Source organism: Enterobacter sichuanensis (assembly GCF_009036245.1).
GTDB lineage: Bacteria > Pseudomonadota > Gammaproteobacteria > Enterobacterales > Enterobacteriaceae > Enterobacter > Enterobacter sichuanensis.
Map to the genome: position 1 here is coordinate 3,026,949 of NZ_CP027986.1, position 230,686 is coordinate 3,257,634.

Sequence of the window (230,686 nt, forward strand, 5' to 3'; positions counted from 1 at the left end):
AATAGATTTTTGCCAGCAGAATGTTGATCATCGGCGCGAACAGATAGTCGAGCAGCGAAGACCAGCCCACCATAAAGCCCACTGTCGGACTGATGGATTTCTGGGCATAGGTGTAGGCGGAACCCGCAGACGGATAGCGACGCACCAGTTTACCGTAGCTCAGCGCGGTAAAGAGGATCGCCACCAGCGCGAAGGCGTAAGCCGTCGGCACATGACCGTCAGTGAGGCCTGATACGATACCGAATGTATCAAACAGCGTCATTGGTTGCATATAGGCCAGACCCATCATGACAACCGGAATCAACGTAAGCGTTTTACGTAATTCCACGCGAGAGGTGTTTGGAGTTGCGTTATGCGACATAGTTATTCTCCTTTACGGTGATAACCGCCACGTAAGCGAAAAATTGCCCCATTTCTTTCTTCCTCAGCGACAACAACTGTCGGATTTTAGTAAATATCTATCCGGTACGAAGCCCGGCCTCTTGGTTTTTAGTTTCGTTTCGTACATGCAAAAAAAAATAACCGACGCCTTTTATATCGTCGATTATTCATTTGGTTGCAGCGGCGGCATTTTGCCCCACATCGGATACAAAAGGCAATACTTTGCAACGCAGCGGGGAATTTTCTTTTTGCTAACTGGCTGATTTCTCGACACTGCCCTGCGCATAAACAGCAGCGATAGCACTATTTGCTAAAATTTCGTCCCGCCACCAGGCACTGGCCAGCCCGGCGGTCTGTTCATTCCAGCCCACCCACACCGATTCGTTGCTGTTTTGAGCAAGTACCTGTTTTTCAACAAGCGCACCGCTATCGATAAAGCGCTGCGCCAGATAGCGGGGTAAATAGCCGCAACCCAGACCGCTTATCTGCAGCTCCAGTTTGGTTTTAAAGTCAAAAACGGTAATCGCTTCCTGTTCATCAAGCAGTTGCGAGGAAACCGCACATTCCGGACGCGAACTGTCCCCAACCACTATTGCGCGGTAACCCTTAATCACGCGCCGGTTTATAGGTTCAGGCTCCTGCGCCAGCGGATGATGGGGCGCCACGGCGAAGACCTGCTCCAGCACGCCCAGGCGGGCAAAACCAAAATCACTCAATTGGGGAGGCTCATGGAGTGCGCCAACAAAAATGTCTGCCCTGCCCTGGGTTAAGGCATCCCAGGATCCGCCCAGCACGCCATTGATGAAAATAAGCCGGGTCACGTTGTGGTGCTGGTAGAAGGCCTCAATCAGCGGCGTCAGGAGAGAAAAGGGAAAAGTGTCATCCACGCCAATCACCAGCTCGTTTTCCCACCCCTGGTGAAGCTTAATGGCCTGTTTTTCCAGTTCACGCACGGTATGGAGGACTTCACGTCCTTTTTCCAGCAGCATTTGTCCGGTACGGGTGAACCGCGCACGATGCCCGGAGCGATCGAGGATCTGAATATTGAGATCGCTTTCCAGCTTTTGAACGGTGTAGCTCAGCGCGGAAGGGGTTTTGAAGAGCTTTGCCGACGCAGCCGCAAAGCTCCCCTCTTTTTCCAGTGCATCCAGAATAATTAGAACATCCAGCAGCGGTTTCATGCTCGCCCCCCTTCTGGTGTGCGATCGTCTCCGCTGCGGGACTTATTCCATGGGCATCACCAGCGGATCGGGATACTGATACTCAAACCCCAGCTCATGACAAATGCGATTGCCATCAACAACTTTGCCTTTACCACCATCCTTTGCTTCCCCAAAAACCGGCGGAGCCAGACCCAACTGACGTGCCATCAGCGGGTAAAACGTGCTGCGCGTCGGATGAGACGGTGCACATATATTATAGATGTGTCCACCTTTTGGAGCCTGTAAGAGCAGTTCAATCGCGGCAATCACATCGTCTAAATGCACCAGATTGACGACATGCTGACCGTCTGGCGCAGACTTACCGGCAAAAAAACGTCCCGGATGGCGCCCGGGTCCAACCAGTCCCGCCAGACGCACAATATCAACCTGCGTACCGGGCAGATTATGCAGCCAGTCTTCCAGCTCTTTCAGAACCTGCCCGCTCGCGGTAACGGGACGGCGCTCGGAAGTCTCTTTTACGACGCCTTCCACCTCGCCATAGACAGAGGTCGAACTGGTAAAAATAATGCGGGGAACATGGTGCGCCAGCGCGCTGTCGACAATCTCCTGCATCGCCTGCAGATAAAATGATTCACCCGGCCCGCTGCGCCGGGCGGGTAAGGTGATCACCAGCGCATCGACGTTCATCAGCGTGTCCAGATCGTCAGCATCACATATCAGCTCCGGCTCAAGACGCAGCTCAACGCCATCAATACCGCACATGCGCGCTGCCTCGACCCCATCAGCTGTGGTTTTGCTTCCGGTCACCTGCCAGCCTTTTGCGGCTAATGACATCGCCAGCGGCATTCCCAGCCACCCTAAACCGACAATCGCGACCTTTTTCATGCGAATTCTCCTGACTCTCACTCTTCTTTCATAAGGCTACGCCAGCCCGGCAGAACACACAATTCATAGCATCAATATGAAATGAATTAATGATCAAAAAAAGCCCTTGCAATATGTCGCACAACTGGTTTAGGTTAAAAGACATCAAATGAATAAGCATTCATCGAGAATTTATATGACACGCGTTCAATTTAAACACCACCATCATCACCATCATCCTGACTAGTCTTTCAGGCGATGTGTGCTGGAAGACGTTTGGATCTTCCAGTGGTGCATGAACGCATGAGAAAGCCCCCGGAAGATCTTCTTCCGGGGGCTTTTTTTTGGACCGAATTCAGACAGGTTAAAACAGGTTAACGAGGAATAAAGAATGTTAGATAACTCACGCTTACGCATAGCTATTCAAAAATCAGGCCGTTTAAGTGACGATTCACGCGAACTGCTGGCCCGCTGCGGGATTAAAATCAACCTGCACACCCAGCGCCTGATTGCTCTGGCTGAAAACATGCCCATCGACATTCTGCGCGTGCGTGATGACGATATTCCCGGCCTGGTCATGGATGGGGTCGTTGACCTCGGCATCATCGGTGAAAACGTGCTGGAAGAAGAGCTGCTGACCCGCCGCGCGCAGGGTGAAGATCCGCGTTACTTCACCCTGCGTCGTCTGGATTTCGGCGGTTGCCGCCTGTCGCTGGCGACGCCGGTTGATGAAGCCTGGGACGGCCCGGCGGCGCTGAACGGCAAACGTATCGCCACCTCCTATCCTCACCTGTTAAAGCGTTACCTGGACCAGAAAGGCGTGCAGTTTAAATCCTGTCTGCTGAACGGCTCAGTTGAAGTGGCCCCGCGCGCGGGTCTGGCGGACGCCATCTGTGACCTGGTCTCCACCGGCGCGACGCTGGAAGCGAACGGCCTGCGCGAAGTGGAAGTGATCTACCGCTCCAAAGCATGCCTGATCCAGCGTGACGGCGAGATGGCCGACGCCAAGCAACAGCTGATCGACAAACTCCTGACCCGTATTCAGGGCGTGATTCAGGCGCGTGAATCCAAATACATCATGATGCACGCTCCGACCGAGCGTCTGGATGAGGTGATTGCCCTGCTGCCAGGCGCTGAGCGTCCGACCATCCTGCCGCTGGCGGGCGATCAGCAGCGCGTCGCGATGCACATGGTGAGCAGCGAAACCCTGTTCTGGGAAACCATGGAAAAACTGAAGGCATTGGGGGCAAGCTCTATTCTGGTGCTGCCAATTGAGAAGATGATGGAGTAACGGCCATGAGCTTTAACACAATCATCGACTGGAATACCTGTAGCGACGCGCAACAGCGCGAGTTGCTGATGCGCCCGGCGATTTCCGCTTCCGAAAGCATCTCACGCACCGTGGCGGAGATCCTGGATAACGTCAAAGCCCGTGGCGATGACGCGCTGCGTGAATACAGCGCAAAATTTGATAAGACGGACGTCGGCGCATTAAGGGTGACCGAGCAGGAAATCCTGGATGCCAGCAATCGTCTGGGGGATGACATTAAGCAGGCGATGGCCGTCGCGGTGAAAAACATCGATACCTTCCACACCGCGCAGAAGCTGCAGACCGTGGATGTCGAAACCCTGCCCGGCGTGCGTTGTCAGCAGGTAACCCGTCCGGTCGCGTCTGTGGGGCTCTATATTCCCGGCGGTTCGGCTCCCCTGTTCTCCACCGTCCTGATGCTGGCCACCCCGGCGCGCATCGCCGGTTGCCAGAAAGTGGTGCTCTGCTCCCCACCGCCCATTGCCGATGAAATTCTCTACGCGGCAAAACTGTGCGGTGTGCAGGCGGTATATAAAGTGGGCGGCGCGCAGGCGATCTCTGCCCTGGCGTTTGGCACCGAATCCATTCCGAAGGTCGACAAAATTTTTGGACCGGGTAATGCCTTCGTGACCGAAGCCAAGCGCCAGGTCAGCCAGCGTCTGGACGGCGCGGCCATTGACATGCCTGCCGGCCCGTCTGAAGTACTGGTGATTGCTGACAGCGGCGCAACGCCAGATTTCGTGGCGTCTGACCTGCTTTCCCAGGCGGAACACGGCCCGGACTCTCAGGTGATCCTCCTGACTCCGGATGCCGATATGGCCACGCGCGTTGGCGAAGCCGTCGAGCGCCAGCTTGCCGACCTGCCCCGCGCCGACACGGCACGCCAGGCGTTAGCGGCCAGCCGCCTGATTGTGGCGCGCGATCTGGCGCAGTGCATTGCCATCTCCAACCAGTACGGCCCGGAGCACCTGATTATTCAGACCCGTAACGCGCGCGAGCTGGTCGACAGCATCACCAGCGCAGGCTCGGTGTTTCTCGGCGACTGGTCACCGGAATCCGCTGGCGATTACGCCTCCGGCACCAACCACGTTCTGCCGACGTATGGCTATACCTCAACCTGTTCCAGCCTGGGCCTGGCAGATTTCCAGAAACGCATGACCGTGCAGGAACTCTCCCGCGAAGGGTTTGCCTCACTGGCATCCACCATTGAGACGCTGGCCGCCGCCGAGCGCCTGACCGCTCACAAAAATGCCGTTACGCTGCGCGTTGCAGCCCTGAAGGAGCAAGCATGAACATTGAAGAATTAGCCCGCGAAAATGTCCGTCGCCTGACGCCTTACCAGTCTGCACGCCGTCTGGGGGGCAAAGGGGATGTCTGGCTGAACGCCAACGAATTCCCGACCGCGGTGCAGTTTGAGCTGTCGCAGCAGACGCTGAACCGTTATCCGGAGTGTCAGCCAAAAGCGGTTATTGAGAACTACGCGCAGTACGCAGGGGTGAAGCCAGAGCAGGTGCTGGTCAGCCGTGGAGCCGACGAGGGTATTGAGCTGCTGATCCGCGCGTTCTGCGAGCCGGGTAAAGATGCCGTGATGTACTGCCAGCCGACCTACGGCATGTACAGCGTCAGCGCAGAAACCTTCGGCGTGGCGTGCCGTAACGTGCTTTCTCTGGAGAACTGGCAGTTGGATCTGCAGGGCATTGCCGACAATCTCGACGGCGTAAAAGTGGTGTTTGTCTGCAGCCCAAACAACCCGACCGGGCAGATTATTAACCCGCAGGATATCCGTACCCTGCTGGAGATGACCCGCGGTAAAGCTCTGGTGGTGGCCGACGAAGCCTACATCGAGTTCTGCCCGCAGGCATCGCTGGCAGGCTGGCTGGAAGAGTATCCACACCTGGTGGTACTGCGTACGCTGTCGAAAGCCTTCGCCCTCGCGGGTCTGCGCTGCGGATTCACCCTGGCGAATAAAGAGGTCATCGACCTGCTGCTGAAAGTGATCGCCCCGTACCCGCTCTCCACGCCGGTTGCCGACATTGCGGCCCAGGCGCTGACCCCGCAGGGGATCAACGCGATGCGCGAACGTGTGGCGCAGATCCTGGAGGAGCGTCAGTATCTGGTAACCGCCCTGAAAGAGATTCCTTGCGTAGAGCAGGTCTTCGACTCGGAAACCAACTACATTCTGGTGCGCTTCACCGCTTCCAGCGCCGTATTTAAATCTTTATGGGATCAGGGCATTATCTTACGAGACCAGAATAAACAACCTTCCCTGAGCGGTTGCCTGCGCATTACCGTAGGCACTCGCGCAGAGAGCCAGCGCGTGATTGACGCCCTGAAAGCGGAGAAAGTATGACCCAGAAGATCCTTTTTATCGATCGTGACGGCACCCTTATTTCGGAGCCACCAGCCGATTTTCAGGTCGATCGTTTCGACAAGCTGGCTTTTGAACCCGACGTGATCCCGGTGCTGCTGAAGCTGCAAAAAGCAGGCTTTAAGCTCGTGATGATCACCAACCAGGACGGTCTGGGTACCGACAGCTTCCCGCAGGCGGATTTTGACGGCCCGCATAATCTGATGATGCAGGTGCTCACCTCTCAGGGCGTGGTCTTTGACGAGGTGCTGATTTGCCCGCACATGCCAGCCGATGAGTGCGACTGCCGTAAGCCAAAAGTGAAGCTGGTAGAACGCTATCTGGCGGAAGATGTGCTGGATAAAACCAACAGCTATGTCATCGGCGATCGCATCACCGATATCACGCTGGCGGAAAACATGGGCATCGCGGGGCTGCGTTATGACCGCAACAACCTTAACTGGGCGATGATTGGCGAGCAGCTGACCAAACGTGACCGCTATTCCCACGTTGAGCGCAACACCAAAGAGACGCAGATTGACGTGAAGGTCTGGCTGGATCGTGAAGGCGGCAGCAAGATCCACACCGGCGTCGGTTTCTTCGACCACATGCTGGACCAGATTGCCACACACGGCGGTTTCCGCATGGAGATCACGGTCAAAGGCGACCTGTACATTGACGATCACCACACCGTGGAAGATACCGGCCTGGCGCTGGGTGAAGCGCTGAAGCTGGCGCTCGGCGATAAGTGCGGTATTAACCGATTTGGCTTCGTTCTGCCGATGGACGAATGCCTGGCGCGCTGCGCCATGGATATCTCCGGACGTCCGCACCTGGAATATAAAGCAGACTTCAACTACCAGCGCGTGGGCGATCTGAGCACCGAAATGGTGGAGCACTTCTTCCGCTCATTGTCCTACACCATGGGCCTGACGCTGCATCTGAAGACCAAGGGCAAGAACGACCACCACCGCGTAGAGAGTCTCTTCAAGGCTTTCGGCCGAACCCTTCGCCAGGCGATCCGCGTGGAAGGTGACGCCCTGCCTTCATCGAAAGGAGTGCTGTAATGAATGTGGTGATTCTGGATACCGGATGCGCCAACCTGAACTCCGTAAAGTCGGCCATCACCCGCCACGGCTACGAGCCGGTGGTCAGCCGTGACCCGGACGTGGTGCTGCGCGCCGATAAATTATTCCTGCCAGGGGTTGGCACCGCGCAGGCGGCGATGGACCAGATCCACGCGCGCGAGCTGGTCGATCTGATCAAAGCCTGTACCCAGCCGGTGCTGGGGATTTGCTTAGGCATGCAGCTTCTGGGACGTCGCAGCGAAGAGAGTAACGGCGTTGACCTGCTGGGCATTATCGACGAAGACGTGCCGAAAATGGCCGACCACGGCCTGCCTCTGCCGCACATGGGCTGGAACCGCGTCTACGCCAAAGCGGGCGATCGCCTGTTCCGCGGCATTGAAGACGGGGCATATTTCTACTTCGTACACAGCTTCGCCATGCCGGTGAACGCGAATACGATCGCCCAGTGCAACTACGGCGAGGCGTTCACTGCAGCCGTGCAGAAAGACAATTTCTTCGGCGTACAGTTTCACCCGGAGCGCTCTGGCGCAGCGGGCGCGCAGCTGCTGAAAAATTTCCTGGAGATGTGATGATTATTCCCGCTTTAGATTTAATTGACGGCACGGTTGTCCGTCTCCATCAGGGTGATTATGGTCAGCAGCGTGACTACGGGAACGACCCGCTGCCGCGCCTGCAGGAGTATGCCGCCCAGGGTGCGCAGGTCCTGCATCTTGTGGATTTGACTGGCGCGAAAGATCCGGCGAAACGCCAGATCCCCCTGCTGAAAAATCTGGTTGCCGGTGTTGATGTGCCCGTCCAGGTTGGCGGCGGCGTACGTACGGAAGACGACGTCGCGGCACTACTGGAGGCGGGCGTGGCGCGCGTGGTGGTCGGTTCAACCGCGGTGAAAGAGCCTGAGACCGTAAAAGGCTGGTTCCGTCGTTTTGGTGCCGACGCGCTGGTACTGGCGCTGGACGTGCGCATTGATGAACAGGGTAATAAACAGGTGGCGGTCAGCGGCTGGCAGGAAAACTCCGGCATGACGCTGGAAGCGCTGGTCGAGATGTATCTGCCCGTTGGCCTGAAGCACGTACTGTGCACGGATATCTCCCGCGACGGCACGCTGGCAGGCTCCAACGTTTCGTTATACGAAGAAGTCTGCGCCCGTTATCCGCAGGTGGCGTTCCAGTCATCTGGCGGCATCGGTGACTTAGCCGATATCGCTGCGCTACGCGGGACCGGTGTGAAGGGCGTGATTGTGGGCCGGGCCCTGCTGGAAGGAAAATTTACTGTGACGGAGGCGATTCAATGCTGGCAAAACGGATAATCCCTTGCCTGGACGTACGTGACGGCCAGGTGGTAAAAGGCGTGCAGTTCCGCAACCACGAGATCATCGGCGATATCGTCCCGCTGGCAAAACGCTATGCCGATGAAGGCGCAGATGAACTGGTGTTTTACGATATCACCGCCTCCAGCGATGGCCGCGTGGTGGACAAAAGCTGGGTCGCGCGCGTGGCGGAAGTGATTGACATCCCCTTCTGCGTGGCGGGCGGGATTAAGTCCGCTGACGACGCCGCCAAAATTCTCTCGTTTGGTGCCGACAAGATCTCCATCAACTCCCCTGCCCTGGCCGACCCGGAGCTGATTACCCGTCTCGCCGATCGCTTTGGCGTGCAGTGTATTGTCGTGGGAATCGACACCTGGTATGACGCCGCTACGGGTAAATATCACGTCAACCAGTATACCGGCGATGAGAGCCGGACGCGTGTGACGCAGTGGGAGACGCTCGACTGGGTGCAGGAAGTGCAGAAGCGCGGCGCGGGCGAAATCGTGTTGAACATGATGAACCAGGACGGCGTGCGTAACGGGTATGACCTTGAGCAACTGAAAAAAGTCCGCGCGGTCTGCCACGTACCGCTGATTGCCTCCGGCGGCGCGGGCACCATGGAACACTTCCTGGAAGCCTTCCGCGACGCGAACGTGGATGGCGCGCTGGCCGCCTCCGTGTTCCACAAGCAGATTATCAATATTGGTGAGTTAAAAACGTACCTGGCCGACCAGGGCGTGGAGATTAGGGTATGTTAACAGAGCAACAACAGGCACAGCTGGACTGGGAAAAAACCGACGGATTACTGCCGGTGGTTGTGCAGCATGCGGTTTCAGGCGAAGTGCTGATGCTGGGGTATATGAACCAGGACGCGCTGGCAAAAACACTCGACAGCGGCAAAGTGACCTTTTACTCCCGCACGAAACAGCGACTGTGGACCAAGGGTGAAACCTCGGGCCATTTCCTGAATGTGGTCAGCATTACGCCTGACTGCGATAACGACACCCTGCTGGTACTGGCCAATCCGATTGGCCCGACCTGCCATAAAGGCACCAGCAGTTGCTTCGGTGAGGCAAGCCACCAGTGGTTGTTCCTGTATCAACTGGAACAGTTACTGGCTGAGCGTAAAACAGCGGATCCTGAAAGCTCTTATACCGCGAAGCTGTACGCAAGCGGCACCAAGCGTATTGCGCAGAAGGTGGGTGAGGAAGGCGTTGAAACCGCGCTGGCCGCCACGGTGCATGACCGCGAGGAGCTGACCAATGAAGCGTCGGATTTGATGTATCACCTGCTGGTACTGCTGCAGGATCAGGAGCTGGATTTAACGGCGGTGATAGAGAATCTTCGTAAGCGGCATAAATAAAAAAACCGGGGAAATTCCCCGGTTTTTTTATCTGCGATGAATCAGGCTTTGGGTTTGTAGTTTCGCAGCGCGTTGCGGCCCAGGACCACACCAGAACCGATAATCCCGCCAAGGAGGACTGCCAGAATTAATGTGATCGACTTTTTCGGGCTGTCACGATAGACAGGGAGGTTCGGCTTCATGACGTAACGATAGACGTGAATAGTGTCCGGATTCACCTTCAGTTTCTCGATATCCAGTAAGTTTTGTTTCGTCTGATAGTAAGCCGCGGAGAACACCAGCGGGCGAGACGCTTCGTTATCAATCATCGACTTCAGCGCTTCGCTTCCCAGTAAGAACATGGTTTCCTGAGTCACGTCCTGAGTTTGCTGGATCTGCGGAGTGGTAATTTTCGCCGCTTCAGCATTCTTGAGCGCTTCCGTGATCTGCTTGATACGCAGATCTTTCTGCTCCTGAGCCACCTTCTCCTGGTTTTCCAGAGAGTCGTTCAGCGTGGAGATCTGCTGCTTGATGTTATCTTTAAGGTCAAGCGCGAGTTCCTTCGCCGTTTGCTCGTCGACCTGCTGAATATACTGCGCCAGCTGCTTTTGCGCCGCGTCTGCAGATTCCCCCTGGTAGGAGACACTTAACGGCAGCGGTTGACCCTTAACGGTAGTATCGATGGTCAGCTTCTCAGGTACTTCCTGGTTTTCAAGCGCCTGGGCTAATGCAGAAAAAGAAGAGTTGAAACGGCTAATGGCGCGGTTTTGGATATCGAGCATCGAAGGCGCTGCACCGCCGTAAAGGATATTCAGTGCATTGGCGTAAGTCGCAATCTGCGCCGCATCCGGCTGAGCAATGATCGCGGAAGAGGTCCATTTCTCTTTTGCGACAGTGATATAAATACCCGCCAGGACGATAAAAACAGCTACAAAAGCGCCAATTACCCACTTTCCACGCCACAGCTGTAACACTAAATCAAGTAAATCAATTTGCTCCGGGCCATTACTGCTATTAACCGGAGTATTGTTGTTCTGCGTCATACAATCCCTAACAGATGAAAAAGGGCAAAAATAAACATGTTTACATAGTGTATCTGTTGCCAGCGATTTTTCTATCAGAATCCGATGAGTTATATCGGAAAGATGGGTTATGTAACTCGCAGCCAACGCGCTATCATATAGCAATTCTGATGCCTCAGGCATCGACGAGATAGAAAAGTTAACGAGGGAAGCTATGAAATTTTTGGTTACGGGCGCGGCAGGGTTTATCGGTTCTCATGTCAGCAAACGCTTACTGGACGCCGGACACCAGGTCGTCGGGATTGATAATCTCAATGACTACTATGATGTGAACCTTAAGCTGGCACGTCTGGACTTGCTCAAATCCGCGAATTTCACCTTCCACAAGATGGAGTTAGCCGATCGAGAGGGGATGGCGGCGCTTTTTGCCAGCGAGAAGTTTGATCGCGTCATCCATCTTGCTGCACAGGCAGGGGTTCGCTACTCTCTTGAAAACCCACACGCCTATGCGGACGCCAACCTGGTGGGTCACCTCAACGTGCTGGAAGGGTGTCGTCATAACAAGGTACAGCACCTGCTGTATGCTTCATCAAGCTCCGTTTATGGTCTGAACCGCAAGATGCCGTTCTCCACTGACGACTCCGTAGACCACCCGGTGTCACTGTATGCGGCGACCAAAAAAGCCAATGAGCTGATGTCGCATACCTATTCCCATCTGTATAACCTGCCGACCACTGGCCTGCGTTTCTTTACCGTATATGGCCCGTGGGGCCGTCCGGATATGGCGCTGTTTAAGTTCACCAAAGCGATGATTGAAGGCAAAAGCATCGATGTTTACAACTACGGTAAGATGAAGCGTGACTTCACTTACATTGACGACATCGCTGAAGCCATTATTCGTCTGCAGGATGTCATTCCTCAGGCCGATGCAGACTGGACAGTTGAGACCGGTTCCCCGGCAACCAGCTCCGCGCCTTATCGCGTTTACAACATTGGTAACAGCTCTCCGGTCGAGCTCATGGATTACATTACGGCGCTGGAAGAAGCACTCGGCAAAGAAGCAGAGAAAAACATGATGCCGATTCAACCGGGTGACGTGCTGGAAACCAGCGCGGATACGAAAGCGTTGTATGAGGTTATTGGCTTTAAACCGCAGACCTCAGTCAAAGACGGGGTGAAAAACTTTGTCGACTGGTATCGCGCTTTCTACAAGGTCTGAAAATAAAAAACCCGGCAACATGGCCGGGTTTTTTATGCGTGTTAGAAGCTATCAATCGCTTCCGAATAGATCGCGGGTATAGACTTTATCCGCCACGTCCGCCAGCTCTTCCGCCATGCGGTTAGAGATGATCACGTCCGCTTCCTGCTTGAATGCATCCAGATCGCGAATCACGCGGGAGTGGAAGAACTCATCTTCCTGCATCGCTGGTTCATAAATAATAACCTGGACCCCTTTCGCCTTGATACGCTTCATGATGCCCTGAATGGAAGAGGCACGGAAGTTATCGGAACCGCTTTTCATGATCAGACGATACACGCCGACGACTTTAGGCTGACGCGCAAGGATAGAATCTGAGATGAAATCTTTACGCGTGCGGTTAGCGTCAACGATCGCCGAAATCAGGTTGTTTGGTACAGCCTGATAGTTGGCCAGCAGCTGCTTCGTGTCTTTTGGCAGGCAATAACCGCCATAGCCAAATGACGGGTTGTTATAGTGGTTGCCGATACGTGGATCCAGGCAGACGCCTTCAATAATCTGACGGCTGTTCAGGCCAAGGCTTTCTGCGTAGCTGTCCAGCTCGTTAAAGTAGGCAACGCGCATGGCAAGGTAGGTGTTGGCAAACAGCTTGATCGCCTCGGCTTCGGTGGAGTCGGTAAACAGTACCGGAATATCCTTCTTAACGGCACCTTCCTGAAGCAGTGCGGCAAAACGCTCTGCGCGGGCTGAGCGCTCGCCAATAACGATACGAGAAGGATGCAGGTTATCGTACAGCGCCCTTCCCTCACGCAGGAACTCTGGCGAGAAGAAGATATTATCAATACCGAACTTCTCTTTAATAGATTTTGTGAAACCTACCGGAATAGTCGATTTAATAACCATCACCGCTTTTGGATTAATCGCGATAACGTCTTTGATCACCGCTTCCACCGTAGAGGTGTTGAAGTAGTTGGTTTTTGGATCGTAGTCCGTTGGTGTCGCGATGATAACGAAATCCGCATCACGATAGGCGTCTTCTTTATCGGTGGTTGCACGGAAATTCAGCGGCTTGTTCGCCAGATACTCCTGGATCTCTTTATCGACAATCGGGGACTTCTTCTGGTTAAGCATGTCCACTTTGGCCTGCACGATATCCAGCGCAACCACTTCGTGGTTTTGAGCAATCAGTATGCCGTTTGAGAGACCGACATAGCCTGTTCCGGAGATGGTTATTTTCATTCGTTCAACTTCTTCAAGTTTGAGTTTCAGGAGGCGTCAGTACACCACCGCAATAAACAACTGTTGAGGTTTTTACCTCTTATGTTGAGCGGCTGTCAAGGCAAACGCCCGGCCAGGGAATTGAGAAAATGCAGTAGTTTAGGAGGGATTAAAAGGCTCTTGTCCGGCAAAGCGAGTCCACATGGGCAAAAGCGCGATAAAAAAAGCCCGGTGAGATCACCGGGCCCTGCTTTCTGACAACGTTAAATCAGATTAATCCAGCCATTCGGTGTGGAACACACCTTCTTTATCAGTGCGTTTGTAGGTATGCGCACCGAAGTAGTCGCGCTGAGCCTGAATCAGGTTGGCAGGCAGAACGGCAGCACGGTAGCTGTCGTAATAGGCCACTGCAGCGGAGAAGGTTGGAACCGGAATACCGTTCTGTACAGCGTAAGCAACCACATCACGCAGCGCCTGCTGGTATTCGTCTGCAATTTTCTTGAAGTATGGTGCCAGCAGCAGGTTCGCGATACCTGCGTTTTCCGCATAGGCATCAGTGATTTTCTGCAGGAACTGCGCACGAATGATGCAGCCCGCACGGAAAATCTTCGCGATTTCGCCGTAGTTCAGATCCCAGTTGTTTTCGTCTGATGCCGCACGCAGCTGAGAGAAGCCCTGTGCGTAAGAAACGATTTTGCCCAGGTACAGTGCGCGACGCACTTTCTCAACGAACTCAGCTTTGTCGCCGGCTGGTTTGGCCTGCGGGCCAGACAGCACTTTGGATGCCGCCACACGCTGCTCTTTCAGAGAAGAGATGTAACGCGCGAATACGGATTCGGTGATCAGAGACAGCGGTTCACCCAGATCCAGAGAGCTCTGGCTGGTCCATTTACCGGTACCTTTGTTTGCTGCTTCATCCAGAATCACATCAACCAGGTATTTACCTTCTTCATCTTTCTTGGTGAAGATATCTTTGGTGATGTCGATCAGGTAGCTGTTCAGCTCGCCTTTGTTCCACTCGCTGAAGGTCTCGGCAAGTTCTTCGTTAGAGAGGTTCAGGCCGCCTTTCAGCAGCGAATACGCTTCAGCGATCAGCTGCATGTCGCCGTATTCGATACCGTTGTGAACCATCTTCACGTAATGGCCTGCACCGTCTGCGCCGATATAGGTCACACACGGCTCGCCATCTTCCGCGACAGCGGCGATTTTAGTCAGGATAGGAGCGACCAGCTCGTACGCTTCTTTCTGGCCACCAGGCATGATGGATGGGCCTTTCAGGGCCCCCTCTTCACCACCGGAAACACCGGTACCGATGAAGTTGAAGCCTTCGGCAGACAGTTCACGGTTACGACGGATGGTGTCCTGGAAGAAGGTGTTACCGCCATCAATGATGATGTCGCCTTTGTCCAGGTAAGGTTTCAGGGAGTCGATGGCAGCATCGGTACCTGCGCCCGCTTTCACCATTAACAGGATACGACGAGGCGTTTCCAGGGACTCAACAAACTCTTTAACCGTATAGAAAGGAACCAGTTTCTTACCTGGGTTCTCAGCGATGACTTCTTCGGTCTTATCACGGGAGCGGTTGAAAACGGAGACGGTATAACCACGGCTTTCGATGTTGAGCGCCAGGTTGCGCCCCATCACTGCCATACCGACAACGCCGATCTGTTGCTTGGACATTACATACTCCTGTCAGGTGTGGTCACCGCGACTTATGCGCGGCTTGAATGTATCAACAATGTTAACTCAACTTTATGTCGTGTGGATAGTTTAATATGTGCGTTATAAGATGCAAAAAATTAACGAGCGTTGCTTATTATGAAACCAAATCATTTAGGTTTATTTATAACCATCTGGATTTTTAATTTGCCAGTTCCATGAGTCTCGAAGCATATCTTCAAGAGTGTATTTTGCTTTCCATTCAAGGACTTCATTTGCTAACTCAGGAGAGGACCAGCATTCACCAACGTCGCCGGGTCTTCTTGTGGCAAATACAAATGGTATATCTATATGAGTGACCTTTTTGAAGCAGGCAATTAATTCCAGAACAGAATGAGGTTTACCTGTACCTAAATTGAAAACATGGTAACCGACTAAGGTGTCAATTTTTCTAAGTGCTGCAGTATGTCCTGATGCCAAATCCTGCACATGAATAAAATCCCTTACCCCGGTACCATCTTTGGTAGGGTAGTCATTCCCATAGACCGATAATTTCTCAAGTTTGCCAATAGCAACTTTTGTTATATATGGAACAAGATTGTTAGGAATCCCGGAGGGGTCTTCACCAATCAAACCGGATGGATGTGCACCAACAGGATTGAAATAACGCAAAGAAATAATATTCCAGTCTCTATCCGATGAAGCCACATCTTTTAATATCTGCTCCATGAACAGTTTGGAAGTTCCGTAAGGGTTTGTAGTACCACCGGTGCGACAAGCCTCAACGAGAGGAACTTGCTCAGGGAAACCATAAACAGTGGCTGATGAGCTAAATATTATTTTTTTAACCCCATACTCTTTCATTACCGATAATAAATTTAAAGATCCAGTTAAGTTATTATCATAATAATTCAAAGGTTCAGCAACTGATTCACCAACAGATTTTAGGCCTGCAAAATGAATAACACACTCGAAATTAAATTCTTCAAATAACGATTTTAGCTGTTCTTTATTTCGAAGATCAATATTATAAAATTTGATCTTTTTTTCAGATAAGGTTTCAACTCTTTTTATGGATTCAAAAGATGAGTTGCACAAATTATCAATAACAACCAAATCAAAATTATTTGACAATAAGTCAATAATAGTATGTGAACCAATATAACCCGCACCACCAGTAACTAAAATACTCATCCGGTTTACCTATAAGAATATTGGATCATTTACCGATAATAGTATCAATAGCGTTCAAATACTTATTGATGACTATTTGTTCGTCAAACCTAGCCTCAATAAAATTACGACCAGCTTTGCCCATTGCACTTCTTTTTTGTTCAGGCATATTGATAATAATTTCCATTTTTTCAGACAAACTTTCAACTGAACGCGGTTCACATAAAAATCCGGTAATCCCGTCTTGTAAAGTTTCCTTACAGCCAACATTATCCGTAGTAATAAGAGGTTTGCCCATTGCCGCCGCTTCAAGTAGAGACTTCGGAACCCCTTCACGATAATATGAGGGTAAAACGACACAATCAACATCGCTCAGGATTTTTTCTATGCTATTTGATACACCGAGATACTTTACATGCCCCTCGCTTACCCATTCATTCATCTGTGTAGTAGTAATTGACCTTGGATTTGTATCATCAATAAAACCTACAAGTAAAAACTCGACATTATTATATTTTGATTTTAGCTTCTTTGCAGCTCCAACATATTGCATTATTCCCTTATCAGCTAGCATCCTGGCAACTAAAGCAAACCGAGTAACACCATCAATACGGGAGTGTGTAATCTTAAAACGTTTAAGATCGACCCCAGATCCAGGCAAGATATCTGTATTAATACTATTAATACCTAATTTTTTAAAAATTTTATAATCATCTTCATTTTGAAAAAAAATGTAATCTGCGTTTCTTTGGCTAAATTTGTATAAGCTTTTAACTATAAAATTCAGCCAACCAGTATTACCAAATGCAGCGCCTAAGCCAGCGATGTTATTTATAACTTTCGCATTAAGAATTTTAGCCGCGATCGTACTGTAGATGTTGTTTTTTGGAGTGAAATTCAAAACGATATCAACATTATTTCTCTTAAAAACTTGGTAAAAATTAATCGTAGTGCAGATATCGTGTAAAGGATTAATACCACTTTTATCAATTTTTACTTCTTCATATACACATCCTAACTGTTCTAATGAGGAAGTGTAATCATCCTTGGGTGCACAGGCAATAACACGATAGCCATTTTCAATTAGAGAAATAATAGTATTCTTACGAAAATTATATATATACCAGCAAGTGTTTGCTGTAATAGCGATTATTTTATTTTTCATATTTGTTCTTGTAAATCTGTAACCAATTATCAACTACAGCATTAATAGAAAATTTACCCTCTATACGGGCCCTTGCTCTCGATTTTAAATCGTTGCGTTCATCGTCATTCAATCCAAGTATTTTAATCACACCTTCAGCAAGAAGATTCGATGAATGTACTGGAACAATTGTACCGCAATCACCAAGTATTTCAGAAACTCCGCCACAATTGGTAGTAATTATAAGCGAATTGCAAGCCATAGCTTCTCCGATGACTAAAGGCAAACCTTCCCATGACGATGACATTATATATATATCAGCAGCACTCATTAATTCTGGTATATCGTGACGAACACCTAAGAAAAAAAGATGCGATTCCAAGTTTAGTTTTTTTCGTAATGCTGATATCTGTGGGAACAAAGCCCCTTCGCCTGCTATCAACAATCTCAAATGATTTTGATTTTTTTCATGAATCAAAATTCGAAAAGCCTCAAGCAAATTTGGATAATCTTTAGCTTCGGTAAATCGACCAACGGCAAGTAATAATGTATGCTCATCTGACAAGGAGAGTTCATCAATTATGGATTTTCTTGCTGTCGGCATGAATTTAAACTTAGATGTATCAATGCCATTCGAAACAGAGATTATCTGTTCCGGTTTTGCGATTTTTTTCCGAATGTTTTCTTTTACTGCATCAACACTGACATTAGTAATTAAATCACATAATGGTGATGTGATCTTATATAAAAACATCCTTAGCCACCCTCCCTCATACCTACTATGAGATGATGATATCAGGCATTTGAGTCTCGTAGTACAACGCAGTAACCGGCAAAGTAAATTTGCATGAAAAAGATGACTATGTAAAACATCTGGATCTGCAGTTTTGACAATTTTTCTTACTTTAAAATAAGTCTTTATGAAAGAAAATGGATTCTTAGATAGCGACATTTGATAAACAATAACACCATTATTTTCAGGTAACGTTCTAGCATCTTTACCTAATGATATTAGCGTTACTTCATTTCCTCTCTCGGCCATTTTATCTGCAAGCAAGCAAACTTGTTTTTCTGCTCCTCCCATACTTAAGCCAGTAATGACATAAACTATTTTCATTCCATTACCTCAATTTAATATGTCATTAATAAAACTATCCACATTGAATTTTGATGCCCATCTTTTACAAGACATCATAAACTCTCTTTTATTCTTCTTTATATTAACCAAATCACAAATAAATTTCTCATTATTCTTATAAAAGAAGCCACTCTGATTTTCGCAGATGGCCTCTGTAATGCCATATTTATCTGGACCAAATGTTGGGACTCCAGCTGCAGCTGATTCTATAAATGTGAGACCAAAAGCTTCAGGTTTGTTCGGCAGCAGCCAGTATGCATCATAAGAATTTGGTTCAATCTTATTTGATAGCATATTACGATCGAGTTTGCCCATCATACGGACCCGATTGCTAAGCTTTTTATCATTAACCATATTAGCAATTTCATTTTCTAAGCTACCCTTACCGTATATATCCCATGTTAGATCGTATCCGCTATTTATAAGCGTTTCAAAGATAGCAACCATATCGAGGTACCCTTTTCGCTTTTCTAAGCGAGAAAATGAAACTAAACGGATGGGTAATATTTCTTTTGCACTGAGTTCAGTAATATTTTTGACTAAATCTTGCATATCAGCATTCAAACCTGCATAACTTACAATCTCGCATTTAGGCTTGATTTTTCTATCCCGAAATTCGTCAGAAGCACGTGAGGCAACATATTGACTAACATAGATTACCTTTTTGCAGTGCTTTAAAAAATTACTATAAAATAAAGGAAGCAAAATCAGAGAGTTTTTCTTGCTTCTTGAACGGAAAACTATATCAATTTCAGTTCCATGTATAATATACACACATTTGCTGAGGATCTTTTTATTACCAATCAAACCCAAGATGTAGGCAGAGCGCAAATCATTCACAATAATAGCATCATTCTTTTGAAACAAAGAAAACAAATAGACAAACAAAGCCCAAAGAGGCCAGATCACATTGAATATTTTTTGGAGTTGCCCATTTTTAGGATTAGAGCAATTAACTCTGCATTTTATATTTCGTGCATCCAATGCCTGTTTTGTCTGTGATGCGACTACGCCAGCACCACCAATATGATATGGATAATACTCATCAGTTAAAATTAATACATTCATAATATTCTATCTTGGGCAAAATTCCGGATCAAATTCATCTATCACCATGCATTTCTGAGACTTTAATAGATCAATATCATATGGATTGCTGCTCAAAATGTTAGTATAGAAAAATTTTGGCTGGGAGAAGTCATATGTGTAGTAAGGATTTGTTATGTTACGCGCAAATACGGAAATCGCCATAATAAAAGTTAAAGGTAATAATAATCTGGTAATTGAACTGACTTTACCACGGAAGAAAATAAGTTGCGCATGAATAACCAAAAGAGGAAAAATATAATACAATAAACGCTGAAGAAATGGAGCTGTATAGAACGCTAAATGGAAAAGGAAAAATATATACCCCCCCATTGCATAGAGATTTCTGCTACGCTCCTCAGTAGTATTACTCGAGGTAAAATAAATTAGCAACAGCCCAAGACAATCTATTACCGCAAAGAAACCTAATTTAAAATCAGATATTTTAGAAAGGTAACTTACCAATTTTGCATAAAGCAATTGAGGAAGAACACTGCCTAAAGATGAAACAATAACATTCAGACTTAGCAGAACAACTATAAAAATTGAAGCAAAGAGCAGCAACATTAGCATATTTTGCTTAGATAGATGCATTTTCAGTAAGATCAAGACAGGGATCATTAAAATTGCTGAGGCATGAAACATTGATGCGCCAATGCAAATTAAAAATATTTTCTTTGTCGAACTTCTATCGAGACTTGGTAAAAAAGGAAGCAATATACTAAATGCTAACAGTTGCCTAATAGCATCATTAAAAAGTGGATAAATGAAGGCTAAAGTTATAAATACAAACAAGCTACGGTTGAATTTATAAGGAACTTTCTTTATAAACTTAGATATTGAAAGAACGGATACTGCACAAGAAAAGAAAACTACCGCGTGAAAATTTTCAAAACCGAGAATGGTTCCGAAAAAATACATCACGAGCATGAATCCTGGCTCGTAAGTAAAATATCCTACCGAAGTTCCATTATGAACTATTGATGAATAATGGTATTGGTAATTTATCCAGTCTATTCCATTATAATAATTGCCTGTTACAGCAATAAAAAAGATGAAGAGTGATAATTTATATATAACTGATGAATAACGGCCACGGTCAAAAAGCGAGGTCATCAACAGTAAACCCAAAGAGTAAATCCAATACATATTGAAGACTCTTATTTTCGAATAAATGAATTAAGATAATGAATGAAATATATAACCCGAGGAAAACTTTTTAATCTATTATATAATTTCTGTTTTGCAGTAAATATTGGATTTACTCTATTCGCCTCATTCAGATAATAAGCAAATGATTGATATTCCTCTTCAAAAATAAATCTCGTGCACATATTCAAATAAACATTTGCAATTTTCTTATTGAACTCAACATCATATTTCACGAACTGCAATTTAGCTAACTGCAAGTGTTTTGCAATATTTAAATGACGAGAAGTAAATTTATTAATATCATTGTGAATTGTCTCGGACCAAGACCCAACTGCATTTACTCTATACACCGACATTGGCTGCGGCAGATAAATTCCACCATTACTCATAGAATATAATTCGAGGAAAAGATCTCCTATACAACATTCAGAGAACCAAGTAGGTAGTTTTTCGCATATACTTCTTTTAAACATATATGATGCAGTAGGTGCAAATTGCCCAACTACATTTAACACGTCTTTTATATATAATATCTTTTTAGATTCCCCGTAATTGAAAGACAACTTTCTTTGACCATTCTGCTCCATGAAGGCAGCATGAAAGCAAAAATCGATATCCGGGTGTAATTTTAAATTATCATATTGTTTTTGCAGTTTTTTGTTATCGATCCAATAATCATCCCCTTCACAAAAAGCAATATATTTTCCTCTTGCTTGATGAAATACAGAAAGGATATTTCCATTAGGACCTAAATTTTTTCCATTTAATATTAATTTTATTTTTTCTGGATATTTTAACTTCCATGCTTCAAGTTTGTTTCGTGTCGCATCAGAGCTACAATCATCCCCAATAATAATTTCAAATTGGAATGTTGTTTCTTGAGACAGAATATTTTCGATACAATTATCTATGTATGTTTCCTGGTTGTAAGTAATACAACATACTGAGATCATTATATCGTCAGCCATATCTATTCCTGTCATTCGCTCTTCTCGTTTGATTTTTCAGCAAGTGATACTAATAATTTTTCTTTTTTAAGTAAATTTTGTGTTCGTTGTTTTATCTTTTTTAAAGGGTTGCCTGCGTAAATATAAAAATTATCACAATTATCTTTAACCAACGAAAGGGCGCCAATAGCAGCGCCATCACCTAAAACTACACCAGGTAATATTACACTCCCCGATCCAATTATCACATGCCTGCCAATAACCACAGGCGCATGCATTACATTGGTAAATTCAGTAGGCACCATCGGGTTACTCATATAATTACCTGAGTAGTCATCATTACTTGAATAAATCGAAACCCGCGAAGAAATATTTGAATAGTCCATCAATGTGATTCGGCCTGAGCCAATCAGAGAAGAATACACGGCGATATGAATATAATTCCCGATATACACGCCTCCCTCACCTGCAGAAATCACGCAGAAATCATCTATCCGAACATTGTTCCCGATATGGATTTTTGATGTGCCATAGAAAGACGCTTTCGTTGAGATAAAAACATTATTTCCAACGGAGGCAAATCCCATCTGTTCAATTTCTTCACGGGTTAAGATAGCCATTTCTACCCTCGAATAACATTTATAATACGCGAGAAATCATCTTCACTTAATTCGTTGAAAATGGGTAAGCACAGTACCTTATCAGAGATAGCATTTGATAAAGGAAGATTCTCAACGGCTGCGGATTCAATTCCTCTGTACATTGGCATGTTACTAATCAACGGATAGAAATAACGACGAGAAAGAATGTCATTTCGTTTTAGCTCAAGGTAAAGCTCATCCCTCGAAACACGGAATTCAGGTTCAATCAGTACTGGGAAATAAGAATAGTTACTGTTTGAATGTTCTGATGGTGCAGGAACGGTAATACCTTTGATGCTCGACAGCACTTCACGGTAGGCCAGGTCAATTTTTTTACGCTGCTCAATGGCGCTGTTGATATGCTTGAGCTGAACCAGACCAAAGGCAGCGTTGATTTCACTCATTTTGCCGTTAATTCCAGGCGCCGTTACGGTGAGTTCATCCGCAATACCAAAATTCTTTAATCTGTCAATCCGCTGTTTAGTCTTGGCATCCTGACAAATAATCGCTCCGCCTTCAAATGTATTGAATACTTTGGTTGCATGGAAACTGAGGATTGACATATCACCAAATCGTAAAATGCTTTGGCCTTTGTAATTGACCCCAAAAGCATGGGCTGCGTCGTAAATCACGCGCAGTCCGTAATTGTCCGCAATCTCCTGAATAGCTTCAACATCACAAGGACTGGAATAACAGTGTACAGGCATGATAGCGGTTGTATTTGGCGTAATAGCAGCTTCGATTTTCTTTGGATCGATATTAAAGGTCTTAGGATCAATATCAACGAATACTGGCTTCAATCCATTCCATAAAATCGAATGACTGGTCGCAATGAAGGAATATGGCGTCGTGATCACTTCACCAGAAATACGAAGTGCCTGAAGAGCGGTAATGAGTGCGATGGTTGCATTATTAAAAAGAGATATGTACTCGACACCCAAATACTCACACAGTTCTTTTTCGAGTTGTTGATGGAAGGGACCATTATTAGTCAACCATTTATTATCCCAAATCTGTTCAAGATAAGGAATAAACTCGCTGAGTTCAGGAAGAAAAGGTTGAGTCACTGGTATATTTTTCATTTAGTTTTCTCTATTCTTTGATAGACAACACAATCTTAAATAATTTTCTTTGCGTGAGGTAAATCAAGACTACATATATACCAGGCGCTAAAGTTAACATTGTAACGATCTGCCAAACATCATGCGCCGTGAGATAGACCGCAATAACTTTGGCTATTAAACAAGAGACCATTGTAATCAACCAGATAGGCGAAATTTCTTTGAACTGACGCCATATCGTTAATCCGGTTAATTTTCCCGTATAGTAAGTATTTAACAGAAGAGCTAAGTAAGAATGAATTAACAAACCGACACACATGAGGTAAATACTATAATTCATTGTTACTGCTATGATACAAATACCTATGACTTTTTTGATAATTTCTAATTTCAGGAAAAGGTCGCTACGACCTTTGACCTGTAGCACATTCAGGTTAATTGCATGAATGGGATAAAGCATATATGCCAAAGCCAGCACAGCGACAAGTTCCGCAGCCTCTTTCCATTGTATGCCTAAAACTAATTGCAATAATGGCTGAGCCAGAATAGCAACCCCAGCCATTAGCGGGAAAATAAATAATGCAGCCACTTTCATGGTCAACAAATAATACTCATCCATCTTATGTTGATCACTTTGCATATGACTAAACATAGGATAGGTGACGCGTTGAATAATGTTGGTCATGGTCATAGCAGGTATGCTGGATATTTGGTTAGCCTGAGTGAACTGCCCAACATTTTCTGCGTTAAATCTTTTACCAATAATAATTTGATAAAGATTATTATAAGCCGTATCTAACAGGCCAGAAATTAATAATTTCCCACCAAAACCAAACAGATAATCAAACGATTTTTTTGAAAAGCAAAAGACTGGAACCCAGCGAGTGATGAGATTAAGAAAAACAGCGCTGAACACGGCTGCGGTTAGCGTTTGTGCTACCAGAGCCCAAACGCCAAAGCCATTCCACGCCATAATCAAAGCAACGACTCCCCCCAGAACAACAGAGCAGATCGATGCTTTTGCTTGCGCTTTAAAATTCATCGAGACCGTCAAAATTGTTCTGGGAACCACTGAAAAGCTGTTCGCCATCAGTGTCAGACCTATCACTTTTGTCAATAAGGCTAATTCTGGTTGCTGATAGAACTCAGCGATGTAACCTGAGCTTATATAAAGTAAGACATAGAAGCAAAAGGCGACAATGATATTAAAATAGAATGCCGTAGAATAATCTACATCAGTCCGATCGGTCTTTCTTATCAGTGCTGAGCTAAATCCGCTATCAATAAAGACCTGACCTATCGCAATAAAGATAGCTAACATCCCGATGAGACCGAAAGCTTTTGGTCCTAAAAGACGCGCCAATATCAGCATCAGAATGAGCTGAACACCCTGTGAAAGAATTCTTTCGAGAGCGCTCCATTTTAGACCATTGACGGTCTTACTTTTAAGTTCAGACACTATGTATTACTTAATAAGTTGAGAAAGATACTGACCATAACCATTTTTTGACATTAAGGCCGCCTGCTTCAGCACGTCTTCTTTTGCCAGCCACCCGTTGTTATACGCAATCTCTTCCAGACATGCGACTTTAAAGCCCTGTCGGACTTCGATAGTTTCAACAAACTGTGCTGCCTGCAAAAGGCTTTCATGAGTTCCGGTATCCAGCCAGGCAAAGCCACGACCCAGCATCTCAACAACCAGATCGCCCTTCTCAAGGTACATTTGGTTGATAGAAGTGATTTCCAGCTCACCTCGTTCAGAGGGTTTAACTTTTTTTGCAAATTCCACGACTTCATTTGTATAAAAATACAGACCCGTCACGGCATAATTACTTTTAGGTTTAGCTGGTTTTTCTTCTATCGAGAGGACATTACGATTTTCATCAAATTCGACAACGCCAAATCGCTCTGGGTCTTTTACCTGATAACCAAAAACTGTTGCTTTTGTCGTTGCCCGAACAGCAGCCTCTTTTAATTTTGGCGAGAACCCCTGACCATAGAAAATGTTGTCTCCCAAAACCAGACAAACAGAATCGTTGCCGATGAACTCTTCGCCAATAATAAACGCCTGAGCAAGCCCATCAGGAGAAGGTTGAATAGCATACTGCAGGTTCAAACCGAGATTTGAACCATCGCCGAGAAGACGGATAAATCCTTCCTGATCTTCCGGGGTGGTAATTATTAAAATATCTCTTATACCTGCAAGCATTAAAACCGATAATGGATAATAGATCATCGGTTTATCATAAATAGGTAATAACTGCTTCGAGACACCCATCGTAATAGGATAGAGTCTGGTTCCGGATCCACCCGCTAAAATAATACCTTTCATTTATACTAACCCCAGACGCTCACGTTGATAACTTCCATCCTGCACTCGATTACACCATTTTTTATTATTCAGATACCATTCCACAGTCTTACGAATGCCACTTTCAAAAGTTTCAGCAGGCTTCCAACCCAGCTCAGCGGCAATCTTATGTGCGTCAATAGCATAGCGGCGATCGTGGCCTGGACGATCCGCAACATACGTTATCTGGTCGCGATAAGAACCCTCTTTAGGGACAATTTCATCCAGAAGATCGCAAATGGTATGAACCACCTCGAGGTTTTTCTTCTCGTTATGACCACCGATGTTATAGGTCTCCCCTGGTTTACCCTGGGTAACAACGGTATACAACGCACGCGCGTGATCTTCCACATACAGCCAGTCACGGATCTGGTCGCCTTTGCCGTAAATCGGCAGGGCTTTACCGTCCAGCGCATTCAAAATAACCAGCGGAATCAGTTTCTCAGGGAAATGGTACGGGCCGTAGTTATTAGAGCAGTTAGTGACGATGGTCGGGAAGCCATAAGTACGCAGCCAGGCACGAACCAGATGATCGCTTGAGGCCTTCGAAGCAGAGTACGGGCTACTTGGCGCATAGGCCGTCGTTTCAGTAAACAGCGGCAAATCGCTTCCAGCCGGATGTTCATCAGGATGAGGCAAATCACCGTAAACTTCATCGGTCGAGATATGATGGAAACGGAATGCTTTCTTCGCGTTATCATCCAGAGTTGACCAGTACGCGCGAGCCGCTTCCAGAAGCACATAGGTGCCCACGATATTGGTTTCAATAAACGCAGCAGGGCCGGTAATGGAACGATCAACATGGCTTTCCGCTGCCAGGTGCATTACCGCATCGGGTTTGTGCTCAGCAAAAATACGATCCATAGCCGTCTTGTCACAGATATCCGCATGCTCAAAAGCATATCGATCGCTATCGCTGACTTCGGTAAGCGACTCGAGGTTTCCGGCATACGTCAGTTTATCCACGTTGACGACTTCGTCCTGGGTATTTTTAATAATATGCCGCACAACTGCTGAGCCGATAAAGCCGGCCCCGCCCGTCACAAGAATTTTCACGTTATCTGTTCCGTCTATTAAATATGTCGAGATACTGGCGCTCTGAAACCGTCTGTTTAATTGCGATCGCAGAAATTATGCACGCTACCGCCCCTGGCTTAACAGCTACCAGTGCACTGAGCGAAATTTGAAATTGGGTATTTTGTCTGGAATCAGACAAAAACTGGCGTTAATTGTCGTCCTAAACGACCTCAGAAACAAGCACAAATCGTTACAAATCTGGAGAGATTTGAATCAGATAAATCCATGTTATTATTAGAATTAATAACAAAAAACGGCAGTTATCATTTTGGTTATGCTGTCACATACCCAATGATAACTGCCGCTTACTTAAATCAGTTACGAAATATCAGTCGTTTGCCAGCAGCTTCTCAATCCGGCTTCTGAACTTCGCCCCTTCCTTCAGGTTACGCAGCCCATAGTTCACAAACGCCTGCATATAGCCCAGCTTTTTACCGCAGTCGTAGCTCTCACCGGTCATCAGCATCGCGTCAACAGACTGCTTTTTCGCCAGCTCGGCAATCGCGTCGGTGAGCTGAATACGGTTCCAGGCACCTGGCTCGGTTTTCTCCAGCTCGGCCCAGATATCCGCGTTCAGAACATAGCGGCCAACCGCCATCAGGTCTGAGTCCAGCGTCTGTGGCTGATCCGGTTTTTCGATGAATTCCACAATGCGGCTCACCTGCCCTTCCGTCTCCAGCGCTTCTTTGGTCTGGATAACAGAGTACTCGGAGAGATCGCCTTTCATGCGTTTCGCCAGCACCTGGCTACGACCCGTTTCATTGAAACGTGCCACCATGGCCGCCAGGTTGTAACGCAGCGGGTCGGCAGAAGCGGTATCAATGATGATATCCGGCAGCACCACGATGAATGGGTTATCACCCACAACCGGACGGGCACAGAGAATAGAGTGACCCAGACCCAGCGGCTGTGCCTGGCGCACGTTCATGATGGTCACGCCTGGAGGACAAATAGACTGTACTTCCGCCAGCAGCTGGCGTTTGACGCGCTGCTCAAGCAACGCTTCGAGTTCGTAAGAGGTGTCGAAATGGTTTTCTACCGCATTCTTTGAAGAATGGGTAACCAGGACGATTTCTTTGATCCCTGCAGCAACAATCTCGTCGACAATGTACTGAATCATTGGCTTGTCGACGATCGGCAGCATCTCTTTTGGAATGGCTTTTGTGGCTGGCAGCATATGCATGCCCAGGCCTGCTACCGGAATGACTGCTTTCAAATTAATCATTATATCTTCCACCTTAAAATGGTTGACGAATTATAGCTCTTAAACCTGTTTTCGCCAGCATGATTTGCCGTAATTCTAGGGTAATGTTACGCCCTGACCACACTAATTTCTGTAGTTGTAATCTGATTCGATCACAATTTCGTACCAGGAATAGTCTCAAAACTGACGCTTGTCGATTATCTGTGCGGAAGCGCAAAATTCAGCCGTTCGGTATTCACCACCTGCTGATCGACCCGGTCAATATCCACCGAACTTTGTCCTTTCTCATTCACTGCTTTAATGTTCGCCAGTGACAGCAGCGTCTCGTCTCTCGCCATGAATTTCCCCCGCACGTCCTTACGCAGGTCGAAATTGATCTTCAGGGCCGGGCCCACTGCGGCTTCCTGCATCACATTGATATTGCGCATAAAAAGATGCTGGGGCTTATTGTGCAGCTCCAGAGTGGCACGCTGCATCTCAACGTTGGTAATCGCCACAAATGACGTCGCGTTACCGGATGAAATTTGTATTCCGCGCAGCTTATACGCAAGCTGGCGATTATCGAGATGGATATTGTTGAGTTTGAAGTTCTGTGGAATGGACAAATAATCGCCCTTTATCACCCCATAACCGATTAACATGCCGGCGCTATTGACCATGTCGACATTATCAATAATGAAGTTATCACAGCCATAAATCGCTACCGTGGCGTTATCAATTCCCGCCTTTTTACTGAAGTCAGGGGTGATATTTTTGGCCTTTATATTGCGGATAACAAAATGTTTTCCGTTTTCGACGTGCACCAGCTGACGACAGTTGCTGCCAGTGATGTTGGCCACCACGAAGTTCTTAACGGTTTGCTTCTCAGGATAGTCGTTATCGTAGGTACTTCCGGCAAGACCAATGCCAATGCCCCAGTTGATCTTGCCGTTGGTGCAGTTGATGTTGTCGATCACATGGTCAGAAATCAGGATATTGCGGTCGTTGATGGCGACGTTCCACTCGATCGCATCCCCCTGCAAATGGCTGAATTTGCTGTTGGTGATGCGGGCGCCGTCCACCTGATTATGGAAACCCTGGCGCAGAATGGCATAGTTGGCCTGGCTGACGCGGATGTTATCAATCACCAGATTGCGCATCACGCTGGGCTTCTTACCGCCGATGTAGATCTGCGTCACCGGACCAAACCCGCTCATCGCGAGTCCTTTGATAGCACAGTCAGAGCCGCGAACGTCCAGGGTGATATTTTCCGTGCGTCCCTCGCCCTCGCCAATGACCTTACTGCCCTCCTGCAGGACAAAGCGGCCCCGTCCGTTGCCGGTTAACGCCCCGCGGATCAGCAGCGTTTTCCCGTCAGGAATGAAAATGCCGGTATTGATGTTTTCGCAGGTCAGTCCTGCGGGGACCACAACCGTGTCCCCTTCGGTAAATGCCTGCTTAAACGCGGCGATCCAGTCGTTGTTATTGTACTGATTAACAGAAACCGTTCTTCCGCCTGCCGCCCGCGCGAGGCGGGTGGAGAGCAGCGGCGTGGCCGCCAGCGCGGAAAGAGAAGAGACAAAAGTGCGTCGGGTAATCTTTTTCAGCATACAACCTCGGCGTTACAACGTTTGCAGCAGGCTCGCTAACTGACGATTGATCACCTGCTGGTTAAAATCTGCCTCGACTTTTTGTCGGGCATTGTGGAGCACGGGCTCCAGCGCCTGCTGGTCGATGTCGCTAAATGCGGCTAAGCGGTCGGCCAGCGCCATGGCGTTATTTTCCGGCACCAGCCAGCCGGAATAGTCAGACTGGATAAGCTCCGGGATCCCGCTGTGCAGGGTCGATACCACCGGAATACCGACGGCCATCGCCTCCATCAGCGCTACCGGGATGCCTTCCATATCGCCATCGGTGCCCGTTACGGACGGCAACAGGAAGACGTCCGCCTCATCGAGCATCGCCTTGACCTCGTGGCTCGGCTTGAAGCCCGGCATCTCGACAACATCCTCAAGCTGATATTGTTCGATAAGCGTGCGCAGACGACGCTCCCACGGGCCAATCCCGAGAATGCGATAGTGGAAATCCACCCCGCGCGCCTTCAGCTGGCGGCAGGCTTCAATCGCCACATGCAGCCCTTTTTTCTCGGTCAGGCGAGCAACGGAGATAATTTGCAGCGGTTTGCCCGGCACCTTCACCGGACGGCGGGTAAAGCGCGTTAAATCCACACCCATGCGCGAAACGGCAATTTTCTCTCCCGGGCAGCCCATGTTTTTAAGGCGCCCGGCCCACAGCTCGCTGATGGGCAGCATCATGTCGCCGCGGCGGAAAAGCTGCTGATACTCCGGGGTGTAGTGGTTCAGCACTTCACGGCTGGAGATGTCAATGCCGTGGAAAATGGTCGCGATTTTACCGTCGATCACCCCCAGTTCGCGCAGTTTCGCGGCGGTGACCCCCGCCGGGCCAAAGTGGGCGATAAACACATCCGCACGATACGGCTGTGCCGTTTGCCCGCAAATGGCCGACAGGATCAGATTGCGCGACTCCGCGCCATAGCGGGAAATATTCAGCGCTCGCCAGGTCGACGGGCGATGGATCCCACGTAAGGTCTGGCTGGCCCGGTGGCGCAGTTTGCTCAGCTTCCCGGACGGCTCATCCTGCAGCCAGCGGGTTTTCGCCTCCAGCCCGTACTGGGTATACGCCGCATGGGTGTTTTGGGTATCGCCCTTTTGCAGGGCGATAATCTCCACGTCATATCCCATATCGATAAACGCGGTGATTTGGTTCAGAACAAAGGTTTCAGACGACAGCGGAAATTTCAGTAAGAAGAAACCAACCTTCATTTCCCCTCCCGGACGCGATCGAGTACCGATTTCACCATCCCCATCCCCTTCTCGCGCTCGGCTTTCACCGCCACGGCCAGGCGTTCATTGATGGCAGGCAACTGACCCAGCGTATCCCCGACCATCGCACCGAGCGAGCCATCCAGCAGATGACGGATATCCACGGCCATTTCCGGCATACCGAGCTGCTGCATGATCCCGGCGGACTTGTGCTCATAGTTAATGGCAATCGCCGGCGTACCGAAGTTCATGGAGATAATCGCCGAGTGCAGACGAGTGCCCACCGTCAGGTCGCAGGCGGAGAGCAGCTTGCCCATCTCGAGGTCATTCAGTTCGTCCATCACCACGTGATAGCGGGACGGGTCATTGACCAGGTTGCGCAGGTTGAGCGCCACCATGCGGTCGTCTTTGTTATAGCTGTCGATACCGGTGCAGGTGGAGAGCGCCAGCACCTGATATCCGCTGTCCAGCACGCGGTTCACCACGTCAGCGAACGCTTTCTCATATGCCGCCTGCGTGGTACCTAAACGTTTATCGAAGGGGGCCAGCTCGCGCAGGGTAATCGCAACGGTTTTCTGTTGCGCCGCCACGTCCAGCCAGTGCTGCACCGCGTAGCTTGCCTGGAAGCTCTCCTCCTGATGATCCACCAGCCAGGCCGTGTCCACGCCGTGCTCCACTTTGGAGGTGTCGATCTCGCTGCGCTTCATCATTTCAAGACTGACTGACTCGCGCAGGATCAGGGCATCGCAGTGGCCGAAAACGTAGTTTGCCAGCTGGTTAAACTGCGGATCCTGGAACGGCCCCACGCTGTGACCAATCATAAACAGCGGCTTTTTCGCCATGAACGTACACAGCGCATGTTCAAACTGCGGTACACCGTACAGATCGACGAAGAACGACCCCCCGACCTGAATAATCGCGTCATAGCCCGACAGCAGACGAACGAAATCGGTAAAGCCCTGGGCGATAGCGATGTTGCGCAGCTTGCCGGTATCGGTCACCCGGGAAAGCAGCACCTGGTGCTGGTAGCGACGACGCAGCACTTTCTTCACGCGCCCCATCACGCCTGCGGCGTTGTTATGCTGTTTCATCTGGCTGTAGAGCGGGTCGCCCATCACCGGGCGATTGAGTAACCAGGATGAGCTGACCGGATAACGGCTCATCACGTCCACTTCGGTCTCAGGCTTAAGGGTGTTAATCGCATCCAGTAAACCGCGCAGGATGGCGCTGTCGCCACGGTTGCCGCAGGTATGGTTGCCAAGAATTAATAATTTCATAATGGCCTCTTAAATAACTAGCCTGCGCGAAGCAGCGTTTTCATTTTTTCGTTACGGCAAAACTGGCGCTTCATCTCCACCACCAGCGCATTGCGTGACAGCACAATCATCACGACGAATGCCAGCGCGCCCGCGGCAACCTGCACCGCCAGCAGCGCCGCCAGCGGCAGATGACCGGTCAGGATCATGCCCAGGCCGTAGCTCACCGCCAGGGTCGGCAGGGAGAGATAGAACGGCAGCCACAGGCTCAGGATGTACTGACGGTAGCTGGAGCCCAGCACCGGCTTGATCATGATGAAGTAGCTCAGCACGGTGTTGACGACCTGCACCAGCAGGAAGCCAAGCGTGACGCCGATGGCGCCCGCCATGTGTCCACCGACGATGATTGCCGGAATAAACAGGAAGGTTTTAAAGACGTTGAACTTAAAGCTGATATCCACGCGCGCTTTTGCCATCAGCAGAGACCCGATCGGATTCCCCACGGAGCGCAGCAGCCCCACCACGCACAGCAGCTGCAGGATCGGGATAATACCGTTCCATTTTTCACCAAACACCAGCGGCACGAAATTGCTGGAAACCACCATCAGCCCCAGCAACACCGGGAAGTTGATAATCCCGACCACGGAAAGCAGCTTGTAGAAATTGACCCGCAGCTTCTCGGTGTCGTCCTGAATCTTGGCGAACGCCGGGAACAGCACGCGAGTAATAATCGGGTTCAGCTTCATCGGCGGGACGACCGCAACGTTGTAGGCCAGGTTGTAGCCCCCCGCGACGCTCGCCCCGAGAATACGGGCCAGCACCAGCGTGGAGAGATTGGTGTTCACATAGTTGATGATGCTGTCTGCCGTCAGCCATGCGCCAAAACGCAGGTTGGAGGAGACGGACGCCAGTGAAAAATGCAGCCCCGGACGGTAGATCTTGCGGCCAAAATAGCCGAACAGCAGCGTGCGCACGGCAGAGTTAACCAGATACCCCAGAATGGCGGTCATGGCCAGCGGCCAGAAATGGGCGCTCACCACGGTGAAGGTAAAGCCCGCCAGCACGGCGCTGGTCTCGATCATGCCGATCTTGTTGAACTCCAGCTCTTTCTGCATCAGCGCGCGGAACTGCTGCCCGTGGGGGATCACCACGAAAGCAAACGACAGCGTACGCATCAGCGGTGCCAGATCCGGGTTGTGCAGCACGCTGGCGATGGTATCGCTCAGCAGGAACACCAGCACAAACACGAAAATCCCCAGTCCGACGTTCAGCCAGTAGAGCGTGGTCAGCTCCAGATGGCTAATCTCTTTGCGCTGGATAATCGAGTTGGCGATACCAAAATCAGACAGCGTATCGGCCAGCGCGATAATCACCAGCGAAACGGTCAGCAGGCCGAACTGGTGGTTATCGATAATGCGCGCCAGCACGGTCATCTGCACCAGGCCGAGGCCAATGATGACGATGGTCGCCATCGCTGACCACTTGGCGCCGCTGATGGTTTTTTCACGTAAGCTCATCTTAGTACGCCGCTTTGTTCACGAAACCTTTAAAGATGGTCAGAAAAACAATCTTGATATCAAACCAGAGGCTCCACTCACGGATGTACTCCAGGTCGAATTCAATGCGTTTTTCCATTTTTTCCAGCGTGTCGGTTTCACCGCGCCAGCCGTTGATCTGCGCCCAGCCGGTGATGCCTGGCTTCACTTTATGGCGCAGCATGTAGCCTTCAATCAGCGAGCGGTACTGTTCGTTGTGGGCAACCGCATGGGGACGAGGTCCGACAATCGACATGCCGCCGGTAAAGACGTTGATAAACTGCGGGAGTTCATCCAGCGAGGTACGGCGCAGGAAGTTCCCCACGCGGGTCACGCGCGGATCGTTCTGCGTGGCCTGGGTCACCACTTTGTCGTTCTCCATCACCTTCATGGAGCGGAATTTCCACACCATAATGGGCTTACCGTCCATGCCGTAGCGGGTCTGGCGGAAGATAACCGGCCCGGGAGAGCTCAGCTTCACCGCCAGGGCAATGCAGCACAGCACCGGGGAGATCAGCAGAAGGATCAGTGAAGAGAGCACGATATCTTCCAGACGCTTCAGCACGCGGTTAATCCCTGACAGTGGCGTGTCGTACAGCGGTACCACCGGCACGCCGTTCACCTCTTCAATGCGGGAGTGAAGGATGTTGAAGGTAAACACGTCCGGGATCAGGATCACCGAGCAGGTGGTATCCGCCAGCTCGCGCATCAGTTGCTTAATGCGGGATTCGTCTTTCATCTGCATGGCGATGTAAACGTTGTGAATTTTGCCCGCTTTGGCATCGTCAATCAGCTGTTCGTAGTTGCCCGCCCAGTCCGCAGGCACGCCGCCCGGCTTCGCGTCGTGATAAATCCCGACCACTTCAAACCCTAACCACGGCTCTTTGCGGAAGCTGTCGAGCAGCACCTGCCCGACCGGCAAATCCCCTGCTACGGCAACGAAGCGACGGTTATAGCCCCGGTTACGCAGCCAGCCCGCGCCGAAGCGGATCAGGGAGCGACAAACCACCATGCCGACGCTGGTCACCAGATACCAGCAGAGATAGGTCACCAGACGATTATCAAAATCATGGCTGAACGCCACCAGGCCCGCGCTGAAGATCAGGCTTAAGGTCCAGTTCTGCAGCAACAGCATCAGTTCGGTGGTCATTTTGACGCCACGCCACGAACGATAGAAATCCGTCATCCCGCCGATCATCTGAAACACAACCAGCGCAATCAGTGCCATCAGCAGATGCATGTATAAGAACGATTGCCCGCTGATCCGACACACCGCCCACAATCCACCGACCATGATGGTGATATCAGAAAAACGCTGCACCATAGAGATTAACGATGCATTCGTTCTCGCTCGTTCGCGTTTTTTTAGATTCGTCATCGTTGTTCCTTTATTCAACCCACACTTCACCCCTCACCCCGGCCCTCTCCCCAAAGGGGAGAGGGTGTTCAAGTTCCCTCTCCCCTTTGGGGAGAGGGTTAGGGTGAGGGGTAAGGTTTCGTATTACTGATTCAACAGCGCCAGAATGTCCTTCGTTCGGGCTTCCATCAGCGCGGTGTCGGCGCGAGATTCCACGTTCAGGCGCACCACCGGCTCGGTATTGGACGAGCGCAGGTTAAAGCGCCACTGCGGGAACGCCATGCTGATGCCGTCGGTACGGTCAATTTCCAGCGCGTGAATGGCAAAGTGCTGCTCCACGCGGGCAATGGCCTCGGCAGGCTGCGCCAGCTTGCTGTTGATCTCTCCGCTCGCCGGGAACGCGGCCATGCGGTCGCGTACCAGCTCGCCGAGGGTTTTCCCCTTCAGGCACAGCAGCTCGGTCACCAGCAGCCACGGGATCATCCCGCTGTCGCAGTAGGCGAAATCACGGAAGTAGTGGTGGGCGCTCATCTCGCCGCCGTAGATGGCGTCTTCTTCGCGCATGCGTTCTTTAATAAAGGCGTGGCCGGTTTTGGACATCACAGGCGTGCCGCCTGCGGCAGACACCACGTCAACGGTGTTCCAGGACAGACGCGGGTCATGAATGATTTTCGCGCCAGGGTTTTTCTCAAGGAACGCTTCCGCCAGCAGGCCGACAATGTAGTAGCCTTCGATGAACTGGCCTTTCTCGTCGAACAGGAAGCAGCGGTCGAAATCGCCGTCAAAGGCGATCCCCATATCCGCGCCATGCTCGATGACCGCGTTACGGGTGTCGTCGCGGCACTCCGGCAGCAGCGGGTTAGGAATACCGTTCGGGAAGTTGCCGTCCGGTGTGTTGTGCACTTTGACGAACGTCACCGGCACGTTAAGCGCTTTAAAGCGGGCTTCCAGGGCATCCACCACCGGGCCGGCCGCGCCGTTACCGGAGTTAATCACCAGCTTCAGCGGCTTCAGGTTTGCCACGTTGATGTAGCCCAGCAGGTGGTCGATGTACTCTTTCTGCAGGTTGATTTTTTTGTAGCTACCGCGCTTCGCCTCGTTCACCGGCGGGAAATCGTTAGCTTCCGCCAGACGCTGCACGTCGCGCAGTCCGGTGTCGCCGCTGATAGGACGCGCACCCTTGCGCACCAGCTTCATGCCGTTGTAATCCATCGGGTTATGGCTGGCGGTGACTTCGATCCCGCCGTCCACGCCGAGGTGGAAGGTGGCAAAATAGATCTCTTCGGTCCCGGACAGGCCGATGTCCAGCACGTCCACCCCCGCGTCCTGCAGCCCTTTCGCCAGGGCCAGCTTCAGGGATTCACTGGTCAGACGCACGTCGCCGCCCAGCACGATGGTTTTTGGCTTCAAATATTCGCCGTACGCGCGGCCAATGCGCCACGCAATGTCTTCATTCAACTCTTCGCCCAGCTTGCCGCGAATATCGTAGGCTTTAAAACAGGTTAACTTTTCCATGATGACCCCTTTTTCAGGCAACAGTTGGCCCGCCCGATTAACAGGCAAAATTGTTTTTATTCATTCGTAGGCCGGATAAGCGAAGCGCCATCCGGCGTTAAAGACGGTGCTAGACCCGGCCGTAGCGGTCCTGGAAGCGCACGATATCGTCCTCTTCCAGATACGAGCCGGAGCGCACCTCAATTAAGTCGAGAGGAATTTTCCCCGGGTTCTCCAGACAGTGCGTCGCCCCCAGTGGAATATAGATGGACTCATTTTCGCCCAGCAGTTTCACTTCACCGTCGATGGTGACTTTCGCCGTACCTGCCACCACCACCCAGTGCTCCGCGCGGTGGTGGTGCATCTGCACCGACAACCCCTCGCCCGGTTTCACGGTGATGCGTTTCACCTGATAACGCTCACCCGCATCGATGGAGTCGTATTTGCCCCACGGACGGTACACTTCTCGGTGGATGTGGTGTTCGTGTCGGCCATCCGCCTTGATCTTCTCCACCACTTTTTTAACGTCCTGCACGGCGTTACGGTTGGCAATCAGCACGGCGTCTTTCGTCTGGACTACCACAAGATCTTTCACCCCGACCGTGGTGACCAGGCCGGATTCGGCGTAGACGTAGCTGTTCTCGGTTTTGTGGCTAATCACATCACCGTGATGGACGTTACCCTCCGGGGTATGGGCGCTGATCTCCCACAGAGAGGACCAGGAGCCCACATCGCTCCAGCCCGCATCCATCGGCACCACCACGGCGTCTGCCGTGCGCTCCATGACCGCGTAGTCAATAGACTCTTCCGGGCAGGCGAGGAAAGCCGCTTCGTCGACGCGGATAAAATCAAGATCCGGATCCACCACGTTCATGGCTTTTTCGCAGGCGCTCAGGATATCCGGACGGTATTTCTGCAACTCCTCCAGATAGCGACCGGCGCGGAACAGGAACATGCCGCTGTTCCAGTAATATTCCCCGCTGGCGACGTAGGCCTGCGCGGTTTCAAGATTCGGTTTCTCAACGAACTGCGCCACGTCGAACGCCACGCTGTCGCCTTCGCCCGGCGTTACGTTACCGCGACGAATATAGCCATAGCCGGTTTCCGGCAGATCCGGCACGATGCCGAAGGTCACCAGCTTGCCGCTTTCCGCGTAAGGAATGGCCGCGCGAACCGCGTCGCGGAAGGCCTCTTCCTGCTGGATAACATGGTCTGCCGCCAGCACCAGCATCAGCGGGTCACAATCCGGACTGCTACGTTTTGCCGCCAGCGCCGCCAGAGCGATCGCGGGTGCGGTGTTGCGTCCGGCAGGCTCCAGAATGATATTTTCTGTGAGTTTGTTCAGCTGGCGCAGCTGCTCGGCAACAATAAAACGGTGCTGTTCGTTACAAATCACCACCGGGCTTTCACACTCCACGCCCTGCAGACGGTTTACCGTCGTCTGCAGCATGGTGAGATCCCCTTTCAGGCAGAGGAACTGTTTTGGATAGAGCACGCGGGACAGCGGCCACAACCGGCTACCAGAGCCACCAGCCATCACAACCGGATACAAAGTGGTTTGACTCATGATTTATCCCCGTATATCTGCAATAAATTGGCTCAGCACGTTCTCTTTATCGAGCGTGCGTTCGGCATATTCACGTGCCACCGTGTTTACTTTTGGCATGGCAAGTGCCTGTTCAATGCCGGAGACCAGCGCCGGGACCGATTCCGGCTCCACGCACACCGCAATCCCCGGGTAGCTGTCACACAGCTGGCCTAATTCGGTTTCGGCTTCGGCCGTAATCACCGCGTTACCGCCCACTGCCAGAATGTTGGTCAGCTTGGACGGCAACACCGCATCCGCCGCGCCGCGTTTTTGCACCACCAGATGGCAGTCGCCCATCTTCAGCAGCGCAGGCAGTGCCTCGTAGGACTGAAGCGGGAAGAACTTCACGTTGGACAGGCCGCGCTCGCTCGCCATCTTCTCCAGCCGCGCTTTCCCACCGCCCTGCCCGACAATCACAAACATCCATGGATGCTGGCTCAGCTGCTGAGCCGCTTCAATCACGTTCTCCAGCCCCTGCTTTTCGCCGATGTTGCCTGAGTAAAGAATGATTTTTTGATCATCAGGCAGACCGAGCTCTGCACGTAACGTCTGGGCGTCTTGCTCAGTCACGTCGCGAAAACGCGCCACTTCGGACCAGTTCGGGAAGAAGATCACCTTCTGGGCCGGGACGCCCTTCTCCTGCGCCTTGTTCATCATTGAGCGCGAAATGGTCGAGACATAATCGACGTTATGCAGACCGCTGCGCTCAAACGCGCTGGCGAGCTTCGCCACCTTGCCGCCTTTGCTTTTGCCTGCCATCCCCAGGCCCAGCATGGCGTCGACTTCATAATCCTGAATGTGCAGCAGGGTGCGGGCGCCGGAGAGTTTGCCCAGCAGGCGCATGCCCGGCGTGCAAAACAGCGTCGGCACCACGCCGATGATGCGATCCGGCTTCCAGCGACGCTGCGCCATCAGCGGGAAGAAGCTGCTCAGCGCAAAGCTGCCGAGGTGAATCAGCCGTTTCAGCGTCGAGGGCTGCTTCGGCACATACAGCGGGCAGCGCCAGACGGTCGCCGCGCCCTCTTCGCGACGGTAGCGCCAGCTTGAGTAGCGCTCCCCCACTTTCCATTCCGGGTAGTACGGCGGCGCGGTAATGACCCGCACGTCATGTCCCTGGCTCGCCATCCACTCGACCATCTCGCCGGTATATTTCCCGATACCGGTCAGTTCCGGCGAGTAGTTGATTCCATACACCAAAATTTTCATAAGCCCGGCACCTCAGACTGACGATCGGCAAGGAAATAGGCACGGCTGTTGTCGTGCACATTGTCGCTCGCCAGCAGCGCCTCTGGCGTCTGCCAGCGGTAGTCGTCATGCTGAGAATCAGGCAGACGCAGGTCTGCCTCACTCACCTTCAGGCGGAACCCCAGCACGATGTAGTGCGTGGTGAACCCGGTGCCCGAAAAGTTATCGTCATAGAAGTGCTGCCAGACCCCGTAAAACTGGCCCGCTGCCATCGGCAGCTGCAGGCCCAGTTCCGCCAGAGTGAGACGCTCAAACGCATCGCTCAACGTCTCATCCTTCTGCACGCGCCCGCCGGGCACGAACCAGAAGCCCTGTGCAGGACGGTTGGTTCGTTTCCCCAGCAAGAACTCGCCGCGTTCGTTCTCCACGATCAAATCAATTGAGATGAGCGGAGTGGAACGCACCACCGTGGCAAAATCTTCCTGACTTAAAAACATCATTACCCCCGGAAGCGATGCTGGTTTTCCAGGAACCACTGGTAGGTACTGGCCAGCCCCTGCTCCAGTGACACCTCGTGATACCAGCCCAGCTGATGCAGTCGGGTCACGTCCAGCAGTTTGCGCGGCGTGCCGTCCGGCTTGGTGGCGTCAAACACCACGCGGCCTTTGTAGCCCACCACCTGCGCGATGGTTTGCGCCAGCTCGCGAATGGTGCAGTCCACGCCGGTGCCCACGTTGATGTGCGACAGCATCGGCTCGGTGTTCTCCTGCCACACTTCGCGATCCAGCTCCATCACGTGAATGCTGGCGGCAGCCATGTCGTCCACGTGCAGGAATTCACGCATCGGCGTGCCGCTGCCCCACACCACCACGTCCGGCGCGTTCTCGGCGGTCGCCTCGTGGAAACGACGCAGCAGCGCCGGGATCACATGCGAGTTGCTCGGGTGGAAGTTGTCGTGCGGTCCGTACAGGTTGGTCGGCATCACCGAACGATAGTCACGGTTGTACTGACGGTTGTAGGACTCGCACAGCTTGATCCCGGCAATCTTGGCAATCGCGTACGGCTCGTTGGTCGCTTCCAGTGTGCCCTGCAGCAGCTCGCTTTCGGCGATCGGCTGCTTCGCCATTTTCGGGTAAATACAGGATGAGCCGAGGAACAGTAGCTTATTCACGTTGTGCAGATGCGCCGCGTGAATGATGTTGCTCTCAATCATCATGTTTTCGTAGATGAAATCCGCCGGGTAGGTGTTGTTGGCAACAATGCCGCCCACCTTCGCCGCCGCCAGATACACCTGGTCAATGCGTTCGCTGGCAAAGAAGTCCTGTACCGCACGGCCGTCGAGCAGGTTCAGCTCGTCACGCGTGCGGACAATCACCTCGACGTCACCGCGCTGCTCCAGCTGTCGAACAATCGCGGAACCCACCATTCCGCGATGACCGGCGACAAAAATACGTTGTTTTGTCATTCTCAGGACTCCAGCGCGATGGCAACCTCGTAGCCATGAGACTTGAGCAGAGAGTGTTTTTTCGCTGCTTCAAGATCTTTGGCCACCATCTCAGAGACCATCTCCTGCAGAGTGGTTTCTGGTTTCCAGCCCAGTTTCTCGTGCGCTTTGGTTGGGTCGCCCAGCAGGGTTTCCACTTCAGCAGGACGGAAGTAGCGCGGGTCAACCTGGACAATCACATCGCCTGGCTTCACGCCCGGCGCGTCGTGACCGGTCACGGACACCACGATGCCCTTCTCTTCCACGCCGGTGCCTTCAAAGCGCAGTTTGATACCCAGCTGCGCGGCAGCCATTTCCACGAACTGACGTACGGAGTACTGCACGCCGGTGGCAATCACGAAGTCTTCCGGTTTGTCCTGCTGCAGCATCATCCACTGCATTTTCACGTAGTCTTTGGCATGGCCCCAGTCACGCAGGGAGTCCATGTTGCCGAGGTGCAGGCATGATTCCAGACCCTGCGCGATGTTGGCGATAGCGCGGGTGATTTTGCGGGTCACGAAGGTTTCGCCGCGGCGCGGTGATTCGTGGTTGAACAGAATGCCGTTACAGGCGTACATGCCGTAGGATTCACGGTAGTTGACGGTGATCCAGTAGGCGTACAGTTTTGCTACCGCGTACGGAGAACGTGGGTAGAACGGCGTGGTCTCTTTCTGCGGGATTTCCTGCACCAGGCCGTACAGCTCAGAGGTGGATGCCTGGTAGAAACGGGTTTTCTTCTCCAGACCCAGGAAGCGAATGGCTTCCAGCAGACGCAGCGTACCCATGGCATCCACGTCAGCAGTGTATTCCGGGGATTCGAAGGAGACCGCAACGTGGCTCATCGCGCCCAGGTTGTAGACTTCATCCGGCTGCACTTCCTGCAGGATACGGGTCAGGTTGGAGGTATCGGTCAGGTCGCCGTAGTGCAGGTGGAATTTCGGGTTCGCCGCATGCGGATCCTGGTAAATATGATCGACACGTTCGGTGTTGAAAGAAGACGCACGACGTTTAATACCGTGTACTTCATAACCTTTTTCCAGCAGTAACTCTGCCAGGTAAGAACCATCCTGCCCGGTAACGCCGGTGATGAGAGCGACTTTAGACATGTTTATATTCCTCTGTACTTATCAAAGTTTTTCAGTTTCAACGCGTTCGCGTATCACCACTGCGGGGTTGCCACGGCAAACTGTATTTGCCGGTAGCGATTTAAAAACGCTGCTGCGGGCACCGACTACCGTGCCATCACCAACAGAAACACCCGGTGCAACAAAAACATCCGTTGCCAGCCAGCATTTTTCGCCAATCACAACAGGCGAAGCGGTAATATCAAAATGCTGACTCATAAAGTCATGACTGCCGGTGCACAAATAACATTTCTGTGACACCACCGAATTTGCGCCAATCGTAATCTCGCCCAGGGTATATAACACCGCGTCATCCCCTACCCATGCGTAATCCCCGAGCGTTAATTTCCAGGGGTAGGTAATTTTTACCGAAGGCCGAATGACTACGTTTTTTCCGATTTTTGCGCCAAACAGGCGCAATAAAAATGCTCGCCAGCGGTACAATATTTGCGGTGACCAGGCAAATAACGTTGCCTGAACGGCCCACCACAGTTGCACTTTAATACCGCTCCCGCCCCGAAAACCTTTCGGCACGGAGAAACCGCTCAGATCCTGCATTGCGCTTCCTTATATTCAGGCTTTGTTATATAAGGTTTTCGTTTTACCTGTCGTACGCAGGCGTAATAAATAAGATAATTCCGCCCAGAACCCCGGCACGCGTAATATTTTACGCTGCACGTTTTTGGCATCCTGGCACAATTCCAGATTATTAGACGTTGACACGCCGCCCATTGAAAATTCCGACACCAGGCCTTTCAGGCGACGGAACGGGTAGCCGGATTTATACAGACTGGCGGCCAGCGCATAATCCGAAGAGACTTTATATTGCAAATCGTAAGGCTGTTTTTTCAGACCCTTTACCGGGAAGAAAATGGCCTGATGGCTGGCCGGCAAGCTGTGGTAGATATACCAGCCTGGCTTCGCGCTACGGCATATTTTATGTCCGTCGCCAAAATCGAGCAGCGCGTCACCAATATACATGGCGTCCTCTTTCTGGCGCGCCAGCTGACGGGCAAACAGCGCCACGTCATCGTGGAAAACATCACCGGAATTAAGGAAGATGGCATAGCGCCCTTGCGCCATGTTGATGCCTTTGTTCATTGCATCGTAGATGCCTTTATCTTTCTCGCTGACGTAGCGTAAGTTGAACTCACCGTTGAGTTTTTCCAGAAACTCTGCCGTGCCATCGTTCGAGCCACCATCGACCACAATCCACTCAAAGGTGAGGCTTGGGTCGCGCGCCAGGTTACGCAGCGAGCGCCAGGTTTTTACCACCCCTTCGTAATTACGAAAAGCGACAGTAATGACGCTAAGAAACATAAGACCACCTCGTCATGAATTCGTAATATTAAGCGCTTTACGCAAAATAAACGGACAAACAATTAAGAACGCATATTCCGGGCTAAATATTGACCCGGTAAAAAACAGCGACACCGGTGTGAACAGATAAAGCTGCACGCGAAAGTTCTGGTTATCCCCAAACGCGTTAATCATCATTTTGAAAACTTTAAACAGATACCACAGCGTCAACAGTACGGCGAACCACGAAAAATAAATAATTAACAGATACAGACCATTGTCTATGGTTTTACCGACATCCGCACCGTTAAAGATTCCGAATGATGCAACATATTCGTAAAGTGAGCCGAATCTTACTACGCCATCAATATGGGTTAAGGAATAACCCACCATCACCAGTGGACCAATAATGCGATAATAGGACGACGATCCTTCCGTTCCCAAATCACCCAGACGTTCTGAGATGTACGGGAATGCAAATATCACGCCTACCAGAAATACCGTCAGGGAGATAATCGCCAGCGGCAGTTTTTTCTTAATCGCCTCTTTGTTCAGGTACTGGAACGCCCACTCCAGCAGGTAAAACAGGATAAATGTCATTACCCCTGAGAACGATCCAGACAGAACAATTCCTGCAAGAATCATAGCATCGGTCTTAGGCGTTTTGATACCAAACTGTTTGATGCTGAGCCAAATTGAGATTAATGCCAGAGCAAAAAACGCCGGTTCAAAATAGAGCGCGGTGGTACGTTTCCCGCCAAACTTAATGAAGTTCAATACATAGCTGTTGCTGTAAATGAGATATTTCGAAATTATCTCCATCAGGCTGCTGCCACCGGTGAGAATAATTTGCGCCATCTCCATGGCGGCAAGCATAACAATTAACGCAACGGCAATATAAAAGAACCTAAGGATTTTCCGATAATTGTGCGGAGAAATAGTTTTAAACCGAATACTCCAGACCATACCGATAATAATGACAATATAAACAAACAGCATGGTCGAGGTGACGTATTTACTGGCATCCAGCGACTGGCCAAAGATGTAGTTAAACAGCGTCAGGCCCGTGCCCAACCCTAAGGCAATCATCAGCTTCTTCAGGTTGATTTTATCGACATACAGCAGAAGCAGAAGGGGCAAGAAAGTGACGATGGTTATCGGGAAGCTTTCGCCGAGCTGGGCAATCTTGACGTTGACCAGCAGGTAGATCAGCGGCAGCAGCAGATAACTACAGATTCTGATAGAACGAGACATACTCCTCCAGCATCTGTTGTCCGCTGTACGCCTTGCGGCTGCGGTTGCGGAACGATTCCAGGTCAGTGCCAAAAACAGTCCGGGCAATCTGCGCCTTCGGCAACTGCACCAGCGGCAAAATTTCCTGTTCCGCGAAGGTTTTCCCGCCGGATTTCTCCAGCACTTCTCGCGCCGCGTCGCTGTGGGTGGCAAGTACCGGTACACCAATGGAGAGCGCTTCACAGAGGATCAGCGGATAGTTATCCACGCGGGAGCTGAACACCAGCGCATCCATTTCATTCAGCGCGCTCATCAGTTTGCGTTTGTCGGTTTCAAACCCGTGGTTCACCACGTTGGCCCCTTCGAACGGCGAGAATTTGCCGAAGGTGTGCAGTTCAATCTTGTCACCCAGCGCCATCATGTCGCGCACCAGCTGCTGGTTGGTTTTGCCGTCGTAGCGCAGGTCATGGGCAACGATGGCGATTTTCGGTTTGCCTGTGGTTTCCGCCACCGGCGTCAGTTCGGCAAGAATGGCTTCCGTCGCCACGTCGATGCCGTTGTTGATAATCTGGCAGCACCCTGCCCCGTACAGGCTGTTGAAGGCATCGGCCACGTGCTGGCTCGGGGAGATAAACGTACAGCCGAGCGAGAGCATGTCGCGAAACAGCTGACGCTTTCCTTCCACCAGCTGGTGGGCGCGGTCCACTTTCACCGGCGGGTAGTTGCTTAAGGTCGGACATTTCTGACAGTTATTTTTCCAGCCTTCGCAGCCGTCGGTAAACGCGCAGCGGCCGGTTACGCTCCAGTGATCGTGCAGCGTCCAGACAAAGCGGGTATCGGGCTTGTGGGCCTTCACCTTCTGGCAAAACGCCACCACCTCTTCCAGATTCAGCCAGTAGCTGTGCAGCACGTGAAAATGGAGCACAACCGGGCCGGTGGTGCGCGTCACCGTGCGATAAAGAGAATTCAGGTTGCCAAACAGATCGCGGTTAAACAGACGGAACAGCGCAATGTTGGCAATCGATGTCAGGCGCGGCGTGTGCTTCTGCACCTGCGGGAAGTTATCGTGGCTGACGCTTTTCTTGCCGCCTTTGCCATAGCCGTAAATAAACCGGGACTGAAGTCCTTTTTGCAGGGCGCGCTGATGCAGATCCAGCGCCACGCCTGCTGCTCCGCCTTCTGCGAGGCGTACGTTAAATTGCAGAATGTTCATTTAATCACCTTCACGCGGGCTTTTTCTCCCACCACCAGCGCGTTATCCGGAATGCTGTCCAGCACCACGCTGCCAGCACCAATCGTGACGTTGTTACCAATCGTGATATCACCAATGATCACCACATTCGCGCCCAGCTCAACGTTATTGCCGATGACCGGGCAGGCCAGGCTGTCTGGCCCGCGGTTGCCAATGGTGACCGCATGACGAATGGTGAAATCATCCCCGGCGACCACAAACTTGTTGATCACCACCGCATAGCCGTGGTGGATGGTGAAGCGGCGGCCAATGGTGGCAGCAGCCTGAATCTCATAGCCAAAAAAGCATTCCGTGATGATGCGGTACAGCACCAGAACCGGTGCCGCCCAGAGATTGTTCAGCACGTTTTTCTTACGCCACACTGAGCAGAAATGGGCGATGCGGTACGCCAGAACCATGCAGCACGGGCGCAGGCTCCAGCTGTTTGCGCGGCAATCTTCCAGAAACATTATTTCCCCCGAAGTCCATCAGCCAGGCGCTTACCGTTACGTACGGAAAGCAGCGTCAGCAGCGTGCGCCAGTTCATGCGCTTATTGCGGATCTGATAGAGGGTAAAGAGCTGATATTTACGGCTGGCACGGTCAAACTTGTCCTTGTGCTTGCGGTAAAAATGGAAGTAGCCCGAGAATTTCTTCGGCGAGGAGGTGATTTGCATCTCCCCGTGGTTGATGTGCAGGATCTGCGTGGCCTCTTCCACTTTCCACGGCTCGCCATACTCCACCACCATGCGCAGGAAGATGTCGTAATCCTGCGCGGCCTTCAGTTCGGTATCGAACAGGCACTCTTTAAAGCGCCACGCCCAGGTAAAGACCTGATTACCGATAATGTTGCGCTTGTAGAACAGGCGACGGGAATACGGTGATTTCGGGTACAGCGGCAGACTGGCCGGCTGCGAGTACACCTCGCCCTGGCAGACATAGTCGTTGGCATACAGGAATGCGTGCGTAACCAGCTGTTCTTTGTGCGAGAGGAAGACAGACAGGCGGTTTGGCGTCCATTCGTCATCGTCGTCGATCCCGGTGAGATACTGCCCTTTGGCCTGCATAATCGCCTGATTACGCACCGCACAGGCACCGGAGTTAATCGCGTTGTGCGTATAGACCACCCGCGGATCGTTGAGGTCAGTCACAAATTTTTGCAGCTGTTCATACGAGGAGGAACAGTCATCCACGATGATCAGTTCCCAGTTATCGTAATCCTGACGTAGTACCGACTTAATTGCGCGGATCGCCAGCTGCTGACGATTCCATGTCGGCATATAGATTGAAACTAACGGGCGTTGTGTGGTCATGGTCTTCCCCTTATCCCTCTCCCAGACCTTCTCCCCTACGGGGAGAGGGTTAGGGTGAGGGGGTTTTTTATTTACTGTCAGACTTATATTCGTACTCGTAATACCCGTAGTCCTGGTACCCGGACGCGCGGCGGAAGATGGAGTTCAGGATCACCCCTTTCACCTCAATACCGTTTTGCTCGAAGCGGCTCAGGCTGGTTTCCACCTCTTTCAGGGTGTTCACCGCATAGCGCGCTACCATCAGGGTGGTCCCCGCCAGGCGCCCTACCACGGCGGCATCGGTTACGGCCAGAATTGGCGGGGTATCGATCAGCACCAGGTCATAGTTTTTGCTCGCCCACTCCACCAGCTCGGTGAACCGTTCGCTCATCAGCAGTTCAGAGGGGTTTGGCGGCACCTGACCACGCGGGATGAGATCGAATTTCGGGATGCTGGTCGGTTTCGCGCTCTGGCTAATGTCACCTTTGCCGAGCAGGATCTCCGACAGACCGTTGACGTTATTGGTACCCAGCAGCTCGTGGGTATAGCCCTTACGCATATCGCAGTCGATCAGCAGCACACGCTTGTTGGTCTGGCTGACCACCGCAGCCAGGTTGGCGCAGACAAAGGTTTTGCCGATTGACGGGCTGACCCCGGTCAACATCAGAACGTTGTTTTTGGCCTGCATCATGGCGAAGTGCAGGCTGGTACGCAGGCTACGTATCGCTTCGATGGCGAGGTCGGTTGGGTTACCCACCGCCAGCAGCTGGCTCTGTTTGTAACGCTTGACGCCTTTGATGGTTTTGACGCTGTCGCGGGATTTCTGCCACTCCGACAGCGGAATGCTGGCATAGACGTTGATACCGCTCTCTTCCAGCACCTGCGTGCTTTCGATGCCGCGGTTGAACAGCGAACGCAGCAGCACGCCCACGATGGAGAGCATCAGGCCGAGAATAATGCTGCCGAGAATGATCAGCGCTTTTTTCGGCTTCAGCACGCCAGGCTGGGTGATCGCCGGGTCGACGATGCGCACGTCACCGACGGTACTGGCTTCGGTGATTTTCAGCTCCTGCTGTTTATTCAGCAGCTGCATGTAAACCTGCTGGCCGGACTCCACGTCACGGGTCAGACGTACAATTTCCTGCTGGGTTTTCGGCATCGCGGTAACGCGGTCATTGAGCTTCGCCTTCTCCTCTTCCAGGGTGCGGCGTTTCTCCAGCAGCGTGCGGTAGGCCGGGTGGCGTTTGGTATACAGCTTGGAAATTTCTGCCTCTTTGAAGGTCAGCTCGTTGAGCTGGGCATCGATGTTAACCATCGAATCGAGGACCGATTTCGCCTCCAGCGGCAGGTCGACAGAGTCTTTATCCTGACGATAGGCATTCAGCTTGTTCTCGGCTTCATCCAGGCGGGCGCGTACTTCCGGCAGCTGTTTTGACAGGAACGCCAGGCTTTTCGCCGCTTCAGCCGACTTACGCTCAACGTTTTGCTCAAGATAGTTGCGGGTAATGCTGTTCAGGATGTCGCGGATTTGATCCTTATCTTCACCGGTAAAGGTCATGCTCAGCACGCCGGTGTCCTTACCGTTTTCGGTCACAGTAAGGTTGTTTTGCAGGTTGTTGATCATCCCCAGCGTGGAGAATTTGGTGACGGTAAACTCCCCGCCTTCCTGGGCGTTGATCGCGCTGACCATCATGCTGACGCCGTCTTTGGTCAGCATCTGCCCCACTTCTCCGCGTGCGCTAAAGCCCGCATCGCTGGTTAACTGGTACTGTTTCGGACCGAGCACCGTCAGGGTAAAGGTCTGATCGGCGGCCCCTTTCGGCAGCACGAAGTCCGTCACTTTCACCGTGTCGTTGTTTCTGCCCATCAGCCGATCCCAGCCGGCCCCAAAGATCGGGAAGGTGTTTTTGGTGACGGAGATATCGAGCCCGAGGTCGTGAACCGTTTTGCCCAGCACCAGGCGTGACTGGATAAGCTGAATTTCAGCCTCGGACGCCGGTGGCTTATTCGCCAGCGCAGAGCCAATGTCCTGCACCAGCGAGTTACCGGTGTTCTGCTCGATCTGCACCAACGCGTCGGCGCTGTAGATAGGGGTGGCGAACAGCGTGTAGACAACGGCCGCAGCGGCAAACACGGCGGTAATGCCCAGCACCCACCACTTTGCCTCGACAACCGTGCCGACCAGGCGCCCAATATCAATTTCATCACTGCCCGAAGTCGGGGCGGCAGAAGGTCTTGTTTTTTCTGTCATTGTTATCCCTGCTGAGCTTTCAGTGCCTGCGCCCACTGCTGGGCAGACTGATCAAGTAAGGTGTAAACCGCCTCGAAGGCCTCAAGGCTTTTGCGATACGGATCGGGGATTTCGCGTTCATTGTCCCAGTGACCAAACAGCATCACTTTGCCGCGCATCTCCGGCGCGATATCGCACAGCGCATGGATATGGCGTTTCTCCATCGCCAGGATCAGGTCGTACTCCCGGCACATGCGGCTGGTGACCTGGCGGGCAACGTGACCGTCAAGGGAAAGGTTATGATCCCGTGCGACGCTCGTTGCCCGCTCATCGGCACCTTTACCGACCAGCGCGCCCAGCCCTGCTGAATCAACGGTCAGTTCGGGCTGGTAGTGTTTCAACAACCGTTCAGCCGTGGGGGAACGGCAGATGTTCCCCACGCATACCACCAGAATTTTGTTAAACATCGCGAATTACCAGGTATGAATGTCGCGCGCCGTATCCGTCATGTAGCGAACGCCACTGATGGTTGGCAGCAACTGGTTGATCAGACGGTTCCAGCGGGCAACCGGCGCGGTGGTGACATACACCACATCGTATGGCTGGAGACGGAACTCCGTCGCCATCACCAGAGAGGTCGCATCGGACATATCCAGCTGGTAGATGTTGGCAATCTTGCCTTTCGCACTGCCTTCACCCTTCAGCGGACGGATGACGAAGATACCGGTCGCGTTAGAGGTCGTCAGATCGATACCTTCAGCATTGCCCAGCGCTTCGGTCAGGGTCATACCGCTGAAGTCCATTTTGAGGGTGCTCTGTTTCTTCACTTCACCCATCACGAAGACTTTCAGATCGTCGTTGCGTGGTACGTAGAGAATGTCGCCCGGATAGAGCAGGCGGTTCTGGGTCAGATCGCCGTTTTGCATCAGCGCCTGCAGCGAAATGCGCTGCTCTTTCCCGTTATGGGTCAGCACCACGTTGCGCCAGTCGGCACCGTCGGTTAAGCCGCCCGCGGCGTTAATGGCATCCAGCACGGTCAGCGGCACGTTGGTAATAGCCTGCTGGCCCGATTTATTCACCTGGCCGGAGATATAGGCTTTTTGCGAGCGGAATGCGGCGATATTAACGTCCACCTGCGGATCGGCGATGTACTGCGCTAAGCGGCCGGTAATATCACTACGGATCTCGGCAAGCGTTTTGCCGGCAACATGGACCTTACCAATATAGGGATAGAACATGGTGCCATCTGACTGCACCCAGTTACCGGTGTCGCTTGAGCTGCGGTACTGGCCCGCGGGTGTGGTCAGTTCAGGGTGGTCCCAGACGGTCACGTTAATCACGTCACCTGGCCCCACGCGGTACTGATAAGAGGCAATTTCCTGGTCCAGCGACATATTCGGCTGGGCAACATTCGGACGTGGACGTAATTGTTCGACCAGTCGAGGCGTAAGTGGATAAACATTCACCATTTTGTCGAGATCAAAATCGGCATCCTGTTGCTTGATCACATCCTTACCCATTGTTGACATATTGCTGCCGGGAAAGACCGTGCAACCACTCATCAAGGTCACAGACACCAATAATGGCATCAATTTCATTTTGGATTTCATCATTGATTATTTATCACTTTGGCAGAGTAATTATCCTGTGCAATTTAAATAAGCTCGGGTCGTATTGGGTTTCAGCATGCAGTTAATCAAATAGAAATATAACTGGCATCAGTCCTAAAAAAAGCTTATTCATCCATTGGCTATTGACAGAATAATCGAGGCTGATTCACACGCTTTCAGGCACGCTACCGCCCTTGGCTTTCAGTTACCAATCCACTGACTAAACAATGTGTTATGGATAGACACCCTCTTGAGCAAGGTCTTCTGGAAATATATCAGCCGCTGGCGATGCCCGACGGATAATGAATAACCATCCCTGAAGACCGAACAATAATAGCAACACTGAGATTTAACATTTGATGCTGGGAGAATTGTTGCAGCTAACCTAATAGCAGGCAAGGAGACAACTGTCCTAATATCGGTTTTTAAGATTAATATTAAGAGCAAAGTTTTGGCCTTTTAGGATTTTCTTTATATTGACAAAAAGAGAGCAAAAACCATTACCTGCGATATATCCTAAAATGATATTCCGGTAATAAAAGAGACGTATTTTCCTTATTTACAGGGTCAGCAGAACAGGCTCTTTTTAGCGAGACGTATTAAGAGAAATCTCAGCCCGGCATTGCAATTTCCCCCGGCTTTATCCATGATCGAAGTGTGACATTCGTCATATAACAGAAGGTATTGCTATTACTATGGAATGGATTGCCGATCCCTCAATCTGGGCCGGGCTGGTTACGCTGGTCGTCATCGAGCTTGTGCTCGGGATTGATAATCTGGTCTTTATCGCCATCCTCGCTGAAAAACTGCCCCCTTCCCAGCGCGACCGCGCGCGCGTGACGGGTCTGCTGCTGGCGATGGTGATGCGCTTACTGCTGCTGGCCTCTATCTCCTGGCTGGTGACCCTGACTCAGCCGTTGTTCGCCATTCACGGCCTGAGCTTTAGCGCCCGCGATCTGATCATGCTCTTCGGCGGGTTATTCCTGTTGTTTAAAGCCACCGTAGAACTCAACGAACGGCTCGAAGGCAAAGACAGTGAGAACCCGACCCAGCGCCGCGGAGCGAAATTCTGGCCGGTGGTGGCACAAATTGTGGTGCTGGATGCGGTCTTCTCCCTCGACTCGGTGATCACCGCCGTCGGGATGGTGGACCACCTTGCGGTGATGATGGCGGCGGTGATTATCGCCATTACGCTGATGGTGATGGCCAGCAAGGCGCTGACCCGGTTTGTGAACAGTCACCCGACCATCGTTATCCTCTGTCTGAGCTTCCTGCTGATGATTGGCTTTAGCCTGGTGGCCGACGGTTTTGGGTTCCATATTCCGAAAGGCTATCTCTACGCCGCCATTGGCTTCTCCGTGATGATTGAGGCGCTTAACCAGCTGGCGATATTTAACCGCCGCCGCTTCCTTTCCGCGAATCAGACCCTGCGTCAGCGCACGGCCGACACGGTCATGCGCCTGCTGAGCGGTAAGAAAGAGGATGCGGAGCTGGACGCCGAATCCTCCGCCATGCTGGCCGATCACAGCGAAGGGCAAATCTTTAACCCGCAGGAGCGGCTGATGATTGAGCGGGTGCTCAATCTCAACCAGCGCACGGTCAGCAGCATCATGACCTCACGCCATGACATTGAGCATATCGACCTGACGGCCCCGGAAGCGCAAATCCGCACCCTGCTGGATAAAAACCAGCACACCCGGGTGGTGGTGACCGGCGGTGAAGAGGAAGAGGAGCTGCTGGGGGTGGTGCACGTCATCGACCTGCTGCAACAGCAGCTGCACGGCGAGGCGCTTAATCTCCGCGCTCTGGTACGCCAGCCGCTGGTGTTCCCGGAGGGGCTTCCGCTACTCTCCGCCCTGGAGCAGTTCCGCAACGCGCGCACGCATTTTGCCTTTGTGGTGGATGAGTTTGGATCGGTTGAAGGGCTGGTCACGCTCAGCGACGTGATGGAAACCATCGCCGGTAATTTGCCTAACGAGGTGGATGAGATTGATGCCCGCCATGACATCCAGAAAAACGCCGACGGCTCCTGGACGGCCAACGGTCATATGCCGCTTGAAGACCTGGTGCAATATGTGCCCTTGCCGCTGGATGAAAAACGGGAATATCACACCATTGCCGGCCTGCTGATGGAGTATTTGCAGCGTATCCCGCAGCCGGGGGAAGAGGTTCAGGTGGGGGACTATCTGCTGAAAACGCTGCAGATTGAAAACCATCGCGTACAGAAGGTTCAACTCATCCCGTTGAGGGACGAGGAAGAACTGGATTTTGAGGTGTAGGTAAAACAAAACGGCAACCCGGTTGCCGTTTTAGGGTTTGCTCCCTCTCCCGTGGGAGAGGGATGGGGTGAGGGCATCAGGCCGCACTGGCAGCCGGGTAAGCGAAGCGCCACCCGGCACAACGGCATCACAGCTTATCGAGCAGCTTTTTCACATCCTTCCCGGTCTGCGAATCTTTATTCCGATCCGCCCAGCTGTTCAGCCGACGTTTGGCTTCATCCTGCAGATGCTTACGCAGGATCTGATCCACCTGCAGGCTGTAATTCAGTGCCTGCCATTTGCCATAAACGTTCAGCGGGATCGGCGTCTCTTTCAGGAAGTCGATGAGCTTACCCTGGCCCTGCCAGCCGGAGAGCACCCGGACGTTAAAGTGCGTATCCGCCGTCTCTTTTACCAGATCCAGCGAGCCCTCTCCCGTCAGCGACAGCATGGAAGAGGTTCCCTGCATGTCGGCCAGCGTCAACTGTCCGTTATCCAGCGTCAGGTCCGTGGAGAAGCTGTCGAGGCGCGTGGCGCTGTCGTAGTTCTCCTGCGCTTTCACATCGCTGCTGCGCTCCACCGCCTGCTGGACCAACTGTTGGAAGTTAAGCCCTTCCATACGGGAGTCTTTTAAATCAATGTGCGCTTGTCCCTGCCAGTCGCGGCGGAAAGCATCGGCATCAATTTTAGTGCCCGAGAAGTCACCGGCCAGCGTCAACTGCCCTGTCAGGGCTATCGGATAGTTAAACGCTTTCAGGATGGTGCCGATCTCAACGTTGTCGAGACGCGGCTGGAACTCGGCGCTGCCGACGTCTTTGCGGACATCCAGCGTACCGGGCAGTGAGAGATGCCCAGCGCCCATCTTGCCGCTCAGTTCCGAGATCACCAGCAAGCCATTATGGTTGAACATCTGGCTGCTCACGTCGGTAAAATCCATGCCACGCCAGCGCAGGCTATTGGCTTTCAGCAGAATATCCGCCGTGAATCCGCGCAGGGCGTTGTAGTCAGGTTGATCAAGATTCGACGAAATAACCGGACGAGAGACCGGCATCTGGCTTTGCCCCGTTTGTGCGGCATCGCTGTCCGTTGCGCTTGCAGGCGGCGGCGGCAGTAAGTTTTCCAGATTGAGCTTGTCGAACTGCAGATTGAGCACCCACTTCGGTTTCTCTTCGAGCGTAACGCTCGCCTGCCCTTTCAGGCTACTGTCATTCGCCTGCAGGCTGAGATTATCCAGCTCAATCTGCTTTTGTTCTTCGCGCCACACGGCCTGCAACGTCCCCTGCCCGGTGATTCCCTGAGCAGGAAGATCGGCCCCCGTCAGCTGCCAGTTCAGCTGCTGGATGTCGGCCGTGAGCTGATGCGGATAGTCAGACGCATTGACGCTGGCATTCAGCGACAGGGTGAGATCGCGCTGATCGCGGTTCACGCGCCCGCTAAATTCCACGGCGGCAAGATGATTATCATCCTGTTCCATCTGCAGATTAATGTTGCGAACGGTAACCTGCTCTTCGTCCTCATGCTGGAAAACCAGCACGCTGTCGGCCACTTTCAGTTTGCCAATATCAAAAGACCAGCCGGTATCAGACGGCTCATCAGGCAGGGTATTTTCATGCGGCGCCACCGGCGCATTCGCATCACGCACGGCTTCGGTTTGCGGGGTGAGCTGAATCACCGCGCCTTTCAGCATCACCTGTTTAACCTGCAGCTGATGGGAAATAAGCGGGATCAGCGACACATCAAGGCGCATGTTGTCTGCGGAAACCAGCGGCTGTGAGGCCCCCGGCGCCGTGAGCGACATGCGGCCAGAGAGAATGCTGAGCTGCGGCCAGACGTGCCAGCGCAGCGGTCCATCAAGTTTCAGTTGATAACCACTGCGTGCCTCGACCTGCCGCACCATGTACGCGCGGAAATCATTAGGGTTAACCAGCAGAACCAACGCCGAAAGGCCAGCAACCAGCACCACCAGCAAAATCATCAGCGTTGTCAGAACTCTTCTCATGGCATCCTCAATGGACTCGCGTTCAGTCTTTATCAATACGGCTGGCGACCGCGCCCTGCTGGTCGCGGTACTTTGCGTCCTGACGACGGTTATAAGGACGATCGGCCGGGCCCGTCAGCGGTTCAAAGCTTAACGCACCGATCATCATGCCGGGACGCAGCGCCAGAGGCAGTTTACCGGCATTGAAGAACTCCAGCACGATACGCCCGGACCAGCCGGGATCGATACGGTGCGCGGTCACGTGCACCATCAACCCCAGTCGCGCCAGGGAAGAACGGCCATCAAGCCAGCCGACGAGGTCAGCAGGCAGGGTAACGGATTCATACGTCACCGCCAGCGCCAGTTCACCCGGATGCAGATAAAAGGCCTCACCTTCGTCAATAACGATTTCGTCACTCATCACGCGATCGAGCGCGGCGCTCACTTCGTCCTTCGGCCCGCTAAGGTCAATGAACGGCGCGGTATGGCCGCTAAAGGTGCGGAATTTATTCCCCAACCGTACATCAACGGTTACCCCATTGATACGCTCCACGGGTGGACGTGGGGTAATAGACAAACGGCCTTCATCCAGCCAGGCTTCAATATCGCGATCACAAAGACGCATGGCACTCTCTCCTTTCATGCATCGTACCCTGAGGCAATAAGCATTCAGGGTAAAACCAGGTTATCTCTGAACGGTACACAATTCGCGCGGCTTATTCAAAAAACTGGCTGATTTTCGCTTTTAAGATATCAATCGCTATGCGGTTTTTGCCCCCGCGCGGCACGATGATATCGGCGTATTGTTTGGAGGGTTCAATAAATTGCAGGAACATCGGGCGGACCGTTTTCTGGTATTGCGCCATCACGGAATCCATTGAACGGCCACGTTCATTGACGTCACGCTTGATGCGACGCATCAGGCAGATATCCAGGGGGGTATCAACGAAAATGGAGAAGTTCATGGATTCCCGCAGGCGGGCGTCTGTCAGCAGCAGGATGCCTTCCAGGATAATGACCTTTTTCGGTTCAATGCGGATCGTTTCCTGAGTGCGGGTGTGTTCGACATAACTGTAAACGGGCAGCTCGATCGCCTGGCCGCTCTTAAGCGCTTCTAAATGCTGGAACAGCAAGCTGTGGTCCATGGCATTGGGGTGGTCATAGTTGGTTTTGACGCGCTCTTCCATCGACAGATGGGATTGATCTTTGTAATAGCTGTCTTCGGGAATGACGCCGATATGCTCATCACCTACTTGTTCACGCAGTTCGCGGTAAAGCGTACTGGCAATAAGACTTTTACCTGAAGCCGATGCGCCGGCGATACCTATAATGACGCACTGATGAGACTTATCAGTCATAAATTTAGCGACCTGATTAACCTGGATGTTAAGGAAGGACGACGCCGGAGCGTCAAACGCGGCAATTATAGGGATTTCGCCGGCGTGATACCAGTCGAATGCACAGGTTCTGCGAGACTGCCCGAAAAGTGACGCATTACGCCCTGAGTGAAATTTAAATGAACGTTTTTTCAGCGTTTAACCGTTTTTTTTCACAGAGCTTCTATTTAATAAGTCTGTGGTGTCAAATTCTGAACAGTCACCATATGAATTGTAAATTGTTTGTACTAGCATAAACCAAATTATCAAATTCACGCATTCGGACATCTTCCCTGACGGCATGGCGTCTCTGGATAAAGCGGTAATGAATAAACAATACCAGCGGGTTTTGGTTACCACCCCACATCCTTTATTACGACTTGTCTGTCTGGGCCTGGTCACCTTTATCTTTACCTTGTTTTCGCTGGAGCTCACCCGCTTCGGTACCCTGCTGGCCCCGCTCTGGTTTCCCACTGCCATCATGATGGTGGCGTTTTACCGTCATGCCGGAAAAATGTGGCCGGGAATTGCGCTGGCCTGTTCGTTTGGCAATATTCTGGCCTCATGGATGCTGTTTTCCTGGGGATCGGTAAGCCTGATCTACCCCACCGTCAACGTGATTGAGGCCGTTATCGGCGCGTTGTTCCTGCGCAAATGGCTCCCATGGTACAACCCGCTGCAGAATCTGAATGACTGGATCCGCGTAGCCATTGGCAGCGCGCTGGTGCCGCCGCTGGTGGGCGGCGTTCTGGTGACTCTGCTGGCACCCGGCACTGAGCCCGTGCGCAATTTCTTCGTGTGGGTGTTGTCCGAAGCCATCGGCGCGCTGGCGCTGGTGCCGCTGGGCCTGTTATTTAAACCCCATTATCTGCTGCGCCACCGTGACCCGCGACTGCTGCTGGAGACGCTGACCACGCTGGCCATAACATTAGCCCTCAGTTGGGCGGCCATCACCTGGCTTCCGTGGCCCTTTACCTGTGTGATCGTTCTGCTGATGTGGAGCGCCGTGCGCCTGCCGCGGATGGAGGCGTTCATGGTGTTTCTGGTCACCGTGATGGTCGTGTCGCTGATGATTGCCCGTAACCCTCTGGCGCTCACCACCCAGCATGCCGGGCCGATGCTGAACGCGCCGTGGCTGCCGTTCCTGATGCTGCTCCTGCCTGCCAATGTGATGACCATGGTGATGTATGCCTTCCGCGCCGAACGCAAGCACATCACCGAAAGCGAAGCGCGTTTTCGTAATGCGATGGAGTATTCCGCCATCGGTATGGCGCTGGTCAGCATTGAGGGCAAATGGCTGCAGGCCAACAAGGCGCTGTGCAACTTCCTCGGTTACAGCCAGACGGAGCTGCAGTCGCTAACCTTTCAGCAGTTGACCTGGCCGGAAGATCTCGATACCGACCTGGAGCAGCTGGAACAGCTGGTCAACGGCGAGATCAATACCTACACCCTCGAGAAGCGTTACTACACCCGTAACGGAGAGGTGGTGTGGGCGCTTCTTGCCGTCTCCGTCGTGCGTCATACCGACGGTTCACCGCTCTATTTTATCGCTCAGATTGAAGATATTAACGACCTGAAGCAGACCGAATGGGTCAATAAACGTCTGATGGAGCGCATTACGCTGGCTAACGAAGCGGGCGGAATTGGCATCTGGGAGTGGGATCTGGAGCCAGACATTATTAGCTGGGATAAGCGGATGTTTGAGCTGTATGAAATTCCGCCGCACATCAAACCCACCTGGCAGCTCTGGCACGACACAATGCTGCCGGAAGATCGCGCCCATGCAGAGAAGGTCCTGCGAGACTCCCTTATCTCCCGTCTGCCGTTTAAGCTGGAATTTCGCATTCGCGTGAAGGAAGGCGTGCGCCATATTCGCTCTCTGGCGAACCGGGTGCTGAATAAACAGGGTGAAGTCGAACGGCTGCTCGGCATCAACATGGACATGACCGAGGTGAAGCAGCTTAACGAGGCCCTCTTCCAGGAAAAAGAGCGCCTGCATATTACCCTCGACTCCATCGGTGAAGCGGTGCTGTGTACCGATATCAACATGAACGTCACCTTTATGAACCCGGTCGCCGAGAAAATGAGCGGCTGGCTGCAAACCGAGGCGATAGGCCAGCCGATCCTGAAGGTGTTGCACATCACCTTTGGGGAACAAGGGCCGCCGATGGAGAATATTCACAGCGGCGATATGTCCCGTTCCGATATCGATCAGGATGTGGTGCTGAACTGCCGTACCGGCGGAAGCTTCGATATTCATTACAGTATTACGCCGCTCAGCACGCTGGACGGACAGAGTATTGGCTCCGTGATCGTCATTCAGGACGTGACCGAGTCGCGCAAAATGCTGCGTCAGCTGAGCTATAGCGCTTCCCACGATGCCCTGACCCACCTGGCAAACCGGGTCAGCTTCGAAAACCATCTCAAACGCCTTCTGCAGACCGTGCGCGAGACCCGCCAGCGGCATGCGCTGGTGTTTATCGATCTCGATCGCTTTAAAGCGGTCAACGATACGGCTGGTCATGCCGCTGGCGATGCCCTGCTGCGGGAACTCTCTTCCTTAATGCTGACCATGCTCCGCTCCAGTGACGTGCTGGCCCGTCTGGGCGGGGATGAGTTCGGGTTACTGTTACCCGACTGCAACATTGAAAGCGCACGCTATATTGCCGGTCGCCTGATTCAGACGATAAATGACTATCACTTTATGTGGGAAGGACGCCTGCACCGGATCGGCGCCAGCGCGGGTATCACGCTGATTGATGAAAATAACCATCAGGCGTCGGAGGTCATGTCGCAGGCGGATATTGCCTGCTATGCCTCGAAAAACGGCGGGCGTGGCAGGGTGACGGTTTACGAACCCCAGCAGGAGCGGGACCACAGCACGCGCAGCATGATGTCGCTTGATGAGCAGTGGCACATGATTAAAGACAACCATCTGATGATGATTGCCCGCAGCGTCGCCTCCCCGCGCATCCCGGAAAGCAGCAACTTCTGGCTGATTTCGTTACGCCTGTGGACCAGCCAGGGTGAAGTCCAGGAAGAGCACGCCTTCCGATCGGGCCTGGCAGAGCCAGAGCTGTTGCACGCCCTCGACAGACGGATTTTTAGCGAGTTCTTCCGCACCTCCGCCGCTCAGATCGCCAGTAAAGGGATGGGTGTCGCACTGCCGCTGTCTGAGGCTGGTTTAGCCAGCGTGACGCTGGTTGATGAACTGCTCGACCTGCTGGATAAAAGCCCTATGCCGGGTCGCCTGCTGCATCTGGTCATCTCTGCCGATGTGGTCTGTAACCCGAATAAAAACCTGGAGCAGGGTCTGCAGAAGCTTCGCGAGGCAGGTTGTCGCGTGATCTTCAGCCAGGTGGGACGCGACATGAACGTCTTCACACACCTGAGCGCAAATATGGCCGACTATCTGCTGCTGGACGCCGAAGTGGTGAGCAACGTATATGGCAATCTGATGGATGAAATGATGGTCACCATCATCCAGGGTCATGCCCAGCGTCTGGGCATGAAGACCATCGCGGGTCCCTGTAATCAGCCGATTATGATGGATACGCTCTCCGGCATCGGCATTGATTTTATCTATGGTGACACCATCGCCGAGCCGCAGCCGCTGGATCTACTTCTCAATACCAGCTACTTCGCCATCAACTGACGGTGCCCAGCCGTCGGTATACCAGATGTGCAGCAGCGCGTACGAGCGCCACGGCTGCCAGCGCTCGGCATAACGCCGAATTTGCGCGGGCGTCATCCCGGCAAAGCGTTGCTTAATCAAATAATCATCCGGCAGAAACACATCTTTTGCCTGCCAGCCGCGCAGGGCCAGATAATTTGCCGTCCAGCGGCCAATTCCCGGCCGCTGCTGTAACGCTTTCATCCCCGCCTCAATGTTCGCGGGCGGGAAAAGCGGAAACGTCCCGTCAATGACCGACTGCGCCAGATGAATCAGCGACTCCGCGCGCTTTACCGGCATGCCCAGCGCTTTCAGTGCCAGCGGGTCCGTGGACGCCAGCGCCTGCGGCGTAGGGAAGCAGAGATAGCCGGGGCAATCCGCCACGGGTTCCCCGCACAGCGCCACCACGCGTGATGCCAGCTTCGCCGCCATCGCCACACTCACCAGCTGCCCGAGGATAGCCCGGACGCCCTGCTCGTACGCATCCATCGCCCCCGGCAAACGCAGGCCTGGCCGCGCGGCACCGAGATCGCCCAGCGTGTCTGCAATTTGCTGCGGGTTACAACTGAGATCGAACAGGCGGGCGATACGTTCAAGACAGGTCTGCGCTACCGGAATAAGACCCGGACTCAACGTCACGGTCAGCGTAGAGGTGGTGAGGTCCGGCGTAACGCGAAAGACTCCCTGATGTCCTTCGCAGGCAAAACTGCGTTCATAGTAGTCGCAGGTGACGGTTTCAATACCCGTCACCGCACGGGCGCCAAGAAAGCCAAACATCCATTGCCAGTCGTAGGGGGGAAGCCAGGTGAGGGTATACATCGTTGCTCCTTTTTTTATCTTATACCCTAAATAATTCAAGCTGCATGAAGGCGGCAAGAGAGTGAATCCCCAAGAGCATAGATAACTATGTGATTGGGGTGAACGAGCGCAGCCAACGCGCATGCAGCTTGAAGTATGACGGGTATATCAGCATAAACGGAAAGACCCTGTTTTGCCTTGCTTTCATATTCCTGTTGTCGCCGGACGGGCATTCCGCTAAAGTCTCGCCCCTTCTCACTGGCATGGGGATTTATCGTGTTTATTGGATTTGACTACGGTACGGCAAACTGCTCGGTTGCGATTATGCAAAACGGGCAACCACAGCTCCTGAAAATGGAAAAAGAGAGCACGCTGCTGCCGTCAATGCTCTGCGCACCCACCCGCGAAGCGGTAAGCGAATGGCTGTTCCGCCACCATCAGGTTCCGGCCACGGCGGCGGAAAGCCAGGCCTTGCTGCGCCGGGCGGTCAGTTTCAACCGTGAGGAAGATATTGACGTCACGCCGTCCAGCGTGCAGTTTGGCCTTGCCTCGCTCGGGCACTACATTGAAGACCCGGAAGAGGTCTACTTCGTAAAATCACCGAAATCCTTCCTCGGCGCCAGCGGATTAAAGCCGCAGCAGGTGGCGATGTTTGAAGATCTGGTCTGCGCGATGATGCTGCACATCCGCAATCAGGCGCAGATGCAGGTTCCTGATGCGATTACCCAGGCGGTGATTGGCCGTCCGATCAACTTCCAGGGGCTGGGTGGTGATGAGGCCAACCAGCAGGCACAGGGGATCCTGGAGCGCGCCGCGCACCGCGCCGGCTTCCGCGACGTGGTGTTCCAGTACGAGCCGGTTGCAGCGGGGCTGGATTTTGAAGCCACGCTGTCGGAAGAGAAGCGCGTGCTGGTGGTCGATATCGGCGGCGGAACGACGGACTGCTCGCTGCTGCTGATGGGGCCGCAGTGGCATCATCGCCGTGACCGCGAAAATAGCCTGCTGGGGCACAGCGGCTGTCGCGTGGGCGGTAACGATCTCGATATCGCGCTGGCCTTTAAGAGCCTGATGCCGCTGCTGGGCATGGGCGGGCAAACGGAGAAAGGGATCGCCCTGCCAATCCTGCCCTGGTGGAACGCTATCGCCATCAACGACGTGCCTGCGCAGAGCGATTTTTACAGCACCGCGAATGGCCGCTTCCTGAACGACCTGGTGCGCGATGCCCAGGACGCCGAAAAAGTCGCCCTGCTGTATAAAGTGTGGCGTCAACGCCTCAGCTACCGCGTGGTACGTACCGCAGAAGAGAGCAAAATCGCCCTCTCCGATCGCCCGGAACATGCGGTCTCCCTGCCGTTTATCAGCGACGATCTGGCAACCGCCATCTCTCAGGAGGGGCTGGAGACGGCGCTCGCTCAACCGCTGCAGCGCATTCTGGAACAGGTGCAGCTGGCGCTGGATAACGGCAAAGAGCAGCCGGACGTGATCTACCTGACCGGGGGAAGCGCCCGTTCACCGCTGATTAAAAAAGCGCTGGCTGATCAGTTGCCAGGGATCCCGATTGCCGGTGGGGATGACTTTGGATCCGTCACGGCGGGTCTTGCGCGCTGGGCGCAGGTGATGTTTAGGTAATATTGGTGCGGTCTGGTGCCCTCTCCCACAGGGAGAGGGAGAAAACACAGACCACCACACTCAGACAATTCCCGACAGTCTTCCATATTTCCTCCATTTTTCCGCTGTGTTGCCTGACTAAACTAGTATCATTCCCCGAAGTATTCAGGATGAGAACGTATAACGATGAAAGGCAGTAACAAATCCCGCTGGGCAATCGCCGCTGGCATCATTGTGGTGGTCCTTGCCGCCGCCTGGTACTGGCACAGTCAATCCGCGAACTCCGCCGCGCCCGCCGGTGCCACCAGCCAGCCACAGCGCCCGGCTGGCGGAGGACGTCACGGTATGCGTGGCGGCGCGCTGGCACCGGTCCAGGCGGCCACGGCGGTGAATAAAGCCGTTCCTCGTTATCTCACGGGACTCGGGACCATTACCGCCGCCAACACCGTGACGGTGCGCAGCCGCGTAGACGGCCAGCTGATGGCCATTCACTTCCAGGAAGGCCAGCAGGTCAAAGCCGGCGATCTGCTGGCGGAAATCGACCCGAGCCAGTTTAAGGTCGCCCTCGCCCAGGCGCAGGGGCAGCTCGCGAAAGACAAAGCCACGCTCGCCAACGCCCGGCGCGATTTAGCGCGCTACCAGCAGCTGGTGAAAACCAATCTGGTCTCCCGTCAGGAGCTGGACACGCAGCAGTCGCTGGTCAGCGAAACGCAGGGCACCATCAAGGCTGACGAAGCCGCGGTAGCCAGCGCCCAGCTGCAGCTGGACTGGAGCCGCATCACCGCGCCGATTGGCGGCCGCGTCGGCCTGAAGCAGGTGGATATCGGCAATCAGATCTCAAGCGGGGATACCACCGGCATTGTGGTGATCACCCAAACCCACCCGATTGATTTAGTCTTTACCCTGCCGGAAAGTGATATTGCTACGGTGGTGCAGGCGCAAAAAGCCGGCAAAGGGCTGGTGGTTGAAGCCTGGGACCGCACCAATAAGCAGAAACTGAGCGAAGGGTCCCTGCTCAGTCTGGATAACCAGATCGACACCACCACCGGCACCATCAAGCTGAAGGCGCGCTTTAATAACCAGGACGATGCCCTCTTCCCGAACCAGTTCGTCAATGCACGCATGCTGGTGGCGACCGAAGAGAACGCGGTGGTGATCCCCACCGCTGCGCTGCAGATGGGTAACGAAGGCAACTTCGTCTGGGTGCTCAACAGCGACAATAAAGTCAGCAAACATCTGGTGAAAACCGGGATTCAGGACAGCCAGACGGTGGTGATCAGCGCAGGCCTTTCCGCAGGTGACCGCGTGGTCACCGACGGCATTGACCGTCTGACCGAAGGCGCCAAAGTGGAAGTGGTGGAACCGGCGAAACAGGGAGCGACCTCCTGATGCAGGTGATGCCGCCAGGCTCCACAGGTGGGCCGTCACGCCTGTTTATCCTCCGCCCTGTCGCCACCACGCTGCTGATGGTGGCGATCCTGCTCGCCGGGATTATCGGCTATCGCTTTCTGCCCGTCTCGGCGCTGCCCGAGGTGGACTATCCTACCATTCAGGTGGTGACACTTTATCCCGGCGCCAGCCCGGACGTGGTGACCTCCGCCATCACCGCCCCGCTGGAGCGCCAGTTCGGCCAGATGTCGGGATTAAAGCAGATGTCCTCCCAGAGTTCCGGGGGGGCATCCGTCGTGACGCTGCAGTTCCAGCTTACGCTGTCGCTGGATGTCGCCGAGCAGGAGGTTCAGGCCGCGATTAACGCCGCCACCAACCTGCTGCCGTCGGACCTGCCTAACCCGCCGGTCTACAGCAAAGTGAACCCGGCGGATCCGCCGATCATGACCCTTGCCGTCACCTCCTCCGCCCTGCCGATGACCCAGGTCGAAGACATGGTCGAAACCCGCGTGGCGCAGAAAATTTCTCAGGTCTCCGGCGTCGGGCTCGTCACGCTGGCGGGGGGACAACGCCCGGCGGTGCGCGTTAAGCTGAACGCGCAGGCGATTGCCGCGCTGGGGCTGACCAGCGAAACCATCCGCAGCGCCATCAGCAATGCCAACGTCAACTCGGCGAAAGGCTCGCTGGACGGCCCAACCCGCGCCGTGACGCTCTCTGCCAACGACCAGATGCAGTCCGCCGATGAATACCGTCAGCTGATCATCGCGTACCAGAACGGCGCCCCGGTGCGTCTGGGCGATGTGGCGACCGTGGAACAAGGCGCGGAGAACAGCTGGCTGGGGGCGTGGGCCAACAAACAGCAGGCGATTGTGATGAACGTGCAGCGCCAGCCTGGGGCGAACATCATCGAAACTGCCGACAGCATCCGCGCGATGCTGCCGCAGCTGATTGAAAGCCTGCCGAAATCGGTCAGCGTGAAGGTGCTTTCCGACCGCACCACCAACATTCGCGCCTCGGTCACCGACACCCAGTTCGAACTGATGCTGGCGATTGCGCTGGTGGTGATGATTATCTATCTGTTCCTGCGTAACGTTCCGGCGACAATCATTCCCGCCGTCGCCGTTCCGCTCTCGCTGGTCGGGACCTTTGCGGTGATGGTGTTCCTTGATTTCTCGATCAACAACCTGACGCTAATGGCGCTGACCATCGCCACCGGGTTCGTGGTGGACGATGCCATCGTCGTTATCGAGAACATCTCGCGCTATATCGAAAAAGGTGAAAAACCGCTGGCCGCCGCGCTGAAAGGCGCAGGCGAGATCGGTTTTACCATTATCTCGCTCACCTTCTCGCTGATTGCGGTGCTGATCCCGCTGCTGTTTATGGGCGATATCGTCGGGCGTCTGTTCCGCGAGTTTGCCGTGACGCTGGCGGTCGCCATTTTGATCTCCGCCGTGGTGTCACTGACCCTGACGCCGATGATGTGCGCCCGCATGCTGAGCCACGCGTCACTGCGCAAGCAAAACCGTTTCTCCCGCGCCTCCGAGCGCATGTTCGAGCGGATTATTGCCGCCTATGGTCGCGTGCTGGCAAAAGTCCTCAACCATCCGTGGGCCACGCTCGGCGTGGCGCTGGGAACCCTGGCGCTCAGCGTGATGCTGTGGATTTTCATTCCGAAAGGCTTCTTCCCGATCCAGGACAACGGCATTATTCAGGGCACGCTGCAGGCCCCGCAGTCGGTCTCCTTCGCCAACATGGCCCAGCGCCAGCAGCAGGTGTCTGACATCATCATGAAGGATACGGCCGTGGAAAGCCTGACCGCCTACGTGGGTGTGGATGGCACCAATCCGTCGCTGAACAGCGCGCGCCTGCAGATCAACCTCAAGCCGCTGGATGAGCGTGACGATCGCGTCAACGCCGTCATTGAACGGCTGCAAAACGCCGTCGCCCGCGTGCCGGGCGTGGAGCTTTACCTGCAGCCGATTCAGGATTTGACCATCGATACCCAGGTCAGCCGCACGCAGTACCAGTTCACGCTGCAGGCCACCTCACTGGACGCGCTCAGCACCTGGGTGCCGCAGCTGGTGGATAAGCTTAACACCCTGCCGCAGCTCTCCGACGTCAGTAGCGACTGGCAGGACAAAGGGCTGGCGGCGTATGTAAACGTCAACCGCGACGCCGCCAGCCGTCTGGGCATCACCATGGCGGATGTGGATAACGCCCTGTATAACGCGTTCGGGCAGCGTCTGATCTCCACCATCTACACCCAGGCGAACCAGTATCGCGTGGTGCTGGAGCACAACACGGAAAACACGCCGGGCCTGGCAGGGCTGGACTCGGTGCGCCTGACCAGCAAAGACGGCGGGATTGTGCCGCTGAGCGCGATTGCGACGGTGGAAGAGCGCTACACCCCGCTGTCGGTTAACCATCTGGATCAGTTTCCGTCCACCACCATCTCCTTCAACGTGCCGGACAATTATTCACTCGGCGAAGCGGTGGAGGCCATTCAGGCGGCGGAAAAAGCGGTAAGCTTCCCGGCTGATATTCAGACCCAGTTCCAGGGCAGCACGCTGGCGTTCCAGGCCGCGCTGGGTAACACCATCTGGCTGATCGTCGCCGCCGTGGTGGCGATGTATATCGTGCTCGGCGTGCTATACGAAAGCTTTATTCACCCAATCACCATCCTCTCCACCCTGCCGACGGCGGGCGTGGGGGCGCTGCTGGCCTTAATGCTGGCGGGGAGCGAGCTGGACGTGATTGCCATCATCGGCATCATCCTGCTTATCGGGATCGTAAAGAAAAACGCCATCATGATGATCGACTTCGCCCTGGCCGCCGAGCGCGAGCAGGGCATGTCGCCGCGTGATGCCATCTTCCAGGCCTGCCTGCTGCGTTTTCGCCCGATCCTGATGACCACGCTGGCGGCCCTGCTGGGGGCGCTGCCGCTGATGCTCAGCACCGGCGTCGGCGCGGAGCTGCGTCGTCCGCTGGGCATTGGCATGGTCGGCGGTCTGCTGGTGAGCCAGGTGCTGACGCTGTTCACCACGCCGGTGATTTATCTGCTGTTTGACCGCCTGGCGCTGTGGACCAAAAGCCGCTTCCCGAAACGTGAAGAGGAGGCATAAGTGAAGTTTTTCGCCCTCTTCATTTATCGCCCGGTGGCGACGATATTAATCTCGCTCGCCATTACGCTGTGCGGCGTGCTGGGCTTCCGGCTGCTGCCGGTAGCGCCACTGCCGCAGGTGGATTTCCCGGTGATCATGGTCAGCGCCTCGCTGCCGGGTGCGTCACCGGAAACCATGGCCTCGTCCGTTGCCACGCCGCTGGAGCGCTCGCTCGGGCGGATCGCGGGGGTCAACGAGATGACCTCCAGCAGCTCGCTCGGCAGTACGCGCATCATTCTGGAGTTCAGCTTCGACCGGGATATCAACGGCGCGGCGCGCGACGTGCAGGCCGCCATTAACGCCGCGCAAAGCCTGCTGCCAAGCGGGATGCCGAGCCGTCCAACCTACCGGAAAGCCAACCCGTCCGACGCGCCAATCATGATCCTGACGCTGACCTCGGACACCTACTCGCAGGGCCAGCTGTACGACTTTGCGTCTACCCAGCTGGCGCAGACAATTTCACAAATTAACGGTGTCGGTGACGTGAGCGTCGGCGGCAGCTCCCTGCCCGCGGTGCGCGTGGGGTTAAACCCGCAGGCGCTGTTTAACCAGGGCGTGTCGCTGGACGATGTGCGCTCCGCCATCAGCAACGCCAACGTGCGCAAACCGCAGGGGGCGATTGAGGACGGAAGCCACCGCTGGCAGATCCACACCAACGACGAGCTGAAAACCGCGGCGGAGTATCAGCCGCTGATTATTCACTACAACAACGGCGCGGCGGTGCGCTTAAGCGACGTCGCCAGCGTCACCGACTCGGTGCAGGACGTGCGCAACGCCGGGATGACCAACGCCAAACCGGCGATTTTGCTGATGATCCGCAAGCTGCCGGAAGCCAACATCATTGAAACGGTGAACAGCATTCGCGCCCGCCTCCCGGAGCTACAGCAGACCATCCCGGCGGCTATCGATCTGCAAATTGCCCAGGATCGTTCCCCGACCATTCGCGCCTCGCTGGAAGAGGTGGAGCAAACGCTGGTGATCTCCGTCGCGCTGGTGATCCTGGTGGTATTCCTGTTCCTGCGCTCCGGCCGGGCGACGCTGATTCCGGCGGTGGCCGTGCCGGTATCGCTGATCGGCACCTTTGCCGCCATGTATCTGTGCGGCTTTAGCCTCAACAACCTGTCGCTGATGGCCCTGACGATTGCCACGGGCTTTGTGGTGGATGACGCCATTGTGGTGCTGGAAAATATTTCCCGCCACCTGGAGGCCGGCGTGAAGCCGCTGCAGGCCGCGCTGCAGGGGACGCGCGAGGTGGGCTTTACGGTGCTCTCCATGAGCCTGTCGCTGGTGGCGGTGTTCCTGCCGCTGCTGCTGATGGGCGGACTGCCGGGCAGGCTGCTGCGCGAGTTTGCCGTCACCCTCTCCGTCGCCATCGGTATTTCACTGATTATCTCCTTAACGCTCACGCCGATGATGTGCGGCTGGATGCTTAAGCGCAGTAAGCCGCACTCACAGCCGCGCCGCAAAGGCTTTGGCCGCGTTCTGCTGGCGATGCAGGAGGGCTACGGAAAATCGCTGAAGTGGGTGCTGAACCATACCCGGCTTGTCGGTCTGGTGCTGATCGGCACCATCGTGCTCAACGTCTGGCTGTATATCTCCATCCCGAAAACCTTTTTCCCGGAGCAGGATACCGGCGTGCTGATGGGCGGTATTCAGGCGGATCAGAGCATTTCGTTCCAGGCAATGCGCGGCAAGCTGCAGGACTTTATGAAGATCATTCGGGAAGATAAAGCCGTGGATAACGTCACCGGCTTTACCGGCGGGTCGCGCGTGAACAGCGGGATGATGTTTATTACCCTTAAGCCGCGCGGCGAGCGCAACGAAACCGCCCAGCAGGTGATTGACCGCCTGCGGGTGAAGCTCGCCAAAGAGCCTGGCGCCAACCTGTTTTTGATGGCCGTTCAGGACATCCGCGTCGGCGGACGACAGGCGAACGCCAGCTACCAGTACACGTTGCTTTCTGACGACCTGGCCGCCCTGCGCGAGTGGGAGCCGAAGATCCGCAAGGCGCTGGCCGCCCTGCCCCAACTGGCGGACGTAAACTCCGATCAGCAGGACAACGGCGCCGAGATGGCCCTGACCTATGACCGCGAAACCATGTCGCGTCTGGGCATTAACGTTGAAGCCGCCAACAGCCTGCTGAACAACGCCTTCGGCCAGCGCGAGATTTCCACCATCTACCAGCCAATGAACCAGTACAAGGTGGTGATGGAGGTTGACCCGCGTTACACCCAGGACATCAGCGCCCTGGACAAAATGTTCGTCATCAACAACGACGGCAAGGCGATCCCGCTCTCGTACTTTGCCAGCTGGCAGCCCGCCAACGCGCCGCTATCGGTGAACCATCAGGGGCTGTCGGCAGCGTCGACCATCTCCTTTAACCTGCCCGCCGGTTCGTCGCTTTCGGAGGCCAGCGACGGGATCAACCGGGCGATGACGCAGCTTGGCGTACCGTCCACCGTGCGCGGCAGCTTTGCCGGCACCGCGCAGGTGTTCCAGGAGACGATGAACTCGCAGGTGATTTTGATTCTGGCCGCCATCGCCACGGTCTACATTGTGCTGGGCGTTCTGTATGAGAGCTACGTGCACCCGCTGACCATCCTCTCGACGCTGCCGTCGGCGGGCGTGGGGGCACTGCTGGCGCTGGAGCTGTTCGATGCGCCGTTCAGCCTCATCGCGCTTATCGGGATCATGCTGTTAATCGGTATTGTGAAGAAAAACGCCATCATGATGGTCGACTTCGCCCTGGACGCCCAGCGCAACGGCAACCTGTCGCCGGAAGAGGCCATCTTCCAGGCCTGCCTGCTGCGTTTTCGTCCGATCATGATGACCACCCTGGCGGCGCTGTTTGGCGCGCTGCCGCTGGTGATTTCCGGGGGCGACGGCTCGGAGCTGCGCCAGCCGCTGGGGATCACCATTGTCGGCGGGCTGGTGATGAGCCAGTTGCTGACGCTCTACACCACGCCGGTGGTCTATCTTTTCTTTGACCGCCTGCGGCTGCGCGTTGCACGTAAAAACAGAACCACGGTGACCGGGTAAATGACTGAGCTTCCCAGCAGCGTTCGCTGGCAATTATGGATTGTCGCCTTCGGCTTTTTTATGCAGTCGCTGGATACGACCATCGTTAACACCGCCCTCCCCTCGATGGCGAAAAGCCTGGGGGAGAGCCCGCTGCATATGCATATGGTGATTGTCTCCTACGTGCTGACGGTGGCCGTGATGCTGCCTGCCAGCGGCTGGCTGGCCGACAAAGTCGGCGTGCGGAACATCTTTTTCACCGCCATCGTGCTGTTTACCACCGGCTCGCTGTTTTGCGCCCAGGCCAATACCCTCAACCAGCTGGTGATGGCGCGCGTGCTGCAGGGTATCGGTGGGGCGATGATGGTCCCCGTCGGGCGGTTAACGGTGATGAAGATTGTTCCGCGCGAACAGTACATGGCGGCGATGACTTTTGTCACCCTGCCCGGCCAGGTGGGGCCGCTGCTGGGCCCGGCGCTGGGTGGCGTGCTGGTGGAGTACGCCTCCTGGCACTGGATTTTCTTAATCAACCTGCCGGTGGGCATCATCGGCGCGATTGCCACCCTGGCGCTGATGCCAAACTATAAAATGCAGACACGGCGCTTTGATTTCTTTGGCTTTATCCTGCTTGCCGCAGGCATGGCAACGCTCACCCTCGCCCTCGACGGGCAAAAAGGGCTGGGAATTTCGTCCCTGACGCTGGGTATCCTGGTCGCCCTCGGCCTCACCGCTGTTTTGGGGTACCTCTGGCACGCCAGAGGAAACGACAAGGCGCTGTTCAGCCTGACGCTGTTTAAAAACTCCACCTACCGTCTTGGCCTGTTCGGCAGCTTTGCCGGACGCGTCGGCAGCGGCATGCTGCCCTTTATGACGCCCGTTTTTCTGCAAATCGGCATGGGCTTTTCACCGTTTCACGCGGGCCTGATGATGATCCCGATGGTGCTCGGCAGCATGGGGATGAAGCGCATCGTGGTGCAGGTCGTCAACCGCTTTGGATATCGTCACGTGCTGGTGGCCGCCACGCTTGGCCTGGCGCTGGTCAGCCTGCTGTTTATGGCCGTGGCGCTGATGGGCTGGTACTACGTCCTGCCGCTGGTGCTGTTCTGCCAGGGGGTGATCAACTCCATGCGCTTTTCGTCGATGAATACCCTGACGTTGAAAGACCTGCCGGATGAGCTGGCGAGCAGCGGCAACAGCCTGTTGTCGATGATCATGCAGCTCTCCATGAGCGTCGGCGTGACTATCGCCGGTCTGCTGCTCGGCATGTACGGTCAGCACCACCTCAGCGTCGACACGCCGGTGGCGCATCAGGTCTTTTTATATACGTATCTCAGCATGGCGGTCATTATCGCCCTGCCCGCATTCATCTTCGCCCGAGTGCCGGATGATACCCGCAAGAACGTCGTGATTGGTCGCGGCAAAAGGAGTGGCTCATGAAATTCTGGCGTCCGGGGATTACCGGTAAGCTCTTTCTGGCGATTTTTGCCACCTGTATCGTTCTGCTGATTACCATGCACTGGGCGGTGCGGATCAGCTTCGAGCGCGGGTTTATTGATTACATCAAGCATGGCAATGAACAGCGTTTACAGGGCTTAAGCGATGCGCTGAGTGAACAGTACGCCCAGCACGGCAACTGGCGTTTTCTGCGCAATAACGACCGCTTTATTTTCCAGATCCTGCGTTCGCTGGAGCACGACACCGGTGACGACCGCCCGGGGCCGGGCATGCCGCCGCACGGCTGGCGTACCCAGTTCTGGGTGATCGACCAGGAGATGCGCCCTCTGGTTGGCCCGCGCGCGCCGATACCGCCGGACGGCACCCGCCGGGCGATTAAAGTGAATAACGCCACCGTCGGCTGGGTGATCGCCTCGCCGGTGGAGCGCCTGACGCGCAACACCGACATCAACTTTGACCGCCAGCAGCGCCGGACAAGCTGGCTGATTGTCGCCCTCTCCACCCTGCTCGCCGCGCTCGCCACCTTCCCGCTGGCGCGGGGTCTGCTCGCGCCGGTAAAACGGCTGGTGGAAGGTACGCACAAGCTGGCGGCCGGGGATTTCACTACCCGCGTCGACACCCGCAGCCAGGACGAACTGGGCAAGCTGGCGCAGGACTTTAACCAGCTCGCCAGCACCCTGGAAAAAAACCAGCAGATGCGCCGCGATTTTATGGCCGATATCTCCCACGAGCTGCGCACACCGCTGGCGGTGCTGCGCGGCGAGCTGGAGGCCATTCAGGACGGCGTGCGCCAGTTTACGCCTGAATCGGTGGCCTCCCTGCAGGCGGAAGTGGGCACGCTCACCAAACTGGTGGATGACCTCCACCAGCTCTCCATGTCCGATGAAGGGGCGCTGGCTTACCAGAAGGCACCCGTCGACGTGATCAACGTGCTTGAAGTCGCCAGCGGCGCGTTCCGGGAACGGTTTGCCAGCCGCAACCTGAAGATTGATCTCTCCCTGCCGGACAGCGCGGTAGTGTTTGGCGACAAAGATCGCCTGATGCAGCTGTTCAACAACCTGCTGGAAAACAGCCTGCGCTATACCGACAGCGGCGGCGGGCTGCATATCTCCGGCAAACAGGAAAACGGACGCTTTGCTCTCACGTTCGCCGATTCCGCCCCCGGCGTGCAGGATGCGCAGCTGGAAAAACTGTTTGAGCGTTTTTATCGCACCGAAGGGTCCCGTAACCGCGCCAGCGGCGGCTCCGGGCTGGGGCTGGCGATTTGCGTTAACATCGTCGAGGCGCATAATGGGACGATCCGCGCCGCCCATTCGCCTTTTGGCGGGGTTAGCATTACAGTAGAGTTACCGCTGGAACGGGAGTTATCGAGAGAAGTATGACCGAGTTACCCATTGACGAAAACACACCGCGCATTTTGATCGTTGAAGACGAGCCCAAGCTCGGGCAGTTGCTGATCGACTATTTACGTGCGGCCAGCTACGCCCCGTCGCTGATTAGCCACGGCGACCAGGTGCTGCCGTACGTGCGCCAGACGCCGCCGGACCTGATCCTGCTGGATCTGATGCTGCCCGGTACCGATGGCCTGACCCTGTGCCGGGAAATTCGTCGCTTCTCCGACGTGCCGATCGTGATGGTAACCGCCAAAATTGAAGAGATCGACCGCCTGCTGGGGCTCGAAATTGGCGCGGACGATTACATTTGCAAACCTTACAGCCCGCGTGAAGTGGTCGCCCGCGTGAAAACCATTCTGCGCCGCTGTAAACCGCAGCGCGAGCTTCAGGTGCTGGACGCGCAAAGCCCGCTGATTGTGGATGAAAGCCGCTTCCAGGCGAGCTGGCGCAGCAAGCTGCTGGACCTCACGCCCGCCGAGTTCCGCCTGCTGAAAACCCTCTCCCACGAGCCGGGGAAAGTCTTCTCCCGCGAGCAGTTGCTGAACCGCCTGTATGACGATTACCGCGTCGTGACCGACCGCACCATCGACAGCCACATCAAAAACCTGCGCCGCAAGCTGGAGGCGCTGGACGCTGAACAGTCATTTATTCGTGCAGTGTATGGCGTGGGGTATCGCTGGGAAGCGGATGCGTGCCGGATAGTGTGACGTTTCACCTCTGAAACCCGCCGTCTGGCGGGTTTTTTCTTTTCTGGAATCCATCCAGGAATCAACCATACTCTTTTTACCGGTTCGCTTACTTATAACTGGTGCTGATAATTTTTACTTTCGCTCAAGGAGTTCCTATGTCTGGTTGGTTCGAATTAAGTAAAAGCAGTGATGGTCAGTTCAGGTTTGTGCTGAAAGCTGGAAACGGGGAGATAATCCTGACCAGCGAGCTTTACACCAGTAAAAGTGCCGCCGAAAACGGCATTGCTTCCGTACGCACGAACAGCCCTCAGGACGAGCGTTACGAAAAGAAAACAGCCTCGAACGGTAAGTTCCATTTCAATCTCAGGGCGGGTAATCACCAGGTGATTGGCAGCAGCCAGCTTTATGCGACGGAACAATCGCGTGATAAGGGTATCGCCTCCGTCAAAACGAACGGGTCATCCCAGACGGTAAAAGACAATACCTGACAGCAGGACGCGCGCCGGGAGAACGGTGACGCGACCCGGCGCTTTACCTCCCTGCCCCGCAGCGCTACAATGCCCGCCCTTAAAGTGGGGGATCTCCCCTTACCGCTGCACCGTGTGCACGCGGATCTGACCTGTCATCAGAACGAGAACAAACATGTTTAAACCGGAACTCCTTTCCCCGGCGGGAACGCTGCAAAATATGCGTTACGCTTTCGCCTATGGTGCCGACGCTGTCTACGCGGGCCAGCCGCGCTACTCGCTGCGCGTACGTAACAATGAATTCAACCACGAGAACCTGCAGCTCGGCATCAATGAAGCGCATGCCCTGGGCAAAAAATTCTACGTGGTGGTCAACATCGCGCCGCACAACGCCAAGCTCAAGACCTTCATCCGCGACCTGAAGCCGGTGGTGGAGATGGGGCCGGACGCGCTGATCATGTCGGATCCGGGTTTAATCATGCTGGTTCGGGAGAACTTCCCGGAGATGGATATTCACCTCTCCGTACAGGCTAACGCCGTAAACTGGGCGACGGTGAAATTCTGGAAGCAGATGGGGCTGACCCGCGTCATTCTCTCCCGCGAGCTCTCCCTGGAAGAGATCGAAGAGATCCGCACCCAGGTGCCGGATATGGAAATCGAAATCTTCGTTCACGGCGCGCTGTGCATGGCCTACTCCGGCCGCTGTCTGCTCTCCGGCTATATCAACAAGCGCGACCCGAACCAGGGGACCTGCACCAACGCCTGCCGCTGGGAATATAACGTCCAGGAAGGCAAAGAGGACGACATCGGCAATATCGTCCACAAGCATGAGCCGATCCCGGTGACTAACGTTGAGCCTACGCTGGGCATCGGCGCGCCCACCGACAGCGTATTTATGATTGAAGAAGCCAAACGTCCGGGCGAGTACATGACCGCCTTTGAAGACGAGCACGGCACTTACATCATGAACTCAAAAGATCTGCGCGCTGTCGCTCACGTCGAGCGGTTGACCCAGATGGGGGTGCACTCCCTGAAAATCGAAGGCCGCACCAAATCCTATTACTACTGCGCGCGCACCGCGCAGGTGTACCGCAAAGCCATCGACGATGCCGCCGCCGGTAAACCGTTCGATACCAGCCTGCTGGAGACCCTGGAAGGCCTGGCGCATCGCGGCTATACCGAAGGCTTCCTGCGCCGTCATACCCACGACGACTACCAGAACTACGAGCACGGCTACTCCGTATCCGAGCGCCAGCAGTTTGTCGGTGACTTCACCGGCGAGCGCAAAGGCGCGCTGGCGGCCGTGGCGGTGAAAAACAAGTTCACCAAAGGCGACAGCCTGGAGCTGATGACCCCGCAGGGCAACATGAACTTCACGCTGGAGCATCTGGAAAACGGTAAAGGCGAAGCGATTGACGTGGCGCCGGGGGACGGTCATACCGTCTGGCTGCCGGTGCCGGAAGAGGTGGAGCTGAAATTTGCGCTGCTGATGCGTAATTTCAACGGTGAAAGCACCCGAAACCCACACGGCAAATAGTTAATCGAGGAAATTTTTTCGCACTGGGATAATTCTTAGAATCGGATCACATACCGCTTCGTTCAATACGGGTATTATCCCCCCGCTGAAAAACATAACCCATAAATGCTAGCTGTACCAGGAACCACCTCCTTAGCCTGCGTAATCTCCCTTACGCGGGCTTATTTTTTGCCTTCTCTTTCCTCAATCCAGGCAATTAATTCGTCGATTTGCTTCTCTGAGAACACCGCTATCCCATGTTCTGAGAGCAGCGATGCCGCAACCCCCCTTCCCGCTTTATGTATGCCGCGAAACGATCCGTCGTAGATAAACTGACTGCCAAACGTTGGGCTGCCATCGGTTAATAATGCAGCGCTACACCCCGACGCCTGAGCAGCGCGTAGCGCGAGCCAGGCTGCGAGCTGATAATGCTCGGTCACATCCTGCCCGGTGTTTTCAATAATTCTGGCTTGCCCGCGCATCACGTCATTACCATCAGCTGACATAATCTCTGCCGGAGGACGAGGTACAGGCAGCCCGGCAGCAAGCTCAGGGCAGTGGATAACCAGACGTTGTTCCTGTTGCCAGCGAGCCAGTTGTTCGTTCATTCGGGATTTTTCACTACCGTTATAGCGGACTTTGAAGCCCATCAGGCAGGCGCTTACCAGTATTTTATTTATCATCGTTTTTCTGTGATTACATAATCTCATCGCTGAATTGTAACGCGCTTTCGTGCCTGTTTTGTTCCTTTCATCCTGTTCTTACCCGCTTTTTTCCTCTCTGCTATACACTCTTACTAACGCTAAAAAAGGGAGCAGCGAGGATGGCAACCTATCCAGACAGTTTATTGATTCTCAATGGCAAAAGTGCCGGCAATGATCTGTTGCGTCAGGCAATTACCGAATTACGTGAAGACGGTGCGCGAATTCACGTACGGGTGACATTCGAAAAAGGTGACGCAGCACGATACATCGATGAAGGCATTCGGCTGGGCGCCAAGACCATCATTTCCGGCGGAGGCGATGGCACCATCAATGAGATCGCCTCTGCACTGATCGACCTGCCGACAGCAGACCGCCCGGTGATGGGTATTTTACCGCTCGGCACCGCCAATGATTTTGCCACCAGCGCCTGGATCCCTGAGGAGTTAGCGAAGGCGCTCCAGCTGGCGATCCTCGGTAAAGCCACCGCCGTGGACATTGCTCAGGTGAATGACAAAACCTGCTTTATCAATATGGCGACGGGCGGGTTCGGTACGCGTATCACCAGCGAAACGCCGGAAAAACTGAAGGCGGCGCTGGGCGGCGTCTCTTACCTGATCCACGGTCTGATGCGCATGGATACCCTCAAGCCTGACCGCTGCGAAATTCGCGGCGAGGATTTTCAGTGGCAGGGTGACGCGCTGGTGATTGGTATTGGCAATGGCCGTCAGGCGGGCGGCGGGCAGCAGCTGTGCCCGGAGGCGCTGATTAATGACGGTCAGCTACAGCTGCGGATTTTCACGGGCGACGGCCTGCTGCCCGCGCTGTTTACCACGCTGACGCAGCCGGAAGAGAGTCCGAATATCATTGACGGGAAATCCGCATGGTTTGAGGTCAATGCCCCGCACGGGATGACGTTTAACCTCGACGGAGAGCCGTTAAGCGGAACACAGTTCCGCATTGAGGTGTTGCCCGGCGCGCTGCAGTGTCGGTTGCCGCCGGACTGTGTGCTTTTGCGCTGACGTTTCACATGGCGCGCGATGGTGCCCTCTCCCACCGGGCTGAAGGATCCCCACAAAATAATGCCTGCACAGACGACCCCCTCTCCCTTGAGGGAGAGGGCTGGGGTGAGGGGGGAACATACGACTGTGGAGGTAATTCTGTTCACTTTATGTTCCTTGCTACTCTGTAACGACATGACCGGTGAACGTGCCAGGGTGGCTCAATCGCCACCACCCTGGCGACCCGGGCTCCCGGCGGTAAATCGCCGCTTCGCGGTGCCCTCGGCTTATTCCTTCCGGCTTTTCGGGGACGGGCGGAGGTAACATCCCTGTAAAGCCCGCCCTCTCGGCGCATCCCTGCGCCTCGCCCCGGCCTGCAGGAAACGCCTCAGCGATTTACAGCCGGACCAGGGCGTCGCTGTAAGTCATTAATTTTCCTGTAGAAACATTCGTCGCTTTCGGTAAAAAAACTACTGGGGAACCCTCTCCCCACAGGGAAAGGGAGACGTCAGGCAATCGTGACTTTGCTGTCCAGATAGACATCCTGCACCGCATTGATCAGCTTCACGCCGTCGGCCATCGATTTCTTAAACGCCTTACGGCCCAGGATCAGCCCCATGCCGCCCGCGCGCTTGTTGATAACCGCCGTACGCACCGCGTCTGACAGGTCAGTATCCCCGCCCGCCGCGCCGCCGGAGTTAATCAGCCCGGCACGGCCCATGTAGCAGTTCGCCAGCTGGTAGCGCACCAGGTCTATCGGGTTATCGCTGGTCAGCTTGCTGTACACGCGGTCATCGGTGTAACCGAAGTTCACCGCTTTATACCCGCCGTTATTCTCGGCCATTTTCTGCTTCACAATATCCGCGCCGATGGTGGCCGCCAGGTGGTTCGCCTGACCGGTCAGGTCCGCAGACACATGATAATCCACGCCCTCTTTTTTGAACGCCGGGTTACGCAGGTAAGCCCACAGCACGGTCACCATGCCCAGCTCGTGCGCGCGCTCAAACGCCGCAGAGATCTCTTCAATCTGACGACGGGACTGTTCAGAGCCGAAATAGATCGTCGCCCCGACGGCGACCGCCCCCATATTGAACGCCTGCTCGACGCTGGCGTAGAGGGTTTGATCATACTCGGTGGGGTAGCTGAGCGTTTCATTGTGGTTGAGCTTCACGAGGAACGGAATGCGGTGCGCATAGCGACGCGCGACCGAGGCCAGCACGCCATAGGTAGACGCCACGCAGTTACAGCCCGCTTCAATCGCCAGCTCAACAATATTCTTCGGATCAAAATAGAGCGGATTCGCCGCGAAAGAGGCACCCGCCGAGTGCTCAACGCCCTGGTCTACCGGCAGAATAGAGAGATACCCGGTGCCACCGAGCCGCCCGGTGTTGTAGAGCGTCTGCATGTTTCGCAGCACGGCAGGCGGACGGTTGTTATCGACCATCACGCGGTCGACGTAGTCATGACCAGGCAGATAAAGCTGGTCGGCTGGAATGGTCATACAACGATGCTGTAAAAGGCTGTCGGCGTCTTTGCCAAGCAACTGCGCAATATCAGTCATGTGATACTCCCGTAAGTCCGACGTCGTGTCGGTGTGTGTTTATCCAGTCCCATTATTTCTGGGCAGACTAAGCCTGGTACCGACTTAACAGATTTTCCACCTTTTGCATTTTTTTTCAGCACAATCTGCTGGCTCGATTCGTGTACAACAAAACTGTTACATTGATCAAACAATCACCACAAAGGTATTTAAAAGGTATTATTGAATGGTATGTTAAAGGCGTACCCTCTGACATGCAGGATTAAACAATGAAAACGAAAGTCCAACTGTCATTCATGATGTTTGTTGAATGGTTTATCTGGGGAGCCTGGTTCGTACCGCTGTGGCTGTGGCTGAGCAAAAGCGGGTTTACCGCCGGGGAAATCGGCTGGTCTTACGCCTGTACCGCTATTGCCGCTATCCTCTCACCTATTCTTGTCGGCTCGCTGACTGACCGCTTCTTTGCCGCGCAGAAAGTATTGGCGGTGCTGATGTTTGCCGGCGCGATTCTGATGTACTTCGCCGCACAGCAAACCCAGTTCAGCACCTTCTTCCCGCTGCTGCTGGTTTACTCCCTGACCTACATGCCCACCATCGCGCTGACCAACAGTATTGCCTTCGCCAACGTGGACGACGTCGAGGCTGATTTCCCGCGCATCCGCGTGATGGGAACTATCGGCTGGATCGCCTCCGGGCTGGCGTGCGGCTTCCTGCCGCAGATGCTGGGCTACAGCGATATTTCCGATACCAATATTCCATTGCTGATGACCGCGGCCAGCTCCGCCCTGCTCGGGGTATTTGCCCTGTTCCTGCCAAACACGCCACCGAAAAGTACCGGCAAGCTGGATTTCAAAGTGATGCTGGGGCTGGATGCGCTGATCCTGCTGCGTGATAAAAACTTCCTGGTGTTCTTCTTCTGCTCGTTTCTGTTCGCCATGCCGCTGGCCTTCTACTACATCTTCGCCAATGGCTATCTCACCGAAGTGGGAATGAAAAACGCCACCGGCTGGATGACGCTCGGTCAGTTCTCTGAAATCTTCTTCATGCTGGCGCTGCCGTTCTTCACCAAACGCTTTGGTATTAAGAAGGTCTTGCTGCTGGGCTTGATCACCGCCGCTATCCGCTACGGATTCTTTGTTTACGGCGGCGCAGAACAGTATTTCACCTATGCCCTGCTGTTCCTCGGCATTCTGCTGCACGGGGTGAGCTACGACTTCTACTACGTCACCGCGTATATCTACGTGGATAAAAAAGCGCCGGTGCATATGCGCACTGCCGCGCAAGGCCTGATTACGCTCTGCTGTCAGGGGTTTGGTAGCCTGCTGGGCTACCGCCTCGGCGGCGTAATGATGGAAAAAATGTTCGCATACAAAGAGCCGGTGAATGGGCTGACCTTCAACTGGGCCGGAATGTGGACATTCGGCGGGATCATGATTGCTGTGATTGCCGTGCTGTTTATGCTGTTTTTCCGCGAATCGGACACTGAGATCACCGCAATTGAGGTGGTGGATGGCGATTCTGCGCTGACACAAGGGGAAGTTAAATGAAACAAGAACGTGTTCTCGGTGCCCTCTATGGGCAGGCGTTAGGGGATGCGATGGGCATGCCGTCGGAGCTGTGGCCGCGAAAGCGCGTCAAAGCGCACTTCGGCTGGATAGACCGCTTCTTACCCGGCCCGGCGGAGAATAACGCGGCCTGCTATTTTAAGCGCGCGGAGTTCACCGACGATACCTCAATGGCGCTGTGCCTGGCGGATGCGATCATTGAGTGCGAAGGGGAAATTAACGCGGATGTTATCGGCAAACATATTCTGCGCTGGGCGCTCGATTTCGACGCCTTTAACAAGAACGTGCTTGGCCCGACATCGAAAATCGCGCTTAACGCTATTCGTGACGGGAAACCGGTCAGCGAGCTGGAAAACAACGGTGTCACCAACGGGGCGGCGATGCGTGCCTCCCCGCTGGGCTGCCTGCTTCCGGCGACGCGGCTGGAACACTTTGTCGCGCAGGTGGCGCTGGCCTCCAGCCCGACCCATAAATCTGACCTCGCCATCGCCGGGGCCGTGGTGATTGCCTGGGCGGTTTCGCGCGCCATCGACGGTGAGCGCTGGCAGAACATCGTCGATGCCCTGCCCGGCATTGCCCGCTACGCACAGGAGGCGAAAACCACTACCTTCAGCGCCTCGCTGGCAGCTCGTATTGAACTGGCGCTTAAGACCGTGCGGGAAGCCCACGGCATCGACTCCGCCAGCGAGCAGGTTTACCAGCTTATTGGTGCGGGCACCAGCACCATTGAGTCCGTTCCGGCGGCCATCGCGATGGTCGAACTGGCAGGAACCGATCCGAACCGCTGCGCGGTGCTATGCGCCAACCTGGGCGGGGACACCGACACCATTGGCGCAATGGCGACAGCCATCTGCGGGGCGCTCCACGGCGTGCAGGCCATTGACCCGGCGCTTAAAGCCGAGCTCGACGCCGTCAATCAGCTTGATTTCAGCCATTACTGCGAAAAACTGCTGCACTACCGGGAGCAAAGGGAGGGGGTATGAGTTCATTTGCCCAACGCCTGGAAACCCTGCACGCCACGCGCCCGGTGACGGTACTGGGCGCGGCGGTGATTGACGTCATCGCCGACGCCTGGGCCCTGCCCTGGCGCGGGTGTGATATCGAGTTAAAACAGCAGGGGGTAAATATTGGCGGCTGCGCGCTGAATACCGCCATCGCCCTGAAGCGGCTCGGCATTTCGGCGCAAAACGCCCTGCCTGTCGGCCACGGCGTGTGGGCGGATATTATTCGTAACGCGATGGCGAAGCAGGATCTGCACAGCGCCGTGGAGGCCGAAACCGGCGACAACGGCTGGTGTCTGGCGCTGGTGGAGCCTGACGGCGAGCGCACCTTTATGTCCTTTAGCGGCGTGGAGAACCAGTGGCAACAGCGCTGGCTGGATGCGCTTCACGTTCCGCAAAACAGCCTGGTCTATTTGTCCGGCTACCAGTTGGCCTCGCCGTGCGGCGAGCTGCTGACGAGCTGGCTGGAAGGGTTGCGGGACGTGACGGCGTTTATCGATTTCGGCCCACGCATTGCGGATATCCCTGACGCGCTAATGGCACGGATTATGGCCTGCAGGCCAATCGTCTCGCTTAATCGCCAGGAAGCGGAGATCGCTGCTGAAAGACTGGGTATGGAGGCTGAAAACCTGGGTGAGGTATGGCAGGAACGCTTCGGCGCCGCGCTGATTGTGCGCCATGATAAAGACGGTGCTACGTGGTATGACGGTAACGCCTCAGGTGTTGTTCCGGCGTTTCCCGCCACGGTGGTGGACACCATTGGCGCAGGCGACAGCCATGCGGGCGGCACGCTTGCGGGGCTGGCGGCGGGATGGTCGCTGGCGGACGCAGTGCAGCTCGGCAATGCGGTCGCCGCGTGGGTGGTCAGCCACCGTGGCGGTGATTGCGCCCCAACGCGCGAGACGCTACTCCTCGCACACAAAGACGTATAGATCGCTGCGACAGTAGCTGATGCTGTACTCAATCGGCCGGTGCTGCTGATCGAGCGCAACCTGCTTGATCACCAGCACCGGTATTTTTTCATCCATCTTGATGTGCGCCTGAAACTCGCTGTCCGGCATGCGGGCGCTAACGCGCGAGCGGGTACGCTGCGGGAAAATATTCTGGCTGCGGAAGTAATCGTAGAGCGAAATACCGATCGCATCCGGGTCGGGAATTAACCCAACCGGCACCCAGGACTCCTCAATCGAGACGGCGTCCTCGTCAACGTAGCGAATACGTTTGAGCAGGAATACCTCGCTCTCAGGGGGGATGGAAAGGTGATTCGCCACCTCTTCCGGACACTTCACCACCCGCTTGTTGACCCACAACGTGTTCGGCTTTTGACCGCGCAGCACCACCTGCTGGGAAAAACCGCGCGCCTCTTTCAGGGAATATTCGAAGATATTGTTAATTTGCGTGCCATAGCCGCGGGCGCGCGTCACCACGCCCTCTTCCTCCAGCGCCTGCATCGCTTTACGCACGGTAATACGCGACACGCCGGTTAACTGACTCAGATCGCGCTCGCCGGGCAAAATATTGCCATGCTCCAGCACCCCGCTGCGCACCGCGTTTTTTACCGTTTCGGCAAACTTCAGGTACAGCGGCGTGTTATCGGGCGCGGCGATCCGTTCATTCAGTTGAGCGATTAACCGGGTATGCGCTTGTTCCATCTCTGTTTTTCTCAGGCGTGATGTGTTCTGCCAGTATAAGGCCTACCACCATGCATGAAAATGGTGAACCGGCCCAATACCGTGACCCACTTCCAGAGTATCGGCTTTTGCCAGTGCGGCGGAGAGCCAGGCTTTCGCTTCCTGCACCGTATCGGCCCAGTTTTCATACCGTGGACGCAACGCCGCCAGCGCGGCCGAGAGCGTACAGCCCGTGCCATGGGTATTTTTGGTTTGCACGCGCGGGGCGGTGAAACGCACTTCGCCTTCGCGGGTGAAGAGCCAGTCCGGACTTTCCGCGTCATCCAGATGGCCGCCCTTCATCAGTACCGCCCCGCAGCCCATCGCCAGCAGGGCATTCCCCTGCTCTTTCATCTCACGTTCGTTCTGCGCGTGCGGCGCGTCTAACAGCGCGGCAGCTTCAGGCAGATTAGGGGTAATGAGCGCCACCTGCGGCAGCAGCTTTTTGCGCAGCGTCTCCACAGCGGAAGTTGAGAGCAGCGGGTCACCACTTTTTGCCAGCATGACGGTATCCAGCACCACGTTTTGCACCTGATAACGCTTAAGCCGTTCCGCCACCGCTTCAACAATGTCCGTCTCGGCCAGCATGCCGATTTTGGTGGTATCGATGCGCACGTCGCTGAACACCGAATCCAGCTGCGCAGCGACAAAATCAGGCTCGATACGGTAGACCGACTGCACCCCTCGCGTGTTTTGCGCCACCAGCGCGGTTATCACCGAGCAGCCGTACGCGCCAAGAGCCGAAAATGTTTTCAGGTCAGCCTGAATGCCTGCGCCGCCGCTGGGATCGGTGCCGGCAATGGTCAGGGCGTTAATCCGTTTCATGCCTGTCCCTCCAGCGTGTAGAGCGCATCCAGGAACGCGCTGGCAAAACTGCCCGGGCCACGAGAGTGCGCAACGGCAATCGTTCCGGCTCGCTTCATCCAGCCGCAGGCGGCAGCGACGTTATCCAGCCTGTCGCCCGGCAGCGAGCAGCTCGCTGCCACAACGGCAGAGAGTGCACATCCGGTGCCCACCACGCGCGTCATCAGCGGGTCACCACCCGTGACCGTGCGGGTTCGTTGTCCGTCGGTGATGTAATCCACTTCACCGGTGACGACCACAATGGCGTTGGTCTGGCGGGCCAGCGCCTGGGCAGCTGGCACCGCGCTGGCAGCGGTATCGGTCGTATCAACGCCACGTCCACCCGTGCTCATCCCGGCAAGGGCCAGGATTTCGGAGGCATTGCCGCGAATGGCCGCCGGTTTCAGGGCAAGAATTTGATGGCAAAAACGGGTGCGGAACGCCAGGGCGCCCACCGCCACCGGGTCCAGCGTCCAGGGTTTGCCTGCCGCCACTGCACTTTCAATCGCCCGGCGCATCGACTGGGCGCGGGGCGTGGTGAGGGTACCGACGTTAATCAGCAGCGCATCGGCCATCCCGGCAAACTGCTCGGCCTCTTCGGCCTCGATCACCATCGCGGGGGATGCGCCAAGCGCCAGCAAAACGTTGGCGGTAAAGGTTTGTACGACATCGTTGGTCATACAGTGCGTAAGCGGGGAACGGGTTCGGAAGTGGTGTAAAACGTGTAAATCGAGCAGGTCAGGCTGCATGGTTTCGCTCCTGCCTTGCGTGAAGAAGCGATGACCGGGAAGGCATCTGACTTCCCTACGCTGGCATTATCCAGATCAGGTAATACGGGTATTTCTCAGCCTTCGACGAAGAAGGGCACCCCGAGTCATTTGGTAAGCATTAGCTTACATTTTGCCAGATTAGGGGAAGTTGCTTGCTCAAGCAAGCGCGCCCTTTCGGTTATCGCTTCTTCACGCTGTACCTCGGTTTGTACCCCACTCTAAATACGAAAAAAGGCGCCATTAAGCTCCTTTGTTACATTAGTCATGATGTCAAAGCATATCCTGTTGCCCCTGACCGTATAGAACGTAAAATGACCAGGCACATTCAGGAAAGGAGGCTTTATGGATATCGCGCTGCTCAACAGAGGATGGAACAGAACCTGGTCAAATACCATGGTAAATCTGGAAGCCCGGAAACTCGTCGAAACAGCAAACCGGCTGTCAGCATTCTATTTGCAAGATGGGATAACACGTATCAAGTTTGTCGAAGAGATAAAACTGGTCGTAGAAAAGGAGTTCGAGACAGCACGGCGAGCAAAAACAGACGAAGAATGCATTGTATGCATCAAAAATCTGCGTGCTGAAACAGACAATCTGCTTGAACAAGAGCGTCTGTTAAGAACTAAGTCCGCACAGGTTTACGCGAAGGTCGAGTTTGTTAAGGAAAATAATAAAATCGTCGGATACATGATTTCGGCTATTCACATCGTTGTCTCTGGAATGGCAATTGCTGGTGGTGCGTTGATGGTCGCTACAATGACACCTTTAGGTATGCTTGCTGGAGCTATCCTTGTTACAGATGGCATTAACGGTTTGTCAAAAGAAATTATTCCAGGGATATATGGAAAACAATACAAAACAGAGGGATTTGTGGCTGATGGCACTATGGAAGCAGCCCAGTTTATGGGTTTCAAGCCTGAAACAGGACTTGCGATTTATAACGCCATTACGTTAACTGCAAGTGTATATAGCATCTTTGGATTAGCCAGAAAACCCGAAGCATGGAGGCTATTTAAATGGATGCCCCGAGATTTCTATCGCAAGGTCGATACGATGAGCCGCCAAAAATTAACAATGAAAATAGTAGGTTATGGACTTAAGGCCAAAGTAATATTTGACCTGCTTTCTACTGACACAGCGAGCCATTAGCCTCTGAATTTTCTCCAGAACCGCCAGGATTTGTAAGAAAGGACTGGCGGCTGAATAAATGCAACGATGACAATTGCGATCAGAATTGATATCCCACCACCCACGACAGTTTCTTTCGTAGAAAACAATACTAAAATGATAAAAACCATCAGACATGCCGATGTTATCCATAAAACAACTCTGAATCGATTAGCCAGATCCTGAATCGCTTCCCCCAGGGTTCCGCCGTAGCTTTCAACGTTGTTTTTTATCTTCTGCAAATCCGAAGGTGTAAACCCTGAACGTAACAACGCCTCATCAGTCACTTTCATATCGTATCGTCCTTTAACTCTCAAAAGTTGTTTCCCCAATCACTGATTGTGCAAGCAATCATACTGATGAGTGTTATCGCAATCCAGCCGAAACTTTCCGCAGACTCTATCCCCCTTTCTTATCGTCTGGGTGGTGTCCAGGCGTTTCGACCATGTGAGGGTTAACGCTCACATGATGTTTGTACAATTTATCAGATTTTAGACAATACACGCCTTGCTGAGTTGCACCAAACCTCGCATTCGACGGTGCGCCGACAGCTCCATCAGCCGGATGGCAAAATACTATTAAAGCAGGCGCTTATATATCGGTAAATCGCAGAAAACAGCGTAACCGGGGCTTAACCCCAGGTGCCAGAATTTTCGAATTATCGCACCTGAAACAGAATAATTATGGAGAGACTTGATACCGTGCATAGGCTGTGAATGAGGGCGATCATGCCCCCTCTTCTAAACATTTCATTGTTTATAACAATCCTCTTACTCATTTATAGCAATTTATGTCAGATACATTTTTAATTTAATTTTCAACATAAATATTTTTATCGGGCATCCAATGTTACCAGAGTCTCCCAGACAAAACTTTCATTCAAAAGAAAAGCAGCATTCAATAATAAAACAAATCGTAAATTCTATAAATTTGAATTAACTATTTTGTCGATTTCTCAGGTTTCTTGATCAAAACACTTAAGACAACCTTATCTATTGGCATTTAATACTTTTTTCACCGCCCCATTCTACAAATTAACTATATGATTGAATTTATTGACAATATCATCTAAAGCAATGCCGTGAAGCGGATGAACAATTAATGTGATTTATGATTTAGATCAATAATCATAATTACACATTCAAAGATAGTTACTACACGTTACGAAATAAGTTGCCAAACTAAAACCACACCATTGAACGTGAATTAATACAGATATAACAAGAGGTTGTATCTTCCCGCCAGGATAGCGCCCAAACTTTATTCCGTATTTGTATTTATGATGAGAGCTTTGAAATGAAAAAATCTATTATTGCTGTTTTTGTGTTTGGTGTTTCATCTGCTGCAATGGCAATACAGCATAATCCTGTTAATCCACAATATAATGTTACCTATAATACGAATTTTGGTAACAGCTACATAAACGCTAAAAACAACCAGTCAGCGTGGAATTCTGCTCCTTATGCGGTTCCTGTTAAACCGCAGTCGATCCCTGCTCCGGTTCCAACGCTAATTCAGCTGACACCACCCAAGCCAGTTTTGCCTCCCCAGCAAACACCCACCCCGCTTGTCGCCCCACAGCCTGTTCTGCCACTACAGAAAACGCCGGTTGTTCCGCCAAAGCCGCAGTCTTATAACGTTCCGGGAAAAATCCCTGCATTACAAACTCACTTAATGTACACCCCCTCTGTACCGCCAAAAGCGATTATTCTGGCTCCGGTGCAACCGCTGATTAGCCGTAATGATCCCATCGGGGTTCAGGGTGATATTCAGAAACTAACAATCACGGTAGTCGATACCCAAACTCCGGTAGGCCCGACAACACTCCCTGCTCCAGCTACGGCTAAAACATCTATTGCGACTGCACCTCAGCGCATACTGACTATTAATGGAATTAACGGGAAAGATGGCGCTACCGGAAAAACAGGCCCACAAGGTGTGGCAGGTAAAGCAGGGCGTGATGGAATCACCACCACCATTACAAAAAGTATCGTGGATAAATCAACCCTCGCGAAAGTTGATTCAACTATCAATCACGTTAAATCACTTAGTGCACAAACTACAGCACAGGCTAAAGATCTGAAAGCGGCTCAACAGGTGTTTGCGCAGACACAAGCTAACACTCACTCTCAATTCAAAAACCTGAAAGATGAAGTTGATGGCAATAAAAAAGAAGCGCGTGGTGGCGTAGCCTCTGCTGTTGCAATTGCTTCCATGCCCCAGGTTGAAAAAGATCAGGCTGTAATGTTCTCTGCGGGTGCCGGTGAATTTAGAGGGGAGGAAGCGGTCAGTGTCGGTGCTTCCTTCCATGCGGGTCGCGCGGTTGTGAAAGCGGGTATGAGTGATTCAACGAATAATGATTTCGCAATGGGTGTCGGTGTCGGCATCGGATTTTAAATAATAGTTTTTCATTCAGCGCCTTCTGTTGAAGGCGCTTTATAACTGTAATTTATGAGGTAATAATAATGAAAAAGTTAATGATGGTAGCTGCCGTAATGTCTCTTGCTGCATGTTCTTCACCCGCTCAACGTATGGCTGAGTGTGAAGCGCAAGGTGTCAGTAAAGACGCATGTTATGTCGCGGAGCAAAACCGCACGACAGCAATTAACGCTGCGGCTGAAAAACAGGCACTTGAAAACGCGGCTCAACTTGCACAATCAGCACACAAGCACCTGCCAAAAGGCTGTACACAATTGCAGGACGCGAACGGTGAATGTAATGTGAAGCCAGCTAAACAGAGCAGCAGCGTTAAACAACTTACCAGTGAAGCAGATCACGTTATGAACCAGCCAATCTCTGATGCTGCAGAATACCTTCTCTCTAAAGGCTGGAAACCAAACAATGGTACGTGGAGCAAAGGCGGCTACTATCTTCAATTGGTTGTAGAAAATGAGAAAGTCATGAACGCTCAACTCTCTAAAGATTAAAAATAATCATCATTTAAGAATCTATATTTAAGTCGCCCCATCAAGATGGGGCAGTATTTTAAATTAAGCTGACCTGATGCCCGTCGCCACCAGGTCAGTGTTTACTCCAGTTGCCAGGCCCCGCCATGGATGAGTGATGCTCCCCCCGTCCAGGCAAACAGCGCCAGATCACGGCAATCTTCATCAGGATAAATACGGCTGCTGAGGCACGCTTCTCCCTCATTAACAAACACTTCAACGGAAGATCTGTCAAAGAACAGGCGCAGATTAAGCATATTATTCAGATTGAGCGCGACGCTACGTGTGCCACACAGGCCATACTTCGGATAGTGTCGCTCCAGCACCAGGCGCTGCATCTGTGCATCAACATAGACGCGTAGCCCGGCACCAAGACGAATGCCGTAGTGTTCCGCAGTGCTGTTTGCGCAATCCCATTGCAGATTGACCTCCAGCGCGTCGCAGCGTTCCACCAGCGCTATCTGCTGATTGGTCAGCGTACTCACCGGCCAGGGGAACCACGCTCCCCGGAGGCTTTCGACCTCTCTGGCCGGCCGCATTTGCAGACGATTATCCGCGCTCAGCGTCAGTTCGCGCGGTAACGAGAGCATGCCTGCCCAGCCATCCTCCTGTTCCGGCAGCGGAGATTCCCACATATCCAGCCAGCCGATAACGATGCGGCGCCCATCAGGCGTCAGGAAACTTTGTGGCGCATAGAAGTCATGCCCGCGATCCATCTCCACAAACTCACCTTCACGCACAAAAGGCTGCCCGGGCTGCCAGTCGCCCACCAGATAGCCGCTCTGGAAAAGATTGCGATTTTCGAATCCTTCGGCAGCCACCCCCTGAGGTGAAAACATCAGCACGCGTTTACCGTTGAGGGTGAAAAAGTCCGGGCATTCCCACATATAGCCCATCTCTTTTTCGGCTACCGCAAGCACGCCCATATCCTGCCACTCGCGCAGATCGACAGAACGATATACACGCACCTGACCCGTCTCGCCGTCGCGCGCGCCAACAACCATGTACCAGCTATCTCCTTCACGCCACACTTTTGGGTCGCGGAAATGATGCAGGCCAGGCGGCGTATCAACGATCATTCCCTGCCGGTCAAAATGAATGCCGTCACGGCTGGTCGCCAGGCACTGCACCTGGTAGAGATTCGCTTCGTCATCAGGATCGCCGTGGAATTTGTGGCCGGTGTAAATCAGCGCCAGCGTATCGCCATCCACCACCGCCGAACCGGAAAAACAGCCATCCTTGTCTTCAGGTCCTTCCGGTGCCAGCGCAACGGGAAGATGTTCCCAGTGAACTAAATCTTTGCTGCGCGCATGGCCCCAGTGCATCGGGCCCCACTGGGTCGAATAGGGATGATGCTGATAAAAAGCGTGATACCAGCCGTCAAACCAGACCAGGCCATTTGGGTCGTTCATCCAGCCAGCGCGGGCTGCCAGGTGGTAACGCGGATACCAGCGCAGGTTAAGCGCTTCGCGTCTGGACTGAAGTTCCTGCTCTGCTTTTGTAATGGAATACGTCATTTCTCTACTCTTTCGATCAGATGGTGGAAGGTTGCGGCATGAGCGGGTCAGAAGAGGACTTACCCGAGCGCAACAGGAAAATGGAGATAAACGTGGTGCTGAACACTAACAGCCCCATAATGAGATAGGACTGGGCAAAGCCGTATTTCTCATAGCTGTAGCCCGCCAGCGGCGACAGGACCGAGGCAATCACCGAGCTTGTACAAGCAAAGCCCACCAGATAGAGGGTGGAAGAGAGCCGCTTATCAAAGTGTAAACTGTTGTATTTAAAGATAGAGACCAGCAAAACGGGCAGTTCAACCGCGTGCAATAGCTTAGTAATGGAGATAAGTACCGGCCCCTCAACCAGCCCCGACGCCACCATACGCATTGCCATCACCATTCCGGCGAAAATCAGACCATTCTTCGCGCCAAGGCGATTCACCAGCCATGGTGCGCAGAACATGCCCGCCGCCTCAAGGAAAACCTGGAAGGAGTTGAGATAGCCGTACATGGCGTTTCCTTCCTGTAACGTCGGGAACTGGGAGGAGAAATAGACCGGGAACTGCTGGTCGTAAACGCCATAAATACAGGTGCCGATAACGAAAAACACCAGCGCCCAGAACCGCGGCAGCGTCAGCAGGCGCAATGCATCTTCCAGGGTGACCTTACCGCCGGATACCGCTTCCTGCATGGCGTGTGGGGCGGAAGAGACCCTGAGTCGCGCCAGCAAAGCAAAAAACGCCAGCCCTGCGCAACTCGCGACAGCGAAGTTCAGCTTCGGATTAAGGTTAAACAGGAGCCCCGCGAAAAAGGTTGCTACCGCCCAGCCAAGCGATCCCCACATCCTCGCCTTGCCGAACTCAAACTGGCTCTGGCGGGCCACTCGCTCGGTATAGGACTCCAGTACCCCTATCCCGCCGTTAAACGTCAGGCCGATATAAATCCCGCCAAAAATACTGCCGAGTAAAACGTTAATCTGCAGCAGATAACCAAACAGCAGGAAGGCAGGACCAGAAAGAATGAGCAGGCTGGTCAGAAACCAGAGCAGGTTTTTGCGCAGGCCAAGTTTGTCCTGAATGAAGCCGTAGCAGATTTGCGCGCATAGCGCGGAGACAGAAAGCACGGCATAGATGACTCCCGTATCGCCTGCCTTTAGCCCCACCTCCTGGTGGAGCCAGATGGAAAGCAGCGAGCCGGAGGATGACCACGTGACAAAAAAGAAAAACAGCAATGCGCTTAATAAAGGGTAGCTGTGAGAGTGATGCGTTTTCATCATGACATTCTCATGTTGGAGTAATGACGCAATGGTAACGTTAACATTTATCCTTTCTCATGCGGTTCGGCTGAAATTTAAGATGTTAATCACGAAAGTTAACGTTAACATTAAAGGAATGAGATCGCGATCAAATATTCATCACTGAGGTCAGCATGGCCTGGCCTGTGCATCACCCTTCCTTTTACATCAGCGACTTAGTTGTATACCCTTTCACACAGAGCATTAACGGAGTAAGAAAATGGCATCCCTTAAGGACGTCGCAAAGCTGGCTAACGTATCGCTGATGACCGTCTCACGCGCGCTTAACAACCCGGAGCGCCTTAAGCCGGAAACGCTGGCGCGCGTACAGCAGGCTATCGAGCAGACCAGCTACGTACCCGATCTTTCCGCCAAGAAAATACGCGGCGCGCATGCCTCGCCGAAAACCATCGGCGTGCTGGCGCTCGATACGGTGACGACACCTTTCTCGGTGGAGATTACGCTTTCCATTGAAGAGACGGCCCGGATGCACGGCTGGAACAGCTTCGTCATGAATATGTTTACCGATGACAACCCGGATGCGATCGTCGATCTGCTGCTCTCCCACCGCCCGGACGGGATTATTTACACCACAATGGGATTACGTCAGGTTCCTCTCCCTGCAAAACTGCTTACCCTTCCCTGCGTGCTGGCCAACTGCGAAAGTGTCGGTGAACAGGTCGCCAGCTATATCCCTGATGATGAACAGGGGCAGTACGCCGCCGTGCAGGCGTTACTCGCCGAGGGCTACCGGCAGCCTCTCTGCCTGCATTTACCCGCGGACCATCTGGCCACAACCCGGCGCCGTCAGGGGCTGGAACGTGCGTGTCGTGAAGCGGGGCTCGACCCGGACACCCTGGAACATAGCTACATGGCGTCGGGGGACGAGCACTATCGTGACATTCCGTCAGTGCTGCTGGCGCGCATTCAGAATGGCATTCCCCTGTTCGACTCCGTTATCTGCGGTAACGATCGTATCGCATTGATGGTGTACCAGACCCTGCTGGCGCAAGGGCTTCGCATCCCTGAAGATATCGCGGTTATCGGCTATGACAATATGGTGGGCATTGGAGAGCTCTTTCTCCCCCCGCTTTCAACCGTTCAGCTGCCGCATTATGAAATTGGTCGCCTGAGTGCCCTGCATATTATTAACGGCGAAACCCACCGGGAAACCCTGCGTGTTGAAAGTCCATTTTTGATGCGGAATTCCGTTGCGCATCCATCATGACCACCGCTTTTTGCCCCTGTTGCCGAAATAAGCGTGTTAAGTTCGCGGATGGCACGATTTGTCACACTCTTTTTTATGATTTTGCCGCCAGAACGTTAAGTATGTAACCACCTGTTTTTATTTGCCATAAACTGCAATTTTCCGCCTGAAAACGGGGATATTCCTCCCCCTGTGCGCCGTGTCACAAAACAGTAAACAAATTAACCATTGAGCCCCGTGGCAAAAGGCTCTATATTGGCGGCGTTTTTTTCAGGCCCCCCATCTGTTTTTTAACTTTTTATTCAATCGTGGCTCATAACGAAGCGGCGGTTGTAGGAGTGATATGATGACGGATAAAGTCCGTATTGACACCGTAGATGCCCACAAAAGCAACGAAACCTATCTGGCCCGTCAGGCCGAGTTTGAATCTAACGTCAGGAGTTATCCGCGCAAACTGCCTTTAGCGATCACTAAAGCAGAAGGCGTGTGGGTAACCGATGCAGACAATAAAGAATACCTTGACTGTTTAGCAGGCGCAGGCACCCTTGCGCTTGGCCATAACCACCCTGATGTGCTGAAAAGCATCCAAAATGTCATTACCAGCGGCTTGCCGTTACATACTCTGGATCTGACTACGCCTCTGAAAGACGCGTTTTCCGAATACCTGCTCTCTCTGCTGCCTGGTCAGGGCGAAGAGTACTGCCTGCAGTTCACCGGTCCATCCGGTGCTGACGCTGTGGAAGCAGCGCTGAAGCTGGCGAAAAAAGTGACCGGCCGTAGCGGTATCATCAGCTTCTCTGGTGGTTACCACGGCATGACCCACGGCGCGCTGTCCGTGACCGGCAACCTGTCCCCGAAAGAAGCGGTAGACGGTATGATGCCAGAAGTGCAGTTCATGCCTTACCCGCACGAGTACCGTTGCCCGCTGGGTATCGGTGGTGAAGCGGGCGTGAAAGCGCTGACTTACTACTTCGAAAACCTGATCAACGACGTTGAGAGCGGCGTGCGCAAACCTGCTGCCGTCATTCTGGAAGCGGTTCAGGGCGAAGGCGGCGTGAACCCGGCGCCGGCTGAGTGGCTGCAGCGCATCCGTAAAGTGACTCAGGAACACGGCATTCTGCTGATCCTCGACGAAGTTCAGGCGGGCTTTGCCCGTACCGGTAAATTCTTCGCCTTCGAACACGCTGGCATTGAGCCAGACATCATCGTGATGTCTAAAGCTGTTGGTGGCGGTCTGCCGCTGGCCGTGCTCGGTATCAAAAAGCAGTTCGATGCATGGGCCCCAGGTCACCACACCGGTACCTTCCGCGGCAACCAGCTGGCGATGGCAACCGGTCTGACGACGCTAAAAATCCTGAAAGACCAGAACATCGCAGGCAAAGTGGCTGCACAGGGCGAATGGCTGAAAGGCCAGCTGAAAGAGATGGCGAAACGTTATCCGGTTATCGGTCACGTTCGCGGTCTGGGCATGATGATCGGTATCGAGATCGTTAAGCCACACGAAGCCGCTGACCACATGGGTTGCTTCCCGGGCGACGGCGAGCTGTCTGCACTGATTCAGAAGAAGTGCTTCGAAGCCGGTCTGATTCTGGAGCGTGGCGGTCGTAACGGTATCGTTCTGCGTCTGCTGCCATCTCTGCTGATCAGCGATGAAGAGCTGAAAGTCTTCCTGGATAAATTCGAGCAGGCCCTGCTTGCTGCGGGCGTTCGCCCGGCGTAACCGGAGTTGTTGATTACGATGTCTGATTCAAACCCAATTTTGTTCTCCTCTGCGCAGAGCATTGAAGCTTACCAGCAGGCGATTGAACAAAGCACTCAGGCTGTGATGCAGTGGCTGAAGCAGCCTGAGATGTATCAGGGCAAAACGGTCGCGGAACTGCGCGACCGCATTAAGCTGGATTTCAACCCGAAAGGGCTGGGCAACGAAGCGGCGATTGAACGCGCCGTGGAGTTCTTCCTGAAAGACAGCCTGTCCGTTCATCACCCGCAGTGCGTGGCGCACCTGCACTGCCCAAGCCTGGTCGTTAGCCAGGCGGCGGAAGTGCTGATCAACGCCACCAACCAGAGCATGGACTCCTGGGATCAAAGCCCGTCCGCAACCATCATCGAGATCAAACTGATCGAATGGCTGCGTACCCGCGTGGGTTATCAGGCTGGCGACGCCGGTGTCTTCACCAGCGGCGGCACCCAGAGCAACCTGATGGGCCTGATGCTGGCCCGTGATGCGTTCTTCGCGCGTCAGGGTCACTCCGTTCAGCAGGACGGTTTAACAGGCGATCTGCGTAAAATCCGCGTGCTGTGCTCCGAAAACGCGCACTTCTCCGTGCAGAAAAACATGGCGCTGATGGGTCTGGGTTACCAGTCCGTGGTGCAGGTGAAAACGGATGAATTCTCCCGTATGGATCTGACCGATCTGGCGGCGAAAATTGAACAGTGCAACGCGAACGGCGAACAGATTCTGGCGATTGTCGCGACAGCAGGTACCACCGATGCCGGTGCAATCGACCCGCTGCGTGCCATTGCCGAGCTGGCGGCGAAGCAGAACATCTGGGTACACGTTGATGCGGCCTGGGGCGGCGCGCTGCTGATGTCTGAGCAGTATCGTCACTACCTGGACGGCATTGAGCTGGTGGATTCAGTGACCCTGGACTTCCACAAGCAGTTCTTCCAGACCATCAGCTGCGGCGCGTTCCTGCTGAAAGAAGCGCGCCACTATGAGCTGATGCGCTATCAGGCGGCTTACCTGAACTCTGAGTTCGACGAAGAAGCCGGCGTGCCTAACCTGGTGTCCAAATCGCTGCAGACCACGCGCCGTTTCGACGCGCTGAAGCTGTGGATGAGCCTGGAAGCGCTGGGTCAGGAGCAGTACGCGGCGATCATCGATCACGGCGTGACGCTGGCACAGCAGGTTGCGGCTTACGTGAAAGAGCAGCCTGCTCTGGAACTGGTAATGCAGCCACAGCTGGCAAGCGTGCTGTTCCGCTTCCGTGGCCAGGTGCAGGCCGATGATGCAGGTATCGCCCTGTTGAACCAGAAAATTGGTGATGCGCTGCTGGAATCCGGCCGTGCAAACGTCGGCGTGACCGAGCATAACGGCGTGACCTGCCTGAAGCTGACGCTGCTGAACCCAACTGTGACGCTGGAGGATATCAAAATCCTGCTGTCGCTGGTTGAGCGCACCGCGCAGGAAGTTCTGGCGAAGTAATACCCCGCCCCTCTTCTGCGGAAGAGGGGTTTATTTTTATATCCCTGCCCACCACATTCTGATTTTTAATCCCCAGTAGCTCGTCCAGCCCGTCGTGGTACTGACGACGTTCCCCTTCGATACAATGACCAGCGTCGGCGTCACGCTTACCTGCCATTCCTGCGACAGCGCACCGTTTTCATCATTTATCACCGGCATTTTCAGCTGTTTCTTGTCAACCCAGCGTGCAAGCTTAGCGTTATCACCGGAGCGCATGGCGATACTCACCACGTTCCCGCCCTCTTCTGCCAGCTGATTCACCGCGGGCGTCGTGAAACGGCAGATGCTGCACCAGGTGGCCCAGACGTAAATCAGCAGTGGGCGCTCGTGGCTGAGCGCCGCGATATCGTGCGTTTTCCCGTCGATGCTCTGCATTGGGGCTGCGCTAAACGTGGCGGGTAAGGTCGGTTTTCGATACTGATCCACGCCCCACACCACGGCCAGCGTCAGCACAACAAGTATGATCCCTTCCCGCGCCCAGCGGCGCAGTCGGCTCAATTTACGGTTATCCATTGTGACCTCTTGATTTAACAGAGGTCATCTTAGCGGGCTGCACGCCATCACGCTGTAAAGAAGTGTCGCTTTACTTCGTTCGTAGAGTGTCGACCATCAGCGTAAAGCAGGATTCAATGAGCGGAGGAAGCGCCTGCGGGGCACGCATCAGCGCCACCGTGCGGAACAGTGCCGGCTGCTGAAGATGAACCACCTTAAGCCGGGGATCCTGCAAATGGGTGGTATAAAGCTGCGGCAATATCGCCACGGCCAGTTTCGAACGCACCAGGCCGTACAGCGTCTCAATATAGTCCACCTGATAACGCGTCTGCAGCGAAAGACGATGACTTTCGGCAAGCGCACTGACCAGCCGCTGGATGTTGCCTTTGGAGAAGACGGCAATATCCCGACCCACCAGCTGTTTCCAGGGCACGTGTGCCGACGCGCCCAGCGGATCGTCGCAATGGAATACCGCCACAAACGGATCTTCCTGCAGCGGGAACACGTTAAGCTGGTCGGGAACCGAGCTGTCCAGCGCCCCGATACCGAAATCAATCTGCCCTTTCAGCAGTTGCGCCACCAGCGCGTCATTGGTTTGATCGTGAAACTCCACCCGAAGGCGTGGAAAGGCCTGCGCAAGCGTCTGCGGCAGCAGCGGAAACAGCAGCGAGCTGACGGAAGGCACCAGACCGATACGCACCGTGCCGTCACCGCCGGCCTGCACAATCTGCTGCATATCATCAAATGCCAGCTGCGCTACGCTGAGTACCCGCTGGGCGTGGGGCAAAATAGCGTGACCCAACTCGGTCAGCGTAACCGCCGACGCGGTACGATTGACCAGTTTGCCGCCGAGTACCGTTTCGATTTGCCGCAGAGCGCTGCTGAGCGCAGGCTGGCTAATGGCCAGTTTACTGGCGGTATCCGTAAAATGACGCAGTTGCGCCAGCGTGACAAAATACTGTAGCTGCCGAAGGGAGAGCGCAGGCAAGCGCTGCCAGGGTTCCGTCATCATTCTCCATTACACCCGTCACAGAATAACCCGGGGTTATCGGGCGATAAATTTTATCAGCTGGGCAAACGTTTGCCGGGTGCATAGAGTAACGTCAATATTTCAATGCTGGAACTGTTAATTGCATGACTGCCGAAACCCGACGCCGCGCCGTTCAGGCCGCACGAGGCGAAACGCCCTTTGACCTGCTGCTTACCCATACCCGAATTGTCGATATGGCAACCGGTGAGATCCGCGAGGCGGATGTGGGGATCGTCGGCTCGCTTATCGCCAGCGTCCATCCACGCGGCAGCCGCAGTGATGCGCTTGAAACGCACGACCTGAAAAACCAGTTCCTCTCTCCGGGCCTCATGGATACGCACGTGCACCTTGAAAGCTCGCATCTGCTGCCCGCACGCTACGCGGAGATCGTGCTGGCGCAGGGCACCACAGCTGTCTTCTGGGATCCGCACGAGCTGGCGAACGTGCTCGGCATTGAGGGCGTCCGCTTTGCGATTGCGGCCAGCCGCAGCCTGCCGCTGCAGGTGATGGTCGCAGCGCCCTCGAGCGTGCCTTCCACGCCGGGGCTGGAGATGTCCGGCGCAGAATTTGCGGGCGAAGAGATGAATACCCTGCTCGGCTGGCCAGAAGTGCGCGGCGTGGCGGAGGTGATGGACATGCACGGGGTGCTGAACGGCAGCCAGCGTATGCTGGAGATCCTGCAGGCCGGGCTGGAAAGCGGAAAGCTGATTGAAGGCCATGCGCGCGGTCTCAGCGGCGCCGATTTACAGGCGTATCTGGCGGCGGGCGTCACCTCTGACCATGAGCTCACCTCCGCCGACGATGCGCTGGAAAAATTGCGCGCCGGGCTGACGCTGGAGATCCGCGGCTCGCATCCCTACCTGCTGCCCGAGATTGTCAGCGCCCTGAAAACGCTGCCGCACCTCTCGTCGCAAATCACGGTCTGCACCGATGACGTTCCCCCTGACGTGCTGCTGGAAAAAGGCGGTATTATCGCCCTGCTCAACCTGCTGATTGAACACGGTCTTCCGGCGACGGACGCGCTGCGGTTTGCCACGCTGAACGCCTCCCTGCGTCTTCAGCGCAACGATCTCGGACTGATTGCCGCCGGAAGACGCGCAGACCTGGTGGTGTTTGACTCTCTGGAAAAACTGACGGCTCGCCGGGTGTATGTCGCCGGGAAGTGCATTGCCCGTGACGGCGCGATGATTGAGCCGATCGTCGATACACCGCTGGCGCTACCGCGAGATACCGTGCGCCTGTCGCCCCTGGCCGCCAGTGACTTTTACCTGCACATCGACAACGCGAACCACGGTGTGGCGCGCCTGCGCCATATCAGCGGCGCACGTTTTACCCGCTGGGGCGAAACTGACGCCCGGGTGCGTGACGGACGCGTTGAAATACCGGCAGGCTTTAGCCTGATCTGGGTTCAGCACCGCCACGCGCGCCATGCGGCAACGCCGCAAATCGCTCTGCTGGAAGGCTGGGGAGAGCTGCGGGGAGCAATCGCCACCACTTACTCCCACGATTCACATAATCTGGTGGTGCTGGGGCGCGATCCCCATGACATGGCGCTGGCCGCCAACACGCTGATCGAGAGCGGCGGTGGGATGGCGCTGGTCCAAAACGGTAGCGTCATCGCGCATGTTGCGATGCCGATCGCGGGCATGCTGTCGGAACTTCCCCCGGCTGAGCTAGCCCGTCAGTTTCGCACGCTGCGTGAACGCAGCAGCCAGATTGCCGACTGGGAGCCGCCGTACCGGGTCTTTAAAGCCATTGAAGGAACCTGCCTTGCGTGTAACGCCGGGCCGCATCTGACCGATCTTGGAATGACGGATGGCAGCACGCGCCAGATTGTTAATCCGCTGATTTCTTACCGGGAAACCCCGGACACCACACAATAATATCGAAGGAGAGCCGGATAATGGCCGACAACACCGTTAATTCGCCAGCACCAGGGAGCTGGCTTGAACGTCGTTTTGCACTGCATACGCGTGGCAGTACCGTGCGTACCGAGTGTCTGGCGGGTCTCACTGGTTTTCTCGCCGCCGCCTATTTGCTGGTGGTCATCCCGGGCCTGCTGGCCGTAGGCGGGATGGACAAAGGCGCGGCGACGACCGGCACCATTTTAGTGTTTGTGGCCGGAACGCTGCTGATGGCCTTTTACGCTAACCTGCCGTTTATTGTCGGGCCGGGCATTGGTGGCTCGGTGCTGGTCGGCGTGACGCTGGCGGGAAGTGAGGGCATCGGCTGGGAAATCGGTCTTGGCATTGCCTGCTGGTCGGGGATTTTGTTCTTTCTTCTTACCCGCTTTGGCCTGCGGGAAGTGGTCACCCGCTCCGTACCGCAGTCCATCAAACTTGGGCTGACGGCCTCTATCGGCCTGTTTGTCGCGGTATTAGGCTTTCGCAATGCCGGGCTGGTGCTGGCCAACGCCAAAACAAATGCGCTGATGCTGGGGGATTTTCTCTCACCCGGTGCGCTGGTGGCGCTCGCTGGCCTGTTCCTGGCCATTGCCCTGCAGGCGCGCCGTATTCCGGGTGCTATCTTGTGGGCCATTTTGTTCGCCACCCTCGTGGGCATCCCGATGGGGGTCACGCGGCTTCCGGCAAGCTTCATCGATATGCCCCATTCGCTCACGCCGGTGCTGGGCCATATCGACATGCTGGGTGCCCTGAATATTGCCTTCCTGCCCTTCCTGTTCGTCTTCTTCGCCTCGGAGTTTTTCTCCACCATGGGTACCACGCTGGCGGTGGGAGGAGAAGCCGGGCTGCTGGATGACGAGGGTAATATGGTCAATATCAATCGCCCGTTTATGGTGGACTCTATTGCCGCGGCGTTAGGTCCGTGGGTCGGCATCCCTGCCGCCACGGCGCTGATTGAATCCTCTGCGGCCGCGGAAGCGGGTGGGAAAACCGGCATCACAGCGCTGGCCGCCGCGTTCATGTTTCTGCTGATGCTGCTGTTTACCCCCGTTGCGCTGATGATCCCGAAAGAAGCCACTGCGCCTGCCCTGATCCTGATCGGTCTGAACATGTTCAGCGGACTACGTAAGGTGGATCTGGCGAATTTCACCGACGGGCTGCCGGTACTGATGATGGTAATGATTACGCTCATCGCCAACAGCTTCGGGACAGGTATTGCAGGGGGATTGCTGTTTTACATTGTCATTAAAGCGATTGCGGGAAAATGGCGAGACATCCCTGTCGGACTTTGGATCCTCGCCATCCCGCTGGTCTATTATTTTGCCACGCTGGTGAAGCATTAATCCTTGCGCTGTCGCCGGGCCGGGCTTTGGCCATACTCATAATGGTCATAGCCCGCACGGTAATACTGCGTGGCCGATTTAATCACGTCGTTCAGCACGGTACCGCCGATGCGCGCGCCCGTTTGTTGCAGACGCTTGATGCTGTTCTCCATCTCTTTCAGGCGGGTCTTGCCAAAGCGGGCAACCAGCAGCGAGGTGCCCGCCACCCGAACGGCCACTGCGGCGTCGGTCACGGCCAGTACCGGCGGTGTGTCGAGGATCACCAGGTCATACTGTTCATTCGCCCAGGCCATTACCGCCCTGAAGCGTTCGCTCATCAGCAGTTCGGAGGGGTGTGATGGAACCGGCCCGCAGGTCAGCACATCAATATTGCCTTGCTCATAGTGCTGAATCGCCTCCTGACAGGCGCACTGTTCTTCAAGTACGCAGGAAAGTCCGGTGTGGTTTTTCAAACCAAATACGTTGTGGACGTATCCCTCGCGCATATCCGCATCGATAAATAACACCCTGAGCCCGGCCTGCGCCTCAATCGCGGCCAGCGAGGTGCTGACCAGCGTTTTTCCGCAGTCCTGGGTGGGTCCTGAAATCATGACGATGCGGTTAGCGGCATCCTGCAACGTGAAATGCAGGCTGGTACGCAGCCCCCGCACGGCCTCGACAAAAATATCGGCGGGCCGGTCAACCGGCAGAAAAGGCACATCGTTAATCCTGTGCCTCCAGCGCGAACCCAATACGCGTTTGCGGCGCAGATTCGTTTTTTTCCACAACCACATCGAACGCGGTAAGGTCGCCATCACCTGGACGCCGAACCCTTCCAGTTGCTCAGAGGTATTGATACCCCGTCTGAATGCAATACGAAGCAAAACAAGGCCCACAGAGCACATCAGCCCCAACAGCGTGCCCGACACCATAATCAGCGTCTTTTTCGGTTTAATAGGATCGGGTTGCGTCACCGCGCTGTCGATAATTCGCACGTTCCCGATGGCGCTGGAGCGTGAAATATTCAGTTCCTGCTGACGGGTAAGCAGCTGCAGGTAGATGGTGCGGCCTGACTCCACATCCCGGCTGAGGCGCAAAATGTCCTGCTGAGTGGAGGGCATGGCGGCAACACGCTGATTCAGGTGGATCTTCTCCTGCTCAAGAATGTGACGTTTTTCACGCAATGCGCGGTAGTTCGGATGCTCTTTCTTAAACAGCTGAGAGATCTCTGCCTCACGAAACGTCAGCTCGTTGAGCTGGTTTTCGATATTTACAATCTGTTCAAGCACCGATTTCGCTTCGAGAGAGAGATCGACCGAATCACGCTGTTTGCGATATTGATTCAGCCGCTCTTCGGCCTGATCCAGTTCGCTTCGGATTTTAGGTAACTGCTGCTGCAAAAACGCAAGACTTCGGGAATCCTGCGCTTCCTGGCGGTTAATATTTTGCTGCAGATAGTTGTTGGCAATCCGGTCAAGCACATGGGCAATCCGCTCCGGGTCGCTGCCGGTGAGCGTTAGCGTCAGCACCCCGCTCTGTTTTGCCGATTCAACCACGGAAAGCTGGGTGCTCAGGGCATTAATGGCCTCCAGACGGGTACTGCTTTGCAGCGTAAATTCGGTGCCCGGCGGGGCATCAAGGTTCACCACCAGCAGGGATACCCCCTCTTTTTCCAGCGCTTTTCCCTCTCTGCCCTCAGCAGAAAAGTTGTCGCCCTCCAGCCGATATACGCCCTTTTCCAGCACCGTGAGGAGAAGTGTGCGTGGCTTCCCTTCGACAGGTGAAAGCTGCAGCCAGCCCAGGGTTAGCGTGGCGGGTTTATGGCCCTGCAACCGCGCCCACAGACGTCCCCGCTGCGTCACGTTCTGCGTTAAGCCTAATTCATCAACGGTGGCCCCGAGGATCATGCGCGATTTAAGCAGCAGAATTTCAGGTTCAACATCGGGAGAGAGCTCATTACTGAACTGTCTTAAATTTTTGAGCAGGCTGTTATCCTGTTTTCCTTCCACCTGGATTAAGGCATCTGCGCGATAAACAGGCGTCGCCAGAAAGGCGTATAGCCCCGCCAGGACGGTGAACACGAAGGTCACTGAGAGAATAAGTACACGATGATCGAGCATCTCGCTGAGGAGACGAAGGAGATCAATTTCCTGATTTTCGGGTGCCGCTGCACCGTAACTGTCTGTTGTATAAGACGACATTAATGCTTCATTCCTTTTTGACTCAACCGATGAGCCCATTCCTGACTGGCTTTTCCTAACAGCCCGAAAACATAGTCAAATGCTTCACGACTCTTGCGATAGGGATCGGGGATCTCCTGCTGCTCCAGCCATTGCCCAAAGAGCAGCGATTTGCCGCGCAGTTCCGGGGCCATAGCAGAGATAAAACGCAGATGGGCGGGTTCCATCACCAGAATAAGATCCGACTCCCGCATCAGCTGTTGGGTCAGCTTACGTGCGCGATGCCCCTCCAGTGAGATCCCATGACGCCAGGCCACGTCCTGAGCGCTGAGATCCGCCGGGCTTCCCTCCAGGCCGAATATGCCTGCCGAGGTGATCCGTTTTCCCGGGAGCTGCTGGCGTAACAGCCGCTCGCCAATCGGCGAGCGGCAAATATTGCCCGTGCAGACCACTAAGATGGAATCAAACATTATTGCGGCCACGACCTGAGGTAGCGGACCGTTTCGGTCAGGTCATGCACACCTGAGATGGTCGGCACAAGCTGAGCGATCACGCGGTTCCAGCGTGACAGCGGCGCCGTGGTGACATAGACAATATCGTAGGGTTCAAGCTGGAATTCGGTCCCCAGCACCATCGCAGAGGCATCCTGCGCATTAAGCTGGTAAATACGGGCTATTTTTCCCGCGTCATTGCCTTTAGCCATGGAACGAATGACAAAAATGCCCGTCGCATCGGCCATGTCCTGATTCAATCCCCCCGCATTGCTCAGCGCTTCCGCCAGGGTCATGCCGCTTCTGTCCATCTTGAGCGTGCTCTGCTTGACAACTTCGCCCATCACAAACACTTTCAGGGCGTCGTTACGCGGAACAAACAGGATATCGCCCGGATAGAGCAGCTTATTTTGCGTCAGGTCACCATGCTGCATCAGCGCATACAAGGAGAGAGGAGAATCCTTTCCCTCGTGAGTGAGCACCACATTGCGCCAGTCAGCGTCGGCAGAGAGTCCCCCCGCTGCGTTGACGGCATCCATCACCGTCAGGGGGATATTGGTGATGGGCTGCTGACCAGATTTGACCACTTCTCCGGTGACGTAGGCTTTTTGTGAACGGAAGGCGGCCACGCTGACGTCCACCTGCGGGCTTTCGATCACGCTATTCAGGCGGGCGGCGATCTCCTCCCTCACTTCAGAGACCGTTTTGCCTGCCACCGGCAGTTTTCCGACATAGGGATAAAAGAGCGTGCCGTCCGCATTCACCCAGTTACCGGTGTCACTGGCACTGCGATACTGCCCGGCTGGTGTTGTCAGTTCCGGGTGATCCCAGACGGTCACGGTTAAAATATCCCCGGCGCCGATGCGGTACTCCCACTTCCTGACCTGCTCATCCAGCTTAGGATTTGGCTGAGATTTCGCGACAGCAGGCCGCAATTTCTCAATCAGTGAAGGGGTAAGAGGATAAAGATCCACGCGCTTATCTAAATAATTACCCTCTTCATCCGACGCCATAATATTTTTCCCGGATGAACGTAATGTTTGCCCGGGAGAAAATATGCAGCCGGTCAACTGACTTATTGCCAGAAATATTACAGAGAATGCTATTGTGTTTTTCATTAAAATTAAAATATCACTGATGATCGCGCCAAACGCGTAACAGGCAATCCCTTTAAGAATCACCCAATATCATAACGCACTGTTTTCAAATAATTAAATGTAGAAATAAACATCATAAAATAGAGGAAAGAAACACCAGAATAACGTAAGACTGATAATTAAACCGGTTGCCTTTCATGAGTTTAAAACGCCTTCAAATAAAAAGCATGCCTTGTGACTCACATTCTTATGGCAAACTCACCTTTTCAGATTTCGTTAAAATAAATATTATTTCACTGAATTAATCCCACCAAATAACATTCACAAAAGTAATGTTATTAACCTTTGGCGCTACACAAAATCGTCCACTTTTGTTACATTTTTTTTCTAACAGCCCCTGCGGGGATACTTAAAATAGGCTCTCAGCAGGCTGAGAGTATCAGTAACGGTATAACTGGAGAAAAAATGGCTAAGCGTACATGGCTGCTTCTGGGTGTAGTAATGTCTCTTGCAAGTGCAGCGTCAGCAGCCCCGCAAACCGCGTCGGCGTCTGGCGGCATCAAAGCTTATGAAGAACAGGAGTTCATTGCTGATTTCACGAAGTTTAAAATTGGCGACACGGCGCCCGCGCAGTATCAAACCCCGGAATACACCATCAAACAATATCAACTGCGTAACCTTCCGGCACCGGATGCGGGTACCCACTGGACCTATATGGGTGAAAACTACGTCCTGATTGGCGATGCAGACGGTAAAATCTACAAAGCCTACAACGGAGATATCTTCTATCATCGCTGATACGATCCTGATTCGTCGCTGGCAGGAAAGCGACCGCCCTTTCCTGCGTACCCTCTTCCTCCACGCCCGGCGTGAAGCCTGGCCATGGCTGGACAGTACTGACTGGCAGCTCGAAGATTTTGACGCAGCAACGCGTGACGAAGCGATCTGGGTTGCCACTCAGAACGGCCATCGTCTGGGTTTTGCGTCAGTGTGGACGAACGATAATTTTCTGCACAACCTGTTTGTTGACCCGCAGTATCAAGGTCTTGGGGTCGGGCACGTGCTCCTGGAACATGTGCAGAAGACGTTCACCAGTACGGGGTCACTGAAGTGTCTGGTGAAGAATACGCGGGCTATCGCGTTCTACCAGCGGCACGGCTGGCACATTGAGGCAACGGGGGATTCTCCGGAGGGAGAGTACTACCTGATGCATTACCGTTTGCGTTAACGTCGGGTGGCGGCTTCGCCTTACCCGACCTACGTCATGGTGCTATTTGTAGGCCGGGTAAGCGAAGCGCCACCCGGCCATTCGCGCTGAGGAGTTACACCGCGCGGAACGCGATGTCGCCAGGGATGACTTCCCCCTGCCAGTAGAGCTGCGCGGCCACGCGCCCCGCCAGTTGACGATACATCTCTGCAAATTCACTGTCCGGACGGCTGACGACCGTCGGTTTCCCGCTGTCCAGATCTTCACGCAGAGTAATGTGCAGCGGCATCTGCCCCAGCAGTTGGGTGTGATACTTCGCGGCCAGTTTTTCTGCCCCACCGGTCCCGAAGATAGGCTCGTGGTGACCGCAGTTGCTGCAGATGTGCATGCTCATGTTCTCGACAATACCGAGCACCGGCACCTCCACTTTTTCAAACATCACGATGCCTTTTTTGGCGTCGATCAGCGCGATATCCTGCGGAGTCGTCACGACAACCGCGCCCGTGACCGGGATGTTTTGCGCCAGCGTCAGCTGAATATCACCGGTACCAGGCGGCATATCCAGCACCAGATAATCCAGATCCGGCCACATCGTCTCCTGCAGCATCTGCATCAACGCTTTGCTGGCCATTGGGCCACGCCAGACCATGGCGTTGTCGTCGGTGACCAGATAACCGATGGAGTTCGTGGCCAGACCGTGCGCCATAATTGGCGCCATGTGGGTGCCGTCCGGCGAGGTTGGACGCTGATTCTCTGCGCCCAGCATATTGGGAATGGACGGGCCGTAGATATCGGCATCCAGAATACCGACCTTTGCTCCTTCCGCCGCCAGCGCCAGTGCCAGGTTGACAGCCGTGGAGGATTTACCCACCCCGCCCTTACCCGAGCTGACCGCAATGATGTTTTTCACACCGTTAACGCCCGGCTGGTTTTTCACCCGCTTGAGGGTGGCGATGCTGTGGCTCAGCTTCCAGTCGATGGCTTTCGCGCCGGTAATGCGCAGCAGTTCAGCGCTGGTTTGCTCTTTAAGCGCGTCAAAGGCGCTGGTCCAGACGAAGGGCATCTGCAGTTCAATGTGCAGCGTGTCGTCCAGCCAGGCAACGTGATGTAACGCTTTCAGCGTAGTCAGATTGTGCTTCAGGGTTGGATGCTGAAAGTTAGCCAGCGTCCCGGCGACCATTGCTCGTAAGGCTTCCGGTGATTTGGCCTGGGATTGAGAACTCATCCCGACTCCTTTGTTCTTGTGAATAAGACCTTAGATGAACAAGTTTACCTGAAAGGCCGTGGTTTGTGCTTACTTAATATTGCCCCTTTTGGTAATATCAAAAACCCTTTTCACAGTTGAAAGAAGTAATGCCTACTATGACTCAAGTCGCGAAGAAAATTCTGGTAACGTGCGCACTGCCGTACGCCAACGGCTCAATCCACCTCGGCCACATGCTGGAGCATATCCAGGCTGATGTCTGGGTCCGTTACCAGCGAATGCGCGGCCACGAGGTTAACTTCATCTGTGCGGACGATGCCCACGGCACGCCGATCATGCTGAAAGCGCAGCAGCTGGGGATTTCCCCGGAGCAGATGATTGCCGAAATGAGTCAGGAGCATCAGACTGATTTTGCTGGCTTTGACATCAGCTATGACAACTATCACTCCACGCACAGCGACGAGAACCGCGAGCTGTCGGAGCTGATCTACACCCGTCTGAAAGAGAACGGTTTTATTAAAAACCGCACCATCTCTCAGCTGTACGATCCGGAAAAAGGCATGTTCCTGCCGGACCGTTTCGTCAAAGGCACCTGCCCGAAATGTAAATCCCCGGACCAGTACGGCGATAACTGCGAAGTGTGCGGCGCGACCTACAGCCCGACCGAGCTTATCGAGCCAAAATCCGTGGTTTCCGGCGCCACGCCTGAGATGCGTGACTCCGAGCACTTCTTCTTCGATCTGCCGTCCTTCAGCGAAATGCTGCAGGCGTGGACCCGCAGCGGCGCGCTTCAGGAGCAGGTGGCGAACAAGATGCAGGAGTGGTTCGAATCTGGTCTGCAGCAGTGGGATATCTCCCGCGATGCGCCATACTTCGGCTTTGAAATCCCGAACGCACCGGGCAAGTATTTCTACGTCTGGCTGGATGCGCCAATCGGCTATATGGGTTCCTTCAAGAACCTGTGCGACAAGCGTGGCGACACCGTCAGCTTCGACGAATACTGGAAGAAAGATTCCACGGCCGAGTTGTACCACTTCATCGGCAAAGACATCGTTTACTTCCACAGCCTGTTCTGGCCGGCCATGCTGGAAGGCAGCAACTTCCGCAAGCCAACCAATCTGTTCGTGCATGGCTACGTAACCGTCAACGGCGCGAAGATGTCCAAATCCCGCGGGACATTCATTAAAGCCAGCACCTGGCTGAACCACTTCGACGCGGACAGCCTGCGCTATTACTACACCGCGAAGCTCTCTTCGCGCATCGACGATATCGACCTTAACCTGGAAGATTTCGTGCAGCGCGTGAACGCGGACATCGTTAACAAGGTGGTGAACCTGGCGTCCCGTAACGCAGGATTTATCGCCAAACGCTTTGACGGCGTGCTTTCTGCCGAACTGGCCGATCCTGAGCTGTATAAAACCTTCACCGATGCCGCCGCTGCGATTGGCGAAGCCTGGGAAAGCCGTGAATTCGGTAAAGCGATTCGTGAAATCATGGCGCTGGCCGATGTTGCCAACCGCTATGTGGACGAGCAGGCTCCGTGGGTGGTCGCGAAACAGGAAGGCCGTGATGCCAATCTGCAGGCCATCTGCACCATGGGTCTGAACATGTTCCGCGTGCTGATGACCTGGCTGAAGCCGGTACTGCCGCAGCTGGCAGCCCGTGCCGAAGCATTCCTGAACACCGAACTGAGCTGGGATGCTATCCAGCAGCCGCTGCTCGGCCACAAGGTGAACACCTTCAAAGCGCTGTACAACCGCATTGAGATGAAACAGGTTGAAGCGCTGGTGGAAGCCTCTAAGGAAGAGGTGAAGGCGGCTGCGGCACCGGTAACCGGCCCGCTGGCTGACGATCCGATTCAGGACACCATCACTTTTGATGATTTCGCCAAAGTCGACCTGCGCGTGGCGCTGATTGAGAACGCGGAATTTGTGGAAGGCTCTGACAAACTGCTGCGCCTGACGCTGGATCTGGGCGGTGAGAAGCGCAACGTCTTCTCCGGCATCCGTTCAGCTTACCCGGATCCGCAGGTGCTGATTGGCCGTCAGACCGTGATGGTCGCCAACCTGGCGCCGCGTAAAATGCGCTTCGGCATCTCTGAGGGGATGGTGATGGCCGCAGGCCCTGGCGGGAAAGATATCTTCCTGTTAAGCCCTGACGAAGGCGCGAAGCCGGGTCAGCAGGTGAAATAACAAAAAAGCCGGATTATTATCCGGCTTTTTTGTTCTCCCTCTCCCTGTGGGAGAGGGCCGGGGTGAGGGCATCAGGCCGCACCCATTGCGCAATCACGCCTTCGGGTTATGCACCCTCTGAGTCAGCCCGCGCAGGAAATTACGCAGAAACTGGTCGCCGCACTCGCGGTAATTTTTATGGTCCGGGGCGCGCATCATGGCGGTCACTTCCGGCACGGAGACGCGGAATTTTTGCTCCGTCATGATCGCCACAATATCATCCGTTTTCAGCGAGAATGCGATGCGCAGTTTTTTGAGCACCGTATTGTTATTCACCCGACGCTCCAGCGCCAGCTCTGGCGCAGAGTCATCTTTGCCACGCTTATCGTAGATCAGACCATTCAGGAAACCCGACAGAATAATGTCAGGGCAGCGCACAAACCCCTCTTCGTCTTCTTTGGTCATCCAGGTGTCGAAACCGGCAGAGGTGGATTCCATGTCCGACAGCGCAAGAATGCGCACCATGTCGTTATTGTTCGCTTTCAGGGTGTAGCGCAGGCTACGAAGAATATCGTTACTTAGCATAGAGCCTTCGAATGTCGATGATGCAATGGCGCGCAGTGTAGCAGTTTTACAGCCCAATCGCCTCTTTCAAACTCTTCAGGTAGCGGCGGCTGACCGGGACGGTTTGCCCGGCACGCAGAACCAGCTCGGCCTGGCCGTTATCTTCCAGCCGGATCTCTTTCAGGTGCGCCATATTGACCAGATACTGACGATGGCAGCGAATCAGCGGCGTGCGGCTCTCCAGTGTGCGCAGCGTCAGTTCGGTGAACCCTTCGTTCCCTTCTGCGCTGGTGACAAATACGCCGCTCAGGCGGCTGCTGACAAACGCCACATCATCCATCTGCAAAAGATAAATCCGGCTGTGTCCGGTGCAGGGGATAAACTTTAGCGGCTGCTGGTTTTCCGGCAGCACGGTGACATCCTGCGCGGTGCGCTCCTGGCGTAAGCGCGTGAGCGTTTTTTCCAGACGCTTCTCTTCAATTGGCTTGAGTAGATAATCAAACGCGTGCTCCTCAAAGGCTTTGACGGCATATTCATCGAACGCCGTGAGAAACACGATGTAGGGACGATGCTCCGGGTCGAGCATGCCGACCATCTCCAGTCCGCTGATGCGGGGCATCTGAATATCGAGGAACAGCACATCCGGGCGCAGCTTGTGCACCGCGCCAATGGCCTCAATGGCGTTGGCACACTCTCCCACAATCTCTATATCCGGCTGCTCCTGCAGCAGAACGCGCAGGTTTTCCCGTGCCAGCGGCTCGTCATCCACAATCAGCACTCTTAACATGCGCTTTCCTCCAGCGGCAGTCGTACGGTAATACGGGTAAATCGGTCAGGCTCGCAGGCGACGGTAATGCCGCAGTCATCGCCAAAATGGGCGCGCAGGCGTTTATCCACCAGGCTCATCCCTAAACCGCCGGAGGCGGAAGGCTGATAAAGCCCGGCATTATCTTCAATGTCCAGCACCAGATGGTGATTGAACCGGCTGGCGGCGATGGTTATCTGCCCTGTTCCCAAAAGCTGAGACGTACCGTGTTTAATGGCGTTTTCCACGATAGGCTGCAGGGTAAACGCCGGGAGATGCTGGTACGCCAGCTCTTCCGGAACGGAGAGCGACACCTGCAGGCGCGACTGGAAACGCGCCTGCTCGATCTGCAGATAGGCATTAACGTGCTCAATCTCATCGGCGAGGGTCACGATCTCTGACGGCCGTTTCAGGTTTTTGCGGAAAAAGGTCGACAGAAACTGTACCAGCTGCGCGGCCTGATCGCTGTCGCGGCGGATCACCGCTTTGAGGGTGTTGAGCGCATTAAACAGGAAATGCGGGTTGACCTGGGCATGCAGCAGTTTAATTTCTGACTGGGTCAGCAGGGCCTTCTGCCGTTCATATTGCCCGGCGAGGATTTGCGCTGACAGCAGCTGGGCGATCCCCTCCCCCAGCGTGCGGTTGATCGAGCTGAACAGACGGTTTTTCGCCTCATACAGCTTGATGGTGCCCATCACCCGCTGATTTTCGCCGCGCAGCGGAATGACCAGGGTGGAACCGAGCTTGCACTGCGGATGCAGCGAACAGCGGTAAGGCACTTCGTTACCGTCGGCATACACCACCTCGCCGGTCTCAATGGCGCGCAACGTATAGGCTGAGGAGATGGGTTTACCCGGTAAATGGTGATCGTCCCCGGTGCCGGTAAAGGCCAGCAGCCGCTCGCGGTCGGTTATGGCCACCGCGCCGATGTCCAGCTCCTTGTAGAGCACCAGCGCCACCTTCATGCTGTTCTCTTCGTTAAACCCCTGGCGCAGGATACCTTCGGTCGAGGCCGCAACCTTGAGCGCCGTGGCGGAAAAGGCTGAGGTGTACTTCTCAAACATGGCGCGCTTGTCGAGGAGAATACGCATAAACAGCGCCGCGCCCACGGTGTTGGTGACCATCATCGGGGCGGCAATACTGCCGACCAGGTGCAGCGCATCGTCGAAGGGACGGGCAATCAGCAGAATGATCGCCATCTGCGCCATTTCAGCCACAAAGGTGATCGCCCCGGCGGTCAGGGGGCTAAATACTTTATCCGGCCGGCCGCGTTTAATCATGTAGCTGTGGACCAGGCCGCCGAGCAGCCCTTCCACGATCGTCGAGATCATACAGCTCAGGGCCGTCATCCCGCCCATGGAATAACGATGCAGCCCCCCGGTTAAACCAACGAGCCCCCCGACGACCGGACCGCCCAGCAGACCGCCCATCACCGCGCCGATAGCGCGCGTATTGGCAATAGAATCTTCGATATGGAGACCAAACCAGGTCCCCATAATGCAGAATATGGAAAATACGACATAGCAGAGGAATTTGTGCGGCAGGCGTACGGTGACTTGCATCAGCGGGATAAACAGGCGCGTTTTACTCATCAGCCACGCAATGACAAGAAACACGCACATCTGCTGAAGCAACAGCAGCACCAGATTAAACTCGTACATACTCAAAACCGCACACGCTAAAAACGCGTAACATACACGGGTACGGCTCAACTTTCTTTGAAGCATCCCAAAAAAGCGCAAAATCGTGTCCGTTATCACACCTTTTTCTGAATATCGCGCATGCTTCGCATTGTTTGTTCAAAAATCAATCAACTCTTCCTGGTTCGACAAACTGGGTCTACAGTTAAGCTGGGGACGCGTAAGCCAGGGGGCGAATATGGCGCTTTACACGATAGGTGAAGTGGCACTCCTTTGTGATATCAATCCCGTTACCCTACGGGCGTGGCAGCGACGGTATGGATTACTCAAACCGCAGAGAACGGACGGTGGGCACCGCCTGTTCAATGATGCCGATATCGACCGGATCCGTGAGATCAAAAGCTGGATCGACAACGGGGTGCAGGTCGGGAAAGTGAAGTCCCTCCTCAGCCACGACGACCCTGACACGCAACACCGCTGGCGCGAACAACAGGAAACCCTGTTGCGCCTCCTGCAGGCAGGCAACCTGCAGCGCCTGCGCGGATGGATCAAAGAGCAGGGTCGCGATTATCCGGCGCAGACGCTGATCACCCATCTGTTTATTCCCCTGCGTCGACGCCTGCAGTGTCAGCAGTCTACTTTGCAGGCACTGCTCAGTATGCTCGACGGCGTGCTGATCAACTACATTGCCGTTTGCCTTGCCTCAGCGAAGAACAAAGCCGGAAAAGATGCGCTGGTGGTCGGCTGGAACGTACACGACACCACCCGCCTGTGGCTGGAAGCGTGGATTGCGACCCAGAAGGGCTGGCGCGTGGATGTCCTGGCGCACTCTCTGGCGCAGCTCAGACCTGAGTTTTTCGACGGTCATACCCTGCTGGTCTGGTGTGGCGAAGTGCCGTCCGCCACCCAGCAACAGCTGCTGACACAATGGCGCGAGAGTGGTTACCCGGTTTATTCCCTTGGCCCGGATGAGCCATAACGGCATTTAATGGTTCATTAACAGCAGCGCTTCACCGTATAATTGTTCCGTTAACAACAGGAGCAGATGATGAAGGCAACCAAACTGGCCGTTATTACCCTTTTTGTCCTGATGGCTGTAAGCGGCATCGGCGGCGTGATGCTGGCAGGGTACTCGTTTATCGTTCGTGGCGGTGTCGGCTGAGGTACTGCGCCAGTCGCTCAAAAATGCGATCGACGACGATTGCCACCAGCGCGACCAGCACCGCCCCCTGCACAATATAGGCCGTATTAAACCCGCTTAAGCCGATAATAATTGGCGTTCCCAACGTACTGGCACCGACCGTAGAGGCGATGGTCGCCGTCCCGATGTTAACGATCACCGACGTGCGGATCCCGGCAATGATAACCGGTGCCGCAAGCGGCAGCTCAACCTTGCGCAGCCGCTGGCCGCGACTCATCCCCATTCCTTCCGCCACGCTCAGTACGGACGCAGGTACTGCCGCAAGGCCCGCCAGCGTGCCCTGCAGCACCGGCAATACGCCATACAGAATCAGCGCAATGATGGCAGGCTGCTGCCCAAAGCCCATCACCGGGACCGCTATCGCCAGCACCGCCACCGGGGGAAACGTCTGTCCTATGGCCGCAATGGTCTCCACCAGCGGACGAAACTCCCGACCCGCAGGCCGTGTCACCGCGATACCGGCACCGGTGCCCAGCACCACCGCAATGGCGCTTGAGAGTGCCACCAGCCAGAGATGCGCCAGGGCGAGATTAACAAAGCTCTCCTGCTGATACACCGGCCGCGGCAGCCCGGGGAACAGCGTACTAAACAGCGCCGCGCTGTGGGGCATCAGAAACAATAAGGCGACAAAAAGCGCTACCAGCCAGAGGAGCGGATCACGCAGAGCCTTCACGCGCCACCTCCCCTGCCAGCAGATCGCGAAAATGTAAGGTACCGCATGGCGCCCCCCGTGCATCCGAAACGGGTAATACCTCGCACTGGCGCGCGACAAACGCGGAGAGGGCATCCCTCAGGCTCATCTGCTCCTGTAATGGCTCGCCGCTCACCGGCATCTCTTCCCGACGCATATAGTCACTGACCGTCCGCAGGGAGAGCAGCCTGACACCCAACTCGCTGCGGCCAAAAAATTCGCGCACAAAATCGTTCTTCGGCCATGTTAATAGCTCAAGCGGCGAGCCCTGCTGCACCACCTCGCCATGATCCATCAGCACCAGATGGTCAGCCAGGCGCAGGGCTTCATCAATGTCGTGCGTCACAAGCACGATCGTGCGTCCGAGAATACGGTGAATGCGGGTCATCTCTGCCTGCAGCGCCCCGCGCGTCACCGGATCCAGCGCGCCAAAGGGTTCATCCATCAGCAGTACCTGCGGATTGGCCGCCAGCGCGCGCGCCACACCCACGCGCTGCTGCTGGCCCCCGGATAACTGATGCGGATAGCGGTCACGCAGCGCGGGCTCCAGCCCCAGCAGCGCCATCAGTTCATCAACCCGGTCGGCGATGTTAGCCCGCGACCATTTCTCCAGCTGTAGCACGGTGGCAATATTCTGCGCCACCGTCCAGTGCGGAAACAGGCCGATAGACTGAATGGCGTAGCCCATCCGGCGACGCAGCTCCAGCACCGGCAGGCTGCGGATCTCTTCCCCGGCAAAGCGGATCATCCCGCTGTCATGCTCAACCAGCCGGTTGATCATCTTCAGCGTGGTGGATTTTCCCGACCCGGAGGTGCCAATCAGCACCGAAAACGCCCCCTCGGCAAAATTCAGGTTCAGATGGCTCGCGGCCGGGCGGCCGGCAAAGGTTTTACTGACATCAAGAAATTCAATCATTGGCTCTTCTCCCGAGCAGCGCGAGCCATAAGGCAAACAGGGCGTCGACAACAACCGCCAGCGCAATCGTGGGTACCACACCCAACAGCACCAGATCCAGAGCACTGCTCAGCAGCCCCTGGAAGACCAGCGCACCAAATCCCCCCGCGCCAATCAGCGCCGCGATGACCGCCATACCAACGGTTTGTACCGCCACCACCCGCAGACTGCGCAGCAGCAGGGGCAGCGCCAGCGGCAGCTGGATCTTCCAGAAACACTGCCGCGCGCTCATCCCCATCGCATGGGCGCTTTCCAGCACATCCGGGGCGACCTGGCTTAAGCCCGCGACCACACCGCGCACCAGTGGCAACAGCGCATACAGCACCAGCGCAATCAGGGCAGGCGTTAACCCCGTTCCGGCGATGCCCAGCGTTCCCAGCGCGGGAAACGACTTCACCAGCCCGGCCAGCGGGGCAATCAGCAGACCAAACAGCGCGACGGAAGGGATGGTCTGGATAACGTTAAGCACGGCAAAAATACCGCCCTGACGTGAAGGATGGCGATAGCACCACATGCCCAGGGGTATCCCGAGCAGGAGCGCCGGAAAGAGCGTGCCGAAAAGAAGGGTCAGATGTTGTGCCAGGGCATCATCAAACACCTCCTGTCGGTTAGCGTACTCTTTTAACAGCGAAAGGTTGTTCAGCTCACCGCTGAAAAGCAGAAATAAGGGAATACACCATATCTGCGCATTAAGTACCCAGCGCCAGACGCTACTTGCGATGAGTCGACGAATGGCGTCGCTGCAGGCCAGCAGACACAGCGCCAGCCAGAGCCAGAGGCCGCTGCCCACCGTGGTTCTCGCCAGCGGACTTTCCGCCGACGTCATATGCGTTGCCGCCAGCCCGGCTCCCCAGAACAGGATGATAAACAGCCCTTCAGCGAGGAGCAGCGTCAGCCACTGCGCCGTGCGCCCCTGCCAGAGAGAAAGGATCACCCACGCGCCGAGCGCCGACGCCAGACACCACGGCGTGAACGACCAGATTTGCCAGAGCGCTTTTCCTTCTCCCGACATCAGGCGGTTAGGGGCAACATTCACAAACGGTAGTGCGACTGCCGCGATGGCCACGCAGGCCAACAGCAGCAGTACGCGGTTATGACATTTTATCGGCACAGCCCTTTCCCGTTACTTCACAAGCCCTTGTTGTTTCAGGAAGTCGGCGGCCACTTTTTTGGCATCCAGCCCCTCGACGGCAATGCTGGCATTCAGCTGCTGCAGCGTTTTTTCATCCAGCTTTTCGAAGACCGGTTTGAGCCATTCTGCAATGTCCGGGTACGCTTTCAGCACCGCCTCGCGCACCACCGGAGTTGGGGCGTAAATCGGCTGAACGCCTTTTGGATCGGTCAGGGTTTGCAGGCCGAGCGCCGCGACCGGGCCGTCGGTGCCGTAAGCCATTGCGGCGTTAACGCCGGAGGTTTGCTGCGCCGCAGCTTTGATGGTCACCGCGGTATCGCCGCCCGCCAGCGAGAGCAGCTGCGCCTGGTCAAGCTTGAAGTTATAGGCTTTTTCAAACGCGGGCAGCGCGTCAGGCCGCTCGATAAACTCCGCGGACGCCGCCAGCTTAAAGTCGCCCTTCTCTTTCAGGTAGCGGCTGAGATCCGCAAGCGTGGTCAGTTTACCTTTCTCCGCCACGTCCTTACGCACGGCGATAGTCCAGGTATTGTTAGCCGGGGCTGGCGTCAGCCAGACCAGTTTGTTCTGTTCCGCGTCGAGTTTTTTGACTTTTTCATACCCGGCGCTGGCGTTTTTCCATGCCGGATCGTTTTCATCTTTGAAGAAGAATGCCCCGTTGCCGGTGTATTCCGGGTAGATATCCAGTTCGCCGGAGGTAATCGCGCCGCGTACGACGGGCGTGGTACCGAGCTGGACTTTATTGACAGTTTTCACGCCGTGGCTTTCCAGCACCTGCAGAATAATATTGCCAAGCAGCGCGCCTTCGGTATCGATCTTTGAGCCCACTTTTACCGGCTCCGCCGCCTGTAGCGGCAGGCTTAGCGCTGCGAGTAGCGCCACAGAAGCTACCATCCCCGTTTTAATCGTCATTCCGCTGTCCTCATTTTTTTATCGCCTTTTTCAGAGGCTTGAGAGAAAAGCGTAGCTTAAAACGGCGGATTTACCCGGCAAAATGCCTTTTTAGCATAAGGTAAGACGCATCCCCCGGAAGTCGGGGGATGCAAAGGCAGGAAAGGTTACAGCAGCTCGAATTCGCCCTGGTTTACGCGGGCGGAATCCACGCCGATAAAGACATTAAACTTGCCCGGTTCCGCATCGTATTTCATCTGCTGGTTCCAGAACTTCAGCGCGTCCACGTCAATCGGGAAGCTGATGGTTTTGGTTTCGCCAGGTTTCAGAGTGACCTTCTCGAAGCCGCGCAGCTGTTTCACCGGACGGCTCATGGAGGCCGTGACATCCTGAACGTACATCTGGATCACCGTCGCCCCTTCGCGCTTGCCGGTGTTGGTCACGTCAACGCTGGCGGTGACCTTGCCGTCACGCTTCAGGGTTGGCGCCGACATTTTCACGTCAGAGACCTTGAAGGTGGTGTAGCTCAGACCGTAACCAAACGGATACAGCGGGCCGTTAGCTTCGTCGAAGTAACGGGAGGTGTACTTGTTCGGTTTGTCGGCATTGTAAGGACGGCCGGTGTTCAGGTGGCTGTAGTAAACCGGGATCTGCCCGACAGAGCGCGGGAAGGACATCGGCAGCTTGCCCGACGGGTTGTAATCGCCAAACAGCACGTCGGCGATGGCGTTACCGCCTTCGGTACCAGCGAACCAGGTTTCCAGAATGGCGTCAGCCTGCTGGTCCTCTTTCACCAGCGCCAGCGGACGACCATTCATCAGCACCAGCACCAGCGGCTTGCCGGTGGCTTTCAGGGCGGCGATCAGATCACGCTGGCTCTGCGGGATGGTGATGTCCGTTCGGCTGGAGGCTTCATGCGCCATCCCCTGCGCTTCGCCCACGACCGCAACAACAACGTCAGACTGCTTCGCGGTATTCACCGCCTCGTCAATCATCTCCTTCGGCGTGCGCGGATCGACCTTCACCGCTTCCTCATACTGGTTGAGGAAGGTCACGATGTCTTTATCGTTGGTGACGTTGGCACCTTTGGCATACAGCACTTTCGCGTTATCACCCACGGCGCTCTTAATCCCGGTCAGCACGGTCACGGACTGGTCGGCCACGCCAGCGGCAGACCAGCTGCCCATGACGTCGCGCTTGCTGTCGGCCAGCGGGCCTACCACGGCAATGGTGCCGGATTTTTTCAGCGGCAGCGTGTCGAGGCGATTTTTCAGCAGCACCAGGCTTTCGCGCGCCACGTCACGCGCTTCTTTGCGGTGCAGACGGCTTTCGGCGTTAGTGTCCACAGGATCAGAATCTTTCGGCCCGAGGTGACTGTAAGGATCGTTAAACAGCCCCATATCGTATTTCACATTCAGCACGTGACGCGTGGCATCGTCCAGCTCCGCCATCGTGACTTTGCCGCTCTTCACCAGACCCGGCAGGTATTTGCTGTAGTACTCGTCACTCATGCTCATGTTGATACCGGACTTGAGCGCCACGCGCACCGCATCTTCCGGGTCGGAGGCGGTGCCGTGTTTGATAAGCTCCTTAATCGCGCCGTGGTCAGACACCGTGATGCCCTTGAAGCCCCACTGGTCGCGCAGCACGTCTTTCAGTAGCCAGGAATCAGACGTCGCTGGCGTGCCGTTGAGTGAGTTCAGCGCCACCATCACCGCGCCGCTCCCCGCATCGAGCCCTGCCTTGTACGGCGGCATGTAGTCGTTAAACAGGCGCTGCGGGCTCATGTCGACGGTGTTGTACTCTTTACCGCCTTCCACTGCGCCATAGGCCGCGAAGTGCTTGACGCTGGTCATCACCGAGTAGCGATCCGCCGGGCTCTTGCCCTGCATCGCTTCCACCATGGTTTTGCCCATTGTGGCAGTTAAATACGTATCTTCACCGAAGCCTTCCGAGCCGCGACCCCAGCGCGGATCGCGCGAGACATCCACCATCGGTGCCCAGGTCATGTTCAGGCCGTCGTCCGCGGCTTCATAAGCCGATACGCGCCCTACGGTTTTCACCGCGTCGAGGTTAAACGAGGAGGCTAAGCCAAGGCTGATGGGAAAGACGGTACGCTGGCCGTGTACCACGTCATAGGCGAAGAACAGTGGAATTTTCAGGCGGCTGAGATCCATCACCTGATCCTGCATCTTGCGGATATCCTGACGGGTAACGGTATTAAAGATGGCGCCAACCTGCCCGTCTTTGATCATTTCGCGGATCGCCTCTTTTGGGTTATCCGGACCGACGCTGATCAGACGCAGCTGGCCGATCTTTTCATCGACCGTCATTTTCTTGAGCAATTCCGTGACAAACGCGTCCCGGGCTTCAGGCGTGAGCGGATGGTTACCAAACAAATCCTCTGCCAGCGCAGGTTGCAGCGCCAGGCTGACGGCGACACCTACAGAACATAGCCATTTCATGTCGTTTTACTCTCTCATCAATAACCGCCGGACGATCTCGGCCATACCGTGCGAAAAGCGCAGTGTGCCACAAACCCTCTGAACGTTGCAGGGTTATTCTCTGATTTTTCTCGTGAATACTCGACCGCTTAACAGTTAATCGCGCTATGCTTTACAGCGAGAAATTTGCCCCACCACAAGGAGTGGAAGATGTCTTCTGTTCGAACAAACGATAACACGGCTTTTATTAACGAACTGTCGCGCCTGGTTGGCTCCTCTCACCTGCTTACCGACCCGGCGAAAACCGCCCGCTACCGCAAGGGCTTCCGCTCCGGCCAGGGCGAGGCGCTGGCGGTGGTTTTCCCCGGCACGCTGCTGGAGCTGTGGCGCGTGTTGAGCGCCTGCGTCGCCGCCGACAAGATTATTTTAATGCAGGCGGCCAACACCGGCCTGACTGAAGGTTCAACGCCGAACGGCAACGATTACGACCGTGACATCGTGATCATCAGCACCCTGCGCCTCGACAAACTGCACCTGCTGGATAAAGGCGGGCAGGTGCTCGCGTTCCCCGGCACGACGCTCTACTCCCTCGAAAAAGCGCTTAAGCCGCTGGGCCGCGAACCACACTCGGTGATCGGCTCCTCCTGTATTGGCGCTTCGGTGGTCGGTGGGATCTGCAATAACTCCGGCGGCTCGCTGGTGCAACGCGGCCCCGCCTATACCGAGATGTCCCTGTTTGCCCGTATCGATGAAAACGGCAAGCTGACGCTGGTTAACCATCTGGGTATCGATCTTGGCGTCACGCCGGAGCAGATCCTCAGCAAGCTCGACGACGATCGCGTGAAGGATGAAGACGTTCAGCACGACGGCCGTCATGCACACGATCACGACTATGTGACCCGCGTGCGGGATATCAATGCCGATACGCCGGCGCGCTACAACGCCGACCCGGATCGCCTGTTTGAATCCTCCGGCTGCGCGGGCAAGCTGGCGGTGTTCGCGGTGCGTCTCGACACCTTCCCGGCCGAGAAAAAGCAGCAGGTGTTTTACATCGGGACCAATCAGCCGGATGTGCTGACGGCGATCCGCCGCCACATTCTGGGCGAATTCACGCACCTGCCGGTGGCGGGCGAGTATATGCACCGGGACATTTACGACATCGCCGAGCGTTACGGCAAAGATACGTTTCTGATGATCGACAAGCTCGGCACCGACAAAATGCCGTTCTTCTTCACCATGAAGGGCCGCACCGACGCGATGCTGGAGAAAGTGCCCCTGTTTAAACCACACTTCACCGACCGCTTTATGCAGAAACTGGGCAATGTTTTCCCGGCACATTTACCGGAGCGGATGAAAACCTGGCGCGACAAGTACGAGCATCATCTGCTGTTAAAAATGGCCGGGGACGGGATTGCCGAAGCGCAGTCCTGGCTGAGCGAATTCTTTAAAACCGCCGAGGGGGATTTCTTTGCCTGTACGCCTGAAGAGGGCAGCAAAGCGTTCCTGCACCGTTTTGCCGCCGCAGGTGCCGCCATCCGTTATCAGGCGGTACATTCCGAAGAGGTGGAAGATATTCTGGCGCTGGATATCGCTCTGCGCCGTAATGACACCGAGTGGTTTGAACACCTGCCGCCGGAAATTGACAGTAAGCTGGTGCACAAACTCTATTACGGCCACTTTATGTGTTATGTCTTCCATCAGGACTACATTGTCAAAAAAGGCGTCGACGCGCACGCGCTGAAGGAGCAGATGCTCGCCCTGTTGCGTGAACGCGGCGCACAATATCCTGCGGAACACAACGTCGGGCATCTTTATAAAGCCCCGGACGCACTTAAGCAGTTTTATCGCGAGAATGACCCTACAAACAGCATGAATCCCGGCATCGGTAAAACAACGCGGAAGAAATACTGGCAAGAGAGCGCAGACGCGGAGCAGCGCATAACGCAAGCGTCTGATTAATTCATACAGCCAAATTTGAGAGATTGTTAAGCGCTACTTAATCGTAATAGAGTAACTGTCTGTCGCCGGAGAAACGTTTCTCCGGCTATCTATCACGAGGAGCAGGCACATCATGTCGGCTGTTGATGTTTTATCCGAGACCGAACTGGAAGTGCGCGACGCCCTTCCCGATGATGTGCATGCCATCGCCGCCATCTATGCCTGGCATGTGCTTCACGGGCGCGCATCCTTTGAAGAAGTTCCCCCCACCATCGATGAAATGCGTCATCGCATGAAAAGCGTGGCTGAGAACGGGTTACCGTGGTTAATCGCGCTGTATCGCGGCATTGTGGTCGGCTATTGCTACGCCACCCCTTACCGACCGCGACACGCTTACCGCTATACCCTGGAAGAGTCGATTTATGTGGACGCCAGCATCACCGGGCGCGGTTTTGGCTCGGCATTAATGTCTGCGTTGATCGCACGCTGTGAGCAAGGCCCGTGGCGGCAGATGATTGCCGTGGTGGGAGACGGCAATAATAATGCCGGCTCATTGCGCCTGCATAAAAAGCATGGCTTCGAGATTGTCGGACAGCTGCGCAGCGTGGGATACAAGAAAGGCGACTGGCGGGATACGGTGATTATGCAGCGCCCGCTCAACGACGGGGACTGGACGCTGCCAGAGTAAAAGCAAAACGGTAACCTGGGTTACCGTTTTTTAGTGTTTTCTCCCTCTCCCTGTGGGAGAGGGTCGGGGTGAGGGCATCAGCGCGCAGAGGCGGCTCAGTCGTTTTGCGCCGTCGCCATCTGTTCCGCTTTCTGCTTTTTATACGTCAATGCCGCAGCCGGCACAGGCTGAACTTTTCCCGTTTCAATCCAGGTGCGCAGACGGCTCGCGTCGGCGAAGTGGGTATATTTGCCGAAGGCATCCATCACCACCAGCGCCACAGGCTTACCGTTAAACACCGTGCGCATCACCAGACAGTGCCCTGCCGCGTTGGTAAAACCGGTTTTCGTTAACTGAATATTCCAGTTATCCCGATAAACCAGATGGTTAGTGTTGCGGAACGGCAGCGTATAGGCCGGGTTTGCAAAGGTCGCCATCTCTTCACGGGTGGTACTAAGCTGTCCAATCAGCGGGTACTGTTTGCTGGCAATCAGCAGTTTCGTCAGATCGCGCGCCGTGGAGACGTTGTTGATCGACAGACCCGTCGGTTCAACATAATGCGTATTGTTCATTCCCAGCGCTTTGGCCTTGGCGTTCATCGCGCGGATAAACGCGTCATAGCCGCCAGGATAGTGATGCGCAAGGCTCGCCGCCGCACGGTTTTCAGACGACATCAGCGCCAGCAGCAGCATATTTTTCCGGCTGATTTCACTGTTCAGACGCACGCGAGAGTAGATCCCTTTCATCTCCGGCGTGTGGCTGATATCCACTTTCAGCTTTTCGTCCAGCGGCAGATGGGCATCAAGCACCACCATCGCGGTCATTAATTTGGTAATCGAGGCGATCGGGCGTACCAGGTCCGGATGGCTGGCGTAAATCACCTTATTGGTGTTGAGATCAACAATCATCGCGCTGCCGGAGGCAATTTGCGGCTGGGCAGCAGCGGTGGTCACCGCGGGCGTTTTGGCGACGGCTGGCACGGCAGCGGACGCGCCCAGCAACAGCGCCAGGCTAAGTAAAGAGACTCGGAATTTCAGCATGGTGAGACTTCTGATAATTATTCACGCACGTAATGACGTACACCGCCTGTGTCAACGGAGAAACACAGGCTGGCTTCGGCATCATAGCGGTCACCGGGCGTTGTCGCCAGCGGATAATCGTGAACAGATGCTGCATTGCTGGCATTTACGCCAGCAATGCAGTGAACTCAGAAGAGACGGTATCCATAACCCCAAAGAATAACCGTCAGCGCCAGTAGCGCCTCCAGGACCAGTACGCCGATGGCGAGCGTTGAACTGGAGAAGCTCAGGCCCTCTTCTTTATTGATATTGAGGAAGGTTGGGACCCCCAGATACAGCAGATAACCGGTGTAAAAGAGGGCAATGGTACCGATCAGCGCGCACAACCAGACCAGTGGATAGAGCGCAACAATACCGCTTAAGAACAGCGGGGTCGCGACATATCCGGCGAAGACCATACAGTGCGCCAGCGATGGACGTTGCGGGTAGTTACGCGCCATCCAGTGTATAACGCGCCCCATCACCGCCACACCCGCCAGCATCAGGCCATAGAAGAGAATGGCCAGATAAAGCCCGGTAAACCAGGAGAGCTGAACCACGGTGCCGTCCCCGAAGTTCCAGCCGATTTGTGTTGTTCCAATAAAAGCGCATATTACCGGCACCGCAGCCATCAGCAGTACATGGTGCGTGTAATGATGCGAGACCGTTTCGTTCTCACTTTTAATGACATGCATTTCACGATCGGGATGGGAGAAAAGTCCCCAGACATGGTTCATAGCGCCCCCTTGTTGTCGGCCCGTCATCGATACCTTAAGTATAATGCAGGCTTTAGATTATTTTATGTACAGTGGGAAATTTCCGTTGATTTCCCCGCTGTTGATTCATGGGGTATATGATTAAGCGAGGCATGCTAAGGGAGATGATATTGACGTAATGGATATCAACGGATTAATTGAACAATACGGATACGCCGCGCTGGTGGTCGGGAGCGTGGCAGAAGGTGAAACTATCACGCTGTTAGGCGGCGTCGCTGCACATCAGGGGCTGCTAAAATTCCCGCTGGTGGTTGCCGCCGTCGCGCTGGGCGGCATGATTGGCGATCAGCTGCTCTATTTTCTGGGACTGCGTTTCGGGCCTGCGTTGCTGCAACGTTTTGCTAAGCATCAAAAGAAGATCCGCAGAGCGCAACGGCTGATCCAGCGCCACCCTTACCTGTTTGTGATTGGCACCCGCTTTATGTACGGCTTTCGAATCATAGGGCCGATATTGATTGGGGCCAGCCGCCTGCCGCCTAAAATTTTCCTGCCGCTCAATATTGTTGGCGCTGTTGCCTGGGCGCTGATTTTTACCACGCTCGGTTACGTGGGTGGCGAAGTGATTGGCCCGTGGCTGCATAATCTCGACCAGCACCTGAAGCACTGGGCGTGGTTGATTCTGGTGGTCGGGGCGGTGATTGGGGTCAGGCTGTGGCTGAAGCATCGGGAAAAGAGGCGGGAGGAGGAGTGAGGGCGTTTTTAGTTCCCTCTCCCTTTGGGAGAGGGTTAGGGTGAGGGGAAACCTACCCCTCCGGCTTAAACTGCGGATTCGCCAGCATAAATCCTCCGTCGACAATAAACGATTGTCCGGTGGTATAGCTGGCGTCGCCATCGCACAGCCACGCCACGAGGCTTGCGATCTCTTTGGTATACCCCGGTCTTGCCAGGGGGATTTCCGGCAATGAACCTTCTTTCACCGTGCTGTCATCCATGTCATTCATAGGTGTGGCAATCGCCCCCGGCGCGACGGCATTCACCAGAATGTTATGCTTAACCAGCTCCAGCGCCATGGACTTCGTTAACCCGCCCAGCGCATGTTTTGCTGCGGTATAGGCGCTGGCCTCCGGCAGCGGCGTGTGCTCATGGACCGAGGTGATATTCACAATCCGCCCCCCTTCCCCCTGCTTCACCATCTGACGTGCCGCTATCTGCGAGCAGAGAAACGCGCCGTCCACATCGACGGTGAAAATTTTCCGCCAGTCGTCAAACGGCATATCCAGAAACGGCGCTTTGGCCATCGCCCCGGCATTATTGACTAACACGTCCAGTCGACCAAAACGCGCAATCAGCGTTTCTATCGCCTCAGCGCCGTCCGGCAGAGTACTTAAATCAAGATGGATAGCCTCTGCACGCTGGCCCTGCGCTTCGATTTCACGGCAGGTGTCCAGCGCCCCGTTTTCATCTGAGTGCCAGGTGACACCAATATCAAACCCGCGCTCAGCCAGCATCAGCGCCGTGGTTTTACCAATCCCGGAATCCGATGCGGTAACAATCGCTACTCTGGTCATACTCACCTCCTGAAAAACAGCAAAGAGGTAAGTATAGATAATGGCCTTTTTTAGCCATGATGATAGCCACCGCCCAGGGCTGAGGTCAGCTGCAGCGTGGCGTCAACGTACTGACCTTTCAGCATTAATCCGGCGAGATGCTCTTTAAGCGCCGGGATTCTGGCTTCACTGACCCGGGAGCCGGCAATCATTCCCGCGCTAAAACGCGCCTGCGCCAGCGCTACCACCCGTGCCGCATCTTTTTCCACCTGTTGCTGATGACGGTTTTTCGCGGTCAGCGTTTCGACGTCACTGGCCGTGCGCGCCACCTGATTAACCGCCTCCACCACCGCTTTGTTGTAGTTCGCCACCGAGAGATTGTTCTGCGCCTGCGCGATATCCAGGCTGGCGTTCAGCCTGCCGCTGTCGAAAATAGGCAGCGTCAGCCCGGCGGTCACGCCCATCTGCTGCGCGGAAGCGCGGAACAGATCGCTGAGGTGGAGGGCATCCTGCTGTAAGAAGGCCATCAGGTTCACGTCAGGATAAAATGCCGCTCTGGCGGCCTCCACCTCACTCATGGAGGCTTCGATGTACCAGTGCGCCTCCTGCAGATCCGGACGGCGTGCCAGCAGTTCGTATCCCAGCGTCGAGGGTAACGAGGCCTCCACCGTTGGCAAGGCGTGCCGCGTAAGTGTCAAGGTGGATGAATCGGTTAGCGCGACCAGACGCGCCTCTATGGCTTTCATCTTCCCGCTCACCTCAGCCATCTGCTCTTCGGTTTTGCTGGCGTTGATATCCGTTTCGACGCCCTCTACGGAGGAGGTAATCCCATGCAGATACAGCTCGCGGTCAGCCCCGATGATATTGTCCTGTTCGCGTTTAATCTGCCCGAGAACATCCGCCGCAGCGGCCTGGGTTTGCCACTCCCAGTAAAGCCGCGCCACGCTACTGGCCAGCAGCTGACGGGTTTGTTCAAGCTCCGCTTTTTGCGCATTGACTTTGCCTATTCGGGCCTCCACCTGCGCGCGGTTTTTTCCCCACAGGTCGAGATCCCAGCCGGCGGTCAGACCAAAGGTGCCATTGGTGTACCACGGCCCGGTGGTGCCTGCCGCCGGGTCGGTAATGGCGAAGGGCCCCATCAGCCCTTCGGCGGACATTTTCTGACGTTCGGCATCCGCTGAAAAATCCATCTGCGGACCGTCGGCAGCCAGCGTGGCTTTTGCCTGGGCTTCGGCAAGCGTAATACGCTGGCGGGCAATCTGCATATCCGGCGCATCGTTCAAGGCTTTTGCAATAAGACGGGTAAGCTGGGGATCGTTATACGCCTTCCACCACTCATTTTTCGGCCAGTCCTGATGATGCAAAATCGTATTAACCGACGCCGTTACTGTCCGGGCCTGGAGAGGGGAAACCGTGGCATGTTCCGGCGCACAGGCAACCAGTACAAACGCGAGGGGAGCACTCAGAGATAAAATAAAAGAACGTTTCATTACGCCATAGACTCAAAAAAGAAAGGCGCAAATTACGCTTGATGTTATTTGTTTTTTTAGTAATGCGTGGCAATGCGTAAATTGTTATACATTTACATAAACAGAAAATTATTCACCAAATGAATTAATTACTTCGACTGAATAACCCGGGCAATATCAGCAGAAGTCTGTAATGTCCGGATCTCCTGAAATAACCCCAGCGCTTCATCATATTCTTTGCGTAAATAACTCAGCCACTGTTTAATTCGCGCCACGTGATACAAACCGGTGTCGCCCTGCTTTTCCAGACGGCTGTATTTTTGCAGCAGCGTGACGACATCTGCCCACGGCATACGCGGCTCGTTATATTTTACCACCCGGCTGAGGTTGGGCACATTCAGCGCCCCGCGGCCGATCATCACCGCATCGCAGCCGGTGGCGTTCAGACAGGCCTGCGCGCTCTCGTAGTCCCAGATTTCGCCGTTGGCGATCACCGGAATGGAGAGACGTTTGCGGATCTCACCAATCGCCTGCCAGTTAATGCGCTCGGCTTTATAGCCATCCTCTTTGGTGCGGCCATGCACCACCAGCTCGGTAGCCCCGGCCTGCTGCACCGCATCGGCGATTTCAAATTGCCGGGCATCGCTGTCCCACCCCAGGCGCACCTTAACCGTCACCGGCAAATGCGAAGGCACGGCCTCACGCATTGCTTTCGCGCCGCGATAAATCAGCTCCGGATCTTTCAGCAACGTCGCTCCGCCGCCGCTGCCGTTCACCAGCTTCGACGGGCAGCCGCAGTTGAGATCCACGCCGTAAGAGCCCAGTTCAACCGCACGGGCGGCGTTTTCCGCCAGCCATTCCGGATACTGACCGAGCAGTTGAATACGCACCAGCGTGCCGGAAGAGGTCCGGCTGTTGTTGTGCAGCTCGGGGCACAGGCGGAAGAAGGATTTTACCGGCAACAACATATCGACCACGCGCAGAAACTCCGTCACGCAGAGATCGTAATCGTTCACCTCGGTCAGAAGCTCGCGCACGAGGGAGTCGAGCACGCCTTCCATTGGGGCCAGTAAGACACGCATAGCAGTACCTGTAAAAAAAGACGCGCTATAGTATCTGCTCTCCGGGTATGTGGAAAGCACGACGTTCCATTCAGGAATGTCTGGTATGCTCAAATTTCATGATGTGATCCGTGGCACATTTTCAGGTTTAATTGTATGATGAATGCGTTTCAGCAAGGACTATCACCATGAGTAAATCATTGAACATTATCTGGCAATATCTGCGCGCATTCGTCCTGATTTACGCCTGTCTGTATGCCGGGATTTTCATCGCGTCGCTGCTGCCCATTACTATTCCCGGCAGCATTATCGGTATGCTGATCCTCTTTGTTTTGCTGGCGTTGCAAATTTTGCCCGCAAAGTGGGTCAACCCCGGCTGCTTTGTCCTTATTCGCTATATGGCGCTGCTTTTCGTGCCTATCGGCGTCGGGGTCATGCAGTATTTTGATTTGCTCAAAGCCCAGTTCGGCCCGATTGTGGTCTCCTGCGCGGTCAGTACGCTGGTGGTTTTCCTGGTGGTGAGCTGGAGTTCGCATCTGGTGCATGGTGAACGCAACGTGATCGGGGAGAAAACAAAAAAATGATAGCCAATATCTGGTGGTCGCTGCCGTTAACCCTGGTGGTGTTCTTCGCCGCACGTAAACTTGCCGCACGTTTCAAAATGCCCTTGCTGAACCCGCTGCTGGTGGCGATGGTGGTGATTATCCCGTTCCTGCTGCTCACCGGCATTCCTTACGAACGCTATTTTGCTGGCAGCAAAATCCTCAACGACCTGCTGCAGCCCGCCGTTGTCGCGCTGGCGTTTCCTTTATATGAACAGCTGCACCAGATCCGCGCTCGCTGGAAATCCATCATCACCATCTGTTTTGTCGGCAGCCTGGTGGCGATGATTACAGGGACATCGGTGGCGCTGTTGATGGGGGCTTCCCCGCAGATTGCGGCGTCTATCCTGCCGAAATCGGTGACCACGCCTATCGCGATGGCGGTCGGCGGCAGCCTCGGCGGTATTCCGGCCATCAGCGCAATGTGCGTGATTTTCGTTGGCATTCTTGGCGCGGTATTTGGTCATACCCTGCTGAACGCCATGCGTATCCATACGAAGGCTGCCCGGGGATTGTCGATGGGTACCGCCTCGCATGCGCTGGGCACCGCCCGCTGCGCGGAGCTGGATTATCAGGAAGGGGCGTTTAGCTCCCTGGCGCTGGTGATCTGCGGGATTATCACCTCCCTGCTGGCCCCGTTCATTTTCCCGCTGATTCTGGCGGTGATGGGCTAAAATTTGCGATGCGTCGCGCAAATTTCATTTTGATTTCATAAGTTGCATACATAATGAGAAGTGGATCACATATAAAGCCCTGACGGCTCCGTAAACTACCGATCCATTAACCTTTATGAGGCAAACGCCATGCACCCACGTTTTCAAGCTGCTTTCGCCCAGCTTGCAGAGAATTTGCAGTCAGCCCTGGCTCCCGTTCTGGCAGATGCACACTTCCCCGCCCTGTTGACGGCGGAGCAGGTCACGATGCTGAAACAGGCAACGGGACTGGACGAAGACGCGCTGGCTTTCGCACTGCTGCCCCTGGCCGCCGCCTGCGCGCGGGCCGATCTTTCCCACTTCAACGTCGGCGCCATTGCACGCGGGGTCAGCGGTACCTGGTACTTCGGTGGTAATATGGAGTTTCTGGGCGCAACCATGCAGCAAACTGTTCACGCCGAGCAGAGCGCCATCAGCCACGCCTGGCTGCGCGGTGAAAAAGCACTGAGCGCCATTACCGTGAACTACACCCCTTGCGGTCACTGCCGTCAGTTCATGAACGAGCTGAACAGCGGTCTGCAGCTGCGCATCAACCTGCCGGGCCGCGCGCCGCACACGCTGGCGGATTACCTGCCAGACGCGTTTGGCCCGAAAGATCTGGAGATCAAAACGCTGCTGATGGACGAGCAGGACCACGGTTTCGCCCTGTCCGGCGATGACCTGTCCCAGGCGGCCATTCGCGCTGCCAACAAGAGCCATACCCCGTACAGCAAGTCCCCGAGCGGGGTGGCGCTACAGTGCCGCGATGGGCGCATCTTTAGCGGCAGCTATGCGGAGAACGCGGCGTTTAACCCAACGCTACCGCCACTGCAGGGTGCCCTCAACCTGCTGAGCCTGAACGGCTATGACTATCCTGACATTCAGCGCGCCATTCTGGCAGAGAGAGCCGATGCGCCGCTGATCCAGTGGGACGCCACCGCCGCGACGCTCAAGGCGCTGGGCTGTACGATGATTGACCGCGTACTGCTTGCCTGATTCCTTCCGGCGGGCAGAAATGCCCGCCAGTTTGCTGAAAAACCCCTCAGTTGAGTCGCTGTTTCTTGCGCTAACCAGGCGGGTAAAGTAGCCTGAGTTAAATTCATCTTCGGTACGAGCCATCTGCATGTTAAAGCGCGTGTTTTACAGCCTGTCTGTCCTGGTCGGCATACTGCTGTTGATCGTGCTTGGTCTCGACCGCTGGATGAGCTGGAAAACCGCCCCTTACATCTTTGATGACCTGCAGGACCTGCCTTACCGTCAGGTGGGCGTGGTGCTCGGCACCGCCAAGTATTACCGCACCGGCGTCATCAACCAGTATTACCGTTACCGCATTCAGGGCGCGCTGAACGCCTACAACAGCGGCAAAGTGAACTACCTGCTGTTAAGCGGGGATAACGCCCTGCAAAGCTATAACGAACCGGTGACGATGCGTAAGGATTTGATTGCCGCGGGGGTGGACCCTGCTGATATCGTCCTCGACTACGCCGGGTTCCGCACCCTCGACTCCATCGTGCGCACGCGCAAAGTCTTCGACACCAACGACTTCATCATCATCACCCAGCGCTTCCACTGCGAGCGCGCGCTGTTTATCGCCCTGCATATGGGTATTCAGGCGCAGTGCTACGCGGTGCCATCGCCAAAAGATATGCTCAGCGTGCGCGTTCGCGAATTTGGTGCCCGCTTTGGCGCCCTGGCAGACCTCTATATTTTCAAACGCGAACCGCGCTTCTTAGGCCCGCTGGTGCCGATTCCGGCGATGCATGAAGTGCCTGAAGACGCTCAGGGTTACCCGGCGGTGACGCCAGAGCAACTGCTTGATATGCAGAAAAAAGAGAAAAAATAGCCCGCCTTTATACTTTCTTTACGACGGGCGTGACGCTTTTTATCCCGCCTTTACGCCGGCTCTTTTACGCTGAGTTCACTGCCGCTACGGCTTCATTGAAGAATGACTATGAACTCGATAATGAATGCGTTTTTCCTGAAAAGTCTCCGCCCGTATTTTAACTTTCCCGGTTTATCACTCCCCGGCGCACTGAATTCCGGTCTCTGGCTTGATGAAAAAATTGATGCCCTGCAGCACAACATTGCCGTGGAAGTGGCCGATTACCTGGAACGCTACCCGCAGACGAAGCACGTTGACGTTTATCTGAATGATATCAACGGCACGATGCGCGGCAAACGCCTCTCGGTAGAGAGCATGCTGACGCTGGAAAACGGCTGTTATTTTCCGCTCTCCGTCTATTCGATGGACCAGAAAGGACAAATCGCCGCTTCGCTGCCTGATGAACCCGACCGCCTTTGCGTCCCCGTCGCCGGCTCCCTGCGTCCCTGTCCACACGATCCACAGCACAACGCGCAGATCCTGCTGACGATGAAAGACAGCGACGAGAAACCCTGCCCGCTTGAGCCGCGTGTGATCCTGCAGACTATACTTTCCCGCTTCCACCAGCACGGGCTCTTCCCGGTTATTGCCCCGGAAATCGAGTTCTACCTGACGGAACAGGGGCGACAGGATTCGCAAAATCCGGGCTGCTTTCATATGGATACCCCGAGCGCGCACGCGGCGCTGTTTGACGAACTGGAACAGCTGGCACACCTTCAGCGCATTCCGCTCACCGGGATCGTGGCGGAAGCCGAGCCCGGTCAGTACGAATTAAACCTGAAGCATAGCCATCACGTTGTTGAGGTCTGTGATAACGTGCTGGCGCTGCGCCGCCTGGCCCGATACGCGGCGGAAAAACACGGCCTGCAGGCCAACTTTATGGCCAAGCCTTTCAGCCAGCTCTCGGGCAGCGGTTTTCACGTCCACTTCAGCCTCAATGACAGCCGCGGCAACAACCTCTTTGCCTCACCGGTGAATGCGCTTAACAGCATGATGCGTTTATGTATCGCGGGCCAGCTGGCGCTGATGCCCGCCTCCGTCGCCATTCTTGCGCCGGGCGTCAACGCGTTTCGTCGTTTGCGTAAAAACCTGACGGAGCCCCTCTTTCACTCCTGGGGTTATAACACCCGTACCGCCGCCCTGCGGATCCCCTGCTCGGATGACAGCAACCGTCGCATTGAGTACCGTCTGGCCGGAGCTGATGCCAATCCCTATCTGGTGGTTGCAACCCTCCTGACCGGCATGCTGTACGGGCTGGAAAATATCGACGAGGAGGCGTTGGCTGAACCGCAGCAGGACCAACCCGACCTGCCGCTGTTTCAGCAGGAAGCGATTGAGACCTTCGCCCGCTGTCAGTATCTCACCGACAGCCTGGGTGAGGCCTTTTCTGAACAGTGGGTTGCCTGCAAGCTCTCAGAACTCGACTGGTTTGAGCGCATTGTGACCCGGGAGGAGTCAAATCTGGCGTAGGGCATAAAAAAGCCCGCTCGTTGAGCGGGCCGGAGGAGACGGATGAGGCTTACTTCTTACGCGCGTATTTCAGTGAATCCAGCGCGACCGCGAAGATGATGATGGCGCCCTTGATGATGTACTGCCAGTACGGGTTTACGCCGATATAGGTCAGACCGTAGTTGATGACGGTGAAGATGATCACACCGGTCACCACGCCGAGTACGGTACCCACACCACCGCTGAAGGAGACGCCGCCCACCACGCAGGCTGCGATCGCATCCAGCTCATACATGAAGCCAAGGTTGTTGGTTGCAGAGCCGATACGGCCCGCTTCCAGCATCCCGCCGAAGGCGTAGAACACCCCGGACAGGGCATAGATGATGAGCAGGTTCAGGGCAACGTTGACGCCGGAGACTTTCGCCGCTTCCGGGTTACCCCCGATAGCGAAGATGTTTTTACCAAAACGCGTTTTGTTCCACAGGATCCAGACGAAGGCCACCGCAATCAGGGCATAGAAGGTGATATACGACAGGCGGAAGCTGCCCAGCGCGATAAACCCTTGCGTAAAGCTTGAGAAGCCGCTGTCAAAGCCCGAAATAGGAGACGCACCGACAAAGTCGTAGTACAGGGAGTTGATACCGTAAACGATGATCATCGTACCCAGCGTGGTGATAAATGGCGTCACGTTCAGGTAGGCGATGATAATACCGTTGATCAGACCAATCACCGCACCGATGGCGCAGACAATCAGGATCACCACGAAAATGGGCATGGTGGCCATTTCCGGGAAGACCTTGTTGGCGTTTTCCATCGACTGCAGCAGGGTTGCCGCGATAACCGCCGCCAGGCCGACCTGGCGACCGGCAGAAAGGTCTGTCCCCTGGGTGACGATCAGGCCCGCTACGCCCAGCGCAATGATAATACGCACGGAGGACTGGGTCAGGATGTTACTCAGGTTCAACAGGCTTAAGAACGTAGGGTCCTGGAAAATGATGATGGCCAGCAGTACTAAAAGAACAACGTAAATACCGCCTTCTTTCAGGTAAGTGAGAAAACTTTTTTTATTTAACGCACTCATGAGGAGCCCCTGATCTTAAAGGTGCAAAGACGCAAGACGCAAAATTTCGTTTTGCGTTGTCGTTTTGGTGTCAACAATACCGGCAACGAGACCATTGCTCATAACCAGAATACGATCTGTGATCCCTAACAATTCCGGCATTTCGGAAGAAATAATAATGATCCCTTTATTCTTTTTCGCCAGCTCGGCAATCAGTTGATAAATTTCAAACTTCGCGCCGACGTCAATACCGCGGGTAGGCTCATCCAGCATCAGAATCTCTGGCTGGGTTAATAACCAGCGGCCGATAATGACTTTCTGCTGGTTACCGCCCGAAAGCGAACCGATCTGAGTGCGGTGCCCTGGCGTTTTCACGCGCATGGAGTCAATAACCCATTGGGTATCGCTCTTCATGCGGGAGTTATCCAGCAGCCCGACTTTGTTTTTATAATTGCGAATATTAGAAATTAACGAGTTAAAGTTAATATCCAGATACGCATAAATACCGGTCGAACGACGCTCTTCCGTTACCAGCGCAAAACCATTATTAATGGCTTCGTTGGCGTTGTGGTTGTTAATCTTTTTGCCGTGCAGCGTAATCGTGCCTTCGGCTTTCTCACGAATGCCAAACAGGGTTTCCACGATGTCGGTACGCTTTGCCCCCACCAGACCGGCAATGCCCAGGATTTCACCCTTGTGCAGGTCGAAGGAGACATCGCGGATAGAGGGCTGACGCAGCGAAGTCAGGTTGCGGACTTCGAGGATCACTTCACCCGGTTTATTTTCTTTATCCGGGAAGCGCTGGTTCAGGGAACGGCCCACCATCATGGCGATGATCTTGTCCATGTCCAGCCCTTCGAGCGGCTGCGTGGCAATCCACTGACCGTCGCGCAAAATGGTTATCTCATCACACAGCTGGAAGATCTCTTCCATTTTGTGGGAGATATACACAATGCCGCAGCCGCGTTCTTTAAGCTTACGGATAATGGTAAAAAGGTGATTAACCTCTTTTTCCGTCAGTGACGATGTCGGTTCGTCCATGATGACGATTTTCGCATCATAGGAGAAGGCTTTAGCAATTTCGATCATCTGCATCTGGGATACGGATAATGTTCCCACGCGAGCGCGCGGATCGATATCAATATCCAGCTCATCGAAAATCGCTTTGGTGTCTCGATACATTTTGTCCTGATCGACAAAAACACCTTTGGTGGGATAACGTCCCAACCACATGTTATCCATAACTGAACGCTGCAGTACCAGGTTTAATTCCTGGTGAACCATCGAGATACCGTTTTCCAGTGCTTCTTTCGCTGAATGGAAATCGATCTCTTTCCCCTGAAAAAGAATGCTGCCAGAATCTTTTTGATAGATCCCAAAAAGGCATTTTAATAATGTTGATTTACCCGCACCGTTCTCCCCCATTAAAGCATGAATAGAGTGAGGACGAACTTTTAAATTAACGTTATCGAGTGCCTTAACGCCGGGAAATGACTTGTTGATGCCGTTCATTTCCAACAGGTATTCACCGGATGACGGAGTAGTTGTGCTGACCATAATTATACCTTGTTGGCCTCGCATATCGCGTTATAAAAGGGCGCAACAGGTTGCGCCCAGTGAAGACAATTTAATGCTCTTATTTACCGATAAACTCAGCCAGGTTGGACTGGTCTACGCCCACGTAAGGCACGCGAACGATTTTATTGTCAATCTTCCAGTTGGTGCCGTCTGCCGCACCTTTGCCATCGGCCAGATTTTTCGCCAGATCGAAGGTCGCTTTCGCCTGGTTGTTGGCATCGTTCAGCACGGTACCGGCCATCGCACCGGATTTAACCAGCGCCAGCGCTTCTGGCAGCGCATCCACGCCGAATACCGGGATGGAGGATTTATTGTGGGCTTTCAGCGCTTCTACCGCGCCCATTGCCATCGCATCGTTGTTGGCGATAACCACTTCAATTTTGTTAGCGTTAGGGCCGGACAGCCACGCGTCCATCTTATCTTTCGCCTGAGCGGTGTCCCACATCGCGGTATCTAACGCCAGCTGCTGGGTTTTCAGACCTTTGTCGTTCAGCTCTTTGATAACGTAGGTGGTACGCGCTTCAGCATCCGGATGGCCGGGTTCGCCTTTCAGCAGCACGAACTGAATCTGACCGTCTTTGTTCAGGTCCCAGTTCGGGTTTGCCGCCCAGTGTTTCGCGATCAGATCGCCCTGAATAATGCCGGACTCTTTGGAGTCGGTACCGACGTAATACGCTTTGTCGTAGCTGTCCAGCGCTTTACGGGAAGGTTCTTTGTTGAAGAAGACGATCGGCACGTTCTGGCCGCGCGCTTTTTCAATCACCGTGCCTGCTGCCGCCGGGTCAACCAGGTTGATAGCCAGGGCTTTCACGCCTTTCGCCAGCAGAACGTCGATCTGGTCGTTCTGTTTGGACTGGTCGTTCTGGGAGTCATTCATCAGCAGCTGAACGTCTGGCGCTGCTTTAGCATCTTTCTCAATTGCTTTACGCACAACAGACATGAAGTTGTCGTCGTATTTATAGATGGTCACACCAATACGGGTATCCGCAGCATGCGCTGCTGCACCAAAAAGCATGCTTGCCATTACAGCAGACAGAGTCAACACCTTCTTATTCATGGTATCTCCGGTTTTTTTTATGCAGGGTAGTTCTTGTGAATAACGATCGGCGGGCAGGTGTTAATAAAACGTTACTGACAGCCGAAGTTCACTTATAAAATTTCTATCTTCCGTGTTCGGTAACGCTCCAGAAATGCGTTTTATTCGTTGTTTGCGGCACGTTGGCTATAGTGAAAGTGAATAATCACTGTTACATAGCGTTTCAGCCCCTAAAACGCTGACATCATAGTCAGCGCCTTGTTAAGATACTGTGAATTTACTCACAGATTGAAAACGGTTACATCACCCCATGTAATCAGTTAGTGATCGGAACCACAATTTGCCGGGCCGCAACGGAGTGACGACGTACTAAAGTCGGCATGAAACAATGTGTTGCCCCCGGATCCAGCAGCCCTGCCGCCCCCTGTAACGCCAGTTCAGTCGCCAGTTTCGCCATAGAGACTATCGGGTAACGCACCGTTGTCAGCTGCGGGTCGGTGTAACGGGCAATCGGGATATCGTCAAAACCAATGAGCGACAAATGCTGTGGCACCGCAATACCGTTATCTTTCAGCGCCGTCAGGGCCCCGGCCGCCATGCTGTCGTTATAGGCAAACACCGCTGAAAGCTGGAGATTGCGACCCAGCAGCTCAACCATTGCCGCCTCACCGCCCTGCATATCCGGCGTACCGGTTCCTACCCAGCTCTCGGATGGCGTAATGCCGTGCTCTTTCAGGGCGTTCTGCCACCCCTCGCGCCGCAGTTCGTCATCTTCAATCTGGTGGCTGGAGGCCAGATAACCGATCCGCTGATGGCCGTTGTTGATAAGCATTTTGGTGGCCATCATTGCGCCGCTGACGTTATCCAGCCCGACGCAGCGGTGGGCATAGCCCGGAACGATGCGGTTGATCAGCACCATGCCCGGGATCTGATCCATAAACCCGATTAATTCTTCGTCGCTCAGGGCTTTAGAGTGAACAATCAGGGCGTTGCAGCGCTGACGGATCAGCACTTCGATGGCATAGCGCTCTTTTTCCGCCTCATGATAGCTATTGCCGATCAGGACATATTTCTGATGCTGCTGGGCGACCACATCGACCGCTTTCACCAGCGCACCAAAAAAGGCGTCCGATACATCCATCACCACCACGCCGATGGTGTCGCTGACCTGCGTCGCAAGCGCCTGGGCATTGGCATTTGGCCGGTACCCAAGCTGAGTCACGGCTTTCATTACGGTTTCACGGGTTTCAGGGCTGACCAGCGCGCTGTTGTTCAGGACACGCGAGACGGTAGCCACAGAAACGCCCGCCTGACGGGCGACGTCACGAATGGTGATCATATTCACCATCCTTCAAAGGATTGCAGCAACTCACAGACACCCCCTGTGTTTAGCAAGGTGGCTATTTTGGCAGTGAGAGAAAGGGGACTACGTGAAGAAGCTCACACTCATGAAAACGCTTACATCCGTTTTGTTAATGATTGTGATCCAGATCGTTATCTGGATGTATTTTTCAATGATATCCCTGAAGCACGTGCGGTTAACTGACGCCACACCCACTCCAGCGGCCCCTGGCGGAAATAGCGTAGCCAGAGCACAGAAAACGCCAGGTTTACCGCCCAGACCGGGATAACAAACGCCAGCAGTTCGAGGCGGTCGAATTTCATAAACAGACCAAAGCGATAGAAAAGCGTGGTGCAGATAAGCGTTTGCAGGAGGTAATTGCTTAACGCCATGCGCCCCACGCAGGCGGTAGCGCTGACCATCCACAGGCGAGAAAGCGTCGGCCAGAAGCCATAGATCAGCGCCGCATAGCCGATGGTCTGGAACGGTGCGCTCAGCTCACGTGGTACCTGGAGCAGGAAAGCGCACCAGCGGTAATCCCAGTGAAGGTGCCACTGCGCCATCACCGCCGGAAGGTTAATCAGCACGCCGAGCAGCACCAGCCCGATGCCGGTGCGGCGATAGTGGCGCAGGCTGAATTCGCCTTTCAGCCAGCCGGTGCGCATCAGTGACGCGCCCATCAGCATCATTCCCGCCAGCTGCCAGCCGTATTGCGCGCCCAGCGCAAGGAGGCTATCGCCCAGCATATCCGCACGGTTGCTTATTGCTTCCGTACCGCCCTTCAGCTTCCAGTATTGCTCGTACTGCAGGTTTGCGGCATCCGGGATCCAGGAACGGTTTGTCGCCTCGCCCGAGATCATCCCCAACAGCAGCAGCACTGCCAGCCCCATGACATAGAGCATCACGCCAGTGTTAAAGAGGCTTTTTACGCTGTGCGCATCGCGAATGAGACGCCAGCAGATGAGCCCGACTAAGCCATACGCGAGGAGAATATCGCCATCCCAGAAGAACAGCCCGTGGATAAACCCGAGGATAACCAGCAGCGTCAGACGCGACTGGATCCAGCGCGTGCCGCGCCTGAGGAGGAGCTGCAGGCCTGCGCCAAACAGCAGGGCAAAGAGCGTAAGAAATTTGACCTGCGCGAAGAGATCGAGGATCGCCCACGTCCAGGCATCACTGCGCGTGATATCGCCATACCACGCAGGGTTAAGATAGGCCGCCTTCGGCAGACCGAAGGCGCTGATATTAAGCAGCAGGATACCGAGAATGGCGACGCCGCGAACAAAATCGAGCGTGACGTTTCGCTCCATGGTCCCTGCCCTGTAAGACTTAGTTGTGGTGACGAACGGCGCGCAGGAACTCCTGGCGGGTATTCTGGCTCGATTTAAACAGCCCACCCAGCGAGGTAGTGGTGGTCGCACTGGTGGCATCACGCACGCCGCGCGCTTTCACGCAGTAGTGAACCGCGTCGATTGAGACGGCCACGTTATTGGTGCCGAGCAACGTTTGCAGCGCGGTCAGGATCTGCTGCGTCAGACGCTCCTGCACCTGTGGACGCTGCGCAAAGAACTGCACGATGCGGTTGATCTTCGACAGGCCAATCACCGTATCTTTGGGGATATACGCCACGGTCGCTTTACCGTCGATAGTGACGAAATGGTGTTCGCAGGTGCTGGTCAGCGTGATATCACGCACCGTCACCATCTCATCCACTTTCATCTTATTTTCGATGACGGTAATTTTCGGGAAGTTGGCGTAATCCAGGCCAGAGAAAATTTCGTCGACGTACATTTTCGCGATGCGGTGCGGCGTCTCCATCAGACTGTCGTCACTCAGATCGAGATTCAGCAGCTCCATGATATCGGTCATATGACCGGCAATCAGACGCTTGCGGGTTTCATTGTCCATATCCTGAACGGGCGGACGCAGTGGCGTTTCAAGACCGCGCGCAACCAGGGCTTCATGGACCAGGGCAGCTTCTTTACTGAGTGATGACATTTTGTTCTCCTGCAGGTGTGGCGTCTTTTGCCCTCGTTGTGGCAAAAGTATGCGCTCATTGTGCGTGAGGCCGCGCACATAATCCAGTATTCACGACGATAATTATTGCAATTGCTGTTGCCTTTCAGCGTGACGATTCCACACCAGGGCACCGCCGACGAACAGCGCAACGCCCGCCAGGCCCAGCGCAGGCTCCAGCCGGTGGGTAAGCCAGGTCGATAACGCTGAGGTTACCGGCCCTACCAGCTGGCCTATGGCATACCCGGTCGTGAGCAAACCGGCCATATACCGCGTGTGCTCCGGAGCCAGTTCGCGGCCGTACAGCAGCGAGAGCTGAACGGCGCAGAGGAACCCGCCGCCCACCAGTAGCCCGCCTGTCAGCAATCCGCCAATTCCGGGTAGCAGCCAGGCCGCCAGCACGCCGGCCCCCTGAAGCCACAGCACGATAGCCAGCCGGCGGTTAGCCGTTGAGGTATGGCGCAAAAGAATGCTGAGCGCAATGCCCACCACGGCGGCGAGACCAAAAATCGGCCAGACGAACTGGGCAAACAGGCTGCCGGGAAAACGTACGGCCGCCATTTGCGATAAAAAGGTCGCCGGCAGAATGTACCCAAACCCGGCCAGGCTGTAGCTCCAGACCAGGCGTTTTAAATCTGCCGTCAGCACCAGCGGCTCCGGTGCGGTGCCGGGTCGATGAAGTTGTCCGGCTCGCGGCAGGTAGCGCGCCACCAGCGCAATCAGCACCAGCGCCAGCACGCCGTAAATTTGCCATGCCGCACCAGCCGAAAGGGATTTCGCCTGAATATAGACGGCGAGCAGCCCGCTCAGGGCAATGCCTGCTCCGGGTCCAGCAAAAACGGCGGCGCTCAGGCCAGGTTTGCCCAGCTGGCCCAGGCGTTCGTTGGTCCAGGCAGCAATCAGCACCATAGACCAGCCGCTCATGCAGCCAATCACAAAGCGCAGCAGGCCATGTACAACGGCGTTATCCGCCGCCGCGGAGAGTAGCGTCAACGCCACCGCCCCCGCGATGCCCAGCCAGAGACGCATTTCAACAAAGCGGTGGGCGCGCATCGCATCCCACGCGCCCACCAGATAGCCCAGATAGTTCATCGCCGCCACCAGACCCGCGCTGGTCAGCGTAAGCTGCCCGGCAGCTATCATCAGCGGCACCTGAGGCGTAAAGGCAAAGCGCCCGATTCCCATTGCCACCACCAGAACGACGAACCCACTGAGCGCAATACGCAGCGCCATGAACGCTCCAAATGTTAAAGAAAAGTAAATTTATGATGCAGCATCTCGTCGTCTGACGAAAGTGAAAGTTGCTCACAGGTTAATGAAAACGCTGTATTATGGGTTTTATGACTGCACATTCTCATTAAGGAGCCCAGCATGGAACTGCTCGAAGAGCACCGTTGTTTTGAAGGTCGACAGCAGCGCTGGCGGCACGACTCCACCGTTCTGAACTGTGCGATGACGTTCAGCATTTTCCTGCCCCCGACGGAAAACCCGCCGGTTCTGTTCTGGCTTTCCGGCCTGACCTGCAACGACGAAAACTTCACCACCAAAGCGGGCGCGCAGCGTATTGCTGCCGAACTGGGTATTGCGCTGGTCATGCCGGACACCAGCCCACGTGGCGATGATGTGGCCGACGATACGGGATACGACCTGGGCAAAGGCGCCGGCTTTTATCTGAATGCCACCGAACTGCCCTGGGCGCGCCACTACCGTATGTATGATTACATTCGCGATGAACTTCCTGCCCTCGTGCAGTCTCAGTTTGCGGTCAGCCAGCGCTGCGCGATCAGCGGCCACTCGATGGGCGGTCACGGGGCGCTGATCATGGCGCTGAAAAACCCGGGAAAATACGTCAGCGTGTCGGCATTTGCGCCTATCGTGAACCCCACCCAGGTGCCATGGGGGCAAAAAGCCTTTACCCACTATCTGGGTGACGATGCGGAAAAATGGCTGGCATGGGACAGCTGTGCGCTGATGCTGAACAGCAAACCGGAAGATGCCCTTCCTATCCTTATCGATCAGGGAGATGCGGATCAATTCCTTGCCGGGCAGCTACAGCCCGCGGTGCTGGCAGAAGCGGCACGCCAGAAAGACTGGCCGCTGACGCTGCGTATTCAACCGGGATACGATCACAGCTATTACTTCATCGCATCCTTTATTGAGGATCATCTCCGCTTCCATGCGGAGCATTTGTTCGGGTAAGTGCGGCCTTTTTTGCCCGGTGGCGCTTCGCTTACCGGGCCTACAAGCTTGTGCCTTTTTGTAGGCCGGGTAAGGCGCAGCCGCCACCTGACTGGGTCAGAACCTGTAATCCACACCCACGAAGTAACGACGGCCATCTTCTGTATAGCTGTAATCGTCACGGCTCAGGTCTTTATCCAGCAGGTTCTGCACGCCCGCGCGCAGCTTAACGCTTTTCGTTGCCTGCCACGCCGCACCGGTATTCCAGATGACATAGCCACCCGGCGTAGGGGCACTGCTGGTCAACGCGCGTTTCTCGCCGGTGTAGTTGCCCTGAACGTAGAACGACCAGTCCTGGGTCGCCTGCCAGTCAACGGTACCGTTGGCCGTGTGGAATGGCAGATCGGACAGCGGTTTGTTGCCGCCGTTACTGATATCACGACCATCGTTATAGGTGTAGTTCAGCGTCACTTTCCACTCTTCCGCCAGCGGGAATTTCAGCTCCGTCTCCACCCCGCGGATACGCGCCTTGTTAACGTTGTAATAGCGGAAAATCGGTTCACCGTCCGCATTCAGGCCAACGTAGTTAGGGTAGCTCTGGGCCTGCTTCACATTGGCCGTACGGCTAATGCTGATGCGGTCATCCACATTATTCTGGAAGGTGGTAATGCTGGCCTGTACGCCCTCTAACCAGCCCTCTTCCCCGCTGTAGTAGAGACCGAATTCGAAGCTCTCGCTGGTTTCCGGTTTCAGGTCCGGGTTACCGACAATCTCACAGGCACCACGGCATGAGCCGCTGACCCAGTCCGGGCTCAGCTGCAGCAGTGACGGCGCTTTAAACGCGGTAGCCCAGCCCCCTTTCACCGTTACGGTATCGGTCGCGTTATACACCAGATACGCCCGCGGACTCCAGTGATCGCCATAGGTGTCATGGTCATCCATACGGATACCGGTGGTCAGCGCCAGAGGTTCAAAGATACGCCACTCATCCTCCAGGAACAGAGCATACTGGCTTGTCGAGGTACTGCTGCTGGAACCGCCAGTAAGGTTGACCGGATCTTTCAGCTTATCGTGACGCCATTCACCACCGAAGGTCAGGAACTGATTGATTTCGCCCAGCGGCAGCACGTATTTCCCGTCCACTGCGTTGCTCTCAGAGGTGATAGGGTTGCTGTTGCCCGGGTTTTTGTTGTCAACCTTCTCGCCGTAAACCTTCAGCTCGCTGTTGCCGATACCCCAGCGACCGTTGTGACTGAGGGAGTAGTTCTGACGCTCAAGGCGGTTTTTGTCGAGGGAATCCGAGTCGCGATCCTGACGGTCGAAACCATAGCCCGCCGTAAAGTCGTGATTTTCAGACGGCGTCCAGGCGAATTCGACATTAGCATCGCGGCTCGTGAAGCCTTCGATGCGCGGCGTTTCACCGCTCGCCGTGGTAGAGGATTTCTGCTGGCCGTCTTTCTCACGCTTCGCGAGGCTACCGTAGGCTTTCAGCCCCAGCAGGCCATCCACCAGCGGGCCGCTGGTGTAGAACTGACCGTTGTAGGTGTCTCCACGGTCGCGATGTTCCTGAATCGTGGAATCGGCGCTCAGGGTGCCCGTCCATTTCTGACCGATTTTTTTGGTGATAATGTTCACCACGCCGCCCAGCGCGTCGGAGCCATAAAGCGAGGACATCGGCCCGCGCACCACTTCGATTCGTTCGATAGCGTCAACCGGAACCCAGCTGAGATCGAAATCATTATGGCGGAACACCGCGGTGCGGGAGTTAACGCGCTTGCCGTCGACCAGGATCAGCGTATAGCTGCTGTCCAGACCGCGAATACTTACCCCTTTACGGTTGTCCCCTTCGCTCGTGAGTTGTACGCCAGGCACATCCCGTAACACATCTTTCAGGTTCTGAACGGGTTTGCGCTGCAAATCTTCCTGCGTAATTACGCTGATGCTGGCCGGCGCATCTTTCAGATTTTGCTCGGTCGCGGAGGCCGTTACAACCATAGTGTCGCCGGATTCTGCTGCGATAACAGGCAGGGCCAGGGACATTGCGGACGCACAAAGTCCTCCCCTGACGAAGGGATTCAACCTAAACATTCCATATCTCCATGAGGTAAATACAACTACATCAAATCATCACTCACAGCGTCTTCCTTGCCGCCCACATCTGCGGTGGGTCGGTGACACGTTTTTTTGATAACGATAAAGCAAACGATAATTATTATCAATTAAATTGTTAAAAAATATATCTTTGTTTCAGCGTACAGGGATAAAAAAACCCGCTCGAATGAGCGGGTTAAAAGAGAGGGAGTGCGGTTATTGTTTAAATCGTTCCGGGAATTCCATTTCACTGTAGCGAACGAAGTGTGTTCCTTTCGTCAGTTTGTAACCAAACCAGATGACGAGGAACAGCGGAATACCAATGTAGGTTGCCGTGACGGCACCCCAGTCAATGGTGTCCGCCAGGAACGCTTCATAGTTCTGTCCCAGCGTAATAATCAGGCACAGAATGAAGGCGAAAATTGGACCCAGCGGGAAGAAGCCGGAACGATACGGTAGCGAGTTAATGTCATAGCCCTGTTTGACATAGCCACGGCGGAAACGGTAGTGGCTAATGGCAATCCCCAGCCAGGCAATAAAGCCCGTCATCCCCGAGGTGTTCAGCAGCCACAGGTATACCGTCTGGTTGCCAAACATGGAAGTCAGGAAGCATAGACCAGCAATTACCGTAGTGGCGTACAACGCGTTGCGCGGTACCCCGCCGCGGGACAGTTTCGCAAAGATACGCGGGGCTTTACCATCGCAGGCCAGGGTGTAGAGCATACGGGTGGACGCGTACATCCCGGAGTTACCGGCAGAAAGCACGGCGGTCAGGATCACGGCGTTCATCACTGCCGCCGCAGACAGCAGACCGGCGTGCTGGAAGACCAGCGTGAAGGGGCTGACGCTAATGTCTTTGACGTCATTGCGCAGCAGGCTTGGATCGGTGTATGGAATGATCAGGCTGATAATCAGGATAGCGAACACGTAGAACAGCAGGATACGCCAGAAGACCTGACGAACCGCACGCGGAATATTTTTTTCCGGGTTCTCAGACTCACCGGCAGCGATACCAATCAGTTCAGTCCCCTGGAAGGAGAAGCCGACAATCATTGCCACGCCAATCATTGCCGAAAGACCACCGGCAAACGGCGCATCGCCTGTTGTCCAGTTGCTCCAGCCCGCAGGTTCAGCACCTTTGAAAATACCAACGATCATCGCCACACCGACGACGATAAAGATGATGACGGTTGCCACTTTGATCAAAGAGAACCAGTATTCTGCTTCGCCGAAACCGCGCACGGAGATGTAGTTCAGCAGGAAGATGACGGTCAGGAACAGTGCGCTCCAGATCCAGCCCGGCGTATCCGGGAACCACCAGTTCATCACCAGCTGTGCAGCGACGAGGTCAACGGCGATGGTAACCGCCCAGTTGTACCAGTAATTCCAGCCCAGCGCGAAGCCGAAACCTTCTTCAACGTATTTTTGACCGTAGGTCGAAAACGAACCTGACACCGGCATGTACGCGGCCAGTTCGCCCAGACTGGTCATCAGGAAGTACACCATCAGGCCAATCAGGATATAAGAGAAAAGCGCCCCACCCGGGCCTGCTGCCGAAATCGTTGCGCCAGAGGCAACGAAAAGACCTGTACCGATTGAACCGCCAATGGCGATCATCGTCAGGTGACGCGCCTTGAGTTCACGACGGAGCGTGGGCGCTTCTGTGGTTTTAATTTCTGAAACCATATGAAAATGCTGTCCATTTAATAAATGAGGCGCAATTGTAGCAGACGATCCGGATTCCTTCCGGCAGAAATACTCAGTTATAAGAGAGCTTCATGACGCGGCCAGGATTATAAGTAAAGCATAATTTTTCCCTCTCCCCTTTGGGGTGAGGGACGCGTTTAGATTTCGCAATAGCGCAGAAAACGCTGCAGCGAGCTGGAGAGGTGTTTCTGACGATGGTGAATGCGCCACAGCGTGCGCACCAGTTTCGGGAGCGGAACGGCAATTTCCACCAGCGACCCCGTCTCAAGCTGTTCAGCAATGACCCGCCGTGAAAGACAGCTGATGCCAAGGCCATGACGTACCGCGTGCTTAATCGCCTCTGAATTCCCCAGCTCCATCCCCAGCTGGAAATGCGGCAGGTGGGACAGCAGCAGGTAATCGACAATTTCCCGCGTGCCGGAGCCCTGCTCACGCAGGATCCACTGCGCCTGCGCCAGCCGCTCCAGCGTCACTTCGCCCTGTAATAAAGACGAGGCCGGGGACGCAAAGACCACCAGCTCATCCTCCAGCCAGGGCTCGGCAATGATATCGACGTTATGGCAGGGACCTTCGATGAGACCGATATCCACGCGGAAATCGATCACCGCGTTGATGACGTCCTGGCTATTACCGACGCTCATTTCCAGCGGCAGGGTGGGAAAATCCCGACGGTAGCGGGCAATCACTTCCGGCAGGATGTAATTCCCGATGGTGCTGCTGGCGTAGACGCGGATCGCACCGTTGTCTTCGCGGAACAGCTGTTCGATTTCGATAGCCTGCTCCAGCAAGGCCAGCGCGCGCGGGTAGAGAAGGCGCCCGTGCTCGTTGACCACCAGGCGCTTCCCTACCCTGTCGAAAAGCTGAACGCCCAGCTGACCTTCGAGGTCGGTCAGGGCTGCGCTGACCGCAGATTGCGAGAGCGCCAGCATCTGCGATGCCTGCGTCGTCGACCCGCTTTTCAGCACTTCGGCAAAGACTTCCAGCTGGCGCAATGTAATGTGCATGATTGCTTACCACTTATATAGATTGATTATAAGTATATAATCAATTTTATTTTTAAGCCAGAGCGCCGTAACCTTTAGCCAGACAAAGGAGAAGGTTATGTCAGAACTCACCTTACAGCATCATCGTACATTGTGGCACTTCGTGCCGGGTCTTGCGCTCAGCGCCGCGGTGACCGGCGTGGCGTTATGGGGCGGAAGCATTCCCGCCGTTGCCGGCGCAGGTTTTAGCGCCTTAACGCTGGCGATATTGCTCGGCATGGTCGTGGGTAACACCGTTTACCCACATATCTGGAAATCCTGTGACGGCGGCGTGATCTTCGCCAAACAGCACCTGCTGCGTCTCGGGATCATTCTCTACGGCTTTCGTCTCACTTTTTCGCAGATTGCCGACGTTGGCGTCAGCGGGATCGCCATCGATGTCCTGACCCTGACCAGTACCTTTTTACTGGCCTGCTTTATCGGCCAGAAAGTCTTTGGTCTGGATAAGCAAACCAGCTGGTTAATCGGCGCAGGCAGCAGTATTTGCGGCGCTGCGGCGGTACTGGCAACGGAACCTGTCGTGAAGGCCGAAGCCAGCAAAGTGACCGTGGCGGTGGCGACGGTAGTGATCTTCGGTACGGTGGCGATTTTCCTCTACCCGGCGATGTATCCGCTGGTAGCCCACTGGTTCAGCCCGGAAACCTATGGCATCTATATTGGCTCAACCATGCACGAAGTGGCTCAGGTGGTCGCAGCAGGCCACGCGATTAACCCGGAAGCCGAAAACGCGGCGGTGATTGCCAAAATGCTGCGCGTGATGATGCTCGCGCCTTTCCTGATTTTCCTGGCCGCGCGGGTTAAACAGCTGGCTCCGGCGGGCGGCAGCGAGAAAAGTAAAATCACCATTCCGTGGTTTGCGATCCTGTTTATCGTGGTGGCGATTTTCAACTCCTTCCACCTGCTGCCGAAAGCCGTGGTCGATATGCTGGTGACGCTGGATACCGTGCTGCTGGCGATGGCCATGGCGGCGCTGGGGGTGACCACCCACGTCAGTGCGCTGAAAAAAGCCGGTGCGAAACCGCTGCTGATGGCGTTGGTGCTTTTCATCTGGCTGATTGTCGGTGGCGGTGCGATTAACCTGCTGGTGCACAGCGTGATGCGTTAATACATTGATTCCAAAAACATTAATAAAATCTGAAAAATTCATAATTGCCATCAACAGCTCAGTAGAGATGAATAATCTCTGCTGAACTGTTTGTCTTTGTGTCATTTTAAGGAAAAAGTCATTTTCGGAACTGGATATTCTTCCACCGGTAAAGATCTTGACTTCTGGAGGTGCATGGATCGTGCGTTTCGTTAATTTATTATTCACCCTCCTTGTAATAACGTCGACACGACAAGCATACGCTAATCCAGTTGATGATCTTGAAGCAGCACAACTTCGCGCCAGAGAAGTACTTGAGCATCGCCTAAATGTCTGCGATCGGTTTAGAAAAATTGAAGCCAACTGGTTTGACTTCTGGCTTCAATCACAGTCGGTTGAGGTTAGAAAAAAAGCAATCTGGGATTTATACAGAAGAGCCAACGAACGATGCTACGGTGCGGAGCGTGACGCCTACTCAATAGCGCTTATTAATTACACGGCTATAACGGGCGATAGAACACTGCTGGATGACTGAATATCGTTCTATGATGATCCAGGGCTAAAAAGGGATATCCAACTCCCCATTCCTGAAATCGAATACGAGAAACAACTCGAACGGCTTACACTGCTTCCTGCTTTCTACATGCCGTTTGATACGATCTCATCCAGAGACGCCATTGCCCCCGATCAAGAATGGCTACTGTACCAAACTGTCCGGCAGACCTTCCAGCGAACGCCATATATTAAAGGTCTCATCATCAACGGACTGCATATTCAATAACGTAAACCCCTTTTAGATCCGCTATTATTGCCCTTTTCGATGGTGGGTTTAACAGGAGTCCCTTTATGAAATATGTTGGAGCGCACGTCAGCGCTGCAGGTGGCCTTGCCAATGCTGCCATTCGCGCCGCCGAAATTGAGGCGACCGCTTTCGCCCTGTTCACCAAAAACCAGCGCCAGTGGCGCGCCGCGCCGCTCACCACGGATGTGATTGATGATTTCAAAGCCGCCTGTGAGAAATACCACTACGGGCCGGGTCAGATCCTCCCCCATGACAGCTACCTGATCAACCTCGGACATCCGGTACAGGACGCGCTGGAGAAGTCCCGCGAAGCGTTTCTCGATGAAGTACAGCGCTGCGAACAGCTGGGGCTGACGCTGCTGAACTTCCATCCGGGTAGCCATCTGATGCAGATCGACGAAGATGCCTGTCTGGCGCGCATTGCCGAATCCATCAACATCACCCTGGATAAAACCAAAGGCGTGACTGCGGTGATTGAGAATACCGCCGGTCAGGGCAGCAACCTCGGCTTTAAGTTTGAACATCTGGCGGCCATTATTGACGGGGTGGAAGATAAATCCCGCGTGGGCGTGTGCATTGATACCTGCCACGCCTTTGCCGCCGGTTATGACCTGCGCACCACCGAGGCCACGAAAAACACCTTTGACGAGTTCGGGCGCATTGTTGGCTTTAAGTATCTGCGCGGTATGCACCTGAACGATGCGAAAAGCGCCTTTGGCAGCCGCGTTGACCGCCACCACAGCCTGGGCGAAGGCAACATCGGCCACGACGCGTTCCGCTTTATCATGCAGGATGCCCGTTTCGATGGGATCCCCATGGTGCTGGAAACCATTAACCCGGATATCTGGGCGGAAGAGATCGCCTGGCTGAAGGCACAGCAGACAGAACAGGCGGTTGCGTAAGAATGAACGAAAGAGAGAAGCAGATACTCAAGATCCTGCGGCGTAATCCCCTTATTCAGCAAAACGAAATCGCCGATATTTTGCAGATCAGCCGTTCGCGTGTCGCGGCACATATTATGGATCTGATGCGTAAGGGGATGATCAAAGGTAAAGGATATATCCTCACCGAACGGGAGTATTGCGTGGTGGTCGGCGCCATCAATATGGATATTCGCGGCACGGCGGAAATCCACTATCCGCAATCTGCCTCTCATCCGGGCAGCATTCACTGTTCCGCAGGCGGCGTGGGCCGTAATATCGCGCATAATCTTGCCTTACTGGGAAGAGACGTCCATTTAATTTCAGCGGTAGGCAGTGATTTTTACGGCGAAACACTGCTGGAGCAAACGCGTCAGGCGGGGGTAAATGTCTCCAGCTGTATCCGCTTACACGGACATAACACGTCAACCTACCTCTCCGTCGCAAACCAGCAGGATGAAACGGTGCTGGCGATAAACGATACACAGATTCTGCAAAAGCTGACGCCGCAACTGCTGGACAACTCGCGGGATCTGCTCCGTCACGCCGGGGTGATACTTGCCGATTGCAACCTCACCCCGGAAGCGATTGAATGGGTCTTTACCATCGCGGATGATATTCCGGTCTTTATTGATACTGTTTCTGAATTCAAAGCGGAAAAAATTAAGACCTGGTATTCGCGGATCCATACCCTGAAGCCGACTCAAAAGGAACTTGAGATCCTCTGGGGCAATCCCGTCATTACCGATGCTGACCTGGCCCGCGCAGCGGATTATCTGCATCAGCAAGGGGTTCAGCATGTGTATGTTTACATGAAGGATGAATCGGTTTTTTGTAGCCAGAAGAATGGCGAACAATTTCGTCTTTTCCCGCCTGCGCATCCTGTCGTGGACGGTTTTGGCGCGGATGACTGTTTTATGGCGGGCCTTCTCTATAGTTTTCTGGAAGGGAGCGAGTTTCGTGACGGTGCGAATTTCGCGATGGCATGTGCTGCCTTATCACGCGCCAGCGTCAGCCTCAATAATCCTGCCCTTTCCGCTAATAACGCCCTCTATCTGCTCAATACAACCCAGGCATGATGCCTGGGTCATTCTTTATAAACTGATGAAGAAGCCCACAATCGTCGCGCTCATGAGATTGGAAAGCGTGGCTGCTGCCAGGGCCCGCATTCCCAACTGCGCTATTTCGGGCGCCCGCTGTGGCGCAATGGCGGAAAATGCGCCGACGACAACGCCAATGGATCCAAAATTGGCGAAACCGCAGAGGGCGAAAGAGATAATGGCGATGGTTTTTACATCCAGAGAGCCTGCCGTTTGCAGATACGGTGAGAAATTGAGGTAGGCCACAAACTCATTGATTGCCAGCTTCTGACCGATCAGGCTTCCGGCAAGCGTTGCTTCATGCCAGTCAACCCCCATAATCCAGGCCAGCGGAGCCAGAACATAACCAAAAATCCCTTCAAGGGTGGCGTGTTCGTAACCAAACCAGCCACCAATACCGCCAATCATGCCGTTGATCAGCGCAATGATAGCGACAAACGCCATCACTACCGTTGCAACACCCGCAGCAATTTTTAGCCCGGTCATCGCCCCGCTCGCGGCAGCTTCAATAATGCTTTTCGGTGGAGTTTCAGTGAATGACAGGTTATCAAAAGTGACGTTTGACGCTTCCGTAGCCGGACTGAGTATACGCGCAAACAGGATCCCCCCCGGAATGGCCATCAGCGATGCGGCGAGCAGATAATCAATCGGCACGCCCATTCCTGCATAACCAATCATCATCGAGCCAGCAATCGATGCCATGCCGCTACAGATCGCGGTGAACAGTTCATTGCGGTTAAGACGGTCAATAAACGGCTTCACAATTGCCGGGATCTCGTTTTGCCCGAGAAAGATGGTGGTCACGGCAACAAAGGATTCGATCTTACTGATGTGCAGTGCTTTCTGGAAAATACCGCCAAGAAACCGGATAAGCAGCCCCATCACGCCGATGTAATAGAGCAGGCTGATCAGGGCGGTGACAAAAATAATGGCAGGTAACACACGAAACGCGAAGATGAATCCCGCCCCATCAAACAGAACATCCATTTTCGGCCCTACCAGCGAGCCAAAGATAAAGGCGCTCCCTGCATCACTGTAGGACATGACTTTATGTACGCCCAGCGCGGCCTGCTCTACAAGCCATTTACCAGGAGGAAAATAGAGCATAATCCCACCGATGGCGATCTGCAGAACCAGCGCAGCCCCCACGGTACGCAGGCTGATACGCTTTTTATTGACTGACAACAGGAACGCAATTGCCAGTAAAATTACCATCCCCACAACACTTCTCATGATATCCATAACGAATTCCCTTCATGCCAGTAAACCCGGCGTTGTCGCCGGGCCTCAGTTGTGTTTGCCCCTGGTGGTCGACAGCATGCTGACTGAACGGCTTTAACAGGCGAGACGTTGATAGGCTTTCGCTATCTCGCAGGCCAGCACGGCGTTGTTGAAGACCAGTTGGATGTTGGACTTCAGGCTGTCGCCACCGGTCAGATCGGCCACCCGGGCCAGCAGGAAAGGCGTGCTTTCTTTGCCCACGATGCCCTGCTCTTCAGCTTCTCGTACCGCCTGATCGATGGCTGCGTTAATTTTGCCTTCTGCCATAGCGAACGATTCAGGAATCGGATTGGCCACCACCAGTCCGCCGTTCAGACCCGTCTGCCACTTCACGAGCATGGCGCGGGCAATCTCCTCTGCGGTATCGAGACGAATGCTCACGTCAAATGGACTGGTACGACAGAAAAATGCCGGAAGAGAGGTTGTCTGGTAGCCAATTAACGGGACACCGAAAGTTTCTAAATATTCGGTGGTGAGCCCCAGATCGAGAATAGATTTCGCGCCCGCACAGACCACTGTGACATTGGTATGTGCCAGCTCCTGAAGATCGGCAGAAATATCAAACGTGCGTTCAGCACCACGATGAACACCACCAATTCCCCCGGTTGCAAAGACTTTAATTCCGGCCAGCGCCGAAATAATCATGGTGGAGGCAACCGTTGTGGCACCATTTTTTTTGGCTGCTACGACAAACGGTAAATCCCGGCGGCTGACTTTTGTGACGCTGTGCCCTTCGCGCCCCAATAACTCAATTTCATCTTTACTCAAGCCCACTTTCATTATTCCGCCAATAATGGCAATAGTTGCCGGAACAGCGCCATGCTGACGAATGGTTTGTTCGACCTCAATTGCCGTTTGTGCATTTTGTGGGAAAGGCATCCCATGAGAAATAATGGTGGATTCGAGCGCGACGACCGGCTTTTTATTTTTAAGCGCGTCCTGTACCTCTGGTGAGATTTGCAGTAATTCAGCATTCAGTGTTAATTCAGACATGCGGATTTCTCCAGTAAGGAAATAACGTTTTCAACAGATAAATCAGGGTTGTTGGTATATTCACAGGCAAGCGCCATGGATGAGCAACCCTGCGCGAAACGTACGGAATCAATAAATGACAAACCATCCACCCAGCAGGAGACCAGCCCGGCCATCATGGCGTCGCCTGCACCGGTTACATTAATGACCTGCGTTTTAACAGGTAATGCCCACCCATGCTCCCCGTTGGCGTGACTGTAGTAAACACCATCCCCCCCCATGCTGAGTACCAGCCGCGTTAGCCCATGCGAATGGAACCAGGCGGCAACATCCGCAGCGTCGTCACGTCCGGAAAGCGCAATCCCACTGAGGGTTTCGGCTTCCAGTCGGTTGGGTTTCAGCGTGTGGATTTTGTCGAGATGATTGCGAATTTTGATACATTTCCAGGCGGATACCGGATCTACAAATACCGGTACGCCGCCGGCATTTTCGAGTATCCAGACCAGTGCCTCCTCACTGATATTACAGTCGGCAACAACTGCTGATGCGTGATGAATGAAATCGGCATGTTGCGTTAAAAAACGGGCAGAAATATGTTCGGAAATACTCATATCATTGATAGCCACTAACATTTCACCCGTGTTATCGAGCAGTGATAAATAACAGGATGTATTTTCACCGGGCACACACAGACTTTTTTCTACGTGGACACCACTCTGACGGGTTTGTGTTAATAACATTTCACCGTAAAAATCCTGGCCTACGGCAGTGAGTAGCCATGATGCTTTACCCAGCAATGAAAGATTATGGGCAATATTTCTTCCCACGCCGCCGGGAGAAAATTTTATCCGCCCTGGATTGGAGTCAGCATAATTGAGTGAATCATGTGAATATCCGGCCACATCCATATTGGCTGAACCGATTGTTACTATGTATTCCTTTTTGCGCATAGCACACCCTCCGGCAAAGCATTGCCATAGTAATGATGTCGCGATTAACGACACCAAAATCTATTAGAGCTTATGTTTGCAAACAAACACCTGTTTGTATTGCGCATGTTTTGATCAAACGGAATCTGGCTGCAAGCGCTAAAGCGAGTAGTTATGAACAGAATCACATTTTTTAGCGGATATAATTCGGGAAGGCAGGAAAACCTGAGAGACAGGGCACAAAATGCAGAAATAAAAAAGGGCAGAGAATTCTCTGCCCTGGGAGAGGGGATTTATATCACGCCGCTTTCGCCACCACGTCCGCTTCAGGACGTTTGAGCACCGCGTAAGAGAGACCTGCCACCAGCGTACCCGCAACAATCGCCAGCAGGTAACCCAGTACCGGTGTGATGGCGCCAGGGATCAGCAGGACAAACAGACCGCCGTGTGGTGCCATCAGTTTTGCGCCAATCGCCATGGAGATAGCGCCGGTCACCGCGCCACCAACGATACAGCACGGCAGAACACGCATTGGATCACGGGCGGCAAATGGAATCGCCCCTTCGGTGATAAAGCACAGACCCAGTACCAGCGCCGCTTTACCCCCTTCCTGCTGCGCTTTGTCGAATTTACGACGCGCGATAATCGTGGCCAGACCCAGTGCCAGCGGAGGCACCATACCTGCGGCCATAATGGCAGCCATCGGCGCGTAGGTCTGGGTACTCAGCAGACCAACACCGAAAGCGTACGCCGCTTTGTTCACCGGGCCACCCATATCGGTACACATCATGCCCCCGAGGATCGCACCCAGCAGTACCGCATTCGCGGTACCCATGGTTTGCAGCCAGTGAGTCAGGCCCGCGAGGATACCTGCAACCGGCTTACCAATCAGGTAAATCATCGCCAGCCCGACCACCAGACTGGAAATCAGCGGGATAATCAGGATCGGTTTCAGCGCTTCCATACTCTGCGGCAGCTTCAGCTTCGCGCTGATAAGCTTCGCGACGTAACCCGCCAGGAAACCGGCAATAATACCGCCGATAAAGCCGGAGCCGGTGCTTACGGCCAGCATACCGCCGATAAGTCCCGGCGTCAGGCCAGGACGGTCAGCGATGGAGAAGGCAATAAAGCCCGCCAGAACGGGTACCATCAGCGCGAACGCAGAACCACCACCGATCTGCATCAGTGCTGCAGCCAGCGTCCCTTGTTCTTTAAACGCCGTAATACCAAAGGCGAACGAGAGCGCAATACACAGACCACCCGCGACCACCATTGGCAGCATGTAAGAGACACCGGTCAGCAAGTGACGATAGGCGCCAGCTGACTCTTTCTTCCCTTCCGTCGCGGTCTGCGCGGTACCGGTAGCCTGATACGGCTTCGCTTCCACCAGCGCTTTATCAAACTCCTGCGCGGTTTTTTTCAGCGCCAGGCCGGTTGAGGTACGGTACATCGGCTTACCGGCAAATTTCGCCAGATCCACTTCGATATCCGCCGCCACAATCACCAGATCGGCTTCCGCCACTTCTTCAGGGGTGATAGCGTTGCCCGCGCCCACAGAGCCACGCGTTTCAACTTTTACCCACCAGCCGCGTTTTTTCGCTTCGGTTTCAATGGCTTCAGCCGCCATGAAGGTGTGTGCCACCCCCGTAGGGCAGGCCGTCACCGCGACAATGCGTTTCGGTCCTGCTGCTGCAGCAACCGGTGCCGTGGCGACAGGCGCGCTGTAAACAGACGCATGACCTTTCGCTTCACTCAGGAACAGTTCCGGGTGGGCCACCGCACGATTAATATCGCCCAGCCACACTTTTTTGCCATTCAGCGCACTGTCAGCCGGGATTTTATCGCCCAGGACAATGGCCAGTTCTGCATCACCTGGATTATCGATAATATCCAGATGCGCTTTTTGTGCCGCCGCGCCCAGCAGGGTCTTCGCCATATAGGCGCGAGCCTGTCCGAGACCGGAGTCAATGATCAGCAGCGTTTTCATTATTCCTCTCCTGCTGTTAGTTAAAAGGTTTTAAGTCAACGCGCGCCATCATCGCGGCTAACTGGGTACGATCGGTAATACCGACATTGCTCTGGCTGACGGCCAGGGCTGCAACGGCGGTGGCAAGACGTAAAGTATGTTCACTGGATTCACGCATCAGCAGACCATAAATCAGGCCGCCAACCATGGAATCCCCTGCACCAACGGTGCTGACAACGTCAACCGATGGCGGTTTGGCGATCCATTCGCCGGACGCGTTAACCCACAACGCCCCTTCTGCACCAAGCGAAATCACCACATGAGCGATACCCTGCTCGCGCAGCGCATGGGCAGCGTCAATCACATCTTTTAATTCTGGCAGCTTACGACCGGCCCAGATCTCCAGTTCACGGCGATTTGGCTTCACCAGCCATGGAGAGGCTTTCAGACCCGCAACCAGCGCGTCGCGGCTGCTGTCAAAAATAATGCATGGGCACTGGCTGCGCAGGCGCGTCATCCAGTCGGTGAACGCTTCCGGGCTCACGCCGGACGGCAGACTGCCGCTGACGCACACCATGTCGAACTGGCCCAGCCAGGTCAGGGAATCGTTCACAAAACGCTCCCAGTCGGACGGGGTCACTTCAAAGCCGGAGAAGTTCAGATCGGTTACTTCACCGTCTTTCTCCGTCAGCTTAACGTTGATACGGGTACGACCCTGAACAACCTGAAAACGGTTAGCAATGCCCAGCTCGCTGAACAGCTGCTGGAAACCGTCCTGGTTATCTTTACCGAGGAATCCCCCCACGGTGACATCGATACCGAGATCCTTGAGCACTTTCGCGACGTTAATCCCTTTACCCGCAGCATGCAGGCCAGTGGTACGCACGAGGTTTACTTCGCCGCGCTCAATTTCCGGGCAAAACCCCACCAGGTCATAAGCCGGGTTCAGCGTAATAGTCGCAACACGTCTGCTCATTATGCGCCCTCCCCCAGACCCGCAGCGATGGCATCGCCAATCGCTTTCAACGCCTGTTCAGCATCCGCACCCTGCGCGGTGAAGCGCAGACGATGACCTTTCTTCACGCCCAGCGCGACAACTTTCATCAGACTACGGCCGTTGGCCGGTTTGCCCGTGCCATCAAGATTCGCCACGGTGATCTCACTTTCGAATTGTTTAATGGTATTCACCAGCATGGTGCCGGGACGGGCATGCAGGCCGTGTTCGTTACGCACCACGAACTCTGCGGTCAGCATGTCATCCGTCAGCGCATCATCACTGGTCAGCAGTGCCAGCACGGTGGAGGCATCAGCGTTCAGCAGTTTTTCAGCTTGGTTGTTCAACAGCAGATCGCCCAGACGTTTCAGCACTGAAACCGGCTGTTCATCGTTCATCGCCACGGTCACCAGCATGGCCGCACGTTCGCCGTCTACGTCAAACGCGCTGGCCGCGCGGCTCACGGCGATAGCACTGCGCAGGTTGCCTTCAGCACTGTCGTTCAGCCAGATACCCTGCCCCAGATTCAACGGCTTATCGTTGATCACGCGCGTTACGAAGGTGGCATCCGCCGCGCCGGTTTCCTTCAGGCGACCCGCGTTTAGCGCCTGCAGCGTCACCAGATCGGAGGCAACCACGTCCAGCGTCAGCGTTTCATTATCCAGTTTCAGCGCTTCACTCTGTTTTTCGCCCATCAGCAAGGCGCGCAGCTCTTCCGCTGTCGTGGCGGATTTGAGCTGTTCAGCCACCGCGTCATCGCTCAGGACGTGCGTCAGCTGACGCAGCAGGCCTAAGTGTTCGTCGCTGCTGGCCGCGATACCGATAGCCACATAGGCCACCTGCCCCTCGCCCCAGAGCACGCCCTGCGGGAACTGATAAACCTTAACGCCGGTTTTCAGCACCTGATCGCGGGTGTCCGTCGTGCCGTGCGGAATGGCAATGCCGTTGCCGAGGAAGGTTGAGGTCTGCTGTTCGCGCGCCAGCATGCCGTTTACGTAGCCGTCCGCGACGTTACCCGCCTGCACAAGTGCAGCGGCAACCTGGCGAATAGCCTCTTCTTTATCCCCGGCCTGAGCGCCCGGGTGGATATCCTGAACAGATAACTGGAACATGGTTCTCCTCTCCTGCTGAACTTGAATCGTTTCAGCTTAAATGAGAAAAAATGCGCTAGCCTGCTCCGTTTGTTAAAACAAGATAGCGCTGAAACGTTTCAAAAAGTCTTGCGCTTTCTGCAATGCCTTGCAAGTAAACTCGTCTTTCTGATGTCAGAATTTAGAGATACAGCACATTTCTTATTCCTTCAGCTGAATTTTGCTGAAGTTCAGCAAGTCAGTTTCAGCTAAGGTCAGCCGGGGAGGATGCAAGATGAAATGCCATTTTGATTTTTCGTGGCATCATTGACCGCACCCACTGTTTATTTTTTAGCTGACGGCGTAAACTCCGCTCCCTCTCTGCTACTCGCTAATTATAAAACATGCATAACACCCCTGCGGCTGCCTCGCCGAAGCCCTTTGATTTGACCTCTGCGGCATTCCTGATTGTTGCCTTCTTCACGGGTATTGCCGGTGCGTTACAGACGCCGACGCTGAGTTTATTTCTGACCAATGAAGTCCACGCCCGTCCGGCAATGGTCGGCTTCTTTTTTACCGGAAGCGCCATCATCGGCATCCTCGTCAGTCAGTTTCTGGCAGGGCGCTCCGACAGAAAAGGCGATCGTAAAAGTCTGATCGTTTTCTGCTGCCTGCTCGGTGTACTGGCTTGCGTTCTGTTTGCCTGGAACCGTAACTATTTCATTCTGCTGTTCATCGGCGTGTTCCTGAGCAGCTTTGGCTCGACGGCGAACCCACAGATGTTCGCCCTTGCCCGCGAGCACGCCGACCATACCGGACGCGAAGCGGTGATGTTCAGCTCTGTTATGCGTGCTCAGGTGTCGCTGGCATGGGTGATAGGGCCGCCGCTGGCTTACGCGCTGGCGATGGGTTTTGGCTTTACGGTGATGTACCTGAGTGCGGCCGTTGCGTTTGTCGTCTGCGGCGCGCTGGTGTGGTTCTTTCTGCCGTCAATGCGCAAAGAGCCCAAAGTGGCAACGGGCGTGCTGGAAGCGCCGCGCCGTAACCGCCGCGATGCCCTGCTTCTCTTTATTATCTGCACGCTGATGTGGGGCACCAATAGCCTGTATATCATCAACATGCCGCTGTTTATTATTGATGAACTGCATCTGCCGGAAAAGCTGGCGGGCATTATGATGGGCACCGCCGCCGGGCTTGAGATCCCGACCATGCTCATCGCGGGTTACTACGCGAAGCGTTTCGGAAAGCGTTTTTTAATGCGTATCGCCGCCGTCGCTGGCCTGCTGTTCTATATTGGTATGTTGACGGTTCACACGCCGGGGCTGTTGCTGGCTTTACAGCTGCTGAACGCCATTTATATCGGCATTCTCGCCGGGATAGGCATGCTCTACTTCCAGGATCTGATGCCGGGCCAGGCAGGCTCCGCCACGACCCTGTATACCAATACCACCCGCGTGGGCTGGATTATCGCCGGTTCAATGGCCGGCGTCGTGGCTGAGATCTGGAACTATCACACCGTGTTCTGGATTGCGCTGGTGATGTGCACGCTGACGCTTGGCTGTCTGGCGAAGATTAAAGACGTTTAAGGCGTGGTGAGCGCTTCCAGCTCAAGCAGGTACGTCATCGCCTGCTCGCGCGTGGTGCCGCACATTTCGGCTGAGGGCTGAAGCCCGGAACAGACCTTCGGGCGCAACGGTGAGCCAAAGATCATACACAGGTTAGTCTCAGAGAGCTGAACGCAGCGGGTATTGGCAGGCTTGCCTTCGGGCATTCCTGGAATGGGACTTGAAATGGACGGTGCAGTACAGCACGCGCCACAATCTGGACGGCAATCCATAAATGCTCTCTTCGCTGACGAACGCCCGCGTAGTCGGGCATCGCGCGCACAGTAACACCTTTTGTGTATTGATAGCAAAAGCCACGAATTCCTCTTGCCTGAAAGGCCGCGCACGAGTAATTTGGCGCGATATTTTTTACCTCCCGTAAACAGGATTACTGCAATGCCAAGAGCGAACGAAATTAAGAAAGGTATGGTACTGAATTACAACGGCAAATTGCTGATTGTGAAAGATATCGACATTCAGGCCCCGAGCGCCCGTGGCGCAGCAACGCTGTACAAAATGCGTTTTGCCGATGTCCGTACCGGCCTGAAAGTGGAAGAGCGCTTTAAAGGTGACGATATCGTTGATACCGTGACCCTGACCCGTCGCTACGTTGATTTCTCCTACATCGACGGCAACGAATATGTGTTCATGGACAAAGAAGATTACACCCCGTACATCTTCACCAAAGATCAGATTGAAGAAGAGCTGCTGTTCATTCCTGAAGGCGGTATGCCTGATATGCAGGTTCTGACCTGGGATGGCGTGCTGCTGGCGCTGGAACTGCCTCAGACTGTCGATCTGGAAATCGTTGAAACGGCACCAGGCATCAAAGGCGCATCTGCGAGCGCCCGCAACAAACCGGCTACCCTGACAACCGGTCTGGTTGTGCAGGTACCGGAATACCTCTCCGCGGGCGAGAAAATCCGCATCCATATCGAAGAAAAACGCTATATGGGTCGTGCTGACTGATTGTGGCTTTTGCCCGGTGGCGCTACGCTTACCGGGCCTACGAAAAACCGGCCCTGAAGCCGGTTTTTGTGTTTTTGTAGGCCGGGTAAGGCGAAGCCGTCCCCCGGCAATTTCGCTTACAGAAGCTCCGGATACTTCGTCATCTTCAGCGCCAGTTCCACGCCGCGCACTTCCGCCATCCCTTTCAGACGGCCAATTGCCGAATAGCCAGGGTTGGTTTTCTTACGCAGATCGTCGAGCATCTGGTGGCCGTGATCGGGACGGAATGGAATAGGACGTACATCGCCCGCCTGCTTACGACGCGCCTCTTCCGCCAGAATGGCGTCCACCACCGCAACCATATTCACATCACCGCCCAGGTGCGCGGCTTCGTGGAAGGTTTTTGGGTTCTCTTCACGGCAGGTCGCACGCAGATGCGTGAAGTGGATACGATCGCCAAAGGTTTCAATCATCCGCACCAGATCGTTATCCGCACGCACGCCGTAGGAGCCGGTACACATGGTAAAACCGTTGTAGATGCTGTTAACCGTCTCCTTCAGCCACTGCATATCTTCAATCGTGGAGACGATACGCGGCAGGCCGAGGATCGGACGCGGTGGATCGTCCGGGTGTACGGCCAGGCGAACCCCAACCTCTTCCGCCACAGGAACAATGGCGCGCAGGAAGTACGCCATATTTTCACGCAGCTGGTGCTTATCAATATCGCCGTACTCCGCCAGACGCGCGCGGAACTGATCCAGCGTGTATCCCTCTTCCGCACCCGGCAGGCCAGCAATAATATTGCGGGTCAGCTTTTCAATGTCAGCGTCGCTTGCCGCGTTAAACCACGCCAGCGCCTGCTGCTGTTCTTCCGCGGTATAGTCCGCTTCGGCGCCCGGGCGCTTCAGAATGTGCAGTTCGAATGCCGCAAAGGCAATCTGATCGAAACGCAGCGCTTTTGAACCGTCCGGCATCTGATATTCAAGGTCAGTGCGCGTCCAGTCCAGGATCGGCATGAAGTTATAGCAGACGGTATCAATGCCGCAGGCCGCAAGGTTACGAATGCTCTGCTGATAGTTCGCAATCCAGGTCTGATACTCCCCGGTATGGGTTTTGATATCCTCATGAACCGGAATACTTTCCACGACAGACCAGGTTAATCCCTTCTCAGCCAGCAGCGCCTGGCGCTGTTGAATTTCCTCCACCGGCCAGACCTGACCGTTAGGAATGTGATGCAGCGCCGTGACAACACCCGTTGCGCCAGCCTGACGCACATCATCAAGAGAAACCGGATCGTTCGGCCCGTACCAACGCCAGGTTTGTTCCATTACCCCACCCCTCAAGTTGTTATACCAATATGTGTTCCTACGATGACGACTACCATACATGTTTGCCGTAAAGGGTCAATACACCGCCACACATTGATTGATCAAACTCACAGAACCGGGATATTTACGGCTCACCAATTTTATTTGCTGTCATATAACTTTACACTGGCATTGTTAATTAATGGTTAATCAGGTGTGTATTTCATGAAGACAATTGCCTCCACCTCGCTTCCTGCTCACGTTCAGCAACCTCGCTACGATCGCGCGCAGTTACGCTCCCGCATCGTTCATTTTGGCTTTGGTGCCTTTCACCGCGCGCACCAGGCCTTGTTAACAAACCGGGTGCTAAATGAAAAAGGCGGCGACTGGGGGATCTGTGAGATCAGCCTCTTTAGCGGTGATGTGCTGATGAGCCAGCTGCGCGCGCAGGATCATCTGTTTACCGTGCTGGAGAAAGGTGCTGAAGGCAATCAGCCGATTATCGTCGGCGCCGTCCATGAATGCCTGAACGCAAAGCTGGACTCCCTGCCCGCCATTATTGAGAAATTTTGTGAGCCGCAGGTCGCGATTGTGTCGCTCACCATCACCGAGAAAGGCTATTGCATCGATCCTGCGACCGGTAAACTGGATCTTCACAACGCGCGGATCGTCCACGACCTTGAAAATCCGTCTGAACCGCATTCTGCCCCGGGGATTCTGGTCGAAGCACTCCATCGCCGCCACGAGCGTGGCCTGCCCGCCTTTACCGTGCTCTCCTGCGACAATATCCCGGATAACGGGCACGTAGTGAAAAACGCGGTGCTGGGCATGGCGCAAAAACGTTCCGCTGCGCTGGCGGAGTGGATCGAAAGCCACGTCAGTTTTCCGGGCACGATGGTCGACAGGATTGTCCCCGCCGCGACTGACGCTTCGCTTGCGGAAATCACCGAAGCGCTCGGCGTTGAAGATCCGTGCGCCATCAGTTGCGAACCGTTTATTCAGTGGGTGGTGGAAGATAACTTTGTCGCGGGCCGTCCCGAGTGGGAAGTGGCAGGTGTCCAGATGGTGCAGGATGTACTGCCGTGGGAGCAGATGAAACTACGCATGCTCAACGGCAGCCACTCTTTCCTGGCGTACCTCGGGTATCTCGCGGGCTATGCGCACATTAATGAATGTATGGAGGATCCCTCTTTCCGTAATGCCGCCCGTCGGCTCATGCTCGACGAACAGGCGCCCACATTACGTATTCAGGATGTCGACCTCACCGCCTACGCCGATAGCCTGCTCGAACGCTTTGCTAACCCGGCTCTCCAGCACCGTACCTGGCAAATCGCGATGGACGGTAGCCAGAAATTGCCCCAGCGCATGCTGGACGGGATCCGCATCCATCTTGAGCGAAAAACGCCGTGGCCACTGCTGGCGCTCGGCGTGGCCGGCTGGATACGCTACGTCAGCGGCACCGACGACCGTGGCAACGCGATTGATGTTCGCGATCCCCTCAGCGATAAAATTCGTACGGTTGTTGATGCCAGTGACGAGGCCGATCGCGTCAACGCGCTGCTGGGGCTGAGTGAAGTCTTTGGCCACGATCTGGAGCAAAACCACGTTTTTGTTGAGGCGGTTAACCAGGCCTACCAGCGAATCAGCCGCCACGGCGCGCGTCAGGCTGTTATTGAAACGTTAAATATTTAACGTTTATTGCGCTTAACGCGAACGGAAAGGGTCTCCGTTCGCCCTTCCCCTTCTCATTGGTCACGTTTTTCGTCAGGATAAGAGAACAGTGTTATCGCATCACCCTTCTCTCCCGGAGCGCACGTGACCAAAACCAACCTCATCACCGGTTTTCTCGGCAGCGGAAAAACCACCTCCATTCTTCACCTGCTGGCAACTAAAGATCCGGCCGAGAAATGGGCCGTGCTGGTCAATGAATTTGGCGAGGTAGGCATTGATGGCGCACTGCTGTCATCCAGCGGCGCGCTGATTAAAGAGATCCCCGGCGGATGCATGTGCTGCGTCAATGGCCTGCCAATGCAGGTGGGACTCAACACGCTGCTGCGTCAGGGCAAACCCGACCGCCTGCTGATTGAACCCACCGGACTGGGCCACCCGAAGCAGATCCTCGATCTACTGACCGCCCCGGTTTACGAGCCGTGGATCGATCTGCGCGCCACCCTGTGTCTGCTCGATCCACGCCAGTTGCTCGATGAAAAAGCCGTCGCCAATGAGAACTTCCGCGACCAGCTCGCCTCGGCTGACATTATCGTCGCCAATAAAGAAGATCGCGCCACGGCTGAAAGTCAGGCGGCACTGGAAGCGTGGTGGCAGCATTTCGGCGGTAATCGTACGCGGGTACAGACCACCCAGGGGAAAATAGACAGCGCCCTGCTTGATCTTCCTCGTCTGAACCTCACCGAGCTGCCCGCCAGCGCGGAGCACGCGCACAGTCATCCGGTTAAGCAGGGTCTGGCTGCCCTCAGTCTGCCGGAGCATCAGCGCTGGCGCCGCAATCTGAATAGCGGTCAGGGATATCAGGCCTGCGGCTGGATCTTTGATGCTGAAACAGTCTTCGACACCATTGGGATCCTGGAGTGGGCCAGACTTGCCCCCGTCGATCGCGTGAAAGGGATTATGCGCACGCCGGATGGACTGGTACGGATTAACCGCCAGGGCGACGATTTCTTCATTGAAACGCAAAACGTGGCGCCGCCGGACAGCCGTATAGAGTTAATTAGTGCGGTTAACACCGACTGGAATGCCCTGCAGTCCAGCCTGTTGAAGATTCGTTTAAGTTCGGGCGGCTAACGTTGCCCCAGTTTTCACTCTATGCTGAATGTTATGACAACGCGATTTCCCCTGATATTACTGCTTAATGTCGCCGGTCTGGCGCTTTTCTTCTCCTGGTATATCCCGGCGAATCATGGTTTCTGGTTCCCGCTGGATTCGACCATTTTTCACTTCTTCAACCAGGAGCTGGTTAAGAGCAACGCCTTCCTGTGGCTGGTGGCTCTCACCAACAACCGCGCCTTCGACGGCTTCTCTCTGCTGGCCATGGGCTGCCTGATGCTCTCATTCTGGCTGAAAGCCGATAACGCGGGACGTCGACGCATTCTGATTATCGGTCTGGTGATGCTGCTGTTCGCGGTCATCATTAACCAGCTGGCTACCGCGATTATTCCGGTTAAACGTTCAAGCCCAACGCTATTCTTCACCGATATTTATCGCGTCAGCGAGCTGCTGCATATTCCGACAAAAGACGCGTCGAAGGACAGTTTCCCCGGCGATCACGGGATGATGTTGCTTATTTTTTCCGCAATAATGCTTCGCTATTTCGGCAGAAAAGCCTTTGCAATAGCCCTGATTATTTTTGTGGTTTTTGCATTCCCGCGCGTAATGATTGGCGCCCACTGGTTCAGCGATATTGCCGTCGGTTCGCTCTCCGTTGCGCTGATTGCGTTGCCGTGGTGTCTGATGACGCCACTGAGTGACAGAATAATAGCCCTGTTCGATCGCTATCTTCCGGGCAAAAAGCAACAATAATTAAACAAACATCTAACTCAAATTAACGTTAATCATCAGGGATCGACATGATCCCTGATAGCCTTCCCGCCACGATCGTTTCCCGCTGTCATATTCCTGTCATCAGTTTCATGATAAAAATGAAGCAATTGCGCGATAACGCGTCGGATCTGACCGTATTTTAAGCAATTACGGATTTTTACTTTCTGTATCACAATTTCTTATAAAAAAAAGGCTTTTTTTACTCGCAATACCCCGGGCAATCGGTTAATCTCGAACTCGTTTTGCCCCATAGAGATAATGATTTCGCTGGTGAATAATTTTGTGCGCTGTGCCACAAATGTGATCAGAAAGAATTGTCTCAATGTGAACAGATAATTAGTCTCGTCACGTTTGGCATTTTTATAACGATATTTGTCGTTAAGGACTTCAAGGGAAAATAAACAAAATGGTCAAATCTCAACCGTTTCTGAGATATATCTTACGGGGGATCCCGGCGATAGCAGTCGCGGTACTGTTGTCTGCATGTAGTACATCGAACACCGCAAAGAATATGCATCCTGAGACGCGTGTTGTGGGAATGGAAGATTCCTCGTCACTGCAAGCCTCTCAGGATGAATTTGAAAATATGGTACGTAATCTGGACGTGAAGTCCCGCATTATGGACCAGTATGCTGACTGGAAAGGCGTGCGTTATCGTCTTGGCGGCAGCACAAAAACAGGTATTGATTGTTCCGGTTTTGTACAGCGTACGTTCCGTGAGCAGTTTGGGTTAGACCTTCCGCGTTCAACGTATGAACAGCAGGAGATGGGCAAGTCGATTTCACGTACGAAACTGCGCACCGGTGATTTAGTTCTGTTCCGCGCAGGTTCTACAGGTCGTCATGTTGGCATCTACATTGGTAATGACCAGTTTGTACATGCCTCCACCAGCAGCGGTGTGACCATTTCCAGCATGAACGAACCGTACTGGAAGAAGCGTTACAACGAAGCGCGCCGTGTTCTGACCCGCAGTTAAGATGACAATTGTATCGTTGGTTATCCCTTGGCTGGCGATACGATGAAAAAAAGCACTGCTTCGGCAGTGTTTTTTTTTGCCCGTTACACTGAATACATCCAGCGGCATTTCAGGAATCACGACGTCTATGTTCACCCGCTACTTTTCCAGCAATCGCAAGATTCTGTTCATCAGCATTATCACGGGTCTTATTGCCGCCCTGCTCCTCGGGTCATTGCAGTTTTTCTGGAGCTACCACAAGCGGGAAACCAAATTCGACACCCTGATTCACGATATCTCCATCTATATGGAGAGCTATTTCGATGAGTTAAAAAACGCTGTCGATATTCTCCAGCCGCTCACGTTGAACACCTGCCAGGAGGTCAATCAGGAGCTCACCTCGCGCGCCGCCTTTAGCATTAATGTTCGCGCCTTCCTGCTGGTAAGAGACAAAATGGCATTTTGCTCATCGGCCACCGGCCCGATGAATGTCCCGATGGAGGAGCTGATACCTGAACTGCACATCGGTAAACCGATTGATATGGCGTTGCTACCGGGCACCCCGATGTTGCCCAATAAACCCGCGATTGCCATCTGGTACCGTAACCCGTTAGTGAAGGATGGCGGTGTGTTCACCTCGGTGAATATCAATCTGACGCCTTACCTGCTCTATACCGCGCGTCAGGACGAGTTTGCGGGCATTGCCATCATTATTGGTGATAATGCGTTGTCAACGCGCTCCAGCAGGCTAGTCAAAGCGCATGATTTACATGATATTCCTGCCCGTACCGCGACGCTAAAAGAGGTCCCCCTGACCATAAAACTGTATGCGGACGCGTGGACCAGCGATGAAATTCTCTATGCCCTGTTCTTCGGGCTGGTATGCGGTATTGCTGCCGGATCGCTCAATTACTACATCCTCAGCATTCGGCTCAATCCGGGTAAAGAGATTTTAAGCGCCATTAAGCGCGGTCAGTTTTATGTGGTTTATCAGCCCGTCGTTGATGCCAAATCGCTCCGGATGACCGGGCTTGAAGTGCTGATGCGCTGGAAACATCCGACAATGGGAGAAATTCCGCCAGATGCATTTATCAATTTCGCTGAAGCGCAGAAGCTGATTGTCCCGCTGACGCTGCATCTCTTTGATCTGATTATTCACGATGCCCCCGTGTTACAGACCCTTCTTCCCCCGGGCGCAAAAGTGGGGATCAACATTGCGCCCGGACATCTGCATGCGGAAAGCTTCAAAGACGATATGCGCACCTTCAAAGCGCTACTGCCGCCGGATTATTTCCAGATCGTGCTGGAAATTACCGAGCGCGACATGCTTAACCATCGGGAAGCCAACAGCCTTTTCGAGTGGCTGCATAATGAAGGCTTTGAGATAGCCATTGATGATTTTGGTACGGGCCACAGTGCGCTAATTTATCTTGAGCATTTCACCATGGACTATCTCAAAATCGACCGCGGTTTCGTGAATGCCATTGGTACCGAGACCGTGACCTCGCCGGTGCTGGATGCCGTGCTCACGCTGGCAAGGCGACTGAATATGTCGACCGTCGCCGAAGGGGTGGAAACGCCGGAACAGGCCGCCTGGCTGCGTGAACATGGCGTCAACTTCCTGCAGGGATACTGGATTAGCCGCCCGATGCCGCTGGCACAGTTCCGTGAATGGCGACCGGACGTGTCACCCGACGGTGAATAATTTCACATTGCCTGCGGCGTCACTTATTATTCAGCTTAACCGAGCCGGTCTGTAAAAGAGGGAGCCGCCGCGAAATGCTTATGCGCGTTATGTTGCTGATGTTGGCATTCACGAGCCTGTCCAGCCAGGCGCAAGCCATAAAAGAAAATATCGCCTTCGCGGTGATTGGCGAGCCGAAATACGCCGTCAATTTTACCCACTTCGATTACGTTAACCCTGACGCGCCGAAAGGCGGAAAGGTCACGCTTTCCGCCACGGGAACGTTCGACAACTTTAACCGCTTCGCCCTGCGTGGGGTGGCGGCGGCGCGAACGGAATCGCTTTACGATACGCTCTTTGTCACGTCTGATGATGAGCCCGGCAGCTACTATCCGCTGATTGCCGGGAATGTGCGTTATGCCGATAACTTCGCATGGGCGGAAATCACCCTTAACCCTCGGGCACGTTTTCACGATGGCACACCGGTTAAGGCCAGCGACGTCGCCTTCACCTTTCATAAATTTATGACCGAAGGCGTTCCCCAGTTCCGCATTGTCTATAAGGGGGCGTCAGTCAGAGCTATTGCGCCGCTGACCGTACGCATTGAGCTGAGCGAACCGAACAAAGAGAATATGCTCAGTCTGTTCTCGCTGCCCGTGATGCCGGAATCGTTCTGGAAGAATCATAAGCTAAGCGACCCGCTCTCGACGCCACCGCTGGCAGGCGGTCCCTATCGCATCACCGACTGGCGCATGGGGCAGTATGTGGTCTACTCCCGCGTTAAAGACTACTGGGCGGCTGACCTGCCGGTAAACCGCGGGCGCTGGAACTTCGACACCCTTCGCTATGACTACTACCTTGACGATAACGTGGCGTTTGAAGCGTTCAAAGCCGGTGCCTTCGATTTACGCGTAGAGAGCAGCGCCAAAAACTGGGCGACCCGCTATATCGGGAAAAATTTCGCCAAAGGCTATATCGTTAAGGACGAACACAAAAATGCGTCTGCCCAGGACACGCGCTGGCTGGCGTTTAATATTCAGCGTCCGGTATTTACTGACCGCCGGGTGCGGGAAGCCATTACCCTGGCCTTTGATTTTGAATGGATGAACAAAGCGCTGTTTTATGGCGCCTACAGCCGCGCTAACAGTTATTTTCAAAATACCGAGTATGCCGCGCGTGATTATCCGAAAGCGGACGAACTGGCCCTTCTGACGCCGCTGAAAGCCGAGCTCCCCCCGCAGGTGTTCACCCGTGTCTTTCAGCCGCCCGCGTCAAACGGTGACGGTTACGATCGCGATAACCTGCTGAAAGCCAGCAAGCTGCTGGATGATGCAGGCTGGCACCTGAAGAATCAAAAACGGGTTAATGCCAAAACGGGTCAGCCTCTCAGCTTTGAACTGCTGCTTTCGTCGGGGGGTAACGACCAGTGGGTACTGCCGTTTAAGCATAATCTTGAGCGTCTGGGCGTAACCATGAACATTCGCCAGGTCGATAACGCCCAGATCACCAGCCGCATGCGCAGCCGGGATTACGACATGATGCAGCGCCTGTGGCCCGCGCAGCCGTGGCCCAGCTCGGACCTGCAAATCTCCTGGGCCTCCCGCTACATCGACTCCTCGTACAATGCTCCGGGCGTAAAAAGCCCGGCGATTGATGCGCTAATAGCGAAAATTGTGGCGGCGCAGGGAGATAAAGAAAAGCTCGTGCCGCTTGGGCGCGCCCTCGACAGAGTGTTAACCTGGAATTACTACATGCTGCCGATGTGGTACATGGGCGAAGACCGCCTCGCGCGCTGGGACAAGTTCTCCGTGCCTGCCGTGCGCCCGGTCTATTCCCTCGGCTTTGATACCTGGTGGTATGACGTCAACAAAGCCGCCAGACTTCCCGCTGAGCGGCGATAAGGAATCATCATGGGTGCGTATCTTCTCCGCCGTCTGCTGCTGGTCATCCCCACCCTGTGGGCCATCATCACGATTAACTTTTTTATCGTGCAAATCGCCCCCGGAGGGCCGGTCGATCAGGCGATTGCCGCCATTGAATTTGGCAACAGCGGCGGCATGCCCGGAGGGGGCGGTGAAGGCATGGGCGCGAGCCATGCGCGAACCGGCGTGGGGAATATCAGCGAAAGCCATTATCGCGGCGGACGCGGTCTGGATCCGGAGGTGATCGCCGAGATCACTCATCGCTACGGTTTTGACAAACCGATTCACGAGCGCTATTTCAAAATGCTCTGGGATTACATCCGCTTTGATTTCGGCGACAGTCTGTTTCGCAGCGCGTCAGTGTTGACGTTGATTAAGCAAAGCCTGCCGGTGTCGATAACGCTGGGGCTATGGGGAACGCTGATCATCTATCTGGTCTCGATTCCGCTCGGGATCCGCAAAGCGGTTTATAACGGCAGCCGCTTTGATATCTGGAGCAGCACGTTCATTATCATCGGCTATGCCATTCCGGCGTTTCTGTTTGCCGTTCTGCTGATCGTCTTTTTTGCCGGGGGAAGTTATTTCGATCTCTTCCCACTGCGAGGGCTCGTCTCCGCCGATTTCAGCACGTTGCCCTGGTACCAGAAAATAACCGACTATCTCTGGCATATTACCCTGCCGGTTCTGGCCACCGTCATAGGCGGCTTTGCCGCCCTGACCATGTTGACCAAAAACGCCTTTCTCGATGAAATTCGTAAGCAGTACGTCGTCACCGCCCGCGCCAAGGGCGTGAGCGAAAAGCAGATCATGTGGAAACACGTGTTCCGCAATGCCATGCTGCTGGTGATCGCCGGATTTCCAGCCACGTTCATCAGTATGTTTTTTACCGGCTCGCTGCTGATAGAGGTGATGTTCTCGCTCAACGGCCTGGGTCTGCTGGGCTATGAGGCCACCGTGTCGCGTGATTATCCGGTAATGTTTGGCACGCTCTATATTTTCACCCTGATTGGCCTGCTGCTGAATATTGTCAGCGATATCAGCTATACGCTGGTCGATCCCCGAATCGATTTTGAGGGCCGCTGATGCCGCGTTTAAGCCCCGTCAACCAGGCCCGCTGGGCCCGCTTTCGCCACAACCGCCGTGGCTACTGGTCGCTGTGGATCTTTGCCGTGCTGTTTGTGTTGAGCATGTTTTCGGAACTGATCGCTAACGATAAGCCGTTGCTGGTGCATTTTAATGACCGCTGGTACGTGCCTGTTCTGGTCAGTTACAACGAAAGCGACTTTGGCGGCCCATTTGCCACGCCGGCGGAGTATCAGGATCCGTGGCTTCGCCAGCAGATTGAGCAACACGGCTTGGCGCTCTGGGCTCCGGTGCGCTTTGGCGCAAACAGCATTAACTTCGCCACGACGACCCCCTTCCCTTCTCCGCCCTCCGCGCAAAACTGGCTGGGAACGGATGCCAACGGTGGCGACGTGCTGGCGCGCATTCTGTATGGCACCCGTATTTCGCTTCTCTTTGGGCTGATGCTGACCATTTTCTCCAGCGTGCTGGGCGTCGTGGCGGGTGCCGTTCAGGGCTACTACGGGGGAAAAATCGACCTCTGGGGCCAGCGGGTGATTGAAGTCTGGTCAGGCATGCCGACGCTGTTTCTCATCATTCTGCTCTCCAGCGTGGTGCAGCCCGGTTTCTGGTGGCTGTTAGGCATCACCGTCCTGTTCGGCTGGATGGCACTGGTGGGCGTCGTGCGCGCGGAATTCCTGCGTACCCGCAATTTCGACTATATTCGTGCCGCGCAGGCGCTTGGGGTCAGCGATCGCGGGATTATCTTCCGCCATATGCTGCCGAATGCCGTGGTGGCCACGCTCACCTTCCTGCCGTTTATTCTGTGCAGCTCCATCACCACCCTCACCTCACTCGATTTCCTGGGCTTTGGTCTCCCGCTGGGTTCGCCGTCGCTCGGCGAACTGCTGCTGCAGGGTAAGAACAACCTGCAGGCGCCGTGGTTAGGCATCGCCGCTTTTCTCTCCGTGGCCGTGCTGCTTTCACTGCTGATTTTTATTGGCGAAGCCGTGCGCGATGCCTTCGACCCTAACAAGGCGGTATAAGATGACCCAGCCTCTTCTCAGTATTGATAACCTGTCGATTGCTTTTTCAACGCAGGGCGAGACGCGCACCGTGGTCACCGATCTGTCGCTGCAGATCCAGCGCGGTGAAACGCTGGCCCTGGTGGGGGAATCGGGGTCCGGCAAGAGCGTATCTGCCCTTTCCATCCTGCGTCTGCTGCCGTCTCCGCCGGTGAGCTACCCGCAAGGGGATATTCTGTTTCACGGCAGTTCACTGCTGCATGCCGACGAACACACCCTGCGCGGCATTCGCGGCAACAAAATCGCCATGATCTTCCAGGAGCCGATGGTTTCGCTCAACCCGCTGCACAGCCTGGAAAAACAGCTCTATGAAGTGCTCTCCCTGCACCGGGGGATGCGCAAAGAGGCGGCGCGGGGAGAAATTCTGGATTGTCTTGAGCGAACAGGCATACGCAATGCGGCCAAACGGCTCAATGATTTTCCGCACCAGCTCTCCGGCGGTGAACGCCAGCGCGTGATGATTGCCATGGCCCTGCTCACGCGCCCGGAACTGCTGATAGCCGACGAGCCCACAACGGCGCTCGACGTGACGGTACAGGCGCAAATATTAACGCTGCTGCGGGAGCTGCGTGACGAGCTCAACATGAGCCTGCTGTTTATTACGCACAACCTGAGTATTGTCAAAAAGCTGGCCGACAGCGTCGCGGTGATGCAAAACGGGCGATGTGTGGAACAGAATATCGCCTCCACGCTGCTGAACGCGCCACAGCATCCTTATACGCAGCGCCTGCTCGACAGCGAACCCGCCGGCGATCCGGTTCCTCTCGATGCGGACAGCGCGCCGCTGCTGCGCGTTGAGGATCTGTCCGTCTCGTTCCCGATCCGCAAAGGTATTTTGCGGCGCATTGTCGATCGAAACCCGGTGCTGAAAAACCTCCGCTTCTCGCTGCGTCCTGGCGAATCCCTGGGGCTTGTGGGCGAATCCGGTTCGGGTAAAAGCACCACCGGTCTGGCGCTGCTGCGCTTAATTGACTCGCAGGGCGAGATCCTCTTTGACGGCATGCCGCTGCACCGCTGGAACCGGCGGCAGATGCTGCCCGTTCGTCCACGCATGCAGGTGGTTTTTCAGGATCCCAACTCCTCGCTTAACCCGCGACTCAGCGTGTTACAGATTGTCGAAGAGGGCCTGCGCGTGCATCAGCCCGCCTTGAGTGCTCAGCAGCGCGAGCAGGAGGTCATACGGGTAATGGTTGAAGTGGGTTTAGATCCCGAGACGCGTCACCGCTACCCGGCTGAATTCTCCGGCGGGCAGCGCCAGCGTATCGCGATTGCCCGCGCGCTGATCCTGAAACCAGAGTTGATTATTCTGGACGAACCAACATCCTCTCTGGACAGGACCGTACAGGCGCAGATCCTGGCGCTGCTCAAAGGGTTACAGGAAAAACACCGGCTGGCCTATATCTTTATCAGCCATGATCTACAGGTGGTGAGGGCGCTGTGCCATCAGGTGATTGTGTTGCGACAGGGAGAAGTGGTCGAGCAGGGTGAGTGCCAGCGCGTATTCACCGCGCCAACGCAGCGCTACACGCGCCAGCTGTTGTCGGCAGACTAGCGCTCAGAAGGGATACTGGCCAGAGAAAGGCTCAGCAATAGCAACGCCAAAATTCTTCAGACGGCAGGTGGCTGCAAACTCGTCCTGGCTTTTCACAAACAGGCACGGCTCGCCTTCGCACTCCAGCACGGAGCTGTCCACTTCGATATCGGTCAGGGCCTGGCTCAGACGTTCCATCACCCGCCATGCATTTTCGTCGCTCGGGCTCAGCAGTTTGAGTGCCACCAGGCAATTCTCGCAGCCCGCGACGTTTTGCGGAATCGGTTCAACTTTCGAACCTGCAAAACCCGCCGACCAGCGATAGCTCTGAGGCAAGCGATGGACAATGGAGAGTTGTAATGTATTCACGTTCGTTCCCCGGAAGTAAAATTCACTTCACAATTTATTTACATTTATAGTAACACATCATCGCCAGCCTGCACTATTCAGCGCTTTTTATTCGTTTCCAGGCTCGCGTCGGCGCTATATGTACCCGTTTCTGCGATCTAACTCAACCTTTTTGAATACAATGATGTGACTTTTTACACAAATAGATTTTACATAAAATAAACAAACACGGGGTAAACGAACACGGGTTTGGTTGATATGTATCAACAAAAAAGGCCCTGCCGGGCCTTCTCTGTAAATCAGTGAGCCGCTTTTCGCGGTCGACTGGCGTAAAGATAGAAAAGGATTGAGCTGGTTGCGCAAAAAGCCATCGCCCACAGCATTGGCCATGCCGTACTGAAGGTGGCCATAGCCAGTAACGCCCCGACGATCGCGCCGATACCGAAGCGGAACGTCCCCGCCAGGGATGACGCGGTGCCTGCCATGTGCGGGAACTCATCCAGGATCACCGCCATCGCATTCGATGACACCATCGCCACGCAGCCGACAAAAGCCGCCACGCCAACGACCAGCGCCCAAAAGCCCACGCCCAGAAACGCGCTCACGACCAGCCAGACGGCCATCACAAACTGGATCCACAGACCGGCGCGGAACATGTTCAGCGCCCCCACCCGCCGGACAAAACGGCTGTTGATGATGGTCATGATAAACAGGAAGACGATATTGAGCGCAAAGTAATAGCCAAAGTGCTGCGGTGAGACGTGATTCAGCTCGATGTAGACAAACGGTCCGGCGCTCAGGAAGGAGAACATACCGGCGAAGCTGAACCCGCTCGCCAGCATATAGCTCAGCACGCGCTTGTGACGAAACAGCGAAGCAAAGTTGCCGATTGTAGTGCGAATATGGAATTTCTGACGGCGCTCGACTGGAAGCGTTTCATCAATAAAGAAGAAAATCATCGCCGAGGCCAGCAGCGCGGCCAGGGCCAGGATCCAGAAAATCATATGCCAGCTAAACCACACCAGTACCGCACCACCAGCCATCGGGGCCACCAGCGGCGCAATCGTCGTCACCAGCATCACAAACGACATCATGCGGGAGAACTCTTCTTTCGGGTAGATATCGCGCATCAGCGCATTAATCACCACGCTTGCCGCCGCCGCCGCCAGACCGTGGAAGAAACGCATGATAATCAGGTGATCGATGGTCTGCGCCAGCGCACAGGCAACCGCAGCAACCGCAAAGACCAGCGTCCCGCCCAGAATGACGGGCTTACGTCCAAGGCTGTCCGCCATCGGGCCATAAAACAGCTGGCCGAGGGCAAAGCCGAGAATATAGGTGCTGAGCGTCATCTGCGCACTGCCCGCCGGGACGCCAAACTGCGTCGAAATGACCGGCAGCGCAGGCAGGTACATATCGATAGACAGCGGCATCAGCATGGCCAGCAGGCCAAGAATGAAAACAATTTTGAACGATGAGTGTGGCCTGGTGGTCACAGAGTTCTCCTGAAATTAGTGCGAAGGCAGACCGACGCTGGCGATCTCTTCTTCCGTTAACGGGCGGTATTCGCCTGGCGCCAGGTCGGGATCAAGTTCAATCGCACCAATCCGTTCACGATGCAGGCCCACGACGTGGTTCCCCACCGCGGCAAACATACGTTTTACCTGATGGTAACGCCCTTCACTGATGGTCAGGCGGACTTCGGTCGGCGTGATCACCTCGAGCACGGCGGGTTTGGTCAGATCTTTTTCATTATGCAGCTGGACGCCTTTCGCGAATTGCTCTGCCGTGCCATCCGCTACCGGAGACTCCAGCGTCACCAGATAGGTTTTTTCGCAGTGGTGGCGCGGAGAGGTGATGCGGTGAGACCACTGTCCGTCGTCGGTCATCAGCACCAGACCCGTGGTATCGATATCGAGTCGCCCGGCGGCATGCAGCTTATGCGCAACCGGTTCGTCGAGGAAATAGAGCACCGTCGGGTGATCCGGATCGTCCGTAGAGCAAACATAGCCTTCCGGCTTATTGAGCATGAAATAACGCGGGCCGTGCTGCTGGGTCAGCGGATTGCCGTCATACTCCACCTGATGGTCAGGTTGCAGTTTGAACGCGCTGTCTCTCACAATGTCGCCATCCACGGTAACGCGGCTGGCGCGAATTTCGCGCCCGGCAATAGCGCGGCTTACGCCGAGTTGCTGAGCGATAAACTTATCAAGTCGCATGAAATCTTTTTAGCCTTAATGGTGCTGGAAGTCGGACAACAGGTCCGAAAAAGACGCAGTCTGGAACGGCTCAGTATAATGGTCTGGTTGCGCCACTCAAGGGAAAAAGTTTCGTGGCATACTATGTGCGGAATAACGAAACCGAGACCCCATGACTTTTACACTTCGACCCTATCAGCAGGAGGCCGTTGACGCCACCCTCGCCTGGTTCCGTAAACATCGCGAGCCGGCGGCGATTGTGCTGCCGACCGGTGCAGGCAAAAGCCTGGTGATCGCCGAGCTGGCGCGCCTGGCGCGTGGCCGCGTGCTGGTTCTGGCGCACGTTAAAGAGCTCGTTGCGCAGAACCATGCCAAATATTGCGCACTGGGACTGGACGCCGACATTTTTGCCGCCGGACTCAAGCGTAAAGAGAGCCACGGCAAAGTGGTCTTTGGCAGCGTGCAGTCAGTGGCCCGCAATCTCGACCTGTTTCGCAGCGAATTTTCGCTGCTTATTATCGACGAGTGTCACCGCATCAGTGATGACGACGACAGCCAGTATCAGCAAATCCTCACTCACCTCAAAGAGGTGAACCCTCACTTACGCCTTCTGGGCCTGACGGCAACCCCGTTTCGTCTCGGTAAAGGCTGGATCTACCGCTACCATTATCACGGCATGGTGCGCGGGGATGACCACGCCCTGTTTAGCGACTGCATTTACGAACTTCCGCTGCGCTACATGATTAAACATGGCTACCTGACACCGCCTGAACGGCTGGATATGCCGGTGGTGCAGTACGACTTCAGCCGTCTGCAGGCGCAGAGCAACGGCTTATTCAGCGAAGCGGATCTTAACCAGGAGCTGAAAAAGCAAAAGCGTATTACGCCGCACATCATCAGCCAGATTGAGGAGTTCGCCGCGACGCGCAAAGGGGTGATGATCTTTGCCGCCACCGTTGAGCACGCACGAGAAATCACCGGCTTACTGCCCTCTGGCGACGCGGCGCTCATCACCGGTGAGACGCCCGGCCCGGAGCGTGACGGGCTGATTGAGGCCTTTAAAGCCCAGCAGTTCCGCTATCTGGTGAACGTGTCGGTGTTGACCACCGGCTTTGACGCGCCGCACGTCGACCTGATCGCCATTTTGCGCCCGACCGAATCAGTCAGCCTGTATCAGCAGATTGTGGGTCGCGGCCTGCGACTGGCGCCGGGCAAAACCGACTGTCTGATTCTGGACTATGCCGGCAACCCGCACGATATCTATACCCCTGAAGTCGGGGCGCCCAAAGGAAAAAGCGACAACGTCCCCGTACAGGTTTTTTGCCCCGCCTGCGGGTTTGCCAACACCTTCTGGGGCAAAACAACCGCTGACGGCACGCTGATCGAACATTTTGGCCGCCGCTGCCAGGGCTGGTTTGAAGATGAAGAGGGGCACCGCGAGCAGTGCGATTTCCGTTTCCGCTTCAAAAACTGCCCGCAGTGCAACGCCGAAAACGACATAGCCGCCCGCCGCTGTCGGGAATGCGACACGGTGCTGGTTGACCCGGATGACATGCTGAAAGCGGCGCTAAAGCTGAAAGATGCCCTGGTGCTGCGCTGCTCGGGCATGGCACTGCAGCCCGGCGCCGATGAAAAAGGTGAGTGGCTGAAAATCACCTATTACGACGAGGACGGGGCGGACGTGAGTGAGCGTTTCCGGGTCCAGACGCCCGCCCAGCGCACGGCCTTCGAACAGCTGTTTATCCGCCCGCATACCCGCACGCCGGGCATCCCCCTGCGCTGGATAACCGTGGCCGATATCGTGCGCCAGCAGGGGCTGTTGCGCCATCCGGATTTTGTGGTCGCCCGTAAGAAAGGCCAGTTCTGGCAGGTGCGTGAGAAACTCTTTGACTATGAAGGTCGCTTCCGTCGCGCTAACGAATTGCGCGGTTAGGGGGACTTTTCATTGATGTGCGGGGCATTTGAGTATAAAATGCCGCCCGCTTCACATCCGTGAGGCAGAACACTCACCTGCTGCTGGGTCGCCTGTAGTAGGGTTTTAAATACAGAGAGAAATCAATGTTTACTATCGAAGCAGAAGTACGTAACGTGCAGGGTAAGGGTGCGAGCCGCCGCCTGCGTGCCGCTAACAAGTTCCCGGCTATCGTTTACGGTGGCGAAGCTGCTCCAGTTGCAATCGAACTGGATCACGACAAACTGTGGAACCTGCAGACCAAAGCTGAATTCTACAGCGAAGTTCTGACCATCGTTGTTGGCGGTAAAGAAGAAAAAGTGAAAGTTCAGGCTGTTCAGCGTCACGCGTTCAAGCCAAAACTGACTCACATCGACTTCGTTCGCGCGTAATCGCAAACCTGTCGAAAAAAACCCCGCTTCTGCGGGGTTTTTTTATGGCTGTTATTTCCCGCCAGAGGTGCGGCGCTGAAGCTGATCGCGCAGGTTCGGCGGCGTCCCTTTGATGGTCAGCGTATCGGTGGCCGGATCCCAGAAAATGCGTTCACCCAGCAGCATCGCGTCAAAGTTGATGGTTAACCCACCGCCGCTGCCGGCAAATTTGGTTAACTGACGCAACGTGCTGCGATCCGCCGGGAAGCTCTCTTCAAGCTCATAGCCTTTATCCGCAGTGAATTCCTGGAAGCTGACTTCACTCACACCTGCCAGCTCTTTGGACAGCGACTCCAGCTCAATTTCTTCCCCTGCCTGCAGCTGTTCGTTGCAGTAGCTGTAAACCTGCTGACGTACGTTCTGACGCTCAGATTTATCAAGCTGTGCTTCAGCCGTGAAGTCGTCAACCGCCTGGAGCAGCCCTTTGTTTTGCGCTTTGGCGTTAAGACCTTCGCTGGCACCGAGGAAGTCCATGAAGAAATCCGCCACTTTGCGGCCCACACGCCCTTTCAGGAAAGTCAGGTAGCGGGTCGACGCCGGGTTCGTTTCCCACTCGGTCAAATCAATGCGCGCCACAATATCCGCATGGTTGATGTCCAGATAATGGGTGGAGCTGATATCCAGCTGCTCGTTCACGCGCATGCTGCTTAAGTTATTCAGCACGGTGACCAGCAGATACTCAACCGCCAGGTAGCGGTAGTGGCAGAACAGCACGATCCCGCCGTCGGCGAAGGGATATTTCGCCAGTTCGTCGCGCAGACGCCCGGTTGCGGCGCGGCTAAACGCCAGGAAATCCTCTTCGCCCTGACGCTGCAGACGCAGGCTATCAGCCAGTTCACTCTCTTCGCTGAACAGACCGTAGGCTTTATTTTTGGCGCTGTAGACGCGATGCAGCTCTGCCATCATCTCCACAACGGTCGCCGTGGGTTCCAGTAACGAATCGCGCAGCACCACTTCAAGGGTTTGCTCATCACGCTTGATAAGCTGGTGCAAGGCAATCTGGTTGATTTCCAGACTCATGATAAACTCTCCTTTTAGACCGGGCGGTATTCAACCACCACCAGGGCATGTGTGCAACAACAGATAAAAAAGGGGAAAAAAAGCTGTTGCTACGGTAATATGTTGCCCTTTCATCAACAAACTGATTTTGATTTATGCCACAACATTCCCGCTACAGTGATGAACACGTTGAACAACTGCTCAGTGAGCTGGTCAACGTACTGGAAAAACATAAAACACCGACCGATCTCTCCCTGATGGTTTTGGGAAATATGGTCACCAACCTTATTAACACCAGCGTTGCTCCGGCTCAGCGTCAGGCGATCGCAAAATCTTTCGCCCAGGCTTTACAGTCATCCGTCAGCAACGACCAGGCCCATTAAGGGATACGAACAACAGTTTATGGTGACGAATCGTCAGCGCTACCGTGAAAAAGTCTCCCAGATGGTCAGCTGGGGGCACTGGTTTGCCCTGTTCAACATTCTGCTGGCGACGGTGATTGGCTGTCGTTATCTGTTTGTCGCAGACTGGCCCACAACGCTAACCGGGCGGATCTACTCCTGGATGAGTGTTGTTGGTCACTTTAGCTTTTTGGTTTTCGCCACCTATCTGCTGATCCTGTTCCCCCTGACGTTTATCGTCATGTCGCAGCGTCTCATGCGGTTCTTGTCCGCCATCCTTGCGACGGTGGGGATAACGCTGCTGCTTATCGACAGTGAAGTGTTTACCCGCTTCCACCTGCATCTCAACCCCATCGTCTGGGAACTGGTGATTAACCCCGACCAGAACGAAACGGCCCGTGACTGGCAGCTGATGTTTATCAGCGTCCCGGTGATCCTGTTGATTGAGATGCTGTTTGCCACCTGGAGCTGGCAAAAACTTCGCAGTCTGACCCGGCGACGCCATTACGCGAAGCCTGTTGCCACGCTCTTCTTCGTCTCGTTTATCAGTTCGCACATCATGTATATCTGGGCGGACGCGAACTTCTATCGCCCTATTACTATGCAGCGCGCCAACCTGCCGCTCTCCTATCCAATGACGGCCCGCCGCTTCCTCGAAAAACACGGTCTGCTTGATGCCCAGGAGTATCAGCGCCGTCTGGTCGAACAGGGGAATCCGGAAGCCGTCAGCGTTCAGTATCCTCTGAGCGATCTGCGTTATCGTGATATGGGTCGCGGGCAAAACGTCCTCCTGATCACCGTCGATGGCCTGAACTACTCCCGTTACGAGAAGCAGATGCCTGCGCTGGCTGAATTCGCCAGTCAAAACGTCACGTTTACTCAGCATATGAGTTCCGGTAACTCAACCGATGCGGGCATCTTTGGCCTCTTCTATGGTATTTCAGCCGGATATATGGATGGCGTGCTGTCGAGCCGCATACCTGCGGCGCTGATCACCGGGCTGAATCAGCAAGGTTATCAACTGGGGCTGTTCTCATCAGATGGCTTTAACAGCCCGCTCTACCGCCAGGCGCTGCTGTCAGATTTCTCACTGCCGCCAGCGCAGGACCAGTCCGATGCGCAGACCGCCAGCCAGTGGATAAACTGGCTGCAGCGCTACGCTCAGGAAGATAACCGCTGGTTCTCATGGGTGGCCTTTAACGGCACCACGCTTGCCAACAGCAATAAAAATGACTTTACGCGCCGCTATGGCCGCGCGGCGGGCAATGTTGATGCGCAGATAGCTCGCGTACTTGACGCGCTACGTGAGTCGGGCAAGCTGGAGAACACCGTGGTGATCGTGACCGCGGGCCATGGCGTCCCGCTGGGTGACGAAACGAAGAGTATGAACTGGTCACGTCCGAACCTGCAGGTTCCGCTGGTGATCCACTGGCCGGGCACCCCGGCTCAGCGCATCAATATGCTCACCGAGCATAAAGATGTCATGACCACCCTGATGCAACGTCTGCTGCACGTCAGCACGCCTGCAAACGAGTATTCGCAGGGGCAGGATCTCTTTAGCGCCGCGCGCCGCCATAACTGGGTCACAGCTGCCGGGAATGACACGCTGGTGGTGACCACACCGAAGCTGACGCTGGTGCTGAACAGCAACGGCAATTATCAGACGTATAATCTCGAAGGGGAGCGGTTGAAAGACCAGAAACCGCAGTTGAGTCTGCTGTTGCAGGTCCTGACGGATGAGAAGCGCTTTATCGCTAACTGATTAATTATAAACCAGTTAGCGACAGATTCCCTTGCATTCGAAACGGAATCGAGTAGTATGCTTTCTATGCGTCGGCACGTAGCGCAGCCTGGTAGCGCACCGTCATGGGGTGTCGGGGGTCGGAGGTTCAAATCCTCTCGTGCCGACCAAAAATACATTGAAAACCAGCCTCTTATGGCTGGTTTTTTATTGCGCCTCGTCCGGCGTTTTGCGCAGATACACCAGCGTAACCAGGCAAATCACCGCTCCGGCATAAAATGTATATTCCGCACCAAACGTTTCCCAAATAACACCGGCTAGCACGCTGGCGATTAACAACCCAACACCGCTGACCAGGCTAAAAATACCGAAAGCCGTGCCGCGCAAATCCGCTGGCGCAGTTTTCGCAATCATTGCCGCCAGCAATCCTTGCGTCATCCCCATATGCACGCCCCAAAGCGCAACCCCTAAAATAATGCCCGCCCAGTGGGTGCTCAGCGCAAGCACAATGTCCGCCCCTATCAGCACCACCAGTCCCCACTGCAGTAACCGGGTGTGGCTCATGACGTCGGATAACTTGCCAAACGGATAGGCTGAGAGGAAATAGAGCAGATTCATGGCCACCATCACCATCGGAATGAGCGCCAGCGGCACCCCGGACTGCTGGGCACGAAGGACCAGAAATGCCTCACTGAAACGGGCGAGTGTGAAGACAGCGCCTAACCCAATCACCCACCAGCAGCCTTTACCCAGGCGCCTGAGGTTCTCTTTTTTGATGGGATTCGTGCGTTTATGTTCAACAGGCGTTTTCGGCTCATGCAGTCCGAAGAAAAGCAGGGCAACGGCAAGTACACCGGGGATAACGGCAATCCAGAAAATAGTTCGAAAATCATCATTCCACAGTAGCATCAGGCCTACGGCCAGCAGCGGGCCGAGAAATGCGCCGATGGTGTCCATCGACTGACGCAGACCAAAGGCCGCACCGCGGAGTTCCGGTGGCGTGACGTCAGCGACCAGCGCATCACGCGGTGCACCGCGTATCCCCTTCCCTACCCGGTCGATTAAGCGTGCCCCCAGAATCATGCCGGACGAAGACGCAATAGCAAACAACGGTTTACTTAGCGCGCCAAGACCATATCCCAGTACCGCCAGCCCTTTACGTTTACCCAGATAGTCGCTAATTGCCCCGGAAAACACTTTGATAAACAGCGCAGTGGCTTCGGCCAGCCCTTCAATCAAACCGATGAAAATCACGCTGGCTCCGAGCGTCGTCACCATAAACAGCGGGAGCAGGCTGTGAATGATCTCCGAGGAGATATCCATCAACATACTGACCCCACCGACAACCCAGACGCCTTTCGGGATCCGGCTGAGCGTTGCGAACCGGGATAACATTACGCATCTCCTGCTGTATGTAGAACATTTTGCTCAAAACAGAATATCCTGGAAGCGCAGGTAAAATATCGTCAGGCATAAAAAAAGCCACCCCGCAGGATGGCTTAGTTATCGTGAATCGGTACTTAGTGCTTCTCGCGTCCGCCCAGGAAAAAAATACCCAGCGGTATGGCCAGCAGAACGGTGAACACCAGGCTATAGACGAAGATCATTGCCGATTGCAGCACGTACATGCTGGTTGTCCAGGCTGAGAGGGGGATATTGTACTGTTCGATCACACCCACAATGGTTGCCCGCCCCACGCACGCAGCAGCAATCATAAAGACCACCAGCAGCGCCAGGAGGAACTTACGGCCTTCAGGTGTTTTCAGTTTTGCACGAACCATCTCTCTTCCCTTCACAGATGAATAACATTATGTGAGGAATAAAATAACACGATCTGCCGCCCGATTCCATTCCAGCACAAAAAACCAATTCACTGGCAAAATCGTAGTTTATTACGCTACTCATATTGAAAATGTAAGTAAATGAAGCTAATCATTCAGAATTGTTATGCTAATCTGGTTCTGCTCGTTTTGACATAAAGGAATGACAATGAAAAACGCACCTAAATTTGCCATCGCTCTGATCGCCGCCGCGTGTGCCAGCGCCAGTGCTTTTGCCAGCGAAACCCCAAAAGAACAGCCGCTGGAAAAAGTCGCCCCGTATCCGAAAGCAGAGAAAGGGATGAAGCGTCAGGTGATTCAACTGCCGGTTCAGCAGGATGAAGCCAATTTCAAAGTGGAACTGTTAATTGGCAAGACGCTGGAAGTGGATTGCAACCAGCACCGTCTGGGTGGCCAGCTTGAAAGCAAAACGCTGGAAGGCTGGGGTTATGACTATTACGTCTTTGATAAAGTGACCTCTCCGGTCTCCACCATGATGGCCTGCCCGGATGGCAAGAAAGAGAAGAAATTTGTGACGGCGTATCTGGGTGATAACAGCCTGATCCGCTACAACAGCAAGCTGCCGATTGTGGTCTATACGCCTGAAAACGTCGAGGTGAAATACCGCGTGTGGAAGGCTGAAGAGAATGTCGGCCAGGCGGTAGTACGTTAAAACCAGGTCGGGTGCGCTCTGGCGCCCTCACCGCAACCCTCTCCCACCGGGAGAGGGAGAAAACACGAAAAACGGCAACGTATGTTGCCGTTTTGCTTTTACCTTACAGCGCGATATCCGCAACTGGTTTGTTTTCCGGCTGAGCCTTCAGCTCCGCTTTTGGTGCGGCATCAGCAGCAGCCTGCGGTTTGACGTATTGCAGTTGCAGTACGCGGCTGGTGTATTCCAGCTCCTGCTCCGTCGCGTCCACGTTACCGTTCAGCTTCGTGCCGTAGGATGGAATAATCGTTTTCAGCTTCGCCTGCCATTCCGGGCTGGAAACTTTATCTTTAAACACTTTTTCCATCAGGTGCAGCATGATTGGCGCAGCAGTAGATGCCCCCGGGGACGCCCCCAGCAGCGCGGCGATGGTGCCGTCCTTATCGCTTACCACTTCGGTACCCAGACGCAGCACGCCGCCTTCTTTCGGATCGCGTTTGATGATCTGTACGCGCTGACCCGCCTGCCACAAACGCCAGTCTTCTTTTTTCGCCTGCGGATAGTACTCTTTCAGCGCTTCAAAGCGTTCTTCGTCTGAGAGCATTACCTGGCTAATCAGGTATTTCACCAGGTCGAAGTTATCCAGACCGACATCCATCATCGGCTTGACGTTAGACGTGGTCGTGGCGCTCAGCAGATCCCACAGAGAGCCATTTTTCAGGAACTTGGTGGAGAAGGTTGCGAACGGTCCAAACAGCACCATGCGTTTGCCGTCAAGCATGCGGGTGTCAATGTGCGGCACGGACATCGGTGGTGCGCCTACGGAAGCCTGGCCGTACACTTTTGCCAGATGGCGATTTACCACTTCCGGATTATCGGACACCAGGAACTGACCGCCCACCGGGAAGCCCGCATAGTCGTCAGCTTCCGGAATACCGGACTCCTGCAGCAGTTTCAGCGCGGCACCGCCCGCACCAATAAAGACAAACTTCGCCTTGATGACGTGCTCAGCTTCGTTATTTTTCAGATCGGCAACGGTCACGCTCCAGCTGTTGTCCGCGTTGCGCTTGAAGCCACGCACTTCGGTGCTGAGCTGCAGGTTGAAGTTCTCTTTTTTCTTCAGAGAGGCCACCAGCTGACGGGTGATTTCACCGTAGTTGACGTCGGTACCAATCTCAGTGCGGGTCGCCGCCACTTTCTGGTTCGGATCACGACCTTCCATGACCAGCGGAGCCCACTCTTTGATCTGCGCGTGATCTTCAGAGTATTTCATGCCGCGGAACAGCGTGCTCTGCTGCAGAGCAGCGTAGCGCGCGCGCAGGAAGTTGACGTTCTGCTCGCCCCACACAAAGCTCATGTGCGGTACGGTGTTGATGAAGGAGTGCGGATCGTGCAGCACGCCGTTGTTGACCTGGTGAGACCAGAACTGGCGAGAAATCTGGAATGCTTCGTTGATCTCTACCGCCTTCTCGATACTAATGGAACCGTCCTTTTTCTGCGGCGTATAGTTCAGTTCCATGAGTGCCGAATGTCCGGTACCGGCGTTATTCCAGCCGTTCGAACTCTCCTGCGCCACGCCATCGAGGCGCTCGACCATGGTCATTGACCAGTCCGGCTGCAGTTCCTGCAGATAGGTTCCCAGCGTGGCGCTCATGATACCGCCACCAATTAAAAGGACGTCCGTTTCCTGCTCTTTTGGTGCGTCAGCTTTCGCCGCCATAGAGACGGTGTTAAGCCCCACGGCCAGAGAAAAGAGCATGGCAGTCATTTTTTTCATAATTTATGCCTTAGTGTAAAAGTGCTTGATGCGTGGAAATTGCAGGTGAAAAAAGCTGCGGGGGCACGGTAACAACTTTTAAATATTGTTTAAAGGTTACGAAATTATTGTAATTGTGAAATTTAATGATGGATTGTTTGTGGGGGATTACGCTGGCGGCTGGCAATAGGCGCATTTTCTGGCTACTATCCTGCACTTTGTGATCGCGCGCACGGAAGCCTGCCCTAACCAGCAAAGTGTTATGTCCTTACCCCAACCTGCTTTACCCCGCGAAGGCCACGTCAGCATGGTCCTCAGTTCACCCAAACGTCTGATGCGTGAAACGCTGGCGGGTGTGATTACCGCTCTGGCGCTGATCCCCGAAGTGATTTCATTTTCCGTGGTTGCGGGCGTTGACCCAAAGGTCAGCCTTTTTGCCTCTGTAGTGCTGTGTCTCGCCCTGTCCGTGCTGGGTGGTCGTCCGGCGATGGTCACGGCAGCGGCCGGCTCCGTCGCGCTGGTCATTGGCCCAATGGTGCATCAGCACGGCGTGCAGTACATTCTGCCGGCGGTGCTGATGGCTGGCGTGATTCAGATCCTGTTCGGGGTATCGGGCATGGCCCGTCTGATGCGCTTTATCCCGCAGGCCGTCATGATCGGGTTTGTTAACGCGCTCGGTATATTGATTTTCTTCGCCCAGGTTCCTCACTTCTGGAGCCGAAGCCCGCTGATTGTAGGCCTGTTTATGCTGACGGTGCTGATTGTGCTGTGGGTACCGCGCTACATCAAAAGTGTCCCTTCGCCGCTGATCGCCATTGTGGTGTTGACGCTGTATACCGTGAGCACCGGTCAAATCCTGCCGACCGTGGGTGATGAAGGCGCGATAAGCGGCGGTTTACCGGGGCTTACCGAACTGCGGGTACCGCTGAATTTACAGACGCTGAGCATTATCTGGCCGTGCGCGCTGAGTATCGCCTTCGTCGGCCTGCTCGAATCCCTGCTCACGGCAAAGCTGGTGGATGAGCTGACCGCAACGCCGTCGAGCAAGCGCCGTGAGAGCATCGGGCTGGGCGTGGGGAATATTCTGTCCGGTTTTTACGGTGGCATTGCGGGCTGCGCGATGATCGGACAAACCATCGTCAACGTCGAGATGGGGAAAGGACGAAGCCGCATTTCAACCCTTGCGGCGGGCATCGTGCTGCTGGTTCTGGTGACAGCGCTCAGTGACGTAATGGCCAAAATCCCGATGGCGGTGCTGGCCGGGATCATGGCGATTGTCGCCATTAAAACGTTCAGCTGGCACAGCCTCCAGCCTGCAACCGTAAAAAATGCCCCGATTGCGGAAACGGTGGTCATGCTGGTCACCGTGGCCGCCACGGTATCAACGGGCAACCTGGCGATTGGCGTACTGGGCGGGATCATCGTTATGGCGCTGCTTCCCGCCCGCGTTAAGCGTCGGCTTAAAGCAGAAAAATCGTTGCCAGGCCAAGAAAAATAAAGAAACCGCCGGTATCGGTGATGGCGGTGATCATCACGCTCGACCCCACAGCGGGGTCGCGCCCCAGTTTGGTCATCGTTAACGGAATAATAACCCCCATCATCGATGCCACCAGCAGATTCAACACCATCGCCAGCATCATTACTCCACCTAACGCCATATCGTCATACAGCCACCAGGTGATGCCGCCCATGATGCCGCCCCATACCAGGCCGTTAATCAGCGCCACGCCCATCTCTCTGAAAATCAGAAAGGCGAAGTTACCCGGCTGAATGTTCTCCAGCGCCAGCGCGCGGACGATCATGGTAATGGTCTGGTTGCCGGTGTTACCGCCAATCCCGGCCACAATCGGCATCAGCGAGGCTAAAGCCACCAGTTGCGAAATGGTATGTTCAAAGCCATCAATCACGCGGGAGGCGATGAACGCGGTACACAAATTAATGGCAAGCCAGGCCCAGCGGGTTTTGACCGCCTTGCCGACGGAGGCATGGACATCGTCTTCGGCGCTGATCCCCCCAAGGGCGCGCAGGTCGTTATCAGTTTCTTCATAAACGACGTCAACGATCTCATCGATGGTCAGACGCCCCATCAGTTTGCCGACGGAATCGACAACCGCCGCGCTCACGAGGTCGTCACGTTCGAAGGTACGCGCCGCTTTTTCCGCATCGTCTTCCGGGGAGAAGACCATCGGCTCGTTTTCCATCACCTCGCTCACCTTCCGCTGGGTGCTGTTAAGCAGGATGGTTTTCAGCTCCAGCTCGCCGAGCAGGGTTTTATCCCGCGAGGTGACAAACAGTTTATCGGTGTTGTCCGGCATCCTGCCCAGGCGACGCAGGTAGCGTTGGACGGTACCGAGCGTGACGTCAGGACGAACGGTGATAACCCCGAACTCCATAATCGCGCCGACGCTGTTTTTCTCATAGTGCATCACCTGGCGCACGCGCGCCCGTTCATCGGCAGGCAGGGAAGCCAGCAAGCGACCGGTCAGGTTTCGTGGCAGGTGTTGAACCAGGTAAATCTGCTCGTCGATATCCAGCGTTTGCAGGGCGTCGAGGATGTCCCGGTCGCTCATCTCATCAATGAGGTCGTCCCAGACGTTTTCCGAGGCCTCAAGCAACACCTGTCCGCGCTCGTGGTCTTGTACCAGCCGCCACAGAGCGTGACGCTCTTCCGAGGGAAGCGCTTCCAGGGTGTCCGCCAGGTCAGGTGGGGGTAAATGCGCAACCAGCGCCCCTACCTCAGCAATATCGTCGGCTAACGTGCCGACATCATATTGCTCAGCCAGGGTGAGTTTGCCTAATAACGTAGACGTGACCGCTTTATCGGTCGTGAGAAGCCAGATAAGTCGCGCGCGTTCCTGGTCGCGCTGCCTGGCGCTGTTTTTCTTTAATACCGACATCAATCATAAATCCATGAAATAAGTTGGTATTAAGCATAGCGCGGGGATATGTAAATAAGAATAAACAACGGGTCGGGATGGAGAAAAAATCGGCATTATGGCCACGATCTATCCCCTCTCCCTGTGGGCTGAGGGATCCCCAGTAATTTTTTACCTGAAGCGATGAACGTTGCTTCAGTAAAATTAATGGCTTACAGCGATACCCTGGTCCGGCTGTAAATCGCCGAAGCGTTTCCATAAGGCCGGGGCGAGGCGCAGGGATGCGCCGAGAGGGCGTGGCCTGCAGGGATGCAGGCTCATGCCCGACCCGATAGCCTGGAGGAATAAGCTGAGGGTACCGCGAAGCGGCGATTTACCGCCGGGAGCCCGGGTCGCCAGGGCGGTGGCGATTGAGCCGCCCTGGCACGTTCACTGGTCATGCTGTTACAGAGTAGCAAGGAACATTAAGTGAACGGAATAACCTCTACAGCCGTATGTTCCCCCTCACCCCAGCCCTCTCCCTCAAGGGAGAGGGGGTTGTCTGTGCAGGCATTATTTTGTGGGGATCCCTCAGCCCTGTGGGAGAGGGTTAAGATGAGGGCATCAGGCCGTGCGCGCCACCGCATCACGCGATGCCGCATCGCGCGCTTCACCGGTCAGCTCGCTCAGCTTGCCCTCGCGCATCTCCAGCAAACGGTCAGCATGAGTAAAGTAATGATCGTCATGGCTGATGGCGAAAATCGTTTTGCCCATCTGCTGCATCAGCGGCAGCAGCACCTGGTAAAACTCGCGGCGGAAGTGGGGATCCTGATCCGCCGCCCACTCATCAAGCAGAATGATGTCACGCTCTTCCGCCAGCGCCAGCAGCAGCGCCACGCGTTTTTTCTGCCCTTTCGAGAGCCTGAGGTTGAGGATCTTGCCGTCCTGCAGCTCCAGCTTGTGTGACATCTGCAGCTGCGCCAGCCATTTCTCCACCAGCGCAGGATTGGCCTGTTGCCCTTCCGGTCCCAGCAGGTGGTCAAACAGCCAGACGTCGGTGAACACCGCCGAGAAAAGCTTGCGGTAATCCTCAGGTTTTTCTGCGCTCAGCGCCTTACCATCCAGCAAAATCTCACCCGACTGCGGCTGATAAAGCCCGGTGAGCAGCATCGCGAGGGTCGATTTCCCACTGCCGTTACCGCCAATCAGGAACAGCAGCTCGCCGCGGTGAATCGTCAGATTGATCGGCCCCACGGAGAAAGCGTTGTCCTGATAGCGGAACGTGACGTTACGCAGCTCCAGCGTCTGCCAGTTCGGGAAGGCCTGCGGGCGCGGGAATTCAGCGTTAAACGGTGCAAGATCGAACTTTTTGAGCTTATTAAACGCCACCTGCGCGCTCAGCAGGGTCGGCAATGCGCCGACGGCCGAAAGCAGCGGCGTGCGCAAGAACAGCAGCGTCAGCGAGTAGGTTGCCGCGACGTTCGTATCCGCCCAGCCCAGGCTGTTCGCCATCCAGAATACCAGGCCAATCGCCCCCAGCATCATAATGTTTGACCAGTTCACCGCGCTCAGGTGGAAGGTATCGGCACGAATAATATGGTGCCGGTATTCGCGGGCGTCGGGAATATAGAGATTGTTAAAGATATGCTCGGCGCGCTCGCAGTTCAGGGTCAGCTCTTTGCGCCCTTCGAGTACCGTCTGGTAATCGTTGTAGAGCTTATCCTCGGTTTCGCGCAGTACCGCCATGTGTTTGTAGACGCGTGACACCAGCACAAAACCGCCCCAGATGGTGATGGCAATCCACAGGGCGGTTACCGCCAGCATTTTGCTGGAGAGCCAGGCGAGATAAGCAGCAGAGCCAAAGGTCAGAATAATCCCCTGCACCAGCTCCGGAAGACGAACGAACGCAATAGTAATGGCGCGCACGTCACTGGTTAACCCCGCCAGCAGAGACGCGCTGCCGAGTTGTTCAATGCGCTCTACGTGGGTGTCCAGAATCCGCTTGATAAATTCGCTGCGCAGACGAAAAACGAAATGGTGGCCGAGCGCGGTCAGCGCCAGCTGAGAGCCGAGCGTGACTGCCATCAACAGCATTAGCAGGGCAAGAAATTCCGGCAATACGGCGAGTGATGTGTCGACCATTTCAATCAAACGCACGTTGATAAACGCGATCAGGCCAATACCCAGTGCGGCGCTGGCGAGGCTTAGCGCCATGACGGCCATGAAGGGCCAGCGATACTGACGCCAGACAAGGAGAAGTAGTTGCATGCAGGCAATCCGGACAATAAAAATCAGCCAGCAGTGTAAACTGCCCGGCGTGTACATCAAGAATAATTCTTATTTTTGTTTACTAAAACCCGCCTGGCGGAACGTCAGGTTGTAACGGTACTCACCCGTTAGGGGGTGAACGCCGGGTTTCAGCGGCTGAATGCCGTGATAATACAGCCGCGATTCCCTGCCCCACACCACTACATCGCCATGTTCCAGCATGATGCGTTTGAGCGGATCGTTGCGGCGTAACCCGCCAAACTGGAACACGGCGGGCAGACCTAACGATACCGAGACGATAGGCGCGCGCAGATCGGGCTCATCCTTATCCTGATGCAGCGAGAGCTTCGCGCCAATGGCGTAGCGGTTAATCAGGCAGGCATCAGGACGGAAGTCGGCATAATCCGCGGCGACGGCAGCATCGTGACACAGCGTCTGAAAAACCGCAGGCATGGGAGGCCACGGCTGGCCGGTTGCGGGGTCGTTCGGCGCATACAGATAGCCGCGTTCGTTGGTCGCCCACCCCAGTTCACCGCAGTTAGCCATCGCAACCGACATGGTGTAGCCGCCCGGCGTGATCATGTGACGAAACGGTGAAACCGCCGTGACCTCGTCAATACCCTCCAGCAGCGCCGCCGCACGGGAAAGCGCAAAGCGGCGCAGGATAACCGCCCCCGGCGCCAGCGGCTCCTGCCAGGGTTCAGCATCCGCAAAAAGATCGAGCATTATCCCTCCCGGCGTTTCGCCTCACGTTTCAGTAATAACGCTTTTCGCGCAGTCCCCCACCGATAACCTGACAGCGCGCCGTCGTTGCGAACAACACGATGACAGGGGATCACAATCGCCAGCGTGTTTGCCGCACAGGCACCGGCAACGGCGCGTACCGCGTTGGGCTGACCAATCGCCTGCGCCACCTGCTGGTAACTTGCCGTTTCACCGCAGGGGATAGTTCGCAGGGCTTGCCAGACCCGCTGCTGGAACGCCGTCCCACGAATATCCAGCGGCAGCGCAAGCGGTACAGAACGGTTATCAATACTGGCAATTACCTGATGGATCCGTTGCACGAAGTCGTCGTCCAGCGGCGCGTGCTCTGCGTTTGGGAACACCGTCGCCAGCTCTTCGATTAATTGCGCATCGGTGTCACCCAGCAGGATCGCGCAGATCCCCCGCTCACTTTCTGCCACCAGGCAGCGTCCTAAAGCGCAATTATCGATGGCATAACGCACTGCCGCATCCCCTTTACGGTACTGCTTCGCCGTCATACCCAGCGCATCGTTGGCTTTACGATAATAGCTACTGCTGTCAGGAAACCCAGCCGCCAGCACGGCATCGGTAATTTTATCCCCCTGCGCAAGCGCGGCGCGCAGGCGCTGACCTCGTGCCGCCTGCTGCCAGGCTTTCGGGGTCATACCGGTGACAGACTTAAACAGACGGTGGAAATGGTAAGGACTCATGGCAACCTGCTGCGCCAGCTTCTCCAGGGTTAACGCCGGATCCTGCTCCAGCAGACGGCAGGCGTGTTCCACTTTGGCCAGCTTCTGTTCCTGCGGATCGCGCTTGTCCGGCATGCAGCGCTTGCATGGCCGAAATCCTGCCTGAACGGCATGGTGGGCATCAGGGTAAAAGCGGACATTTTTACGCAGCGCGTGACGGGCACGGCATGACGGACGGCAGAAAATACCCGTCGTCTGCACAGCGAAGACAAACTGATCGTCAGCGCGCGGATCGCGGGCCAGCACGGCCAGCCAGCGATCCTCATCGGTCATTAAGGTCAGGTTTCTCATGATCGGCTCCTCTTATAAGCATATATACAGCCTGCCTGAGCGCCACAGATTAAAAACCCGCAACCTTGCTTTTTAATTTTTTTCATTCACCAGGAAGCTGGCGAACTGCGGCGAATGCCAGGTTTTGAACCCGTCGGCCTCTTTAACGATCATATACACCGCCAGCCCTTCCTGACGCACCACCTCTTTGGCTTTCTCCGGACCGAGAACCATTAACCCGGTGTCCCAGGCATCCGCTTCCAGCGCGGTCGGTGCAATAACCGTCACCGACACCAGATTATGCGTAATGGGTCGCCCGGTCTGCGGGTCGATAACGTGCGAAATACGCTTCCCGTCAAGCTCGTAATAGTTACGGTAGCTCCCTGAGGTGCTGATGCCATGTCCGTTGATGTCCACCATCGCCTGCACGGCATTTTGTTGATCGGTCGGTTTTTGAATCGCTACGCGCCACGGTTTGCCGCTGGCGTTCATGCCCCGGCTGACTAACGCGCCGCCCACTGATACCAGATAGCGGGAGATGCCTTCCTGCGCCATCAGCGCAGCCAGATGATCCGCCGCATAACCTTCGCCTACCGTCGACAGATCGACAAACAGATCGGGAATATCTTTTTGCAGGTACTGTTGACCGTACTGATTGATCACCGTCAGATGCTGTAGCCCTGTCCGGGCGCGGGCGTCATCAATGGCCGCCTGATCGGGCGTGGTCGCCGGCTGCTTGTTGGGGCCAAATCCCCAGAGGTTCACCAGGGGCCCCACCGTCACGTCCATCGCCCCGTTGGTTTTGTAGCCCACGCGCATGGACTCGGTCACGATATCGGCCATCGCCTCGCTCACCGGCCACAGGGAGGTACTGCTTGAAAGGTTAAAGCGCATCAGCGCCGAGTCATTTTTGTAGGTCGACAGCAACTGATCGTCTGCATCCAGCTGTGACTGAATTTTGCTACGCAGTTCTTCGGCGCGTGCCTTATCAAGATTCATTACGCTGACGCGCCAGAAAGTGCCCATCGTTTTGCCTTCGAGCACCGTCGCCGCGGGGGCGTCGGTGGTGGTCTCCGGCGTGGAAGCGTCACAAGCGGTCAGGAAAAAAAGGATTGCCAGGAAGCTGGCGCGTAAAAAAGTCATGTCCATTCATTATTATCCTCATGCCAGGGCGGCAAGAGTACACCAAAACGGGTGAATTGTGAGAGCCTAAAAAAAACACAAAAAAGGGGCCGTGAGGCCCCTGAGTCATACCGTGTAGCGATTAGAACTGGTAAACCAGACCCAGCGCGACGATATCGTCTGTACTGATACCTGCCTGACGGGTGAAGTCTTTGTCATCCAGCAGGTTGATTTTGTAGTCCACATAGGTAGACATGTTTTTGTTGAAGTAGTAAGTCGCGCCCACATCAACATATTTCAGCAGATCCTGGTCGCCGTAGCCTTCGATGTCCTTACCTTTAGACTGCAGGTAAGCCACGGATGGACGCAGACCAAAGTCGAACTGGTACTGAGCGACCACTTCGAAGTTCTGTGCTTTGTTAGCAAAGCCGTAAATGTCGCTGCTGCTCTGAGAGTTGCCGAAACGCGTTGCGTTATAGGTCTGGGAGTATTGCGCCGCCAGGTAAATGTTGTTGGCGTCGTATTTCAGACCACCCGTATAGACTTCAGCACGATCGCCTTCGCCTTTCAGCGCCAGGTTACCCGTGTCGTTCTGGTCAGCGGTACGTTTGGAAGAAGACAATGCACCACCGATGCTGAAGCCTTCACCCAGGTTATAGGTCAGGGACGCACCGTAGCCGTCGCCGTTCTGTTTCAGGGTGCTACGACCGGTGTCGTTTTCACCGCTTACGCTGCCGTTTTTACCCTGATACTGCAGAGCAAAGTTCAGGCCATCCACCAGACCGAAGAAGTCCTGGTTACGGTAGGTTGCTACGCCGTTAGCACGGGACTGCAGGAAGTTATCTGCACCGTAAGTGTCTCCACCAAATTCTGGCAGAACGTCGGTCCAAGAGGTCACGTCGTAGATCACGCCGTAGTTACGACCGTAATCGAAAGAACCCGCTTCAGCGAACTTCAGACCCGCGAACGCCACACGCGTCCAGGCCTGGTTGTCGCTTTCAGAGGTGTTGCCCTGGATCTGGTATTCCCACTGGCCGTAACCGGTCAGCTGATCGTTAACCTGGGTTTCGCCTTTGAAGCCAAGACGCATGTAGGTCTGGTCGCCATCAACGCTGTCGTCATCGGAGAAATAGTGCAGACCATCCACTTTACCGTACAGATCTAATTTGTTGCCGTCTTTGTTATAAATTTCAGCCGCATTTGCTGCGCCTGCCACCAGCAGAGCTGGTACCAGGAGGGACAGTACTTTAACTTTCATTTTATTAACCCTCTGTTATATGCCTTATAATTGCCACTGCTTACTGGTTAACCCTCATTAACCAGTCGGCAATTTCATTCTCCGCAAAATTACAGAATAATCCAATGCGAATATGATACGAAAACTTTGAAGATGTTTCATTTATCTATCAACATGTTTCAAAATGTAAACATAAAGGAACTTTTACAAAGCACAAATAGCTTAGAAATTTAGCACTTATAATCAAACGAGAAAATCACCACATTAATATCAACAAGTTACAATAAAATACGTTACCGCACTGAATGACAAAACAAGATCGCGCCTAATCTCTAAAATATCTCTCGCTATCATCATTAACTTTATTTATTACCGTCATTCAGTTTTGAATGTCTGTTTATCCCTAATTCAACCGGATGCTTCGCATTCGGTTTTTTTTTACCTTTCTTTACGTAACCTTTCTTTTTTTGTGCTACCGCCGTGTAATTGTAACGACTATTAACTAAACGTCCGCCGGATCGCTGTCGAAAGCTCGTAATTCTCGAAAAACTTAATTTCTTGTTAATTCGTGCTATTTGCCGACTGGTGATGCGCCATATTTGTACGACTCTGACGACTTTGTACATGTCTGGAGCCCGTCTGGCGACGATATTGTCCGTTGAAAAAGTCGCCTGTTCCAGGACAGTGGCGCTGGAAATTCAGTTATTACCCTTTATACTGCCCTATCGCCACAGAGCACGACCATAACGGGTTAAAGATATCAATGAGTCAGACTGAAACTACCGCCCCGAGCAAATTCTCCCTCCTTCCCGGGAGCATCACCCGTTTCTTTCTTCTTTTGATCGTTGTGCTGTTAGTCACAATGGGCGTTATGGTCCAGAGCGCGGTGAACGCCTGGCTGAAGGATAAGAGCTATCAGGTCGTTGATATCACCCACGCCGTACACAAGCGCATTGATACCTGGCGCTACGCCACCTGGCAGATTTACGACAACATCGCGGCAGCACCGGCCTCGTCATCCGGCGACGGACTTCAGGAGACGCGGCTTAAGCAGGATGTCTATTATCTTGAGAAACCGCAGCGTAAGACCGAAGCGCTTATTTTTGGCTCTCACGACAGCGCCACACTTGAGATGACGCAGCGAATTTCAACCTATCTGGATACCCTCTGGGGTGCCGAGACGGTGCCGTGGTCGATGTACTACCTGAACGGTCAGGACAACAGCATGATCCTGATTTCGACCCTGCCGTTAAAAGATCTCTCGTCCGGGTTTAAAGAGACAACCGTGGGCAGCATTGTTGATTCCCGCCGCGCTGAGATGCTGCAGCAGGCGAACGCCCTCGATGAACGGGAAAGCTTCTCGTCCCTGCGTCGGCTGGCCTGGCAAAATGGCCACTATTTTACCCTGCGTACCACCTTTAACCAGCCGGGGCATCTGGCAACGGTCGTGGCCTTCGATTTACCGATTAATGATTTAATCCCGCCGGACATGCCGCTCGACAGCTTCCGTCTGGAGCCAGACAACAGTACCCAGAATATGCGTTCGGCACCTGATAAAGAGGCCGCAGAGAGCGTATCGATCTCCTTTAATGGCTCGAAAATAGAGATTGCCTCGTCGCTGAACTCGACCGGCATGCGTCTGGTGTGGCAGGTGCCGTTTGGCACCCTGCTGCTTGATACCCTGCAAAATATCCTCTTGCCTCTGCTGCTGAATATTGGCCTGCTGGCGCTGGCCCTGTTTGGCTACAGCACGTTTCGTTTCCATCCAGGGCGCCAGAGCGACGCTTCTGCGGTTCCGGCCGGAACCAGCAATGAGCTGCGCGTACTCCGCGCGCTGAATGAAGAGATTATTTCCGTACTGCCGCTTGGGGTGCTCGTTCACGATCAGGAGGCGAACCGTACGGTGATGAGCAATAAAATTGCCGATCATCTGCTGCCGCATCTTAACCTGCAGAACATCACCACCATGGCGGATCAGCATCAGGGCGTCATTCAGGCCACCATAAATAATGAACTGTACGAGATCCGTCAGTTCCGCAGCCAGGTCGCCTCCCGCACGCAGATCTTCATCATCCGCGATCAGGACAGGGAAGTGCTGGTGAATAAAAAGCTCAAGCAGGCGCAAAGACTGTATGAGAAAAACCAGCAGGGACGCGCCGCTTTTATGCAAAATATCGGCGATGCCTTCAAGCAGCCGTTAAGGGCGCTGGCAAGCCAGGCGGCGGCGTTGAATACCTCTGAAAGCCATCAGCTTGCCTGCCAGGCCGACTCGCTGGTGCGTATGGTCGATGAGATCCAGCTGGCGAACATGCTGGAGAATGATTTCTGGAAGGGAACGCCAACCCTCTTCTCCATCCAGGATCTGATCGATGAAGTGGTTCCGGAAGTTCTGCCCGTGATTAAGCGGAAAGGGCTGCAGCTGCTGATCAATAACCATTTGTCCGCGAATGACGAACGCCATGGCGATCGAGAAGCGCTGCGTCGCATTCTGTTGATGATTATTCAGTATGCCGTCACCACCACGCAGATCGGCAAGATCACCCTGGAAGTGAATACGGACGAGTCGGCTGAGGATCGCCTGACGTTCCGCATTCTGGACACCGGGGAAGGTGTCACGACAAGTGAAATTGATAATCTCCACTTCCCGTTCCTGAATGACACACAAAGCGATCGCTACGGCAAAGCCAATGCCCTGACCTTCTGGCTGTGCGACCAGCTGGCACGTAAGCTTGGCGGCCACCTGAATATTAAAGCCCGCGAATCCCTCGGCACCCGTTATTCTCTGCACGTGAAAATGGCCGCCAATCCGCAGGAAGAAGACGAAGAACGTCTGCTGGATGATGTCGTGGTGATGGTTGATGTGACCTCAAATGAGATCCGCAATATAGTGGTTCGTCAGCTGGAAAACTGGGGTGCGGCCTGCATCACGCCGGATGAAAGACTTGCAAGTCAAGAATTTGATCTGTTTTTAACGGATAATCCGTCTAATCTTACTGCCTCAGGCTTGCTTTTAAGCGATGATGAGTCAGGCGTGCGAAAAATCGGCCCAGGCCAGTTGCGCGTCAACTTTAATATAAGCAATGCGATGCAGGAAGCTGTACTACAACTAATAGAAGAGCAACTGGCGCAGGAAGAGATAGCGGAATCACCGTTAGGCGGCAATGAAAATGCCGAGCTTCACGCCAGCGGATACTATTCACTCTTTGTTGATACAGTACCAGATGATGTTAAGCGGTTGTATACTGAGTCCGCTGCGAATGATTTTGCAGCGCTGGCACAGACAGCACACCGGCTTAAAGGGGTGTTTGCCATGCTTAATCTGGTTCCCGGCAAGCAGTTATGTGAAACGCTGGAACATCTAATTCGTGAGAAAGATGCCTCTGGCATTGAAAAATACATCAGCGACATTGACGCCTACGTCAAAAGCTTGCTGTAGCAAGGTAGCCTAATACATGAACAATATGAACGTAATTATTGCCGATGACCATCCGATTGTACTGTTCGGTATTCGCAAATCACTTGAACAGATCGAGTGGGTGAATGTAGTCGGTGAATTTGAAGACTCTACAGCACTGATCAATAACCTCCCAAAGCTTGATGCACACGTGCTCATTACCGATCTCTCCATGCCCGGAGACAAGTACGGTGATGGCATCACGCTCATCAAATATATTAAGCGTCACTTCCCGGACATCTCGATCATTGTTCTGACCATGAACAACAACCCGGCGATCCTGAGCGCCGTGCTGGATCTGGATATCGAAGGGATTGTGCTGAAACAAGGCGCACCGACCGATCTGCCAAAAGCGCTCGCCGCGCTGCAGAAAGGCAAGAAGTTCACCCCTGAGAGCGTCTCTCGTCTGCTGGAAAAAATCAGCGCGGGCGGCTACGGTGACAAACGTCTGTCGCCAAAAGAGAGCGAAGTTCTGCGCCTGTTTGCAGAAGGTTTCCTGGTGACCGAGATCGCCAAGAAACTGAACCGCAGTATTAAAACCATCAGCAGCCAGAAGAAATCAGCAATGATGAAACTGGGCGTGGACAATGATATTGCTCTGCTGAACTATCTCTCCTCCGTTACGCTGAGCGCAACGGACAAGGATTGATCCCAAACGGGTGTGCGGCCTGATGCCCTCACCCCGCCCTCTCCCACTGTACAGTCCGGGGACATGGTAGACAGGTGTTCGGGGACATGGTGAACACTTTTTAACACCCTTTACCCATGGTGATCGACTTTTTCTTCAGGTCGATCACCCCCACTTTCGTGCTGTACCACCACACTTCATAGCAGCCATCCTCCTGCGTCTCCTTCAGTCCGACCCGCTCTCCCCTGAACGCTTTACCCGCGCTCAGACTCACCCCTTTCACGCTCAGCTTTCCGCTGATATCCACTTTCCTGACCATCACGCCCTCGTCGTATTCCGGGGGCGTTGTGTTGCCGCTGTACCGTCGCGATGACGGCTGATACCGCGAGCCCGGTACCGCCATATCCAGCGCCTCATGCGGGCGTTCAAGGTTATAGACCGTCCGCCAGTGGTCGAAGGCGCGCTGCAGTTCACCGCTGTCCGCGAACCACTTCCCCTGCAGCACTTCCGCCTTCAGGCTGCGGTGAAAACGCTCCAGCTTGCCCTGCGTCTGCGGATGATACGGCCGGGAGTGCCCCACCCGGATACCCTGGCGCATCAGCCACAGCTCCAGCGCCGTCCAGGTGCCGGTGGTGTCTCCCCACGGTGAGCCGTTATCCATCGTCATCCTGTCCGGCAGGCCGTAGCGTTCAAACACGCTGACCAGCTGCTGCTGCACGGTCTCTCGACGTTCATCGTTACAGTGCACCAGGCACAGGGAAAAACGGGAGTGGTCGTCCAGCAGGGTGAGCGGATGGCAGCGGCCACCGCCAAAGGGAAAGTGGCCCTTAAAATCCATCTGCCAGAGCCGGTTGGGCGCGTCATGTTCGAACCGTCCCGTGGCGGGAATGCCCGGTGAAGTGCCCGGCAGCAGGCCGTGACGGGCCATCAGGGTATGAACGGTGCTGAAGGCGGGCATGGTGTGCCCCTGGTCTTCCAGCCAGCGTTTAATCTTGCGGGCTCCCCAGCGTTGATGACGGTCATGGGCCATGCGCAGCAGGGCAGTGATGTCGTCAGATGAGCGGTTCGGGGAATGGTGCGGTATGCGCGGGCGGTCCTGAAGGCCGGAGGCCCCTTCCTCCGTCCAGCGACGAAGCCACTTGTAGCCGGTGGCAGGTGAAATGCCGAAGCGACGGCAGAGGGAACGGATATTCGCCCCGTCCTGCGAGGCGAACAAAACAAACTCGGTACGTAATGACATGGTATCTCTCGCATCCCAGGGCATAAGCGACTCCATAAACGGGTTCTTATGCCTTAGTTGTAAGTGTCTACCATGTCCCCGAACAAGCGTTCACTATGTCCCCGGACCGTACACCACGGGGAGAGGGGGAAAAACGTAAAAGGCCCTTACGGGCCTTTTTTATATTCTGGTTTTTCGTACCCGGTCTGCGTAAATCGACAGTGTCTGCTTCAGCACGTCCAGCGTCACCGGCTTCGACAGACAGCTGTCCATGCCTGACTCCAGACAGCGCTGCTTCTCCTCCGCCAGCGCATTCGCCGTGACGCCTACCACCGGCAACGTCAGGCCAAGCTGCCGGATGCGCTGCGTCAGGCGGTAGCCATCCATGTTCGGCATGTTGACGTCACTGAGTACGATATCAATATGATTTTTACTCAACACATTTAGCGCATCCACGCCATCATTCGCGGTTTTGCACTGGTAGCCAAGCGATCCGAGCTGGTCAGCCAGCAGGCGGCGGTTAATCGGATGGTCATCCACCACCAGAATCATCATATCGTCATTCACCGACGCCAGCGCCTCCGGTGAGGGCAATCCACCCGCACTGTCGCTCTCTTCCAGCTGCACCTTGTAGATGCGCGCCAGCAGGCTCAACAACTCATGCGGCGTTGCGACACTGTGTACCCACTCCCCAGGCGCACGTTCAACCGGGATGCCAATGTGGCGACGACAGAACATTACCACGCCTCTTCCCTGCCACGGCTGTTCCAGCATCTCGTCGGTAATCAGCACATCATCGACGTCCGGCGTCTGGCCTTCATAACCCGAGACCCGCACGCCGCTGTGGGTCAGCAGTGCCGTCAGATAATCATTCAGCGAAGCATTGTGCACTGCCAGCCAGCAGCGCTTATCGCTTAGACCATCAACCGTCGCTTTCGCCGGATACTGCGCCGAATAGAGCGGAATACGAATGGTGAACTGGCTGCCCATGCCGGGCTCGGTATCCACCGAGATATCGCCGTCCATCATGCTGACGAGTTTCTCACAAATCGCCAGCCCCAGTCCGGTGCCCTGGAAGTTACGCTGCACGCCGGTCCCCACCTGGAAGAACGGGTCAAACAGACGAACCACTTCCTTCGCCGGGATGCCCACCCCTGTGTCGCGCACGCGAATGCTCAGGTAATCCCCCGCCCGGCGGACGTGCAACACAATGCAGCCGATATCGGTGAATTTAATGGCATTGCTGAGCAGGTTAGAGATAACCTGCTGCAGACGCATCGGATCGCCGTGCAGCGTCAGCGGCACATCCGGTTCGATAAAGCAGTAAAGCCCCAGCTGTTTACGCACCACCAGCGGCAGATAGTTGGCACTGATATGGTTCATCACCTCGCGCGGTGAAAACTCCCGCGGTTCGATTTTTAGCTGCTCAGACTCAATTTTAGAGAAGTCGAGAATATCGCTAATGATTTTCAGCAGCAGACTGGAGGAGTTGTTCATCGCCGTCACCAGCCTGTCGACCCCTTTCGGCAGCTCTTTCGTCTGCAGCAGATCGAGGTTACCGATAATCCCGTACAGCGGCGTGCGCAGCTCGTGACTGACCGTCGCAAGGAACATCGATTTCGACTGGCTGGCCTGCTCGGCAGCCTGGGCCATCTCCTGCAACGACTCTTCCATCTTCACGCGGGCGGAGACATCCACCAGCACGCAAATCGCCACGTTTTCATTGCGATAGCGGGAATGGACAAAGCTGATCTGCAGGTTGGTATGGGTACTGGTGAGTACGTCGACAAAGTTAACCTGCTGACCGCAGATAATCTGCGTCAACCGCTGCCGGTCCTCATGCGTCAGCATGTTCAGGTAGTTATGCGCCAGCTCGTTACTCAGAATATTGGTGCCGTCCTGGGTACGCAGAATGCAGATCCCCACCGGGGCCGAGGCGACAATCTTACGGTTAAACTGCTCATGCTCCTCCAGCCGCTGGGCGTCGCTTTCGGCGGGAATAAAGATTTTCCGCTCATACATGCGTGCCAGGGTAAACAACGCGCCACCCGCCAGCAGGTTCAGCAGAATGGCATTCATGATAAGAATGCGTATCCGCTCGAGCACCATGTCCACCGGCAGCGAATAGACAATACTCAGCGAAGAAGGCGGCAGACTTTTCTTCAGCACCAGCTCGCGGAAGCCTGAGGTATAACCAAACCATGACCGCTCCTGCATCCATTGCGGTTCAACGTTTAAACGGTTATCGGGTCCGGCAAGGGAGATCAGCTGATGACCGTTTTCATCCAGAATGGTCACCCCCATGGGCAAGCTACCCGGGGTAAAGAAGTTTTCCATGCGAATGGTCTGCTCAATCCCCAGCAGTGCCTGCAGGCGATTGCCGAGATAGACCGGGGTCAGGGCGTAGAAATAGCCCACACCCGTACGCGGGCCCTGGCTAACCCAGAAGATGTTATTCCCGCGCTCGTCCTGCGGCGCATTGCGATATTTCACGATACGTTCATGCAGGCTTTTCAGCGCATCATCACGCTCAACGGGCACATCGCGCAGACCAAAATCCGCCATGCAGAGATTTTCACTGCCAATCAGGAATACGCGGTTCAGGTCATAGGCGGCGGAGAAATTATCACGCCAGTAACGCATGAACCAGGCAAGTGATTCCAGCGACCCGCGCCAGGTGTTGCTCAGCGTGGAACAATCGGAATCCGGAAACAGGGGCTGGAAGTCCGGGACTTCGGTTTTATCACTCCGGCCGCGAAGCGCAAGAATACCGTTTTCCGCCGTGAGGCGATTTTCGGCAATATACTTCAGCTCCTTCATCACGTCAGACGTTCGCTGAATGTAGCGCTGGGCCTGGTCGGAGCTTAAATTAAACTCCTGGCGGATCTCCGCTTCTTTCTGGTGCAGCGCGTTAACGATGTAAAACACCGAGAACAGGGCCACCAGCAGCCAAAGCAGGAGCGCCAGCGCCCGAAACAGATAGCGAGAAACTTTCAGCGTAGTACGAAAGGAGACGAGGTATTTCAAAGGGGCGAGGCTCCGCCGTCGGGGTCAAAAGAATGTGGTTAAGGTAGCGGTAAACGCGCCAGGTCGCAACGTTGACTTATCTGCTTGTGCAAAAGAAAAGGGCCGGAATCCGGCCCTTTTTTGCATCAGGAGACATTACTCGTCAGCGTCGTCCGCTGCATCATCATCGGTGTCGGCTTCCGGCGCGATATCATCATCACCTTCCGCGACGCTACCGTCGATGGAGTCGAGCTCTTCGTCATCCACTGGTTCAGCAACGCGCTGCAGACCTACCACGTTTTCATCTTCCGCAGTGCGGATGAGGATCACACCCTGGGTGTTACGACCCACGACGCTGATCTCAGAAACGCGAGTACGCACCAGCGTACCGGCATCGGTGATCATCATGATCTGATCCGCGTCGTCTACCTGCACCGCGCCAACAACGGAACCGTTGCGCTCGGTCACCTTGATAGAGATAACGCCCTGCGTGCCGCGAGACTTGGTTGGGTATTCCCCTTCCGCCGTACGTTTACCGTAACCATTCTGCGTGACGGTCAGGATGGCTCCTTCACCGCGCGGAATGATCAGCGAAACGACGCTGTCTTCGCCCGCCAGCTTGATACCGCGAACGCCCGTCGCGGTACGGCCCATTGCGCGAACGGCGTCTTCTTTGAAGCGCACCACTTTACCGGCAGCAGAGAAGAGCATGACTTCATCGGAGCCCGAGGTCAGATCGACGCCAATCAGCTCGTCGCCTTCGTTCAGGTTCACCGCGATGATACCGGCAGAGCGTGGACGGCTGAATTCTGTCAGCGCGGTTTTCTTCACGGTACCGCTGGCGGTCGCCATAAAGACGTTCACGCCCTCTTCGTACTCGCGTACCGGCAGAATGGCGGTGATACGTTCGTTCGCTTCCAGCGGCAGCAGGTTAACGATTGGACGACCACGTGCGCCACGGCTCGCTTCCGGCAGCTGATAGACTTTCATCCAGTACAGACGACCCCGGCTGGAGAAGCAGAGGATCGTGTCATGGGTGTTCGCCACCAGCAGACGGTCAATAAAGTCTTCTTCTTTAATACGTGCCGCAGACTTGCCCTTACCGCCACGACGCTGTGCTTCGTAGTCGGTCAACGGCTGGTACTTCACGTAGCCCTGGTGAGACAGGGTCACAACAACGTCTTCCTGATTGATCAGGTCTTCGATGTTGATGTCCGCGCTGTTGGCGGTGATTTCGGTGCGACGCTCATCGCCGAACTGATCGCGGACCAGCTCCAGCTCTTCACGGATCACTTCCATCAGGCGCTCTGCGCTGCCCAGGATGTGCAGCAGTTCAGCGATCTGCTCCAGCAGCTCTTTATATTCGTCGAGCAGTTTTTCATGCTCAAGGCCAGTCAGTTTCTGCAGACGCAGATCCAGAATCGCCTGGGCCTGCTGTTCAGTCAGGTAGTACTGACCGTCACGCACGCCAAACTCAGGCTCCAGCCACTCAGGACGCGCCGCGTCATCACCCGCACGCTCCAGCATCGCCGCGACGTTGCCCAGATCCCACGGACGGGAAATCAGCGCGGTTTTCGCTTCCGCCGGGGTTGGCGCGCGACGGATCAGCTCGATGATCGGGTCGATGTTGGCCAGCGCAACTGCCAGCGCTTCAAGAATGTGGGCACGGTCACGCGCTTTGCGCAGTTCAAAGATGGTACGGCGGGTCACCACTTCACGACGGTGACGCACGAACGCGCTCAGGATCTCTTTCAGGTTCATGATCTTCGGCTGACCATGGTGCAGTGCAACCATGTTGATACCGAAGGAGACCTGAAGCTGAGTCTGGGAGTACAGATTGTTCAGCACAACCTCACCCACCGCGTCGCGTTTGATCTCAATCACGATGCGCATCCCGTCTTTATCAGACTCGTCACGCAGCGCGCTGATGCCTTCAACGCGTTTTTCTTTTACCAGCTCGGCGATTTTCTCAATCAGACGCGCTTTGTTCACCTGATACGGGATCTCGTGAACAATGATGGTTTCGCGGCCGGTTTTGGCGTCCGCTTCCACTTCAGCGCGGGCACGGATGTAGATCTTGCCGCGACCGGTACGGTACGCTTCTTCGATACCGCGACGACCGTTGATGATCGCCGCCGTCGGGAAGTCCGGGCCCGGGATGTGTTCCATCAGCCCTTCAATGCTGATGTCTTCATCGTCGATATAGGCCAGGCAGCCGTTGATCACTTCCGTGATGTTGTGCGGCGGAATGTTGGTTGCCATACCTACGGCGATACCGGACGAACCGTTGACCAGCAGGTTAGGGATTTTCGTTGGCATAACGTCAGGAATTTTTTCCGTGCCGTCGTAGTTATCAACGAAATCAACCGTCTCTTTTTCCAGGTCGGCCATCAGCTCATGGGCAATCTTCGCCAGACGGATTTCCGTATAACGCATTGCCGCGGCGGAGTCGCCGTCGATAGAACCAAAGTTACCCTGACCATCTACCAGCATGTAACGCAGCGAGAATGGCTGCGCCATACGGACGATAGTGTCGTACACCGCGGAATCACCATGGGGATGGTATTTACCGATTACGTCACCAACGACACGGGCAGATTTTTTGTAGGCTTTATTCCAGTCATTGCCCAATACGTTCATGGCGTATAGTACGCGACGGTGTACCGGCTTCAGGCCATCGCGGACGTCCGGCAGCGCACGGCCAACAATGACCGACATCGCATAGTCCAGATAGGAGCTCTTCAGCTCTTCCTCGATGTTAACCGGTGTAATTTCTCTCGCAAGGTCGCTCATCTAACCGCTATCCCTCTACTGTATCCCGGATTCAAAGGTCGCAAATTATAACACAGCCGAGGTGATACAGGTAAACCTATACGCTTTATTCACGGGGATTGCCTGATATACTCATTCGTCTTGCTAAATAAGGAGTAAAAGCGCCCATGAATGCCGAAAAATCCCCGGTGGCTCACAACGTTGACCACGAAGAGATTGCCAAATTTGAAGCGGTGGCCTCCCGCTGGTGGGATCTCGAAGGTGAGTTCAAACCGCTGCATCGCATTAATCCGCTGCGTCTGGGCTATATCGCGGAGCGTTCCGGCGGTCTGTTCGGTAAGAAAGTGCTCGATGTCGGCTGCGGCGGCGGTATCCTGGCTGAGAGCATGGCGCGCGAAGGGGCGAACGTCACGGGTCTGGATATGGGCTTCGAGCCGTTGCAGGTTGCCCGTCTGCATGCCCTGGAGTCGGGTATTCAGGTTGAATATGTGCAGGAAACCGTCGAAGAACACGCGGCGAAACATGCTCATCAGTACGATGTGGTGACCTGCATGGAGATGCTGGAGCACGTTCCCGATCCGCAATCCGTGGTGCACGCCTGTGCAAAACTGGTGAAACCGGGCGGCCAGGTCTTCTTCTCGACCATCAACCGTAATGGTAAAGCCTGGCTGATGGCCGTCGTCGGTGCGGAGTATGTGCTGCGCATGGTGCCGAAAGGGACGCACGACGCGAAGAAATTCATCAAGCCTGCGGAGTTGTTAAGCTGGGTTGACCAGACGTGGCTCAAAGAGCAGCACATTACCGGCCTGCACTACAATCCGCTGACCAATAAATTCAAACTCGCACCGGGCGTTGATGTTAACTATATGTTGCACACGACCGCCAAAAACGACTAACGTCATTCGTTATTCTTATAAAGATTGCGCGACATCATGTTGCGCAATTCTGACCACCCGTCGAAGAAATCAGCACTCGATCAAATTTTGAATTTTTTTTCTTAATTATTGACATCTCTTCCAGGCCTTACAGCATGAGGACTTAGCCTTTTTTACCCTTTCACAACCTCAATTTAACGTCAAAATCAACCCTTGTGCTGAAAAGATTCGATACTAGAATACTCACCATATAGCGTTTTTCTTATCGCAAACCCCCTATATGTAGTATTTATCCACAGAGTTAGTCACAAGACGGTTCTGTGGATAAGCGGGGGATATTTTTTATTTCACGGACAGGTAAACCCCACATGAATCAGAGTCTGCTGGTGACAAAGCGCGACGGTACTACCGAGCGTATCAATCTGGACAAAATCCATCGAGTTCTCGACTGGGCAGCAGAAGGACTGAACAACGTATCTATCTCCCAGGTTGAACTGCGTTCTCACATCCAGTTCTACGACGGCATTAAAACGTCTGATATCCACGAAACCATCATCAAAGCGGCGGCAGACCTGATCTCCCGCGAAGCACCGGATTATCAGTACCTTGCGGCACGTCTGGCCATTTTCCACCTGCGTAAAAAAGCCTACGGCCAGTTTGAGCCGCCGAAGCTGTACGACCACGTGGTGAAAATGGTTGAGCTGGGCAAATACGACACGCATCTGCTGGAAGACTATACGGAAGAAGAGTTCGAGCAGATGAACGGGTTTATCGATCACTGGCGCGATATGAACTTCTCCTATGCGGCAGTGAAGCAGCTCGAAGGCAAATATCTGGTTCAGAACCGTGTCACCGGTGAGATCTACGAAAGCGCCCAGTTCCTCTATATTCTGGTGGCCGCCTGCCTGTTCTCCAACTATCCGCGTGAAACCCGTCTGGACTACGTGAAGCGTTTCTACGATGCGGTCTCTACGTTCAAGATTTCTCTGCCTACGCCAATCATGTCTGGCGTGCGTACCCCAACCCGTCAGTTCAGCTCCTGCGTACTGATCGAGTGCGGTGACAGCCTGGATTCCATCAACGCCACCTCCAGCGCCATTGTGAAATACGTTTCCCAGCGTGCCGGTATCGGTATCAATGCCGGCCGCATTCGTGCGCTGGGCAGCCCGATTCGCGGCGGTGAAGCGTTCCACACCGGCTGTATCCCGTTCTACAAACACTTCCAGACGGCCGTGAAATCCTGCTCTCAGGGCGGCGTGCGCGGTGGTGCAGCGACCCTGTTCTACCCAATGTGGCACCTGGAAGTGGAAAGCCTGCTGGTCCTGAAAAACAACCGCGGCGTGGAAGGCAACCGCGTGCGTCACATGGACTACGGCGTACAGATCAACAAGCTGATGTATACCCGTCTGCTGAAAGGCGAAGATATCACCCTGTTCAGCCCGTCTGACGTCCCGGGCCTGTATGACGCGTTCTTCGCCGATCAGGACGAGTTCGAGCGTCTGTATACCAAATACGAAAAAGACGACAGCATCCGTAAACAGCGCGTGAAAGCGGTCGACCTGTTCTCCCTGATGATGCAGGAACGTGCCTCTACCGGTCGTATCTACATCCAGAACGTTGACCACTGCAACACCCACAGCCCGTTTGACCCGGTTGTTGCACCAGTGCGCCAGTCTAACCTGTGCCTGGAGATCGCCCTGCCGACCAAACCGCTGGAAGACGTGAACGACGAAAACGGTGAAATTGCGCTGTGTACGCTGTCCGCGTTCAACCTGGGTGCGATTAAGAGCCTGGACGAGCTGGAAGAGCTGGCTGTGCTGGCCGTCCGCGCCCTCGACGCCCTGCTGGACTACCAGGATTACCCAATCCCGGCCGCCAAACGCGGTGCGATGGGCCGTCGTACCCTGGGTATCGGCGTGATCAACTTCGCCTACTGGCTGGCGAAAAACGGCAAGCGTTACTCTGACGGCAGCGCCAACAACCTGACCCACCAGACGTTTGAAGCCATTCAGTACTATCTGATGAAAGCCTCTAACGAGCTGGCGAAAGAGCAAGGCGCGTGCCCGTGGTTCAACGAAACCACCTATGCGAAAGGCATTCTGCCTATCGACACCTATAAGAAAGACCTGGATGCGATTGTCAGCGAGCCGCTGCATCTCGACTGGGAAGGCCTGCGCGAGTCCATCAAGACCTACGGCCTGCGTAACTCCACGCTCTCTGCCCTGATGCCGTCCGAGACCTCTTCGCAGATCTCCAACGCCACCAACGGTATTGAGCCACCGCGCGGCCACGTCAGCATCAAAGCCTCGAAAGACGGCGTGCTGCGTCAGGTGGTGCCGGATTACGAGACGCTGGGTGACAACTACGAGCTGCTGTGGGAAATGCCTAACAACGACGGCTACCTGCAGCTGGTGGGTATCATGCAGAAATTTATCGACCAGTCGATCTCTGCCAATACCAACTACGACCCGACGCGCTTCCCGTCTGGCAAGGTTCCGATGCAGCAGCTGCTGAAAGACCTGCTGACCGCCTACAAATTTGGCGTGAAAACCCTGTACTATCACAACACCCGTGATGGTGCGGAAGACGCGCAGGACGACCTGGTTCCGTCAATTCAGGACGATGGCTGCGAAAGCGGCGCATGTAAGATCTAAGCACTTTGCCGGGTGGCGCTACGCTTACCCGGCCTACGATTTTGGAGGCCCGGCAAACGCAGTGCCGCCGGGCAATAAAATCTCAACAGGACTCACCGCAATGGCATATACCACCTTTTCACAGACGAAAAACGACCAGCTCAAAGAGCCGATGTTCTTCGGCCAGCCGGTCAACGTGGCACGCTACGATCAGCAAAAATATGACATCTTCGAAAAGCTGATTGAAAAGCAACTCTCCTTCTTCTGGCGTCCGGAAGAAGTGGACGTTTCCCGTGACCGTATTGACTACCAGTCGTTGCCGGATCACGAAAAACATATCTTCATCAGCAACCTGAAATACCAGACGCTGCTGGACTCCATTCAGGGACGTAGCCCAAACGTGGCGCTGCTGCCGCTGATCTCCATTCCTGAGCTGGAAACCTGGGTAGAAACCTGGGCGTTCTCCGAGACGATCCACTCCCGCTCTTACACCCATATCATCCGCAACATCGTCAACGATCCGGCGGTGGTATTTGACGATATCGTCACCAATGAGCAGATCCAGAAGCGCGCGGAAGGCATTGCCCATTACTACGACGAGCTGATTGAGATGACCAGCTACTGGCATCTGCTGGGCGAAGGCACTCACCATGTGAACGGTAAAACCATCACCGTGAACCTGCGTGCGCTGAAAAAGCAGCTGTATCTGTGTCTGATGAGCGTCAACGCGCTGGAAGCGATCCGCTTCTACGTGAGCTTTGCCTGCTCCTTCGCCTTTGCCGAGCGCAAGCTGATGGAAGGTAACGCCAAAATCATCCGTCTGATCGCCCGTGACGAAGCTCTGCACCTGACCGGTACCCAGCACATGCTGAATCTGCTGCGCAGCGGTTCGGACGACCCGGAGATGGCGCAAATTGCCGAAGAGTGCAAACAGGAGTGCTATGACCTGTTCGTGCTGGCGGCCCAGCAGGAGAAAGAGTGGGCAGACTATCTGTTCCGCGACGGCTCCATGATTGGCCTGAACAAAGATATTCTGTGCCAGTACGTTGAGTATATTACCAACATCCGTATGCAGGCGGTTGGTCTCGACCTGCCGTTCCAGACGCGCTCTAACCCGATTCCGTGGATCAACACCTGGCTGGTGTCCGATAACGTGCAGGTGGCGCCACAGGAAGTGGAAGTCAGTTCTTACCTGGTCGGTCAGATTGATTCTGAAGTGAACACTGACGACCTGAGCGACTTCCAGCTCTGATGACGCGCGTCACGCTGAGCCTTTCGGGCACCGAAGTGCTGTGCCAGGAAGAGCACCCTTCCCTGCTGGTGGCGCTTGAAGCGCATCAGGTGGAGGTGGAGTACCAGTGTCGTGAAGGTTATTGCGGCTCCTGCCGCTGCCGCCTGGTCGCAGGCCAGGTGGACTGGCTGACCGAACCGCTGGCCTTTATCAACGAAGGGGAAATTTTGCCCTGCTGCTGCCGGGCAAAAGGCGATATAGAAATCGAGATGTGATTGTGTCGGGTGACGCTTCGCTTACCCGACCTACAAAACCGCAGTTCGTAGGCCGGGTAAGGCGCAGCCGCCACCCGGCAATTTCAGCGTTTATCCTTCAAAAAACTCACCGCTTTATCCGGGAAATCCGTAAACAGTCCGTCCACGCCCGCCTGGTTGTACAACACTTCATAAAGCTGATTCACGTCCGTGGCATACGGCGGCAGCTGGTCTGCGCGCACCGTGTACGGATGGACCTGCATCTTGCTGGCATGCGCCTCTTTCACCATCGCCGTCAGCTTCACGTGGCCCGGTGTAGAGCCCTCTGCCACCAGCATGTGATAATCCGGCCCGATACCGTCAGCGTACTGCGCTATCTGCTTCATCGCGCCCGGCTTAAACATCCAGTCGTAGTTGTAGTTTACCCACTTGCCGTCCGGCTGCTTCTCCTGGGTTTCATTCCAGTCGGTGTAGGCAATCAGCTGCACCAGATTGAGATCCATCCCCATCTTCGGCTCCAGCTCGGTCTTGATGCGCTTGAGCTCAGCAGCATCAAAACACTGCAGGTAAACCTTGTCCTTCTTGCTGGTGTAGCCGTACTGCTTCAGCACTTCCAGCGTTTTCGCGGCAATGTCTTTCCCTTCCTGATGGTGGAACCACGGCGCCTTGATTTCCGGGTAGATGCCGATATTTTTCCCGGTTGAATGGTTCAGCCCCTGAACAAACTCAATCTCGTCCTGGAAGGTATGGATCCGGAAGTCAGATTTGCCCATCGGGAAACGTCCCGGATAAACCTGCTTCTTCTTGCCATTTTCAATCTCAAAGCCTTCCGTGAACTTCAGCGAGCGGATCTCTGCCAGCGTGAAGTCAATGGCGTAGTAGCGGCCATCTTTGCGGGCGCGGTCCGGGAAACGCTCCGCCACGTCCGTCACGCGGTCAAGGTAGTGATCGTGCAGGACAACCAGCTGGTCATCCTTCGTCATCACCAGATCCTGCTCCAGATAATCCGCGCCCTGCGCATAGGCCATCGCTTTTGCCGGCAGCGTATGCTCCGGCAGATAACCGCTCGCACCGCGGTGGGCGATGACGATTTTATCTGCCGCCAGCGCGGACCCGGTCATCAGGCCCGCCAGCAGCAGGCCCGTCGCTAACTGTGTTAATTTCATTACAATGCTCCTTATTGACGACGCGCCAGCACTTCCGCGTGGTGACGTTTTTCACCGATCATCACAACAACCAGCAGCAGGACCGCCAGCACGCTGCCGCCAATCATCACCATAAAACCGCCGTCCCAGCCGAAGAAGTCAACGGTGTAGCCGACAATGGCGCTCGCCGCGACCGAACCGCCCAGATAGCCAAACAGACCGGTAAAGCCCGCCGCCGTGCCTGCCGCTTTTTTCGGTGCCAGCTCCAGAGCGTGCAGACCAATCAGCATTACCGGACCGTAAATCAGGAAGCCGATGACGATCATACAGGCCATATCGACTGATGGGTTGCCCGGCGGGTTGAGCCAGTAGACCACGGTGGCGATGGTGACCAGAGTCATAAAGAAGACGCCCGTCGCACCGCGGTTGCCTTTAAACACTTTGTCCGACATCCAGCCGCAAATCAGGGTGCCCGGGATCCCCGCATATTCATACAGGAAGTAGGCCCAGGAGGATTTATCCAGCGCGAAGTGCTTCACCTCTTTCAGGTAAGTCGGCGACCAGTCGAGAATGCCGTAGCGCAGCAGATAAACGAACACGTTGGCGACCGCGATATACCACAGCAGCTTGTTAGGCAGCACGTACTTCATGAAGATCTGCTTTGCCGTCAGCTCTTCTTCGTGCTTCTCGCTGTAATCGTCCGGGTAGTCGTTTTTGTACTCCTCAATCGGCGGCAGGCCGCAGGACTGCGGCGTGTCACGCATCAGGGCGAAGGCAATAATCGCCACCAGAATGGCGCCAAAGGCCGGCATGTAGAGCGCCGCATGCCAGTCGTTAAACCAGGCCATCCCCAGCAGGAACAGCAGAGGCGGAATGCCGCCCCCCACGTTATGCGCACAGTTCCATACCGACACGATGCCGCCACGCTCTTTCTGCGACCACCAGTGCACCATGGTACGTCCGCATGGCGGCCATCCCATCCCCTGGAACCAGCCGCAGAGGAACAGCAGCACGAACATGATGGCAATGCTGGAGGTTGCCCACGGCACAAAGCCCATAAACAGCATGACCGCGGCCGCGAGGATCAGACCCGCCGGCAGGAACACGCGCGGATTCGAGCGATCCGAGACGGACCCCATGATGAATTTGGAAAAACCGTAGGCGATGGAGATCCCCGACAGCGCGAACCCCAGATCGCCGCGCGAAAAGCCCTGCTCCACCAGATACGGCATAGCAAGCGCGAAGTTTTTGCGCACAAGGTAATACGCCGCGTACCCGAAGAAGATCCCGAGGAAAATTTGCCAACGCAGACGGCGGTATAGCGGATCAATTTCTGCCTCTGGCAGACGCGCCCGATGCGGCGCAGGTTTGAAGATACTGAGCATGACAGCCTCCGTGGCCAGCTATTGAATTTACAGGGGTTTAACTGCCCCATACTCCAGAGAGGTCGCGATGTTAAGAAATCACGGTGATTGTTACTGTGAATCAACGCACAAATTGTTACAGAAATATGACAAGATGCGCAAAAAAGCGCATGAAATCACGTTTCACTTTCGAATTTCGCTCGTTTGTGTTCGAAATCAAACAAACCACAGTTTTCATGTGGCTAAATGATAAAAAACGAACACTGAGGGATGACAATGACAATTCACGATCCACGCTTTCGCGATGTGATTATCATTGGCGGTGGCGCAACCGGCGCCGGTATCGCACGCGATTGTGCCCTGCGGGGGTTAAGCGTCACGCTGGTGGAGCGCCATGACATTGCGACAGGCGCAACCGGACGCAATCATGGACTGCTTCACAGCGGCGCCCGCTACGCCGTGACGGACGGCGAATCAGCACGCGAATGTATCGCCGAAAATCAGATCCTGCGGCGTATTGCCCGCCACTGCATTGAGCCGACCGACGGTCTGTTTATTACTCTTCCCGAAGACGATCTCGCCTTTCAGTCAACCTTTTTGACGGCATGTCATGCGGCGGGGATTCAGGCCGAGGCCATCGACCCGGCCCTCGCGCGCCGCATTGAACCCGCCGTCAACCCTGCCCTGACGGGCGCGGTCAAAGTGCCCGACGGGACGGTTGATCCCTTTCGCCTGACGGCCGCCAATATGCTGGACGCCCGCGAGCATGGGGCGCACATCCTGACCGGGCACGAAGTAACCGGGCTGATCCGTGAAGGCCATCGCATCTGCGGCGTGCGGGTGTTTGATACGCAATACAACGAACACAGCGAGCTGTTTGCCTCCGTCGTCATCAATGCCGCCGGGATCTGGGGTCAACGTATTGCGGAATATGCTGACCTGTCGGTACGCATGTTCCCGGCGAAAGGCTCCCTGCTGATCCTCGACCACCGCATTAATAACCATGTGATCAACCGCTGCCGCAAACCCTCCGATGCCGATATTCTGGTGCCGGGCGATACCATTTCGTTAATCGGCACCACCTCCACCCACGTGGACTACAGCGAAATTGATTACAACCGCGTGACCGCCGAAGAGGTGGACATCCTGCTGCGCGAAGGGGAAAAACTGGCCCCGGTCATGGCGCAGACCCGGATCCTCCGCGCGTATGCCGGCGTCCGCCCGCTGGTGGCCAGCGACGACGATCCGAGCGGGCGTAACGTCAGCCGCGGCATTGTGCTGCTCGATCACGCCGCGCGCGATGGCCTGGACGGGTTTATCACGATTACAGGCGGCAAGCTGATGACCTATCGTCTGATGGCCGAGTGGGCGACGGATGCCGTCTGCCGCAAGCTGGGCAATACCGAACGGTGCGTGACGGCAGAACAGCCTTTACCCGGATCGCGCCAGTCTACCGAGAAAACGCTGCAAAAAATCATCTCCCTGCCTGCGCCGCTGCGCGGGTCCGCAATTTACCGCCACGGCGACAGAACGCCACAGTGGCTCGGTGAAGGACGATTGAGCCGCAGCCTGGTGTGCGAGTGCGAAGCCGTGACCGCTGGTGAAGTGCAGTACGCGGTGGAGAACCTGACGGTCAATAGCCTGCTCGATCTCCGCCGCCGCACCCGCGTCGGAATGGGAACCTGCCAGGGTGAGCTCTGCGCCTGCCGTGCCGCCGGGCTGCTGCAGCGTTTTCATACCACCACCGCCACCCAGTCGCTCGATCAGCTCAGCGCGTTTTTAAACGAGCGCTGGAAGGGTATTCAGCCTGTCGCCTGGGGTGATGCCCTGCGGGAAAGCGAGTTTACCCGCTGGGTCTACCAGGGACTTTGCGGTCTTGAGAAGGAGCAACACGATGAAATTTGATGCCGTGATTGTCGGCGGCGGGCTGGCAGGCCTGCTTTGTGGAATCAAACTCACAAAGCAGGGGCTGCGCTGCGCCATTATCACCCGGGGACAGAGCGCCCTGCACTTTTCGTCAGGCTCGTTGGATCTGGTGGACGAAACCTGCCGCGAAAAGCTGCCGCCGGAGCACCCGTATCACCTGATTGGCGCGCAACATATTGACCGCTTTGCCCTGGAAACCGAAGCGCTGCTGGCAGAGTGCGGAGCACGTCTGCAGGGAAGCGCCAGGCAAAATCATCAGCGCGTCACGCCGCTTGGCACCCTGCGTTCCGCCTGGCTCAGCCCGGAGGAGGTGCCCGTTGCCCCGTTCAGCGCCGCGCGCGTGCGGGTGGTGGGCATCAGCGGTTTTCTGGATTTTCAGCCCCATCTCGCGGCAGCGTCACTCTGTCGCCAGGGGGTTAATGCTGACACCGCAGAGATAGAGCTGCCAGAGCTGGACGTTCTGCGCGATAACCCAAGTGAATTTCGCGCGGTAAATATCGCCCGTTTCCTTGATAACGAAGAGAAATGGCCGCTGCTGTATGAGGCACTCAGCCCGCTTGCGGCAGGATGCGATGCGCTATTGATGCCCGCCTGCTTTGGCTTAAACGACAACCGACTCTGGCGCTGGCTCTCAGACCGTCTGCCCTGCACGCTCGGTTTGTTGCCCACGCTGCCCCCTTCCGTACCCGGCATTCGCCTGCATACCCAACTCCAGCGCCAGTTTGTTGCGCAGGGTGGCGTCTGGATGGCAGGGGATGAAGTGAAAAAAATTACCCTGACGGACGGCGCGGTGAACGAAATCTGGACACGCAACCACGATGATATCCCCCTTCGGGCCCGTTATACGGTGCTGGCCAGCGGCAGTTTCTTCAGTAACGGGCTGCTGAGTAGCCGGGAGGGCATCCGGGAAGCCATTATGGGGCTGGATGTCCGGCAGAGCGCCTCCCGCGCGGACTGGTACCAGAGCGATTTCTTCTCGCCGCAGCCCTGGCAACAATTTGGCGTCATCGTCAATAACCGGCTACATCCGCAGCTTGCCGGTAAGCCCGTCAGTAATCTTTTTGCCATTGGCTCGCTGCTGGGTGGATACGACCCCATCGCCCAGGGCTGCGGTGGCGGCGTCTGCGCCGTTACGGCGCTGTATGCGGCAGAGCAGATTAGCCAGCGCATGGAGGCTGAACAATGAACGATACCCGTTTTGAAAGCTGCATCAAATGCACGGTGTGTACCACGGTCTGCCCGGTCAGCGGCGTCAATCCACGCTATCCAGGCCCGAAACAGGCCGGGCCGGACGGCGAACGCCTGCGCCTGAAGGACGGCAAGCTGTACGACGAAGCCCTGAAGTACTGCATCAACTGCAAACGCTGTGAAGTCGCCTGCCCATCGGATGTGAAAATCGGCGATATCATCCAGCGCGCCCGGGCGCGCTACAGCACGCAAAAACCGTCACTGCGAGACGCCATTCTGAGCCATACCGATCTGATGGGCAGCCTGTCGACACCGTTCGCTCCGCTGGTAAACGCCGCAACCGCCCTCAAACCGGTGCGTCAGCTGCTGGATGCCACACTTAAGATCGATCATCACCGCAGCCTGCCGAAATATTCTCACGGCACCTTCCGCCGCTGGTACACGTCCGTCGCGGCGAAGCAGGCGCAGTATGCCGACCAGGTGGCTTTTTTCCACGGCTGCTACGTGAACTACAACCACCCGCAGCTGGGGAAAGATCTGCTGAAGGTGCTGAACGCCATGGGAACAGGCGTACAGCTACTGAACAAGGAGAAGTGCTGCGGCGTGCCGCTGATTGCCAACGGGTTTACCGATAAAGCGCGCAGGCAGGCGCAGAGCAACGTCACGTCGCTGCGCGAAGCCATCGTCGAGAAAGGTATTCCGGTGCTGGCGACCTCCTCCACCTGTACCTTTACCCTGCGCGATGAGTACCCCCATCTGCTGGATGTGGATAACCGCGGGCTGCGCGAGCACATCGAGCTGGCGACGCGTTTCCTGTGGCGCAAACTGGACAGCGGGCAGACCCTGCCGCTCAGAAAATTGCCCCTGAAAGTGGTGTATCACACGCCGTGTCATATGGAGAAAATGGGTTGGTCGCTGTATACGCTGGAGCTGCTGCGGTTAATCCCGGGCCTGGAGCTGACGGTGCTGGATTCACGCTGCTGCGGAATTGCGGGAACCTACGGCTTTAAACGGGAAAACTACGCCACGTCACAGGCAATTGGCGCCCCGCTGTTCCGTCAGATTGAAGAGAGCGGCGCGGATATCGTGGTGACCGACTGCGAAACCTGCAAGTGGCAGATTGAGATGTCCACAAGCTTACGCTGTGAACATCCGATTACCCTGCTGGCGAAGGCGCTGGGCTGAACATGGCCGGGGCGAAAGGCCCCGGCACAGGTTTTACTCAACGAACAGCGACTCGACAACGTGGATCCAGCCGTGCTCGCTGGCCACCTCTTTGCCATTCAACCAGCGGCGCAGCATGTTCAGGGCCATCATCGCACAAACCTCCTGACGCACCGCCAGGCTGTGGCGGGTGATACTCATCTTAACCCGCAGTGCCCAGGTGCCTTCCGGCGTGGCCAGCGCGAAGTTAAGGTATTCCTCATCCAGCCCCCCGACAAACAGCGCCAGTCCGGCAAAATGTTTTACCCTTCTTTCAGATGCCCAACGGGCGGTCTGCGCCAGGGTCTCCTGCTGGAACGGCACCACTTCGCTGGCCAACAGCGGCGCGTTGACGCGAGACAACTGCAGCGCCAGCAGGCCGCCGGTGAACTGCTCGCTTAAGGTCACGCTCAGCTGGCGCGACTGCAGATGCTTCGCAATCTGCGCCGGTAGCCCTTCCGTGCCTTCGAAAATCAGGCTTTCGCCCGCCACGCGCTGCACCTCAGGCCACAAGGCCAGCATCGCCTCTTTCTGCGTTGCTGGCCCGGTCAGCTTAAGCTCAATGATTGGCATGGAGGAGCGATAGCCCATGGAGACGCCCGGCGGGAGTGAGAGGTGATCGAGGCTCTGGGCCAGATCACTTTCAGAGCGGCCAAAAGTGGTCAGGCGCAGGCAAAGCGGGGGTTCCGGCAGGGTAAAGCGCTGGCGAAGGCGCGGCAGGATCTGCTGCTCGACCATCACCTTAAATTCTGAGGGCACGCCCGGCGTAAAGAACATCAGGCAGCGGTTCAACTGCATGGCAAACCCACATGCGGTACCAACCGGGTTATCGACCAGCTCCGCGCTGGCGGGGATCTCGGCCTGCTTGCGGTTGCTGGGGGCCATGACGCGACCGCGTTCGGCGAAAAAGCGCTCCATCTGCGAGAGCCACGCTTCATGCAGCACCAGCCCTTCGCCTTTGGCAGTCGCAGCGGCCAGCGCGCTGAGGTCGTCGCTGGTGGGGCCGAGCCCACCGTTTACAATCAGCACGTCACAGTGTTCGCTGCGTTCGCGCAGAACACTCACCAGCGACTCAAGATTGTCGCCCACGGTATTGCGGCGCGTTAACGGTAATCCTTGCTCAAAGAAAAGATCGGCAAGCCAGGCGGCATTGGTATCAATAATTTGCCCATGCAGCACTTCGTCGCCGGTGGATAACATCTCCACGTTAATCATTATGTTCTCCCGCTTATTTGGTCAGAACACTATAGCGCAAACGTGGGTAGGAGAAGAGAGAAACTGGCGCGACAGCATGCCGCGCCGGTGTGTTTAGAAGCCTGCGCTAACGCCCACGTATGGACCGTCAGCCAGCGCATTGTCGCGGTTGCCGTCTTTGCCGGCCAGGTTCAGATAACGATAGCCCGCTTCAATGGTAATCGGACGCATGATGGTCCAGCGCGCACCGGCGTTGGCCTCTTCATAGCTGTCGATACCGCTGGAAAGCGAGTCTGGTGAGTAGTAGTACTCGCCGAACAGGCCGAAGCTGTCGCCAATTTTCCACTGCAGACCACCGCCCACCGCCGCCGCGTACCCTTCGTCACCGTCATTCGGGTTGGTGTAGATACCTTTACCGCCAACAGTCGCCAGGAACGGGCCCAGCGGAACGTTCAGACCGAGACCGAGGCTTGCCGCGTCGCCGTCGTCATCGTTATGCGTCCAGCCACCCGTCATCGCCAGACCGGAGGTTTCCGTGCCCATGCCGAAGCCCAGGTGGGTATAATCCTGACCCGCCGAACCGTTAATGCTAATGGCGTTTGCCGCCGCAGAAACAACCATCAGGCCGAAGCCCATTAATGCCACTTTTTTCATTATTGCGATCCCGCACATTTTATAGAGAAGTCCCAAAACCGCGAGATTTTAACCGGAGTCTTCCGGGGATCAAGGACTCTGCGTGCGGCAGGTCGAAAGATTGTCACTATTTGAAACGGCGCTTATCCCTTAAGTGATGCATTGACCCACTGCTGCAGCGCGCGACGGGAGACTTTGATGCCGCCATTTTTGAGCTCGGTCGGCAGCAACAGCCAGCGGATGGGTTGCTCAAACCGCGCCAGCTTATCCCTGACCCAGTCAGGGAAACAGGTGATATCCGTTCCCGGTTCACACTCCACCACCGCCACCGGACGTTGACCAAATTCGGCGTCGTCCAGCGGGACGATAAACACCTGATTAATCTGCGGGTGTGTTGCAATAACCCGCTCAAGGCTTTCCGGCTGGATCCCTTCTCCGCCGCTAAAAAAGAGGTTGTCCATACGACCCAGAATCGTCAGGCGGCCATCATGCCATTCACCGCGATCGCGGGTGGCGAACCATCCCTGCGCGTTGGTCAGTGGAATTAACGCACCGTCCCGCCAGTAGCCTGAGGCCATGCTGTGCGCCTTGATCCAGACCTCACCATTCACGATCTGCACCTCTCTGCCCGGCAGCGCAGAGCCCACGTCCGGCTCGCCGTCCGCCTCTTTCGCGCAGACGGTAGAGGCAAACTCGGTCAGGCCGTAACCGCAGAAGCTGCGGATCCCCTGCTCCCGCGCCTGTTGCGTTAACGCCACCGGAATCGCCGCTCCGCCAAGCAAAACCGCTTTCAGGGCAATGTGGCTGTCGGTATTCAGAAGACGCCAGAGCTGGGTTGGCACCAGCGAGGCGTGCGTGCAGCCGCGCAAAGCCTGCTCCAGAGGCTGTTTCTCGCGCACGGTTAACCGCGCCCCCGCCTGCAGCCAGCGCCATAAAATTCCCTGGCCGGAGACATGAAACAGCGGCAGCGAAAGCAGCCAGTCATCGTCACCGCCGTAGGGCATCAGCGACAGTACGCCGCGCGCGCTGGCAAGATGGGCCGCGCAGGTATGGACCGCCGCTTTTGGCAGCCCGGTGGAGCCTGAGGTGAGCGTCATGGACGCCAGCCGTGCCGGTTGCCACGCGACGCGATGTTCCCCTTCACGATCGCGCATGCTCAGGGCAGGAAGAGCGTCATAGCTGCCGTCCAGCACCAGCGCAAAGCGCAGCGTCATCTGCGGGAGTAACACCTCCAGCAGCGGGCGCGGCAGTTGCGGGTTAACGGGAAGAATACGCGCGCCGCACTGGAGCAGCGCCAGCCACGCCAGCAGGGTCTGCGGATGGTTATGGGCCAGCAGCAGCACGCCGTCGCCCTCCACCACGCCCTGCTGGTGAAACCCCGCCGCGAGACGGTCGACGCGGACGCACAGCTGTTGCCAGGTAAGCACCTCGTCGTTCAGTCTCAGGGCCGGTTTATCCGCAAACTGCACGCACCAGTGACGCCAGGGCCAGTCGGCAAAACTCATAACAACGGCTCCAGCGCCCCGGAATTCAGGCACGGCAGCGTACTGCCCGGCCACGTGCGGATAAGCTGAGCCTGCATCAGGTTCAGCGTGTCGAGGCCAGGCACCGTGTCCGGCGTTAACCAGGCGGCAATACGCGCCAGCTGCGTCAGCCCAAGGCTGGATTCTATAGAGGAGCTGATCACCGCCGTCAGCCCTGCGGCGTGCGCGGCTGCAACCTGCTCGCGCACCTTCGCCAGACTGCCGGTCAGGGTCGGTTTTATCACCACTGCGCTGACGCCGGGCTCGGCAACGAAGGCAAAATCCGCTTCGCGCAGGCTTTCATCCCAGGCGATGGCAATCCCCGTTTCGCGGGCAAACGCGCGCGAATCGTCGCGGGTTTTACACGGCTCTTCCAGAAAGGCAATGCGGCTGCGGTATGCCGGGTTGACGTACTTTGCAAACTGCTGCGCCTTCAGCGGCGTCCAGGCGCGGTTCGCATCCAGACGCAGACGAAGGTCGGGGATCGCTTCCAGCAGCAGGTTGGCCACCATGCCGTCGCGTACCGCTTCGTAGAGGCCGACTTTGATTTTTGCGACCGTCTCACCCGGCATGGCGGAGAGCAACGCGAAGAGTTCGTCCGGATCGCCCGTGCAGAGCGGCGCCGCGCGATAATCGGCCGCTTCCGGCAGGCTACCGTCGAGCTCCGCCAGCGCGCAGCTGATGCCAAAGGCGGCGGAAGGCACGTCCGGCAGCGGTGGATTGGCCCCCTCGCGCCAGGCATCCGCCCAGGCCACCAGCGCGGCCTGCGCTTCCTCCAGCGACTCCAGACTAAAGCCCGGCAGCGGCGACACCTCGCCCCAGCCTCCCCGCTCGCCCTGCTGCAGATGCACGAAAACGCCGTCACGGGTTTTTAATCGCCGTTCACGCAGCACCACGCCCGCGTCCATCGGTATCTGCCAGCGGTAAACCTGCGCGCAACGCATTACGGGTTCCGTTTGAATTTGCTGAAGTCTGGCTGGCGTTTTTCGTTAAACGCGTTGCGCCCTTCCTGACCCTCTTCGGTCATGTAGAACAGCATGGTGGCATTGCCCGCCAGCTCCTGCAGGCCTGCCTGGCCGTCACAGTCGGCGTTGAGGGCCGCTTTCAGGCAACGCAGCGCCATGGGGCTGTTTTGCAGCATTTCGCGACACCAGCGGACGGTCTCTTTTTCGAGGTCGGCAATCGGGACCACGGTATTGACCAGCCCCATATCCAGCGCTTCCCGGGCGTTGTACTGACGGCACAGGAACCAGATTTCGCGGGCTTTTTTCTGCCCGACGATACGTGCCATATAGGAGGCGCCCCAGCCGCCGTCGAAGGATCCCACTTTCGGGCCGGTCTGGCCGAAGATGGCGTTCTCTGCAGCAATGGTCAGGTCACACATCATGTGCAGCACGTGACCGCCACCGATGGAGTAACCTGCCACCATCGCCACCACCGGTTTTGGACAGGTACGGATCTGACGCTGGAAATCGAGCACGTTCAGGTGGTGCGTGCCCGCATCGTCCTGGTATCCGCCGTAGTCACCGCGTACTTTCTGATCGCCGCCGGAGCAGAACGCCTTATCCCCTTCGCCGGTCAGGATAATCACGCCGATATTGTCGTCGTAGCGCGCATCCGCCAGGGCCTGAATCATCTCTTTAACGGTCAGCGGACGGAAGGCGTTACGCACCTGCGGACGGTTAATGGTGATTTTGGCAATGCCGTCGGTGGATTTGTGGTAACGAATGTCGGTATAGCCTTCGGAGCAGTCTTGCCATTCAACCGGTGCATAGAGCATGTTTTCATCAGGATAGATCATAGAGTGTCCTTTATTCGAAGACGCAGTATCTGAGCCAGACTCGCGCTCACCGCTTCGGGGTTTTCCCGATGGGCGTTGTGTCCGGCGTTTGGAATGAGATGGCGAACGGCGTTCAGTTCAGCGGCAAGGGCCGCAAACTTCTCATCGCGTTCGCCACAGAGATAATCAAAAGCGAAATCCCGTGCGCTAAGCGCGGCGCGTAAATCGGGCTGCACCGCCAGCGACGTCGCCTCGAGCATCATCGCCAGCGCCACGCCGCTGTTCTGGCTGCGCAAGGTAATCAGCGCGTCGCGCTGAGTGTTCGTCAGGGTGGCAAAAACGGGCTGTTGATACCAGTCAGTGAATACCTTATCCAGCGGTTCGGTGCGAAAACGTCTCGCCCAGTTGCGGTCCGATGCCAGACGCGTATGACGCGCTTCGGCATCCTGCAGGCCCGGATGCCCGCCTTCAACTATCAGGCCCAGCATCCCCTTTGGCTGCTGGCAGGCGTGGAACATCGCAATGCGGCCGCCGAGGGAGTACCCGATGAGCCAGAAGTTAAGTATGTTGTAACTAACTAAAGTTCGGGTGAGTAATGTGCTCATATCTTCGAACCCCGCCACGCCAACCTGCCGGGATCCGCCGTGCCCCGGCAGATCGAGATACAGCCGGGGGTAGTCGCTGAGTTTTTCACCCACCTTCTGCCACTCGCGGCTGTCGCCGGAAAAGCCGTGCAGAAAAACCAACCAGGGGTAGCCTGGCTTACCGGCCTGCTGTACCGCCCGGAGGATCACAGCTGGCTCACCTGCGCCAGCAGGCTTTGCAGCGCCTGCGCACCGTCAGCCTCGTTCACCACCAGCTCAATCAGCGTCGCACCCGGCTGTTTCCAGGCGGTCGCTAGCGCGGCCCCCAGCTGCTCCCAGCTTTCCGGACGATGATATTTCAGGCTGAACATCGCTGCGGCGTGTTCGAACTGCACGTTCTGCGGCATCAGATAGAATCGCTCGCGCTCGGTCTGCGGCGTGGGCAACAGGGAGAAAATTTGCCCGCCGTTGTTGTTTACCACCATCAGCACGAACGGGGCGGACGCCTGACGCAGTAGCGCCAGCGCATTGAGATCGTAGAGCGCGGAGAGATCGCCCACGATGGCCAGCGTCGATTTCGCGCTGGCTCGCTGCACGCCCGCCGCTGTCGAAATAAGCCCGTCGATGCCGCTGGCACCACGGTTGCTGTACACCGGGTAGCCAGCTGGCAACTGTGAAAAGGCGTCAATCAAACGCACGACCAGGCTGTTGCCGACAAACAGTTGCCCCTGTTCAGGCAGGAGCTGGTGAATACGGTGCGCCAGCCCGGCTTCGCTAAATGCCTCACAGTGCGCCGTTGTTCGTTCCCACGCCTGGCGCGAGAGTTCAGGGATGGCAACCGCCCAGGGTTTACGTTTTTCAGCCGGATGGAGCGTCAGCCAGGTCTCGATACTGCTGACCAGGCGACGACCGCGATGGTGCGCCGGGTCGAGCCGCCCCTCCAGCGCGTCCACCAGCCAGTACTCTTCGGGCGTGCAGGTCGCCTGCCACTGCAGTAACCGTTTGCCGGTTAAACTCGATCCAAGCTGGACCACAATCTGCGCCTGCGACAGCTCGGTGACCGCTTTCGCATTACCCAGCCAGAGGTCGGCGCACGGCAGCGGCTGACCGGTCTGGGAAAGCACGTCGCCAATCAGCGGCCAGCCGAGCGTTTGCGCCCATTCGGCCACCAGCTTGCCTTCCGCGGCGCTCATACGCCCGGCGACAACCACGCCGCGCTTCTGCCGCCAGAAGAACCAGTCCCGCTGTTTTGCGCTTTCAAGATGCGTCTGCTCGCGCAGCCACGGTTTCTCACTCTCCCACCAGCTACCCAGGGCGTGCTGCCATTCAAGCCCCGTGTCGTCCATTTCACCGTACAGCGGCTCGGCAAACGGGCAGTTGATATGCAACGCTCCGCCGCGCAACGTCTCCATGGCGTGATCGACAGTAGAGACCAGCCAGCTTGCCGGAATATCCTGAGTGGGGCGAGGAAGCGATATCGTCTGCGAAGGATGGGAAGAAAAGAGCCCCGGCTGACGAATCGCCTGATTGGCGCCGCAGTCGATAAGTTCTGGGGGGCGGTCGGCGGTGAGCAGGATCAGCTTTTCACCGGTTAACCCGGCTTCAATCAGTGCCGGATAGAGGTTTGCCACCGCAGTACCGGAGGTGACAATCACCGCCACAGGTTCTTTGCTGGCTTTCGCCAGACCCAGCGCCAGATGGCCGAGGCCGCGTTCATCGAAGTGGGTGTGATGAATCAAGGCCCGGTTTTCGGCAGCCGCCAGCGTCAGCGGCGTTGAGCGAGAACCCGGTGCAATACACACGTGCCTGACGCCATGGCGCGTCAGGGCTTCAAGGATCACCGCCGCCCAGCGTCGGTTAAAAGAACTTACTGACATGAGATTGTCCGGTATCAAGAATACGACACAGTATAAATAATAGAAAAAACTGGAATTTTGATATGAATCGGGATTGCGCGAATCTGTATTAATCCCTTAGTAGAAGAGAGCGCAATCCGGCGGCTTTGTTTTCAATCTCCTGCCACTCCTGCTCCGGGTCAGACCCGCTGACAATGCCGGCGCCGGCGTAGAGACGCAGGGAGTCCTCCTGGACGCGGGCGGAGCGCAGCGCCACGCAGAACTCACTCTGGTCAGGCGATAAATACCCGGCCGAACCGGCATACCACTCGCGGTTAAAAGGCTCCACCTTCTGGATAAACTCGCGCGCTGGCTGTCGCGGTAATCCGGCAACGGCCGCCGTTGGCTGCAGCATGTGCAGACACTGCTCATCATCGGCCTGTTTTAGCTCGGTCCAGATACAGCGGCGCAAATGCTGCACTTTACGCAGGCGCACCACCTGAGGCGGCAGTACCTCAAGGGTCTGCGTATGGCGCTGAAGGCGCTGGCAAATATCTTCCACGACCAGCATATTTTCACGCTGGTTTTTATCATCATTCAGCAGCCACTCCCCCAGGCGCTGCGCCTGTTTATCATCGGGATGGCTGGCGACCGTACCCGCCAGGGCTTCCGTGCGCAGCAGCTTGCCGCGCCGCCGCCAGAGACGTTCGGGCGTTGAGCCGAGAAAGGCGTTGCTGGCGTCGAATACCATGCAGAAGTGAAAGCAATTTAAATTCAGGGCGCGGCTGGCCGCCATCAGCGCGACGGGATTAACGCGCTGTGTAAACTGCAGGTCGGTAGCGCGGGCGAGGACAACCTTTTCAAAATCACCGCGTGCGATGGTGTCTGTCGCTTTGCGGACCAGCCTCAGCCATTCGGGCTGTTGCGGCTGATGGGTTTCGTGCTCAACCTGAACGGAGAGCGGGCGGACAGGCTTTGCAGGACGGAGCTGCTGTAAGAAATCCCGTGCGGCCAGGGCATCGTCCTGCAGCGAACTGTCGCTCCACAGCTGCAGGCGCAGCGTGGCGTGACCCGCGCTACGTCGCCAGAGCAGGCGCGGTAGAAAGAGACTGCCCTGCTCCGGGTTAAACGCATTAAGGCCGCAAATGCGGGTATCACCTGCCGCGTGCTGCGCGCGTAAAAACTGCGAGGCTTCTGTCAGAGAGGAAAACCGGGTAACCGCCCCCAGCGCTGCCAGCTCTTCATCGCCGTTACGCTGTTGCCAGTAAAACTGAGGATAGCACTGCTGCGCGCCCAGCCAGGCGAGCGGATCGAAAGCGTCGTTTAACGGGAAAGAGACGTCGAAATGACGTAAACCGGGTATAGCGGGTAACGCTTGCGCAAGCTGAGTACGCAGACGTTCCAGCGCGGTGGAAATCGAATGCACGCGAACCTCTCCCTGTGAAAACGCTTAGTATACGGGGTACCATCAGAAATATCAGTACCCACGTATAGGGAGTGGTTAAGCGGTCTAACGGCGGGCTAACAGCAGACCGAGTACCAGCCCTACGGCGGCCCCGACGCCAATACCCTGCCACGGTTTTTCATGCACGTAATCATCGGCACGATACACCGCTTTTTTGGCGCGGTAGTAATAGGTATCCGATGCATGGCTGACGCGATTTTTAACCTCATGCAGCGCCTGTTCGGCACGGGCTTTAAGCTCAATATATTTCTGATCGGCAGGGTCGCCCGAGGAACGTAACACCTCTTCCAGCGTTTCACTCAGTAAGGCCAGATCGTCATCGATACGGGTATCCCAGGATTGAAATGACATATTTTTCTCCATGTTAGTACACCAGTCCGCTAACTATAGCCAACGACTCGCCATTACGCCTGCTTCGCTTCCCGCGCCATACCAATGTGGGGAATGCCATCTTCGTCGTAGACTTCAGTAACCGGCACGAAACCAAAGTGGCCATAGAAGGGTTGAAGGTGCGCCTGCGCCCCCAGGTATAACGCCTTGTCTGGCCACTGCTTCTGGCACGCTGCCAGCGTTTTTTCCATCAGTTGATAGCCCAGTTTTTCACCGCGCGCGCTACCGCTGATGATGACGCGGCCAATGACCACGGGCTCGATATCGTCTTCGCTTTTCAGAATCCTCGCATACGCCACCAGCTCGTTATCGCGCCAGCCGAGGATATGGCGGTTCTCGCCAACCAGATCATCGCCATCGATGTCCTGATACGGGCAGGTCTGTTCGACCACAAACACTTCACAGCGCAGTTTAAGCAGGGCATACAGCGCATTAACGGTGAGTTCACTATGGTGTAAATCTTGCCACTGGATCATGTCAGTCTCCTTCCTGGGGTTCATCACGTTATACTAAACCCCTCCCCGTTCGGCAAAGGGCTGATTGCGTTATGGAACTGATTTTTCTGGGTACGTCCGCTGGCGTGCCAACCCGCTCACGAAATGTGACGGCGATTCTGCTGGATCTTAAACACCCAACCCGCGGTGGGCTGTGGCTGTTTGACTGTGGCGAAGGGACGCAGCATCAGCTGTTACGCACCGCTTATCACCCTGGCAAGCTGGATAAAATCTTTATCACACACCTGCATGGCGACCATCTTTTTGGCCTGCCCGGGCTGCTGTGCAGCCGCTCCATGGCCGGCAATGCCAACCCGCTGACGATTTACGGGCCTGCGGGTGTGCGTGAATTTGTTGAAACCACGCTGCGCCTGAGCGGGTCGTGGACGGATTATCCGCTGGAAATCGTTGAGATTAGCGACGGTCTGGTTTTCGATGACGGGGATTATCACGTCACCGCCCACCCGCTCAATCATCCTGTGGCGTGCTACGGCTACCGCATTGAAGCGCATGACAAACCCGGCGCGCTGGATGCCGCCGCACTAATGGCCGATGGCGTCAAACCCGGGCCGCTGTTCCAGCGCCTGAAGCACGGAGAGACCGTCACGCTGGAGGATGGGCGCGTCATCAACGGTCAGGATTATCTCGCCGCCCCGCAGCCCGGCAAAAAACTGGCGATTTTTGGCGACACGGCCCCTTGCCCGGCAGCGTTAACCCTGGCGCAGGGCGTGGACGTGATGGTGCATGAAGCCACGCTTGAAACGGCGATGGAAGAAAAAGCCAACAGCCGGGGCCATAGCTCAACGCGACAGGCGGCGCAGCTTGCCCGTGACGCAGGGGTCGGCAGGCTCATCATCACCCATGTCAGCTCACGCTACGACGCACGGGGGTGTGCAGGCCTGCTGGCAGAGTGTCGCGCGCTGTTCCCGGAATGTGAGCTGGCCGAAGATTTCGCTCAGGTCAGCGTTTAGTCCTTCATTTTTCTCTCAGGATGCCGATAACGATTAAAAGGTCAGCATTTCTCTCGAGGGTAGAATGGATAATTTCCAGAAAGATATTGATGACAGGGCGAATCTGACCCTGTCGAACCGTTTTGAACTGTTGCTGTTCCGTCTCGGCACCTCTCTTAACGAAAATAAATCTGAGCTGTTTGGCATTAACGTCTTTAAACTGCGTGAAATTGTGCCGATGCCGGAGTTCACGAAACCCGCAGGAATGAAATCACCGCTGATGGGAATGGTGAATATTCGCGATCAGGTGATCCCGGTGATTGACCTGGCCGCCGTGGCCGGCTGTAAGCCCACTACCGGGCTGAATATTCTGCTGATCACCGAATATGCACGTAGCGTGCAGGCGTTCGCCGTGGAATCGGTTGAGAACATCATGCGTCTGGACTGGAAGCAGGTGCACGCCGCGGAAACCGCCGTCAGCGGGCGCTACATCACCAGTATTGCGTGTCTTGACGAGAAGACGGATACCAACGAACTGGCGATGGTGCTGGACGTTGAGCAGATCCTGTATGACATCACGCCGGCCAACCACGATCTTCATGCCACCAATCTGAAGACCACCAAATTCCATATTAAGCCGGGCGCTGTCGCGATTGTCGCGGAAGATTCCAAAGTGGCGCGCTCCATGCTGGAGAAGGGTCTGCAGGCAATGGAAATTCCGGCGCAGTTGCATATCACCGGTAAAGACGCGTGGGAGAAAATTGGCGTGCTGGCGGCACAGGCGCAGGCGGAAGGGGTGCCGATTACCGATAAGATTGCCCTGGTACTGACCGACCTCGAAATGCCGGAGATGGACGGTTTCACGCTGACGCGTAAGATCAAAACCGATCCGCTGCTGAAAGATATTCCGGTGGTGATCCACTCCTCCCTTTCCGGCAACGCCAACGAAGATCATATTCGTAAGGTGAAGGCGGACGGTTACGTGGCGAAGTTTGAGCTGAACGAGCTGTCATCGGTGATTGAGGAAGTGCTGGACCGCTCGATGAAGAAAATTGACGGGCCGTTGATTAGCAGGAAACAGCTGGCTTAAATCTGGTGCGGGCTGGTGCCCTCACCCCGGCCCTCTCCCACGGGGAGAGGGAGAAAACCATAAAAAAACCCGCCGAGGCGGGTTTTTTGCTTTTACATCAGCGGCATCGCTCGCTGCACGATATCAATCAGCGGCTGCGGATAGATACCGAAGATCAGTACCAGCAGTGCGGAGATGAGGACCACAATACCGCCGGCGCTGTACTGCCAGTTGGTTGGGGCATCACGGTTGAGCTGCTGAGGTGCACTCAGGTACAGACTCACGGCCACACGCAGGTAGTAGTACAGACCAATCGCAGAGCCGATCACCACGCCCGCGGTCAGCCACCACAGATGCGCCTGCACACCGACAGCCAGCACGTAGAACTTACCAATAAAGCCCAGCGTCATCGGGATACCCGCCAGAGAGAGCATCATCACCGTCATCACCGCGGACAGGATCGGGCGGTGCCAGAACAGACCACGGTAGGAGAATAGTGAATCGGCATCCGGGCCACGGTACGGGCTGGACATCAGGCTCACCACGCCGAACGCGCCGAGGCTGCTGAACAGATAACCGGCCAGATAGACGCCCACGGTTTCCATCGACATCTCACCGCTCTGCAGCGCAATCAGCGCCACCATCAGGTAGCCCAGATGCGAGATAGAGGAGTAACCCAGCAGACGTTTGATGTTGGTCTGGCTCAGCGCCATCAGGTTACCGAAGATGATGGAGACGAACGCGATGATGCCCAGCACCACGCGAACCGCTTCGCTGTCACCCACCGGTGCGTACAGGAACAGACGCATCACCACCCCGAAGATAGCGATTTTGCTCGCCGTCGCCAGGAAGGTAGACACCGGCGCTGGCGCACCCTGGTAGACGTCTGGCGTCCAGAGGTGGAACGGAACCAGAGAGAGTTTGAAGCCAAGGCCAACAATCATCATGCCCAGACCCGCCAGCAGCAGCGGCTCATGCAGCATGCCGTCGCCGAGGCTCTTGCCGAGCGCCATGAAGGAGAGATTACCGGACTGTGCGTACAGCAGCGCAATACCAAACAGCAGGAACGAGGACGCCGCCGCAGACAGGATGGTGTACTTGATGCTTGCTTCCAGCGAGCGCTTCTGACGGAAGGCGTAACCAATCAGACCGAACAGCGGCAGAGAGATC

Annotated in this window: 196 protein-coding genes, 1 tRNA gene, 1 riboswitch and 1 other annotated feature (2 of these 199 only partly in view); of the genes, 80 read left to right on the plus strand and 117 right to left on the minus strand. The window is 55.1% G+C overall.

The window, feature by feature from the left end; genetic code table 11:
* From plaP to C1N69_RS14675, 4 genes are all read right to left on the minus strand, one after another.
* A protein-coding gene (gene plaP, locus C1N69_RS14660) for a putrescine/proton symporter PlaP (RefSeq protein ID WP_014832589.1) crosses the window boundary here: on the minus strand, positions 1-361 show its beginning. Its footprint begins 998 nt before the window's first position; 361 of the gene's 1,359 nt are visible here — the first part of the coding sequence; the start codon lies at positions 359-361; its stop codon lies beyond the left edge, outside the window.
* Positions 351-413, minus strand: a complete 63-nt coding sequence (yoeI, locus tag C1N69_RS14665) for a membrane protein YoeI (protein ID WP_099458931.1) — start codon at positions 411-413, stop codon at positions 351-353. The genes plaP and yoeI overlap by 11 nt, the downstream gene beginning before the upstream one ends.
* Positions 414-632: 219 nt before the next feature.
* The gene (locus tag C1N69_RS14670; protein ID WP_059385176.1) at positions 633-1,562 is read right to left on the minus strand and encodes a LysR substrate-binding domain-containing protein; all 930 of its coding nucleotides are present in this window, start codon (positions 1,560-1,562) and stop codon (positions 633-635) included.
* 42 nt (positions 1,563-1,604) lie between these two features.
* On the minus strand, positions 1,605-2,429 hold the full coding sequence (locus tag C1N69_RS14675) for an SDR family oxidoreductase (RefSeq protein WP_025759306.1): 825 nt from the start codon (positions 2,427-2,429) through the stop codon (positions 1,605-1,607).
* A gap of 175 nt (positions 2,430-2,604) precedes the next feature.
* Between C1N69_RS14675 and hisL the strand changes: the two genes are divergently transcribed.
* The 9 genes from hisL to hisIE all read left to right on the plus strand — a co-directional run bounded on the left by hisL (position 2,605) and on the right by hisIE (position 9,821).
* The gene (hisL, locus tag C1N69_RS14680; RefSeq protein WP_001364200.1) at positions 2,605-2,655 is read left to right on the plus strand and encodes a his operon leader peptide; all 51 of its coding nucleotides are present in this window, start codon (positions 2,605-2,607) and stop codon (positions 2,653-2,655) included.
* Positions 2,631-2,754, plus strand: a sequence feature (His leader region). Its footprint overlaps the gene before it by 25 nt.
* A gap of 45 nt (positions 2,755-2,799) precedes the next feature.
* Positions 2,800-3,699, plus strand: coding sequence for an ATP phosphoribosyltransferase (gene hisG, locus C1N69_RS14685; RefSeq protein WP_000886595.1), 900 nt, complete (start codon positions 2,800-2,802; stop codon positions 3,697-3,699).
* A gap of 5 nt (positions 3,700-3,704) precedes the next feature.
* Positions 3,705-5,009 carry a histidinol dehydrogenase gene (gene hisD, locus C1N69_RS14690; protein WP_025759308.1) on the plus strand — a complete coding sequence of 435 codons (1,305 nt, stop codon included), beginning with the start codon at positions 3,705-3,707 and terminating at the stop codon, positions 5,007-5,009.
* On the plus strand, positions 5,006-6,067 hold the full coding sequence (hisC, locus tag C1N69_RS14695; protein WP_059385177.1) for a histidinol-phosphate transaminase: 1,062 nt from the start codon (positions 5,006-5,008) through the stop codon (positions 6,065-6,067). Before hisD ends, hisC begins: the two co-directional genes overlap by 4 nt.
* Entirely contained in the window at positions 6,064-7,131 is a 1,068-nt protein-coding gene (hisB, locus tag C1N69_RS14700; RefSeq protein WP_155031446.1) for a bifunctional histidinol-phosphatase/imidazoleglycerol-phosphate dehydratase HisB, read from the plus strand. The genes hisC and hisB overlap by 4 nt, the downstream gene beginning before the upstream one ends.
* The gene (gene hisH, locus C1N69_RS14705) at positions 7,131-7,721 is read left to right on the plus strand and encodes an imidazole glycerol phosphate synthase subunit HisH (RefSeq protein ID WP_155031447.1); all 591 of its coding nucleotides are present in this window, start codon (positions 7,131-7,133) and stop codon (positions 7,719-7,721) included. The genes hisB and hisH overlap by 1 nt, the downstream gene beginning before the upstream one ends.
* Entirely contained in the window at positions 7,721-8,458 is a 738-nt protein-coding gene (gene hisA, locus C1N69_RS14710; RefSeq protein ID WP_059385178.1) for a 1-(5-phosphoribosyl)-5-[(5-phosphoribosylamino)methylideneamino]imidazole-4-carboxamide isomerase, read from the plus strand. Before hisH ends, hisA begins: the two co-directional genes overlap by 1 nt.
* Positions 8,440-9,216 carry an imidazole glycerol phosphate synthase subunit HisF gene (hisF, locus tag C1N69_RS14715; RefSeq protein WP_023330862.1) on the plus strand — a complete coding sequence of 259 codons (777 nt, stop codon included), beginning with the start codon at positions 8,440-8,442 and terminating at the stop codon, positions 9,214-9,216. Before hisA ends, hisF begins: the two co-directional genes overlap by 19 nt.
* A complete protein-coding gene (hisIE, locus tag C1N69_RS14720) occupies positions 9,210-9,821 on the plus strand; it encodes a bifunctional phosphoribosyl-AMP cyclohydrolase/phosphoribosyl-ATP diphosphatase HisIE (protein ID WP_059385179.1) in 612 nt (203 codons plus the stop codon). Before hisF ends, hisIE begins: the two co-directional genes overlap by 7 nt.
* 41 nt (positions 9,822-9,862) lie before the next feature.
* On the opposite strand, the gene wzzB is transcribed toward hisIE, so the two are convergent.
* Positions 9,863-10,843, minus strand: a complete 981-nt coding sequence (gene wzzB, locus C1N69_RS14725) for an LPS O-antigen chain length determinant protein WzzB (protein ID WP_155031448.1) — start codon at positions 10,841-10,843, stop codon at positions 9,863-9,865.
* A 193-nt stretch (positions 10,844-11,036) separates the two neighbouring features.
* Here wzzB and C1N69_RS14730 point away from each other — a divergent pair, with 193 nt between their 5' ends.
* Positions 11,037-12,041, plus strand: coding sequence for an NAD-dependent epimerase (locus tag C1N69_RS14730; RefSeq protein WP_155031449.1), 1,005 nt, complete (start codon positions 11,037-11,039; stop codon positions 12,039-12,041).
* A gap of 51 nt (positions 12,042-12,092) precedes the next feature.
* Here the strand turns inward: C1N69_RS14730 and ugd are convergent, their stop codons facing one another.
* The 34 genes from ugd to C1N69_RS14900 form a co-directional block, all read right to left on the minus strand.
* Complete coding sequence (ugd, locus tag C1N69_RS14735) at positions 12,093-13,259, minus strand: UDP-glucose 6-dehydrogenase (protein WP_094919014.1); 1,167 nt, start codon at positions 13,257-13,259, stop codon at positions 12,093-12,095.
* A gap of 252 nt (positions 13,260-13,511) precedes the next feature.
* On the minus strand, positions 13,512-14,918 hold the full coding sequence (gene gndA, locus C1N69_RS14740) for an NADP-dependent phosphogluconate dehydrogenase (RefSeq protein ID WP_025759323.1): 1,407 nt from the start codon (positions 14,916-14,918) through the stop codon (positions 13,512-13,514).
* A 159-nt stretch (positions 14,919-15,077) separates the two neighbouring features.
* Complete coding sequence (gene galE, locus C1N69_RS14745) at positions 15,078-16,091, minus strand: UDP-glucose 4-epimerase GalE (protein WP_155031450.1); 1,014 nt, start codon at positions 16,089-16,091, stop codon at positions 15,078-15,080.
* Positions 16,092-16,116: 25 nt separating this feature from the next.
* A complete protein-coding gene (locus C1N69_RS14750) occupies positions 16,117-17,235 on the minus strand; it encodes a glycosyltransferase family 4 protein (protein WP_155031451.1) in 1,119 nt (372 codons plus the stop codon).
* Positions 17,225-18,331, minus strand: a complete 1,107-nt coding sequence (locus tag C1N69_RS14755; RefSeq protein WP_155031452.1) for a glycosyltransferase — start codon at positions 18,329-18,331, stop codon at positions 17,225-17,227. Before C1N69_RS14755 ends, C1N69_RS14750 begins: the two co-directional genes overlap by 11 nt.
* Before the next feature lie 9 nt (positions 18,332-18,340).
* Positions 18,341-19,420, minus strand: a complete 1,080-nt coding sequence (locus tag C1N69_RS14760; RefSeq protein WP_155031453.1) for a glycosyltransferase family 4 protein — start codon at positions 19,418-19,420, stop codon at positions 18,341-18,343.
* Positions 19,421-19,426: 6 nt separating this feature from the next.
* Positions 19,427-20,587, minus strand: coding sequence for an EpsG family protein (locus C1N69_RS14765; RefSeq protein ID WP_155031454.1), 1,161 nt, complete (start codon positions 20,585-20,587; stop codon positions 19,427-19,429).
* A gap of 11 nt (positions 20,588-20,598) precedes the next feature.
* On the minus strand, positions 20,599-21,558 hold the full coding sequence (locus C1N69_RS14770) for a glycosyltransferase (protein ID WP_161599385.1): 960 nt from the start codon (positions 21,556-21,558) through the stop codon (positions 20,599-20,601).
* 11 nt (positions 21,559-21,569) lie between these two features.
* A complete protein-coding gene (locus C1N69_RS14775; RefSeq protein WP_155031456.1) occupies positions 21,570-22,157 on the minus strand; it encodes an acyltransferase in 588 nt (195 codons plus the stop codon).
* A 2-nt stretch (positions 22,158-22,159) separates the two neighbouring features.
* Positions 22,160-23,260 carry a dTDP-4-amino-4,6-dideoxy-D-glucose aminotransferase VioA gene (gene vioA / locus C1N69_RS14780; RefSeq protein ID WP_047959044.1) on the minus strand — a complete coding sequence of 367 codons (1,101 nt, stop codon included), beginning with the start codon at positions 23,258-23,260 and terminating at the stop codon, positions 22,160-22,162.
* Between the two features lie 10 nt (positions 23,261-23,270).
* Positions 23,271-24,698, minus strand: a complete 1,428-nt coding sequence (locus tag C1N69_RS14785) for a lipopolysaccharide biosynthesis protein (protein ID WP_047959045.1) — start codon at positions 24,696-24,698, stop codon at positions 23,271-23,273.
* A gap of 6 nt (positions 24,699-24,704) precedes the next feature.
* Positions 24,705-25,571 (minus strand): glucose-1-phosphate thymidylyltransferase RfbA, encoded by an 867-nt coding sequence (rfbA, locus tag C1N69_RS14790; RefSeq protein WP_047959046.1) that lies wholly within the window; start codon positions 25,569-25,571, stop codon positions 24,705-24,707.
* Positions 25,572-26,645, minus strand: coding sequence for a dTDP-glucose 4,6-dehydratase (gene rfbB, locus C1N69_RS14795; RefSeq protein ID WP_095441731.1), 1,074 nt, complete (start codon positions 26,643-26,645; stop codon positions 25,572-25,574).
* A 349-nt stretch (positions 26,646-26,994) separates the two neighbouring features.
* Positions 26,995-27,891, minus strand: a complete 897-nt coding sequence (gene galF / locus C1N69_RS14800) for a GalU regulator GalF (RefSeq protein ID WP_155031457.1) — start codon at positions 27,889-27,891, stop codon at positions 26,995-26,997.
* Positions 27,892-28,067: 176 nt separating this feature from the next.
* Positions 28,068-29,459: a colanic acid biosynthesis protein WcaM gene (wcaM, locus tag C1N69_RS14805; RefSeq protein WP_095451000.1), complete on the minus strand. Its 1,392-nt coding sequence runs from the start codon at positions 29,457-29,459 to the stop codon at positions 28,068-28,070.
* A 12-nt stretch (positions 29,460-29,471) separates the two neighbouring features.
* Positions 29,472-30,692, minus strand: coding sequence for a colanic acid biosynthesis glycosyltransferase WcaL (gene wcaL, locus C1N69_RS14810; protein ID WP_094919006.1), 1,221 nt, complete (start codon positions 30,690-30,692; stop codon positions 29,472-29,474).
* The gene (wcaK, locus tag C1N69_RS14815) at positions 30,689-31,969 is read right to left on the minus strand and encodes a colanic acid biosynthesis pyruvyl transferase WcaK (protein WP_095450999.1); all 1,281 of its coding nucleotides are present in this window, start codon (positions 31,967-31,969) and stop codon (positions 30,689-30,691) included. Before wcaK ends, wcaL begins: the two co-directional genes overlap by 4 nt.
* A 17-nt stretch (positions 31,970-31,986) precedes the next feature.
* Entirely contained in the window at positions 31,987-33,465 is a 1,479-nt protein-coding gene (gene wzxC, locus C1N69_RS14820) for a colanic acid undecaprenyl disphosphate flippase WzxC (protein ID WP_045285625.1), read from the minus strand.
* Position 33,466: 1 nt separating this feature from the next.
* Entirely contained in the window at positions 33,467-34,861 is a 1,395-nt protein-coding gene (gene wcaJ / locus C1N69_RS14825; RefSeq protein ID WP_025758738.1) for an undecaprenyl-phosphate glucose phosphotransferase, read from the minus strand.
* Positions 34,862-34,984: 123 nt separating this feature from the next.
* Positions 34,985-36,355 carry a colanic acid biosynthesis phosphomannomutase CpsG gene (gene cpsG, locus C1N69_RS14830; RefSeq protein WP_045285624.1) on the minus strand — a complete coding sequence of 457 codons (1,371 nt, stop codon included), beginning with the start codon at positions 36,353-36,355 and terminating at the stop codon, positions 34,985-34,987.
* A 109-nt stretch (positions 36,356-36,464) separates the two neighbouring features.
* A complete protein-coding gene (gene cpsB / locus C1N69_RS14835; protein ID WP_155031458.1) occupies positions 36,465-37,901 on the minus strand; it encodes a mannose-1-phosphate guanyltransferase in 1,437 nt (478 codons plus the stop codon).
* Positions 37,902-37,904: 3 nt separating this feature from the next.
* On the minus strand, positions 37,905-39,128 hold the full coding sequence (gene wcaI / locus C1N69_RS14840; RefSeq protein WP_025758734.1) for a colanic acid biosynthesis fucosyltransferase WcaI: 1,224 nt from the start codon (positions 39,126-39,128) through the stop codon (positions 37,905-37,907).
* Entirely contained in the window at positions 39,125-39,604 is a 480-nt protein-coding gene (locus tag C1N69_RS14845) for a GDP-mannose mannosyl hydrolase (RefSeq protein WP_072250627.1), read from the minus strand. Before C1N69_RS14845 ends, wcaI begins: the two co-directional genes overlap by 4 nt.
* A 2-nt stretch (positions 39,605-39,606) precedes the next feature.
* Positions 39,607-40,572 (minus strand): GDP-L-fucose synthase, encoded by a 966-nt coding sequence (fcl, locus tag C1N69_RS14850; protein WP_059386426.1) that lies wholly within the window; start codon positions 40,570-40,572, stop codon positions 39,607-39,609.
* Positions 40,573-40,574: 2 nt separating this feature from the next.
* Positions 40,575-41,696, minus strand: coding sequence for a GDP-mannose 4,6-dehydratase (gene gmd, locus C1N69_RS14855; RefSeq protein ID WP_025758730.1), 1,122 nt, complete (start codon positions 41,694-41,696; stop codon positions 40,575-40,577).
* 21 nt (positions 41,697-41,717) lie between these two features.
* Complete coding sequence (gene wcaF, locus C1N69_RS14860; RefSeq protein ID WP_025758729.1) at positions 41,718-42,272, minus strand: colanic acid biosynthesis acetyltransferase WcaF; 555 nt, start codon at positions 42,270-42,272, stop codon at positions 41,718-41,720.
* Positions 42,273-42,287: 15 nt separating this feature from the next.
* Positions 42,288-43,034, minus strand: coding sequence for a colanic acid biosynthesis glycosyltransferase WcaE (wcaE, locus tag C1N69_RS14865; protein ID WP_025758727.1), 747 nt, complete (start codon positions 43,032-43,034; stop codon positions 42,288-42,290).
* A 12-nt stretch (positions 43,035-43,046) separates the two neighbouring features.
* Positions 43,047-44,267: a colanic acid polymerase WcaD gene (gene wcaD / locus C1N69_RS14870; protein WP_047959054.1), complete on the minus strand. Its 1,221-nt coding sequence runs from the start codon at positions 44,265-44,267 to the stop codon at positions 43,047-43,049.
* Positions 44,242-45,459, minus strand: coding sequence for a colanic acid biosynthesis glycosyltransferase WcaC (wcaC, locus tag C1N69_RS14875; protein WP_155031459.1), 1,218 nt, complete (start codon positions 45,457-45,459; stop codon positions 44,242-44,244). The genes wcaD and wcaC overlap by 26 nt, the downstream gene beginning before the upstream one ends.
* Positions 45,456-45,947, minus strand: a complete 492-nt coding sequence (wcaB, locus tag C1N69_RS14880; RefSeq protein ID WP_014170825.1) for a colanic acid biosynthesis acetyltransferase WcaB — start codon at positions 45,945-45,947, stop codon at positions 45,456-45,458. Before wcaB ends, wcaC begins: the two co-directional genes overlap by 4 nt.
* Positions 45,947-46,789: a colanic acid biosynthesis glycosyltransferase WcaA gene (gene wcaA, locus C1N69_RS14885; RefSeq protein ID WP_155031460.1), complete on the minus strand. Its 843-nt coding sequence runs from the start codon at positions 46,787-46,789 to the stop codon at positions 45,947-45,949. The genes wcaB and wcaA overlap by 1 nt, the downstream gene beginning before the upstream one ends.
* Before the next feature lie 67 nt (positions 46,790-46,856).
* Positions 46,857-49,019 carry a tyrosine-protein kinase Wzc gene (gene wzc, locus C1N69_RS14890; RefSeq protein WP_047959057.1) on the minus strand — a complete coding sequence of 721 codons (2,163 nt, stop codon included), beginning with the start codon at positions 49,017-49,019 and terminating at the stop codon, positions 46,857-46,859.
* 2 nt (positions 49,020-49,021) lie between these two features.
* Positions 49,022-49,465 (minus strand): low molecular weight protein-tyrosine-phosphatase Wzb, encoded by a 444-nt coding sequence (gene wzb, locus C1N69_RS14895; RefSeq protein ID WP_025758721.1) that lies wholly within the window; start codon positions 49,463-49,465, stop codon positions 49,022-49,024.
* A 6-nt stretch (positions 49,466-49,471) separates the two neighbouring features.
* Positions 49,472-50,611: a polysaccharide export protein gene (locus C1N69_RS14900; protein WP_014170829.1), complete on the minus strand. Its 1,140-nt coding sequence runs from the start codon at positions 50,609-50,611 to the stop codon at positions 49,472-49,474.
* 692 nt (positions 50,612-51,303) lie between these two features.
* Between C1N69_RS14900 and C1N69_RS14905 the strand changes: the two genes are divergently transcribed.
* On the plus strand, positions 51,304-52,887 hold the full coding sequence (locus C1N69_RS14905; RefSeq protein WP_155031461.1) for a TerC family protein: 1,584 nt from the start codon (positions 51,304-51,306) through the stop codon (positions 52,885-52,887).
* Between the two features lie 127 nt (positions 52,888-53,014).
* Here the strand turns inward: C1N69_RS14905 and asmA are convergent, their stop codons facing one another.
* The 3 genes from asmA to udk all read right to left on the minus strand — a co-directional run bounded on the left by asmA (position 53,015) and on the right by udk (position 56,202).
* Positions 53,015-54,865 (minus strand): outer membrane assembly protein AsmA, encoded by a 1,851-nt coding sequence (gene asmA, locus C1N69_RS14910; protein WP_155031462.1) that lies wholly within the window; start codon positions 54,863-54,865, stop codon positions 53,015-53,017.
* Between the two features lie 22 nt (positions 54,866-54,887).
* Entirely contained in the window at positions 54,888-55,469 is a 582-nt protein-coding gene (dcd, locus tag C1N69_RS14915) for a dCTP deaminase (protein WP_020883257.1), read from the minus strand.
* A 91-nt stretch (positions 55,470-55,560) separates the two neighbouring features.
* The gene (gene udk, locus C1N69_RS14920; protein WP_008500855.1) at positions 55,561-56,202 is read right to left on the minus strand and encodes a uridine kinase; all 642 of its coding nucleotides are present in this window, start codon (positions 56,200-56,202) and stop codon (positions 55,561-55,563) included.
* A 343-nt stretch (positions 56,203-56,545) separates the two neighbouring features.
* Here udk and C1N69_RS14925 point away from each other — a divergent pair, with 343 nt between their 5' ends.
* Positions 56,546-59,875 carry a diguanylate cyclase gene (locus tag C1N69_RS14925; protein WP_095450409.1) on the plus strand — a complete coding sequence of 1,110 codons (3,330 nt, stop codon included), beginning with the start codon at positions 56,546-56,548 and terminating at the stop codon, positions 59,873-59,875.
* On the opposite strand, the gene alkA is transcribed toward C1N69_RS14925, so the two are convergent.
* A complete protein-coding gene (alkA, locus tag C1N69_RS14930) occupies positions 59,840-60,712 on the minus strand; it encodes a DNA-3-methyladenine glycosylase 2 (RefSeq protein ID WP_155031463.1) in 873 nt (290 codons plus the stop codon). The genes C1N69_RS14925 and alkA overlap by 36 nt on opposite strands.
* Positions 60,713-60,967: 255 nt before the next feature.
* On the opposite strand from alkA, the gene yegD reads away from it, so the two are divergent.
* From yegD to trhP, 9 genes are all read left to right on the plus strand, one after another.
* A complete protein-coding gene (yegD, locus tag C1N69_RS14935) occupies positions 60,968-62,320 on the plus strand; it encodes a molecular chaperone (RefSeq protein ID WP_155031464.1) in 1,353 nt (450 codons plus the stop codon).
* Positions 62,321-62,485: 165 nt separating this feature from the next.
* Positions 62,486-63,688, plus strand: a complete 1,203-nt coding sequence (locus C1N69_RS14940; protein ID WP_155031465.1) for an MdtA/MuxA family multidrug efflux RND transporter periplasmic adaptor subunit — start codon at positions 62,486-62,488, stop codon at positions 63,686-63,688.
* Positions 63,688-66,810, plus strand: coding sequence for an MdtB/MuxB family multidrug efflux RND transporter permease subunit (locus C1N69_RS14945; protein ID WP_155031466.1), 3,123 nt, complete (start codon positions 63,688-63,690; stop codon positions 66,808-66,810). Before C1N69_RS14940 ends, C1N69_RS14945 begins: the two co-directional genes overlap by 1 nt.
* Complete coding sequence (gene mdtC / locus C1N69_RS14950; protein WP_155031467.1) at positions 66,811-69,888, plus strand: multidrug efflux RND transporter permease subunit MdtC; 3,078 nt, start codon at positions 66,811-66,813, stop codon at positions 69,886-69,888.
* The gene (gene mdtD / locus C1N69_RS14955; RefSeq protein WP_155031468.1) at positions 69,889-71,304 is read left to right on the plus strand and encodes an MFS transporter; all 1,416 of its coding nucleotides are present in this window, start codon (positions 69,889-69,891) and stop codon (positions 71,302-71,304) included. It abuts the gene before it with no gap.
* A complete protein-coding gene (gene baeS / locus C1N69_RS14960; protein ID WP_025758708.1) occupies positions 71,301-72,704 on the plus strand; it encodes an envelope stress sensor histidine kinase BaeS in 1,404 nt (467 codons plus the stop codon). Before mdtD ends, baeS begins: the two co-directional genes overlap by 4 nt.
* The gene (gene baeR, locus C1N69_RS14965; protein WP_025758707.1) at positions 72,701-73,423 is read left to right on the plus strand and encodes an envelope stress response regulator BaeR; all 723 of its coding nucleotides are present in this window, start codon (positions 72,701-72,703) and stop codon (positions 73,421-73,423) included. Before baeS ends, baeR begins: the two co-directional genes overlap by 4 nt.
* A 137-nt stretch (positions 73,424-73,560) precedes the next feature.
* Positions 73,561-73,893, plus strand: coding sequence for a YegP family protein (locus C1N69_RS14970; RefSeq protein ID WP_025758706.1), 333 nt, complete (start codon positions 73,561-73,563; stop codon positions 73,891-73,893).
* Between the two features lie 154 nt (positions 73,894-74,047).
* Positions 74,048-75,409 carry a prephenate-dependent tRNA uridine(34) hydroxylase TrhP gene (gene trhP / locus C1N69_RS14975; RefSeq protein WP_025758705.1) on the plus strand — a complete coding sequence of 454 codons (1,362 nt, stop codon included), beginning with the start codon at positions 74,048-74,050 and terminating at the stop codon, positions 75,407-75,409.
* Between the two features lie 161 nt (positions 75,410-75,570).
* Here trhP and C1N69_RS14980 read toward each other — a convergent pair whose 3' ends face one another.
* Entirely contained in the window at positions 75,571-76,071 is a 501-nt protein-coding gene (locus C1N69_RS14980) for a 2-thiouracil desulfurase family protein (protein ID WP_155031469.1), read from the minus strand.
* Between the two features lie 140 nt (positions 76,072-76,211).
* Here C1N69_RS14980 and yegS point away from each other — a divergent pair, with 140 nt between their 5' ends.
* A complete protein-coding gene (yegS, locus tag C1N69_RS14985; protein WP_155031470.1) occupies positions 76,212-77,111 on the plus strand; it encodes a lipid kinase YegS in 900 nt (299 codons plus the stop codon).
* Positions 77,112-77,598: 487 nt separating this feature from the next.
* Here the strand turns inward: yegS and fbaB are convergent, their stop codons facing one another.
* Positions 77,599-78,651 (minus strand): class I fructose-bisphosphate aldolase, encoded by a 1,053-nt coding sequence (gene fbaB, locus C1N69_RS14990; protein WP_025760285.1) that lies wholly within the window; start codon positions 78,649-78,651, stop codon positions 77,599-77,601.
* A 248-nt stretch (positions 78,652-78,899) separates the two neighbouring features.
* On the opposite strand from fbaB, the gene C1N69_RS14995 reads away from it, so the two are divergent.
* The 3 genes from C1N69_RS14995 to C1N69_RS15005 are packed head-to-tail and all read left to right on the plus strand — an operon-like array spanning position 78,900 to position 82,128.
* On the plus strand, positions 78,900-80,177 hold the full coding sequence (locus C1N69_RS14995) for a nucleoside permease (RefSeq protein ID WP_094919095.1): 1,278 nt from the start codon (positions 78,900-78,902) through the stop codon (positions 80,175-80,177).
* Positions 80,174-81,178: an ADP-ribosylglycohydrolase family protein gene (locus C1N69_RS15000; RefSeq protein WP_155031471.1), complete on the plus strand. Its 1,005-nt coding sequence runs from the start codon at positions 80,174-80,176 to the stop codon at positions 81,176-81,178. The genes C1N69_RS14995 and C1N69_RS15000 overlap by 4 nt, the downstream gene beginning before the upstream one ends.
* Positions 81,175-82,128 (plus strand): PfkB family carbohydrate kinase, encoded by a 954-nt coding sequence (locus C1N69_RS15005; RefSeq protein WP_155031472.1) that lies wholly within the window; start codon positions 81,175-81,177, stop codon positions 82,126-82,128. The genes C1N69_RS15000 and C1N69_RS15005 overlap by 4 nt, the downstream gene beginning before the upstream one ends.
* Here the strand turns inward: C1N69_RS15005 and C1N69_RS15010 are convergent.
* The 3 genes from C1N69_RS15010 to thiM are packed head-to-tail and all read right to left on the minus strand — an operon-like array spanning position 82,102 to position 84,458.
* Positions 82,102-82,848 (minus strand): GntR family transcriptional regulator, encoded by a 747-nt coding sequence (locus tag C1N69_RS15010; RefSeq protein ID WP_025760289.1) that lies wholly within the window; start codon positions 82,846-82,848, stop codon positions 82,102-82,104. The genes C1N69_RS15005 and C1N69_RS15010 overlap by 27 nt on opposite strands.
* A gap of 42 nt (positions 82,849-82,890) precedes the next feature.
* Positions 82,891-83,691, minus strand: a complete 801-nt coding sequence (gene thiD / locus C1N69_RS15015; protein WP_059387087.1) for a bifunctional hydroxymethylpyrimidine kinase/phosphomethylpyrimidine kinase — start codon at positions 83,689-83,691, stop codon at positions 82,891-82,893.
* Positions 83,688-84,458, minus strand: a complete 771-nt coding sequence (gene thiM, locus C1N69_RS15020) for a hydroxyethylthiazole kinase (protein ID WP_155031473.1) — start codon at positions 84,456-84,458, stop codon at positions 83,688-83,690. The genes thiD and thiM overlap by 4 nt, the downstream gene beginning before the upstream one ends.
* A 35-nt stretch (positions 84,459-84,493) precedes the next feature.
* Positions 84,494-84,591: riboswitch (TPP riboswitch) on the minus strand.
* Positions 84,592-84,821: 230 nt separating this feature from the next.
* On the opposite strand from thiM, the gene C1N69_RS15025 reads away from it, so the two are divergent.
* The gene (locus tag C1N69_RS15025) at positions 84,822-85,628 is read left to right on the plus strand and encodes a DUF4225 domain-containing protein (RefSeq protein WP_095450983.1); all 807 of its coding nucleotides are present in this window, start codon (positions 84,822-84,824) and stop codon (positions 85,626-85,628) included.
* On the opposite strand, the gene C1N69_RS15030 is transcribed toward C1N69_RS15025, so the two are convergent.
* The gene (locus C1N69_RS15030; protein WP_059387090.1) at positions 85,625-85,939 is read right to left on the minus strand and encodes a hypothetical protein; all 315 of its coding nucleotides are present in this window, start codon (positions 85,937-85,939) and stop codon (positions 85,625-85,627) included. The genes C1N69_RS15025 and C1N69_RS15030 overlap by 4 nt on opposite strands.
* Before the next feature lie 1,003 nt (positions 85,940-86,942).
* On the opposite strand from C1N69_RS15030, the gene C1N69_RS15035 reads away from it, so the two are divergent.
* Complete coding sequence (locus C1N69_RS15035; protein WP_155031474.1) at positions 86,943-88,043, plus strand: YadA C-terminal domain-containing protein; 1,101 nt, start codon at positions 86,943-86,945, stop codon at positions 88,041-88,043.
* 68 nt (positions 88,044-88,111) lie between these two features.
* Positions 88,112-88,573 carry a hypothetical protein gene (locus tag C1N69_RS22830; RefSeq protein ID WP_094919105.1) on the plus strand — a complete coding sequence of 154 codons (462 nt, stop codon included), beginning with the start codon at positions 88,112-88,114 and terminating at the stop codon, positions 88,571-88,573.
* Positions 88,574-88,674: 101 nt separating this feature from the next.
* Here C1N69_RS22830 and C1N69_RS15045 read toward each other — a convergent pair whose 3' ends face one another.
* Both C1N69_RS15045 and C1N69_RS15050 read right to left on the minus strand, forming a co-directional pair.
* On the minus strand, positions 88,675-90,108 hold the full coding sequence (locus C1N69_RS15045; RefSeq protein ID WP_155031475.1) for a glycoside hydrolase family 32 protein: 1,434 nt from the start codon (positions 90,106-90,108) through the stop codon (positions 88,675-88,677).
* Positions 90,109-90,124: 16 nt separating this feature from the next.
* Entirely contained in the window at positions 90,125-91,366 is a 1,242-nt protein-coding gene (locus C1N69_RS15050) for an MFS transporter (protein ID WP_155031476.1), read from the minus strand.
* A gap of 238 nt (positions 91,367-91,604) precedes the next feature.
* On the opposite strand from C1N69_RS15050, the gene C1N69_RS15055 reads away from it, so the two are divergent.
* From C1N69_RS15055 to C1N69_RS15065, 3 genes are all read left to right on the plus strand, one after another.
* Positions 91,605-92,612, plus strand: coding sequence for a LacI family DNA-binding transcriptional regulator (locus C1N69_RS15055; protein WP_095450977.1), 1,008 nt, complete (start codon positions 91,605-91,607; stop codon positions 92,610-92,612).
* A gap of 322 nt (positions 92,613-92,934) precedes the next feature.
* Positions 92,935-94,311: a diaminobutyrate--2-oxoglutarate transaminase gene (locus C1N69_RS15060; RefSeq protein ID WP_155031477.1), complete on the plus strand. Its 1,377-nt coding sequence runs from the start codon at positions 92,935-92,937 to the stop codon at positions 94,309-94,311.
* Positions 94,312-94,329: 18 nt separating this feature from the next.
* On the plus strand, positions 94,330-95,796 hold the full coding sequence (locus C1N69_RS15065) for a pyridoxal phosphate-dependent decarboxylase family protein (protein WP_025759992.1): 1,467 nt from the start codon (positions 94,330-94,332) through the stop codon (positions 95,794-95,796).
* A 36-nt stretch (positions 95,797-95,832) separates the two neighbouring features.
* Here the strand turns inward: C1N69_RS15065 and C1N69_RS15070 are convergent, their stop codons facing one another.
* Both C1N69_RS15070 and C1N69_RS15075 read right to left on the minus strand, forming a co-directional pair.
* Positions 95,833-96,348, minus strand: a complete 516-nt coding sequence (locus C1N69_RS15070; RefSeq protein WP_095450975.1) for a protein disulfide oxidoreductase — start codon at positions 96,346-96,348, stop codon at positions 95,833-95,835.
* Positions 96,349-96,418: 70 nt separating this feature from the next.
* Entirely contained in the window at positions 96,419-97,339 is a 921-nt protein-coding gene (locus C1N69_RS15075; protein ID WP_167514968.1) for a LysR family transcriptional regulator, read from the minus strand.
* A 122-nt stretch (positions 97,340-97,461) separates the two neighbouring features.
* Between C1N69_RS15075 and C1N69_RS15080 the strand changes: the two genes are divergently transcribed.
* Both C1N69_RS15080 and C1N69_RS15085 read left to right on the plus strand, forming a co-directional pair.
* The gene (locus C1N69_RS15080; RefSeq protein WP_155031478.1) at positions 97,462-99,240 is read left to right on the plus strand and encodes an adenine deaminase; all 1,779 of its coding nucleotides are present in this window, start codon (positions 97,462-97,464) and stop codon (positions 99,238-99,240) included.
* Between the two features lie 20 nt (positions 99,241-99,260).
* Positions 99,261-100,604, plus strand: coding sequence for an NCS2 family permease (locus C1N69_RS15085; RefSeq protein WP_025759997.1), 1,344 nt, complete (start codon positions 99,261-99,263; stop codon positions 100,602-100,604).
* Here the strand turns inward: C1N69_RS15085 and C1N69_RS15090 are convergent.
* Genes C1N69_RS15090 through C1N69_RS15100 form a run of 3 tightly spaced genes read right to left on the minus strand, consistent with a single transcriptional unit; the run spans position 100,601 to position 104,372 of the window.
* Positions 100,601-102,784 (minus strand): polysaccharide biosynthesis tyrosine autokinase, encoded by a 2,184-nt coding sequence (locus C1N69_RS15090; RefSeq protein ID WP_155031479.1) that lies wholly within the window; start codon positions 102,782-102,784, stop codon positions 100,601-100,603. The genes C1N69_RS15085 and C1N69_RS15090 overlap by 4 nt on opposite strands.
* Positions 102,784-103,233, minus strand: a complete 450-nt coding sequence (locus C1N69_RS15095; protein WP_047959086.1) for an arsenate reductase/protein-tyrosine-phosphatase family protein — start codon at positions 103,231-103,233, stop codon at positions 102,784-102,786. Before C1N69_RS15095 ends, C1N69_RS15090 begins: the two co-directional genes overlap by 1 nt.
* Positions 103,233-104,372: a polysaccharide export protein gene (locus tag C1N69_RS15100; RefSeq protein WP_095451540.1), complete on the minus strand. Its 1,140-nt coding sequence runs from the start codon at positions 104,370-104,372 to the stop codon at positions 103,233-103,235. The genes C1N69_RS15095 and C1N69_RS15100 overlap by 1 nt, the downstream gene beginning before the upstream one ends.
* 444 nt (positions 104,373-104,816) lie before the next feature.
* Here C1N69_RS15100 and C1N69_RS15105 point away from each other — a divergent pair, with 444 nt between their 5' ends.
* Both C1N69_RS15105 and C1N69_RS15110 read left to right on the plus strand, forming a co-directional pair.
* Positions 104,817-105,149, plus strand: a complete 333-nt coding sequence (locus C1N69_RS15105; protein ID WP_025760019.1) for an RcnB family protein — start codon at positions 104,817-104,819, stop codon at positions 105,147-105,149.
* The gene (locus tag C1N69_RS15110) at positions 105,094-105,579 is read left to right on the plus strand and encodes a GNAT family N-acetyltransferase (protein ID WP_047959087.1); all 486 of its coding nucleotides are present in this window, start codon (positions 105,094-105,096) and stop codon (positions 105,577-105,579) included. The genes C1N69_RS15105 and C1N69_RS15110 overlap by 56 nt, the downstream gene beginning before the upstream one ends.
* 94 nt (positions 105,580-105,673) lie before the next feature.
* Here the strand turns inward: C1N69_RS15110 and apbC are convergent, their stop codons facing one another.
* Positions 105,674-106,783 (minus strand): iron-sulfur cluster carrier protein ApbC, encoded by a 1,110-nt coding sequence (apbC, locus tag C1N69_RS15115; RefSeq protein ID WP_025760017.1) that lies wholly within the window; start codon positions 106,781-106,783, stop codon positions 105,674-105,676.
* 137 nt (positions 106,784-106,920) lie between these two features.
* Between apbC and metG the strand changes: the two genes are divergently transcribed.
* Positions 106,921-108,954 carry a methionine--tRNA ligase gene (gene metG, locus C1N69_RS15120; protein WP_155031480.1) on the plus strand — a complete coding sequence of 678 codons (2,034 nt, stop codon included), beginning with the start codon at positions 106,921-106,923 and terminating at the stop codon, positions 108,952-108,954.
* Between the two features lie 93 nt (positions 108,955-109,047).
* Here metG and C1N69_RS15125 read toward each other — a convergent pair whose 3' ends face one another.
* The 3 genes from C1N69_RS15125 to C1N69_RS15135 are packed head-to-tail and all read right to left on the minus strand — an operon-like array spanning position 109,048 to position 111,963.
* Positions 109,048-109,518 carry a YehS family protein gene (locus C1N69_RS15125; protein ID WP_045285177.1) on the minus strand — a complete coding sequence of 157 codons (471 nt, stop codon included), beginning with the start codon at positions 109,516-109,518 and terminating at the stop codon, positions 109,048-109,050.
* Between the two features lie 46 nt (positions 109,519-109,564).
* Positions 109,565-110,284, minus strand: a complete 720-nt coding sequence (gene btsR / locus C1N69_RS15130) for a two-component system response regulator BtsR (protein WP_025760014.1) — start codon at positions 110,282-110,284, stop codon at positions 109,565-109,567.
* Complete coding sequence (locus C1N69_RS15135; protein ID WP_155031481.1) at positions 110,278-111,963, minus strand: sensor histidine kinase; 1,686 nt, start codon at positions 111,961-111,963, stop codon at positions 110,278-110,280. Before C1N69_RS15135 ends, btsR begins: the two co-directional genes overlap by 7 nt.
* 217 nt (positions 111,964-112,180) lie before the next feature.
* On the opposite strand from C1N69_RS15135, the gene mlrA reads away from it, so the two are divergent.
* Together mlrA and C1N69_RS15145 are read left to right on the plus strand one after the other, a co-directional pair.
* The gene (mlrA, locus tag C1N69_RS15140; RefSeq protein ID WP_047959089.1) at positions 112,181-112,921 is read left to right on the plus strand and encodes an HTH-type transcriptional regulator MlrA; all 741 of its coding nucleotides are present in this window, start codon (positions 112,181-112,183) and stop codon (positions 112,919-112,921) included.
* A gap of 69 nt (positions 112,922-112,990) precedes the next feature.
* Complete coding sequence (locus C1N69_RS15145) at positions 112,991-113,104, plus strand: protein YohO (protein ID WP_010433613.1); 114 nt, start codon at positions 112,991-112,993, stop codon at positions 113,102-113,104.
* Here the strand turns inward: C1N69_RS15145 and C1N69_RS15150 are convergent.
* From C1N69_RS15150 to bglX, 5 genes are all read right to left on the minus strand, one after another.
* Positions 113,079-113,816: an ABC transporter permease gene (locus C1N69_RS15150; protein ID WP_155031482.1), complete on the minus strand. Its 738-nt coding sequence runs from the start codon at positions 113,814-113,816 to the stop codon at positions 113,079-113,081. The two genes, C1N69_RS15145 and C1N69_RS15150, sit on opposite strands and share 26 nt — an antisense overlap.
* Complete coding sequence (locus tag C1N69_RS15155; protein ID WP_045285175.1) at positions 113,800-114,750, minus strand: ABC transporter ATP-binding protein; 951 nt, start codon at positions 114,748-114,750, stop codon at positions 113,800-113,802. The genes C1N69_RS15150 and C1N69_RS15155 overlap by 17 nt, the downstream gene beginning before the upstream one ends.
* Entirely contained in the window at positions 114,743-115,900 is a 1,158-nt protein-coding gene (locus C1N69_RS15160) for an ABC transporter permease (protein ID WP_045285174.1), read from the minus strand. The genes C1N69_RS15155 and C1N69_RS15160 overlap by 8 nt, the downstream gene beginning before the upstream one ends.
* Positions 115,901-115,912: 12 nt before the next feature.
* On the minus strand, positions 115,913-116,830 hold the full coding sequence (gene osmF / locus C1N69_RS15165; protein ID WP_025760006.1) for a glycine betaine ABC transporter substrate-binding protein OsmF: 918 nt from the start codon (positions 116,828-116,830) through the stop codon (positions 115,913-115,915).
* Between the two features lie 146 nt (positions 116,831-116,976).
* The gene (gene bglX / locus C1N69_RS15170; RefSeq protein WP_047959093.1) at positions 116,977-119,274 is read right to left on the minus strand and encodes a beta-glucosidase BglX; all 2,298 of its coding nucleotides are present in this window, start codon (positions 119,272-119,274) and stop codon (positions 116,977-116,979) included.
* Between the two features lie 189 nt (positions 119,275-119,463).
* Between bglX and dld the strand changes: the two genes are divergently transcribed.
* Both dld and C1N69_RS15180 read left to right on the plus strand, forming a co-directional pair.
* Positions 119,464-121,212 carry a D-lactate dehydrogenase gene (gene dld, locus C1N69_RS15175; protein WP_155031483.1) on the plus strand — a complete coding sequence of 583 codons (1,749 nt, stop codon included), beginning with the start codon at positions 119,464-119,466 and terminating at the stop codon, positions 121,210-121,212.
* A 112-nt stretch (positions 121,213-121,324) separates the two neighbouring features.
* On the plus strand, positions 121,325-121,879 hold the full coding sequence (locus tag C1N69_RS15180) for a GNAT family N-acetyltransferase (protein ID WP_047959095.1): 555 nt from the start codon (positions 121,325-121,327) through the stop codon (positions 121,877-121,879).
* A 95-nt stretch (positions 121,880-121,974) separates the two neighbouring features.
* On the opposite strand, the gene pbpG is transcribed toward C1N69_RS15180, so the two are convergent.
* Positions 121,975-122,898: a D-alanyl-D-alanine endopeptidase gene (gene pbpG / locus C1N69_RS15185; RefSeq protein ID WP_014884552.1), complete on the minus strand. Its 924-nt coding sequence runs from the start codon at positions 122,896-122,898 to the stop codon at positions 121,975-121,977.
* A 167-nt stretch (positions 122,899-123,065) separates the two neighbouring features.
* Positions 123,066-123,653: a Yip1 family protein gene (locus tag C1N69_RS15190; protein WP_013097942.1), complete on the minus strand. Its 588-nt coding sequence runs from the start codon at positions 123,651-123,653 to the stop codon at positions 123,066-123,068.
* 157 nt (positions 123,654-123,810) lie between these two features.
* Between C1N69_RS15190 and C1N69_RS15195 the strand changes: the two genes are divergently transcribed.
* The gene (locus C1N69_RS15195) at positions 123,811-124,383 is read left to right on the plus strand and encodes a DedA family protein (RefSeq protein WP_095441372.1); all 573 of its coding nucleotides are present in this window, start codon (positions 123,811-123,813) and stop codon (positions 124,381-124,383) included.
* Positions 124,384-124,435: 52 nt separating this feature from the next.
* Here C1N69_RS15195 and C1N69_RS15200 read toward each other — a convergent pair whose 3' ends face one another.
* From C1N69_RS15200 to dusC, 3 genes are all read right to left on the minus strand, one after another.
* Entirely contained in the window at positions 124,436-125,200 is a 765-nt protein-coding gene (locus tag C1N69_RS15200) for an SDR family oxidoreductase (protein WP_025756254.1), read from the minus strand.
* Between the two features lie 50 nt (positions 125,201-125,250).
* Positions 125,251-126,669: a multidrug resistance outer membrane protein MdtQ gene (gene mdtQ, locus C1N69_RS15205; protein WP_155031484.1), complete on the minus strand. Its 1,419-nt coding sequence runs from the start codon at positions 126,667-126,669 to the stop codon at positions 125,251-125,253.
* A gap of 128 nt (positions 126,670-126,797) precedes the next feature.
* On the minus strand, positions 126,798-127,730 hold the full coding sequence (dusC, locus tag C1N69_RS15210) for a tRNA dihydrouridine(16) synthase DusC (protein WP_025756256.1): 933 nt from the start codon (positions 127,728-127,730) through the stop codon (positions 126,798-126,800).
* 167 nt (positions 127,731-127,897) lie between these two features.
* Here dusC and C1N69_RS15215 point away from each other — a divergent pair, with 167 nt between their 5' ends.
* The 5 genes from C1N69_RS15215 to C1N69_RS15235 all read left to right on the plus strand — a co-directional run bounded on the left by C1N69_RS15215 (position 127,898) and on the right by C1N69_RS15235 (position 132,355).
* Positions 127,898-128,293, plus strand: coding sequence for a CidA/LrgA family protein (locus C1N69_RS15215; RefSeq protein WP_014884558.1), 396 nt, complete (start codon positions 127,898-127,900; stop codon positions 128,291-128,293).
* Complete coding sequence (locus C1N69_RS15220; protein ID WP_025756257.1) at positions 128,290-128,985, plus strand: CidB/LrgB family autolysis modulator; 696 nt, start codon at positions 128,290-128,292, stop codon at positions 128,983-128,985. Before C1N69_RS15215 ends, C1N69_RS15220 begins: the two co-directional genes overlap by 4 nt.
* A gap of 129 nt (positions 128,986-129,114) precedes the next feature.
* On the plus strand, positions 129,115-129,999 hold the full coding sequence (gene cdd / locus C1N69_RS15225; RefSeq protein ID WP_155031485.1) for a cytidine deaminase: 885 nt from the start codon (positions 129,115-129,117) through the stop codon (positions 129,997-129,999).
* A gap of 127 nt (positions 130,000-130,126) precedes the next feature.
* The gene (gene sanA, locus C1N69_RS15230) at positions 130,127-130,846 is read left to right on the plus strand and encodes an outer membrane permeability protein SanA (RefSeq protein ID WP_014884561.1); all 720 of its coding nucleotides are present in this window, start codon (positions 130,127-130,129) and stop codon (positions 130,844-130,846) included.
* A 120-nt stretch (positions 130,847-130,966) separates the two neighbouring features.
* Positions 130,967-132,355 carry a glutamine synthetase family protein gene (locus C1N69_RS15235; protein WP_104557469.1) on the plus strand — a complete coding sequence of 463 codons (1,389 nt, stop codon included), beginning with the start codon at positions 130,967-130,969 and terminating at the stop codon, positions 132,353-132,355.
* A 49-nt stretch (positions 132,356-132,404) separates the two neighbouring features.
* Here the strand turns inward: C1N69_RS15235 and mglC are convergent, their stop codons facing one another.
* From mglC to C1N69_RS15270, 7 genes are all read right to left on the minus strand, one after another.
* A complete protein-coding gene (mglC, locus tag C1N69_RS15240) occupies positions 132,405-133,415 on the minus strand; it encodes a galactose/methyl galactoside ABC transporter permease MglC (RefSeq protein ID WP_045285165.1) in 1,011 nt (336 codons plus the stop codon).
* Positions 133,416-133,430: 15 nt separating this feature from the next.
* On the minus strand, positions 133,431-134,951 hold the full coding sequence (gene mglA, locus C1N69_RS15245; protein ID WP_094919124.1) for a galactose/methyl galactoside ABC transporter ATP-binding protein MglA: 1,521 nt from the start codon (positions 134,949-134,951) through the stop codon (positions 133,431-133,433).
* A gap of 79 nt (positions 134,952-135,030) precedes the next feature.
* Positions 135,031-136,029: a galactose/glucose ABC transporter substrate-binding protein MglB gene (gene mglB, locus C1N69_RS15250; protein ID WP_008500923.1), complete on the minus strand. Its 999-nt coding sequence runs from the start codon at positions 136,027-136,029 to the stop codon at positions 135,031-135,033.
* A 295-nt stretch (positions 136,030-136,324) separates the two neighbouring features.
* Positions 136,325-137,347: an HTH-type transcriptional regulator GalS gene (galS, locus tag C1N69_RS15255; RefSeq protein WP_155031486.1), complete on the minus strand. Its 1,023-nt coding sequence runs from the start codon at positions 137,345-137,347 to the stop codon at positions 136,325-136,327.
* A 155-nt stretch (positions 137,348-137,502) separates the two neighbouring features.
* Positions 137,503-138,660, minus strand: a complete 1,158-nt coding sequence (yeiB, locus tag C1N69_RS15260) for a DUF418 domain-containing protein YeiB (RefSeq protein ID WP_155031487.1) — start codon at positions 138,658-138,660, stop codon at positions 137,503-137,505.
* Positions 138,661-138,679: 19 nt separating this feature from the next.
* Positions 138,680-139,348 (minus strand): GTP cyclohydrolase I FolE, encoded by a 669-nt coding sequence (folE, locus tag C1N69_RS15265; protein ID WP_025756263.1) that lies wholly within the window; start codon positions 139,346-139,348, stop codon positions 138,680-138,682.
* A gap of 102 nt (positions 139,349-139,450) precedes the next feature.
* Entirely contained in the window at positions 139,451-140,599 is a 1,149-nt protein-coding gene (locus C1N69_RS15270; RefSeq protein WP_047959104.1) for a YbfB/YjiJ family MFS transporter, read from the minus strand.
* 138 nt (positions 140,600-140,737) lie between these two features.
* Here C1N69_RS15270 and fghA point away from each other — a divergent pair, with 138 nt between their 5' ends.
* Positions 140,738-141,565 carry an S-formylglutathione hydrolase gene (fghA, locus tag C1N69_RS15275; RefSeq protein WP_047959105.1) on the plus strand — a complete coding sequence of 276 codons (828 nt, stop codon included), beginning with the start codon at positions 140,738-140,740 and terminating at the stop codon, positions 141,563-141,565.
* Positions 141,566-141,661: 96 nt separating this feature from the next.
* On the opposite strand, the gene cirA is transcribed toward fghA, so the two are convergent.
* From cirA to yieE, 3 genes are all read right to left on the minus strand, one after another.
* A complete protein-coding gene (gene cirA, locus C1N69_RS15280; protein WP_155031488.1) occupies positions 141,662-143,632 on the minus strand; it encodes a catecholate siderophore receptor CirA in 1,971 nt (656 codons plus the stop codon).
* 219 nt (positions 143,633-143,851) lie between these two features.
* Complete coding sequence (locus tag C1N69_RS15285) at positions 143,852-145,321, minus strand: amino acid permease (RefSeq protein ID WP_025756267.1); 1,470 nt, start codon at positions 145,319-145,321, stop codon at positions 143,852-143,854.
* Positions 145,322-145,479: 158 nt separating this feature from the next.
* Positions 145,480-146,346, minus strand: a complete 867-nt coding sequence (yieE, locus tag C1N69_RS15290) for a DNA-binding transcriptional regulator YeiE (RefSeq protein WP_047959107.1) — start codon at positions 146,344-146,346, stop codon at positions 145,480-145,482.
* Between the two features lie 97 nt (positions 146,347-146,443).
* Here yieE and C1N69_RS15295 point away from each other — a divergent pair, with 97 nt between their 5' ends.
* The 4 genes from C1N69_RS15295 (at position 146,444) to C1N69_RS15310 (ending at position 150,270) form a co-directional block, all read left to right on the plus strand.
* Positions 146,444-147,490, plus strand: coding sequence for a YeiH family protein (locus tag C1N69_RS15295; RefSeq protein ID WP_047959108.1), 1,047 nt, complete (start codon positions 146,444-146,446; stop codon positions 147,488-147,490).
* Positions 147,491-147,671: 181 nt separating this feature from the next.
* A complete protein-coding gene (locus C1N69_RS15300; protein WP_155031489.1) occupies positions 147,672-148,004 on the plus strand; it encodes a hypothetical protein in 333 nt (110 codons plus the stop codon).
* Positions 148,005-148,315: 311 nt separating this feature from the next.
* Positions 148,316-149,173: a deoxyribonuclease IV gene (nfo, locus tag C1N69_RS15305; protein ID WP_094919131.1), complete on the plus strand. Its 858-nt coding sequence runs from the start codon at positions 148,316-148,318 to the stop codon at positions 149,171-149,173.
* A gap of 2 nt (positions 149,174-149,175) precedes the next feature.
* Positions 149,176-150,270, plus strand: a complete 1,095-nt coding sequence (locus C1N69_RS15310) for a sugar kinase (RefSeq protein ID WP_155031490.1) — start codon at positions 149,176-149,178, stop codon at positions 150,268-150,270.
* A gap of 15 nt (positions 150,271-150,285) precedes the next feature.
* Here the strand turns inward: C1N69_RS15310 and C1N69_RS15315 are convergent, their stop codons facing one another.
* The 6 genes from C1N69_RS15315 to fruB all read right to left on the minus strand — a co-directional run bounded on the left by C1N69_RS15315 (position 150,286) and on the right by fruB (position 157,545).
* Entirely contained in the window at positions 150,286-151,533 is a 1,248-nt protein-coding gene (locus C1N69_RS15315; protein WP_155031491.1) for a NupC/NupG family nucleoside CNT transporter, read from the minus strand.
* Positions 151,534-151,626: 93 nt separating this feature from the next.
* Positions 151,627-152,565 carry a pseudouridine-5'-phosphate glycosidase gene (locus tag C1N69_RS15320; RefSeq protein ID WP_094919133.1) on the minus strand — a complete coding sequence of 313 codons (939 nt, stop codon included), beginning with the start codon at positions 152,563-152,565 and terminating at the stop codon, positions 151,627-151,629.
* A complete protein-coding gene (locus tag C1N69_RS15325) occupies positions 152,553-153,494 on the minus strand; it encodes a pseudouridine kinase (RefSeq protein ID WP_155031492.1) in 942 nt (313 codons plus the stop codon). Before C1N69_RS15325 ends, C1N69_RS15320 begins: the two co-directional genes overlap by 13 nt.
* A 277-nt stretch (positions 153,495-153,771) precedes the next feature.
* Entirely contained in the window at positions 153,772-155,460 is a 1,689-nt protein-coding gene (fruA, locus tag C1N69_RS15330; protein ID WP_155031493.1) for a PTS fructose transporter subunit IIBC, read from the minus strand.
* Positions 155,461-155,476: 16 nt separating this feature from the next.
* Entirely contained in the window at positions 155,477-156,415 is a 939-nt protein-coding gene (gene fruK / locus C1N69_RS15335) for a 1-phosphofructokinase (RefSeq protein ID WP_014170919.1), read from the minus strand.
* Positions 156,415-157,545, minus strand: coding sequence for a fused PTS fructose transporter subunit IIA/HPr protein (gene fruB, locus C1N69_RS15340; RefSeq protein WP_155031494.1), 1,131 nt, complete (start codon positions 157,543-157,545; stop codon positions 156,415-156,417). The genes fruK and fruB overlap by 1 nt, the downstream gene beginning before the upstream one ends.
* A gap of 362 nt (positions 157,546-157,907) precedes the next feature.
* On the opposite strand from fruB, the gene setB reads away from it, so the two are divergent.
* Positions 157,908-159,089 (plus strand): sugar efflux transporter SetB, encoded by a 1,182-nt coding sequence (gene setB, locus C1N69_RS15345; RefSeq protein ID WP_047959116.1) that lies wholly within the window; start codon positions 157,908-157,910, stop codon positions 159,087-159,089.
* Here the strand turns inward: setB and C1N69_RS15350 are convergent.
* The gene (locus tag C1N69_RS15350; RefSeq protein WP_155031495.1) at positions 159,086-159,340 is read right to left on the minus strand and encodes a YkgJ family cysteine cluster protein; all 255 of its coding nucleotides are present in this window, start codon (positions 159,338-159,340) and stop codon (positions 159,086-159,088) included. The two genes, setB and C1N69_RS15350, sit on opposite strands and share 4 nt — an antisense overlap.
* 163 nt (positions 159,341-159,503) lie before the next feature.
* Between C1N69_RS15350 and yeiP the strand changes: the two genes are divergently transcribed.
* Complete coding sequence (gene yeiP, locus C1N69_RS15355; RefSeq protein WP_008500940.1) at positions 159,504-160,076, plus strand: elongation factor P-like protein YeiP; 573 nt, start codon at positions 159,504-159,506, stop codon at positions 160,074-160,076.
* 116 nt (positions 160,077-160,192) lie between these two features.
* Here yeiP and uxuA read toward each other — a convergent pair whose 3' ends face one another.
* Positions 160,193-161,383: a mannonate dehydratase gene (gene uxuA / locus C1N69_RS15360; protein ID WP_155031496.1), complete on the minus strand. Its 1,191-nt coding sequence runs from the start codon at positions 161,381-161,383 to the stop codon at positions 160,193-160,195.
* Between the two features lie 204 nt (positions 161,384-161,587).
* Between uxuA and C1N69_RS15365 the strand changes: the two genes are divergently transcribed.
* From C1N69_RS15365 to yejF, 9 genes are all read left to right on the plus strand, one after another.
* Positions 161,588-163,054 (plus strand): mannitol dehydrogenase family protein, encoded by a 1,467-nt coding sequence (locus tag C1N69_RS15365; protein ID WP_155031497.1) that lies wholly within the window; start codon positions 161,588-161,590, stop codon positions 163,052-163,054.
* A 123-nt stretch (positions 163,055-163,177) separates the two neighbouring features.
* Entirely contained in the window at positions 163,178-164,164 is a 987-nt protein-coding gene (locus C1N69_RS15370; protein ID WP_025756279.1) for a CobW family GTP-binding protein, read from the plus strand.
* A gap of 33 nt (positions 164,165-164,197) precedes the next feature.
* Positions 164,198-164,899 (plus strand): phosphatase PAP2 family protein, encoded by a 702-nt coding sequence (locus C1N69_RS15375; RefSeq protein WP_176472026.1) that lies wholly within the window; start codon positions 164,198-164,200, stop codon positions 164,897-164,899.
* Between the two features lie 427 nt (positions 164,900-165,326).
* A complete protein-coding gene (mepS, locus tag C1N69_RS15380; RefSeq protein WP_008500946.1) occupies positions 165,327-165,896 on the plus strand; it encodes a bifunctional murein DD-endopeptidase/murein LD-carboxypeptidase in 570 nt (189 codons plus the stop codon).
* Between the two features lie 127 nt (positions 165,897-166,023).
* Positions 166,024-167,580, plus strand: a complete 1,557-nt coding sequence (locus C1N69_RS15385) for a cyclic di-GMP phosphodiesterase (RefSeq protein ID WP_025756280.1) — start codon at positions 166,024-166,026, stop codon at positions 167,578-167,580.
* Positions 167,581-167,654: 74 nt separating this feature from the next.
* Entirely contained in the window at positions 167,655-169,460 is a 1,806-nt protein-coding gene (locus C1N69_RS15390; RefSeq protein WP_025756281.1) for an extracellular solute-binding protein, read from the plus strand.
* A 9-nt stretch (positions 169,461-169,469) separates the two neighbouring features.
* Entirely contained in the window at positions 169,470-170,564 is a 1,095-nt protein-coding gene (locus C1N69_RS15395; RefSeq protein ID WP_059385226.1) for a microcin C ABC transporter permease YejB, read from the plus strand.
* Positions 170,564-171,589 carry an ABC transporter permease gene (locus C1N69_RS15400; protein ID WP_155031498.1) on the plus strand — a complete coding sequence of 342 codons (1,026 nt, stop codon included), beginning with the start codon at positions 170,564-170,566 and terminating at the stop codon, positions 171,587-171,589. Before C1N69_RS15395 ends, C1N69_RS15400 begins: the two co-directional genes overlap by 1 nt.
* A 1-nt stretch (position 171,590) precedes the next feature.
* Positions 171,591-173,180 (plus strand): microcin C ABC transporter ATP-binding protein YejF, encoded by a 1,590-nt coding sequence (gene yejF, locus C1N69_RS15405; protein WP_155031499.1) that lies wholly within the window; start codon positions 171,591-171,593, stop codon positions 173,178-173,180.
* Between the two features lie 3 nt (positions 173,181-173,183).
* On the opposite strand, the gene C1N69_RS15410 is transcribed toward yejF, so the two are convergent.
* From C1N69_RS15410 to rsuA, 3 genes are all read right to left on the minus strand, one after another.
* Positions 173,184-173,528, minus strand: a complete 345-nt coding sequence (locus tag C1N69_RS15410) for a YejG family protein (protein ID WP_008500952.1) — start codon at positions 173,526-173,528, stop codon at positions 173,184-173,186.
* Between the two features lie 278 nt (positions 173,529-173,806).
* Positions 173,807-175,003, minus strand: coding sequence for a Bcr/CflA family multidrug efflux MFS transporter (locus C1N69_RS15420; protein WP_047959125.1), 1,197 nt, complete (start codon positions 175,001-175,003; stop codon positions 173,807-173,809).
* 15 nt (positions 175,004-175,018) lie between these two features.
* Complete coding sequence (gene rsuA / locus C1N69_RS15425; RefSeq protein WP_047959126.1) at positions 175,019-175,726, minus strand: 16S rRNA pseudouridine(516) synthase RsuA; 708 nt, start codon at positions 175,724-175,726, stop codon at positions 175,019-175,021.
* A 151-nt stretch (positions 175,727-175,877) separates the two neighbouring features.
* On the opposite strand from rsuA, the gene radD reads away from it, so the two are divergent.
* The gene (gene radD, locus C1N69_RS15430; protein ID WP_155031500.1) at positions 175,878-177,638 is read left to right on the plus strand and encodes a DNA repair helicase RadD; all 1,761 of its coding nucleotides are present in this window, start codon (positions 175,878-175,880) and stop codon (positions 177,636-177,638) included.
* A gap of 125 nt (positions 177,639-177,763) precedes the next feature.
* Positions 177,764-178,048 carry a 50S ribosomal protein L25 gene (gene rplY / locus C1N69_RS15435; protein ID WP_025756288.1) on the plus strand — a complete coding sequence of 95 codons (285 nt, stop codon included), beginning with the start codon at positions 177,764-177,766 and terminating at the stop codon, positions 178,046-178,048.
* 51 nt (positions 178,049-178,099) lie between these two features.
* On the opposite strand, the gene yejK is transcribed toward rplY, so the two are convergent.
* Complete coding sequence (gene yejK / locus C1N69_RS15440) at positions 178,100-179,107, minus strand: nucleoid-associated protein YejK (protein WP_025756289.1); 1,008 nt, start codon at positions 179,105-179,107, stop codon at positions 178,100-178,102.
* Between the two features lie 134 nt (positions 179,108-179,241).
* On the opposite strand from yejK, the gene C1N69_RS15445 reads away from it, so the two are divergent.
* From C1N69_RS15445 to C1N69_RS15455, 3 genes are all read left to right on the plus strand, one after another.
* On the plus strand, positions 179,242-179,469 hold the full coding sequence (locus C1N69_RS15445) for a YejL family protein (RefSeq protein ID WP_014884596.1): 228 nt from the start codon (positions 179,242-179,244) through the stop codon (positions 179,467-179,469).
* A gap of 19 nt (positions 179,470-179,488) precedes the next feature.
* Complete coding sequence (gene yejM, locus C1N69_RS15450) at positions 179,489-181,249, plus strand: LPS biosynthesis-modulating metalloenzyme YejM (RefSeq protein ID WP_047959128.1); 1,761 nt, start codon at positions 179,489-179,491, stop codon at positions 181,247-181,249.
* 72 nt (positions 181,250-181,321) lie between these two features.
* A tRNA-Pro gene (locus C1N69_RS15455) sits at positions 181,322-181,398 on the plus strand.
* Positions 181,399-181,435: 37 nt separating this feature from the next.
* Here C1N69_RS15455 and C1N69_RS15460 read toward each other — a convergent pair.
* Positions 181,436-182,623: an MFS transporter gene (locus C1N69_RS15460; RefSeq protein WP_155031501.1), complete on the minus strand. Its 1,188-nt coding sequence runs from the start codon at positions 182,621-182,623 to the stop codon at positions 181,436-181,438.
* Positions 182,624-182,748: 125 nt separating this feature from the next.
* On the minus strand, positions 182,749-183,009 hold the full coding sequence (locus C1N69_RS15465; RefSeq protein WP_008500962.1) for a DUF2534 family protein: 261 nt from the start codon (positions 183,007-183,009) through the stop codon (positions 182,749-182,751).
* A 208-nt stretch (positions 183,010-183,217) separates the two neighbouring features.
* Between C1N69_RS15465 and eco the strand changes: the two genes are divergently transcribed.
* On the plus strand, positions 183,218-183,721 hold the full coding sequence (gene eco, locus C1N69_RS15470) for a serine protease inhibitor ecotin (protein WP_025756296.1): 504 nt from the start codon (positions 183,218-183,220) through the stop codon (positions 183,719-183,721).
* Positions 183,722-183,824: 103 nt separating this feature from the next.
* Here the strand turns inward: eco and mqo are convergent, their stop codons facing one another.
* A complete protein-coding gene (mqo, locus tag C1N69_RS15475) occupies positions 183,825-185,477 on the minus strand; it encodes a malate dehydrogenase (quinone) (protein ID WP_155031502.1) in 1,653 nt (550 codons plus the stop codon).
* Between the two features lie 187 nt (positions 185,478-185,664).
* Here mqo and C1N69_RS15480 point away from each other — a divergent pair, with 187 nt between their 5' ends.
* Positions 185,665-186,954: a SulP family inorganic anion transporter gene (locus C1N69_RS15480; RefSeq protein ID WP_155031503.1), complete on the plus strand. Its 1,290-nt coding sequence runs from the start codon at positions 185,665-185,667 to the stop codon at positions 186,952-186,954.
* Here the strand turns inward: C1N69_RS15480 and mgtE are convergent.
* The 6 genes from mgtE to C1N69_RS15510 form a co-directional block, all read right to left on the minus strand.
* Positions 186,917-188,353 (minus strand): magnesium transporter, encoded by a 1,437-nt coding sequence (gene mgtE, locus C1N69_RS15485; protein WP_025756298.1) that lies wholly within the window; start codon positions 188,351-188,353, stop codon positions 186,917-186,919. The two genes, C1N69_RS15480 and mgtE, sit on opposite strands and share 38 nt — an antisense overlap.
* Before the next feature lie 582 nt (positions 188,354-188,935).
* Positions 188,936-190,579 carry a multidrug ABC transporter permease/ATP-binding protein gene (locus C1N69_RS15490; protein ID WP_155031504.1) on the minus strand — a complete coding sequence of 548 codons (1,644 nt, stop codon included), beginning with the start codon at positions 190,577-190,579 and terminating at the stop codon, positions 188,936-188,938.
* Between the two features lie 69 nt (positions 190,580-190,648).
* A complete protein-coding gene (gene alkB / locus C1N69_RS15495; RefSeq protein WP_047959132.1) occupies positions 190,649-191,305 on the minus strand; it encodes a DNA oxidative demethylase AlkB in 657 nt (218 codons plus the stop codon).
* Entirely contained in the window at positions 191,305-192,363 is a 1,059-nt protein-coding gene (gene ada / locus C1N69_RS15500) for a bifunctional DNA-binding transcriptional regulator/O6-methylguanine-DNA methyltransferase Ada (RefSeq protein ID WP_155031505.1), read from the minus strand. Before ada ends, alkB begins: the two co-directional genes overlap by 1 nt.
* 72 nt (positions 192,364-192,435) lie before the next feature.
* Positions 192,436-193,491 carry an FAD:protein FMN transferase ApbE gene (gene apbE / locus C1N69_RS15505; protein ID WP_025760346.1) on the minus strand — a complete coding sequence of 352 codons (1,056 nt, stop codon included), beginning with the start codon at positions 193,489-193,491 and terminating at the stop codon, positions 192,436-192,438.
* A gap of 115 nt (positions 193,492-193,606) precedes the next feature.
* Positions 193,607-194,722, minus strand: coding sequence for a porin OmpC (locus tag C1N69_RS15510; protein WP_047959134.1), 1,116 nt, complete (start codon positions 194,720-194,722; stop codon positions 193,607-193,609).
* A gap of 742 nt (positions 194,723-195,464) precedes the next feature.
* On the opposite strand from C1N69_RS15510, the gene rcsD reads away from it, so the two are divergent.
* Both rcsD and rcsB read left to right on the plus strand, forming a co-directional pair.
* Positions 195,465-198,137, plus strand: coding sequence for a phosphotransferase RcsD (gene rcsD / locus C1N69_RS15515; RefSeq protein ID WP_025757208.1), 2,673 nt, complete (start codon positions 195,465-195,467; stop codon positions 198,135-198,137).
* 16 nt (positions 198,138-198,153) lie between these two features.
* A complete protein-coding gene (gene rcsB, locus C1N69_RS15520) occupies positions 198,154-198,804 on the plus strand; it encodes a response regulator transcription factor RcsB (protein WP_003859405.1) in 651 nt (216 codons plus the stop codon).
* A 100-nt stretch (positions 198,805-198,904) separates the two neighbouring features.
* Here rcsB and C1N69_RS15525 read toward each other — a convergent pair whose 3' ends face one another.
* From C1N69_RS15525 to gyrA, 3 genes are all read right to left on the minus strand, one after another.
* A complete protein-coding gene (locus C1N69_RS15525; RefSeq protein WP_047959517.1) occupies positions 198,905-200,047 on the minus strand; it encodes an IS481 family transposase in 1,143 nt (380 codons plus the stop codon).
* A gap of 135 nt (positions 200,048-200,182) precedes the next feature.
* Entirely contained in the window at positions 200,183-203,029 is a 2,847-nt protein-coding gene (gene rcsC, locus C1N69_RS15530) for a two-component system sensor histidine kinase RcsC (RefSeq protein ID WP_025757207.1), read from the minus strand.
* Between the two features lie 135 nt (positions 203,030-203,164).
* Positions 203,165-205,801 (minus strand): DNA topoisomerase (ATP-hydrolyzing) subunit A, encoded by a 2,637-nt coding sequence (gene gyrA, locus C1N69_RS15535; RefSeq protein WP_095441342.1) that lies wholly within the window; start codon positions 205,799-205,801, stop codon positions 203,165-203,167.
* Between the two features lie 146 nt (positions 205,802-205,947).
* On the opposite strand from gyrA, the gene ubiG reads away from it, so the two are divergent.
* From ubiG to yfaE, 4 genes are all read left to right on the plus strand, one after another.
* The gene (gene ubiG, locus C1N69_RS15540) at positions 205,948-206,676 is read left to right on the plus strand and encodes a bifunctional 2-polyprenyl-6-hydroxyphenol methylase/3-demethylubiquinol 3-O-methyltransferase UbiG (protein WP_025757205.1); all 729 of its coding nucleotides are present in this window, start codon (positions 205,948-205,950) and stop codon (positions 206,674-206,676) included.
* A gap of 347 nt (positions 206,677-207,023) precedes the next feature.
* Positions 207,024-209,309 carry a class 1a ribonucleoside-diphosphate reductase subunit alpha gene (gene nrdA / locus C1N69_RS15545; RefSeq protein WP_025757204.1) on the plus strand — a complete coding sequence of 762 codons (2,286 nt, stop codon included), beginning with the start codon at positions 207,024-207,026 and terminating at the stop codon, positions 209,307-209,309.
* Positions 209,310-209,409: 100 nt separating this feature from the next.
* Complete coding sequence (nrdB, locus tag C1N69_RS15550; protein WP_045286072.1) at positions 209,410-210,540, plus strand: class Ia ribonucleoside-diphosphate reductase subunit beta; 1,131 nt, start codon at positions 209,410-209,412, stop codon at positions 210,538-210,540.
* Complete coding sequence (gene yfaE, locus C1N69_RS15555) at positions 210,540-210,794, plus strand: class I ribonucleotide reductase maintenance protein YfaE (protein ID WP_025757202.1); 255 nt, start codon at positions 210,540-210,542, stop codon at positions 210,792-210,794. The genes nrdB and yfaE overlap by 1 nt, the downstream gene beginning before the upstream one ends.
* Positions 210,795-210,877: 83 nt before the next feature.
* Here yfaE and glpQ read toward each other — a convergent pair whose 3' ends face one another.
* Both glpQ and glpT read right to left on the minus strand, forming a co-directional pair.
* Positions 210,878-211,939, minus strand: a complete 1,062-nt coding sequence (gene glpQ / locus C1N69_RS15560; RefSeq protein ID WP_047959136.1) for a glycerophosphodiester phosphodiesterase — start codon at positions 211,937-211,939, stop codon at positions 210,878-210,880.
* 11 nt (positions 211,940-211,950) lie between these two features.
* Positions 211,951-213,303, minus strand: a complete 1,353-nt coding sequence (glpT, locus tag C1N69_RS15565; protein WP_025757200.1) for a glycerol-3-phosphate transporter — start codon at positions 213,301-213,303, stop codon at positions 211,951-211,953.
* Positions 213,304-213,558: 255 nt separating this feature from the next.
* Here glpT and glpA point away from each other — a divergent pair, with 255 nt between their 5' ends.
* Genes glpA through glpC form a run of 3 tightly spaced genes read left to right on the plus strand, consistent with a single transcriptional unit; the run spans position 213,559 to position 217,581 of the window.
* Entirely contained in the window at positions 213,559-215,187 is a 1,629-nt protein-coding gene (gene glpA, locus C1N69_RS15570; RefSeq protein WP_059385214.1) for an anaerobic glycerol-3-phosphate dehydrogenase subunit A, read from the plus strand.
* On the plus strand, positions 215,177-216,394 hold the full coding sequence (gene glpB, locus C1N69_RS15575) for a glycerol-3-phosphate dehydrogenase subunit GlpB (RefSeq protein WP_155031506.1): 1,218 nt from the start codon (positions 215,177-215,179) through the stop codon (positions 216,392-216,394). Before glpA ends, glpB begins: the two co-directional genes overlap by 11 nt.
* Positions 216,391-217,581 (plus strand): anaerobic glycerol-3-phosphate dehydrogenase subunit GlpC, encoded by a 1,191-nt coding sequence (gene glpC, locus C1N69_RS15580; RefSeq protein WP_025757198.1) that lies wholly within the window; start codon positions 216,391-216,393, stop codon positions 217,579-217,581. The genes glpB and glpC overlap by 4 nt, the downstream gene beginning before the upstream one ends.
* A gap of 33 nt (positions 217,582-217,614) precedes the next feature.
* On the opposite strand, the gene C1N69_RS15585 is transcribed toward glpC, so the two are convergent.
* The 10 genes from C1N69_RS15585 to C1N69_RS15630 all read right to left on the minus strand — a co-directional run bounded on the left by C1N69_RS15585 (position 217,615) and on the right by C1N69_RS15630 (position 227,479).
* Positions 217,615-218,814, minus strand: coding sequence for a nicotinamide mononucleotide deamidase-related protein YfaY (locus C1N69_RS15585; protein ID WP_047959140.1), 1,200 nt, complete (start codon positions 218,812-218,814; stop codon positions 217,615-217,617).
* A 93-nt stretch (positions 218,815-218,907) separates the two neighbouring features.
* Positions 218,908-219,447, minus strand: coding sequence for a YfaZ family outer membrane protein (locus C1N69_RS15590; RefSeq protein ID WP_025757196.1), 540 nt, complete (start codon positions 219,445-219,447; stop codon positions 218,908-218,910).
* Between the two features lie 122 nt (positions 219,448-219,569).
* Complete coding sequence (gene menE, locus C1N69_RS15595; RefSeq protein ID WP_095441338.1) at positions 219,570-220,931, minus strand: o-succinylbenzoate--CoA ligase; 1,362 nt, start codon at positions 220,929-220,931, stop codon at positions 219,570-219,572.
* Positions 220,928-221,893, minus strand: a complete 966-nt coding sequence (menC, locus tag C1N69_RS15600) for an o-succinylbenzoate synthase (RefSeq protein WP_155031507.1) — start codon at positions 221,891-221,893, stop codon at positions 220,928-220,930. The genes menE and menC overlap by 4 nt, the downstream gene beginning before the upstream one ends.
* Entirely contained in the window at positions 221,893-222,750 is an 858-nt protein-coding gene (menB, locus tag C1N69_RS15605) for a 1,4-dihydroxy-2-naphthoyl-CoA synthase (RefSeq protein ID WP_047959144.1), read from the minus strand. The genes menC and menB overlap by 1 nt, the downstream gene beginning before the upstream one ends.
* The gene (gene menH / locus C1N69_RS15610) at positions 222,747-223,523 is read right to left on the minus strand and encodes a 2-succinyl-6-hydroxy-2,4-cyclohexadiene-1-carboxylate synthase (protein WP_095441335.1); all 777 of its coding nucleotides are present in this window, start codon (positions 223,521-223,523) and stop codon (positions 222,747-222,749) included. Before menH ends, menB begins: the two co-directional genes overlap by 4 nt.
* A complete protein-coding gene (menD, locus tag C1N69_RS15615) occupies positions 223,520-225,190 on the minus strand; it encodes a 2-succinyl-5-enolpyruvyl-6-hydroxy-3-cyclohexene-1-carboxylic-acid synthase (RefSeq protein ID WP_025757191.1) in 1,671 nt (556 codons plus the stop codon). Before menD ends, menH begins: the two co-directional genes overlap by 4 nt.
* A gap of 88 nt (positions 225,191-225,278) precedes the next feature.
* On the minus strand, positions 225,279-226,574 hold the full coding sequence (menF, locus tag C1N69_RS15620) for an isochorismate synthase MenF (protein WP_155031508.1): 1,296 nt from the start codon (positions 226,572-226,574) through the stop codon (positions 225,279-225,281).
* Between the two features lie 84 nt (positions 226,575-226,658).
* Positions 226,659-226,964, minus strand: coding sequence for a stress response protein ElaB (gene elaB / locus C1N69_RS15625; protein ID WP_008500219.1), 306 nt, complete (start codon positions 226,962-226,964; stop codon positions 226,659-226,661).
* A 53-nt stretch (positions 226,965-227,017) separates the two neighbouring features.
* Positions 227,018-227,479: a GNAT family N-acetyltransferase gene (locus C1N69_RS15630; protein ID WP_025757189.1), complete on the minus strand. Its 462-nt coding sequence runs from the start codon at positions 227,477-227,479 to the stop codon at positions 227,018-227,020.
* Between the two features lie 71 nt (positions 227,480-227,550).
* Here C1N69_RS15630 and rbn point away from each other — a divergent pair, with 71 nt between their 5' ends.
* Entirely contained in the window at positions 227,551-228,468 is a 918-nt protein-coding gene (gene rbn / locus C1N69_RS15635; protein ID WP_045286086.1) for a ribonuclease BN, read from the plus strand.
* Positions 228,469-228,532: 64 nt separating this feature from the next.
* Entirely contained in the window at positions 228,533-229,537 is a 1,005-nt protein-coding gene (locus C1N69_RS15640) for a chemotaxis protein (RefSeq protein WP_045286087.1), read from the plus strand.
* Between the two features lie 92 nt (positions 229,538-229,629).
* On the opposite strand, the gene nuoN is transcribed toward C1N69_RS15640, so the two are convergent.
* Positions 229,630-230,686, minus strand: partial view of an NADH-quinone oxidoreductase subunit NuoN gene (gene nuoN / locus C1N69_RS15645; RefSeq protein WP_023312531.1) — the 3' portion only. It continues 401 nt past the right edge of the window; 1,057 of the gene's 1,458 nt are visible here — the last part of the coding sequence; the start codon falls outside the window, past its right edge; the stop codon is at positions 229,630-229,632.

What these genes read in the sequence shown, in the direction of transcription:
- C1N69_RS14670 (WP_059385176.1), bottom strand. Translation starts at nt 1,562, where the DNA reads ATGAAACCGCTGCTGGATGTTCTAATTATTCTGGATGCACTGGAAAAA.
- C1N69_RS14675 (WP_025759306.1), bottom strand. Translation starts at nt 2,429, where the DNA reads ATGAAAAAGGTCGCGATTGTCGGTTTAGGGTGGCTGGGAATGCCGCTG.
- hisG (WP_000886595.1), top strand. Translation starts at nt 2,800, where the DNA reads ATGTTAGATAACTCACGCTTACGCATAGCTATTCAAAAATCAGGCCGT.
- hisD (WP_025759308.1), top strand. Translation starts at nt 3,705, where the DNA reads ATGAGCTTTAACACAATCATCGACTGGAATACCTGTAGCGACGCGCAA.
- hisC (WP_059385177.1), top strand. Translation starts at nt 5,006, where the DNA reads ATGAACATTGAAGAATTAGCCCGCGAAAATGTCCGTCGCCTGACGCCT.
- hisB (WP_155031446.1), top strand. Translation starts at nt 6,064, where the DNA reads ATGACCCAGAAGATCCTTTTTATCGATCGTGACGGCACCCTTATTTCG.
- hisH (WP_155031447.1), top strand. Translation starts at nt 7,131, where the DNA reads ATGAATGTGGTGATTCTGGATACCGGATGCGCCAACCTGAACTCCGTA.
- hisA (WP_059385178.1), top strand. Translation starts at nt 7,721, where the DNA reads ATGATTATTCCCGCTTTAGATTTAATTGACGGCACGGTTGTCCGTCTC.
- hisF (WP_023330862.1), top strand. Translation starts at nt 8,440, where the DNA reads ATGCTGGCAAAACGGATAATCCCTTGCCTGGACGTACGTGACGGCCAG.
- hisIE (WP_059385179.1), top strand. Translation starts at nt 9,210, where the DNA reads ATGTTAACAGAGCAACAACAGGCACAGCTGGACTGGGAAAAAACCGAC.
- wzzB (WP_155031448.1), bottom strand. Translation starts at nt 10,843, where the DNA reads ATGACGCAGAACAACAATACTCCGGTTAATAGCAGTAATGGCCCGGAG.
- C1N69_RS14730 (WP_155031449.1), top strand. Translation starts at nt 11,037, where the DNA reads ATGAAATTTTTGGTTACGGGCGCGGCAGGGTTTATCGGTTCTCATGTC.
- ugd (WP_094919014.1), bottom strand. Translation starts at nt 13,259, where the DNA reads ATGAAAATAACCATCTCCGGAACAGGCTATGTCGGTCTCTCAAACGGC.
- gndA (WP_025759323.1), bottom strand. Translation starts at nt 14,918, where the DNA reads ATGTCCAAGCAACAGATCGGCGTTGTCGGTATGGCAGTGATGGGGCGC.
- galE (WP_155031450.1), bottom strand. Translation starts at nt 16,091, where the DNA reads ATGAGTATTTTAGTTACTGGTGGTGCGGGTTATATTGGTTCACATACT.
- C1N69_RS14750 (WP_155031451.1), bottom strand. Translation starts at nt 17,235, where the DNA reads ATGAAAAATAAAATAATCGCTATTACAGCAAACACTTGCTGGTATATA.
- C1N69_RS14755 (WP_155031452.1), bottom strand. Translation starts at nt 18,331, where the DNA reads ATGAAAATAGTTTATGTCATTACTGGCTTAAGTATGGGAGGAGCAGAA.
- C1N69_RS14760 (WP_155031453.1), bottom strand. Translation starts at nt 19,420, where the DNA reads ATGAATGTATTAATTTTAACTGATGAGTATTATCCATATCATATTGGT.
- C1N69_RS14765 (WP_155031454.1), bottom strand. Translation starts at nt 20,587, where the DNA reads ATGTATTGGATTTACTCTTTGGGTTTACTGTTGATGACCTCGCTTTTT.
- C1N69_RS14770 (WP_161599385.1), bottom strand. Translation starts at nt 21,558, where the DNA reads ATGGCTGACGATATAATGATCTCAGTATGTTGTATTACTTACAACCAG.
- C1N69_RS14775 (WP_155031456.1), bottom strand. Translation starts at nt 22,157, where the DNA reads ATGGCTATCTTAACCCGTGAAGAAATTGAACAGATGGGATTTGCCTCC.
- vioA (WP_047959044.1), bottom strand. Translation starts at nt 23,260, where the DNA reads ATGAAAAATATACCAGTGACTCAACCTTTTCTTCCTGAACTCAGCGAG.
- rfbA (WP_047959046.1), bottom strand. Translation starts at nt 25,571, where the DNA reads ATGAAAGGTATTATTTTAGCGGGTGGATCCGGAACCAGACTCTATCCT.
- galF (WP_155031457.1), bottom strand. Translation starts at nt 27,891, where the DNA reads ATGATTAATTTGAAAGCAGTCATTCCGGTAGCAGGCCTGGGCATGCAT.
- wcaM (WP_095451000.1), bottom strand. Translation starts at nt 29,459, where the DNA reads ATGCTGAAAAAGATTACCCGACGCACTTTTGTCTCTTCTCTTTCCGCG.
- wcaL (WP_094919006.1), bottom strand. Translation starts at nt 30,692, where the DNA reads ATGAAGGTTGGTTTCTTCTTACTGAAATTTCCGCTGTCGTCTGAAACC.
- wcaK (WP_095450999.1), bottom strand. Translation starts at nt 31,969, where the DNA reads ATGAAATTATTAATTCTTGGCAACCATACCTGCGGCAACCGTGGCGAC.
- wzxC (WP_045285625.1), bottom strand. Translation starts at nt 33,465, where the DNA reads ATGAGCTTACGTGAAAAAACCATCAGCGGCGCCAAGTGGTCAGCGATG.
- wcaJ (WP_025758738.1), bottom strand. Translation starts at nt 34,861, where the DNA reads ATGACGAATCTAAAAAAACGCGAACGAGCGAGAACGAATGCATCGTTA.
- cpsG (WP_045285624.1), bottom strand. Translation starts at nt 36,355, where the DNA reads ATGGAAAAGTTAACCTGTTTTAAAGCCTACGATATTCGCGGCAAGCTG.
- cpsB (WP_155031458.1), bottom strand. Translation starts at nt 37,901, where the DNA reads ATGAGTCAAACCACTTTGTATCCGGTTGTGATGGCTGGTGGCTCTGGT.
- wcaI (WP_025758734.1), bottom strand. Translation starts at nt 39,128, where the DNA reads ATGAAAATTTTGGTGTATGGAATCAACTACTCGCCGGAACTGACCGGT.
- C1N69_RS14845 (WP_072250627.1), bottom strand. Translation starts at nt 39,604, where the DNA reads ATGTTTTTAAGTCAGGAAGATTTTGCCACGGTGGTGCGTTCCACTCCG.
- fcl (WP_059386426.1), bottom strand. Translation starts at nt 40,572, where the DNA reads ATGACAAAACAACGTATTTTTGTCGCCGGTCATCGCGGAATGGTGGGT.
- gmd (WP_025758730.1), bottom strand. Translation starts at nt 41,696, where the DNA reads ATGTCTAAAGTCGCTCTCATCACCGGCGTTACCGGGCAGGATGGTTCT.
- wcaF (WP_025758729.1), bottom strand. Translation starts at nt 42,272, where the DNA reads ATGCAGGATCTGAGCGGTTTCTCCGTGCCGAAAGGTTTTCGGGGCGGG.
- wcaE (WP_025758727.1), bottom strand. Translation starts at nt 43,034, where the DNA reads ATGTTTCTTAGCGTCATTACTGTCGCTTTTCGTAATTACGAAGGGGTG.
- wcaD (WP_047959054.1), bottom strand. Translation starts at nt 44,267, where the DNA reads ATGTCTCGTTCTATCAGAATCTGTAGTTATCTGCTGCTGCCGCTGATC.
- wcaC (WP_155031459.1), bottom strand. Translation starts at nt 45,459, where the DNA reads ATGAACATTCTGCAATTTAACGTACGCCTCGCAGAAGGCGGAGCAGCA.
- wcaB (WP_014170825.1), bottom strand. Translation starts at nt 45,947, where the DNA reads ATGTTTCTGGAAGATTGCCGCGCAAACAGCTGGAGCCTGCGCCCGTGC.
- wcaA (WP_155031460.1), bottom strand. Translation starts at nt 46,789, where the DNA reads ATGACCACACAACGCCCGTTAGTTTCAATCTATATGCCGACATGGAAT.
- wzc (WP_047959057.1), bottom strand. Translation starts at nt 49,019, where the DNA reads ATGACAGAAAAAACAAGACCTTCTGCCGCCCCGACTTCGGGCAGTGAT.
- wzb (WP_025758721.1), bottom strand. Translation starts at nt 49,465, where the DNA reads ATGTTTAACAAAATTCTGGTGGTATGCGTGGGGAACATCTGCCGTTCC.
- C1N69_RS14900 (WP_014170829.1), bottom strand. Translation starts at nt 50,611, where the DNA reads ATGATGAAATCCAAAATGAAATTGATGCCATTATTGGTGTCTGTGACC.
- C1N69_RS14905 (WP_155031461.1), top strand. Translation starts at nt 51,304, where the DNA reads ATGGAATGGATTGCCGATCCCTCAATCTGGGCCGGGCTGGTTACGCTG.
- asmA (WP_155031462.1), bottom strand. Translation starts at nt 54,865, where the DNA reads ATGAGAAGAGTTCTGACAACGCTGATGATTTTGCTGGTGGTGCTGGTT.
- dcd (WP_020883257.1), bottom strand. Translation starts at nt 55,469, where the DNA reads ATGCGTCTTTGTGATCGCGATATTGAAGCCTGGCTGGATGAAGGCCGT.
- udk (WP_008500855.1), bottom strand. Translation starts at nt 56,202, where the DNA reads ATGACTGATAAGTCTCATCAGTGCGTCATTATAGGTATCGCCGGCGCA.
- C1N69_RS14925 (WP_095450409.1), top strand. Translation starts at nt 56,546, where the DNA reads ATGAATAAACAATACCAGCGGGTTTTGGTTACCACCCCACATCCTTTA.
- alkA (WP_155031463.1), bottom strand. Translation starts at nt 60,712, where the DNA reads ATGTATACCCTCACCTGGCTTCCCCCCTACGACTGGCAATGGATGTTT.
- C1N69_RS14940 (WP_155031465.1), top strand. Translation starts at nt 62,486, where the DNA reads ATGAAAGGCAGTAACAAATCCCGCTGGGCAATCGCCGCTGGCATCATT.
- C1N69_RS14945 (WP_155031466.1), top strand. Translation starts at nt 63,688, where the DNA reads ATGCAGGTGATGCCGCCAGGCTCCACAGGTGGGCCGTCACGCCTGTTT.
- mdtD (WP_155031468.1), top strand. Translation starts at nt 69,889, where the DNA reads ATGACTGAGCTTCCCAGCAGCGTTCGCTGGCAATTATGGATTGTCGCC.
- baeS (WP_025758708.1), top strand. Translation starts at nt 71,301, where the DNA reads ATGAAATTCTGGCGTCCGGGGATTACCGGTAAGCTCTTTCTGGCGATT.
- baeR (WP_025758707.1), top strand. Translation starts at nt 72,701, where the DNA reads ATGACCGAGTTACCCATTGACGAAAACACACCGCGCATTTTGATCGTT.
- C1N69_RS14970 (WP_025758706.1), top strand. Translation starts at nt 73,561, where the DNA reads ATGTCTGGTTGGTTCGAATTAAGTAAAAGCAGTGATGGTCAGTTCAGG.
- trhP (WP_025758705.1), top strand. Translation starts at nt 74,048, where the DNA reads ATGTTTAAACCGGAACTCCTTTCCCCGGCGGGAACGCTGCAAAATATG.
- C1N69_RS14980 (WP_155031469.1), bottom strand. Translation starts at nt 76,071, where the DNA reads ATGATAAATAAAATACTGGTAAGCGCCTGCCTGATGGGCTTCAAAGTC.
- yegS (WP_155031470.1), top strand. Translation starts at nt 76,212, where the DNA reads ATGGCAACCTATCCAGACAGTTTATTGATTCTCAATGGCAAAAGTGCC.
- fbaB (WP_025760285.1), bottom strand. Translation starts at nt 78,651, where the DNA reads ATGACTGATATTGCGCAGTTGCTTGGCAAAGACGCCGACAGCCTTTTA.
- C1N69_RS14995 (WP_094919095.1), top strand. Translation starts at nt 78,900, where the DNA reads ATGAAAACGAAAGTCCAACTGTCATTCATGATGTTTGTTGAATGGTTT.
- C1N69_RS15000 (WP_155031471.1), top strand. Translation starts at nt 80,174, where the DNA reads ATGAAACAAGAACGTGTTCTCGGTGCCCTCTATGGGCAGGCGTTAGGG.
- C1N69_RS15005 (WP_155031472.1), top strand. Translation starts at nt 81,175, where the DNA reads ATGAGTTCATTTGCCCAACGCCTGGAAACCCTGCACGCCACGCGCCCG.
- C1N69_RS15010 (WP_025760289.1), bottom strand. Translation starts at nt 82,848, where the DNA reads ATGGAACAAGCGCATACCCGGTTAATCGCTCAACTGAATGAACGGATC.
- thiD (WP_059387087.1), bottom strand. Translation starts at nt 83,691, where the DNA reads ATGAAACGGATTAACGCCCTGACCATTGCCGGCACCGATCCCAGCGGC.
- thiM (WP_155031473.1), bottom strand. Translation starts at nt 84,458, where the DNA reads ATGCAGCCTGACCTGCTCGATTTACACGTTTTACACCACTTCCGAACC.
- C1N69_RS15025 (WP_095450983.1), top strand. Translation starts at nt 84,822, where the DNA reads ATGGATATCGCGCTGCTCAACAGAGGATGGAACAGAACCTGGTCAAAT.
- C1N69_RS15030 (WP_059387090.1), bottom strand. Translation starts at nt 85,939, where the DNA reads ATGAAAGTGACTGATGAGGCGTTGTTACGTTCAGGGTTTACACCTTCG.
- C1N69_RS15035 (WP_155031474.1), top strand. Translation starts at nt 86,943, where the DNA reads ATGAAAAAATCTATTATTGCTGTTTTTGTGTTTGGTGTTTCATCTGCT.
- C1N69_RS22830 (WP_094919105.1), top strand. Translation starts at nt 88,112, where the DNA reads ATGAAAAAGTTAATGATGGTAGCTGCCGTAATGTCTCTTGCTGCATGT.
- C1N69_RS15045 (WP_155031475.1), bottom strand. Translation starts at nt 90,108, where the DNA reads ATGACGTATTCCATTACAAAAGCAGAGCAGGAACTTCAGTCCAGACGC.
- C1N69_RS15050 (WP_155031476.1), bottom strand. Translation starts at nt 91,366, where the DNA reads ATGATGAAAACGCATCACTCTCACAGCTACCCTTTATTAAGCGCATTG.
- C1N69_RS15055 (WP_095450977.1), top strand. Translation starts at nt 91,605, where the DNA reads ATGGCATCCCTTAAGGACGTCGCAAAGCTGGCTAACGTATCGCTGATG.
- C1N69_RS15060 (WP_155031477.1), top strand. Translation starts at nt 92,935, where the DNA reads ATGATGACGGATAAAGTCCGTATTGACACCGTAGATGCCCACAAAAGC.
- C1N69_RS15065 (WP_025759992.1), top strand. Translation starts at nt 94,330, where the DNA reads ATGTCTGATTCAAACCCAATTTTGTTCTCCTCTGCGCAGAGCATTGAA.
- C1N69_RS15070 (WP_095450975.1), bottom strand. Translation starts at nt 96,348, where the DNA reads ATGGATAACCGTAAATTGAGCCGACTGCGCCGCTGGGCGCGGGAAGGG.
- C1N69_RS15075 (WP_167514968.1), bottom strand. Translation starts at nt 97,339, where the DNA reads ATGATGACGGAACCCTGGCAGCGCTTGCCTGCGCTCTCCCTTCGGCAG.
- C1N69_RS15080 (WP_155031478.1), top strand. Translation starts at nt 97,462, where the DNA reads ATGACTGCCGAAACCCGACGCCGCGCCGTTCAGGCCGCACGAGGCGAA.
- C1N69_RS15085 (WP_025759997.1), top strand. Translation starts at nt 99,261, where the DNA reads ATGGCCGACAACACCGTTAATTCGCCAGCACCAGGGAGCTGGCTTGAA.
- C1N69_RS15090 (WP_155031479.1), bottom strand. Translation starts at nt 102,784, where the DNA reads ATGTCGTCTTATACAACAGACAGTTACGGTGCAGCGGCACCCGAAAAT.
- C1N69_RS15095 (WP_047959086.1), bottom strand. Translation starts at nt 103,233, where the DNA reads ATGTTTGATTCCATCTTAGTGGTCTGCACGGGCAATATTTGCCGCTCG.
- C1N69_RS15100 (WP_095451540.1), bottom strand. Translation starts at nt 104,372, where the DNA reads ATGAAAAACACAATAGCATTCTCTGTAATATTTCTGGCAATAAGTCAG.
- C1N69_RS15105 (WP_025760019.1), top strand. Translation starts at nt 104,817, where the DNA reads ATGGCTAAGCGTACATGGCTGCTTCTGGGTGTAGTAATGTCTCTTGCA.
- C1N69_RS15110 (WP_047959087.1), top strand. Translation starts at nt 105,094, where the DNA reads ATGCAGACGGTAAAATCTACAAAGCCTACAACGGAGATATCTTCTATC.
- apbC (WP_025760017.1), bottom strand. Translation starts at nt 106,783, where the DNA reads ATGAGTTCTCAATCCCAGGCCAAATCACCGGAAGCCTTACGAGCAATG.
- metG (WP_155031480.1), top strand. Translation starts at nt 106,921, where the DNA reads ATGACTCAAGTCGCGAAGAAAATTCTGGTAACGTGCGCACTGCCGTAC.
- C1N69_RS15125 (WP_045285177.1), bottom strand. Translation starts at nt 109,518, where the DNA reads ATGCTAAGTAACGATATTCTTCGTAGCCTGCGCTACACCCTGAAAGCG.
- btsR (WP_025760014.1), bottom strand. Translation starts at nt 110,284, where the DNA reads ATGTTAAGAGTGCTGATTGTGGATGACGAGCCGCTGGCACGGGAAAAC.
- C1N69_RS15135 (WP_155031481.1), bottom strand. Translation starts at nt 111,963, where the DNA reads ATGTACGAGTTTAATCTGGTGCTGCTGTTGCTTCAGCAGATGTGCGTG.
- mlrA (WP_047959089.1), top strand. Translation starts at nt 112,181, where the DNA reads ATGGCGCTTTACACGATAGGTGAAGTGGCACTCCTTTGTGATATCAAT.
- C1N69_RS15145 (WP_010433613.1), top strand. Translation starts at nt 112,991, where the DNA reads ATGAAGGCAACCAAACTGGCCGTTATTACCCTTTTTGTCCTGATGGCT.
- C1N69_RS15155 (WP_045285175.1), bottom strand. Translation starts at nt 114,750, where the DNA reads ATGATTGAATTTCTTGATGTCAGTAAAACCTTTGCCGGCCGCCCGGCC.
- osmF (WP_025760006.1), bottom strand. Translation starts at nt 116,830, where the DNA reads ATGACGATTAAAACGGGGATGGTAGCTTCTGTGGCGCTACTCGCAGCG.
- bglX (WP_047959093.1), bottom strand. Translation starts at nt 119,274, where the DNA reads ATGAAATGGCTATGTTCTGTAGGTGTCGCCGTCAGCCTGGCGCTGCAA.
- dld (WP_155031483.1), top strand. Translation starts at nt 119,464, where the DNA reads ATGTCTTCTGTTCGAACAAACGATAACACGGCTTTTATTAACGAACTG.
- C1N69_RS15180 (WP_047959095.1), top strand. Translation starts at nt 121,325, where the DNA reads ATGTCGGCTGTTGATGTTTTATCCGAGACCGAACTGGAAGTGCGCGAC.
- pbpG (WP_014884552.1), bottom strand. Translation starts at nt 122,898, where the DNA reads ATGCTGAAATTCCGAGTCTCTTTACTTAGCCTGGCGCTGTTGCTGGGC.
- C1N69_RS15190 (WP_013097942.1), bottom strand. Translation starts at nt 123,653, where the DNA reads ATGAACCATGTCTGGGGACTTTTCTCCCATCCCGATCGTGAAATGCAT.
- C1N69_RS15195 (WP_095441372.1), top strand. Translation starts at nt 123,811, where the DNA reads ATGGATATCAACGGATTAATTGAACAATACGGATACGCCGCGCTGGTG.
- C1N69_RS15200 (WP_025756254.1), bottom strand. Translation starts at nt 125,200, where the DNA reads ATGACCAGAGTAGCGATTGTTACCGCATCGGATTCCGGGATTGGTAAA.
- mdtQ (WP_155031484.1), bottom strand. Translation starts at nt 126,669, where the DNA reads ATGAAACGTTCTTTTATTTTATCTCTGAGTGCTCCCCTCGCGTTTGTA.
- dusC (WP_025756256.1), bottom strand. Translation starts at nt 127,730, where the DNA reads ATGCGTGTCTTACTGGCCCCAATGGAAGGCGTGCTCGACTCCCTCGTG.
- C1N69_RS15215 (WP_014884558.1), top strand. Translation starts at nt 127,898, where the DNA reads ATGAGTAAATCATTGAACATTATCTGGCAATATCTGCGCGCATTCGTC.
- C1N69_RS15220 (WP_025756257.1), top strand. Translation starts at nt 128,290, where the DNA reads ATGATAGCCAATATCTGGTGGTCGCTGCCGTTAACCCTGGTGGTGTTC.
- cdd (WP_155031485.1), top strand. Translation starts at nt 129,115, where the DNA reads ATGCACCCACGTTTTCAAGCTGCTTTCGCCCAGCTTGCAGAGAATTTG.
- sanA (WP_014884561.1), top strand. Translation starts at nt 130,127, where the DNA reads ATGTTAAAGCGCGTGTTTTACAGCCTGTCTGTCCTGGTCGGCATACTG.
- C1N69_RS15235 (WP_104557469.1), top strand. Translation starts at nt 130,967, where the DNA reads ATGAATGCGTTTTTCCTGAAAAGTCTCCGCCCGTATTTTAACTTTCCC.
- mglC (WP_045285165.1), bottom strand. Translation starts at nt 133,415, where the DNA reads ATGAGTGCGTTAAATAAAAAAAGTTTTCTCACTTACCTGAAAGAAGGC.
- mglA (WP_094919124.1), bottom strand. Translation starts at nt 134,951, where the DNA reads ATGGTCAGCACAACTACTCCGTCATCCGGTGAATACCTGTTGGAAATG.
- mglB (WP_008500923.1), bottom strand. Translation starts at nt 136,029, where the DNA reads ATGAATAAGAAGGTGTTGACTCTGTCTGCTGTAATGGCAAGCATGCTT.
- galS (WP_155031486.1), bottom strand. Translation starts at nt 137,347, where the DNA reads ATGATCACCATTCGTGACGTCGCCCGTCAGGCGGGCGTTTCTGTGGCT.
- yeiB (WP_155031487.1), bottom strand. Translation starts at nt 138,660, where the DNA reads ATGGAGCGAAACGTCACGCTCGATTTTGTTCGCGGCGTCGCCATTCTC.
- folE (WP_025756263.1), bottom strand. Translation starts at nt 139,348, where the DNA reads ATGTCATCACTCAGTAAAGAAGCTGCCCTGGTCCATGAAGCCCTGGTT.
- C1N69_RS15270 (WP_047959104.1), bottom strand. Translation starts at nt 140,599, where the DNA reads ATGGCGCTGCGTATTGCGCTCAGTGGGTTCGTCGTTCTGGTGGTGGCA.
- fghA (WP_047959105.1), top strand. Translation starts at nt 140,738, where the DNA reads ATGGAACTGCTCGAAGAGCACCGTTGTTTTGAAGGTCGACAGCAGCGC.
- cirA (WP_155031488.1), bottom strand. Translation starts at nt 143,632, where the DNA reads ATGTTTAGGTTGAATCCCTTCGTCAGGGGAGGACTTTGTGCGTCCGCA.
- C1N69_RS15285 (WP_025756267.1), bottom strand. Translation starts at nt 145,321, where the DNA reads ATGGTTTCAGAAATTAAAACCACAGAAGCGCCCACGCTCCGTCGTGAA.
- yieE (WP_047959107.1), bottom strand. Translation starts at nt 146,346, where the DNA reads ATGCACATTACATTGCGCCAGCTGGAAGTCTTTGCCGAAGTGCTGAAA.
- C1N69_RS15295 (WP_047959108.1), top strand. Translation starts at nt 146,444, where the DNA reads ATGTCAGAACTCACCTTACAGCATCATCGTACATTGTGGCACTTCGTG.
- nfo (WP_094919131.1), top strand. Translation starts at nt 148,316, where the DNA reads ATGAAATATGTTGGAGCGCACGTCAGCGCTGCAGGTGGCCTTGCCAAT.
- C1N69_RS15310 (WP_155031490.1), top strand. Translation starts at nt 149,176, where the DNA reads ATGAACGAAAGAGAGAAGCAGATACTCAAGATCCTGCGGCGTAATCCC.
- C1N69_RS15315 (WP_155031491.1), bottom strand. Translation starts at nt 151,533, where the DNA reads ATGGATATCATGAGAAGTGTTGTGGGGATGGTAATTTTACTGGCAATT.
- C1N69_RS15320 (WP_094919133.1), bottom strand. Translation starts at nt 152,565, where the DNA reads ATGTCTGAATTAACACTGAATGCTGAATTACTGCAAATCTCACCAGAG.
- C1N69_RS15325 (WP_155031492.1), bottom strand. Translation starts at nt 153,494, where the DNA reads ATGCGCAAAAAGGAATACATAGTAACAATCGGTTCAGCCAATATGGAT.
- fruA (WP_155031493.1), bottom strand. Translation starts at nt 155,460, where the DNA reads ATGAAAACGCTGCTGATCATTGACTCCGGTCTCGGACAGGCTCGCGCC.
- fruK (WP_014170919.1), bottom strand. Translation starts at nt 156,415, where the DNA reads ATGAGCAGACGTGTTGCGACTATTACGCTGAACCCGGCTTATGACCTG.
- fruB (WP_155031494.1), bottom strand. Translation starts at nt 157,545, where the DNA reads ATGTTCCAGTTATCTGTTCAGGATATCCACCCGGGCGCTCAGGCCGGG.
- setB (WP_047959116.1), top strand. Translation starts at nt 157,908, where the DNA reads ATGCATAACACCCCTGCGGCTGCCTCGCCGAAGCCCTTTGATTTGACC.
- C1N69_RS15350 (WP_155031495.1), bottom strand. Translation starts at nt 159,340, where the DNA reads ATGGATTGCCGTCCAGATTGTGGCGCGTGCTGTACTGCACCGTCCATT.
- yeiP (WP_008500940.1), top strand. Translation starts at nt 159,504, where the DNA reads ATGCCAAGAGCGAACGAAATTAAGAAAGGTATGGTACTGAATTACAAC.
- uxuA (WP_155031496.1), bottom strand. Translation starts at nt 161,383, where the DNA reads ATGGAACAAACCTGGCGTTGGTACGGGCCGAACGATCCGGTTTCTCTT.
- C1N69_RS15365 (WP_155031497.1), top strand. Translation starts at nt 161,588, where the DNA reads ATGAAGACAATTGCCTCCACCTCGCTTCCTGCTCACGTTCAGCAACCT.
- C1N69_RS15375 (WP_176472026.1), top strand. Translation starts at nt 164,198, where the DNA reads ATGACAACGCGATTTCCCCTGATATTACTGCTTAATGTCGCCGGTCTG.
- mepS (WP_008500946.1), top strand. Translation starts at nt 165,327, where the DNA reads ATGGTCAAATCTCAACCGTTTCTGAGATATATCTTACGGGGGATCCCG.
- C1N69_RS15385 (WP_025756280.1), top strand. Translation starts at nt 166,024, where the DNA reads ATGTTCACCCGCTACTTTTCCAGCAATCGCAAGATTCTGTTCATCAGC.
- C1N69_RS15390 (WP_025756281.1), top strand. Translation starts at nt 167,655, where the DNA reads ATGCTTATGCGCGTTATGTTGCTGATGTTGGCATTCACGAGCCTGTCC.
- C1N69_RS15395 (WP_059385226.1), top strand. Translation starts at nt 169,470, where the DNA reads ATGGGTGCGTATCTTCTCCGCCGTCTGCTGCTGGTCATCCCCACCCTG.
- C1N69_RS15400 (WP_155031498.1), top strand. Translation starts at nt 170,564, where the DNA reads ATGCCGCGTTTAAGCCCCGTCAACCAGGCCCGCTGGGCCCGCTTTCGC.
- yejF (WP_155031499.1), top strand. Translation starts at nt 171,591, where the DNA reads ATGACCCAGCCTCTTCTCAGTATTGATAACCTGTCGATTGCTTTTTCA.
- rsuA (WP_047959126.1), bottom strand. Translation starts at nt 175,726, where the DNA reads ATGCGACTTGATAAGTTTATCGCTCAGCAACTCGGCGTAAGCCGCGCT.
- radD (WP_155031500.1), top strand. Translation starts at nt 175,878, where the DNA reads ATGACTTTTACACTTCGACCCTATCAGCAGGAGGCCGTTGACGCCACC.
- rplY (WP_025756288.1), top strand. Translation starts at nt 177,764, where the DNA reads ATGTTTACTATCGAAGCAGAAGTACGTAACGTGCAGGGTAAGGGTGCG.
- yejK (WP_025756289.1), bottom strand. Translation starts at nt 179,107, where the DNA reads ATGAGTCTGGAAATCAACCAGATTGCCTTGCACCAGCTTATCAAGCGT.
- C1N69_RS15445 (WP_014884596.1), top strand. Translation starts at nt 179,242, where the DNA reads ATGCCACAACATTCCCGCTACAGTGATGAACACGTTGAACAACTGCTC.
- yejM (WP_047959128.1), top strand. Translation starts at nt 179,489, where the DNA reads ATGGTGACGAATCGTCAGCGCTACCGTGAAAAAGTCTCCCAGATGGTC.
- C1N69_RS15460 (WP_155031501.1), bottom strand. Translation starts at nt 182,623, where the DNA reads ATGTTATCCCGGTTCGCAACGCTCAGCCGGATCCCGAAAGGCGTCTGG.
- C1N69_RS15465 (WP_008500962.1), bottom strand. Translation starts at nt 183,009, where the DNA reads ATGGTTCGTGCAAAACTGAAAACACCTGAAGGCCGTAAGTTCCTCCTG.
- eco (WP_025756296.1), top strand. Translation starts at nt 183,218, where the DNA reads ATGAAAAACGCACCTAAATTTGCCATCGCTCTGATCGCCGCCGCGTGT.
- mqo (WP_155031502.1), bottom strand. Translation starts at nt 185,477, where the DNA reads ATGAAAAAAATGACTGCCATGCTCTTTTCTCTGGCCGTGGGGCTTAAC.
- mgtE (WP_025756298.1), bottom strand. Translation starts at nt 188,353, where the DNA reads ATGTCGGTATTAAAGAAAAACAGCGCCAGGCAGCGCGACCAGGAACGC.
- C1N69_RS15490 (WP_155031504.1), bottom strand. Translation starts at nt 190,579, where the DNA reads ATGCAACTACTTCTCCTTGTCTGGCGTCAGTATCGCTGGCCCTTCATG.
- alkB (WP_047959132.1), bottom strand. Translation starts at nt 191,305, where the DNA reads ATGCTCGATCTTTTTGCGGATGCTGAACCCTGGCAGGAGCCGCTGGCG.
- ada (WP_155031505.1), bottom strand. Translation starts at nt 192,363, where the DNA reads ATGAGAAACCTGACCTTAATGACCGATGAGGATCGCTGGCTGGCCGTG.
- apbE (WP_025760346.1), bottom strand. Translation starts at nt 193,491, where the DNA reads ATGGACATGACTTTTTTACGCGCCAGCTTCCTGGCAATCCTTTTTTTC.
- C1N69_RS15510 (WP_047959134.1), bottom strand. Translation starts at nt 194,722, where the DNA reads ATGAAAGTTAAAGTACTGTCCCTCCTGGTACCAGCTCTGCTGGTGGCA.
- rcsD (WP_025757208.1), top strand. Translation starts at nt 195,465, where the DNA reads ATGAGTCAGACTGAAACTACCGCCCCGAGCAAATTCTCCCTCCTTCCC.
- rcsB (WP_003859405.1), top strand. Translation starts at nt 198,154, where the DNA reads ATGAACAATATGAACGTAATTATTGCCGATGACCATCCGATTGTACTG.
- C1N69_RS15525 (WP_047959517.1), bottom strand. Translation starts at nt 200,047, where the DNA reads ATGCCCTGGGATGCGAGAGATACCATGTCATTACGTACCGAGTTTGTT.
- gyrA (WP_095441342.1), bottom strand. Translation starts at nt 205,801, where the DNA reads ATGAGCGACCTTGCGAGAGAAATTACACCGGTTAACATCGAGGAAGAG.
- ubiG (WP_025757205.1), top strand. Translation starts at nt 205,948, where the DNA reads ATGAATGCCGAAAAATCCCCGGTGGCTCACAACGTTGACCACGAAGAG.
- nrdA (WP_025757204.1), top strand. Translation starts at nt 207,024, where the DNA reads ATGAATCAGAGTCTGCTGGTGACAAAGCGCGACGGTACTACCGAGCGT.
- nrdB (WP_045286072.1), top strand. Translation starts at nt 209,410, where the DNA reads ATGGCATATACCACCTTTTCACAGACGAAAAACGACCAGCTCAAAGAG.
- yfaE (WP_025757202.1), top strand. Translation starts at nt 210,540, where the DNA reads ATGACGCGCGTCACGCTGAGCCTTTCGGGCACCGAAGTGCTGTGCCAG.
- glpQ (WP_047959136.1), bottom strand. Translation starts at nt 211,939, where the DNA reads ATGAAATTAACACAGTTAGCGACGGGCCTGCTGCTGGCGGGCCTGATG.
- glpT (WP_025757200.1), bottom strand. Translation starts at nt 213,303, where the DNA reads ATGCTCAGTATCTTCAAACCTGCGCCGCATCGGGCGCGTCTGCCAGAG.
- glpA (WP_059385214.1), top strand. Translation starts at nt 213,559, where the DNA reads ATGACAATTCACGATCCACGCTTTCGCGATGTGATTATCATTGGCGGT.
- glpB (WP_155031506.1), top strand. Translation starts at nt 215,177, where the DNA reads ATGAAATTTGATGCCGTGATTGTCGGCGGCGGGCTGGCAGGCCTGCTT.
- glpC (WP_025757198.1), top strand. Translation starts at nt 216,391, where the DNA reads ATGAACGATACCCGTTTTGAAAGCTGCATCAAATGCACGGTGTGTACC.
- C1N69_RS15585 (WP_047959140.1), bottom strand. Translation starts at nt 218,814, where the DNA reads ATGATTAACGTGGAGATGTTATCCACCGGCGACGAAGTGCTGCATGGG.
- C1N69_RS15590 (WP_025757196.1), bottom strand. Translation starts at nt 219,447, where the DNA reads ATGAAAAAAGTGGCATTAATGGGCTTCGGCCTGATGGTTGTTTCTGCG.
- menE (WP_095441338.1), bottom strand. Translation starts at nt 220,931, where the DNA reads ATGAGTTTTGCCGACTGGCCCTGGCGTCACTGGTGCGTGCAGTTTGCG.
- menC (WP_155031507.1), bottom strand. Translation starts at nt 221,893, where the DNA reads ATGCGTTGCGCGCAGGTTTACCGCTGGCAGATACCGATGGACGCGGGC.
- menB (WP_047959144.1), bottom strand. Translation starts at nt 222,750, where the DNA reads ATGATCTATCCTGATGAAAACATGCTCTATGCACCGGTTGAATGGCAA.
- menD (WP_025757191.1), bottom strand. Translation starts at nt 225,190, where the DNA reads ATGTCAGTAAGTTCTTTTAACCGACGCTGGGCGGCGGTGATCCTTGAA.
- elaB (WP_008500219.1), bottom strand. Translation starts at nt 226,964, where the DNA reads ATGTCATTTCAATCCTGGGATACCCGTATCGATGACGATCTGGCCTTA.
- C1N69_RS15630 (WP_025757189.1), bottom strand. Translation starts at nt 227,479, where the DNA reads ATGATCCAGTGGCAAGATTTACACCATAGTGAACTCACCGTTAATGCG.
- rbn (WP_045286086.1), top strand. Translation starts at nt 227,551, where the DNA reads ATGGAACTGATTTTTCTGGGTACGTCCGCTGGCGTGCCAACCCGCTCA.
- C1N69_RS15640 (WP_045286087.1), top strand. Translation starts at nt 228,533, where the DNA reads ATGGATAATTTCCAGAAAGATATTGATGACAGGGCGAATCTGACCCTG.